Source organism: Citrobacter koseri ATCC BAA-895 (assembly GCF_000018045.1).
Lineage (GTDB): Bacteria > Pseudomonadota > Gammaproteobacteria > Enterobacterales > Enterobacteriaceae > Citrobacter_B > Citrobacter_B koseri.
This window is the reverse complement of the sequence record NC_009792.1, coordinates 346,028-576,713: the sequence shown is the minus strand read 5'-3', so window position 1 is coordinate 576,713 and position 230,686 is coordinate 346,028. Positions and strand designations below refer to the sequence as shown.

The 230,686-nt window shown below is 54.2% G+C and carries 200 protein-coding genes, 8 tRNA genes and 1 pseudogene (2 of these 209 cut by a window edge); 77 read left to right on the top strand and 132 right to left on the bottom strand.

The window, feature by feature from the left end; translation table 11 throughout:
* Both CKO_RS02625 and yejF read left to right on the top strand, forming a co-directional pair.
* On the top strand, window positions 1–266 hold the 3' end of the coding sequence (locus CKO_RS02625) for an ABC transporter permease (RefSeq protein ID WP_012131577.1). Its footprint begins 760 nt before the window's first position; 266 of the gene's 1,026 nt are visible here — the last part of the coding sequence; its start codon lies off the left edge, out of view; it ends in the stop codon at window positions 264–266.
* A gap of 1 nt (window position 267) precedes the next feature.
* The gene (yejF, locus tag CKO_RS02620; protein WP_012131576.1) at window positions 268–1,857 is read left to right on the top strand and encodes a microcin C ABC transporter ATP-binding protein YejF; all 1,590 of its coding nucleotides are present in this window, start codon (window positions 268–270) and stop codon (window positions 1,855–1,857) included.
* Window positions 1,858–1,860: 3 nt separating this feature from the next.
* Here yejF and CKO_RS02615 read toward each other — a convergent pair whose 3' ends face one another.
* From CKO_RS02615 to rsuA, 3 genes are all read right to left on the bottom strand, one after another.
* On the bottom strand, window positions 1,861–2,205 hold the full coding sequence (locus CKO_RS02615) for a YejG family protein (RefSeq protein WP_024130169.1): 345 nt from the start codon (window positions 2,203–2,205) through the stop codon (window positions 1,861–1,863).
* 335 nt (window positions 2,206–2,540) lie between these two features.
* A complete protein-coding gene (locus tag CKO_RS02610) occupies window positions 2,541–3,731 on the bottom strand; it encodes a Bcr/CflA family multidrug efflux MFS transporter (protein WP_024130168.1) in 1,191 nt (396 codons plus the stop codon).
* 49 nt (window positions 3,732–3,780) lie between these two features.
* Window positions 3,781–4,479, bottom strand: a complete 699-nt coding sequence (gene rsuA, locus CKO_RS02605; RefSeq protein ID WP_024130167.1) for a 16S rRNA pseudouridine(516) synthase RsuA — start codon at window positions 4,477–4,479, stop codon at window positions 3,781–3,783.
* A 150-nt stretch (window positions 4,480–4,629) separates the two neighbouring features.
* Here rsuA and radD point away from each other — a divergent pair, with 150 nt between their 5' ends.
* Together radD and rplY are read left to right on the top strand one after the other, a co-directional pair.
* Window positions 4,630–6,390 (top strand): DNA repair helicase RadD, encoded by a 1,761-nt coding sequence (radD, locus tag CKO_RS02600; RefSeq protein ID WP_012131570.1) that lies wholly within the window; start codon window positions 4,630–4,632, stop codon window positions 6,388–6,390.
* A gap of 124 nt (window positions 6,391–6,514) precedes the next feature.
* Window positions 6,515–6,799, top strand: a complete 285-nt coding sequence (rplY, locus tag CKO_RS02595) for a 50S ribosomal protein L25 (RefSeq protein WP_012131568.1) — start codon at window positions 6,515–6,517, stop codon at window positions 6,797–6,799.
* A 130-nt stretch (window positions 6,800–6,929) separates the two neighbouring features.
* Here rplY and yejK read toward each other — a convergent pair whose 3' ends face one another.
* On the bottom strand, window positions 6,930–7,937 hold the full coding sequence (gene yejK, locus CKO_RS02590) for a nucleoid-associated protein YejK (protein WP_012131566.1): 1,008 nt from the start codon (window positions 7,935–7,937) through the stop codon (window positions 6,930–6,932).
* Between the two features lie 134 nt (window positions 7,938–8,071).
* Between yejK and CKO_RS02585 the strand changes: the two genes are divergently transcribed.
* The 4 genes from CKO_RS02585 (at window position 8,072) to narP (ending at window position 11,087) form a co-directional block, all read left to right on the top strand.
* Window positions 8,072–8,299, top strand: coding sequence for a YejL family protein (locus CKO_RS02585; protein WP_012131565.1), 228 nt, complete (start codon window positions 8,072–8,074; stop codon window positions 8,297–8,299).
* A 19-nt stretch (window positions 8,300–8,318) separates the two neighbouring features.
* A complete protein-coding gene (yejM, locus tag CKO_RS02580; protein WP_012131564.1) occupies window positions 8,319–10,079 on the top strand; it encodes an LPS biosynthesis-modulating metalloenzyme YejM in 1,761 nt (586 codons plus the stop codon).
* Between the two features lie 73 nt (window positions 10,080–10,152).
* Window positions 10,153–10,229: transfer RNA gene (locus CKO_RS02575), tRNA-Pro, on the top strand.
* A 210-nt stretch (window positions 10,230–10,439) separates the two neighbouring features.
* Window positions 10,440–11,087, top strand: a complete 648-nt coding sequence (narP, locus tag CKO_RS02570; protein ID WP_012131563.1) for a nitrate/nitrite response regulator protein NarP — start codon at window positions 10,440–10,442, stop codon at window positions 11,085–11,087.
* 78 nt (window positions 11,088–11,165) lie between these two features.
* Here the strand turns inward: narP and CKO_RS02565 are convergent, their stop codons facing one another.
* From CKO_RS02565 to napF, 15 genes are all read right to left on the bottom strand, one after another.
* On the bottom strand, window positions 11,166–12,215 hold the full coding sequence (locus CKO_RS02565) for a cytochrome c-type biogenesis protein CcmH (protein ID WP_012131562.1): 1,050 nt from the start codon (window positions 12,213–12,215) through the stop codon (window positions 11,166–11,168).
* The gene (gene dsbE, locus CKO_RS02560; protein ID WP_012131561.1) at window positions 12,212–12,769 is read right to left on the bottom strand and encodes a thiol:disulfide interchange protein DsbE; all 558 of its coding nucleotides are present in this window, start codon (window positions 12,767–12,769) and stop codon (window positions 12,212–12,214) included. Before dsbE ends, CKO_RS02565 begins: the two co-directional genes overlap by 4 nt.
* Window positions 12,766–14,709, bottom strand: coding sequence for a heme lyase CcmF/NrfE family subunit (locus tag CKO_RS02555; RefSeq protein WP_012131560.1), 1,944 nt, complete (start codon window positions 14,707–14,709; stop codon window positions 12,766–12,768). The genes dsbE and CKO_RS02555 overlap by 4 nt, the downstream gene beginning before the upstream one ends.
* Window positions 14,706–15,185, bottom strand: coding sequence for a cytochrome c maturation protein CcmE (gene ccmE / locus CKO_RS02550; RefSeq protein WP_012131559.1), 480 nt, complete (start codon window positions 15,183–15,185; stop codon window positions 14,706–14,708). The genes CKO_RS02555 and ccmE overlap by 4 nt, the downstream gene beginning before the upstream one ends.
* Window positions 15,182–15,394 (bottom strand): heme exporter protein CcmD, encoded by a 213-nt coding sequence (gene ccmD / locus CKO_RS02545; protein WP_012131557.1) that lies wholly within the window; start codon window positions 15,392–15,394, stop codon window positions 15,182–15,184. Before ccmD ends, ccmE begins: the two co-directional genes overlap by 4 nt.
* Window positions 15,391–16,128 carry a heme ABC transporter permease gene (locus CKO_RS02540; protein WP_012131556.1) on the bottom strand — a complete coding sequence of 246 codons (738 nt, stop codon included), beginning with the start codon at window positions 16,126–16,128 and terminating at the stop codon, window positions 15,391–15,393. Before CKO_RS02540 ends, ccmD begins: the two co-directional genes overlap by 4 nt.
* A 144-nt stretch (window positions 16,129–16,272) precedes the next feature.
* Window positions 16,273–16,932, bottom strand: coding sequence for a heme exporter protein CcmB (gene ccmB, locus CKO_RS02535; RefSeq protein ID WP_012131555.1), 660 nt, complete (start codon window positions 16,930–16,932; stop codon window positions 16,273–16,275).
* Complete coding sequence (gene ccmA / locus CKO_RS02530; RefSeq protein ID WP_102949630.1) at window positions 16,929–17,555, bottom strand: cytochrome c biogenesis heme-transporting ATPase CcmA; 627 nt, start codon at window positions 17,553–17,555, stop codon at window positions 16,929–16,931. Before ccmA ends, ccmB begins: the two co-directional genes overlap by 4 nt.
* Window positions 17,556–17,561: 6 nt before the next feature.
* On the bottom strand, window positions 17,562–18,164 hold the full coding sequence (gene napC, locus CKO_RS02525; protein WP_012131552.1) for a cytochrome c-type protein NapC: 603 nt from the start codon (window positions 18,162–18,164) through the stop codon (window positions 17,562–17,564).
* Window positions 18,165–18,173: 9 nt separating this feature from the next.
* Entirely contained in the window at window positions 18,174–18,623 is a 450-nt protein-coding gene (gene napB / locus CKO_RS02520; protein ID WP_024130166.1) for a nitrate reductase cytochrome c-type subunit, read from the bottom strand.
* Window positions 18,620–19,483 carry a quinol dehydrogenase ferredoxin subunit NapH gene (napH, locus tag CKO_RS02515; protein WP_012131550.1) on the bottom strand — a complete coding sequence of 288 codons (864 nt, stop codon included), beginning with the start codon at window positions 19,481–19,483 and terminating at the stop codon, window positions 18,620–18,622. Before napH ends, napB begins: the two co-directional genes overlap by 4 nt.
* Entirely contained in the window at window positions 19,470–20,165 is a 696-nt protein-coding gene (gene napG, locus CKO_RS02510; RefSeq protein ID WP_024130165.1) for a ferredoxin-type protein NapG, read from the bottom strand. Before napG ends, napH begins: the two co-directional genes overlap by 14 nt.
* Window positions 20,166–20,171: 6 nt before the next feature.
* Entirely contained in the window at window positions 20,172–22,658 is a 2,487-nt protein-coding gene (napA, locus tag CKO_RS02505) for a nitrate reductase catalytic subunit NapA (protein WP_012131548.1), read from the bottom strand.
* Window positions 22,655–22,921 (bottom strand): chaperone NapD, encoded by a 267-nt coding sequence (gene napD / locus CKO_RS02500; RefSeq protein WP_012131547.1) that lies wholly within the window; start codon window positions 22,919–22,921, stop codon window positions 22,655–22,657. Before napD ends, napA begins: the two co-directional genes overlap by 4 nt.
* Entirely contained in the window at window positions 22,908–23,402 is a 495-nt protein-coding gene (napF, locus tag CKO_RS02495) for a ferredoxin-type protein NapF (RefSeq protein ID WP_024130164.1), read from the bottom strand. Before napF ends, napD begins: the two co-directional genes overlap by 14 nt.
* Window positions 23,403–23,812: 410 nt before the next feature.
* Here napF and eco point away from each other — a divergent pair, with 410 nt between their 5' ends.
* Window positions 23,813–24,310, top strand: coding sequence for a serine protease inhibitor ecotin (gene eco / locus CKO_RS02490; RefSeq protein ID WP_024130163.1), 498 nt, complete (start codon window positions 23,813–23,815; stop codon window positions 24,308–24,310).
* 101 nt (window positions 24,311–24,411) lie between these two features.
* Here the strand turns inward: eco and mqo are convergent, their stop codons facing one another.
* The 7 genes from mqo to CKO_RS02455 form a co-directional block, all read right to left on the bottom strand.
* The gene (gene mqo, locus CKO_RS02485; RefSeq protein WP_012131544.1) at window positions 24,412–26,073 is read right to left on the bottom strand and encodes a malate dehydrogenase (quinone); all 1,662 of its coding nucleotides are present in this window, start codon (window positions 26,071–26,073) and stop codon (window positions 24,412–24,414) included.
* Between the two features lie 243 nt (window positions 26,074–26,316).
* Window positions 26,317–27,753, bottom strand: coding sequence for a magnesium transporter (mgtE, locus tag CKO_RS02480; protein WP_012131543.1), 1,437 nt, complete (start codon window positions 27,751–27,753; stop codon window positions 26,317–26,319).
* Window positions 27,754–27,932: 179 nt separating this feature from the next.
* Complete coding sequence (locus CKO_RS02475; protein WP_012131542.1) at window positions 27,933–29,576, bottom strand: multidrug ABC transporter permease/ATP-binding protein; 1,644 nt, start codon at window positions 29,574–29,576, stop codon at window positions 27,933–27,935.
* Window positions 29,577–29,651: 75 nt separating this feature from the next.
* Window positions 29,652–30,302, bottom strand: coding sequence for a DNA oxidative demethylase AlkB (gene alkB / locus CKO_RS02470; RefSeq protein WP_024130162.1), 651 nt, complete (start codon window positions 30,300–30,302; stop codon window positions 29,652–29,654).
* Entirely contained in the window at window positions 30,302–31,366 is a 1,065-nt protein-coding gene (gene ada, locus CKO_RS02465) for a bifunctional DNA-binding transcriptional regulator/O6-methylguanine-DNA methyltransferase Ada (RefSeq protein ID WP_024130161.1), read from the bottom strand. The genes alkB and ada overlap by 1 nt, the downstream gene beginning before the upstream one ends.
* A 79-nt stretch (window positions 31,367–31,445) precedes the next feature.
* Window positions 31,446–32,501, bottom strand: a complete 1,056-nt coding sequence (apbE, locus tag CKO_RS02460; protein ID WP_012131539.1) for an FAD:protein FMN transferase ApbE — start codon at window positions 32,499–32,501, stop codon at window positions 31,446–31,448.
* 115 nt (window positions 32,502–32,616) lie between these two features.
* On the bottom strand, window positions 32,617–33,744 hold the full coding sequence (locus CKO_RS02455) for a porin OmpC (protein WP_012131537.1): 1,128 nt from the start codon (window positions 33,742–33,744) through the stop codon (window positions 32,617–32,619).
* Between the two features lie 740 nt (window positions 33,745–34,484).
* On the opposite strand from CKO_RS02455, the gene rcsD reads away from it, so the two are divergent.
* Together rcsD and rcsB are read left to right on the top strand one after the other, a co-directional pair.
* Entirely contained in the window at window positions 34,485–37,154 is a 2,670-nt protein-coding gene (gene rcsD / locus CKO_RS02450; protein ID WP_012131534.1) for a phosphotransferase RcsD, read from the top strand.
* A gap of 16 nt (window positions 37,155–37,170) precedes the next feature.
* Window positions 37,171–37,821 (top strand): response regulator transcription factor RcsB, encoded by a 651-nt coding sequence (gene rcsB / locus CKO_RS02445; RefSeq protein ID WP_001061917.1) that lies wholly within the window; start codon window positions 37,171–37,173, stop codon window positions 37,819–37,821.
* A 93-nt stretch (window positions 37,822–37,914) separates the two neighbouring features.
* On the opposite strand, the gene rcsC is transcribed toward rcsB, so the two are convergent.
* Window positions 37,915–40,761 carry a two-component system sensor histidine kinase RcsC gene (rcsC, locus tag CKO_RS02440; RefSeq protein WP_012131533.1) on the bottom strand — a complete coding sequence of 949 codons (2,847 nt, stop codon included), beginning with the start codon at window positions 40,759–40,761 and terminating at the stop codon, window positions 37,915–37,917.
* A 168-nt stretch (window positions 40,762–40,929) separates the two neighbouring features.
* Between rcsC and atoS the strand changes: the two genes are divergently transcribed.
* From atoS to CKO_RS02410, 6 genes are all read left to right on the top strand, one after another.
* The gene (gene atoS / locus CKO_RS02435; protein ID WP_048902378.1) at window positions 40,930–42,756 is read left to right on the top strand and encodes a two-component system sensor histidine kinase AtoS; all 1,827 of its coding nucleotides are present in this window, start codon (window positions 40,930–40,932) and stop codon (window positions 42,754–42,756) included.
* A complete protein-coding gene (atoC, locus tag CKO_RS02430; protein ID WP_012131530.1) occupies window positions 42,753–44,138 on the top strand; it encodes an acetoacetate metabolism transcriptional regulator AtoC in 1,386 nt (461 codons plus the stop codon). Before atoS ends, atoC begins: the two co-directional genes overlap by 4 nt.
* 197 nt (window positions 44,139–44,335) lie before the next feature.
* Window positions 44,336–44,998 (top strand): acetate CoA-transferase subunit alpha, encoded by a 663-nt coding sequence (gene atoD / locus CKO_RS02425; protein ID WP_024130160.1) that lies wholly within the window; start codon window positions 44,336–44,338, stop codon window positions 44,996–44,998.
* Window positions 44,998–45,648, top strand: a complete 651-nt coding sequence (locus CKO_RS02420; RefSeq protein WP_012131528.1) for a 3-oxoacid CoA-transferase subunit B — start codon at window positions 44,998–45,000, stop codon at window positions 45,646–45,648. The genes atoD and CKO_RS02420 overlap by 1 nt, the downstream gene beginning before the upstream one ends.
* Window positions 45,645–46,967, top strand: coding sequence for a TIGR00366 family protein (locus CKO_RS02415; protein ID WP_012131527.1), 1,323 nt, complete (start codon window positions 45,645–45,647; stop codon window positions 46,965–46,967). Before CKO_RS02420 ends, CKO_RS02415 begins: the two co-directional genes overlap by 4 nt.
* Window positions 46,968–46,997: 30 nt before the next feature.
* Window positions 46,998–48,182, top strand: a complete 1,185-nt coding sequence (locus CKO_RS02410; protein ID WP_012131525.1) for an acetyl-CoA C-acetyltransferase — start codon at window positions 46,998–47,000, stop codon at window positions 48,180–48,182.
* Between the two features lie 108 nt (window positions 48,183–48,290).
* On the opposite strand, the gene gyrA is transcribed toward CKO_RS02410, so the two are convergent.
* Entirely contained in the window at window positions 48,291–50,927 is a 2,637-nt protein-coding gene (gyrA, locus tag CKO_RS02405) for a DNA topoisomerase (ATP-hydrolyzing) subunit A (protein WP_012131524.1), read from the bottom strand.
* A 159-nt stretch (window positions 50,928–51,086) separates the two neighbouring features.
* Here gyrA and ubiG point away from each other — a divergent pair, with 159 nt between their 5' ends.
* The 4 genes from ubiG to yfaE all read left to right on the top strand — a co-directional run bounded on the left by ubiG (window position 51,087) and on the right by yfaE (window position 56,028).
* Entirely contained in the window at window positions 51,087–51,815 is a 729-nt protein-coding gene (ubiG, locus tag CKO_RS02400) for a bifunctional 2-polyprenyl-6-hydroxyphenol methylase/3-demethylubiquinol 3-O-methyltransferase UbiG (RefSeq protein WP_012131523.1), read from the top strand.
* Between the two features lie 440 nt (window positions 51,816–52,255).
* Window positions 52,256–54,541, top strand: a complete 2,286-nt coding sequence (gene nrdA / locus CKO_RS02395; RefSeq protein WP_012131522.1) for a class 1a ribonucleoside-diphosphate reductase subunit alpha — start codon at window positions 52,256–52,258, stop codon at window positions 54,539–54,541.
* A 102-nt stretch (window positions 54,542–54,643) separates the two neighbouring features.
* Entirely contained in the window at window positions 54,644–55,774 is a 1,131-nt protein-coding gene (nrdB, locus tag CKO_RS02390) for a class Ia ribonucleoside-diphosphate reductase subunit beta (RefSeq protein WP_012131521.1), read from the top strand.
* Window positions 55,774–56,028 (top strand): class I ribonucleotide reductase maintenance protein YfaE, encoded by a 255-nt coding sequence (yfaE, locus tag CKO_RS02385; protein ID WP_012131520.1) that lies wholly within the window; start codon window positions 55,774–55,776, stop codon window positions 56,026–56,028. The genes nrdB and yfaE overlap by 1 nt, the downstream gene beginning before the upstream one ends.
* 89 nt (window positions 56,029–56,117) lie before the next feature.
* Here yfaE and glpQ read toward each other — a convergent pair whose 3' ends face one another.
* Both glpQ and glpT read right to left on the bottom strand, forming a co-directional pair.
* Window positions 56,118–57,188 (bottom strand): glycerophosphodiester phosphodiesterase, encoded by a 1,071-nt coding sequence (glpQ, locus tag CKO_RS02380; protein ID WP_012131519.1) that lies wholly within the window; start codon window positions 57,186–57,188, stop codon window positions 56,118–56,120.
* 4 nt (window positions 57,189–57,192) lie between these two features.
* Window positions 57,193–58,551: a glycerol-3-phosphate transporter gene (gene glpT / locus CKO_RS02375; protein WP_012131518.1), complete on the bottom strand. Its 1,359-nt coding sequence runs from the start codon at window positions 58,549–58,551 to the stop codon at window positions 57,193–57,195.
* Between the two features lie 273 nt (window positions 58,552–58,824).
* Here glpT and glpA point away from each other — a divergent pair, with 273 nt between their 5' ends.
* The 3 genes from glpA to glpC are packed head-to-tail and all read left to right on the top strand — an operon-like array spanning window position 58,825 to window position 62,889.
* Window positions 58,825–60,453 carry an anaerobic glycerol-3-phosphate dehydrogenase subunit A gene (gene glpA / locus CKO_RS02370; RefSeq protein WP_012131517.1) on the top strand — a complete coding sequence of 543 codons (1,629 nt, stop codon included), beginning with the start codon at window positions 58,825–58,827 and terminating at the stop codon, window positions 60,451–60,453.
* Window positions 60,443–61,702, top strand: a complete 1,260-nt coding sequence (glpB, locus tag CKO_RS02365; protein ID WP_012131516.1) for a glycerol-3-phosphate dehydrogenase subunit GlpB — start codon at window positions 60,443–60,445, stop codon at window positions 61,700–61,702. The genes glpA and glpB overlap by 11 nt, the downstream gene beginning before the upstream one ends.
* Complete coding sequence (gene glpC, locus CKO_RS02360) at window positions 61,699–62,889, top strand: anaerobic glycerol-3-phosphate dehydrogenase subunit GlpC (RefSeq protein ID WP_012131515.1); 1,191 nt, start codon at window positions 61,699–61,701, stop codon at window positions 62,887–62,889. The genes glpB and glpC overlap by 4 nt, the downstream gene beginning before the upstream one ends.
* Before the next feature lie 63 nt (window positions 62,890–62,952).
* On the opposite strand, the gene CKO_RS02355 is transcribed toward glpC, so the two are convergent.
* Together CKO_RS02355 and CKO_RS02350 are read right to left on the bottom strand one after the other, a co-directional pair.
* A complete protein-coding gene (locus tag CKO_RS02355) occupies window positions 62,953–64,149 on the bottom strand; it encodes a nicotinamide mononucleotide deamidase-related protein YfaY (RefSeq protein WP_012131514.1) in 1,197 nt (398 codons plus the stop codon).
* Window positions 64,150–64,285: 136 nt separating this feature from the next.
* Window positions 64,286–64,828: a YfaZ family protein gene (locus tag CKO_RS02350; RefSeq protein ID WP_012131513.1), complete on the bottom strand. Its 543-nt coding sequence runs from the start codon at window positions 64,826–64,828 to the stop codon at window positions 64,286–64,288.
* Window positions 64,829–65,100: 272 nt separating this feature from the next.
* Between CKO_RS02350 and CKO_RS02345 the strand changes: the two genes are divergently transcribed.
* The gene (locus CKO_RS02345; protein WP_012131512.1) at window positions 65,101–66,549 is read left to right on the top strand and encodes a catalase; all 1,449 of its coding nucleotides are present in this window, start codon (window positions 65,101–65,103) and stop codon (window positions 66,547–66,549) included.
* Between the two features lie 38 nt (window positions 66,550–66,587).
* Here CKO_RS02345 and menE read toward each other — a convergent pair whose 3' ends face one another.
* The 8 genes from menE to CKO_RS02305 all read right to left on the bottom strand — a co-directional run bounded on the left by menE (window position 66,588) and on the right by CKO_RS02305 (window position 74,602).
* Window positions 66,588–68,003 (bottom strand): o-succinylbenzoate--CoA ligase, encoded by a 1,416-nt coding sequence (menE, locus tag CKO_RS02340; protein ID WP_012131511.1) that lies wholly within the window; start codon window positions 68,001–68,003, stop codon window positions 66,588–66,590.
* The gene (gene menC, locus CKO_RS02335; RefSeq protein ID WP_012131510.1) at window positions 68,000–68,962 is read right to left on the bottom strand and encodes an o-succinylbenzoate synthase; all 963 of its coding nucleotides are present in this window, start codon (window positions 68,960–68,962) and stop codon (window positions 68,000–68,002) included. Before menC ends, menE begins: the two co-directional genes overlap by 4 nt.
* Window positions 68,962–69,819: a 1,4-dihydroxy-2-naphthoyl-CoA synthase gene (gene menB / locus CKO_RS02330; RefSeq protein ID WP_012131509.1), complete on the bottom strand. Its 858-nt coding sequence runs from the start codon at window positions 69,817–69,819 to the stop codon at window positions 68,962–68,964. The genes menC and menB overlap by 1 nt, the downstream gene beginning before the upstream one ends.
* A 14-nt stretch (window positions 69,820–69,833) precedes the next feature.
* Window positions 69,834–70,592 carry a 2-succinyl-6-hydroxy-2,4-cyclohexadiene-1-carboxylate synthase gene (gene menH / locus CKO_RS02325; protein WP_012131508.1) on the bottom strand — a complete coding sequence of 253 codons (759 nt, stop codon included), beginning with the start codon at window positions 70,590–70,592 and terminating at the stop codon, window positions 69,834–69,836.
* Window positions 70,589–72,259 carry a 2-succinyl-5-enolpyruvyl-6-hydroxy-3-cyclohexene-1-carboxylic-acid synthase gene (menD, locus tag CKO_RS02320; RefSeq protein ID WP_012131507.1) on the bottom strand — a complete coding sequence of 557 codons (1,671 nt, stop codon included), beginning with the start codon at window positions 72,257–72,259 and terminating at the stop codon, window positions 70,589–70,591. Before menD ends, menH begins: the two co-directional genes overlap by 4 nt.
* Before the next feature lie 128 nt (window positions 72,260–72,387).
* Window positions 72,388–73,686: an isochorismate synthase MenF gene (menF, locus tag CKO_RS02315; RefSeq protein ID WP_024130159.1), complete on the bottom strand. Its 1,299-nt coding sequence runs from the start codon at window positions 73,684–73,686 to the stop codon at window positions 72,388–72,390.
* Window positions 73,687–73,781: 95 nt separating this feature from the next.
* Entirely contained in the window at window positions 73,782–74,087 is a 306-nt protein-coding gene (gene elaB, locus CKO_RS02310; RefSeq protein WP_012131505.1) for a stress response protein ElaB, read from the bottom strand.
* 53 nt (window positions 74,088–74,140) lie between these two features.
* A complete protein-coding gene (locus CKO_RS02305; RefSeq protein ID WP_012131504.1) occupies window positions 74,141–74,602 on the bottom strand; it encodes a GNAT family N-acetyltransferase in 462 nt (153 codons plus the stop codon).
* 65 nt (window positions 74,603–74,667) lie between these two features.
* On the opposite strand from CKO_RS02305, the gene rbn reads away from it, so the two are divergent.
* The gene (gene rbn / locus CKO_RS02300) at window positions 74,668–75,585 is read left to right on the top strand and encodes a ribonuclease BN (RefSeq protein ID WP_012131503.1); all 918 of its coding nucleotides are present in this window, start codon (window positions 74,668–74,670) and stop codon (window positions 75,583–75,585) included.
* 64 nt (window positions 75,586–75,649) lie between these two features.
* Window positions 75,650–76,654, top strand: a complete 1,005-nt coding sequence (locus CKO_RS02295) for a chemotaxis protein (RefSeq protein WP_012131502.1) — start codon at window positions 75,650–75,652, stop codon at window positions 76,652–76,654.
* Between the two features lie 62 nt (window positions 76,655–76,716).
* On the opposite strand, the gene nuoN is transcribed toward CKO_RS02295, so the two are convergent.
* The 14 genes from nuoN to lrhA form a co-directional block, all read right to left on the bottom strand.
* Complete coding sequence (gene nuoN / locus CKO_RS02290) at window positions 76,717–78,174, bottom strand: NADH-quinone oxidoreductase subunit NuoN (RefSeq protein ID WP_012131501.1); 1,458 nt, start codon at window positions 78,172–78,174, stop codon at window positions 76,717–76,719.
* 6 nt (window positions 78,175–78,180) lie between these two features.
* Entirely contained in the window at window positions 78,181–79,710 is a 1,530-nt protein-coding gene (gene nuoM / locus CKO_RS02285; protein WP_012131500.1) for an NADH-quinone oxidoreductase subunit M, read from the bottom strand.
* Window positions 79,711–79,893: 183 nt separating this feature from the next.
* Window positions 79,894–81,735 (bottom strand): NADH-quinone oxidoreductase subunit L, encoded by a 1,842-nt coding sequence (nuoL, locus tag CKO_RS02280; RefSeq protein WP_012131499.1) that lies wholly within the window; start codon window positions 81,733–81,735, stop codon window positions 79,894–79,896.
* A complete protein-coding gene (gene nuoK, locus CKO_RS02275) occupies window positions 81,732–82,034 on the bottom strand; it encodes an NADH-quinone oxidoreductase subunit NuoK (RefSeq protein ID WP_000612644.1) in 303 nt (100 codons plus the stop codon). Before nuoK ends, nuoL begins: the two co-directional genes overlap by 4 nt.
* Window positions 82,031–82,585, bottom strand: coding sequence for an NADH-quinone oxidoreductase subunit J (gene nuoJ, locus CKO_RS02270; protein WP_012131498.1), 555 nt, complete (start codon window positions 82,583–82,585; stop codon window positions 82,031–82,033). Before nuoJ ends, nuoK begins: the two co-directional genes overlap by 4 nt.
* An 11-nt stretch (window positions 82,586–82,596) precedes the next feature.
* The gene (gene nuoI / locus CKO_RS02265; protein ID WP_012131497.1) at window positions 82,597–83,139 is read right to left on the bottom strand and encodes an NADH-quinone oxidoreductase subunit NuoI; all 543 of its coding nucleotides are present in this window, start codon (window positions 83,137–83,139) and stop codon (window positions 82,597–82,599) included.
* 14 nt (window positions 83,140–83,153) lie between these two features.
* A complete protein-coding gene (gene nuoH, locus CKO_RS02260) occupies window positions 83,154–84,131 on the bottom strand; it encodes an NADH-quinone oxidoreductase subunit NuoH (RefSeq protein ID WP_012131496.1) in 978 nt (325 codons plus the stop codon).
* A complete protein-coding gene (gene nuoG, locus CKO_RS02255; RefSeq protein WP_024130158.1) occupies window positions 84,128–86,854 on the bottom strand; it encodes an NADH-quinone oxidoreductase subunit NuoG in 2,727 nt (908 codons plus the stop codon). Before nuoG ends, nuoH begins: the two co-directional genes overlap by 4 nt.
* Before the next feature lie 81 nt (window positions 86,855–86,935).
* On the bottom strand, window positions 86,936–88,273 hold the full coding sequence (gene nuoF / locus CKO_RS02250) for an NADH-quinone oxidoreductase subunit NuoF (RefSeq protein WP_012131494.1): 1,338 nt from the start codon (window positions 88,271–88,273) through the stop codon (window positions 86,936–86,938).
* The gene (nuoE, locus tag CKO_RS02245) at window positions 88,270–88,770 is read right to left on the bottom strand and encodes an NADH-quinone oxidoreductase subunit NuoE (RefSeq protein WP_012131493.1); all 501 of its coding nucleotides are present in this window, start codon (window positions 88,768–88,770) and stop codon (window positions 88,270–88,272) included. Before nuoE ends, nuoF begins: the two co-directional genes overlap by 4 nt.
* Before the next feature lie 2 nt (window positions 88,771–88,772).
* On the bottom strand, window positions 88,773–90,575 hold the full coding sequence (gene nuoC / locus CKO_RS02240; protein ID WP_012131492.1) for an NADH-quinone oxidoreductase subunit C/D: 1,803 nt from the start codon (window positions 90,573–90,575) through the stop codon (window positions 88,773–88,775).
* 85 nt (window positions 90,576–90,660) lie between these two features.
* The gene (gene nuoB / locus CKO_RS02235) at window positions 90,661–91,335 is read right to left on the bottom strand and encodes an NADH-quinone oxidoreductase subunit NuoB (protein WP_012131491.1); all 675 of its coding nucleotides are present in this window, start codon (window positions 91,333–91,335) and stop codon (window positions 90,661–90,663) included.
* Between the two features lie 15 nt (window positions 91,336–91,350).
* Window positions 91,351–91,794 (bottom strand): NADH-quinone oxidoreductase subunit NuoA, encoded by a 444-nt coding sequence (gene nuoA / locus CKO_RS02230; RefSeq protein WP_012131490.1) that lies wholly within the window; start codon window positions 91,792–91,794, stop codon window positions 91,351–91,353.
* Window positions 91,795–92,422: 628 nt separating this feature from the next.
* Window positions 92,423–93,361 carry a transcriptional regulator LrhA gene (lrhA, locus tag CKO_RS02225; RefSeq protein WP_012131489.1) on the bottom strand — a complete coding sequence of 313 codons (939 nt, stop codon included), beginning with the start codon at window positions 93,359–93,361 and terminating at the stop codon, window positions 92,423–92,425.
* 935 nt (window positions 93,362–94,296) lie between these two features.
* Here lrhA and alaA point away from each other — a divergent pair.
* Window positions 94,297–95,514 carry an alanine transaminase AlaA gene (gene alaA, locus CKO_RS02220; protein WP_012131487.1) on the top strand — a complete coding sequence of 406 codons (1,218 nt, stop codon included), beginning with the start codon at window positions 94,297–94,299 and terminating at the stop codon, window positions 95,512–95,514.
* 104 nt (window positions 95,515–95,618) lie between these two features.
* Complete coding sequence (gene yfbR / locus CKO_RS02215; RefSeq protein ID WP_012131486.1) at window positions 95,619–96,218, top strand: 5'-deoxynucleotidase; 600 nt, start codon at window positions 95,619–95,621, stop codon at window positions 96,216–96,218.
* Between the two features lie 91 nt (window positions 96,219–96,309).
* Here the strand turns inward: yfbR and CKO_RS02210 are convergent, their stop codons facing one another.
* From CKO_RS02210 to yfbV, 4 genes are all read right to left on the bottom strand, one after another.
* Window positions 96,310–98,142, bottom strand: a complete 1,833-nt coding sequence (locus tag CKO_RS02210; protein WP_012131485.1) for an SLC13 family permease — start codon at window positions 98,140–98,142, stop codon at window positions 96,310–96,312.
* 77 nt (window positions 98,143–98,219) lie between these two features.
* Window positions 98,220–98,897, bottom strand: coding sequence for a sugar phosphatase (locus CKO_RS02205; protein ID WP_012131484.1), 678 nt, complete (start codon window positions 98,895–98,897; stop codon window positions 98,220–98,222).
* Window positions 98,890–99,384: a YfbU family protein gene (locus tag CKO_RS02200; RefSeq protein WP_012131483.1), complete on the bottom strand. Its 495-nt coding sequence runs from the start codon at window positions 99,382–99,384 to the stop codon at window positions 98,890–98,892. The genes CKO_RS02205 and CKO_RS02200 overlap by 8 nt, the downstream gene beginning before the upstream one ends.
* Window positions 99,385–99,467: 83 nt before the next feature.
* Window positions 99,468–99,923, bottom strand: a complete 456-nt coding sequence (yfbV, locus tag CKO_RS02195; RefSeq protein WP_003028087.1) for a terminus macrodomain insulation protein YfbV — start codon at window positions 99,921–99,923, stop codon at window positions 99,468–99,470.
* 338 nt (window positions 99,924–100,261) lie between these two features.
* On the opposite strand from yfbV, the gene ackA reads away from it, so the two are divergent.
* The 3 genes from ackA to yfcC all read left to right on the top strand — a co-directional run bounded on the left by ackA (window position 100,262) and on the right by yfcC (window position 105,428).
* Window positions 100,262–101,464 carry an acetate kinase gene (gene ackA, locus CKO_RS02190; RefSeq protein ID WP_012131481.1) on the top strand — a complete coding sequence of 401 codons (1,203 nt, stop codon included), beginning with the start codon at window positions 100,262–100,264 and terminating at the stop codon, window positions 101,462–101,464.
* 76 nt (window positions 101,465–101,540) lie between these two features.
* Entirely contained in the window at window positions 101,541–103,685 is a 2,145-nt protein-coding gene (gene pta, locus CKO_RS02185) for a phosphate acetyltransferase (RefSeq protein WP_024130156.1), read from the top strand.
* Between the two features lie 216 nt (window positions 103,686–103,901).
* On the top strand, window positions 103,902–105,428 hold the full coding sequence (gene yfcC, locus CKO_RS02180; protein ID WP_048902377.1) for a putative basic amino acid antiporter YfcC: 1,527 nt from the start codon (window positions 103,902–103,904) through the stop codon (window positions 105,426–105,428).
* 104 nt (window positions 105,429–105,532) lie between these two features.
* On the opposite strand, the gene CKO_RS02175 is transcribed toward yfcC, so the two are convergent.
* The 5 genes from CKO_RS02175 to CKO_RS02155 all read right to left on the bottom strand — a co-directional run bounded on the left by CKO_RS02175 (window position 105,533) and on the right by CKO_RS02155 (window position 109,518).
* Window positions 105,533–106,486, bottom strand: a complete 954-nt coding sequence (locus CKO_RS02175) for a transketolase family protein (protein ID WP_012131476.1) — start codon at window positions 106,484–106,486, stop codon at window positions 105,533–105,535.
* The gene (locus tag CKO_RS02170) at window positions 106,479–107,309 is read right to left on the bottom strand and encodes a transketolase (protein WP_012131475.1); all 831 of its coding nucleotides are present in this window, start codon (window positions 107,307–107,309) and stop codon (window positions 106,479–106,481) included. The genes CKO_RS02175 and CKO_RS02170 overlap by 8 nt, the downstream gene beginning before the upstream one ends.
* Window positions 107,306–108,697 carry a PTS ascorbate transporter subunit IIC gene (locus tag CKO_RS02165; protein ID WP_012131474.1) on the bottom strand — a complete coding sequence of 464 codons (1,392 nt, stop codon included), beginning with the start codon at window positions 108,695–108,697 and terminating at the stop codon, window positions 107,306–107,308. Before CKO_RS02165 ends, CKO_RS02170 begins: the two co-directional genes overlap by 4 nt.
* A 22-nt stretch (window positions 108,698–108,719) precedes the next feature.
* A complete protein-coding gene (locus tag CKO_RS02160) occupies window positions 108,720–108,992 on the bottom strand; it encodes a PTS sugar transporter subunit IIB (RefSeq protein WP_024130155.1) in 273 nt (90 codons plus the stop codon).
* 82 nt (window positions 108,993–109,074) lie between these two features.
* Window positions 109,075–109,518, bottom strand: coding sequence for a PTS sugar transporter subunit IIA (locus CKO_RS02155; RefSeq protein WP_024130154.1), 444 nt, complete (start codon window positions 109,516–109,518; stop codon window positions 109,075–109,077).
* A gap of 250 nt (window positions 109,519–109,768) precedes the next feature.
* Here CKO_RS02155 and CKO_RS02150 point away from each other — a divergent pair, with 250 nt between their 5' ends.
* A complete protein-coding gene (locus CKO_RS02150; protein WP_012131471.1) occupies window positions 109,769–110,788 on the top strand; it encodes a LacI family DNA-binding transcriptional regulator in 1,020 nt (339 codons plus the stop codon).
* Window positions 110,789–110,793: 5 nt separating this feature from the next.
* Here the strand turns inward: CKO_RS02150 and yfcD are convergent, their stop codons facing one another.
* From yfcD to yfcF, 3 genes are read right to left on the bottom strand one after another with little or no spacing between them, the layout of a single operon-like run.
* Entirely contained in the window at window positions 110,794–111,348 is a 555-nt protein-coding gene (gene yfcD / locus CKO_RS02145) for an NUDIX hydrolase YfcD (protein WP_012131470.1), read from the bottom strand.
* A gap of 55 nt (window positions 111,349–111,403) precedes the next feature.
* A complete protein-coding gene (gene yfcE / locus CKO_RS02140) occupies window positions 111,404–111,955 on the bottom strand; it encodes a phosphodiesterase (protein WP_012131469.1) in 552 nt (183 codons plus the stop codon).
* Window positions 111,956–112,010: 55 nt separating this feature from the next.
* Window positions 112,011–112,655, bottom strand: a complete 645-nt coding sequence (gene yfcF, locus CKO_RS02135; RefSeq protein WP_024130152.1) for a glutathione transferase — start codon at window positions 112,653–112,655, stop codon at window positions 112,011–112,013.
* A gap of 196 nt (window positions 112,656–112,851) precedes the next feature.
* Here yfcF and folX point away from each other — a divergent pair, with 196 nt between their 5' ends.
* The 3 genes from folX (at window position 112,852) to CKO_RS02120 (ending at window position 114,710) form a co-directional block, all read left to right on the top strand.
* Entirely contained in the window at window positions 112,852–113,214 is a 363-nt protein-coding gene (gene folX / locus CKO_RS02130) for a dihydroneopterin triphosphate 2'-epimerase (protein ID WP_012131467.1), read from the top strand.
* Window positions 113,215–113,233: 19 nt separating this feature from the next.
* Window positions 113,234–114,127 carry a TIGR01777 family oxidoreductase gene (locus tag CKO_RS02125; RefSeq protein ID WP_012131466.1) on the top strand — a complete coding sequence of 298 codons (894 nt, stop codon included), beginning with the start codon at window positions 113,234–113,236 and terminating at the stop codon, window positions 114,125–114,127.
* Window positions 114,128–114,197: 70 nt separating this feature from the next.
* Entirely contained in the window at window positions 114,198–114,710 is a 513-nt protein-coding gene (locus tag CKO_RS02120) for a GNAT family N-acetyltransferase (RefSeq protein WP_024130151.1), read from the top strand.
* A gap of 97 nt (window positions 114,711–114,807) precedes the next feature.
* On the opposite strand, the gene hisP is transcribed toward CKO_RS02120, so the two are convergent.
* From hisP to pdxB, 15 genes are all read right to left on the bottom strand, one after another.
* The gene (gene hisP / locus CKO_RS02115) at window positions 114,808–115,581 is read right to left on the bottom strand and encodes a histidine ABC transporter ATP-binding protein HisP (protein WP_012131464.1); all 774 of its coding nucleotides are present in this window, start codon (window positions 115,579–115,581) and stop codon (window positions 114,808–114,810) included.
* A 7-nt stretch (window positions 115,582–115,588) separates the two neighbouring features.
* A complete protein-coding gene (hisM, locus tag CKO_RS02110; protein WP_012131463.1) occupies window positions 115,589–116,305 on the bottom strand; it encodes a histidine ABC transporter permease HisM in 717 nt (238 codons plus the stop codon).
* Window positions 116,302–116,988 (bottom strand): histidine ABC transporter permease HisQ, encoded by a 687-nt coding sequence (locus CKO_RS02105; RefSeq protein ID WP_012131462.1) that lies wholly within the window; start codon window positions 116,986–116,988, stop codon window positions 116,302–116,304. Before CKO_RS02105 ends, hisM begins: the two co-directional genes overlap by 4 nt.
* A 185-nt stretch (window positions 116,989–117,173) precedes the next feature.
* On the bottom strand, window positions 117,174–117,956 hold the full coding sequence (gene hisJ / locus CKO_RS02100) for a histidine ABC transporter substrate-binding protein HisJ (protein WP_012131461.1): 783 nt from the start codon (window positions 117,954–117,956) through the stop codon (window positions 117,174–117,176).
* A gap of 247 nt (window positions 117,957–118,203) precedes the next feature.
* On the bottom strand, window positions 118,204–118,986 hold the full coding sequence (gene argT / locus CKO_RS02095) for a lysine/arginine/ornithine ABC transporter substrate-binding protein ArgT (protein ID WP_012131460.1): 783 nt from the start codon (window positions 118,984–118,986) through the stop codon (window positions 118,204–118,206).
* 288 nt (window positions 118,987–119,274) lie between these two features.
* Window positions 119,275–119,844 (bottom strand): flavin prenyltransferase UbiX, encoded by a 570-nt coding sequence (ubiX, locus tag CKO_RS02090; protein WP_012131458.1) that lies wholly within the window; start codon window positions 119,842–119,844, stop codon window positions 119,275–119,277.
* Between the two features lie 97 nt (window positions 119,845–119,941).
* Entirely contained in the window at window positions 119,942–121,459 is a 1,518-nt protein-coding gene (purF, locus tag CKO_RS02085; protein WP_012131457.1) for an amidophosphoribosyltransferase, read from the bottom strand.
* A 35-nt stretch (window positions 121,460–121,494) separates the two neighbouring features.
* On the bottom strand, window positions 121,495–121,983 hold the full coding sequence (gene cvpA, locus CKO_RS02080) for a colicin V production protein (RefSeq protein WP_012131456.1): 489 nt from the start codon (window positions 121,981–121,983) through the stop codon (window positions 121,495–121,497).
* A 314-nt stretch (window positions 121,984–122,297) separates the two neighbouring features.
* Window positions 122,298–122,981, bottom strand: a complete 684-nt coding sequence (gene dedD / locus CKO_RS02075; protein WP_012131455.1) for a cell division protein DedD — start codon at window positions 122,979–122,981, stop codon at window positions 122,298–122,300.
* Window positions 122,971–124,239 (bottom strand): bifunctional tetrahydrofolate synthase/dihydrofolate synthase, encoded by a 1,269-nt coding sequence (gene folC / locus CKO_RS02070; RefSeq protein WP_012131454.1) that lies wholly within the window; start codon window positions 124,237–124,239, stop codon window positions 122,971–122,973. Before folC ends, dedD begins: the two co-directional genes overlap by 11 nt.
* 69 nt (window positions 124,240–124,308) lie before the next feature.
* Window positions 124,309–125,223 carry an acetyl-CoA carboxylase, carboxyltransferase subunit beta gene (gene accD, locus CKO_RS02065; RefSeq protein WP_012131453.1) on the bottom strand — a complete coding sequence of 305 codons (915 nt, stop codon included), beginning with the start codon at window positions 125,221–125,223 and terminating at the stop codon, window positions 124,309–124,311.
* Between the two features lie 152 nt (window positions 125,224–125,375).
* On the bottom strand, window positions 125,376–126,035 hold the full coding sequence (locus CKO_RS02060; RefSeq protein ID WP_012131452.1) for a DedA family protein: 660 nt from the start codon (window positions 126,033–126,035) through the stop codon (window positions 125,376–125,378).
* Between the two features lie 23 nt (window positions 126,036–126,058).
* Window positions 126,059–126,871, bottom strand: coding sequence for a tRNA pseudouridine(38-40) synthase TruA (truA, locus tag CKO_RS02055; protein WP_012131451.1), 813 nt, complete (start codon window positions 126,869–126,871; stop codon window positions 126,059–126,061).
* On the bottom strand, window positions 126,871–127,884 hold the full coding sequence (locus tag CKO_RS02050; RefSeq protein WP_012131450.1) for an aspartate-semialdehyde dehydrogenase: 1,014 nt from the start codon (window positions 127,882–127,884) through the stop codon (window positions 126,871–126,873). The genes truA and CKO_RS02050 overlap by 1 nt, the downstream gene beginning before the upstream one ends.
* A gap of 61 nt (window positions 127,885–127,945) precedes the next feature.
* Window positions 127,946–129,082: a 4-phosphoerythronate dehydrogenase PdxB gene (pdxB, locus tag CKO_RS02045; RefSeq protein ID WP_012131449.1), complete on the bottom strand. Its 1,137-nt coding sequence runs from the start codon at window positions 129,080–129,082 to the stop codon at window positions 127,946–127,948.
* 102 nt (window positions 129,083–129,184) lie between these two features.
* On the opposite strand from pdxB, the gene flk reads away from it, so the two are divergent.
* Window positions 129,185–130,186 carry a flagella biosynthesis regulator Flk gene (gene flk / locus CKO_RS02040; RefSeq protein WP_024130150.1) on the top strand — a complete coding sequence of 334 codons (1,002 nt, stop codon included), beginning with the start codon at window positions 129,185–129,187 and terminating at the stop codon, window positions 130,184–130,186.
* Here the strand turns inward: flk and CKO_RS02035 are convergent.
* Window positions 130,183–131,361, bottom strand: a complete 1,179-nt coding sequence (locus tag CKO_RS02035) for an MFS transporter (protein WP_012131447.1) — start codon at window positions 131,359–131,361, stop codon at window positions 130,183–130,185. The two genes, flk and CKO_RS02035, sit on opposite strands and share 4 nt — an antisense overlap.
* Before the next feature lie 241 nt (window positions 131,362–131,602).
* Between CKO_RS02035 and CKO_RS02030 the strand changes: the two genes are divergently transcribed.
* A complete protein-coding gene (locus CKO_RS02030) occupies window positions 131,603–132,127 on the top strand; it encodes a YqhG/Tai3 family protein (protein ID WP_012131446.1) in 525 nt (174 codons plus the stop codon).
* 111 nt (window positions 132,128–132,238) lie between these two features.
* Here the strand turns inward: CKO_RS02030 and fabB are convergent, their stop codons facing one another.
* Entirely contained in the window at window positions 132,239–133,459 is a 1,221-nt protein-coding gene (fabB, locus tag CKO_RS02025; protein WP_012131445.1) for a beta-ketoacyl-ACP synthase I, read from the bottom strand.
* 158 nt (window positions 133,460–133,617) lie between these two features.
* Here fabB and mnmC point away from each other — a divergent pair, with 158 nt between their 5' ends.
* Window positions 133,618–135,618: a bifunctional tRNA (5-methylaminomethyl-2-thiouridine)(34)-methyltransferase MnmC2/FAD-dependent 5-carboxymethylaminomethyl-2-thiouridine(34) oxidoreductase MnmC1 gene (mnmC, locus tag CKO_RS02020; protein ID WP_024130149.1), complete on the top strand. Its 2,001-nt coding sequence runs from the start codon at window positions 133,618–133,620 to the stop codon at window positions 135,616–135,618.
* A gap of 68 nt (window positions 135,619–135,686) precedes the next feature.
* Here the strand turns inward: mnmC and CKO_RS02015 are convergent, their stop codons facing one another.
* From CKO_RS02015 to prmB, 6 genes are read right to left on the bottom strand one after another with little or no spacing between them, the layout of a single operon-like run.
* Complete coding sequence (locus tag CKO_RS02015; protein ID WP_012131443.1) at window positions 135,687–135,965, bottom strand: YfcL family protein; 279 nt, start codon at window positions 135,963–135,965, stop codon at window positions 135,687–135,689.
* A 32-nt stretch (window positions 135,966–135,997) separates the two neighbouring features.
* Window positions 135,998–136,546, bottom strand: coding sequence for an elongation factor P hydroxylase (locus CKO_RS02010; RefSeq protein WP_012131442.1), 549 nt, complete (start codon window positions 136,544–136,546; stop codon window positions 135,998–136,000).
* Window positions 136,546–137,355, bottom strand: coding sequence for a sulfite exporter TauE/SafE family protein (locus CKO_RS02005; RefSeq protein ID WP_012131441.1), 810 nt, complete (start codon window positions 137,353–137,355; stop codon window positions 136,546–136,548). Before CKO_RS02005 ends, CKO_RS02010 begins: the two co-directional genes overlap by 1 nt.
* Window positions 137,355–138,179, bottom strand: a complete 825-nt coding sequence (mepA, locus tag CKO_RS02000) for a penicillin-insensitive murein endopeptidase (RefSeq protein WP_012131440.1) — start codon at window positions 138,177–138,179, stop codon at window positions 137,355–137,357. The genes CKO_RS02005 and mepA overlap by 1 nt, the downstream gene beginning before the upstream one ends.
* A gap of 3 nt (window positions 138,180–138,182) precedes the next feature.
* Window positions 138,183–139,268: a chorismate synthase gene (gene aroC / locus CKO_RS01995; protein WP_012131439.1), complete on the bottom strand. Its 1,086-nt coding sequence runs from the start codon at window positions 139,266–139,268 to the stop codon at window positions 138,183–138,185.
* 38 nt (window positions 139,269–139,306) lie between these two features.
* Window positions 139,307–140,239, bottom strand: a complete 933-nt coding sequence (gene prmB / locus CKO_RS01990) for a 50S ribosomal protein L3 N(5)-glutamine methyltransferase (protein WP_012131438.1) — start codon at window positions 140,237–140,239, stop codon at window positions 139,307–139,309.
* A 165-nt stretch (window positions 140,240–140,404) separates the two neighbouring features.
* Here prmB and smrB point away from each other — a divergent pair, with 165 nt between their 5' ends.
* A complete protein-coding gene (smrB, locus tag CKO_RS01985; protein WP_012131437.1) occupies window positions 140,405–140,956 on the top strand; it encodes an endonuclease SmrB in 552 nt (183 codons plus the stop codon).
* A 249-nt stretch (window positions 140,957–141,205) separates the two neighbouring features.
* Here smrB and sixA read toward each other — a convergent pair whose 3' ends face one another.
* The 4 genes from sixA to CKO_RS01965 form a co-directional block, all read right to left on the bottom strand.
* The gene (sixA, locus tag CKO_RS01980) at window positions 141,206–141,691 is read right to left on the bottom strand and encodes a phosphohistidine phosphatase SixA (protein ID WP_012131434.1); all 486 of its coding nucleotides are present in this window, start codon (window positions 141,689–141,691) and stop codon (window positions 141,206–141,208) included.
* Between the two features lie 206 nt (window positions 141,692–141,897).
* Window positions 141,898–144,045 (bottom strand): fatty acid oxidation complex subunit alpha FadJ, encoded by a 2,148-nt coding sequence (gene fadJ, locus CKO_RS01975; RefSeq protein WP_012131432.1) that lies wholly within the window; start codon window positions 144,043–144,045, stop codon window positions 141,898–141,900.
* Window positions 144,045–145,355 (bottom strand): acetyl-CoA C-acyltransferase FadI, encoded by a 1,311-nt coding sequence (fadI, locus tag CKO_RS01970; protein WP_012131431.1) that lies wholly within the window; start codon window positions 145,353–145,355, stop codon window positions 144,045–144,047. Before fadI ends, fadJ begins: the two co-directional genes overlap by 1 nt.
* A gap of 177 nt (window positions 145,356–145,532) precedes the next feature.
* Window positions 145,533–145,817 (bottom strand): YfcZ/YiiS family protein, encoded by a 285-nt coding sequence (locus tag CKO_RS01965; RefSeq protein WP_024130148.1) that lies wholly within the window; start codon window positions 145,815–145,817, stop codon window positions 145,533–145,535.
* Between the two features lie 371 nt (window positions 145,818–146,188).
* On the opposite strand from CKO_RS01965, the gene fadL reads away from it, so the two are divergent.
* Window positions 146,189–147,538, top strand: coding sequence for a long-chain fatty acid transporter FadL (gene fadL / locus CKO_RS01960; RefSeq protein ID WP_024130146.1), 1,350 nt, complete (start codon window positions 146,189–146,191; stop codon window positions 147,536–147,538).
* Window positions 147,539–147,600: 62 nt separating this feature from the next.
* On the opposite strand, the gene mlaA is transcribed toward fadL, so the two are convergent.
* The gene (mlaA, locus tag CKO_RS01955; protein ID WP_024130145.1) at window positions 147,601–148,356 is read right to left on the bottom strand and encodes a phospholipid-binding lipoprotein MlaA; all 756 of its coding nucleotides are present in this window, start codon (window positions 148,354–148,356) and stop codon (window positions 147,601–147,603) included.
* Between the two features lie 288 nt (window positions 148,357–148,644).
* Here mlaA and CKO_RS01950 point away from each other — a divergent pair, with 288 nt between their 5' ends.
* Complete coding sequence (locus tag CKO_RS01950) at window positions 148,645–149,577, top strand: formate/nitrite transporter family protein (RefSeq protein ID WP_012131426.1); 933 nt, start codon at window positions 148,645–148,647, stop codon at window positions 149,575–149,577.
* Window positions 149,578–149,652: 75 nt separating this feature from the next.
* Window positions 149,653–149,727: transfer RNA gene (locus CKO_RS01945), tRNA-Arg, on the top strand.
* 172 nt (window positions 149,728–149,899) lie between these two features.
* Here the strand turns inward: CKO_RS01945 and CKO_RS01940 are convergent.
* A complete protein-coding gene (locus CKO_RS01940) occupies window positions 149,900–151,504 on the bottom strand; it encodes an MFS transporter (protein ID WP_024130144.1) in 1,605 nt (534 codons plus the stop codon).
* Between the two features lie 624 nt (window positions 151,505–152,128).
* Between CKO_RS01940 and CKO_RS01935 the strand changes: the two genes are divergently transcribed.
* Complete coding sequence (locus CKO_RS01935; RefSeq protein WP_012131423.1) at window positions 152,129–153,556, top strand: glucose/sorbosone family PQQ-dependent dehydrogenase; 1,428 nt, start codon at window positions 152,129–152,131, stop codon at window positions 153,554–153,556.
* A 42-nt stretch (window positions 153,557–153,598) separates the two neighbouring features.
* Here the strand turns inward: CKO_RS01935 and CKO_RS01930 are convergent, their stop codons facing one another.
* From CKO_RS01930 to gap, 3 genes are all read right to left on the bottom strand, one after another.
* Entirely contained in the window at window positions 153,599–155,161 is a 1,563-nt protein-coding gene (locus CKO_RS01930) for a sensor domain-containing diguanylate cyclase (RefSeq protein ID WP_012131422.1), read from the bottom strand.
* Complete coding sequence (dosP, locus tag CKO_RS01925) at window positions 155,158–157,701, bottom strand: oxygen-sensing cyclic-di-GMP phosphodiesterase DosP (protein WP_012131421.1); 2,544 nt, start codon at window positions 157,699–157,701, stop codon at window positions 155,158–155,160. The genes CKO_RS01930 and dosP overlap by 4 nt, the downstream gene beginning before the upstream one ends.
* Window positions 157,702–158,085: 384 nt before the next feature.
* Entirely contained in the window at window positions 158,086–159,087 is a 1,002-nt protein-coding gene (gene gap / locus CKO_RS01920; protein ID WP_012131419.1) for a type I glyceraldehyde-3-phosphate dehydrogenase, read from the bottom strand.
* A 182-nt stretch (window positions 159,088–159,269) separates the two neighbouring features.
* On the opposite strand from gap, the gene CKO_RS22090 reads away from it, so the two are divergent.
* Window positions 159,270–159,611: a helix-turn-helix transcriptional regulator gene (locus CKO_RS22090; RefSeq protein WP_071818848.1), complete on the top strand. Its 342-nt coding sequence runs from the start codon at window positions 159,270–159,272 to the stop codon at window positions 159,609–159,611.
* A gap of 211 nt (window positions 159,612–159,822) precedes the next feature.
* Here the strand turns inward: CKO_RS22090 and CKO_RS01915 are convergent, their stop codons facing one another.
* Window positions 159,823–160,725, bottom strand: coding sequence for a LysR family transcriptional regulator (locus tag CKO_RS01915; RefSeq protein WP_012131418.1), 903 nt, complete (start codon window positions 160,723–160,725; stop codon window positions 159,823–159,825).
* 525 nt (window positions 160,726–161,250) lie between these two features.
* Between CKO_RS01915 and CKO_RS01910 the strand changes: the two genes are divergently transcribed.
* The 4 genes from CKO_RS01910 (at window position 161,251) to CKO_RS01895 (ending at window position 164,616) form a co-directional block, all read left to right on the top strand.
* On the top strand, window positions 161,251–161,931 hold the full coding sequence (locus CKO_RS01910) for a hydrolase (RefSeq protein WP_012131416.1): 681 nt from the start codon (window positions 161,251–161,253) through the stop codon (window positions 161,929–161,931).
* A gap of 65 nt (window positions 161,932–161,996) precedes the next feature.
* Window positions 161,997–162,275: a XapX domain-containing protein gene (locus CKO_RS22085; protein ID WP_012131415.1), complete on the top strand. Its 279-nt coding sequence runs from the start codon at window positions 161,997–161,999 to the stop codon at window positions 162,273–162,275.
* Entirely contained in the window at window positions 162,272–164,167 is a 1,896-nt protein-coding gene (locus CKO_RS01900) for an amidohydrolase (RefSeq protein WP_012131414.1), read from the top strand. The genes CKO_RS22085 and CKO_RS01900 overlap by 4 nt, the downstream gene beginning before the upstream one ends.
* A gap of 14 nt (window positions 164,168–164,181) precedes the next feature.
* Window positions 164,182–164,616, top strand: a complete 435-nt coding sequence (locus CKO_RS01895; protein WP_012131413.1) for a DoxX family protein — start codon at window positions 164,182–164,184, stop codon at window positions 164,614–164,616.
* Window positions 164,617–164,806: 190 nt separating this feature from the next.
* Here the strand turns inward: CKO_RS01895 and CKO_RS01890 are convergent, their stop codons facing one another.
* The 3 genes from CKO_RS01890 to CKO_RS01880 form a co-directional block, all read right to left on the bottom strand.
* Entirely contained in the window at window positions 164,807–166,318 is a 1,512-nt protein-coding gene (locus CKO_RS01890) for an EAL domain-containing protein (RefSeq protein ID WP_012131412.1), read from the bottom strand.
* Window positions 166,319–166,380: 62 nt separating this feature from the next.
* Complete coding sequence (locus CKO_RS01885) at window positions 166,381–166,962, bottom strand: LuxR C-terminal-related transcriptional regulator (RefSeq protein WP_012131411.1); 582 nt, start codon at window positions 166,960–166,962, stop codon at window positions 166,381–166,383.
* 97 nt (window positions 166,963–167,059) lie between these two features.
* Window positions 167,060–174,019, bottom strand: coding sequence for an autotransporter outer membrane beta-barrel domain-containing protein (locus CKO_RS01880; RefSeq protein WP_012131410.1), 6,960 nt, complete (start codon window positions 174,017–174,019; stop codon window positions 167,060–167,062).
* Between the two features lie 918 nt (window positions 174,020–174,937).
* On the opposite strand from CKO_RS01880, the gene lpxP reads away from it, so the two are divergent.
* Entirely contained in the window at window positions 174,938–175,858 is a 921-nt protein-coding gene (gene lpxP, locus CKO_RS01875) for a kdo(2)-lipid IV(A) palmitoleoyltransferase (protein ID WP_012131406.1), read from the top strand.
* A 379-nt stretch (window positions 175,859–176,237) separates the two neighbouring features.
* Complete coding sequence (gene ypdK / locus CKO_RS23225; RefSeq protein WP_010723117.1) at window positions 176,238–176,309, top strand: membrane protein YpdK; 72 nt, start codon at window positions 176,238–176,240, stop codon at window positions 176,307–176,309.
* Between the two features lie 51 nt (window positions 176,310–176,360).
* Here the strand turns inward: ypdK and alaC are convergent, their stop codons facing one another.
* Complete coding sequence (gene alaC, locus CKO_RS01870) at window positions 176,361–177,599, bottom strand: alanine transaminase (protein ID WP_012131405.1); 1,239 nt, start codon at window positions 177,597–177,599, stop codon at window positions 176,361–176,363.
* A gap of 389 nt (window positions 177,600–177,988) precedes the next feature.
* Between alaC and ypdA the strand changes: the two genes are divergently transcribed.
* Genes ypdA through CKO_RS01855 form a run of 3 tightly spaced genes read left to right on the top strand, consistent with a single transcriptional unit; the run spans window position 177,989 to window position 181,307 of the window.
* A complete protein-coding gene (gene ypdA / locus CKO_RS01865) occupies window positions 177,989–179,686 on the top strand; it encodes a two-component system sensor histidine kinase YpdA (protein ID WP_024130142.1) in 1,698 nt (565 codons plus the stop codon).
* Window positions 179,687–179,700: 14 nt separating this feature from the next.
* A complete protein-coding gene (ypdB, locus tag CKO_RS01860) occupies window positions 179,701–180,435 on the top strand; it encodes a two-component system response regulator YpdB (protein ID WP_012131403.1) in 735 nt (244 codons plus the stop codon).
* 14 nt (window positions 180,436–180,449) lie between these two features.
* Entirely contained in the window at window positions 180,450–181,307 is an 858-nt protein-coding gene (locus CKO_RS01855; protein WP_012131402.1) for an AraC family transcriptional regulator, read from the top strand.
* Window positions 181,308–181,525: 218 nt separating this feature from the next.
* Here CKO_RS01855 and ptsP read toward each other — a convergent pair whose 3' ends face one another.
* The 6 genes from ptsP to glk form a co-directional block, all read right to left on the bottom strand.
* Complete coding sequence (gene ptsP / locus CKO_RS01850; protein ID WP_012131401.1) at window positions 181,526–184,021, bottom strand: phosphoenolpyruvate--protein phosphotransferase; 2,496 nt, start codon at window positions 184,019–184,021, stop codon at window positions 181,526–181,528.
* 26 nt (window positions 184,022–184,047) lie between these two features.
* Entirely contained in the window at window positions 184,048–185,085 is a 1,038-nt protein-coding gene (gene ypdE, locus CKO_RS01845; RefSeq protein WP_012131400.1) for an aminopeptidase, read from the bottom strand.
* On the bottom strand, window positions 185,085–186,170 hold the full coding sequence (gene ypdF / locus CKO_RS01840; protein WP_024130141.1) for an aminopeptidase: 1,086 nt from the start codon (window positions 186,168–186,170) through the stop codon (window positions 185,085–185,087). The genes ypdE and ypdF overlap by 1 nt, the downstream gene beginning before the upstream one ends.
* Before the next feature lie 16 nt (window positions 186,171–186,186).
* Window positions 186,187–187,434 (bottom strand): PTS fructose transporter subunit IIC, encoded by a 1,248-nt coding sequence (locus CKO_RS01835; protein WP_012131398.1) that lies wholly within the window; start codon window positions 187,432–187,434, stop codon window positions 186,187–186,189.
* 20 nt (window positions 187,435–187,454) lie between these two features.
* Window positions 187,455–187,781 carry a PTS fructose transporter subunit IIB gene (locus tag CKO_RS01830; RefSeq protein WP_024130140.1) on the bottom strand — a complete coding sequence of 109 codons (327 nt, stop codon included), beginning with the start codon at window positions 187,779–187,781 and terminating at the stop codon, window positions 187,455–187,457.
* A 238-nt stretch (window positions 187,782–188,019) separates the two neighbouring features.
* Complete coding sequence (glk, locus tag CKO_RS01825) at window positions 188,020–188,985, bottom strand: glucokinase (RefSeq protein WP_012131396.1); 966 nt, start codon at window positions 188,983–188,985, stop codon at window positions 188,020–188,022.
* A 204-nt stretch (window positions 188,986–189,189) separates the two neighbouring features.
* Between glk and CKO_RS01820 the strand changes: the two genes are divergently transcribed.
* Window positions 189,190–190,425, top strand: a complete 1,236-nt coding sequence (locus CKO_RS01820; RefSeq protein ID WP_024130139.1) for an ion channel protein — start codon at window positions 189,190–189,192, stop codon at window positions 190,423–190,425.
* Window positions 190,426–190,438: 13 nt separating this feature from the next.
* On the opposite strand, the gene CKO_RS01815 is transcribed toward CKO_RS01820, so the two are convergent.
* On the bottom strand, window positions 190,439–192,094 hold the full coding sequence (locus tag CKO_RS01815; protein ID WP_012131393.1) for an alpha-keto acid decarboxylase family protein: 1,656 nt from the start codon (window positions 192,092–192,094) through the stop codon (window positions 190,439–190,441).
* Between the two features lie 182 nt (window positions 192,095–192,276).
* On the opposite strand from CKO_RS01815, the gene mgrA reads away from it, so the two are divergent.
* Together mgrA and ypeC are read left to right on the top strand one after the other, a co-directional pair.
* Window positions 192,277–193,275, top strand: a complete 999-nt coding sequence (gene mgrA, locus CKO_RS01810) for an L-glyceraldehyde 3-phosphate reductase (protein WP_012131391.1) — start codon at window positions 192,277–192,279, stop codon at window positions 193,273–193,275.
* Window positions 193,276–193,399: 124 nt separating this feature from the next.
* On the top strand, window positions 193,400–193,720 hold the full coding sequence (ypeC, locus tag CKO_RS01805; protein WP_024130138.1) for a DUF2502 domain-containing protein YpeC: 321 nt from the start codon (window positions 193,400–193,402) through the stop codon (window positions 193,718–193,720).
* A 100-nt stretch (window positions 193,721–193,820) separates the two neighbouring features.
* Here the strand turns inward: ypeC and CKO_RS01800 are convergent, their stop codons facing one another.
* The gene (locus CKO_RS01800) at window positions 193,821–195,059 is read right to left on the bottom strand and encodes an Nramp family divalent metal transporter (RefSeq protein ID WP_024130137.1); all 1,239 of its coding nucleotides are present in this window, start codon (window positions 195,057–195,059) and stop codon (window positions 193,821–193,823) included.
* A complete protein-coding gene (locus tag CKO_RS23760) occupies window positions 195,040–195,129 on the bottom strand; it encodes a hypothetical protein (RefSeq protein WP_418222348.1) in 90 nt (29 codons plus the stop codon). The genes CKO_RS01800 and CKO_RS23760 overlap by 20 nt, the downstream gene beginning before the upstream one ends.
* Before the next feature lie 275 nt (window positions 195,130–195,404).
* Between CKO_RS23760 and nupC the strand changes: the two genes are divergently transcribed.
* On the top strand, window positions 195,405–196,592 hold the full coding sequence (gene nupC, locus CKO_RS01795; RefSeq protein WP_012131386.1) for a nucleoside permease NupC: 1,188 nt from the start codon (window positions 195,405–195,407) through the stop codon (window positions 196,590–196,592).
* A gap of 80 nt (window positions 196,593–196,672) precedes the next feature.
* Here nupC and CKO_RS01790 read toward each other — a convergent pair whose 3' ends face one another.
* The 3 genes from CKO_RS01790 to CKO_RS01780 form a co-directional block, all read right to left on the bottom strand.
* On the bottom strand, window positions 196,673–198,871 hold the full coding sequence (locus CKO_RS01790; RefSeq protein WP_012131385.1) for a bifunctional diguanylate cyclase/phosphodiesterase: 2,199 nt from the start codon (window positions 198,869–198,871) through the stop codon (window positions 196,673–196,675).
* Window positions 198,872–199,081: 210 nt separating this feature from the next.
* Window positions 199,082–199,157: transfer RNA gene (locus CKO_RS01785), tRNA-Ala, on the bottom strand.
* A gap of 39 nt (window positions 199,158–199,196) precedes the next feature.
* Window positions 199,197–199,272: transfer RNA gene (locus tag CKO_RS01780), tRNA-Ala, on the bottom strand.
* A 221-nt stretch (window positions 199,273–199,493) separates the two neighbouring features.
* Here CKO_RS01780 and CKO_RS01775 point away from each other — a divergent pair.
* Together CKO_RS01775 and CKO_RS01770 are read left to right on the top strand one after the other, a co-directional pair.
* On the top strand, window positions 199,494–199,856 hold the full coding sequence (locus CKO_RS01775) for a YfeC-like transcriptional regulator (RefSeq protein ID WP_012131384.1): 363 nt from the start codon (window positions 199,494–199,496) through the stop codon (window positions 199,854–199,856).
* Window position 199,857: 1 nt separating this feature from the next.
* Entirely contained in the window at window positions 199,858–200,247 is a 390-nt protein-coding gene (locus CKO_RS01770) for a MerR family transcriptional regulator (RefSeq protein ID WP_012131383.1), read from the top strand.
* Window positions 200,248–200,323: 76 nt separating this feature from the next.
* Here the strand turns inward: CKO_RS01770 and gltX are convergent, their stop codons facing one another.
* Complete coding sequence (gene gltX / locus CKO_RS01765; RefSeq protein ID WP_012131382.1) at window positions 200,324–201,739, bottom strand: glutamate--tRNA ligase; 1,416 nt, start codon at window positions 201,737–201,739, stop codon at window positions 200,324–200,326.
* A gap of 259 nt (window positions 201,740–201,998) precedes the next feature.
* On the opposite strand from gltX, the gene CKO_RS01760 reads away from it, so the two are divergent.
* From CKO_RS01760 to CKO_RS01745, 4 genes are all read left to right on the top strand, one after another.
* A tRNA-Val gene (locus CKO_RS01760) sits at window positions 201,999–202,074 on the top strand.
* Between the two features lie 44 nt (window positions 202,075–202,118).
* Window positions 202,119–202,194 (top strand) — tRNA-Val (locus CKO_RS01755).
* A 46-nt stretch (window positions 202,195–202,240) separates the two neighbouring features.
* A tRNA-Val gene (locus tag CKO_RS01750) sits at window positions 202,241–202,316 on the top strand.
* Between the two features lie 4 nt (window positions 202,317–202,320).
* Window positions 202,321–202,396: transfer RNA gene (locus CKO_RS01745), tRNA-Lys, on the top strand.
* A 71-nt stretch (window positions 202,397–202,467) separates the two neighbouring features.
* Here CKO_RS01745 and CKO_RS01740 read toward each other — a convergent pair.
* From CKO_RS01740 to xapA, 3 genes and pseudogenes are all read right to left on the bottom strand, one after another.
* Window positions 202,468–203,352 (bottom strand): LysR family transcriptional regulator, encoded by an 885-nt coding sequence (locus CKO_RS01740; RefSeq protein WP_012131381.1) that lies wholly within the window; start codon window positions 203,350–203,352, stop codon window positions 202,468–202,470.
* A 97-nt stretch (window positions 203,353–203,449) separates the two neighbouring features.
* A pseudogene (locus CKO_RS01735) lies at window positions 203,450–204,707 on the bottom strand (nucleoside permease).
* A 59-nt stretch (window positions 204,708–204,766) separates the two neighbouring features.
* On the bottom strand, window positions 204,767–205,600 hold the full coding sequence (gene xapA, locus CKO_RS01730; RefSeq protein WP_012131379.1) for a xanthosine phosphorylase: 834 nt from the start codon (window positions 205,598–205,600) through the stop codon (window positions 204,767–204,769).
* 235 nt (window positions 205,601–205,835) lie between these two features.
* Here xapA and CKO_RS01725 point away from each other — a divergent pair, with 235 nt between their 5' ends.
* Window positions 205,836–206,177 (top strand): FlxA-like family protein, encoded by a 342-nt coding sequence (locus CKO_RS01725; RefSeq protein ID WP_024130136.1) that lies wholly within the window; start codon window positions 205,836–205,838, stop codon window positions 206,175–206,177.
* Here the strand turns inward: CKO_RS01725 and CKO_RS01720 are convergent.
* Window positions 206,168–207,094 carry a LysR family transcriptional regulator gene (locus CKO_RS01720; protein WP_012131376.1) on the bottom strand — a complete coding sequence of 309 codons (927 nt, stop codon included), beginning with the start codon at window positions 207,092–207,094 and terminating at the stop codon, window positions 206,168–206,170. The two genes, CKO_RS01725 and CKO_RS01720, sit on opposite strands and share 10 nt — an antisense overlap.
* A gap of 89 nt (window positions 207,095–207,183) precedes the next feature.
* Between CKO_RS01720 and CKO_RS01715 the strand changes: the two genes are divergently transcribed.
* The gene (locus CKO_RS01715) at window positions 207,184–208,182 is read left to right on the top strand and encodes a bile acid:sodium symporter family protein (RefSeq protein WP_012131374.1); all 999 of its coding nucleotides are present in this window, start codon (window positions 207,184–207,186) and stop codon (window positions 208,180–208,182) included.
* On the opposite strand, the gene CKO_RS01710 is transcribed toward CKO_RS01715, so the two are convergent.
* The 3 genes from CKO_RS01710 to zipA form a co-directional block, all read right to left on the bottom strand.
* Window positions 208,179–208,397, bottom strand: coding sequence for a DUF3820 family protein (locus tag CKO_RS01710; RefSeq protein ID WP_012131373.1), 219 nt, complete (start codon window positions 208,395–208,397; stop codon window positions 208,179–208,181). The two genes, CKO_RS01715 and CKO_RS01710, sit on opposite strands and share 4 nt — an antisense overlap.
* A 1-nt stretch (window position 208,398) precedes the next feature.
* The gene (gene ligA, locus CKO_RS01705; protein WP_012131372.1) at window positions 208,399–210,414 is read right to left on the bottom strand and encodes an NAD-dependent DNA ligase LigA; all 2,016 of its coding nucleotides are present in this window, start codon (window positions 210,412–210,414) and stop codon (window positions 208,399–208,401) included.
* A 70-nt stretch (window positions 210,415–210,484) separates the two neighbouring features.
* The gene (gene zipA / locus CKO_RS01700; RefSeq protein ID WP_012131371.1) at window positions 210,485–211,510 is read right to left on the bottom strand and encodes a cell division protein ZipA; all 1,026 of its coding nucleotides are present in this window, start codon (window positions 211,508–211,510) and stop codon (window positions 210,485–210,487) included.
* Between the two features lie 229 nt (window positions 211,511–211,739).
* On the opposite strand from zipA, the gene cysZ reads away from it, so the two are divergent.
* The 5 genes from cysZ to crr all read left to right on the top strand — a co-directional run bounded on the left by cysZ (window position 211,740) and on the right by crr (window position 216,624).
* Window positions 211,740–212,501, top strand: coding sequence for a sulfate transporter CysZ (gene cysZ, locus CKO_RS01695; RefSeq protein WP_012131370.1), 762 nt, complete (start codon window positions 211,740–211,742; stop codon window positions 212,499–212,501).
* Between the two features lie 188 nt (window positions 212,502–212,689).
* Window positions 212,690–213,661, top strand: coding sequence for a cysteine synthase A (gene cysK / locus CKO_RS01690; RefSeq protein WP_012131369.1), 972 nt, complete (start codon window positions 212,690–212,692; stop codon window positions 213,659–213,661).
* Window positions 213,662–214,044: 383 nt separating this feature from the next.
* Complete coding sequence (gene ptsH, locus CKO_RS01685) at window positions 214,045–214,302, top strand: phosphocarrier protein Hpr (protein WP_005971891.1); 258 nt, start codon at window positions 214,045–214,047, stop codon at window positions 214,300–214,302.
* 44 nt (window positions 214,303–214,346) lie between these two features.
* Window positions 214,347–216,074 (top strand): phosphoenolpyruvate-protein phosphotransferase PtsI, encoded by a 1,728-nt coding sequence (gene ptsI / locus CKO_RS01680; RefSeq protein WP_012131367.1) that lies wholly within the window; start codon window positions 214,347–214,349, stop codon window positions 216,072–216,074.
* Between the two features lie 40 nt (window positions 216,075–216,114).
* The gene (crr, locus tag CKO_RS01675) at window positions 216,115–216,624 is read left to right on the top strand and encodes a PTS glucose transporter subunit IIA (protein WP_000522253.1); all 510 of its coding nucleotides are present in this window, start codon (window positions 216,115–216,117) and stop codon (window positions 216,622–216,624) included.
* A gap of 155 nt (window positions 216,625–216,779) precedes the next feature.
* On the opposite strand, the gene CKO_RS01670 is transcribed toward crr, so the two are convergent.
* Window positions 216,780–217,019, bottom strand: a complete 240-nt coding sequence (locus CKO_RS01670) for a hypothetical protein (RefSeq protein WP_012131365.1) — start codon at window positions 217,017–217,019, stop codon at window positions 216,780–216,782.
* The gene (pdxK, locus tag CKO_RS01665; protein ID WP_012131364.1) at window positions 217,016–217,882 is read right to left on the bottom strand and encodes a pyridoxine/pyridoxal/pyridoxamine kinase; all 867 of its coding nucleotides are present in this window, start codon (window positions 217,880–217,882) and stop codon (window positions 217,016–217,018) included. The genes CKO_RS01670 and pdxK overlap by 4 nt, the downstream gene beginning before the upstream one ends.
* 82 nt (window positions 217,883–217,964) lie before the next feature.
* Between pdxK and ptsJ the strand changes: the two genes are divergently transcribed.
* Window positions 217,965–219,257, top strand: a complete 1,293-nt coding sequence (gene ptsJ / locus CKO_RS01660) for a MocR-like B6 salvage transcription factor PtsJ (RefSeq protein ID WP_012131363.1) — start codon at window positions 217,965–217,967, stop codon at window positions 219,255–219,257.
* Window positions 219,258–219,270: 13 nt separating this feature from the next.
* Window positions 219,271–219,987, top strand: a complete 717-nt coding sequence (locus CKO_RS01655; RefSeq protein ID WP_012131362.1) for a type 1 glutamine amidotransferase — start codon at window positions 219,271–219,273, stop codon at window positions 219,985–219,987.
* Between the two features lie 90 nt (window positions 219,988–220,077).
* On the opposite strand, the gene cysM is transcribed toward CKO_RS01655, so the two are convergent.
* The 7 genes from cysM to murR all read right to left on the bottom strand — a co-directional run bounded on the left by cysM (window position 220,078) and on the right by murR (window position 226,903).
* Window positions 220,078–220,989, bottom strand: a complete 912-nt coding sequence (cysM, locus tag CKO_RS01650; RefSeq protein ID WP_024130134.1) for a cysteine synthase CysM — start codon at window positions 220,987–220,989, stop codon at window positions 220,078–220,080.
* A 112-nt stretch (window positions 220,990–221,101) separates the two neighbouring features.
* Complete coding sequence (gene cysA / locus CKO_RS01645) at window positions 221,102–222,199, bottom strand: sulfate/thiosulfate ABC transporter ATP-binding protein CysA (protein ID WP_012131360.1); 1,098 nt, start codon at window positions 222,197–222,199, stop codon at window positions 221,102–221,104.
* Complete coding sequence (gene cysW, locus CKO_RS01640; protein WP_012131359.1) at window positions 222,189–223,064, bottom strand: sulfate/thiosulfate ABC transporter permease CysW; 876 nt, start codon at window positions 223,062–223,064, stop codon at window positions 222,189–222,191. Before cysW ends, cysA begins: the two co-directional genes overlap by 11 nt.
* Window positions 223,064–223,897, bottom strand: coding sequence for a sulfate/thiosulfate ABC transporter permease CysT (gene cysT / locus CKO_RS01635; protein ID WP_012131358.1), 834 nt, complete (start codon window positions 223,895–223,897; stop codon window positions 223,064–223,066). The genes cysW and cysT overlap by 1 nt, the downstream gene beginning before the upstream one ends.
* Window positions 223,897–224,913, bottom strand: coding sequence for a thiosulfate/sulfate ABC transporter substrate-binding protein CysP (cysP, locus tag CKO_RS01630; protein WP_012131357.1), 1,017 nt, complete (start codon window positions 224,911–224,913; stop codon window positions 223,897–223,899). The genes cysT and cysP overlap by 1 nt, the downstream gene beginning before the upstream one ends.
* A 157-nt stretch (window positions 224,914–225,070) precedes the next feature.
* Entirely contained in the window at window positions 225,071–225,862 is a 792-nt protein-coding gene (ucpA, locus tag CKO_RS01625) for an SDR family oxidoreductase UcpA (protein ID WP_012131356.1), read from the bottom strand.
* Between the two features lie 177 nt (window positions 225,863–226,039).
* Complete coding sequence (gene murR / locus CKO_RS01620; protein WP_012131355.1) at window positions 226,040–226,903, bottom strand: HTH-type transcriptional regulator MurR; 864 nt, start codon at window positions 226,901–226,903, stop codon at window positions 226,040–226,042.
* Window positions 226,904–227,104: 201 nt separating this feature from the next.
* On the opposite strand from murR, the gene CKO_RS01615 reads away from it, so the two are divergent.
* The 4 genes in view from CKO_RS01615 to murP are tightly spaced (at most 24 nt apart) and all read left to right on the top strand, a layout consistent with a single transcriptional unit that may run on beyond the window.
* The gene (locus tag CKO_RS01615) at window positions 227,105–228,190 is read left to right on the top strand and encodes a porin (RefSeq protein WP_012131354.1); all 1,086 of its coding nucleotides are present in this window, start codon (window positions 227,105–227,107) and stop codon (window positions 228,188–228,190) included.
* A gap of 24 nt (window positions 228,191–228,214) precedes the next feature.
* Window positions 228,215–228,805 carry a DUF2057 family protein gene (locus tag CKO_RS01610; RefSeq protein WP_012131352.1) on the top strand — a complete coding sequence of 197 codons (591 nt, stop codon included), beginning with the start codon at window positions 228,215–228,217 and terminating at the stop codon, window positions 228,803–228,805.
* 13 nt (window positions 228,806–228,818) lie between these two features.
* A complete protein-coding gene (murQ, locus tag CKO_RS01605; protein ID WP_012131351.1) occupies window positions 228,819–229,715 on the top strand; it encodes an N-acetylmuramic acid 6-phosphate etherase in 897 nt (298 codons plus the stop codon).
* 5 nt (window positions 229,716–229,720) lie between these two features.
* Window positions 229,721–230,686: the 5' portion of a PTS N-acetylmuramic acid transporter subunit IIBC gene (gene murP / locus CKO_RS01600; protein WP_012131350.1), read on the top strand. Its footprint extends 465 nt past the window's final position; only the first 966 of its 1,431 coding nucleotides appear in the window; its start codon is at window positions 229,721–229,723; its stop codon lies beyond the right edge, outside the window.

Genomic DNA, 230,686 nt, shown 5'->3' with positions numbered 1-230,686 from the left:
TGCCCAACGCGATGGTCGCCACGCTGACCTTTTTACCGTTCATTTTGTGCAGCTCGATTACCACATTGACGTCGCTGGATTTTCTCGGATTTGGCCTGCCGCTCGGCTCCCCTTCCCTCGGCGAATTACTCCTGCAAGGTAAAAATAATTTGCAGGCGCCGTGGCTTGGGATCACCGCGTTCCTGTCCGTCGCGGTGTTATTGTCGCTGCTGATTTTTATTGGCGAAGCAGTACGCGACGCGTTTGATCCCAACAAGGCGGTATAAGATGACGCATCCTCTGTTAACTATTGAGAATTTATCGGTAGGTTTTCGCCATCAGGAGAACGTGCGCACGGTTGTTAACGACATCTCTCTACAGGTTGACGCAGGCGAAACGCTGGCGCTGGTGGGCGAATCCGGCTCCGGTAAAAGCGTCACCGCGCTGTCGATTCTGCGGTTGCTGCCCTCTCCGCCTGCGGTGTATCTCGCGGGCGATATCCGTTTTCATGGCGAGTCATTGCTCCACACCAGCGAGCAGACGCTGCGCGGCGTGCGGGGCAATAAAATCGCCATGATTTTTCAGGAACCGATGGTATCGCTAAACCCGTTGCATACGCTGGAAAAACAGCTCTACGAAGTGCTGTCCCTGCACCGGGGAATGCGCCGTGAGGCCGCCAGGGCCGAAATCCTGAGCTGCCTGGATCGCGTAGGGATTCGTCAGGCCGCGAAACGGCTGAGCGATTATCCCCATCAACTCTCAGGCGGTGAACGCCAGCGCGTGATGATCGCAATGGCGTTGCTCACGCATCCTGAACTGTTAATCGCCGATGAACCCACGACCGCTCTGGATGTCTCCGTACAGGCGCAAATCCTGCAACTGCTGCGTGAACTGCAACGCGAACTGAATATGGGTATGCTGTTTATCACCCATAATCTCAGCATTGTGAAAAAACTGGCGGACACCGTGGCGGTGATGCAAAACGGACGATGCGTGGAGCAAAACCGTGCGTTGCCGTTGCTTAGCGCGCCTGAGCATCCCTATACGCAGAAGTTGCTGAACAGCGAACCCACCGGCTCCCCGGTTCCATTGCCCGGTGAGTCGTCGCCGCTACTGGAAGTGAGCCAGCTTCGCGTCGCATTCCCGATTCGAAAAGGGGTTCTGAAACGCGTGGTGGATCATAACGTCGTGGTTAACGAGGTGAGTTTCGCGCTTCGACCTGGTGAAACGCTGGGGCTGGTCGGTGAATCCGGGTCAGGAAAAAGCACCACCGGTCTGGCCTTGCTGCGGTTGATTCGCTCGCAGGGCAGCATCACTTTTGACGGCCAGCCGTTGCAAAATTTAACCCGCCGTCAGTTGCTGCCGGTTCGTCACCGTATTCAGGTGGTATTTCAGGACCCGAACTCATCGCTGAACCCCCGCCTCAACGTATTGCAAATTATTGAAGAAGGCTTACGCGTTCATCAACCGGCCCTTTCCGCCGGGCAGCGCGAAGAACAGGTTATCGCCGTCATGAAGGAAGTGGGTCTGGATGCTGAGACGCGCCATCGTTACCCGGCGGAATTTTCCGGTGGCCAGCGCCAGCGTATCGCTATCGCCAGAGCGCTAATACTGAAACCGTCGCTGATTATTCTGGATGAACCGACATCATCGCTGGACAGAACGGTTCAGGCACAAATCCTGGCGCTGTTGAAATCTTTACAACAAAAGCATCGCCTGGCTTACATTTTCATCAGCCACGATCTGCATGTTGTGCGCGCATTATGCCATCAGGTCATTGTACTGCGACAAGGAGAAGTGGTGGAACAGGGGCAATGTGAGCGTGTCTTTACCGCACCGCAACAGGAGTATACGCGTCAGTTGCTCGCGCTAAGCTGACGCTCAAAAAGGATTGTTGTTCGAAAAGGGTTCCGCTATCGCTACGCCGAAATTTTTCAGGCGGCAGGTCGCGGCAAATTCGTCCTGACGATTAACAAACAGGCACGGCTCGCCTTCGCACTCCAGAACGGAGCAAGGCACTTCGATGTCGCTAAGCGCCTGGCTAAGTGTATGCATCACCGGCCATGCGCTGTCGCCATCGGGGCTCAGGAGTTTAAGCGCCACCAGACTGTTTTCTGTGTTCTGCCCGTTTTGCGGAATCGGTTCAACTTTTGAACCTGCAAAACCCGTTGACCACCGATAGTTCTGCGGTAAACGATGAATGATTGAGAGTTGTAATGTAGTCACTTTCTTTCCCCGGAAGCACATTCACTTCACAATTTATTTACATCCATATTAACACATCATTGACAACCCGTCCTTAAACAGATCGAAAACGCTTACATCCCTGGTCTGAGCGGCCTGTACAGCCCGTTATTAAAATATTTTTTGCCAGTGCCGGACGTATTTGCGGGCTATATGTACCCGTTTCTGCGATCTAACTCAACCTTTTTAACTACAATGATGTGACTTTTTACATAAATTGATTTTACATAAAATAAACATAAATGGAAAAAATGATGGATTTGACGTTGATGTACGTCAACAAAGGAAGCCTTCCAGCTTCCATGTTGTGTATTAGATCACCGTTTTTTCGGGCGACTGGCGTAGAGATAGAAGAGAATGGAGCAGGTTGCGCAGAAAGCAATCGACCAAATCATCGGCCAGGCGGAGGTAAAGGTTGCCAGCGACAGCAGCGCCCCGACAATCGCGCCAATGCCAAACCGGAACGTACCGGCCAGCGACGAGGCGGTGCCCGCCATATGCGGAAATTCATCCAGAATAACGGCCATCGCGTTTGAAGAGACCATAGAAACGCATCCGACAAACGCCGCGACGCCAACCACCAGCGCCCAAAAGCCCACGCCAAACAGCGCGCTGAATACCATCCAGGCCGCCATCACAAACTGAATCCATAACCCGGTACGGAACATATTCAACGCCCCAACCCGGCGCACGAAGCGGCTGTTGATAATGGTCATCACAAACAAGAACACAATGTTCAGCGCAAAGTAATAGCCAAAATGCTGCGGCGACACATGGTTAATCTCGATATACACAAACGGGCCGGCGCTGAGGAACGAGAACATTCCCGCAAAGCTAAATCCGCTGGCCAGCATATAGCTCAGTACGCGTTTGTGTCGGAACAGCGAGGCAAAGTTCCCTATCGTGGTACGAATATGGAACGGCTGACGGCGTTCAACGGGAAGCGTCTCGTTAATCAACAAGAAGATCATCACCGATGCCAGAATCGCCGCCACCGCCAGAATCCAGAAGATGTAATGCCAGCTCAACCACACCAGAACCCACCCACCAATAATCGGCGCCATCAGCGGCGCGATTGTCGTCACCAGCATGACGAATGACATCATGCGGGAGAACTCTTCTTTCGGGTAGATATCGCGCATCAGAGCATTGATCACCACGCTCGCCGCAGCGGCGGCAAGACCGTGGAAGAAACGCATGATGATCAACTGGTCGATAGTCTGCGCCAGCGCGCATGCCACCGCCGCCGCCGCAAACACCAGCGTCCCGCCGAGGATAACCGGCTTGCGCCCGAGACTGTCCGCCATCGGGCCGTAAATAAGCTGCCCCACGGCGAACCCCAGAATATAGGTACTGAGGGTCATCTGCGCGCTGCCCGCCGGTACGCCAAACTGGGCAGAAATCACCGGCAGCGCCGGAAGATACATATCAATCGACAGCGGCATCAGCATGGCTAACAGGCCAAGGATAAAAACAATGGCAAAGGATGAGTGCTGCCGGGTGGTCACAAATGAACTCCTGAATTTAGCGGGACGTAAAGCGCCTGGCTCACCGGGTCTATAAACCGACGCTGGCGATTTCTTCTTCGGTCAACGGGCGATACTCGCCAGGTTCGAGGTCGTCATCCAGCACAATTGCGCCGATGCGTTCGCGGTGCAGTTCGACAACATGGTTCCCCACGGCAGCGAACATCCGCTTCACCTGGTGGTAGCGCCCTTCGCTAATGGTCAGACGCACCTGCGTCGGGGTGATCACCTCCAGCACGGCCGGTTTGGTGAGGTCTTTCTCATTATGCAGTTGCACGCCTTTGGCAAACTGTTCGGCGGTATCCGCAGCTACCGGCGATTCCAGCGTGACCAGATAGGTTTTCTCACAATGATGGCGCGGAGAGGTGATCCGGTGCGACCACTGGCCATCATCCGTCATCAACACCAGCCCCGTGGTGTCGATATCCAGCCGCCCGGCGGCATGCAGCTTGTACGCGACAGGTTCATCAAGGAAATAGAGTACCGTGGGATGATCCGGGTCGTCCGTTGAACAGACATAGCCCTGAGGCTTATTAAGCATAAAGTAGCGCGGGCCATTTTGCTGAACCAGCGTGTTGCCATCGTACTCGACATTATGTTCTGGCAGGAGTTTAAACGCCGCGTTTCGGATGATTTCGCCATCGACGGTAACACGGTTACTACGAATCTCACGCCCGGCAATAGCACGGCTGACGCCGAGTTGCTGAGCGATAAACTTATCAAGTCGCATGAGTTTGATTTTGCCTGTAATAATACGGAAATCGGGCATAACGCCCGAAAAATGAAGCCGTTGTCCATCCAGTATAACGGGCTCTAACCATCGCTCAAGGGAAATGATTCATGGCATACTATTCCCTGTACCGTTCATCGTAGTGAGACCATGATTTTTACACTTCGCCCTTACCAGCAAGAAGCCGTGGATGCCACGCTCAACCATTTTCGCCGCCACCGCACGCCTGCCGTGATTGTCCTGCCAACCGGCGCAGGCAAAAGTCTGGTGATTGCCGAGCTGGCGCGAGTGGCGCGTGGGCGCGTGCTGGTGCTGGCGCACGTAAAAGAGCTGGTCGCGCAAAACCATGCCAAATATTGCGCGCTGGGGCTGGAGGCCGACATTTTCGCCGCCGGTCTGAAGCGTAAAGAGAGCCACGGCAAGGTGGTGTTTGGCAGCGTGCAGTCGGTCGCCCGTAACCTTGACGCCTTCCAGGGCGAGTTTTCGCTGTTGATTGTCGATGAATGTCACCGCATCGGCGACGATGAAGAGAGTCAGTATCAGCAAATCCTGGCGCACCTGAGTAAAGTGAATCCCCACTTACGTCTGCTCGGCCTGACGGCCACCCCTTTCCGGTTAGGCAAAGGCTGGATTTATCATTTCCATTACCACGGCATAGTGCGCGGCGACGAAAAAGCGCTCTTTCGCGACTGCATTTATGAGTTACCGCTGCGCTACATGATTAAACATGGTTATCTGACGCCGCCGGAGCGTCTGGATATGCCCGTGGTGCAGTATGATTTTAGCCGCTTGCAGGCACAGAGTAACGGCCTGTTCAGCGAAGCTGACCTCAATCGCGAGCTGAAAAAGCAGCAGCGCGTGACCCCGCACATCATCAGCCAGATTGTTGAATTTGCCCAAACCCGCAAAGGGGTGATGATTTTCGCCGCCACCGTCGAACATGCCAAAGAGATTGTGGGTTTGCTGCCCGCCGATGATGCGGCGCTGATTACCGGGGACACGCCGGGCGCAGAGCGCGACGTGATGATTAACGATTTCAAAGCCCAGCGCTTTCGTTACCTGGTGAACGTCGCCGTGCTGACGACCGGGTTTGACGCGCCGCATGTCGATCTTATCGCTATCCTGCGCCCGACAGAGTCTGTCAGTCTTTACCAACAAATCGTGGGGCGTGGTCTGCGGCTTGCGCCTGGAAAAACTGACTGTCTGATCCTCGACTATGCCGGAAACCCGCACGATCTGTATGCGCCGGAAGTGGGCACGCCAAAAGGCAAAAGTGACAACGTTCCCGTGCAGGTGTTCTGCCCTGCCTGCGGGTTCGCCAATACCTTCTGGGGGAAAACCACCGCTGACGGCACGCTGATTGAGCATTTCGGTCGCCGCTGCCAGGGCTGGTTTGAAGATGATGACGGGCATCGCGAACAGTGCGATTTTCGCTTCCGCTTTAAAAACTGCCCGCAGTGCAACGCGGAAAACGATATCGCCGCCCGGCGCTGCCGGGAGTGCGACACGATTCTGGTCGACCCGGACGATATGCTGAAAGCGGCGCTAAAACTCAAAGATGCGCTGGTATTGCGCTGTAGCGGGATGGCGTTACAACACGGGCATGATGAGAAAGGCGAATGGCTGAAAATCACCTACTACGATGAGGACGGCGCCGATGTGAGTGAGCGCTTCCGATTGCAGACGCCCGCTCAACGCACCGCCTTTGAACAGTTGTTTATTCGCCCGCATACCCGCACGCCGGGTATTCCGTTACGCTGGATTACTGCGGCGGATATCCTGGCGCAACAGGCGCTGCTTCGCCACCCTGATTTTGTCGTCGCCCGCATGAAAGGTCAGTACTGGCAGGTGCGCGAAAAAGTCTTCGATTATGAAGGCCGCTTCCGGCGGGCACATGAATTGCGCGGTTAATCGTACTTTTGATTGATGTGATAGCCATTTGAGTATAGAATCTCGCCCGCTTTTGCATACGCAAAGCAGATCACTTACCTGTTGCTGGGTCGCCTGTAACAGGAATTATTTAAGAGAGATTTAAATGTTTACTATCAACGCAGAAGTACGTAAAGAGCAGGGTAAGGGTGCGAGCCGCCGCCTGCGCGCCGCTAACAAGTTCCCGGCAATCATCTACGGTGGCGCTGAAGCCCCGATTGCTATCGAACTGGACCACGACCAGGTTATGAACATGCAAGCTAAAGCTGAGTTCTACAGCGAAGTTCTGACCATCGTTGTTGACGGTAAAGAAGTAAAAGTTAAAGCTCAGGCTGTACAGCGTCACGCGTTCAAGCCAAAGCTGACTCACATCGACTTCGTTCGCGCGTAATCGCCAACAAGTTGAAGAAAAACCCCGCCACGGCGGGGTTTTTTTATGGTGCGCGACAAGGCGATGAACCGTAAGCCGAATAAGGTGCCTGCACCGCTATCCGGCGTTACAACACATAACGTCAAAACCGTTAATTACCGCCGGACGTCCGACGCTGGAGCTGATCGCGCAGGTTTGGCGGCGTTCCCTTGATCGTCAGCGTATCGGTCGCCGGGTCCCAGAAAATCCGCTCACCTAACAGCATGGCGTCGAAGTTGATGGTTAACCCACCGCCGCTCCCGGCATATTTCGTCAGCTGACGCAGCGTGCTGCGGTCCGCCGGGAAACTCTCTTCCAGCTCATAGCCTTTGTCAGCGGTAAATTCTCTGAAGCTGACTTCGCTGACGCCGGATAACTCTTTCGACAGCGATTCAAGCTCAATCTCTTCACCAGACTGCAATTGCTCATTGCAGTAGCTGTACACCTGCTGACGGACATTCTGACGTTCAGCTTTGTCCAGCTGCGCTTCTGCGGTGAAATCGTCCACCGCCTGCAACAGCCCCCGGTTTTGCGCTTTCGCGTTCAGCCCTTCGCTGGCGCCCAGGAAATCCATAAAGAAATCGGCCACTTTGCGCCCTACCCGGCCTTTCAGGAAGGTCAGATAACGGGTGGATTCCGGGTTCGTTTCCCATTCGGTCAAATCGATACGCGCCACAATATCCGCATGGTTAATATCCAGATAGTGCGTCGGGTTGATATCCAGGTTCTCATTCACGCGCATGCTGCTTAAGTTGTTCAGCACCGCCACCAGCAGATACTCCACCGCCAGATAACGGTAATGGCAGAACAGGACAATACCGCCGTCCGCAAACGGGTATTTCGCCAGTTCATCGCGTAAACGGCCGGTCGCCGCACGGCTAAAGGCAAGAAAATCCTCCTCGCCCTGACGCTGCAACCGCAGCGTTTGCGCCAGTTCACTCTCTTCGCTGAACAGGCCGTACGCTTTGTTCTTGGCGCTATAGACCCGGTGCAGTTCAGCCACCATATCGACAACGGTGGTTGTCGGCTCCAGTAATGAATCGCGCAAGACCAGCTCAAGATTTTGCTCATCACGTTTGATAAGCTGGTGCAGGGCAATCTGGTTGATATCCAGACTCATGATAAACTCTCCTTTATGACCGGGCGGTATTCAATCACCTGACGGGCGGTGACGCAACAGGAGATAAAAAAGCAGAAAAAAAACTGTTGCTACGGTAATATGTTGCCCTTTCATGAACAAACTGATTGCGATTTATGCCACAACACTCCCGCTATAGTGACGAACACGTTGAACAATTACTGAGTGACCTGCTCAACGTACTGGAAAAACATAAGGCACCGACCGACCTTTCCCTGATGGTGCTGGGAAACATGGTCACCAACCTTATCAACACCAGCATCGCACCGGCTCAACGCCAGGCGATTGCGAACTCTTTTGCCCGCGCATTACAGTCTTCAATTAACGACGACAAAGCGCATTAAGGGAAACGAACGGCTATTTATGGTAACTCATCGTCAGCGCTACCGTGAAAAAGTCTCCCAGATGGTTAGCTGGGGGCACTGGTTTGCACTGTTCAACATTCTGCTGGCCATGGTGCTCGGTAGCCGTTACCTGTTTGTCGCAGACTGGCCGACAACGCTTGCAGGGCGTATTTACTCGTACCTGAGCATTGTCGGGCACTTCAGCTTTCTGGTGTTCGCCGCCTACCTGCTGATCCTGTTTCCTCTGACATTTATTGTCATGTCTCAGCGGCTGATGCGTTTTTTGTCAGCCATCCTGGCGACGGCGGGCATGACGCTGTTGCTGATCGACAGCGAAGTTTTTACCCGCTTCCACCTGCACCTGAATCCCATTGTCTGGGAACTGGTCATTAACCCCGATCAGAACGAGATGGCGCGCGACTGGCAACTGATGTTTATTAGCGTGCCGGTCATCCTGTTAATCGAAATGCTGTTTGCGACCTGGAGCTGGCAAAAGCTGCGCAGCCTGACGCGACGTCGCCATTTCGCCAAACCGCTTGCCGCGTTCTTTTTCGTCTCATTTATCGCTTCGCATGTGGTGTATATCTGGGCAGACGCCAACTTCTATCGCCCGATCACCATGCAGCGCGCGAATTTACCGCTGTCATACCCGATGACGGCGCGCCGTTTTCTGGAAAAACACGGTCTGCTGGATGCGCAGGAGTATCAGCGCCGTCTGGTGGAACAAGGCAACCCGGAAGCCGTTTCCGTTCAGTATCCGCTGAGCGATTTGCAGTATCGCGACATGGGCACCGGCCAGAACGTACTGTTAATTACGGTCGACGCGCTGAATTACTCCCGCTATGAAAAACAGATGCCCGCGTTGGCCGCATTCGCCGAACAGAATACGTCGTTCACGCGCCACATGAGTTCAGGCAACACGTCTGACAATGGAATATTTGGTCTGTTCTATGGCGTATCGCCCAGCTATATGGACGGTATTCTGTCAACCAGAACGCCTGCCGCGCTGATCTCGGCGCTGAACCAGCAAGGCTATCAGTTAGGGCTATTCTCTTCTGACGGCTTCACCAGCCCGCTCTACCGCCAGGCGCTGCTGTCAGACTTCTCCATGCCAACCGTGCAAACGCAGTCCGACGAGCAGACGGCGAGCCAGTGGATTAACTGGTTAGGACGTTACGCCCAGGAAGATAACCGCTGGTTCTCATGGGTTTCCTTCAACGGCACAAACGTTGACGACAGCAACCAGAAAGACTTTGCGAAACGGTATGCCCGCGCCGCAGAGAACGTGGATGCCCAGATTAACCGGGTGCTCAGCGCACTGCGTGACGCAGGGAAACTCAACAACACCGTGGTGATCATTACGGGCGGTCGCGGCGTACCGTTAGCGCAGGAAGAGAGCCATTTCGCCTGGTCTCGCGGCCATCTGCAAGTGCCGTTGATCATTCACTGGCCGGGCACGCCAGCGCAGCGAATCAACACTCTGACCGACCATACGGATTTGATGACGACGCTGATGCAGCGACTGTTGCACGTCAGTACGCCAGCCAATGAGTACTCGCAGGGACAGGATCTGTTCAACGCCACGCGCCGCCATTACTGGGTGACCGCAGCGGACGGCAGTACGCTGGCGATTACCACGCCGGAAATGACGCTGGTACTGAACAATAACGGCACCTATCAGACGTACGATCTACACGGCGAGAAGATCAAAGACCAGAAGCCGCAGCTGAGCCTGTTGTTGCAGGTACTGACCGACGAGAAACGATTCATTGCTAACTGATTAATTATAAATCAGTTAGCAAGACATCCCCTTGCATTCGTGGTGGAAAGCGGTAGTATTGGCATCCACAAGTCGGCACGTAGCGCAGCCTGGTAGCGCACCGTCATGGGGTGTCGGGGGTCGGAGGTTCAAATCCTCTCGTGCCGACCAAAATCCCTTAGAAAAACCAACCTCTTACGGTTGGTTTTTTTATGCCTGCCGTTCCCTTCCACTACCGTGCTAACACCGCATAATCAAAAGGTTTTACTACTTACCCATGCCCAAAATAGGGTAAAATTTATTCTCTCATCAACGCGATGAATCTGGACGATTTTCGCGCTAAAAACAATAATGATACGAGTATGTACTCAGGAGAATAGTATGCCTGAAGCAACGCCTTTTCAGGTGCTTATTGTGGACGATCATCCACTTATGCGACGAGGTATTCGTCAATTACTGGAACTGGATACCGCATTTAATGTCGTTGCCGAAGCTGGCGATGGGGCGAGTGCTATCGATCTGGCAAGCCGTCTCGATCTTGATCTGATCCTGCTTGACCTGAATATGAAAGGCCTGAGCGGGCTTGATACGTTGAATGCGCTGCGTCGGGATGGCGTCACCGCACAGATCATTATCCTGACGGTTTCCGACTCTGCCAGTGACGTGTACGCGCTGATTGATGCCGGAGCGGACGGCTATTTACTGAAAGACAGCGACCCGGAAGTGCTGCTGGAAGCGATTCGTGCTGGCGCCAACGGCGGCAAGGTATTCAGCGATCGCGTCAGCGAATACCTGCGCGAACGGGAACTGTTTGGCGCAGAGGAAGATCCCTTTAGCGTGCTCACTGAACGCGAACTGGACGTGCTGCACGAACTGGCTCAGGGGCTGTCGAACAAACAGATTGCCTCCGTGCTGAATATTTCTGAGCAGACGGTTAAGGTGCATATTCGTAATTTACTGCGAAAGCTGAACGTGCGCTCGCGCGTCGCGGCGACCATTCTCTTTTTACAAACACGCGGAATGCAGTAACAAGATATGCCCGATGGCGCTACGCTTATCGGGCCTACAAGCCGCGTGGCAAGTACCGTCCGGCCTTGCCACACTCATTTATTCCGCCTGCGGCGAAAGCTGCGCTAATGCCTGCTTAATACTGCGTTCAATCACTGCCCGGCGGGAATCATTGGCGGGCAGCAATTTCAGCATCATCTCCCAGGCTGCGACCGCCTCGCCGAAACGCTGCTGCTCGAAGGCATTAAACGCATACATACTCAACGTCCGAATATTGGCATGATCGCTTCTCACCAGCTGGCGCAACAGCTCCCCTCCCCGACGATTATCATCAGGATCGGAAGAACGGGTCAGCGCTTCCGCATACCCTAATGCGGCATCGCTATTTTTGGGGTCCAGTCTGTACGCATTGGCATACGCTTCCGTCGCCGTGCTGGCGTTCCCCAGCACCATGCCGATACGCCCAAGCATAATCCAGCCTTCCACATTGCCAGCATCGCTTTGCAGTCGGGTACGCAAACCAAGCGCCAAGCGTGTCATCTCTTCTTCATTCAGCGGCTGCGCGTCAGGGTCCAGCGCGCGCTCCAGCAACTCTGGCGTCTGCGCCGTAGCCTGTTGCCAGATTTTTACCTGCTGATAGTTACCGGTCTGGTAGTAACTTACCGCCCCGACAATCAGCGCGATCACAACCCCGGGAGCAAGCAGCCATAATCCGGCCTGGCGTCCCTTCGGCGTCACCTCGTCAGAAAAGGTTTCCTGTTTTACACGTACGCGCCGCCGCGAACGGGCGAAGATAATCCAGCCGCCAGCGCCAATAGCGGCGATCGGCAAGATCCACAACAGCACGGTAAGCGGCGTCAGCGGCGGATCGTAGGTGACGAAGTTACCGTAGCGCGCCACCATGTAATCAACGATCTCCTGCTTACTTTTACCTTCCTGCATCAGTTCATAAACCTTCTGACGCAGGTCGGTGGCAATCATCGAGTTAGAGTCCGCGATGCTGTTGTTCTGGCATTTCGGGCAGCGCAGCTGCTCGGTGAGCTGGCGGAACTGCTGCTCCTGCGCTTCATCTTTGAACTGCATAACATCAATGGCAGCCAGCGACGAGCCGGAGATCACCAGCATCAGCACGCCCAGTAAGAATCTCATTGCGCGGCCTCCTTGCTGTACTGCTCCCAGAGCGGTTTTATTTCACTTTCCCATACCCTGGCGTTCAGATCGCCTGCATGACGATAACGAATGATCCCTTTACCGTCGATCAGGAAGGTTTCCGGCGCGCCGTAAACGCCCAGATCCAGCCCAAGCATACCGTCGCCATCAAACAGGCTTAGCGCATAAGGATTCCCTAACTCTTTCAGCCAGGTAATCGCTTTCTGGCGATCGTCTTTGTAATTCAGACCAACCACGCGAATTCCCTGCGCAGACAGCTGATTCAGATACTGATGTTCAGCGCGGCAGGTCGGGCACCAGGTCGCCCACACGTTGAGCAGCACCGGTTTCCCCTGAGTCAGCACGTCTGCCTGATAGTGCTGACCAGGATTTTCCAGCGATTCGAGACGGAAGGTCGGCACCGGTTTGCCAATCAGCGCCGATTCCAGATTCGTCGGATCGTCTCCTTCCGCATTACGCGCCAGCTGCCACAGCAACGCCGCCGCAATAACCAGAAAAATGACGAAAGGTATTAACAGTACGTTGCGCTTCATACAGCCTCCGGCGCGGTTTTTTGCGGGCATGAACGCTGGCGATAGCGCGGATCAAACAGGCAGAACAACCCGCCAAGCGCCATCAACAGCCCTCCCGCCCAGATCCAGCGGATAAACGGTTTGTAATACAGGCGCACCGCCCATGCGCCATTGTCCAGTTCTTCGCCGAGAGCGGCATACAGATCGCGGGTGATCCCGCCATCGATCGCCGCTTCCGTCATCATTGAGCTGGTGCTGTTATAAAAACGTTTTTCCGCATGCAACGTCGCTTCTGCTTTACCTTCCCGCGTCACGCCGATAATCGCCACCCCGCCGCGATAATTCGGGCCGGTAATCTCCTTCACTTCACGGAAGGTGAATTGATAGTCGTGGATGCTGACGCTGTCGCCCGCTTTCATGCGGACATCACGTTCCACGCTGTAGTTTTGGCTAAACGCGATGCCGACAATCGTCACCGCCAGCCCAACGTGCCCGGCGACCATTCCCCAGTAGCTGAGCGTCATTTTCGTACCGCGCGAAACGCGCTGCGCGACTTCCGCTACCGCCAGCACAAATACCCAGCACGCCATCGCCAGCCCGACCACCGTCATGGCGACAATCTTGTCTTCAAACAGCCACGGCAGCAGCATCGACAACACTAACGTGCTCACCAGCGCGATAACCAACAACCGCTGCAACTTGCGCGGTCTGTCACGTCCCCAGCGAACCAGCGGCCCGATGCCCAGCAGCAGCGCGAACGGCGCCATCAGCCAGGTGAACATGGTATTAAAGAACGGTTCGCCGATTGAAATACTGCCCAGACCGAGCTGTTTATGCACCAGCGGCAGCAATGTTCCCAGCAACACCACCAGCATGGCGGCGATAAGCAGGACGTTATTAGCTAACAGCAGTGACTCACGCGACCAGAGCGCGTTATTCACCCGCGAGCGAACCTTGTGTCCGCGCGTCGCGAACAGCAGCAGCGAACCGCCGATCACCAGTACCATAAAGGCGAGAATAAACATCCCGCGCGATGGATCGGAGGCAAAAGCATGCACCGACACCAGCACGCCAGAACGCACCAGGAAAGTACCGAGCAGGCAGAGTGAGAAGGCGCATATTGAAAGCAGGAGCGTCCAGGCTTTGAAGCTGGCGCGCTGTTCAGTCACCGCCAGGGAGTGCATCAACGCGGTGCCCACCAGCCACGGCATAAATGAGGCGTTTTCCACCGGGTCCCAGAACCACCAGCCGCCCCAGCCCAGCTCGTAATAGGCCCAGGCAGAGCCAAGCACGATACCCAGCGTTAAGAATACCCATGCGGCCAGCGTCCAGGGACGGGAAAAGCGGGCAAAGGTGCTGTCCAGACGCCCACTCATCAGCGCGGCGATCGCGAACGCGAACGCCACCGAGAAACCGACATAGCCCATATAGAGCAGCGGCGGGTGGAAGATCAGTCCCGGGTCCTGCAACAGCGGGTTCAGGTCGCGCCCTTCAATCGGAAAGTTGGGCAACGTACGGGAAAACGGGTTGGAGGTGAACAGAATAAACAGCAGAAAACCGACGCTGACCATCCCCATCACCGCCAGTACGCGGGCGACGATATCCAGCGGCATCCGCTGACTGAACACGGCCACAGCAAACGTCCAGCCGCTCATCAGCAATACCCATAGCAGAAGCGACCCTTCGTGCGCTCCCCAGGTCGCGGCGACGCGATACCAGACCGGCAGTTGCGTGTTGGAGTTGCTGGCGACATAGTTAACGGTAAAATCATTCACCACGAAGGCATTGATCAGCACCAGAAACGCGCCCATCACCAGGATAAACAGCAGCCAGGAGAATGGCCTCGCCGAGGCCATCATGCGCACATCGCCGCGCCCCACGCCCCACAGCGGATAAACGGACAGCAACAGCGCCACGCCGAGTGCGAGACACAGCAGCGCGTTGCCAATTTCAGGCATCATGATGCTTTATCCTTATAAACGCTTTCCGGGCGACGATGGTTTTCCTGCATCGCTTTTTCAACTTCCGGCGGGGTATAGTTTTCATCATGTTTGGCGAGCACCTCTTTCGCCTGCACATGGTTTTTCTCGCCCAGCTCCCCCTGCACCACCACGCCCTGCCCTTCGCGGAACAGATCCGGCAGAATGCCTTCGTACGTCACATCCACCACGCCTTCGGCGTCGTAGATGCTGAAATTCACTTTCAGCGAATCCGGGTCGCGCTTCACGCTTCCGGGCATGACCATGCCGCCGACGCGCAGGCGTTGCCCCACTTCAGGCAGTTGGTGCGTTTCGCGTTTACCGTAGAGAATTTCGCCTGGCGTATAGAACAGGTCGATATTGGAACGCAGCGCATAAAGTACCAGCGTGATAGTCAGAGCCAAACCGGCCAGCACCGCGCAGGCTATCCACAAACGATTTTTACGACGGATATTCATGCCGCCTCCCGCTGCGCCTGCGCCGCACGCATCCGCGCTTCACGCGCTCGCTGCTGCGCCACACCGCGCAAAATCACGCGGTGCTGCATGGCGGTATGCACCACCAGCGCCGCCAGTGGGATCACGGTCATCACAACCGCCAGCCAGACATAAAAGGCGTAACCGCCCATAGCAAAGAAATCACTCCAGGATGCAAATGCGCTGGTCATTGGCGGCCTCTTTTTAAAATCAGTTCACTCACCCACGGGCGACGTTTTTCCATTAACAAAATCAGGTTACGCATCCGCATCAGCGCCAGCGTGATAAACAGCAGCAGATAACCGATAATCGCCAGGCGCAGCGGCGCTCGCATCGCCGGGTCAATGCTCTGCTGCATACGAGTTGATCCCTGATGTAGCGTATTCCACCACTCCACCGAGTAGTGGATGATCGGCAGATTAACGACGCCAATCAGCACCAGAATGCCCGCCGCGCGCCCCGCCAGGCGGCGATCGTCAAAGGCGTGCCACAACGCTATCGCCCCGACGTACAGGAACAGCAGCACCAGTTCAGAGGTCAATCGCGCGTCCCATACCCACCAGGTTCCCCACATCGGTTTGCCCCAGGCGGAACCGGTAACCAGCGCGATAAAGGTAAACACCGCGCCAACAGGCGCCATCGCCGCCACCGCCAGGTTAGCCATTTTCATTTGCCAGACCAGACCGATGAATGCGGCGACCGCCATCGAGGCGTAAATCCCCATCGACCAGATCGCCGCCGGGACATGCAGGTAGATGATGCGGTAGCTTTGCCCCTGCTGATAATCCGCAGGCGCGAAGCCAAACCCCCAGACCCAGCCCGCCGCCAGCACCACCACGCTGGCTATCGCCAGCCACGGGATGAACCAGCCACAGATCTGATAAAGCCGTGGGGGAATCGCCAGTTGATGAAGTGTTTTCCACATAGTTCAGTCACCAGATTCAATCAAAACGAATGAAACTTCAGTTATGCCGGATGACGGCAAAGACGCCTTATCAGACCTACAGACTTTCCTGATAAGCGTAACGTCATCCGGCATCCTACAGTTTGTCGCCAGTCAAAGACCGCGCTACTGCATGCTGATACGTAACGCTGCCGCCGTAGCAAAAGGGCTTAACGTTGCGCTGCCCGCCAGCAACGCGCCCAAAATCGCCATATATCCCTCAACGGGCAAATGCATGGAGGCCGCATCCATCGCCGCAGTGGCGAAAATCAGTAACGGAATGGTCAGCGGCAGCACCAGCACGCTCAGCAATACGCCGCCGCGCTTCAGGCCCACCGTTAACCCCACGCCCGGCGCGCCAAGAAAACTCAGGGTCGGCGTGCCAAGCAGCAGAGTCAGCGCCATGATTTGCCAGCCGTACATATCCATTCCCAGCAATAACGCCACCAGCGGAGAGAGGATCAGCAACGGCAGACCGGTCACCACCCAGTGCGCCATCACTTTCGCCAGCACCACCGCCGGTAACGGCAGCGGCAGGAGCATCAGTTGCTCCAGGCTGCCGTCCTGTAAGTCATCGCGAAACAGACGTTCCAGCGCCAGCAGCGAAGAGAGCAACGCCGCCACCCAGATAATGCCGGGAACAATACGCGCCAGCAGCTGCGGCTCCGGGCCAATGCTCAGCGGGAAAAGCGTGATAACAATCAGAAAGAACCACAGCGGGTTAGCGATTTCCGCGCTATGACGAAACGCCACGCGCAGCTCAAGACGAAAGATTTGCCACATCATTGCGCTGCCCTCTCGCCGGTCAGCGCGATGCGCCGTATTTTGTCAGTCGCGACATTCAGCGGCTGGTGCGTGGTGAGGATGACGATCCCGCCCTGCTGTGTATGTTCAGCCATGCGCTGTGTCAGGCGCTCAACGCCATTGACATCAATGGCGGTAAACGGCTCGTCGAGGATCCAGAGCGTCGCGCGGGTCAGCCACAGACGCGCCAGTGCCACGCGCCGTTGCTGTCCAGCGGAAAGCTGGTTGACGGGGATGTCTTCGTATCCGGCCAGCCCCGCCTGCGCCAGCGCGGCCAGACACTGCGCCGTATCGCCGTCATGGTGGAAAAAGCGCAGGTTCTCCAACGCCGAAAGCCGGGTTTTAATCCCCGGCTGATGTCCAATCCACAACAGATTTTGATGGTAGCTGTCGCGCACGCGGTGCAACGCCTGCTCTTGCCAGCACACTTCCCCTGCGTCGGGGCGCGCCAGCCCGGTGAGCAACCGCAAAAGGGTGGTTTTCCCCGCGCCGTTGCCCCCGGTAATTTGTACCCATTCCCCTGCGTTCACGCGAAACGACAGCCCACTGAACAGTATTCTGTCATCCCGCTCGCAGAGCAGTTCTCTGGCTTCAAGCATACCCACTCATTATTAAAAGCCCGGTTTCACTTCGCGCATATCCGGGAGTTTATGCGCAATCCCTTTGTGGCAGTCGATACAGGTTTGCCCCTCTTTCACTGCCTGGTCGTGCATTTTGGCGGCAACGCCTTTCTGAGCGGTGAGATCCATAAATTCGAAGTTGTGGCAGTTACGGCACTCCCGCGAATTGGTGTCTTTCATCCGTCGCCACTCGCTCTGCGCCATTGTCAGACGGTGATCTTCAAACTTCTGCGGAGTATCGATAATGCCGAACACCTTCCCGTACAGCTCTTTACTGGCCTTGATCTTACGGATCATTTTCGGGCCCCACTCGTGCGGAACGTGACAGTCAGGACAGGTGGCGCGAACGCCGCTGCGGTTGTTGTAGTGCACGGTTTCCATGTATTCCTGATAGACGGTGTTGCGCATTTCGTGGCAGCTGATACAGAACTCTTCGGTGTTGGCCTTTTCCATCCCGGTGTTGAAACCGCCCCAGAAAATAATGCCGCCAACAAAACCGATTAACAGCAACGTGCCGATCGCCAGGCGGCTGGGGCGACGCCACCATTGCCAGACCCGCTTAATCACGCCAGGTTTACGGTTAGAATTTTCCATAATGACCTCTTATTTCCCGTAACCTTTCGACGGGGTAAAGGTATTACCCACGATCGGCGCGGCATCCGCCTGCGGCACATGGCACTGCAAACAGAAGTAACGACGCGGCGCGACTTCGCCTAAAACTTTGCCGTCGCTGTCCATAAAGTGCGTTGGGCTAATACGCGGCGCGCCGGTCGTACGGTAGCTTTCCACACCATGACATTGCAGGCAGCGGTTGGTATTGGTCGTTACCTGATAACCTTCAACGCTATGCGGGATCATCGGCGGCTGATTAACATAGTTCAGCGGCATACGTTCCTGCTCTTTCGGCATGCGAATCGCCCCTTCCTGCGTCCCCGAAACTTCCGGCGACTGGCTCAGATCAACTCCGTTTGCTGCCCAAACCGCACCACTCACCACCAGGGCAAGCAGGGCCGTCCATTGACACAGCGCTTTCTTCAGGTCATGGCTTTTCATGATTTCGCTCCCGAACTCCATCGTGTTGTTATTGTAAATACGTCCTCAGAACAGACATCCACGCAGCGACCGCACGTCATGCAATCGCGGCTGGTGACCTGCACCGGACTTTGCTCATCCAGCACCGGCGCACGCAGGACGTGCGGTTCCGGGCAAACATGAAAACAATCCATACAGCGGTTACATTTCTCGCGATCTTTCGCCGCCACCGTTAGCGCGCCTTTACTTCCCAGCACGCCATACAACGCGCCCAAAGGGCAGATATGTCCGCACCAGCCGTGTTCAACGACCAGTAAATCAAATAAAAACAGAGCGATAATCAGCAGTGCACCGCTACCGAATCCCATCACCAGGCTACGCCCCAGCAGGGAAACCGGGTTTATCCATTCCCACAGTAGCGTTCCGGTTAGCGCCGATCCCACCAGCACGACAACCAGAAGGACGTACCGTATATGACGCGGAATCGTTGCGGACTGATTCAGGTCAAACCTTCTGCGTAGCCAGTTCGCAAAATCGGTAATTGGGTTCAGCGGACAGACCCAACTGCAAAATAATCGCTTTCCTGCCAGGGCATACAGCACCGTAATAATGGCGGCGCCGGTCAGCGCAACGGCGGCAGGTAAATGCCCGCTGGCAAGGCTTTGCAACGTTATCAGCGGGTCGGTTAAAGGAATGGTATCCAGCAACAAGCTACTGCTGTAGTTACCGTGCAGAATCCAGACGCCCGCCCACGGGCCACTGAGAAACATTCCCAGCACCAGAAACTGACTTATCCGCCGCAAAATCAGCCAGCGATGGCTGCGCCACCAGCCTTTTTTCGCTCGCGCTTCGCGCCCGGCATCGCGTTTACGATTTGCCATCTTTCCCCTCCAGCCAGCCGAAGCGGTAGTGGTGCCCCAACTCCCCTTTCGCCAGCGACAGCGGCAACACTTTTATCGCCGGTTGTTCCAGCACACAGACTTTTTCGCACTTACCGCAGCCGGTGCAGGCGTCGCTGTGAACGGTGGGAAGAAAGCGCGCATGTTTGCCGGTACGCATATTGCGATCCAGCTCCAGCGTGATCGCCTCATCGATTTTTGGGCACTCGCGATAACAAACGTCGCAGCGCAGTCCCTGGAAGTTAAGGCAGTTCTCCTGGTCCAGCAGTACCGCCAGCCCCATGCGCGCATCGTCAATGGATTCGATCTCTCGATCCAACGCCCCACTGGGGCAAACTTTGGCGCATGGAATGTCTTCACACATTTCGCAGGGAATATCGCGGGCGACAAAGTAAGGCGTACCGGCAGACAAACCCGAAGCTAGCGTCGCCAGCTTCAGGGTGTCATACGGACATGCCTGAACGCACTGCCCGCAGCGCACGCAGGCGCTGGCGAACGCGTCTTCACTCAATGCCCCCGGCGGGCGCAACCGCACGCCCGTTGCGCGAGCGGTTTGCTGCTGTAACCCCAGCGCTACGCCAACGGCAGCCAGCCCGCCTGCCGTGCGAACCATATCGCGCAAAAAGCGGCGGCGGCCATTTTGGGGTTTCGCTGACCGGGACATGGTGTGTTACACCTTCGCCAGTTTGACGGCGCACTTCTTGAAATCCGTCTCTTTAGAGAGCGGGTCCGTCGCATCCAGCGTCAGGTTGTTCACCAGCTGTGCGGCGTCGAAGAACGGCATGTACACCAGTCCCTGCGGCGGACGGTTACGCCCGCGCGTTTCAACAACCGAAATCACTTCCCCACGGCGGGAGATGACTTTGACCTTATCGCCACGGCGCAGGTCGCGCGTTTTCGCGTCCAGCGGATGAATAAAGAGCACCGCTTCCGGGAAGGCGCGATGCAGCTCAGGCACGCGGCGCGTCATGCTGCCGGTGTGCCAGTGCTCCAGTACGCGACCGGTAGAAAGCCACAGGTCATACTCTTTATCCGGCGCTTCCGCGGCGGGTTCAAACGGCAGGGCGAAAATCACCGCTTTGCCGTCCGGCTTACCGTAAAACTTGTAGCCTTCTCCCGCTTTGACATACGGGTCATGGCCTTCGCTGTAACGCCACTGGGTCTCTTTACCGTCAACCACCGGCCAGCGCAGACCGCGCGCTTTGTGATAATCATCGAACGGCGCGAGATCGTGGCCGTGTCCGCGACCAAACCAGGCGTACTCTTCAAACAGCCCTTTTTGCAGGTAGAAACCCAGCTCACGGGATTCATCGTTCAACTGGTCTTCCGCCAGATCGGTCAGCGGGAATTTGCTGACCGCAGGCGTGGCAAACAGAACGTCGTAGAGGGTTTTGCCGCGCAGTTCTGGTTTTTGCGCCAGCAGATCTTCCGGCCAGACCTCTTCCGTTTTGAAACGACGAGCGAACTGCACCAGCTGCCACAGGTCTGATTTCGCTTCACCCGGCGCTTTAATTTGTTGACGCCAGAACTGGGTACGACGCTCAGCGTTACCGTAGGCCCCTTCTTTCTCCACCCACATCGCCGTTGGCAGAATCAGGTCAGCGGCCAGCGCGCTGACGGTCGGGTACGGATCGGAGACGATGACGAAGTTACGCGGATCGCGCCAGCCCGGCATACGCTCTTCATTGATGTTCGGCCCGGCCTGCATGTTGTTGTTGCACATCACCCAGTAGACGTTCAGCTTGCCGTCTTTCAGCGCACGATCCTGCGCTACGGCGTGCAGACCGATTTTCGCCGGGATGGTGCCCGTTGGGATCTGCCAGTGTTTTTCGCAGATATCACGGTGTTTTTCATTAGTGACCACCATGTCCGCAGGCAGGCGGTGGGAGAATGTCCCAACTTCACGCGCCGTACCACAGGCGGAAGGCTGACCGGTCAGGGAGAACGGACCACAGCCTGGCTGGGAGATCTTGCCGGTCAACAGGTGCAGGTTATACACCAGGTTGTTGGCCCATACGCCACGCGTATGCTGGTTAAAGCCCATCGTCCAGTAGGAGATCACTTTTTTCTTCGGATCGGCATACAACTGCGCCAGCTGCTCCAGCTGATCTTTCGGCACGCCGGTCATTTCTGCGGTTTTCTCCAGCGTGTACTCCGCGACAAACGCTTTGTACTCGTCGAAGCTCATCGGCTCAGAGGCGTCGGAGCCCGGATTCTTCGCCGCTTTTTCCAGCGGATGCGTTGGACGCAGGCCATAACCGATGTCGGTCGTCCCTTTACGCAGGTTGACGTATTTGCTGAAGAAATCCTGATTTATCGCATTATTTTGAATGATGTAATTGGCGATATAGTTGAGGATCACCAGATCGCTTTGCGGCGTAAAGACGATGCCGTTATCCGCCAGCTCAAAGCTACGATGCTGGAAGGTTGAGAGAACCGCGACATTAACGTTCGGATCGGACAGGCGACGGTTGGTGATGCGCGACCACAGGATCGGGTGCATCTCCGCCATGTTAGAGCCCCATAGCACAAAGGCGTCGGCTTGTTCGATATCGTCGTAGCACCCCATCGGCTCATCCATACCAAAGGTACGCATGAAGCCCACCACCGCCGACGCCATGCAGTGGCGCGCGTTCGGGTCGATATTGTTGGAACGGAAACCGGCTTTGAACAGCTTCGCGGCGGCATAACCTTCCCAGACCGTCCACTGCCCGGAACCAAACATACCAATCGCTTCCGGCCCTTTTTCTTTCAGAGAGGCTTTAAATTTCTCTTCCATCACATCGAAGGCCTGATCCCAACTGATTGGGGTAAATTCGCCTTCTTTGTTGTACTGGCCGTCTTTCATGCGCAGCATCGGCTGCGTTAAACGGTCTTTGCCATACATAATCTTGGGCAGGAAGTAGCCCTTAATGCAGTTAAGGCCACGGTTGACCGGCGCATCAGGATCGCCCTGACAGGCCACAATACGACCCTGCTGAGTACCGACCAGCACGCCGCAACCCGTTCCGCAAAAACGGCACGGGGCTTTGTCCCATTTGATGGCTTCCTGCTGACCAACCACTGCGCGGGCGACGCCCGGCACGCTTAGCCCGGCAGCCGCCGCAGCGGCCGCAACGGCGTTAGCTTTCATAAAGCTACGACGACTGAGTTTCATGGTGTTTCCTCACCTTGCTCATCCTGCTGGTGATAAACCAGCGACACCGCCAGCACGCCCGCAACGTTGCGTACCGACTCAATTGTTTGCATCAGCGTTCCGCTGTGTTCTGCTTCCACCACCACGATCAACTGACCGCTGTCGACATCGCTCAGCGCGACTTCACAGCCCGGAAACTGGTGCAATTGCGTGCTGATGTCGGTGATGTGCTGACTTTTGGCCTGGACGACCAGGCTACAGACCTGCCAGTTACTGTGCTGCATGGTTGTACTCCGCATTGATCGCTGATGTCGGGCAAATGGCGACACACGCCCCGCATCCGCTGCATGCCTGATTGTCGAGTTGCGGCTGATAAATGCCTGACAGCGTGGGGCGAAACGTTATCGCCAGTGGTTCGCAGCTATCCTGGCAGCGATGACACTCAACGGACTGATACGCCAGACAATTCTGCCCAATCGTAAAGTTCAGATCCCAGGCCCTGGTGTGGCGCGGAAGGAAGAGTGATTCAGGACAGGCTTGCGCGCAGGCATAACAAAAGCTGCATTCACCCTGCTTAAAATTAACGCCCGGATAGCCGCCTTGCCCCCGCTGTAAAATGTCGGTTTCACATGCCTGAATGCAGGCGTCACAACGGATGCAGTGCGTCAGGAAGTGTGATTCGTCCCCAGACCAGGGCGGACGGAGCCCGCTGTTGGCTTTGCGCCAACTGCCTGTCAGTATTCCTCGACGGGATAGATCAACCATGACATCGCCCTTCCATCACGACGCTCACACCGGAAGGTGAACGACTAAATAAACCGCACTACCACTAAGTCATTATTATGATCGGTAAGATATTTCAGGATGTGTTAGAGGTGCATACCCCGATTGGGGTAAATGCTGTCGCCGGATCAAAAGAGTGTGGGGTTAGCGTATCTGAATGTGCTTTTGTTCACATTTCAAAGGGTTATATCAATAAGTATATAACGAAAGGCTTAAATGGAGAATAATCCTATTTAACATGTATAAAATGGAATATATCGCTATCAAACAAGTAAACACTCAATTAACCATCTTAAAATATAAGTAAATTTAGATTAATAGCCAATATGAATGTGTTAACCTGCCGGGAATCGTTCAGAAGACAGAAGAAAGGAAACGCTGTGAACTCGAAAATGAAGACAATTGTACCTGCCGTACTGTTAGCGGCTTTCGCCAGTACCTCCGCATGGGCGGCGACCAGCGATGCCAATACGCAACCTCTGGAAAAAATCGCGCCGTATCCGAAAGCGGAAAAAGGGATGAAGCGCCAGGTTATCCAGCTTACTCCCCAGGAAGATGAGTCTACCCTGAAAGTGGAACTGCTGATCGGCCAGACGCTGGAAGTGGATTGCAACCATCACCGTCTTGGCGGCGAACTGGCGAGCAAAACGCTGGAAGGCTGGGGTTACGACTACTACGTTTTTGATAAAGTAACCTCCCCGGTTTCTACCATGATGGCCTGCCCGGATGGCAAGAAAGAGCAGAAGTTTGTGACGGCCTATCTGGGCGATGCCGGAATGGTGCGTTATAACAGCAAGCTGCCGATCGTGGTGTACACCCCGGCTAACGTAGAGGTGAAATACCGTATCTGGAAAGCGGAAGATAAAGTACAGGACGCAGTGACGCGTTAAGGAACGTTTTGCCGGATGGCGGCGTACCGCCTATCTGGCCTACATAATGCTCGTTGTAGGCCGGATAAGTGCAGCGCCATCCGGCATGCCGCAATACGTTTTTACAGCGCGATATCCGCGACAGCTTTATGCGCCGGCTGCGGTTGAACCTGCGGCTTAAGCTGCGGTTTTGGCGCTTCGTCCACCACCTGCGGCTTGTCATATTTCAGCCCCAGAACGTCGCTGGTGTATTGCAGCTCTTGTTCCGTGGCCTCAATATTGCCGTTCAGCTTAGTCCCGTAAGACGGAACAATCGTTTTCAGCTTCGCCTGCCATTCCGGGCTGGCCACTTTCTCTTTAAACACTTTTTCCATCAGATGCAGCATGATCGGCGCAGCAGTGGATGCCCCCGGAGACGCGCCCAGCAGCGCGGCAATCGTACCGTCTTTGTCGCTGACCACTTCAGTGCCCAGACGCAGTACGCCGCCCTTGTCTTCATCACGCTTGATGATCTGCACGCGCTGGCCCGCCTGCCACAAACGCCAGTCTTCTTTCTTCGCCTGCGGATAGTACTCTTTCAGCGCTTCAAAGCGTTCATCATCGCTCAGCATCACCTGGCTAATCAGGTATTTCACCAGATCGAAGTTATCCATCCCTACGTTAACCATCGGCATAAAGTTAGAGGTCGTGGTCGAACTCAGCAGATCCCACAGCGAACCGTTTTTCAGGAACTTCGTGGAGAACGTCGCGAACGGCCCAAACAGCACGACGCGTTTGCCATCCAGAATACGGGTATCGATGTGCGGTACGGACATCGGCGGTGCGCCGACCGACGCCTGGCCGTATACCTTCGCCAGGTGGTTGTTAACCACATCCGGGTTCTCTGAAACCAGGAACTGGCCGCCAACCGGGAATCCCGCGTAATCTTTCGCTTCAGGAATGCCCGTCTCCTGCAACAGCTTCAGCGCCGCGCCGCCCGCGCCGATAAAGACAAATTTCGCCTTAATCGCATGTTCTGCTTCACCGTTTTTCAGATCGGCGACGGTCACGGTCCAGGAGTTATCCGCGTTACGTTTAAATCCACGGACTTCGGTATTCAGTTGCAGCGCAAAGTTCGGTTTTTTCTGCAACGATGCCACCAGCTGACGTGTGATTTCCCCGTAGTTCACGTCAGTACCGATTTCAGTGCGGGTCGCGGCAACCTTCTGTTTCGGGTCGCGACCTTCCATGACCAGCGGCGCCCACTCTTTAATTTGCGCATGATCTTCGGAGTAACGCATACCGCGGAACAGCGTGCTCTGCTGCAACGCGGTATAGCGGGCGCGCAGGAAATTGACGTTATCATCGCCCCAGACAAAGCTCATGTGCGGAACGGTATTGATAAACGAGTGTGGTTCGTGCAGAACGCCGCTCTGTACCTGATGCGCCCAAAACTGGCGGGAAACCTGGAAGGCTTCGTTAATGTCGACTGCCTTTTCGATGCTGACGGAACCGTCGGCTTTTTTCGGCGTGTAGTTCAGTTCCATCAGCGCGGAGTGGCCTGTTCCGGCGTTGTTCCAGCCGTTGGAACTCTCCTGTGCAACCCCATCCAGTCGCTCAACCATGGTCATTGACCACTCCGGTTCCAGCTCCTGCAAATAGGTTCCCAACGTGGCGCTCATGATGCCGCCGCCAATCAACAGTACATCCGTTTCCTGCTCTTCGGTCGCTTTCGCTTTTGCCGCCATCGAGACAGCATTCAGCCCCACAGCCATGGTGAAGAGCATGGCAGTCACTTTTTTCATAATGTTAATGCCTTACTTTTAGTATCGTTTTTTTTGCTTTTTGCAGGTGAAAATCGAGCGGCATCAACGTTAACACTTCAGGTAAAAGATTTAAATATTGTTTATAAATTATATTAAGATTTTAAAAACGTTAGTAATACGTTGAATATTTATAAGGTTATTGACGATTAACGGGCAACAGCATTCCCGCATCGCTAATCGCCATGCTTTTGCTGCTACGGATGATGAGGCGTAATCAGGCGGTTAAAGCAGAAATACCGTCGCCAGCCCCAGAAAAATAAAGAAACCGCCGGTATCGGTAATGGCGGTAATCATCACGCTTGAGCCGACCGCCGGGTCGCGCCCGAGCTTTACCATCGTCATCGGGATGATCACGCCCATCAGCGCCGCCACCAGTAAATTCAGCACCATCGCCAGCGTCATAACGCCGCCAAGGGCGATATCGTCGTAGAGCCACCAGGTCACGCCGCCCATGATGCCGCCCCAGACAAGGCCGTTGACCAGCGCCACGCCCATTTCACGCAAAATGAGAAAGGTCAGGTTGCCGGGCTGAATATTTTGCAGCGCCAGCGCGCGAACAATCATGGTAATGGTTTGATTCCCGGTATTGCCGCCAATCCCGGCGACAATCGGCATGAGGGAAGCCAGCGCCACCAGTTGCGAGATTGTGTGTTCAAAGCCGTCGATCACCCGGGAGGCGATAAACGCCGTGCACAGGTTTATCGCCAGCCATGCCCAACGGGTTTTTACCGCTTTGACGACGGGCGCAAAGACATCTTCTTCGGCGCTCAGGCCCCCCATGCGACGCAGATCGGTGTCGGTTTCTTCGTAGACCACATCAACGATCTCGTCGATGGTCAGGCGTCCCATCAGTTTGCCGGAAGGATCGATCACGGCGGCGCTGACCAGGTTATCACGTTCAAAGGTGCGCGCCGCATTCTCAGAGATATCTTCCGGGGCAAAGGTCAGCGGATCGTCATCCATCACGTCGCTGACTTTACGCTGCGCGTCACTGAGCAGAATACGCGTCAGAGACAGCTCGCCGACCAGTATTTTATTCCGGTTCGTTACAAAGAGTTTGTCGGTGTTTTCCGGCATTTTTCCCAGACGGCGTAAATAGCGCTGCACCACCTCCAGCGTCACGTCCGGGCGCACGGTGATGACCTCGAACTCCATGATCGCCCCGACGCGATTCTTCTCGTAGTGCATAACCTGACGGACGCGGGCGCGCTCCTCCGGCGGCAGCGTCGCCAGCAGTCGCCCGGTGAGGTTACGCGGCAGGTGCTGAACGAGATAAATCTGTTCGTCAATGTCGAGGTATTGCAGCGCGTCCAACAGCGCGCGGTCGGTCATTTCATCAATCAGGTCATCCCAGACGTTTTCGGACGCTTCCAGCAGCACTTTGCCTCGTTTTTCATTCTCGACCAGCCGCCATAAGGCATGACGTTCTTCGGAAGGCAGCGCTTCAAGGGTATCCGCCAGGTCCGGCGGCGGCAGGTGAGCCACCAGCGCCCCTACCTCAGCAATATCGTCGGCCAGCGTACCGACATCATATTGCTCAGCCAGGGTGAGCTTGCCTGACAGGGCGGAAATAATCGCTTTATCGGTGGTGAGCAGCCAGATAAGACGCGCACGCTCTTCATCGCGCAGTCTGGCGCTGTTTTTGGTCATTGCGGACATTAATTATAAATCCATGAAATGAGATGCCATTAAGCATGGCGCGAGGTTATGTAAATAACAATAAACGGCGCCGCGAGTGGATAAAAAATCAGCATCATGCAGGGAATGGCAGGCCCGATAAGCGTCGCGCCATCGGGCAACCAGGCCGGATGCGGCTACGCCTTATCCGGCCTACAGGATCAGGCAGTACGCGCAACCGCATCGCGGGAGGCGGCGTCGCGTTCATCGCCGACCAGTTCACTCAACTGCCCGTTACGCATTTCCAGCAGGCGATCGGCGTGAATAAAGTAATGATCGTCATGACTGATCGCAAAGATGGTTTTGCCCATCTCCTGCATCAGCGGCAGCAGCACCTGATAAAATTCACGGCGGAAATGCGGGTCCTGATCGGCGGCCCATTCATCCAGCAGAATGATGTCACGCTCCTCCGCCAGCGCCAGCAGCAACGCCACGCGCTTTTTCTGCCCTTTCGACAGCTTCAGGTTCAGAATCCGACCATCGCGCAGCTCCAGCTTGTGCGCCATTTTCAGTTGCTCAAGCCACTTTTCCACCAGTTCCGCTTTGGCCGGTTTGCCTTCCGGCCCCAGCAGTTGATCAAACAGCCAGACATCGGTAAACACGGCAGAAAAGAGTTTCCGGTAGTTCTCAGGACGCTCTGCGGAAAGCGTTTTGCCATCCAGTAAAATTTCGCCTGACTGAGGCTGGTACAGCCCCGTCAGCAGCATCGCCAGCGTCGATTTCCCGCTGCCATTGCCGCCAATCAAAAACAGCAGTTCCCCGCGCTGGATGGTCAGGTTGATCGGCCCTACTGAAAACGCATTATCCTGATAATGGAAAACGACATTGCGTAACTCCAGCGTTTTCCAGTCAGGAAAGGCGTCAGGACGAGGAAATTCCGCTTTAAACGGCGCCAGCGAAAATTTATTCAGCTTGTTGAAAGCCACCTGCGCGGTGAGCAGCGTCGGCAACGCGCCAACCGCAGAGAGCAGCGGCGTGCGCAGGAACAGCAGCGTCAGCGAATAGGTCGCCGCCACGTTGGTATCCGCCCAGCCCAGGCTGTTCGCCATCCAGAACACCAGACCAATCGCGCCCAGCATCATAATGTTTGACCAGTTAACGGCGCTCAGGTGGAACGTATCGGCGCGAATAATATGGTGGCGATACTCTTTCGCATCCGGGATATACGAATGGTTAAAGATATGTTCCGCGCGCTCACGGTTCAGGGTCAGCTCTTTGCGCCCTTCCAGCACCGTCTGAAAATCCTGATACAGCTTATCTTCCGTTTCGCGCAGCGTCGCCATGTGCTTATACACGCGCGCCACCAGCACAAACCCGCCCCAGATGGTGATTGCCATCCAGATTGCCGTCACCAGCAGCATTTTGGTGGATAACATCGCCAGATACGCGGCGGAACCCACCGTCAGGATGATCCCCTGAACCAGCTCCGGCAGGCGCACGAACGCGATCGTGATGTTGCGGATATCACTGGTTAACCCTGCCAGCAGCGAGGCGCTGCCCAGTTGTTCGATGCGCTCAACCTGCGTGTCCAGAATACGTTTGATAAATTCGCTGCGCAGGCGATAGACAAAATGGTGCCCTAACGCGGTTAAGGCCAGTTGGGAGCCCAGCGTCACCGCCATCAGTAAAAGCAGCAGCGCGAGAAATTCCGGCAGCACCATCAGCGTGGTATCCACCGTTTCGATGAGGCGCTGATTGATAAAGGCAATCAGGCCAATCCCCAGCGCAGCGCTGGCGAGGCTGAGCGCCATCACGCTGATAAATGGCCAGCGATACTGCCGCCAGACAAGAAGAAGTAGTTCCATTCATACAACCCGGGCAAGGAATAACAGCCCGCAGTTTAAACATCTCAACGCCGACAGCAATAATAATTCTTATTTTTATTCTTTTTTACCCGCCTGGCGAAACGTCAGGTTGTAACGACAGTCCGCCGTCAGCGGATGAAAGCCCGCTTTAAGCGGTTGTATGCCGTGGTAAAACAGTCTCGATTCACCGCCCCAGACCACCACATCGCCGTGCTCCAGCAAAAGGCGTTTTAACGGATCGTTACGACGCAGGCCGCCAAACTGAAAAATGGCCGGAAGGCCCAAAGAAACCGACACAATCGGCGCGCGCAGATCCGGTTCGTCTTTATCCTGATGCAACGACAACTTTGAGCCGGGCGCATAGCGATTGATAAGACAGGCATCCGGCTGAAAATCAGCATAGCCCGCCGCGATCGCCGCGCGATGGCACAGGCTGGTAAAGACCTCAGGCAGCGGCGGCCAACGCCGCCCGGTTAACGGATCGACGGGAGAATAGAGATATCCGTGTTGATCCGTCGTCCAGCCGAGCTGACCGCAATTTGTCATCGCCACCGACATGGTATAGCCGCCGGGCGTCACCATCTGGCGAAATGGCGACTGCGCGGCGACCGCCGCGATGGCCTCAATCAGCGATGGCGCCTCGCGAAAGGCGAAACGGCGCAAGATAACCGCGCCGGACGCCAGCGGCTCTTGCCAGGGTTCAGCATCCGCAAATAAGTCCAGCATCATTTATCCTCATGTCGCGCCTCTCGTTGCAGAAGCTGCGCCTTGCGCGCCACGCCCCAACGATAACCCGATAGCGCGCCGTCGCCGCGCACCACCCGATGGCACGGGATCACAATCGCCAGTTTATTTGCCCCGCAGGCGCTGGCAACGGCACGAACCGCCTTCGGCTTGCCGATTGCGCTGGCGATCTGCTGATAGCTGACGGTTTCCCCACAGGGAATCGTGCGCAGCGCCTGCCAGACCTGCTGCTGGAACGCAGTGCCCTGAATATCTAACGGCAGTGACAGCGGCATATCGCGTGCATTAATACTGGCGATAACCTGGCGCACGCGCTGCTGGAAAGGTCGATCAGCGGGTTCATCCTGCGCGGCGGGAAACAGTTCATGCAGGCTGGCAATAAGCCCGGCATCATCATCGCCCAGTAAAATCGCGCAGATTCCCCGCTCGCTCTCCGCAACCAGGCAGCGTCCCAGCGCACAATCCGCGAGGGCATAGCGAACGGGGAGATTATCGCCGCCCTTACGAAACTGCTTCGCCGTCATGCCGAGCGTCTCATCCGCTTTGCGATAGTAACTGCCGCTGTCGGGAAAACCGGCGTTCAGGATCGCCTGCGTTACCGTCTCTCCTTTCGTCAGCGCATCGCGCAGACGGCGGGCGCGCCAGGATTGCTGCCAGGCTTTTGGCGTCATTCCCGTCGTGGCTTTGAACAACCGGTGCAGATGAAATGGGCTCATTGCCACCTGCTGCGCCAGGGCGTCCAGCGTGATGGGGGCATCCTGTTCCAGTAAACGGCAGGCGTGCGTGATTTTATCCAGCTGATGCTGTCGGGCGTTGTCTTTGTCTGGCTGGCAGCGTTTGCAGGGGCGGAATCCTGCGGCCAGCGCCTGCTCCGCACTGGCAAAGAAACGAACGTTTTGCCGCAACGCGTGTTTTGCCCGACAGGACGGTCGGCAAAAGATGCCGGTGGTCTGTACCGCAAAAACAAACTGACCATCGGCGTCAGGATCGCGATCCAGCACCGACTGCCAGCGCGCATCGTCGTTTATGCGTGAGAGATTTTTCATCATGGACTCCTTCATTAAGCATAGTGCTTAGTCTCAGTGTGTCCGTAAGTCAGCGCACGAAAACCCGAAATCTTGCTTTTTAATTTTTATCACTCACGAGGAAGCTTTTGAACTGCGGCGACATCCAGGTTTTAAACCCCTCGCCCTCTTTCATGATCATGTACACCGCCAGCCCTTCCCGGCGCACCACCTCTTTGGCCTTTTCCGTGCCGAGCACCATCAACCCGGTATCCCAGCCGTCCGCTTCCAGCGCCGTCGGGGCGATAACCGTCACGGAGACCAGATTGTGTTCTATGGGACGCCCGGTCTGTGGATCAATGACGTGAGACAGGCGCTTCCCGTCCAGTTCGTAATAGTTACGGTAGCTGCCGGAGGTGCTGATGCCATGCCCGTTAATATCGACAATCGCCTGTACCGCGTTTTCTTGATCGGTCGGTTTTTGGATCGCCACACGCCAGGGTTGCCCCTGCGCATTCATGCCGCGACTGTTCAGGGCGCCGCCGACGGAGACCAGATAGCGGGCAATGCCTTCCTGTTCCATCAAGCGCGCCAGATGATCGGCCGCATACCCTTCCCCCACGGTTGAGAGATCGACGAACAGATCCGGCAGATCTTTTTGCAGATATTGCTGTCGCGCCTGATTGATGACCCGCAGATGTTGCAGCCCGGTCTTTGCTTTTGCGCTGTCAATCTGCGGCTGTGTGGGAACATGGACCGGCTGTTGCTCCGGGCCAAACCCCCACAGATTCACCAGCGGCCCCACGGTGATATCCATTGCGCCGTCGGTTTTCGCGCCAATGCGCAGCGCCGAGGTAATGATATCGGCCATTGCTTCGCTAACCGGCCAGGGAGAAAGACTCTGCGAATGGTTGAAGCGCATCAGCGCCGAGTCATTTTTGTACGTGGACAACAGCTGATCGTCGGCATCAAGCTGCGTCTGAATTCTGTTACGTAATTCCTCAGCACGGCTGGCGTCCACATCCACCACGCTGACCCGCCAGAAGGTGCCCATCGTTTTCCCTTCCAGTACGGTTGCAGCAGGTGACGCTGTATCAGCCGGTTTTGGGGCATCATCGCACCCCACAAAAAAGATCGTCGCGGCCAGCAGCGCTGCCCGACAAAAGGTCATTTCCATACGTGATTATCCTCATGCGAACGCGCGCAAGAGTACACCAAAAATCGCTATTTGTACGCCGTAAAAAACGCATTAAAAAAGGGCCCGCAGGCCCTTTAGTTGACATTGTCCGCAATCAGAACTGGTAAACCAGGCCCAGAGCAACGATGTCGTCAGTGCTGATACCCGCATTACGAGTAAAGGTATTGTCATCCAGCAGGTTGATTTTGTAATCAACGTAGGTAGACATGTTTTTGTTGAAGTAGTAGGTCGCGCCAACATCAACGTATTTCAGGATATCCTGATCGCCGTAGTTGGTAGTGCCGTTGGAGATGTCCTTACCTTTAGATTGCAGGTAAGCCACGGACGGACGCAGACCGAAGTCGAACTGGTACTGTGCAACCACTTCGAAGTTTTGCGCTTTATCAGCGAAGCCATAAGAGTCGCTACGGCTGTTCTGGGAAGAACCAAAGCGGGTTGCGTTGTAAGTCTGAGAGTACTGCGCTGCCAGGTAAACGTTGTTAGCGTCGTATTTCAGACCACCGGTATAAACGGTCGCACGATCGCCGCTGCCGTATACGCCAGCCGAATTCTGGTCAGCAGTACGTTTGGAAGAGGTGATTGCACCACCAACGCTGAAGCCTTCGCCGATATCATAGGTCAGAGATCCGCCGAAGCCGTCGCCGTTCTGTTTCAGCAGGCTACGACCATCCGCAACGTCGTTTTCACCGCTGGCGCTGCCGTTTTTACCCTGATACTGCAACGCAAAATTCAGACCTTCAACCAGACCGAAGAAGTCAGTATTACGGTAGGTTGCCAGGCCGTTAGCACGCTGCTGCATGAAGTTATCCGCGCCGTAGGTGTCGCCGCCGAATTCCGGCAGAACGTCGGTCCAGGCCGTTACATCGTAGATTACGCCGTAGTTACGACCGTAGTCGAAGGAACCTGCATCGCCAAATTTCACACCAGCAAACGCCACACGGGTCCAGGAGTTGTTAGTGGTTTCAGCGTCGTTGCCCTGAATCTGATATTCCCACTGACCGTAGCCGGTGATCTGATCGTTAACCTGGGTTTCGCCTTTGAAGCCGAGACGCATATAGGTCTGATCGCCGTCGTTGCCATCGTCATCAGAGAAATAGTGCAGACCGTCGACTTTACCGAACAGGTCCAATTTGTTGCCGTCTTTGTTATAAACTTCAGCCGCATTTGCTGCGCCTGCTACCAGCAGAGCCGGTACCAGGAGGGACAGTACTTTAACTTTCATGTTATTAACCCTCTGTTATATGCCTTTATTTGCTTTTTTATTGCCACTGCATACTGATTAACCCTCTTAACCAGTCGGCAATTTCATTCTCCGCAAAAATGCAGAATAATCCAACACGGATATGATACTAAAATCTTTAAAATGTTTCATTTATCGCCATAGGTGTTTCAAATTATTAATGGCATGGAACTTTTTTAAAAGCAAAAAATGGGACAAATAAGCACGAATCATCAAAACATATTTATTTTTCATTATAATTCAATGCATTATATTCATGAAAATCATAGCACTGAATGATAAAACAAAATCTTCACTCGCAACTAAAATAGTCAGCGCTATCATCATTAACTTTATTTATTACCGTCATTCATTTCTGAATGTCTGTTTACCCCTATTTCAACCGGATGCCTCGCATTCGGTTTTTTTTTTACCCTTCTTTACACAAATTTTATCTTCTTGTGCTACCGGATTTAAATAATCACAATGGTTTACTACCCCCTCGTGATAATCACCAGTCATGCCAACAAATAATTTCTTGTTATTTAGTGCTAAATTTTATTTCATTGTGTTTATATTTATACATCTGCGCCAACGCTGTACACGTTTTGCTTAGGGAAACGCCTTCGCGGCTCGGGCGGAAAAATGCAGCGTGTCTGATGAGCGAGAGTATGGAAATTCACACAGTACCCTTTATACTGCCCTTTCCTCTTTAGCGTTGTTTTAACAGGTCATAAACACGAATGAGTCAGTCTGATACAACGGTTTCTACCCGATTCTCCCTTCTGCCGGGAAGCATTACCCGTTTCTTCTTATTACTGATCATTGTGTTACTTGTAACGATGGGCGTGATGGTGCAAAGCGCGGTCAACGCCTGGCTGAAAGACAAGAGCTATCAGATTGTCGATATCACCCATGCTATTCATAAGCGCGTAGACACCTGGCGCTACGTGACCTGGCAAATCTATGACAACATTGCCGCGACGGCTAGCCCATCCACGAGCGAGGGTTTGCAGGAAACGCGTCTGAAACAAGACGTCTACTACCTTGAAAAACCGCGCCGTAAGACCGAAGCGCTTATCTTTGGCTCACATGACAGCTCAACGCTGGAAATGACCCAGCGGATTTCCACCTATCTCGATACGCTGTGGGGCGCGGAGAACGTGCCCTGGTCGATGTATTATCTGAACGGGCAGGACAACAGCCTGATTCTCATCTCCACCCTGCCGCTCAAGGATCTCTCCTCCGGCTTTAAAGAGTCCGCGATTGGCAATATTGTCGATTCCCGTCGGGCGGAGATGCTGCAACAGGCGAATGCGCTGGATGAACGCGAAAGCTTCTCTTCGTTACGTCGTCTGGCGTGGCAAAACGGCCATTACTTTACGCTGCGCACCACTTTTAATCAGCCGGGGCATCTGGCGACGGTTGTGGCGTTCGATTTGCCGATCAACGACCTGATCCCGCCGGGAATGCCGCTGGACAGCTTCCGCCTGGAACCCGACTCCTCAACCACGACGGTACGTAATACAGAGAAAGAGTCTCCAGACAGCGTCAGCATCAGCTTCAACAGCGCCAAAATTGAGATTTCTTCCGCGCTGAACTCAACCGATATGCGGCTGGTCTGGCAGGTTCCTTTCGGCACGCTATTGCTTGATACGCTGCAAAATATCCTGCTGCCGTTACTGTTGAATATCGGCCTGCTTGCGCTGGCGCTGTTTGGCTACACCACCTTCCGCCACCAGCCTGGCCGTTCAACGGAAGTGGCGACAAGCAATACCGCAAATAATGAACTGCGTATTCTGCGCGCGATTAATGAAGAGATCGTCTCCCTGCTGCCGCTGGGGCTGCTGGTGCATGACCAGGAGGCCAATCGCACCGTCATCAGCAATAAAATCGCCGACCATTTGCTGCCGCATTTAAATCTGCAAAACATCACCAGCATGGCGGAGCAGCATCAGGGCATCATTCAGGCGACGATCAATAACGAGCTGTATGAAATTCGCCTGTTCCGCAGCCAGGTCGCCCCTCGCACGCAGATCTTTATTATTCGCGATCAGGACCGGGAAGTGCTGGTGAACAAGAAGCTCAGGCAGGCGCAGCGTCTGTATGAGAAAAACCAGCAGGGCCGCGCCGCGTTTATGCAAAATATTGGCAATGCCCTGAAAGAACCCGTGCGGATACTGGCGATCAACGCCGCTGCCGCAGACACGCCGGAAAGCCAGAAGCTGGCGAGCCAGGCGGATGTTCTGGTGCGTATGATAGATGAAATTCAGCTGGCGAATATTCTGGAGAATGATACCTGGAAAAGCGAGCCGACGCTGTTCTCCATTCAGGATCTGATTGACGAAGTGGTGCCGGACGTTCTGCCTGCGATTAAGCGTAAGGGTCTGCAACTGCTGATCAAAAACCACCTTAGCGCCAACGATGAACGCCGTGGCGACCGTGACGCCCTGCGCCGCATTCTGCTGTTGCTGATTCAGTACGCGGTCACGACCACGCAGATTGGGAAAATCACGCTGGAAGTCGATCAGGATGAGTCGGCTGAAGAACGCCTGACCTTCCGCATTCTGGATACCGGTGAAGGCGTGACGCTCAATGAGATCGACAATCTCCATTTCCCGTATATCAATGAAACGCAAAGCGACCGCTACGGGAAAGCGAATCCGTTAACCTTCTGGTTGTGCGATCAGCTGGCGCGTAAGCTCGGCGGGCATCTGAATATTAAAGCACGCGATGCGCTGGGGACGCGCTATACCGTACATGTTAAAATGACCCCGCATGACCAACATGTAAATGATGAAGAGCGCTTGCTGGATGACGTTTGCGTGATGGTTGACGTCACCTCTAATGATGTGCGCAATATTGTGTTGCGTCAGTTGGAAAACTGGGGAGCCACCTGCATCACGCCGGATAATCGGCAAATAAGTCAAGAATATGATCTCTTTTTAACTGATAATCCGTCTAATCTTACTGCCTCCGGCTTGCTTTTAAGCGATGATGAGTCAGGCGTGCGGAAAATGGGTCCTGGCCAACTGCGCGTCAACTTTAATATGAGCAACGCTATGCAGGAAGCTGTACTACAACTGATAGAAGAGCAACTGGCGCAGGAAGAGATTCCAGAGTCGCCCCTCGGCGGAGATGAAAACGCCGAACTTCATGCCAGCGGTTATTACGCGCTCTTTGTAGACACAGTACCGGATGATGTTAAGAGGTTGTATACTGAGGCAGCGACCAGTGATTTCGCTGCGCTGGCGCAGACAGCTCACCGCCTGAAAGGCGTGTTTGCTATGCTTAATCTGGTACCCGGCAAGCAGTTATGTGAAACGCTGGAACATCTTATTCGTGAGAAAGATGCTCCAGGTATAGAAAAATACATCAGCGACATTGACAGCTACGTCAAGAGCTTGCTGTAGCAAGGTAGCCCAATACATGAACAATATGAACGTAATTATTGCCGATGACCATCCGATTGTACTGTTCGGTATTCGCAAATCACTTGAACAAATCGAGTGGGTGAATGTTGTCGGCGAGTTTGAAGATTCCACAGCACTGATCAACAACCTGCCTAAATTAGATGCGCATGTGTTGATTACCGACCTCTCCATGCCGGGAGATAAATACGGTGACGGGATTACCCTCATCAAATACATTAAACGTCATTTCCCGAGCCTGTCGATCATCGTTCTGACGATGAACAACAACCCGGCAATTCTGAGCGCGGTGCTGGATCTCGACATTGAGGGGATTGTGCTGAAACAAGGCGCGCCGACTGACTTGCCTAAAGCGCTGGCCGCGCTGCAAAAGGGCAAGAAGTTTACCCCGGAAAGCGTCTCCCGCCTGCTGGAGAAAATCAGCGCGGGCGGTTATGGCGACAAACGTCTGTCTCCGAAAGAGAGTGAAGTCCTGCGTCTGTTCGCAGAAGGTTTCCTGGTGACGGAAATCGCCAAGAAACTGAACCGCAGCATTAAGACCATCAGTAGCCAGAAAAAATCGGCGATGATGAAGCTGGGCGTCGAAAACGATATCGCGCTGCTGAATTACCTCTCTTCCGTCACGCTGAGCCCGGCGGACAAAGACTGATCAAACGTCAGGTGCCTGATGGCGTTGCGCTTATCAGGCCGACGTTGATGATTGCAGTAGGCCGGAGAAGGCGAAACCGCCATCCGGCCTTTTTTATGCCCGCGTCTTTCTCACTCGCTCCGCATACACCGCCAGCGTCTGCTTAAGCACATCTAACGTCACCGGCTTGGACAGGCAGCTATCCATACCGGACTCCAGACAACGCTGTTTCTCTTCCGCCAGCGCGTTAGCCGTGACGCCGACCACCGGCAACGTCAACCCCAGCTGGCGAATGCGCTGCGTCAGACGGTAGCCGTCCATATTCGGCATGTTGACGTCGCTCAGCACGATATCAATATGGTTTTTACTCAGCACGTTCAACGCATCGACGCCGTCATTCGCGGTCTTGCATTGATACCCCAGCGATCCCAACTGATCGGCCAGCAAACGACGGTTGATCGGATGATCGTCCACCACGAGGATCATCATGTCGTCATTCGTCGCGTCGGTTTTATCCGGCGCAGGCAGCGCCGTTGCAAGCGCGTCGTTATCAAGCTCAATACTGTAAATCCGCGCCAGCAGCGCAGGCAATTCATGCGGCGACGCCACGCTGTGTACCCACTCGCCCGGCGCTCTTTCCTGCGGAATACCAATATGGCGGCGACTGAAAACAACCGCCGCACGCCCCTGCCATGCCTGCTCCAGCACATCGTCCGTAATCAGAATATCTTCCGGCGCCGGTTTTTGCCCTTCGTAACGAAGCACATCGACACCGCTTCGCGCCAGGCTGGACTCAATAAAATGACACAGCGACGCGTTGCGTACCGCCAGCCAGCAACGCGTTTGAGCCAGCCCTTCGACGCCTTTTTTCTGCGGGTACTGCGCGCCATAAAGTGGAATGCGTAACGTAAACTGGCTGCCCATCCCGGGCTCTGAATCGACGGAGATATCCCCATCCATCATGCTGATCAGTTTTTCACAAATCGCCAGCCCCAGGCCGGTTCCCTGGAAATTACGCTGCACGCCGGTTCCCACCTGGAAGAAAGGATCGAACAAACGCACAACCTCTTTCGCCGGAATCCCCACGCCGGTATCGCGTACCTGAATACTGAGATAATCGCCATCACACTGCACATGCAGCACAATACAACCGGTATCGGTAAATTTGATGGCGTTACTCAGCAGGTTAGAAATCACCTGTTGCAGACGCATCGGGTCGCCGTTCAGCGCAACCGGTACATCCGGTTCAATAAAGCAGTACAGGCCAAGCTGTTTTCTCACCACCAGCGGTAAATAGTTGGCCGTAATATGGTTCATCACCTCACGCGGCGAGAACTCACGCGGTTCAATCTTCAACTGCTCGGATTCGATTTTTGAGAAGTCGAGAATATCGCTGATGATTTTCAGCAGCAGGCTGGAGGAGTTGTTCATCGCCGTAACCAGCCTGTCGACCCCTTTCGGCAACGCTTTGGTTTGCAGCAGATCGAGGTTACCGATAATCCCGTACAGCGGCGTGCGCAACTCGTGGCTCACGGTCGCAAGGAACATTGATTTGGACTGGCTCGCCTGCTCCGCCGCCTGCGCCATCTCCTGCAACGACTCTTCCATTTTGACGCGCGCGCTCACATCCACCAGCACGCAAATCGCCACGTTTTCATTACGATAGCGCGAATGGACAAAGCTGATTTGCAGATTGGTATTGTTGCTGGTCAACACATCGACGAAGTTAACCTGCTGACCACAGATAATTTGCGTCAGCCTTTGCCGGTCCTCATGGGTGAGCATATTGAGGTAGGTATGCGCCAGTTCATTACTGAGAATATTGACCCCGTCAATGGTACGCAGGATGCAAATCCCCACCGGCGCGGAAGCGACGATTTTCCGGTTAAACTGCTCATGCTCTTCCAGCCGCTGAGCATCGCTTTCCGCCGGAATAAAGATACGCCGTTCATACATGCGCGCCAGCGTGAACAAGGCGGCGCCCACCAGCACATTCAGCAGAATAGCATTCAGAATCAGCATTCGAATATGCTCCAGCACCAGATCGACCGGTACGGAGTAGACAATGCTGAGCGACGATGGCGGCAGGCTTTTCTTCAGAACCAGCTCACGGAACCCTGGCGTGTAGCCAAACCAGGAGCGCTCCTGCATCCAGCGGGGTTCCGGCCTGATGTTGCTTTCCGGCCCGGTTAGCGAAATCAGCGGATGACCATTTTCATCGAGGATCGTCACCCCCATAGGCAAACTTCCCGGCGTGAAAAAGTTCTCCATCCGAATGGACTGCTCGACGCCCAGCAGCGCCTGCAAGCGGTTGGCCAGATAAACCGGCGTCAGGGCATAAAAATAGCCGATGCCGGGGCGCGGCCCCTGGCTAATCCAGAAAAGGTTATTCCCGCTCTCTTCCTGCGGGGCATTGCGGTACTTAACAATGCGCTCATGCAGCGTTTTCAGCGCATTATCACGTTCGACCGGCATATCGCGCAGGCCGAAATTCGCCATACAGAGATTGTCGCTGCCAATCAGGAAAACACGATTCAGATCGTAGGCCGCAGAAAAATTGTCGCGCCAGTAGCGCATAAACCAGGCCAGCGACTCCAGCGACCCGCGCCAGGCATTCCCCATCGCCGCACAGTCGGAGTCGGCAAACAGCGGCTCAAAATTGGGCACCACGGTTTTATCGTCGCGTGCCCGGCTGGACATCACGCCGTTTTCCGCCGTTAAGCGATTCTCGGCAATATATTTGAGTTCTTTCATTACGTCAGACGTGCGCTGAATATAGCGCTGCGCCTGGTCGGAACTGAGATTGAATTCCTGACGGATTTCAGACTCTCTCTGATGCAGCGCATTGACGATGTAAAACACCGAAGCAAAAGCGATCAGCAGCCAGATCAGTAACGCCAACGCTCTGAACAGGTAGCGCGAAACTTTCAGGGTTGTACGAAAGGAAGCAAGGTATTTCAAAGGGGCGAAGCTCCGCCTCAGGCGATAAATAGAGTGTGGTTAAGGTAGCGGTAAATGCCCGACGTCGCAATGCCCTCTCTTTGCGGGAATATGATATACCGCTGAGAAACCTGCGCCTCAACCCCCGATAATCGGCGTTTGCCTGATAAAGACCACACGGATGTCAGCATGCGCTACCTGAGACGGCTTTACCCGCGACGCTTACGCAATCAAATGATACTGATGGCTATCCTGATGGTCATCGTGCCGACGTTCTCTATTGGTTATATCGTAGAAACCGAAGGCCGATCAGCGGTCTTATCTGAAAAAGAGAAAAAATTATCGGCTGTCGTGCATCTGCTTGATGAAGCGCTGGGCGACAGCTTCAACCAGCAGGAAAATCTGCCGCGCGATGAGCGTATCCGCGCGCTGAATGCGCAGTTATCACCGGTCACTGAGCGTATCACCCGCGCGTTCCCGGGAATTGGCGCGGGCTATTACAATAAGGCGCTGGACGCCATTATCACCTACGCCCCTTCGGCACTGTATCAAAACAACGTCGGGGTCACTATCGCTCCCGATCATCCTGGCCGGGAGGTCATGAGTACCAACGCCCCGGTGGTATTTTCAGGCCGGCAGGTGCGCGGCGATATCCTCAACTCAATGATTCCGATAGCGCGGCATGGCGAGGTCATTGGTTATATCTGGGCGAATGAGTTGACCGAAGATATTCGCCGACAAGCCTGGAAAATGGATGTTCGTATTATTGCCGTTCTGGCGGCGGGGCTTATCAGCAGCCTGTTACTGATCATTCTCTTCTCACGCCGCCTGAGCGCCAATATCGATATCATTACTGAAGGCTTGCCTACTCTTGCGCAGAAAACGCCGGCCCAGTTACCCGATCTCCCCGGTGAACTGGGGCAAATCAGCCGCAGCGTCAACGCTCTGGCGCAGACACTGCGGGAAACCAAGACGCTGAACGATCTGATTATTGAGAACGCCGCCGATGGGGTTATCGCAATCGACAGACAAGGTAATGTCACCACGATGAACCCTGCCGCAGAGACCATCACGGGTTATACGCTGCATGAGCTGGCCGGGCGCCCCTACTCAACGCTGTTCGCCGATCCTCATTTCTCCAGCCCTGTGCTTGACACTCTGGAGAACGGCACCGAACATCTGGCTCAGGAAGTCAGCTTCCCCGCGCGTGACCGGACAATTGAACTCAGCGTCACCACCAGTCGCATTCATAACGCTGACGGTGAGTTGATTGGCGCGCTGGTGATGTTTTCCGATTTAACCGCCCGTAAAGAGGCGCAGCGCCGTCTGGCGCAAACGGAGAGACTCGCCACGCTGGGTGAACTGATGGCAGGCGTGGCGCATGAAGTGCGCAACCCGCTCACCGCCATCCGGGGTTATGTGCAGATTATTCGCCAGCAAATCAATCTGCCTGTACATCAGGAATATCTGTCCGTCGTACTGAAAGAAATTGATTCTATTAATAAAGTCATCCAGCAACTGCTGGACTTCTCCCGACCGCGACAAAGTCAGTGGCAGCAGGTATCCATTAATACGCTGATCGAGGAGGCGTTGATCCTGGTGCAGACTTCCGGGGTGCAGGCGAGAATCAACTTCAATACGGAATTCAACGCCGCATTGCCCACGATCGTCGCCGATCGCGAACTGCTCAAACAGGTGCTCCTGAACATGCTTATCAACGCGGTGCAGGCGATAGGCGCGCGCGGCGAAATTCGTATCCGAACCTGGCGCTACACGACCACGCATCTGGCGATCGCCATTGAAGATAATGGCTGCGGCATTGACGTCGCTTTGCAGAAAAAAATCTTTGATCCGTTCTTCACCACCAAAGCGTCAGGAACCGGCCTCGGGCTGGCGTTAAGTCAGCGCATCATCAATGCGCATCAGGGCGACATATACGTTACCAGTATGCCCGGATGCGGCGCGACCTTTACCCTTATTTTACCGATTAACCCGCAGGAAACCTCGTCAGAATGAAAACTCGCTACCGTATTCTCATCGTTGATGACGAAGATAATGTTCGCCGTATGCTCGCCACCGCGTTTTCGCTGCAAGGGCATGAAACCCAGTGCGCCAGTAACGGTCAGACAGCGCTGCAACATTTTGCCGACGCGCCGCCCGACGTGGTGCTGATGGACATCCGCATGCCGGAGATGAACGGCATTGAAGCGCTGAAAGTGATGCGCGCACAGCATCCACGGGTTCCCATTATTCTGATGACAGCCTACGCTGAAGTGGAAACCGCCGTAGAAGCACTGCGCAGCGGCGCATTTGATTATGTGATTAAACCGTTCGACCTCGATGAACTTAACTTATTGATTCAGCGGGCCTTGCAGCTCCAGGCTATGAAACAGGAGATCCGCAGCCTGCATCAGGCGCTGAGCACCAGCTGGCAATGGGGACATATCCTGACCAACAGTCCGGGGATGATGGATATCTGCAAAGATACCGCGAAAATCGCGCTTTCCCAGGCCAACGTGCTCATTAGCGGCGAAAGCGGCACTGGAAAAGAGTTGATCGCCCGCGCCATTCACTATAACTCACGCCGGGCAAACGGCCCCTTCATCAAGATTAACTGTGCGGCGCTGCCGGAATCACTGCTGGAAAGCGAACTGTTCGGCCACGAAAAAGGGGCGTTTACCGGCGCACAAACGCGACGTCAGGGGCTGTTTGAGCGCGCTCATCAGGGAACGCTGCTGCTGGACGAAATAGGCGAAATGCCACTGGTGTTACAGGCTAAGCTGCTGCGAATCCTCCAGGAGAGGGAGTTTGAACGCATTGGCGGGCATCAAACCATTCAGGTTGATATCCGCATTGTCGCCGCCACCAACCGGAATTTGCAGGAAATGGTGAAAGAAGGCACCTTCCGTGAAGATCTATTTTATCGGCTGAATGTGATTCATCTGACGCTTCCTCCTTTGCGTGAGCGGCGGGAAGATATCCCCCTGTTGGCCAACCACTTTTTGCAGAAATTCAGCTCAGAAAACCAGCGGGATATTATTGAAATAGACCCTTCCGCTATGTCACTTCTCACCGCCTGGCCGTGGCCTGGTAATATCCGCGAATTATCCAATGTGATTGAGCGCGCGGTAGTAATGAACACCGGGGCGGTGATTTTTGCCGAAGACCTCCCTACCCAGTTCCGCCAGTCGGTGAGTCACGCCAGCGGAATAAAGCCAGCCCAACCCGGTGAACGGAACCTGAAAGAAGAGATTAAACGTGAAGAACGCCGAATCATTATGGAGGTTCTGGAGCAGCAGGAGGGAAACCGCACGCGCACCGCGTTAATGCTGGGCATCAGCCGACGCGCGTTGATGTACAAATTGCAGGAGTACGGCATCGATCCGGCAGGCCTCTGATACCAGAAGTTGCTATGCAGAATTTTGCACAGTGCGCAAAATTCTGCATAGCACCTCACGCCCTCTCATCCCCCTTCCGTGAAAATTAATTTTTATATTCATCAGGTTAACCATTCTCTTTTCGGTTTATCAATCCTGGCATCCCGCTTGCTATTCCCTTTGCGTACCCAAAATGGAGTATGCAAAAGGGAAACATAATGAAAACAAAACTGATCACCTTACAGAACGCCTCAGGCTTCTTTCGCGACGGCATGACCATCATGGTTGGCGGTTTTATGGGGGTAGGCACCCCACCCCGCCTTGTTGAAGCCTTACTTGAATCCGGTGTCAGGGACCTGACGCTGATCGCCAACGATACCGCATTTGTCGATACCGGCATCGGCCCGCTCATCGTGAATGGCCGGGTGCGCAAGGTCATCGCCTCCCATATCGGCACCAACCCGGAAACGGGTCGGCGGATGATTGCCAAAGAAATGGAGGTTCAACTGGTTCCGCAAGGCACCCTGATTGAACAAATCCGCTGCGGCGGCGCCGGGCTGGGCGGTTTTCTGACCCCGACTGGCGTCGGCACCGTGGTTGAAGAGGGAAAGCAAACGCTTCAGCTCGATGGCAGAACCTGGCTGCTGGAGCGTCCACTGCGTGCAGATCTGGCGCTTATTCGCGCCCACTGCGCCGACCCGCTTGGCAACCTGACCTACCAGCTCAGTGCCCGTAATTTTAACCCCCTCATTGCTCTCGCCGCAGACATCACCCTGGTTGAGCCTGACGAAATGGTTGAAACAGGCGATCTACTGCCTGACCAGATTGTCACCCCTGGCGCCGTTATCGACCACATCGTTATTCCACAGGAGAGCAAATAATGGATGCTAAACAACGTATTGCGCGCCGCGTGGCGCAAGAACTGCATGATGGCGACGTGGTTAACCTGGGAATTGGTTTGCCGACGATGGTCGCAAACTACCTGCCGGATGACATTCACATCACCCTGCAATCTGAGAACGGCTTTCTGGGACTGGGGCCGGTCACGACGGCCCACCCGGATCTGGTGAACGCTGGCGGTCAACCCTGCGGCATTTTGCCCGGCGCGGCAATGTTCGACAGCGCCATGTCGTTCGCATTGATTCGCGGGGGCCATGTTGACGCCTGCGTACTCGGCGGGCTACAGGTGGATGAGCAGGCAAACCTCGCCAACTGGGTGGTTCCCGGCAAAATGGTTCCCGGCATGGGGGGCGCAATGGATCTGGTCACCGGCGCGCGCAAAGTGATCATTGCAATGGAACATTGCGCGAAAGACGGCTCGGCGAAAATTCTGCGCCAGTGCACCATGCCGCTCACCGCCCAGCACGCGGTGCATATGCTGGTTACCGAACTGGCTGTATTTCGCTTTATCGACGGCAAGATGTGGCTGACAGAAATCGCTGAAGGGTGTGATTTGGAAACCCTGCGGGCAAAAACTGAAGCGCACTTTGAGGTTGCGGCCGATCTGGTCATTCAGAGAGGTGACGCATGATTGGGCGTATTTCACGCTTTATGACGCGGGTCGTCAGCCGCTGGCTTCCTGATCCGCTGATCTTCGCAATGCTGTTAACCCTGCTGACGTTTGGGATCGCTCTCTGGCTGACGCCGCAAACGCCGGTCAGTATGGTGAGGTTCTGGGGCGACGGCTTCTGGAATCTGCTGGCTTTCGGTATGCAAATGGCGCTGATTATCGTGACGGGCCACGCCCTGGCCAGTTCCGGCCCGGTTAAAAGCCTGCTGCGTACCGCCGCTTCAGCCGCTAAGACGCCCGCCCAGGGCGTCATGCTGGTGACCTTCTTTGGCTCGGTCGCCTGCGTGATCAACTGGGGCTTTGGTCTGGTGGTCGGCGCAATGTTTGCCCGTGAAGTGGCCCGTCGCGTGCCGGGTTCCGATTATCCGCTGCTTATCGCCTGCGCCTATATCGGTTTTCTCACCTGGGGCGGCGGCTTCTCTGGTTCTATGCCCCTGCTGGCCGCAACGCCAGGCAACCCGGTAGAACACGTCGCGGGGTTGATTCCGGTTAGCGATACCCTGTTCACCGGGTTCAATATTTTCATCACGCTCGGCCTCATCGTGGTGATGCCGTTTATTACCCGAATGATGACGCCAAAACCCTCCGACGTGGTCAGCATCGATCCGAAGTTGCTGCTGGAAGAGGCTGATTTTCAGAAGAAATTGCCGGCTGACGCGCCACCGTCGGAAAAACTGGAAGAGAGCCGCATTCTCGCGCTGATCATTGGCGCATTAGGGATTGCCTATCTGGGGCTCTACTTCGCCGAGAAGGGATTCAACATCACCATCAATACCGTCAATCTGATGTTTATGATCGCCGGTCTGCTGCTGCATAAAACGCCAATGGCCTACATGCGCGCCATCAGCGCCGCAGCGCGCAGTACCGCCGGTATTCTGGTGCAGTTCCCCTTCTACGCCGGGATCCAACTGATGATGGAACACTCCGGCCTCGGTGGCCTTATCACTGAATTCTTCATCAACGTCGCCAACAAAGACACCTTCCCGGTGATGACCTTTTTCAGCTCTGCGCTGATTAACTTTGCCGTGCCATCAGGCGGCGGCCACTGGGTTATCCAGGGACCATTCGTCATGCCTGCGGCTCAGGCGCTGGGGGCGGACCTCGGCAAGTCAGTCATGGCAATCGCCTACGGTGAGCAGTGGATGAATATGGCGCAGCCATTCTGGGCGCTGCCCGCCCTGGCAATCGCCGGACTCGGGGTACGCGACATTATGGGCTACTGCATCACCGCCCTGCTCTTCTCCGGGATCATTTTTGTCATCGGTTTGACCTTTTTCTGACGGCAACCACGCACTTTTAAGGAACAGAAGATGAAAAACTGTGTCATCGTCAGCGCGGCGCGTACCGCAATCGGCAGTTTTAACGGCGCACTGGCAACCACCAGCGCCATCGACCTTGGCGCCACCGTAATTAAGGCGGCGCTTGAACGCGCGCAGCTCGACCCGCAACGGGTGGATGAAGTGATTATGGGCAATGTGCTACAGGCTGGTCTTGGGCAAAACCCGGCGCGTCAGGCACTGCTCAAAAGCGGCCTCGCAGAGACGGTCTGCGGCTTTACCGTTAACAAAGTATGCGGCTCCGGCCTCAAAAGCGTGGCGCTTGCCGCGCAGGCGATTCAGGCCGGACAGGCACAGGCGATTGTCGCAGGCGGTATGGAAAATATGAGCCAGGCGCCGTATCTGCTGGATGCCAAAGCCCGCTGGGGCTATCGCCTTGGCGACGGACAGCTCTCCGATGTGATCCTGCGCGACGGTCTGATCTGCGCCACTCACGGCTACCATATGGGGATCACGGCAGAAAACGTCGCCCGGGAATACGGCATCAGCCGGGAGATGCAGGATGAGCTGGCGCTGCTCTCACAGCGCAAAGCCGTTGCCGCTATTGATTCCGGCGCATTCCAGGCCGAAATTGTGCCGGTTAGCGTCACATCCCGTAAGAAAACCGTGGTGTTTGAGCGAGACGAGTTTCCGAAAGCCGATTCAACGGCGGAAGGTCTTGCTGCATTACGCCCGGCCTTCGACAAGGCGGGTACGGTAACGGCAGGAAACGCCTCTGGGATCAATGACGGCGCGGCAGCGCTGGTAGTGATGGAAGAATCCGCAGCGCTGGCGGCGGGCCTGACCCCACTGGCTCGTATCAAAGCCTACGCCAGCGGCGGCGTCGCCCCGGCGTTGATGGGGATGGGGCCGGTTCCCGCCACGCAGAAGGCGCTGCAACTGAGCGGTTTAACGCTTTCGGATATCGATCTGATCGAAGCCAACGAGGCGTTTGCCGCACAGTTCCTTGCCGTGGGTAAGACGCTCGGTTTTGATCCGCAGAAGGTGAACGTCAACGGTGGGGCTATCGCCCTGGGACACCCCATCGGCGCCAGCGGCGCGCGTATTCTGGTGACGCTGCTGCACGCCCTCTCTGCACACGATAAAACGCTCGGGCTGGCCACGCTCTGCATCGGCGGCGGTCAGGGTATTGCGATGATAGTGGAAAGGATGAATTAAGGATTTGCGCCTTTGCCGGGTGGCGGCCTGATAAGGCGTTTACGCCGCCATCCGGCAAAAAAAAGGAGGCGCAATGGCCTCCTTTCACACACGATTTACAACGCCGAATTACTCGTCAGCGTCATCCGCTGCATCGTCATCGGTTTCCGCTTCCGGGGCGATATCCTCGTCCCCTTCCGCTACGCTGCCGTCGATGGAGTCGAGTTCCTCATCATCCACCGGCTCAGCAACACGTTGCAGACCCACCACGTTTTCATCTTCCGCCGTGCGGATGAGGATTACGCCCTGGGTGTTACGGCCAACGACGCTGATTTCCGATACGCGGGTACGAACCAGCGTACCGGCATCGGTGATCATCATGATCTGGTCGGCATCATCCACCTGTACCGCGCCAACAACGGAACCGTTACGCTCGGTGACTTTAATGGAGATAACGCCCTGCGTGCCACGAGACTTGGTTGGGTATTCGCCTTCCGCCGTACGTTTACCGTAACCATTCTGCGTCACGGTCAGGATAGCGCCTTCACCACGCGGAATAATCAGGGAAACGACGCTGTCTTCGCCCGCCAGTTTGATGCCACGTACGCCGGTCGCGGTACGACCCATCGCACGAACGGCATCTTCTTTAAAGCGCACCACTTTACCGGCAGCGGAGAACAGCATGACTTCGTCGGAACCGGAGGTCAGATCCACGCCGATCAGCTCGTCGCCTTCGTTCAGGTTCACCGCGATGATACCGGCGGAACGCGGACGGCTGAACTCGGTCAGCGCCGTTTTCTTCACCGTACCGCTGGCGGTCGCCATAAAGACGTTAACGCCCTCTTCGTACTCGCGTACCGGCAGAATGGCGGTGATACGTTCGTCGGCTTCCAGCGGCAGCAGGTTGACGATCGGACGGCCACGCGCGCCACGGCTCGCTTCCGGCAGCTGATAGACCTTCATCCAGTACAGACGGCCACGGCTGGAGAAGCAGAGGATCGTGTCGTGGGTGTTAGCCACCAGCAGACGGTCGATAAAGTCTTCTTCTTTTATACGCGCGGCAGATTTACCTTTCCCGCCACGACGTTGCGCTTCGTAATCGGTCAGCGGCTGATATTTGACGTAACCCTGGTGAGACAGCGTTACAACCACATCTTCCTGGCTGATCAGATCTTCGATATTAATATCGGCGCTGTTAGCGGTGATTTCAGTGCGACGCTCATCGCCAAACTGATCGCGGATCAGTTCCATCTCTTCGCGAATCACTTCCATCAGACGATCGGCGCTGCCCAGAATGTGCAGCAGTTCTGCGATCTGTTCCAGCAGCTCTTTGTACTCGTCGAGCAGTTTTTCATGCTCCAGGCCGGTCAGTTTCTGCAAGCGCAGATCCAGAATCGCCTGTGCCTGTTGTTCAGTCAGGTAATACTGACCATCACGCACGCCAAATTCCGGCTCCAGCCACTCAGGACGGGCAGCATCATCACCGGCGCGTTCCAGCATAGACGCCACGTTGCCCAGATCCCATGAACGAGAGATTAACGCCGCTTTTGCCTCTGCCGGCGTTGGCGCACGGCGAATCATCTCGATGATCGGATCGATGTTCGCCAGCGCAATCGCCAGTGCTTCAAGGATATGCGCGCGATCGCGGGCTTTACGCAGTTCGAAAATAGTACGGCGTGTCACCACTTCGCGACGGTGACGCACGAACGCGGAAATGATCTCTTTCAGGTTCATGATCTTCGGCTGGCCGTGGTGCAGCGCAACCATGTTGATACCGAAAGAAACCTGCAACTGGGTCTGGGAATAAAGGTTGTTAAGCACCACTTCCCCGACGGCATCGCGTTTCACTTCAATCACGATGCGCATCCCGTCTTTATCAGACTCGTCGCGCAGCGCGCTGATGCCTTCAACGCGTTTGTCTTTCACCAGTTCAGCGATTTTCTCGATCAGGCGCGCTTTGTTCACCTGGTACGGAATTTCATGAACGATGATGGTTTCGCGGCCGGTTTTCGCGTCAGCTTCCACTTCCGCGCGAGCGCGAATGTACACTTTCCCGCGACCGGTACGATAGGCTTCTTCAATACCGCGACGACCGTTGATGATCGCGGCGGTCGGGAAGTCCGGGCCAGGAATGTATTCCATCAGCCCTTCAATGCTGATGTCTTCATCATCGATATACGCCAGGCAACCGTTGATCACTTCCTTCAGGTTGTGCGGCGGGATGTTGGTGGCCATACCTACCGCGATACCGGACGAGCCGTTTACCAGCAGGTTAGGAATTTTGGTCGGCATGACGTCAGGAATTTTTTCCGTGCCGTCATAGTTGTCAACGAAATCCACCGTCTCTTTTTCGAGATCGGCCATCAGTTCATGGGCAATCTTCGCCAGACGGATTTCCGTATAACGCATTGCCGCGGCAGAGTCGCCGTCGATAGAACCAAAGTTGCCCTGACCATCCACCAGCATGTAACGCAGCGAGAAAGGCTGCGCCATACGGACGATAGTGTCGTACACCGCGGAATCACCATGAGGATGGTATTTACCGATTACGTCACCAACAACACGGGCAGATTTTTTATAGGCTTTATTCCAGTCATTGCCCAATACGTTCATGGCGTATAGTACGCGACGGTGTACCGGCTTCAGGCCATCTCGGACATCCGGCAGCGCACGGCCAACAATGACCGACATCGCATAATCCAGATAAGAGCTCTTCAGCTCTTCCTCAATGTTGACCGGTGTAATTTCTCTCGCAAGGTCGCTCATCTAACCGCTATCCCTCTACTGTATCCCGGATTCAAAGGTCGCAAATTATAACACAATCGCAATGAGACAGGTAAATGGAATGGTCTTCTACGGAGGCTTTATTCATCCCGTCGTGCTGATATACTCAGGCGACTTGCCAAATAAGGAGTAAAAGCGCCAATGAATGCCGAAAAACCCCCGGTGACGCATAACGTTGATCACGAAGAAATCGCCAAATTTGAAGCTGTCGCGTCACGCTGGTGGGATCTTGAGGGTGAATTTAAGCCTCTGCACCGCATTAACCCGCTGCGCCTGGGCTACATTGCCGAGCGTTCCGGCGGCCTGTTCGGCAAAAAGGTGCTCGACGTTGGCTGCGGCGGCGGCATTCTGGCTGAGAGCATGGCGCGTGAAGGTGCGACGGTAACGGGCCTGGATATGGGCTTTGAGCCTTTGCAGGTCGCGAAACTGCACGCGCTGGAAAGCGGTATTCAGGTTGATTACGTGCAGGAGACGGTTGAAGAGCACGCGGCGAAACATGCGCACCAGTACGACGTCGTGACCTGTATGGAGATGCTGGAGCACGTACCGGACCCGCAATCGGTCGTCAGGGCCTGTGCGCAATTAGTTAAACCGGGCGGTGAAGTCTTTTTCTCGACCCTTAATCGCAACGGCAAGTCGTGGCTGATGGCGGTGGTGGGGGCGGAGTATATTTTACGCATGGTGCCGAAAGGCACGCACGATGTGAAAAAATTTATTAAGCCTGCGGAGTTGCTGAACTGGGTCGATCAGACCGTGTTGAAAGAGCGTCACATGACCGGGCTGCACTACAATCCGATTACCAACACCTTCAAACTCGGGCCGGGCGTTGATGTTAACTATATGGTTCACACTACCGCACAAGTTGACTAACTGCGTCTGTAGGCCGGGTAAGGCGTTTATGCCGCTATCCGGCAATTTTGCCCGGGGCGCTGCGCTTGCCGGGCCTACGCATCGCCTACCAATCCTGAGTAGGATCGTCAGGGCAATTTTTGCGCCAGATCATAGGAACTTTTCCTGCCTTAGATGAAGAAATCAGCACTCGATCAAATTTTCATTTTTTTTTATGAATTATTGACATGCCCTCCAGGCCTTATAAGACGCGCACTTAGCGATTATCACCCTTTTGCAACCTCAATTTAACCTCAAAATCAACTCTTGTACTGAAAAGAATCCCTACTAGAATACTCACCATATAGCGTTTCATTTATCAGTTACCCCCTATATATAGTATTTATCCACAGACTTAGTCACAACGTGGCATTGTGGATAAACGGGGGATATTTTTTCTTTCACGGACAGGTAAAACCCACATGAATCAGAGTCTGCTGGTGACAAAGCGTGATGGTCGTACTGAACGCATCAATCTCGACAAAATCCATCGAGTTCTGGATTGGGCGGCAGAAGGACTGAATAACGTATCCATCTCCCAGGTTGAACTGCGTTCTCATATCCAGTTCTACGACGGCATCAAGACGTCCGATATCCATGAGACCATCATTAAGGCCGCTGCCGACCTGATCTCCCGCGATGCGCCGGATTATCAGTACCTGGCCGCGCGCCTGGCGATTTTCCACCTGCGTAAAAAGGCCTACGGCGAGTTCGAACCGCCAGCGCTTTACGATCATGTGGTGAAAATGGTTGAGCTGGGTAAATACGACAATCATCTGCTGGAAGACTACACGGAAGAAGAGTTCAAGCAGATGGATTCGTTCATCGTACACGACCGTGATATGACCTTCTCCTACGCTGCCGTTAAGCAACTGGAAGGTAAATACCTGGTACAGAACCGTGTAACCGGCGAGATTTATGAAAGCGCGCAGTTCCTTTATATTCTGGTTGCCGCTTGCCTGTTCTCTAACTATCCGCGTGAAACCCGTCTCGACTACGTGAAACGTTTCTACGATGCGGTTTCTACATTCAAAATTTCTCTGCCGACGCCAATCATGTCCGGCGTGCGCACCCCGACTCGTCAGTTCAGCTCCTGCGTGCTGATCGAGTGCGGCGACAGCCTGGACTCCATTAACGCCACCTCCAGCGCGATCGTGAAATATGTTTCTCAGCGTGCCGGTATCGGCATCAACGCCGGTCGTATTCGCGCGCTGGGTAGCCCGATTCGCGGCGGCGAAGCGTTCCACACCGGCTGTATTCCGTTCTACAAACACTTCCAGACGGCGGTGAAATCCTGCTCTCAGGGCGGCGTGCGCGGCGGTGCGGCGACGCTGTTCTACCCGATGTGGCATCTGGAAGTGGAAAGCCTGCTGGTACTGAAGAACAACCGCGGCGTGGAAGGCAACCGCGTGCGTCACATGGACTACGGCGTACAGATCAACAAGCTGATGTATACCCGTCTGCTGAAAGGTGAAGACATCACCCTGTTCAGCCCGTCCGACGTTCCGGGCCTGTACGATGCGTTCTTCGCCGATCAGGACGAGTTCGAGCGTCTGTACACCAAATACGAAAAAGACGACAGCATTCGTAAGCAGCGCGTGAAAGCCGTGGATCTGTTCTCGCTGATGATGCAGGAACGCGCATCAACTGGCCGTATCTACATTCAGAACGTGGATCACTGCAACACCCACAGCCCGTTTGATGCGCAGGTTGCACCGGTACGCCAGTCCAACCTGTGCCTGGAAATCGCCCTGCCGACCAAACCGCTGATGGACGTTAACGACGAAAACGGTGAAATCGCGCTGTGTACGCTTTCCGCCTTCAACCTGGGCGCAATTAACAGCCTGGATGAGCTGGAAGAGCTGGCGGTGCTGGCGGTACGCGCGCTGGATGCACTGCTGGATTACCAGGATTACCCTATTCCGGCGGCTAAACGCGGCGCAATGGGTCGCCGTACGCTGGGTATCGGCGTGATTAACTACGCTTACTATCTGGCGAAACACGGCGTGCGTTACTCTGACGGCAGCGCGAACAACCTGACGCACAAAACGTTTGAAGCCATTCAATACTATCTGCTGAAGGCCTCTAACGAGCTGGCGAAAGAGCAAGGCGCATGCCCGTGGTTTAATGAAACCACTTACGCTCAGGGCATTCTGCCGATCGACACCTACAAAAAAGATCTGGATGCGATCGCCAACGAAGCGCTGCACTACAACTGGGAAGCGCTTCGTGAGTCCATCAAAACGCACGGTCTGCGTAACTCCACGCTTTCCGCCCTGATGCCGTCTGAGACCTCTTCGCAGATCTCCAACGCCACTAACGGTATTGAACCGCCGCGCGGCCATGTCAGCATCAAAGCGTCGAAAGATGGCGTACTGCGCCAGGTGGTGCCGGATTACGAAGGGCTGAAAGACCGCTATGAGCTGCTGTGGGAAATGCCGAGCAACGACGGCTACCTGCAACTGGTCGGTATCATGCAGAAATTCATCGACCAGGCGATTTCAGCCAACACCAACTACGATCCGACGCGCTTCCCGTCTGGTAAAGTACCGATGCAGCAATTGCTGAAAGATCTGCTCACCGCCTATAAATTTGGCGTGAAAACCCTGTACTATCACAACACCCGTGACGGTGCGGAAGATGCGCAGGACGATCTGGTGCCGTCTATTCAGGACGATGGCTGCGAAAGCGGCGCATGTAAGATCTAAGTTATTTTTGCCGGGTAGCGCTACGCTTACCCGGCCTACGGTTTTGTAGGCCCGGCAAACGAAGTGCCGCCGGGCGATACAATCTCAACAGGACTCACTTCAATGGCATACACCACTTTTTCACAGACGAAAAACGACCAACTCAAAGAGCCGATGTTCTTTGGCCAGCCGGTCAACGTGGCACGCTACGACCAGCAAAAATATGACATCTTCGAAAAACTGATCGAAAAACAACTCTCCTTCTTCTGGCGCCCGGAAGAAGTTGACGTTTCACGCGATCGTATCGATTTCCAGTCATTGCCGGAACACGAAAAGCATATTTTCATCAGCAACCTGAAGTACCAGACGCTACTGGACTCCATTCAGGGGCGTAGCCCGAACGTGGCATTACTGCCGCTGATCTCCATCCCGGAGCTGGAAACCTGGGTAGAAACCTGGGCGTTTTCTGAGACGATCCACTCGCGCTCGTATACCCATATCATCCGCAACATCGTTAACGATCCGGCGGTGGTATTTGACGACATCGTCACCAACGAACAAATTCAGAAGCGCGCGGAAGGCATTTCTCACTACTACGATGAGCTGATTGAAATGACCAGCTACTGGCATCTGCTGGGGGAAGGTACGCACAACGTGAACGGCAAAACCGTCACCGTGAACCTGCGTGCGCTGAAAAAACAGCTCTACCTGTGCCTGATGAGCGTTAACGCGCTGGAAGCGATTCGTTTCTACGTCAGCTTCGCCTGCTCCTTCGCTTTCGCGGAACGTAAGCTGATGGAAGGTAACGCCAAAATCATCCGTCTGATTGCCCGCGACGAAGCGCTGCACCTGACCGGCACGCAGCATATGCTGAACCTGCTGCGTAGCGGCATAGACGATCCAGAAATGGCGGAAATCGCCGAAGAGAGCAAGCAGGCGTGCTATGACCTGTTTGTACAGGCCGCGCAGCAAGAAAAAGAGTGGGCGGATTACCTGTTCCGCGACGGTTCTATGATCGGCCTGAACAAAGATATTCTGTGCCAGTACGTCGAGTACATCACCAATATCCGTATGCAGGCGGTCGGCCTGGAGCTGCCGTTCCAGACGCGCTCCAACCCGATCCCGTGGATCAACACCTGGCTGGTTTCCGATAACGTCCAGGTGGCGCCGCAGGAAGTGGAAGTCAGTTCTTACCTGGTCGGCCAGATTGACTCGGAAGTTGATACCGACGATCTGAGTAACTTCCAGCTCTGATGGGACGCGTGACGCTACGTCTTTCCGGCACCGAAGTGCTGTGTCGGGAAGAACACCCTTCTCTGCTGGTGGCGCTTGAGGCGCATCAGGTTGAAGTGGAGTACCAGTGTCGTGCGGGCTATTGCGGCTCCTGCCGCTGCCGTCTGGTCGCAGGCCAGGTTGACTGGCTGACCGAACCGCTGGCTTTTATCAGCGAAGGGGAAATTTTGCCCTGCTGTTGCAGGGCAAAAGGCGATATTGAGATCGAGATGTAGCCTTGTCGGGTGGCGCTACGCTTACCCGACCTACAAAACCGCAGTCCGCAGTTCACAGGCCGGGTAAGGCGAAGCCGCCACCCGGCTTTTTAGTGCTTATCCTTCAAAAACACCACCGCTTTATCCGGGAAATCGGTGAACAATCCATCCACCCCCGCCTTGTTATACAGGATGTCATAAAGCTGATTAACATCCGTGGCGTAGTCAGGAAGCTGATCGGCGCGTACGGTGTAAGGGTGTACCACCATCTTGTTCTGCTGCGCCTCTTTCACCATGCCGGTCAGCGTGATATGCCCGACCTTCGATTTTTCATCAATCAGCATATGGTAGTCCGGGCCGATCCCGTCAGCATAGCTGGCGATTTCTTTCATCGCGCCAGGCTTGAACATCCAGTCGTAGTTATAGTTAACCCAACTGCCGTCCGGCTGTTTTTGCTGAGTTTCATTCCAGTCGGTATACGCAATCAACTGCACCAGATTGAGATCCATCCCCCTCTTCGGCTCCAGCTCATTCTTAATGCGCTTCAGCTCCGCGGCATCGAAACACTGCAAATAAACGTTATCTTTTTTACCGGTATAACCATACTTTTTCAGCACATCCAGCGTCTTAGCCGCAATATCCTTCCCTTCCTGATGATGGAACCACGGCGCTTTGATTTCTGGATAAATACCGATATTTTTTCCGGTCGAATGATTCAGCCCCTGAACAAACTCAATCTCTTCCTCAAAGGTATGCACGCGGAAATCTGATTTTCCCATCGGGAAACGGCCAGGGTAAGTCTGTACTTTCTTGCCGTTCTCAATATCAAAACCTTCGGTGAACTTCAGGGATTTAATTTCATCCAGTGTGAAATCAATGGCGTAGTAACGCCCGTCCTTGCGGGCGCGATTCGGAAAACGTTCGGCAACGTCGGTAACCCGGTCAAGGTAGTGGTCATGCAGGACGACCAGATGGTCGTCCTTCGTCATCACCAAATCCTGCTCCAGATAATCGGCGCCCTGCGCATACGCCATCGCTTTCGCTGGCAGTGTGTGCTCCGGCAGATAGCCGCTGGCGCCACGGTGCGCAATCACGATTTTATCCGCAGCGATTGCCGCGCTGCTCACGACCATACCCGCCAGCATCAATGCCACGCTGAGATTTTTCAGTGTCGTCTTCATTCACTTAAGCTCCGTTGCGTTTCAACATCAGCTCTTCATGGTGGCGTTTTTCACCAATCATCACGATAATCAGCAGGATAACCGCCAGAACGCTGCCGCCGATCATCACCATGAAGCCGCCGTCCCAGCCGAAGAAGTCAACGGTATAGCCGACAATGGCACTCGCCGCGACGGAACCGCCGAGATAACCAAACAGGCCGGTGAAGCCCGCCGCCGTACCTGCCGCTTTTTTCGGCGCCAGTTCCAGCGCGTGCAGACCAATCAGCATGACCGGGCCATAAATCAGGAAGCCGATAACGATCATACAGGCCATATCCACGGTCGGATTTCCTGGAGGGTTCAGCCAGTAAACAACTGTGGCAATGGTCACCAGCGTCATAAAGAACACGCCCGTTGCGCCACGGTTGCCACGGAACACTTTATCCGACATCCAGCCGCACAGCAGCGTACCCGGGATACCGGCATATTCGTACAAGAAATACGCCCAAGACGATTTATCCAGCGCAAAGTGTTTCACTTCTCTCAGGTAAGTCGGCGACCAGTCGAGGATGCCGTAACGCAGCAGGTAAACGAACACGTTAGCAATCGCGATGTACCACAACAGTTTGTTCGGCAGCACGTACTGCATAAAGATCTGTTTTGCAGTCAGCTCTTCTTCCGCTTTTTCGTTGTAATCATCCGGGTAGTCGTTTTTGTACTCTTCAATCGGCGGCAGACCGCAGGACTGCGGCGTATCGCGCATCAGCGCGAAAGCGAAAATCGCCACCAGGACCGCACCGAACGCCGGCATGTAGAGCGCGGCTTTCCAGTCATTAAACCAGGCCATCCCCAGCAGGAACAGCAGCGGAGGAATACCGCCGCCAACGTTATGCGCGCAGTTCCAGACGGAGACGATACCGCCACGTTCTTTCTGTGACCACCAGTGCACCATTGTACGACCGCACGGCGGCCACCCCATTCCCTGGAACCAGCCGCAAAGGAACAGCAGCACGAACATCACGGCAATGCTGGACGTGGCCCACGGCACAAAGCCCATAAACAACATCACGGCCGCCGCCAGAATCAACCCTGCGGGCAGGAAAACGCGCGGATTCGAGCGGTCGGAGACCGACCCCATGATAAATTTCGAAAAACCATAGGCGATGGAGATCCCGGACAGCGCAAAACCCAGATCGCCGCGCGAGAATCCCTGCTCTACCAGGTAAGGCATCGCCAGCGCAAAGTTCTTACGCACCAGATAGTAAGCGGCATAACCAAAGAAAATCCCCAGGAAAATCTGCCAGCGCAGCCGACGATATGTCGGATCAATCTCCGCTGCTGGCAAGCGCGTTTTATGTTGCGCAGGTTTAAAAATACTTAACATATGTAGCCTCCGTGGCCGTGTCTTATTAGAGGTAAACACCGCAGTTCGTTTAACTAACCAACCTCGCTGCTCCCAGTGTGGGCGCGATGTTAAGTAAAGATACCTGTCGTTAATGTGAATTACAGCACAGATTGTTACACATTTATGACAAATGTTCAGAAAAGCGCACGAAATCACGTTTCATTTTCGAATCATGAGCGATTATGCGCGAAATCAAACAAACCATGCTTTTTATGTGGCTAAATGATAAAAAACGAACTGTGAGGGATAACCATGAAAACTCGCGACTCGCAAACAAGTGACGTGATTATCATTGGTGGGGGAGCCACAGGCGCAGGGATCGCCCGAGACTGTGCGCTACGCGGATTGCGCGTTATCTTAGTTGAGCGCCACGATATCGCGACCGGCGCAACCGGCCGTAACCACGGCCTGCTGCATAGCGGCGCACGCTATGCCGTTACCGACGCGGAATCTGCCCGCGAATGCATCAGCGAAAACCAGATTCTGAAACGGATCGCCCGCCACTGCGTTGAGCCAACGGACGGTCTGTTCATTACCTTGCCGGAAGACGAATTATCCTTCCAGGCCACCTTTATTCGCGCCTGCGAAGAGGCGGGTATTCGCGCCGAAGCAATTGATCCGCAACAGGCGCGGCTGATCGAACCGGCCGTCAATCCGCAGCTGATTGGCGCGGTGAAAGTGCCTGACGGCACTGTCGATCCCTTCCGGCTGACCGCCGCGAATATGCTGGATGCCAGAGAACATGGCGCAATCATTTTAACGGCGCATGAAGTCACCGGACTTATTCGCGAAGGCGCGACCATTTGCGGCGTGAACGTGCATAACCATCTCACAGGGGAAAGCCAATCGCTGCATGCGCCGGTCGTGGTGAATGCCGCAGGCATCTGGGGTCAGCGAATTGCGGAATACGCCGATCTGAGCATCCGCATGTTCCCGGCGAAAGGGTCGCTGCTGATTATGGATCATCGCATTAACCAGCATGTGATTAACCGCTGCCGCAAGCCGTCCGACGCCGATATTCTGGTGCCCGGCGATACCATCTCGCTCATCGGCACCACATCGACCCACATTGACTACAACGAGATCGACAGCAACCGCGTCACCGCAGAAGAGGTTGATATTCTGCTGCGTGAAGGGGAAAAACTGGCGCCGGTGATGGCGAAAACGCGCATTTTGCGCGCCTACTCGGGCGTGCGTCCGCTGGTCGCCAGCGATGACGATCCGAGCGGTCGTAATGTCAGCCGCGGCATTGTGCTGTTTGACCATGCTGCACGCGACGGGCTGGACGGGTTTATCACCATTACGGGCGGTAAGCTGATGACCTACCGCCTGATGGCGGAATGGGCAACCGACGCGGTATGCCGAAAACTGGGCAACACTCGCCCCTGCGTCACCGCGCAAACCGCCCTTCCCGGCTCGCAGGAACCCACGGAAAACACGCTTAAACGCGTGATCTCGCTGCCCGCCCCGCTACGCGGTTCCGCCGTCTATCGTCACGGCGATCGTACTCCGGCCTGGCTCAGCGAAGGTCGCCAGCACCGCAGCCTGGTCTGTGAATGCGAAGCGGTCACCGCAGGCGAAGTGCAGTACGCCGTCGAAAATTTAACCGTCAACAGCCTGCTGGATCTGCGCCGCCGTACCCGCGTAGGCATGGGCACATGTCAGGGAGAACTGTGCGCCTGCCGCGCCGCCGGGCTGCTGCAACGTTTTAATGTCACTACCGCCGCTCAGTCCATCACTCAGCTTTCTGCGTTCCTCAATGAACGCTGGAAAGGCGTACAGCCTGTCGCCTGGGGAGACGCGCTGCGCGAAAGCGAGTTCACGCGCTGGGTTTATCAGGGATTGTGCGGTCTGGAGAAGGAGCACCAGGATGAAATTTGATACGGTCATTATGGGTGGCGGTCTCGCCGGATTACTGTGTGGCCTGGAACTGCAAAAACACGGTTTGCGCTGTGCAATCGTCACTCGCGGCCAAAGCGCGCTGCACTTCTCCTCCGGCTCGCTGGATCTACTCAGCACCCTGCCGGACGGTCAGCCCGTCACAAATATCACTGAAGGTCTGAATGCGTTACGCGAACAAGCGCCGACGCACCCTTACACCACAATTGGCGCGTCAGCCGTTCTGGAACTGGCGCAGCAGGCGCAAGCGTTGCTGGAAGCGTCTGGCGCGCATTTACAGGGCGATGTACAACAGTCGCACCAGCGCGTCACGCCGTTGGGAACACTGCGCGCCACCTGGCTAAGCTCGCCAGAAGTGCCCGTCTGGCCGCTGGCCGCACAACGCATTTGCGTCGTCGGCATCAGCGGTTTACTGGACTTTCAGGCGCACCTCGCGGCGGCGTCGCTGCGTCAGCACCATCTCACGGTAGAGACGGCAGAGATCGACCTGCCTGAACTGGACGTATTACGCGATAACCCGACGGAGTTTCGTGCGGTGAATATTGCGCGTTTGCTCGATAACGAAGAAAAATGGCCGTTGCTCCACGACGCGCTCTTACCGATAGCAAAAACCTGCGACATGATCATCATGCCCGCCTGTTTCGGCCTGGCGGATGACAGCCTCTGGCGCTGGCTCAATGAACGCCTGCCCTGCTCGCTGAATTTGCTGCCGACGCTGCCGCCTTCCGTGCCGGGCATTCGCCTGCACAATCGCTTGCAGCGCCAGTTTGTTCGTCAGGGCGGGATCTGGATGCCGGGCGACGAGGTGAAAAAAGTGACCTGCCGTAACGGCGTCGTGAGCGAAGTCTGGACCCGCAACCATGCCGACATTCCTCTGCGCCCGCGCTTTGCGGTACTCGCCAGCGGCAGCTTCTTCAGCAGCGGCCTGGTCGCCGAACGCGACGGCATTCGCGAACCCATTATGGGACTGGACGTTCAGCAAACGGCCACCCGCGCCGAATGGTATCAGCGTGATTTCTTTGATGCGCAACCCTGGCAGCAGTTTGGCGTCACGACCGATGATGCGCTGCGCCCCTCACTGGCGGGGCAGACCGTAGAAAATCTGTTTGCCATCGGCTCGGTGCTCGGCGGATTCGATCCGATAGCCCAGGGATGCGGAGGCGGCGTATGCGCGGTCAGCGCCTTACACGCCGCACGTCACATTGCAGAACGTGCAGGAGGTCAGCAATGAGCGATACGAGTTTCGAGAGTTGTATCAAATGCACGGTGTGCACCACCGCCTGCCCGGTCAGCCGGGTGAATCCTGGCTACCCAGGCCCCAAACAGGCAGGGCCGGACGGCGAGCGCCTGCGCCTGAAAGACGGCGCGCTGTACGACGATGCGCTGAAATACTGCATTAACTGCAAACGCTGCGAAGTGGCCTGCCCGTCAGACGTTAAAATTGGCGATATCATCCAGCGCGCGCGCGCCAGGTATGACACTTCGCGCCCGTCGCTGCGCAACTTTATCTTAAGCCACACCGATTTAATGGGCAGCGTCTCTACGCCGTTCGCCCCGGTCGTCAATACCGCGACGTCGCTGAAACCGGTTCGTCAGTTGCTCGACTATGCGTTGAAGATCGACCATCGCCGTACGCTGCCGAAATACTCTTTCGGCACCTTCCGCCGCTGGTATCGCAGCGTTGCGGCACAGCAGGCGCAGTACAAAGATCAGGTCGCCTTCTTCCACGGCTGCTTCGTCAATTACAACCATCCGCAGCTCGGTAAGGATTTAATTAACGTCCTGAACGCAATGGGCACCGGCGTGCAGTTGTTAAGTAAAGAGAAGTGTTGCGGCGTGCCGCTGATCGCCAACGGTTTTACCGATAAAGCGCGCAAGCAGGCGGTGAGCAATGTGGCGTCGCTCAGAGAAGCAATTGGCGTAAAAGGCATTCCGGTTATCGCAACCTCATCAACCTGCACCTTTGCCCTGCGTGATGAATACCCGGAAGTGCTGGACGTGGATAACAGCGGGCTGCGTGAGCATATCGAACTCGCGACCCGCTGGCTGTGGCGTAAGATCGATGCAGGCCAGACGCTGCCGCTGAAAAAATTACCGCTGAAGGTGGTTTACCATACGCCGTGTCATATGGAGAAGATGGGCTGGACGCTCTATACGCTGGAGTTGCTGCGCCAGATCCCAGGTCTGGAACTGACCGTGCTGGACTCCCAGTGCTGTGGGATTGCCGGAACCTACGGTTTTAAAAAGGAAAACTACCCCACCTCGCAATCCATCGGCGCCCCGCTGTTCCGCCAGATTGAAGAGAGCGGCGCAAATATTGTGGTGACCGACTGTGAAACCTGTAAGTGGCAAATTGAGATGTCGACAAGCAAACGCTGCGAACATCCGATTACCCTGCTTGCCCAGGCATTAGGTTAAGCGCGTTAACGTCTTATCGGGCCTGCAAACCACGGCAGGCCCGATAAGCGCAGCGCCATCAGGCTACAGGGTTAACGACTCCACCACCTCAATCCAGCCATGTTCACTGGCAATATCCTGACCGTTTAACCACCGACGCACCATATTCAGCGCCATCATGGCGCAAACTTCCTGCCGCACCGCCAGACTGTAGCGGCTGGCGCTGAAATGCACGCGCAGGGCAAATGTCCCATCCGGCGTCGCCAGCGCGAAATTAAGATGGTCGTTTTCCAGCCCGGATACCGCCAGCGCCAGTCCGGCGTAGTGGTTGCTCCGTCGCTCTGTCGTCCAGTGCGCGGTCTGAGCCAGCGTCTCTTCCTGGGAAGGCACCACTTCGCTGGCAAGAATCGGCGCATTCGCACGGGAAAGCTGCAAAGCCAGCAGCCCGCTGGTGAACTGTTCGCTGAGCGTCAGGCTGAGCTGGCGCGTCTGCAAACAACGGGCGATTTGCGCAGGCAGTCCTTCCGTCCCTTCAAAAATCAGGTTCTGCCCTGCCACCCGCTTCACCTCCGGCCATAGCGCCAGCATCGCATCCCGCTGCGCATCCGGGCCAGTGAGTTTCAGTTCAATAATCGGCATTGAAGAGCGATATCCCATCGTCACGCCCGCCGGTAGCGGCAGCGAATCGAGGCTCTGCGCCAGATCGCTTTCCGAACGTCCAAACGTGGTGAGTCGCAGACAAACCGGCGGTTCAGGAAGCGCAAAACGCGCACGCAGACGCGGCATAATTTCATGCTCGACCATCACCTTAAATTCAGACGGGACGCCCGGGGTAAAGAACATCAGGCAGCGATTTAGCTTCACCGCAAACCCACAGGCGGTGCCAACCGGGTTATTAATAAACTCGGCGCTGGCGGGCAGTTCTGCCTGCTTGCGGTTACTCGGCGCCATAACCCGCCCGCGCTCATGGAAAAAACGCTCCATCTCAGCCAGCCACGCGTCATGAAGCACCAGACCTTCACCTTTCGCCGTGGCGGCGGCCAGCGCGCTTAAATCATCGCTGGTCGGCCCCAGGCCGCCATTCACAATCAGCACATCAGCATGTTCGCTACGTTCGCGTAAAATGGCGACCAGCGCATCCAGATTATCTCCCACCGTATTTCGGCGTGATAACGGCAACCCCTGATTAAAGAAAAAATCGGCCAGCCAGGCGGCATTCGTGTCGACGATTTGCCCGTGCAACACTTCATCCCCGGTGGATAACATCTCCACGTTTAACATCGTGTTCTCCTGCTTCTATGATGAAAACACTATAACGCAAAGCCCGCTGGGGCGGAGTAAGAAACTCAGAGGAAACAAACCGGGAAAGAAGGCTATAGCATACAGGAAACGGCGCGACGGATGCCGCGCCCGAAAATCAGAAGCTGGCGTTAACGCCGACGTACGGGCCATCGGCAATCGCGTTGTCACGGTTGCCGTCTTTACCCGCCAGGTTCAGATAGCGATAGCCCGCTTCAATGCTCAGCGGGCGCATAATGGTAAAGCGCGCTCCGGCATTGGCTTCTTCATAGCTGTCGATGCCGCTGGACAGTGAATCTGGAGAGTAGTAATACTCGCCAAACAGACGGAAGCTGTCGCCGATTTTCCACTGTAACCCGCCGCCTACCGCCGCCGCATAGCCTTCATCGCCGTCGTTCGGATTGGTATAAACGCCTTTCCCACCGACCGTTGCCAGCAACGGCCCAAGCGGAATATTCAGGCCGAGCCCCACGCCGGCAGCGTCGCCATCGTCGTCGTTATGCATCCAGTTGCCGCTCAACGCCAGCCCGGTGGATTCAGTACCGAAACCTACGCCAACGTTGGTGTAATCTTTACCCGCCTGGCCGCTAATGCTCATCGCATTCGCCGATGCAGAAGCGAACAACAGTCCGGCAACGCCTAATAAAATGCTTTTTTTCATTTTTACCCTTTCCAGCAAAGAAATAAACAAAAGACCCCAAAACCGCAGGATTGTACTGCCAAGCGCAACAGAATCAATGAGCTAAAAAAGCGATCTAATAACATATTGTAACTAAACACTACCTTTCAGGTTTATTAAACGTTACAAGAAGAGGCGTTTAGCGCAGCAGTCATTGCCCGAGATCAATATTTCATTCACAAATATTTTCTACATTAGTTTCCGAAATTAAACGGAAATTAAACATTTTTTCTAACGATCGTCGGGAGATAAAGATGAGCAAAAAAGGACTCACCACCGCAGCAGGCGTGCCTGTCGCCCATAATAACAGCGTTGCAACCGCAGGCCCACGCGGCCCCATGCTGCTACAGGACATCTGGTTCCTGGAAAAACTGGCCCACTTCGATCGTGAAGTGATCCCTGAGCGCCGTATGCATGCCAAAGGCTCAGGCGCGTACGGCACCTTCACCGTCACGCACGATATTTCACGTTACACTCGCGCAAAAATCTTTTCGGAGCCCGGTAAAAAAACGGATCTGTTCCTGCGTTTTTCCACCGTGGCGGGAGAGCGCGGCGCGGCGGATGCCGAGCGCGATATTCGCGGGTTTGCGATCAAGTTTTACACTGAAGAGGGCAACTGGGATCTGGTGGGTAACAACACGCCCGTTTTCTATCTGCGCGATCCGCTGAAATTCCCGGATCTGAACCATGTCGTGAAGCGCGACCCACGCACCAACCTGCGCAATCCGACCTACAAATGGGACTTTTTCTCCCATCTGCCGGAATCGCTGCACCAGTTGACTATCGACTTTAGCGACCGGGGTTTGCCTTTCTCTTACCGTACGATGCACGGCTTCGGTAGCCACACATTCAGCTTTATCAACAGCGACAACGAACGTTTCTGGGTGAAATTCCACCTGAAATCGCAGCAGGGCATCGCCAACCTGATGGATGACGAAGCGAAACGCCTGGTGGCGGACGATCGCGAAAGTTCTCAGCGCGACCTGTACAACGCCATTGAACAGGGCAACTTCCCCCGCTGGAAATTCTACGTGCAGATCATGCCGGAAGCCGAAGCCTCGCAGGTGCCGTACAACCCGTTTGATCTGACCAAAGTATGGCCGCACGGCGATTACCCGCTGATTGAAGTCGGCGTGCTGGAACTGAACCGCAACCCGGAAAACTATTTCTCCGAAGTGGAACAGGTGGCGATGAATCCGGCGAACGTCGTGCCGGGGATTAGCTTCTCCCCTGACCGTATGTTGCAGGGGCGTCTCTTCTCCTATGGCGATGCGCACCGCTATCGTCTGGGCGTTAACCATCAGCAGATCCCGGTCAACGCCCCGCGCTGCCCGTTCCATAACTACCATCGTGACGGCGCGATGCGGGTGGACGGCAACAGCGGCAACGGCCCAACCTATGAGCCAAACAGCTTTGGCGTCTTCCAGGAACAGCCTGATTTCAGCGAACCGCCGCTCTCTGTCGAAGGCGCTGCCGCGCACTGGGATCACCGGGAAGATACGGACTACTTCAGCCAGCCGCGTAAGCTGTATGAGTTGCTGAGTGATGAAGAACATCAGCGTATGTTCGCGCGCATCGCCGGCGACATGAAAGATGTGCCGGAATTTATTCAGCAGCGTCAGATTGGCTTGTTTAGCGAAGTTCATCCTGACTATGGCGCGGGCGTCGCCGCTGCCCTGCGGGCGTTAAAAGAAGCGAAATAACCGTTTCCACGGGAGCTGCGGCTCCCGTGTTGCTTACATTACGGACGGTTAGCGCGCACCCACTCCTGCAATGCCCGGCGCGAAACTTTGATCCCGCCGTTTTTCAGCGCTGATGGCAACGTCAACCAGCGTACCGGCTGCTGAAAACGCGCCAGCTTGTCTTTCACCCATTCCGCGAGATCGACGTTCCCGGCCTGCGCGTCATATTCCACCACCGCCACCGGACGATGGCCGAACTCCCTGTCCTCTACCGGCACCACGAACGCCTGTAGAACATGTGGATGCGCCGAGATAACGCGTTCCACCTCTTCCGGCTGAATGCCTTCCCCGCCGCTGAAGAACAGATTATCCAGCCGACCGGCAATCGTCAGCTTACCGTCGTTCAGTTCGCCGCGATCGCGGGTAGCAAACCAGCCTTCACCATTCACCAATGGGATCAGCTTACCGTCGCGCCAGTAGCCTTCTGCCATGCTGGCGGCGCGTAGCCAGACTTCACCATTCACGATTCGGACTTCCCGCCCCGGTAACGCCGCGCCGACATCGCCCAGGCCGTCGGCCTCTTTCGCGCACACCGTCGAGGCAAATTCCGTCAGGCCATAACCGCACCAGCAGCGAATACCCTGCGCGCGAGCCTGCTCCGTCAGTTCAACCGGGATAGCCGCGCCGCCCAGCAGTACCGCTTTCAACGTTACCGATGCCGGATTCTCCAGCAGCCGCCACAGCTGAGTGGGAACCAGAGACGCATGCGTACACCCTTGCAGCATCGCTTCCAGCGGCTGCTTCTCACGCACGGTCATTCGGGCGCCCGCAAACAACCAGCGCCACATAATGCCCTGGCCGGAAACGTGAAACAGCGGCAGCGATAATAGCCAGTCATCCCCATTGGCAAACGGCATCAGGGACAGCACCCCTTCCGCGCTGGTCAGATGCGCCTGGCAGGTATGCACTGCGGCCTTGGGTAATCCGGTTGAGCCAGAGGTCAGCGTCATTGAACTCAGCCGCGTCGGCTGCCAGTCTGCGGCGTGTTCGCCTGCCTCTTGCTGCATTTGCAGCGGTTGTAACGCCGGGAAGGTATTCTCCCCCTCCAGCAGCAAAGCAAACCGGAGCGTTAAGTCCGGCAGCAGCGCGTCGAGCAGCGGTTGCGGAAGCTGCGGGTTAACCGGCAGGATTCTTGCCCCGCATTGCAGTAAAGCCAGCCAGGCCAGCAGCGTTTGCGGGTGATTCCAGGCGCGCAGCATCACGCCGCAGCCTTCAGAGACACCCTGAGCGGCAAAACCGCTCGCCAGCGCGTCAATACGGGTACAGAGTGTGCGCCAGCTTAGCACTTCATCATTAAGGCGTAAGGCAGGCGCATCTCCCCGCATCTGCCGCCAGTGACGCCACGGCCAGTCATTAAAAGATGACGGCTGGAGGCCCGATACGCTTGCGCTATCGGGCATTTCCCGGAGGCTCATAGCAGCCGTTCCAGCGCATCGTCGCTAACACACGGCAAAGCGCTGCCCGGCCAGCGGCGCACCTGCTGGGTTTGCATCAGGCTTAGCGTATCCAGACCCGGAATGGTCTGCGGCGTCAGCCACGCGGCAATACGCGCCAGCTGCGTTAAGCCGAGGCTCGACTCGATGGAAGAGCTGATCACCGCCGTCAGTCCCAGCGTATGCGCGGCCTGTACCTGCTCGCGAACCTTTTCCAGGCTTCCGGTGAGCGTCGGTTTGATGACCACCGCGCTGACGCCCGCTTCCGCCGCAAAGACAAAATCGTCTTCACGCAGACTTTCATCCCAGGCAATCGCAATCCCGGTTTCACGCGCAAAAGCGCGGGAGTCGTCGCGGGTTTTACACGGTTCTTCGAGGAAGGCGATGCGGGCACGGTAGTCCGGGTTGACGTATTTCGCGAACTGCTGCGCTTTCAGCGGCGTCCAGGCGCGATTGGCATCCAGACGCAGATGCAGATCGGGAACCGCCTCCAGCAGCAGGTTGACCACCATTCCATCGCGTACTGCTTCGTACAGACCGACTTTGATCTTGGCGACTTTCTCGCCAGGCATATCAGCCAGTTGCAGCACCAGATCGTCTGGATCGCCCGTACACAGCGGCGCAGCGCGGTAATCCGCCGCCTCTGGCAACGTCCCCGCCGCCTCCGCCAGCGCGCAGCTAACGCCAAACGCCACGGAGGGCACTTCAGGCAACGTTGACTGGCCTTGCAGCCAGCCGTTAACCCAGTCCAGCAGCGCGGCCTGCGCCTCCTCCAGGGTTTCCTGGCTGAAACCCGGAAGCGGGGAGATCTCCCCCCACCCTTCGCGCTCGCCGTCGCACAGACGGACATACAGCCCGTCGCGAGTTTTTAACCGCCTGTCGCGCAGAACCACCCCCGCGTCCATGGGGATCTGCCAGCGGTACACCTGCGCGCTACGCATTACGGATTCCGTTTGAATTTGCTGAAATCAGGCTGACGTTTCTGGTTGAAAGCGTTGCGGCCCTCCTGACCTTCTTCCGTCATGTAGAACAGCATCGTGGCGTTGCCCGCCAGCTCCTGTAGACCCGCCTGACCGTCGCAGTCGGCGTTCAGCGCCGCTTTCAGGCAGCGCAGCGCCATCGGGCTGTTCTGCAACATTTCGCGGCACCAGCGCACGGTCTCTTTTTCAAGGGAGTCCAGCGGTACGACGGTGTTGACCAGCCCCATATCCAGCGCCTGTTTAGCGTCGTACTGACGGCACAGGAACCAGATTTCACGCGCTTTTTTCTGCCCGACGATACGCGCCATATAGGAAGCGCCCCAGCCGCCGTCGAAGGAGCCGACTTTCGGGCCCGTCTGGCCGAAGATGGCGTTTTCCGCCGCGATGGTCAGGTCACACATCATGTGCAGTACGTGACCGCCGCCGATAGAGTACCCTGCAACCATCGCCACGACCGGTTTCGGGCAGGTACGGATCTGGCGCTGGAAATCCAGTACGTTCAGGTGATGCACGCCGGAATCATCCTGGTATCCGCCGTAGTCGCCGCGTACCTTCTGGTCGCCGCCCGCACAGAAAGCTTTCTCGCCTTCGCCGGTCAGAATAATGACGCCCACGTTGTCGTCATACCGGGCATCCGCCAGCGCCTGGATCATCTCTTTGACGGTCAAAGGACGGAATGCGTTGCGCACCTGTGGACGGTTAATGGTGATTTTTGCAATACCATCGGTGGATTTTTCATAACGAATGTCCGTGTAACCTTCGGAGCAGTCGTGCCATTCAACCGGTGCGTAAAGCATTGTTTCATCAGGATAGATCATAGTGTGTCCTTTAGTCAGAGACGCAGAATCTGAGCCAGACTGTCCACCACGCCTGCGGGATTTTCCCGATGCGCGTTGTGTCCGGCGTTACGAATCATATGGCAAGGTACAGACAACTCCGCCGCCAGCGCGCGGAATTTGCTGTCGCGTTCACCACATAAATAATAAAACGGAAATGTGCGCGCATTTAGCCGCGCGCGTAAATCAGGCTGTACGGCAAGCGAGGTTGCCTCCAGCATCGCCGCCAGCGTTTCGCCATTGTTCTGGCTGCGCAGCGCGACTAACGCCTCTCTTTGCGAAGCATCCAGCGAAGCGAAAACCGGCTGCTGATACCAGTCAGTAAACACGTCGCGCAGCGGTTCACGGCGAAAGCGCGCCGCCCAACGACCGTCAGACCGTCGGCGCGCGTCACGCTCGGCCTCGCGTTGCAGTCCCGGGTGGCCGCCTTCAACCACCAGCCCGCAAAAACCCGGCAGAGTCTGGCACGCCGCCATCATCGCCACTCTGCCGCCGAGCGAGTAGCCGACCAGCCAGTATTTAAGTATGTTGTAACTAAATAATGTGTTACGCAATAAGTCGCACACATCAGCAAAGCCGCTGACACGAATATCGGCAGAATCGCCGTGACCAGGCAAGTCGATATACAGGCGCGAAAAGTCAGGAAACTGCTCACCGATCTGCTGCCATTCCCGGCAATCACCGGAAAATCCATGCAGGAAAACCAGCCAGGGAGACCCCGGCTGACCACCGTTCGCCTGCGCGCGCAGGATCATAGATGGCTCACCTGCGCCAGCAGCTGTTGCAGGGTTTGCGCCCCGTCCGTATCGTTCACGACCAGCTCAATCACCGTGGTTGTCGGCGTTCGCCAGGCGCCAGCCAGCGCCGCATCCAGCTCATCCCAGCTTTGCGGGCGGTGATATTTGAGGTTAAACATGGCCGCCGCATGTTCAAAGTGGACGTTTTGCGGCATCAGGTAAAACCGCTCGCGCTCGCTTTGCGGCGTCGGCAGCAGAGAGAAAATTTGCCCGCCGTTGTTATTCACCACAATCAGCACAAACGGCGCGGACACCTGGCGCAATAGCGCCAGCGCATTGAGATCGTAGAGCGCAGACAGATCGCCGACGATAGCCAGCGTCGATTTCGCGCTGGCGCGCTGAACGCCCGCCGCCGTCGAGATCAGACCATCAATACCGCTGGCTCCCCGGTTGCTGTACACCGGGTAGCCCGCCGGTAGCTGCGACAGCGCGTCAATCAGGCGCACCACCAGGCTGTTGCCGACAAACAGTTGCCCTTGTTCCGGCAGATAGTCGCGAATGCGGTGCGCCAGTTGCGCTTCGCCGAACATATCGCGACGCGCGGCAACCGCCTGCCACGCCTGCTCTGCCAGGCGCGGGATATCGACGCACCAGGGATGGCGTTTCTCCGCCGGATGCAGCTCCAGCCAGTCGGCGATTTTCGCCACCAGCCTGCGTCCGCGATGATGCGCCGGGTCCAGGCGACCTTCGATATTATCAATAATCCAGTACTCTTCCGGCTCGCAGGCGGCCTGCCATTGCAGCAAGCGCTTTCCGGTCAGGCTGCTGCCGAGTTGCACCACAATTTGCGCCTGCTGAAGCTCAGTGACGGCCTTCGCATTGCCCAGCCAAAGATCGGCACACGGCAGCGGCTGCCCGGTTTGCGACAGCACGTCGCCAATCAGCGGCCAGCCCAGCGTCTGCGCCCAAAGCGCGACTTTCTTGCCCTCTTCCGCGCTCATGCGCCCGGCCACCACTACGCCGCGTTTTTGCCGCCAAAAGAACCAGTCGCGCTGTTTGTCGCTTTCCAGCCGACGCGCTTCGCGCAGCCAGGGTTTGTCATCCTGCCACCAGTCGCCAAGGCTCTGCTGCCAGGCAAGCCCCGTGTCGTCCATATCGCCATACAGCGGTTCCGCAAATGGACAGTTGATGTGTACCGCGCCGGCATGCAGCGTCGCCAGGACGTTATCAAGGGTGGAGACCAGCCAGCGCGCGGAAATATCCTGCGTCGGGCGCGGCAAAGAGAGCGTCTGAGAAGGATGAGAAGCAAACATCCCGGCCTGACGAATCGCCTGATTCGCGCCGCAGTCAATCAGTTCCGGCGGACGGTCCGCAGTCAATAAAATCAGTTTTTCACCGGTAAGCCCCGCTTCAATCAGCGCCGGATAGAGATTTGCCACCGCCGTACCGGAAGTAACAATAACGGCAACGGGCTGCTTACTGACTTTCGCCAGCCCTAACGCCAGATGACCAAGACCACGCTCATCAAAGTGCGTGTGATGAATAAAGGCTGAATTTTCCGCTGCCGCCAGGGTTAAAGGCGTGGAGCGGGAGCCAGGGGCAATGCAAACATGCCTGACGCCGTGGCGAGTGAGTGCTTCCAGAATGACCGCCGCCCAGCGTCGGTTAAATGCGCTTACTGACATGAGATTGTCCGGTATCAATATTGCGACTCAGTATAAGGATCAGAAAAAATGGATTATTGATATGAGTCGGGAATATACACAAAATCATTCAGCAGACCGCCTGAAGGATGAGGTGTATGTGCGACTCATTAGCTTTCCATCTGTAATAACGTGCGTAGCCCGGCTGCTTTGTTGTCGATCTCTTGCCATTCCTGTTCCGGGTCAGACCCGCGCACAATGCCTGCCCCGGCATACAGACGAACAACGTTCGCCGCGACTTTCGCCGAGCGCAGCGTCACGCAGAATTCGCTTTGCTGTAAAGACAGATAACCCGCCGACCCGGCATACCACTCACGTTCAAACGGTTCATGTTGCTGAATAAACGCGCGCGCCCGTTCACGCGGAATCCCCGCGACGGCTGCCGTGGGCTGTAGCTGTAGCAAACAGAGCGTGTCGTCAGCCTGATTGAGCGCCGTCCAGATACAGCGGCGCAGATGCTGTACTTTGCGTAATCTGAGCACCTGCGGCGGCAAAACATCGAGCGAGTGGGTGCAGCTTTGCAGGCGTTGACAAATATCTTCTACCACCAGCATGTTTTCACGCTGGTTTTTATCATCCTTCATCAACCATTCGCCCAGTTGCCAGGCCTGATGATCGTCGGGATGATTCGCCACCGTGCCGGCCAGCGCCTCGGTGCGCAATGCCGTTTCACGTCGCCGCCAAAGGCGTTCCGGCGACGAGCCAAGAAAGGCGCTTCCGGCGGAGAACGCCATAAAAAAATGGTAGCAGTTAAGGTTTAAACGGCGACTGGATGCCATCACGGCGGCGGCATTCACCGAATGGGAAAACTGCAAATCCGTCGCCCGCGCCAGCACCACTTTGTCGAGATCGTCTTCAGCGATAGTCTGCGTGGCAAGCTGAATCAAGCTGGTCCAGCCCGCTTTATCCGGCCAGTGCTGCTCGCCCGTCAGGTGCAGGCGCAGCGCCGGAATCGGCTTCACGCCCCTTAATGAAGAGAGAAACGCGATCGCCCGCCTGGCGTCTTCACGCAGTGAAACCGGGCTGTAGAGATACAGCCGCAGCGTTGCCATAGCGCCAGCGCGTCGCCATTCAAGACGCGGCAGCAGCAAATGCCCCTGCTGCGGTTCAAACGCATTCAGTCCCCAGATACGCAAATCGGATTGTGATTCATGCTGGCGGAGAAAGTGTTGCGCCTGTTCGAGAGAGGGGAACGTTTCAACGGCGCCGAGCACCGCGGCTTCTTCATCGCCGTTACGCTGTTGCCAGTAAAATTGCGGCCAGATGGCCTGACTGGCCAGCCAGCTTAATGCGTCAAACGCATCATTCAGAGGGAAAGGCACATCAACAATACGCATTCCTGGCGCCGCCGGTATCTCCTGCGATAACTGGCGCCGCAGATTTTCCAGCGCAGTAGTGATTGAATGCACGCGGACCTCTCCCTGTTAAAAACCTCACATTATACGGGGTACAGCGGAGAAAAAGCAGTACCCCCGTTTAGGGAGGAAATGCGATCCCGGTTACATTACCGCCGCGCCAGCAGTAATCCCAGCACCAGGCCGACCGCCGCACCTGCGCCAATCCCTTGCCAGGGTTTTTCATGCACGTAATCATCCGCTTTATAAACCGCCTGTTTTGCGCGGTAATAGTAGCTGTCAGACGCATGGCTGACGCGATTTTTTACCTCTTCAAGCGCCCGTTCTGCGCGTGCTTTTAACTCAACATATTTTTGATCGGCAGGATCGCCGGAGGAACGCAGCACCTCTTCCAGCGTTTCGCTCAGAAGTTCCAGGTCGTCATCAATACGTGAACCATAAGAATGAAAAGACATTATATTCTCCCTTTCGATTAACGTTCCCACTAACTATAGACAAAACCGGAACATCACACCTGGCTAACCTCGCGCGCCATACCCATGTGCGGGATACCGTCTTCGTCATAAACGTCCGTCACCGGAACAAAGCCGAATCGCGCATAGAAGGATTGCAGATGCGCCTGTGCGCCGAGATAAAGCGCCTTCTCCGGCCAGTGTTGCTCGCAGGATGCCAGGGTCTGCGCCATAAGCTGTTGCCCCAGTTTTTCGCCGCGCAGCGCTTCGCTGACGATCACGCGCCCAATCACCACCGGCTCCAGTTCGTCGTCGCTTTTCAGAATCCTCGCATACGCTACCAGCTCATCGTTATGCCAGCCCAGGATATGACGGTTCTCCCCCACCAGGTCATCGCCGTCCACATCCAGATATGGACACCGTTGTTCAACCACAAATACCGCGCAGCGCAATTTCAGTAACGCATAGAGTTGCGGGACGGATAATTCAGAATGATGCAGGTCTTGCCAGTGAATCATGGTGCGCTCCTTTTACGTATTCGCTTTATACTAGCCAGAATATTTTTTAAACGTGTAATGAAATAATGGAATTAATTTTTTTAGGTACTTCTGCCGGCGTTCCTACCCGCACGCGTAATGTCACGGCAATATTACTGAATTTACAGCACCCGACGCAGGCGGGGCTATGGTTATTCGACTGCGGTGAAGGCACTCAGCACCAGATGCTCAACACCGCGTTCAACCCAGGTAAGCTCGATCGCATTTTCATCAGCCATCTGCATGGCGATCACCTTTTCGGTTTGCCCGGTCTACTGTGCAGCCGTTCGATGGCGGGAAACGCACAGCCGCTGACGATTTACGGCCCCAAAGGCATTCGCGAGTTCACCGAAACCGCATTGCGCCTTAGCGGCTCCTGGACTGATTATCCGCTGGAGATCGTTGAAATTACCGCAGGCGAAATTCTGAACGACGGTCTGCGCAAAGTGACCGCCTTTGCGCTTGAGCATCCGCTTGAATGCTATGGCTATCGGATTGAAGAGCATGACAAGCCCGGCGCGCTGGATGCCAGTGCGCTAAAAGCGGCAGGCGTGAAGCCCGGCCCGCTGTTTCAGGATCTGAAAGCGGGTAAAACCGTCACCCTGAACGATGGTCGCGTTATTAACGGCGCCGATTTTCTCGCGCCAGCCACGCCCGGGAAATCGGTGGCGATATTTGGCGACACCGCGCCATGCGCGTCGGCCATCACGCTGGCAAAAGGCGTGGACGTAATGGTGCACGAAGCAACGCTGGATACCTCAATGGAAGAAAAAGCCAACAGCCGTGGGCACAGCTCCACCAGGCAGGCCGCGCAGCTGGCGCACAATGCCGAGGTAGGCCAGCTCATCATTACTCACGTCAGCTCGCGTTACGACGACAGAGGCTGTCAACGCCTGCTGGCAGAATGCCAGGCGATCTTCCCCGCAACTGCGTTGGCTCACGATTTCGCCGTTTTCACGGTTTAACGCTCCATTTTTCTTCCTCAGTGCCGATAACAGAGAAAAGGCTGGCTTTCATATTGAGGATGCGATGGATAATTTCCAGAAAGATATTGATGACAGGGCTAACTTAACCCTGTCTAACCGCTTTGAACTGCTGTTATTCCGTCTCGGCACATCGCTGCATGAGCAGAAGTCGGAGCTATTTGGCATCAACGTATTCAAACTGCGCGAAATTGTGCCAATGCCCACATTTACGCGCCCTGCCGGAATGAAAGCCCCGCTTTTAGGTATGGTCAACATCCGCGATCAGGTGATCCCGGTCATCGACCTGCCCGCCGTGGCCGGATGTAAACCGGAGAACGGGCTTAACATCCTGCTGATCACCGAATATGCGCGCAGCGTACAGGCATTTGCGGTGGAGTCCGTCGAGAATATTATGCGTCTGGACTGGCAGCAGGTGCATACCGCCGAGAAAGCGGTTAACGGCCGCTATATCACCAGCATTGCCTGTCTGGATGAAGACAAAGAGACCAACAACCTGGCGCTGGTACTCGACGTAGAGCAAATTCTCTATGATATCGTGCCGTCAAATCACGACTTGCGCGCCACCAATTTGAAAACCAGCAAGTTCAACATCACGCCGGGTGCGGTGGCGATTGTGGCGGAAGATTCTAAAGTTGCCCGCGCCATGCTGGAGAAAGGGCTGAATGCGATGGAGATCCCGCATCAGATGCACGTTACCGGTCAGGATGCCTGGGAGAAAATCCAGCAACTGGCGAAAGAAGCGGAGGCGGAAGGCAAACCAATTAGCGAGAAAATCGCTCTGGTGCTGACCGACCTCGAAATGCCGGAGATGGACGGTTTCACCCTGACGCGTAAGATCAAAACCGACGAGCGTCTGAAGAAAATTCCGGTGGTGATCCACTCTTCCCTTTCCGGCAGTGCCAACGAAGATCATGTGCGTAAAGTCAAAGCGGATGGTTATGTCGCGAAGTTTGAAGTCAACGAACTGTCGTCGGTGATTCAGGAAGTAATGGAACGCGCCGCGCAAAACGTCAGCGGGCCGCTGGTCAGCCGTCAGTTGCTGAGTTAACGTCCTGACGTTCAGGGCATAAAAAAACCCGCCACGGCGGGTTTTTTCGTTTCTGCTTTCGCTTACATCAGCGGCGTAGCTAACTGCACGATGCTAATCAGCGGTTGCGGGTAGATACCCAGCACCAGAACCAGCAGCGCGGAGATCAGAACCACAATACCGCCCGCGCTGTACTGCCAGTTAGACGGCGCATCGCGGTTAAGCTGCTGCGGCGCGCTCAGATAGAGGCTTACCGCAACACGCAGGTAGTAGTAGAGACCAATCGCGGAACCGACCACCACCGCGGCAACCAGCCACCACAGGCTGGCCTGTACACCGACCGCCAGGACGTAGAACTTGCCGATAAAGCCCAGCGTCATCGGGATACCCGCCAGAGAGAGCATCATCACGGTCATCACCGCCGCGAGGATCGGACGATGCCAGAACAGACCACGGTAGGAGAACAGCGAATCGGCATCCGGGCCACGGAACGGGCTGGACATCAGGCTGACCACGCCGAACGCGCCGAGGCTGCTGAACAGATAACCGGCCAGATAGACGCCGACGGCTTCCATCGACATCTCGCCGCTTTGCAGGGCGATCAACGCCACCAGCAGATAGCCGAGGTGAGAGATAGAGGAGTAACCGAGCAGACGCTTAATGTTGGTCTGGCTCAGCGCCATCAGGTTACCGAAGATGATGGAGGCAAAGGCAATCACGCCCAGCACGATACGTACCGCTTCGCTGTCGCCAACCGGCGCGTACAGGAACAGACGCATCACCACGCCGAAGATAGCGATTTTACTCGCCGTCGCCAGGAAGGTGGAAACCGGCGCTGGCGCGCCCTGGTATACGTCTGGCGTCCACAGGTGGAACGGCACCAGCGAGAGTTTAAAGCCGAGACCAACAATCATCAGACCGAAGCCCGCCAGCAGCAGCGGTTCGTGCAGCATGCCGTCGCCGAGGCTCTTACCAAGCGCGACAAACGACAGGTTGCCAGACTGCGCGTACACCAGCGCCATACCGAACAGCAGGAAGGAAGACGCTGCGGCAGACAGAATGGTGTATTTGATACTGGCTTCCAGCGAGCGTTTCTGACGGAAGGCGTAACCAATCAGGCCAAACAGCGGCAGAGAGATCAGCTCAATACCGAGGAACAGCGCCGCCAGGTGGTTGGCGTTCGCCAGCAGAATACCGCCCAATGCGGCAATCAGCACCAGCAGGTAGAACTCTTCCTGGTTGTCGTTATAGCCTTCAAGCCACGGATAGGCAAAGGTACAGGTGGCAAGACTCGCCAGCAGAACCAGCCCGGTGTAAAGCATGGCGAAACCGTCAACGCGCATCAGCGGGGTGACGTCCATCGCGCCCGCCTGGCCGACAAACCAGAGCGAAACCAGCGCGGCGTTAAGCCCAATGACCGACAGCGTGGCATTGAGGAAGTGATTGCGTCGCCACGCAATGGAGAGCATCACAACCACCACCGTCAAGCCGACGATCAGCAGCGGTAGCAGCGCAATCAGGTGTTGTGGAGTTATTGTCATGGCGATTTACGGCCTTGTAGTAGTAACGGAATTAACAAACCACTGCTGGATGTTGCTCATCGCGGAATGCGAGGTATCCAGAATCGGCTGCGGATAGAAGCCAAGCAGTACCAGAAGCACGACCAGCAACAGGATGATAAACAGCTCTCGCAGCGACATCCCTGGCATGTCCTGGCTGGCAATCTGGCTCTTCGCTTTACCGAAGTAAGCGCGATGCAGCATCGCCAGCGAGTAAACGGAAGCAAACACCAGACCAAAGGTTGAGATCACGGTAATGACCGGAACCACCTGGTAGCTACCGAACAGAATCATAAATTCGCCAACGAAGTTACCGGTGCCCGGCATACCGAGCGTCGCCACCGCGAAGAACATCGACAGCGCAGGCAACCATTTAATTTTGCTCCACAGACCGCCCATCATACGCATATCACGCGTATGCAGACGTTCGTACAGCTGACCACACAGGATGAACAGACCCGCTGCCGACAGACCGTGCGCAATCATCTGGATTACAGCGCCCTGGTAAGCCAGCTGGCTGCCGGTGTAGATAGCAATCAGTACGAAGCCCATGTGCGAAACGGAAGTGTACGCAATCAGACGTTTAATGTCGTACTGGGTGAAAGCCATCCACGCGCCGTAGAAGATGCCAATCACACCCAGCCACATCGCAATCGGCGCAAACTCGGCGGAGGCGTTCGGGAACAGCGGCAGCGAGAAGCGCAGCAGACCGTAAGCCGCCGTTTTCAGCAAAATACCGGCGAGGTCAACGGAACCTGCGGTCGGCGCCTGGGAGTGCGCGTCCGGCAGCCAGCCGTGCAGCGGAACCACCGGCATTTTCACCGCAAACGCGATGAAGAAGCCCAGCATCAGCAGGTATTCCACCCCGTGCGACATCGGCGTTTTCAGCAGGTCTTCGTAGTTGAAGGTCCAGACGCCGGTCGCATTGTGGTGTACAAACACCAGCGCCAGGATGGCAATCAACATCACCAGACCGCTCGCCTGGGTATAGATGAAGAACTTGGTAGCCGCCGTGATACGCGTTTTACCGTCAGAGGCTTTGTGCCCCCACAGCGCGATCAGGAAGTACATCGGCACCAGCATCATTTCCCAGAAGAAGAAGAACAGGAACATATCGATGGCAAGGAACACGCCGATAACGCCGCCCAGAATCCACATCAGGTTCAGGTGGAAGAAGCCCTGATATTTTTCGATTTCATTCCAGGAGCAGAGTACCGCCAGAACGCCCAGCAGACCGGTCAGCACCACCATCAGCAGCGACAAACCGTCAATAGCCAGATGGATAGAGATGCCGAAGCGCGGGATCCACGGCAGAATGAACTCAGACTGCCACTGCGGAATGCCAGCGGCTTGCGTCAGTGAATAGCCGCCCTGCAACCACAGTTGCAGGCCAAGCGCCAGCGTCAGTCCCATGGTGATCAGCGCAATCCAGCGCGGCACCTTCACGCCGAAGCGTTCGGTCTGCCAGCACAGAAAGCCACCGATAAAGGGAATTAATATTAGCCAGGGTAGTAACATGGCGATCTTTATTCCTTGTTAAAGTCCCATCAGGACCTGATTTTCAACGAATTCTCACAACAGAAAATTCACTTCGGATTGCGGCCTTTTTTGCCCGGTGGCGCTAACGCTTACCGGGCCTACAGATTCCCGTAGGTCGGATAAGCGCCAGCGCCATCCGACATCAACCCACAATCCTCAAACTCAACGCAGTACCATCAACAGCGCCAGCACAACGACCGCACCGATGCTCATGGATGCCACATACCAGCGCAGATATCCGTTCTCGCTGAGCAGCAGGCCTTTACCTGCAAAGCGGGAAAGGATAGCCGGAACGTTCATCAGCGCATTGAGCGGGTCGCGTTTCAGCAGCCAGGCGACGCCGAGGAACGGCTTCACGAACACTTTGTCGTACAGCCAGTCGAAGCCCCAGGCGTTATACCACCAGGTGCCCAGCAGACGGCCCGGCGCACTGTTGGCGACAGAAGTCACCAGAGTACGTTTACCCAACCACAGCCATGCGGCAATCAGGATGCCGACAATCGCAACCACGCCGGAGGCAATTTCCAGGGTCATCACGCGGCTATGCTCAAGCTCGGTCGTCTGCGGCAGCACACCCTGCAACGGCGGCACAATCAGCGCGCCAACAAAGGTGGACAGTACCATCAGCACAATCAGCGGCAGGTGATGCGTAATCCCCTTCCCTGCATGAGCGTGAATTTGTTCTTTACCGTGGAACACGATGAAAATCATACGGAAGGTGTACAAGGAGGTCATGAACGCACCGACCAGACCTGCAACCATCAGATTGATATGACCATTCGCCATCGCGCCAGCCAGAATCTCATCCTTACTGAAGAAGCCGGCGGTAATCAGCGGCAGAGCCGACAGCGCCGCGCCACCCACCAGGAAGCAGAGATACACCAGCGGAATAGACTTACGCAAGCCGCCCATCTTGAAGATGTTCTGTTCGTGGTGGCAGGCCAGAATCACCGAGCCGGACGCCAGGAACAGCAGCGCTTTAAAGAAGGCGTGCGTCATCAGGTGGAAAATCGCCGCATCCCACGCCTGGACGCCCAGCGCCAGGAACATGTAGCCAATCTGGCTCATGGTGGAGTAAGCGAGAACACGTTTGATGTCGGTCTGCACCAGCGCGGCGAAACCGGCCAGCACCAGCGTAATCGCCCCAACGATCCCCACCAGATGCAGCACTTCCGGCGTCATCAGGAACAGGCCGTGGGTACGGGCAATCAGGTAAACACCGGCGGTAACCATCGTCGCGGCGTGGATCAGCGCGGAGACAGGCGTCGGGCCCGCCATCGCGTCTGCAAGCCAGGTCTGCAACGGCAGCTGCGCAGATTTACCTACCGCGCCGCCCAGCAGCATCAGCGTCGCCCACATCAGCATGTTGTTGCCGTCGGCGAAGTGCGCTGGCGCCAGTTCCACCATTTCGCGGAAGTTCAGGGTGCCCAGTTCGTTGTACAGAATGAACAGCGCAAACGCGAGGAACACGTCACCCACGCGGGTCACAACAAACGCTTTCATTGCCGCTGCGCCATTCTTCGGATCGGTGTAGTAGAAACCGATCAGCAGATAGGAGCACAGACCCACGCCTTCCCAGCCGAGGTACATCAACAGCAGGTTATCGGACAGCACCAGAATAACCATGCTGGCGATAAACAGGTTGGTGTAGGCGAAGAAGCGGGAGTATCCCTCTTCACCGCGCATATACCAGGAGGCGAACATGTGGATCAGGAAACCCACGCCGGTCACTACCGAGAGCATGGTCAGCGACAGGCCGTCCAGCACCAGGTTGAAACCGATGTTGAAATCACCCACCGACATCCACGTCCACAGCGGCTGGCTGAACGCCTGCTTGCCGTTAGCGAAGAAGTCAACGCCGACAAACGCCGTCACCAGCGCCGCCAGGCCAATGGAGCCGACGCCCACGGTCGCGGAGAGGTTTTCCGACCAGCGACCGCGAGAGAACGCCAGTAATACAAAGCCAATCAATGGCAGAATAATGGTTAAGGCAAGCATGTTCATCCACGCATCTCACTTACTGAATCGATGTTCAGGTTCTGGCGACGGCGGTGAAGTTGCAGTAACAGCGCCAGGCCAATACTCGCCTCCGCAGCCGCAAGGCTGATGGCAAGAATGTACATCACCTGACCATCCGTCTGGCCCCAGTAGCTTCCGGCGACCACGAAGGCCAGCGCGGAGGCGTTAATCATGATTTCCAGCCCAATCAGCATAAACAGCAGATTGCGGCGGATAACCAGACCGGTTAAGCCCAGCACGAATAAAATCGCCGCGAGGATCAGTCCATGTTGTAAGGGGATCATGCGTGCTCCTCCGTTTTTCTTTTCGCGCTGTCACCAGGACGGTTGCTCAGCACTTCGCCCACACGCTCTTCGCGACCGACGTGGAAGGCGACAACCAGACCGGCCAGCAGCAGCATAGAGGCCAGTTCGACCGCCAGAACGTAAGGCCCAAACAGCGAGATACCGACCGCTTTGGCGCTAATTGGCGTACCGTCGATACCCTGGTCGTTGACGCCCAGAATGGCGTACACGATCACCACCAGCATGATGGCCGACAAAATCGCCGGGCCAATCCACACCTGCGGTTTCAGCCACTGGCGTTCCTGCTCGATTTCCGAACCGCCGAGGTTGAGCATCATGACCACGAACACGAACAGCACCATGATGGCGCCCGCATAAACGATAATTTCCAGCGCACCGGCAAAGTAAGCGCCCAGCGAGAAAAACACCCCGGAAATCGCCAGCAGCGAAATAATCAGATACAGCAGCGCGTGTACCGGATTGGTGTGGGTGATGACTCGCAAGGTTGCGAGAATGGCGATCAGGCCACAGATATAAAAAGCGAACTCCATTGCCCCTCTCCTTACGGTAACAGGCTCTTGACGTCGATAGGCTTGGCTTCGTTCTCTGCTTCGCCCTTATCTTTGCCGTCGATTGCCATACCTGCCATCCGGTAGAAGTTATATTCCGGGTATTTGCCCGGACCGGAGATCAGCAGATCCTCTTTCTCATAAACCAGGTCCTGGCGCTTGTACTCACCCATTTCAAAATCGGGGGTGAGCTGAATGGCCGTCGTCGGACAGGCTTCTTCGCACAGGCCGCAGAAAATGCAGCGTGAGAAGTTGATACGGAAAAACTCAGGATACCAGCGACCATCTTTCATCTCTGCTTTTTGCAGCGAGATACAGCCTACCGGGCAGGCTACCGCACACAGGTTACAGGCAACGCAACGCTCCTCGCCGTCCGGGTCGCGCGTCAGCACGATACGGCCACGGTAACGAGGCGGTAGATAGACCGGCTCTTCCGGGTACATCTGCGTTTCGCGTTTCGCGAACGCATGCAGGCCGATCATCCAGATACTGCGTACCTGGGTGCCGAAGCCTACTAACAATTCTTTTAAGGTCATGGTCTTTGTGCCCCTTATTGCGCCTGCCAGAGAATGACAGCCGCCGTTACCAGCAAGTTGATGAGCGTCAACGGCAGGCAGACTTTCCAGCCGAAGGACATTACCTGGTCATAACGAGGACGCGGTAACGACGCACGAATCAAAATGAACATCATCATAAAGAACGCGGTTTTCAGCGCGAACCAGATGAATGGCGGTAAGAACGGGCCATGCCAGCCACCGAAGAACAGCGTCACCATCAGTGCGGAGATAGTAACGATACCGATGTATTCCCCCACGAAGAACAGACCGAATTTCATACCGGAGTATTCAATGTGATAACCATCGGCCAGTTCCTGTTCGGCTTCCGGCTGGTCAAACGGATGACGGTGACACACCGCCACGCCCGCGATGGCAAAGGTGACAAAACCAAAGAACTGCGGAATAACGTTCCAGATATCAGCCTGGTTGTTGACGATGTCGGTCATATTAAATGAACCGGCCTGCGCCACCACGCCCATCAGGGAAAGCCCGAGGAACACTTCGTAGCTGAGCGTCTGTGCTGATGCACGCATCGCCCCCAGCAGCGAGTATTTGTTGTTGCTCGACCAACCGGCGAACAGCACCGCATACACCGCCAGGCCCGCCATCATCAGGAAGAACAAAATCCCGATGTTCAGGTCAGCGACAACCCAGGTAGGGCTAACCGGAACGATAGCGAACGCCAGCAGCAGCGAGGTAAAAGCGATCATCGGCGCCAGGGTAAAGATGACGCGATCCGAGAATTTCGGGATCCAGTCCTCTTTAAAGAACATTTTGATCATGTCCGCGACCAGCTGGAGCGAACCGCCCCAGCCAACGCGGTTTGGCCCATAACGGTTCTGGAACAGACCCAGCAGACGACGTTCGCCAAAGCTCATGAATGCCCCGCAGGTGACCACCACCAGCAGGATCACCACCGCTTTGAGAATGCTCAGCAGGATCTCGATCAGATCCGGTGTAATCCAACTCATTGTTGCGCCTCCTGCAGATTCTCAAGACGACCGCCCGCCAGAACCGGCGCGATGCCAGGCATACCCATCGGCAATCCGACCTGCCCTGCCGTTAAGCCTTCAGCAATTTCAACCGGCAGCGTTACCGTATTGCCGTCGTAGCTGAAGGAAACGCGCGTTCCCGCATTCACGCCCAACTTCGCGGCATCAGCCGGGTTGAGTTTGATGTACGGTTGCGGCATACGGCTCTGGAAGACCGGAGAGCGCTGCGACATTTCGTCACTGCCAAACAGGTGATAGTACGGCGCGATACGCCACTGACCATCCTGCGCCTGGAAGCTGGCCGGAACGGTAGTGAAGTAATCAAGACCGTTTTCAGATGCTTCAATCAAACGCACGCCCGGATCGCCATGACGCAGTTTGCCGCCCACTTCATCCTGGAACTTGTTCCACGCCTGTGGGGAGTTCCAGCCTGGCGCCCAGGCAAACGGAATCTGCGAACGCGGCGCGCCCGGCTGGTTGTTCCCTTCCATTGAGAAGGCGAACATGGTGTCTTTATCCTGCGGCTGACGCGGCTCGTGAACGCTGATGTTAGCGCGCATCGCGGTACGACCGCTGTAACGGTGCGGCTCACGCGCCAGTTTCTGCCCGCGAATGCGGAAGGTCGCGTCCGGCGCGGCATCTTTAATGCCCGCCAGTTGCGGCATTGCGGCGATCGCGGCGTCAATAACGTGGTCCAGTTGCGTCCAGTCCACCTCGCGGTTCTGCACGGTGCTGTGCAGCGAGTGCAGCCAGCGCCAGCTTTCCAGCATCACGGTGTTGCTGTCGTAATAGGCCGGGTCATAAACCTGGAAGAAACGCTGCGCGCGGCCTTCGTTGTTGATGACCGTACCGTCGCTTTCCGCAAAACTTGCGGCGGAGAGCACCAGATGCGCATTCTCCATAATCGCCGTGCGCTGATGGTCAACCACCATCACCAGCGGCGCTTTTGCCAGCGCGGCATTTACGCGAACGGCGCTTGCATGACGGTGCAGATCGTTTTCCAGCACCACGACAGCGTCGGCACGACCGGTTTCCAGTTCGGTTAACGCGTCATCCAGCGAACCGCCGCCCATCATGCCCAGCCCCATGCTGTTGACCGAGCGGGCAATCATGGTGATGCCGACATCCGAACCACGGCCTTTCAGCGCTTTCGCCACGTTGGCGGCCGCCTGAATCACTTCCGCGCTACCGGCGTTGGTGCCGGAGATAATCAGTGGTTTCTTCGCACCCGCCAGCGCCTGAACGATGACGTCGATTTTGTTCTGCAAATCGCTGCTGATGCCGTTGACCGTCGGTGCGCTGTCGTCCAGCGCATGAGCGATGGCAAAGCCTAAACGCGCCTGATCTTCCACCGGCGCACGGTAAGTCCATGCCGCGATGTCGTCCAGACGGGTGTTGTCAACGTTGGTCACAAACAGCGGATGCTTAGCGCGCTGGCCGATGTTGAGGATGGCCGCAATCTGCCAGTCGGCCACTTTCTGGGCCGCCGCCATTTCACGCGCTTTGCCTTTCACCGCCTGACGAACCGCCAGCGCAACGCGCGCGCCGGTCTGGGTAATATCTTCGCCCAGCACCAGTACCGCATCGTAAGATTCGATGTCACGCAGCGCCGGAGTATGAATGCCGCCTTCGCGCAGCACTTTCAGCGCCAGTTGCAGACGTTCCTGCTCGCCCTGAGCGATACCGGTATAGAAGTTATCCGCGCCCACCAGTTCACGCAGCGCGAAGTTGCTCTCAACGCTGGCGCGCGGAGAACCGATGCCGATCACTTTCTTCGACTGACGCAGAATATCCGCCGCGCCCTGCATCGCCTGTTCGGCGTTGAGGGTGATCAGGTCATCGCCACGACGCTGAATCGGCTGACGAGGCCTGTCTTTCAGGTTCACATAACCATAACCGAAACGACCACGGTCGCAGAGGAAGTAGTGGTTAACGGTCCCGTTGTAACGGTTCTCGATACGACGCAGTTCGCCGTAGCGCTCGCCCGGGCTGGTGTTACAACCGATGGAGCACTGCTGGCAGATGCTTGGCGCAAACTGCATGTCCCACTTACGGTTATAACGCTCGGAGTGCGTTTTGTCGGTGAATACGCCGGTCGGGCAGATTTCCACCAGGTTGCCGGAGAATTCGCTTTCAAGCGTACCGTCTTCAGGACGACCGAAGTAGACGTTGTCATGCGCGCCATATACGCCCAGATCCGCGCCGTCTGCGTAGTCTTTGTAGTAACGCACACAGCGGTAGCAGGCGATGCAGCGGTTCATTTCGTGAGAGATGAACGGCCCCAAATCCTGGTTGCGGTGAGTACGCTTAGTGAAACGGTAACGACGGAAGTTGTGGCCCGTCATCACGGTCATATCCTGAAGGTGGCAGTTACCGCCCTCTTCACAGACCGGACAATCGTGCGGGTGGTTGGTCATTAACCATTCCACCACGCTTTCGCGGAACTGTTTCGCTTCTTCGTCATCAATAGAAATAAAGGTGCCGTCGGTGGCAGGCGTCATACAAGACATCACCAGGCGACCACGCGTATCTTCCGCGTTTTGATATTGCTTCACCGCACACTGGCGGCAAGCACCGACGCTACCCAGCGCCGGGTGCCAGCAAAAGTACGGAATATCAAGGCCGAGGGACAGACATGCCTGTAGCAGGTTGTCTGCGCCGTTGACCTCATATTCTTTGCCGTCTACATGAATCGTAGCCATAGTCAGCATGCTTCCAGTTGGCTTAGTCAGGGACTAAGCGTTAATCGAATGACTTATCGCGATGCAGGGGTAAGCCCGCAATTACCAGCGCTCTTTCAGCAGGTTCGGCTGTATACCACCAATCACATGGGTATTGCTGAACGGCTGCTTGATGCCAGCTTCGAATTCTTCGCGGAAATATTTAATGGCGCTCTGCAACGGTTCGACCGCGCCTGGCGCATGCGCACAGAAGGTTTTACCCGGCCCGAGGAAACGACACAGTTGCTCAAGTGTCTCGATATCCCCAGGCTGGCCTTCGCCACGTTCCAGCGCACGCAGAATTTTTACACTCCACGGCAGGCCGTCGCGGCACGGCGTACACCAGCCGCACGATTCGCGCGCAAAAAACTCTTCCAGGTTACGCACCAGCGACACCATGCCAATTTCGTGGTCAACGGCCATCGCCAGCGCCGTACCCAGACGGCTGCCCGCTTTACCGATGCTTTCAAATTCCATCGGCAGGTCGAGGTGCGCTTCGGTCAGGAAGTCGGTTCCCGCGCCGCCTGGCTGCCAGGCTTTGAATTTCAGGCCATCGCGCATGCCACCGGCGTAATCTTCGAGGATCTCACGCGCGGTAGTGCCGAACGGCAGTTCCCACAGTCCCGGATTTTTCACGCGACCGGAGAAGCCCATCAGCTTGGTGCCCGCATCTTTGCTCTTCGAAATGTTCTGATACCACTCCACGCCGTTCGCGAGGATCGCCGGGACGTTACACAGCGTTTCCACGTTGTTGACGCAGGTCGGCTTGCCCCATACGCCGGAGCTTGCCGGGAACGGCGGCTTAGAGCGCGGGTTGGCGCGACGACCTTCGAGGGAGTTAATCAGCGCGGTTTCTTCACCGCAGATGTAACGCCCTGCCCCGGTGTGGACAAACAGTTCGAAGTCGAAACCGGTGCCCATGATGTTTTTGCCGAGCAGACCGGCTTCGGTCGCTTCCGCGATTGCGCGGCGCAGATGCACAGCCGCTTCGATGTATTCGCCACGCAGGAAGATGTAGCCACGGTACGCTTTCAGGGCAAAGGCGGAGATCAACATACCTTCCACCAGCAGGTGCGGCAGTTGCTCCATCAGCAGACGGTCTTTATAGGTGCCCGGCTCCATTTCATCGGCGTTACACAGCAGGTAACGGATGTTCATGGATTCATCTTTCGGCATCAGGCTCCACTTCAGACCGGTGGAGAAGCCCGCGCCGCCGCGCCCTTTCAGGCCAGCGTCTTTCACCTGATTGACGATCTCGTCAGGAGACAGCCCGGTCAGCGCTTTACGCGCGCCTTCGTAGCCGTTTTTACTACGGTATTCGTCCAGCCATACCGGCTGCTTGTCATCGCGCAGACGCCAGGTCAGCGGATGCGTTTCGGGAGTACGGATAACGTTTTTCATTTATACCGCTCCAGTAGTTCGGGAATGGCTTCCGGGGTCAGATGGCTGTGAGTATCCTCATCAATCATCATGTTCGGCCCTTTGTCGCAGTTCCCCAGGCAACAGGTCGGCAGCAGCGTAAAGCGACCGTCAAAGGTCGTCTGCCCCGGCTTGATATTGAGTTTTTTCTCCAGCGCGGCCTGGATGCCCTGATAACCGGTGATATGGCACACCACGCTGTCACAGTAACGGATCACATGGCGACCGACCGGCTGGCGGAAGATCTGGCTGTAGAATGTGGCGACGCCTTCGACATCGCTCGCCGGAATACCCAGCACGTCGGCGATCGCGTAGATCGCGCCATCCGGCACCCAGCCACGCTGCTTCTGTACGATTTTCAGCGCTTCAATGGACGCCGCACGCGGGTCTTCGTAGTGGTGCTTCTCGTGCTCAATGGCTTCACGCTCTGCCGCACTCAGCTCAAAAGCCTCGGTTTGTGGTTGTTGATTCTCGTGCATAATTAGCGGTCCACATCTGACATAACAAAATCGATACTACCTAAATGAACGATCAGGTCAGACACCAGGCTGCCGCGTACCGCCACCGGAATCTGCTGCAAATGCGCATAGCTCGGGGTACGGATACGAGTACGGTAACTCATGGTGCTACCATCGCTGGTCAGGTAGTAACTGTTAATACCCTTGGTCGCCTCTACCATCTGGAAGGATTCATTCGCAGGCATGACCGGGCCCCACGACACTTGCAGAAAGTGGGTGATCAGGGTTTCGATATGTTGCAGCGTGCGCTCTTTCGGCGGCGGCGTCGTCAGCGGGTGATCCGCTTTGAACGGGCCTTCCGGCATGTTATTGAGGCACTGCTCAAGGATGCGCAAACTCTGACGCAGCTCTTCGACTTTCAGCATCACGCGGGTATAGCAGTCGGACACGCCGCCGCCAACCGGGATTTCAAAGTCAAAGTTTTCGTAGCCAGAGTACGGACGTGATTTACGCACGTCGAAATCAATACCGGTCGCACGCAGCGCGGCGCCTGTACAGCCCCAGTCCAGCGCTTCTTTCTTGCCGTAAGCGGCAACGCCCTGGGAACGCCCTTTCAGGATGGTGTTGCGCAGCGCCGCTTTCTCGTAGGAGTCCAGACGCTTCGGCATCCAGTCCAGGAAATCGCGCAGCAGGCGATCCCAGCCACGCGGCAGGTCGTGCGCGACGCCGCCGATACGGAACCAGGCCGGGTGCATACGGAAACCGGTGATCGCTTCCACCACATCGTAAATTTTCTGACGATCGGTAAAGGCGAAGAAGACCGGGGTCATCGCGCCGACGTCCTGAATAAACGTCGAGATGTACAGCAGGTGGCTGTTAATGCGGAACAGTTCGGAGAGCATAACGCGAATCACGTTTACGCGATCCGGTACGGTAATACCCGCCAGTTTTTCTACCGCCAGTACGTACGGCATTTCGTTGACGCAGCCGCCGAGGTATTCGATACGGTCGGTATACGGAATGTAGCTGTGCCAGGACTGGCGTTCGCCCATTTTCTCAGCGCCACGGTGGTGGTAGCCGATGTCAGGCACGCAGTCGACAATTTCTTCGCCGTCAAGCTGAAGAACGATACGGAATGCGCCGTGTGAGGACGGGTGGTTCGGACCGAGGTTGAGGAACATAAAGTCCTCGTTTTCGGTGCCGCGTTGCATACCCCAGTCTTCCGGTTTGAAGGTCAGCGCTTCCATCTCCAGATCCTGCTTGGCTTTGGTCAGCTCAAACGGATCGAATTCGGTGGCGCGCGCCGGGTAGTCTTTACGCAGCGGATGCCCTTCCCAGGTCGGCGGCATCAGCAGACGCGTCAGGTGCGGGTGGCCGTCGAACGTGATGCCAAACATCTCCCAGGTTTCACGCTCGTACCAGTTGGCGTTCGGGAAGAGTTTGGTAAACGTCGGCACATGCAGGTCGTTTTCAGACAATGCCACCTTGAGCATGATGTCGCGATTGCGGTCTATTGAGATCAGATGGTAGAAAACGGAAAAATCCGCAGCGGGTAACCCGTCGCGGTGCGTGCGCAGACGCTCGTCCATGCCGTGTAAGTCAAACAGCATGACGTAAGGTTTCGGCAGTTTCTTTAAGAAATCGCCAACTTCCAGTAATTGTTCACGCTTGACCCAAACAACGGGTACCCCGGTGCGGGTCGCCTGAACGGTAAAGGCATCCGGCCCAAAACGGTTGCGCAGTTCGCCAATGACCGGGTCATCCAGATGATCCCGGGTTTGCCATACAGCGTCTTGCGCGGTTAAGTCGGTCATATTGTTCACCATTGCAAATGGTCCGTGGTAGTCGGCAGTGCTTCGCGTTATTTATGTAGTGATAAGCGAAGTGAAGTCTGCTGCCGACAGGCGCAAATTAAATCTCGTCTGGTGTACGTAGATTCGTTACTGCAATGCGTTCGCCGCGTTTACGTTCGCGCTCTGACTGCATATTGGCGCGATAAACGCCCTGATCGCCAACCACCCAGGAGAGCGGACGACGTTCTTTGCCAATTGATTCCTGCAACAACATCAGCGCCTGCATGTACGCTTCGGGGCGCGGCGGGCAGCCCGGGATATACACATCTACCGGGATAAATTTATCAACGCCCTGCACAACCGAATAAATATCGTACATACCGCCAGAGTTAGCGCATGCCCCCATGGAAATCACCCACTTCGGCTCCAGCATCTGGTCATACAAACGCTGAATAACAGGCGCCATCTTGGTAAAGCATGTTCCCGCTACCACCATCAGGTCGGCCTGACGCGGCGAAGCACGCAGTACTTCCGCGCCGAAGCGCGCCACGTCATGCACGGCGGTAAAAGAGGTCACCATCTCGACATAGCAGCAGGAAAGGCCGAAGTTATACGGCCAAATTGAATTCTTACGACCCCAGTTAACCATGTCATGCAGCGCGTGTTCGAGCTTGCCCATGTACACGCTTTTGTTGATTTCTTGCTCCAGGGGGTCGGTTACGATCTCCTGTTTTTGCAGGGGGTAACGGTCATTCTCACCGTTGGGATCTATGCGGGTGAGCGTATAATCCATCTTAATGCCTCGCGGTTAGCGTTGACGATTAGCGATACTGTTCGTTTCCGGGTTCATACGCTCGCGGCGTGAACGCGCGGGCGTCCAGTCCAGCGCGCCAATACGCACCAGATAAACCAGACCAGCCAGTAACACAAAAATAAAAATTGCAGCTTCCACAAAGCCTACCCAACCGCTTTCACGGATAGAGGTCGACCATGCGAACAGATACAGCGCTTCAACGTCGAAGATAACGAAGAACATGGCTACCAGGTAAAACTTGGCAGACAGGCGTAAGCGGGCGGAGCCGACCGAGTCGATACCTGATTCAAACGGGGTGTTTTTCGACCTCGCGCGTGCGCGACCGCCTAAAAACCAACCGCCGACGAGCATCAGGCAGCACAGGCCAATGGCAATAATAAGAAAGATAGCGAATGCCCAGTGATGAGCGATGATTTCAGTGGATGTTGACATACTCATTGCTTACTCATCAAAAGTAGCGCCAAATTCTCTGCTCTTTTCGGCAGATGAACGCCACATCGATTCATGGGGAGGAATAAAAAAAACCTTACAATCACTGTAGAAAATGATTAAACAGCTAATTGATGTGGTTTTTTACTCCTTTCTATAACCTTTTGTCAACTTTAACAAAAGTTCCCTCACATTAATTTACATCGACCCAACACCATTAACATTTAATGCCATTTTGACTGATTTCGATCGCATCACCAGCCCGAATTTAATGTTGTTGAATCGTGTCCGTTGTGAAGTAAATGAGATAATACACTCCTATTTTGACAGGATTTTACGCAGATGCCTCCCCCTAAATGGGAGTATTTTCTTGATCTGTGACACGCTTTTGTTAATCCGCCATAAAAAACAGCAACAATTTCTCTAGTTTTTTAACATGGAAACAAAACCAGACCGTCAGTGCCTATTTTTCATCCAAATTAACAGGTTAATGACTACTTACTGATTTTTTAGGCTTTTTCCCGCATTTACGTTCGAAACGCCGGTAAATTGTATAAAAAAAGAACCGCTGGATGTTTTTTCAGCATCAGCGGCCCTTTTTTACACTTACATTTTATAACGTTTTTTTTGTGACTGACTACTCAAAGTCACCTTCAACCATCAGCGAATCGTCTCCTCCTTCGGGAGTAAACTGACTGTATTGCCAGGGGTTTTGGTAACTGTCCATCGCCTGATAGATAACCTGCGCCAGTTCGTTCTGGCCTGATGGATCGCGACACAGTAAGTATTCCGTATCTGGCAACGGCGGTAATCCATCCGCAGCGCCGAGTACGCGTAAATCCGGGCTCATCATCTCAACCGGTCGCGCGGTGATCCCCAGTCCGGCTTTTACGGCCGCGCGTACTGCCGCTAACGTTGAGGCCACATAGGCAAGGCGCCAGGGAATATTCGCCGCATTCAACGTCGCTAATACGATATCGCGGAACGGGCTGGGATCGTCTAACAACACCAGCGGGATCGGTTCCCCCTTCTGTAGCACATATTCCGCCGCGCAGTACCAGTGTGTCGGCGATGTGCGCAGGTTCAGGAACTCGAAAGATCCCGGACGGTGCGTAGTGACAATCAAATCCACTTCCTGCGATTTCAGCATATCCACCATAAAGGCGTTACGTTTCACCCTCACATCCAGAGCAAGCTTCGGGTAAACCGAACTGATCCGATTGAGCAAGAAAGGCAATATCGTATCGGCGGATTCATCAGAAGCGCCAATTGTTAATACGCCCTGAAGATTGCTAAACATCAATGATGAGCACGCCTCATCATTAAAGCGCAGGATTTTTCTGGCGTAACCCAGAAGCTGAATACCGTGTTCAGTCAACAGCTTGTTACGACCATGACGGGCGAACAACTCCTTGCCCACAAGCTGCTCAAGACGCTGCATTTGCTGGCTCACCGCAGACTGAGTACGACACACCGCCGCCGCCGCAGCGGCGAACGTGTTCAGATCGGCAACAGCAACAAACGTTCTCAGCAGATCGAGGTCGAGGTTAATTATCGGACGATTTGCATTTATCATAATTTTTCACTTACTGGCGGGTCATACCATGCTGACCTGGTTAATGCTGTGTGTTCATAAACAAACAATTCCATTTGTAATGTGCTTCCCTCGCCGTTTCACTTGCGTAACCAAGTGAAAGTAAAAATGTATTTGGTGCTGCTAACAACCTCTTCTCCTTTCTTTTCGAATAATCCCAGAGGTCATTACCAGGGATATATCGAGGAGAAGACGCATACCTTTTTAGGTAACAACGGAATTCTGCTAAGGATAAACGTGTAATTTTGTAAATGTAAAAGAAGTTAACGGACATTTACCGACACAAAAAAAGCCTACTGAGCAACAAGTTAGTTATAGATGCTCGTCATAAAAATTAGCAGACAACGCAGACTGCGCACCATTTCCTGGGGCTTATCTTAACCCAAAACCACTATATTTATAAGCCTTAATACGAATAATCTGAAGCGTGATTATGTTATCTTAACTAAGAAAATTATGTATTATTAATCTCACCAGCAGGTGCTTTTTAAATATTAAATAATAATTAATTAAGATCGCCACTACTCATTAATTCTACTTAACAATAGATTTACACCCTAACGTTTACAGATCATGGCGATAACAGTAGTTTCGTAAAAGCATTCAGTATTTTCCTGATAATTGAGTTATGCTGACGCCGCTAACACTTTCCTCCCTGAGTTTAGACTATTTTTTAACAAAACATACAACCACACAAAAGCCCGATACTAAAAATAAAAAACCAATAAAATAAATAAAAGCAGTAATAAAAACTGTAATAATGGCATTAAAGCAGGACTTAACAGCACAATCCCACACTAAGCCTGAGCAAAATCTTCTACTGCTGACCCTTCAAAACTCACCGCTGTGGGAGTACATTGTTCCGTGCTGACTTCCACGGCAGGGAGTGGCGATAACAGCTAAAAAGGTCAAGATTCATGTCCCCCATTGAAAAATCCAGCAAACTAGAAAATGTCTGTTATGACATCCGCGGCCCTGTTCTGAAAGAAGCGAAACGCCTGGAAGAAGAAGGCAATAAAGTTCTGAAACTGAACATCGGCAACCCCGCCCCTTTTGGGTTTGAAGCGCCTGATGAGATCCTGGTCGATGTCATCCGCAATTTGCCAACGGCGCAGGGGTATTGCGATTCAAAGGGTCTGTATTCCGCACGCAAAGCGATCATGCAGCATTACCAGGCGCGCGGTATGCGCGACGTCACCGTAGAAGATATCTATATTGGTAACGGCGTATCCGAATTGATCGTGCAGGCAATGCAGGCGTTGCTGAACAGCGGGGACGAAATGCTGGTTCCCGCGCCGGATTACCCGCTGTGGACAGCGGCAGTCTCGCTCTCCAGCGGCAAAGCGGTACACTATCTTTGCGATGAATCTTCTGACTGGTTCCCGGATCTCGACGACATCCGCGCCAAAATCACGCCGCGTACCCGTGGCATTGTGATAATCAACCCGAATAACCCAACCGGCGCGGTTTACTCCAAAGAGCTGCTGATGGAGATCGTTGAGATTGCCCGTCAACATAATCTGATCATTTTCGCCGATGAGATTTACGACAAGATCCTCTACGACGACGCTGAGCATCATTCTATCGCCGCGCTGGCGCCGGATCTGCTGACCATTACGTTCAACGGGCTGTCCAAAACCTATCGCGTCGCCGGATTCCGCCAGGGCTGGATGGTGCTGAATGGGCCGAAAAAACACGCCAAAGGCTACATTGAAGGGCTGGAGATGCTGGCGTCAATGCGTCTGTGCGCCAACGTTCCGGCGCAGCACGCGATCCAGACGGCGCTGGGCGGCTACCAGAGTATTAGCGAATTCATCATGCCGGGCGGGCGTTTGTATGAACAACGTAACCGTGCGTGGGAGCTGATTAACGATATTCCGGGCGTTTCCTGCGTGAAACCGCGCGGCGCACTGTATATGTTCCCGAAAATAGATGCGAAGCGCTTTAACATCCACGATGACCAGAAGATGGTGCTCGACTTCCTGTTGCAGGAAAAAGTGCTGCTGGTGCAGGGAACCGCGTTCAACTGGCCCTGGCCGGATCACTTCCGCATTGTAACGCTGCCTCGTATTGACGACATCGAAATGTCGCTGAGTAAATTCGGGCGCTTCCTGTCAGGGTATCATCAGCTGTAACCGTAAACTGGCCGTCGGATGCAACGTGAGAAAGACGAGTATTTGCATCCGATGGCCTTCTCTGCGCACAATGACCCTCAGGTTGTCATCATGAAAAGGTCACTATGAAGCAGAGCCATTTTTTTGCCCACCTCTCCCGCCTGAAACTGATTAACCGCTGGCCATTGATGCGCAACGTGCGCACCGAAAACGTCTCCGAACACAGTTTGCAGGTGGCGATGGTCGCCCACGCGCTTGCCGCTATCAAAAATCGCAAATTCGGCGGCCAGGTCAATGCCGAGCGTATTGCGCTACTGGCGATGTACCACGATGCCTCTGAAGTGTTGACCGGCGATCTCCCGACCCCGGTGAAATACTTCAATTCGCAAATCGCGCAGGAATACAAAGCGATTGAGAAAATTGCTCAGCAAAAACTGGTGGATATGGTTCCTGACGAACTGCGCGATATTTTTGCACCGCTGATCGACGAACATGCTTACAGCGAAGAAGAGAAATCGGTTGTGAAGCAAGCCGACGCGCTTTGCGCCTATCTGAAGTGTCTGGAAGAGTTATCGGCGGGCAATAATGAATTCCTGCTGGCAAAAACGCGACTGGAAAAAACCCTGGCGTCGCGCCGCAGCGAAGAGATGGACTATTTTATGGCGGTGTTTGTGCCCAGTTTTCACCTCTCGCTGGATGAAATCAGCCAGGATTCGCCGCTATAAATCGTTTTGCCGGATGGCGACGTAAACGTCTTATCCGACCTACTGCTACATTTGTAGGCCGGATAAGCGAATAGCGCCATCCGGCAAAAAATCAAAACGGAAACAGCACCGGGATCATCACCACGCATACCGCCATAACGATTATCGTAAACGGCACCCCGATCTTAACAAAGTCGCTAAAACTGTAATTCCCCGGCCCCAGAACCAGCGTGTTTACCGGCGAGGAGACCGGCGTCATGAACGCCGCCGACGCCGCCATTGCCACCACCATCGCGAAAGGATACGGTGACACCCCCATCGATTTCGCTGCCGCAAGGGCTATCGGCGCCATCAGCACGGCGGTCGCGGTATTGGAAATAAACAGCCCGATGGTGGCGCACAGCACAAACAGACATGCCAGCATCATATAGGGGCCATAACCGCCGCCGACATCCATCAATCCTTTAACGACCAGATCAACGCCGCCGGTCTTTTGCAACGCCAGCGCAAAAGGCATCATCCCGACAATCAGGATAATGCTCGGCCAGTGAATCGCTTTGTAGGAGCTTTCTGCATCAATACAGCGGAATTTCCCCATCAGCAGGCAAGCAATGATTGCCGCGATCGGGTTAGGGATCTCATCGGTCAGCATCAGCGCAACCATCAGCACCAGACAGAAGATCGCATGCGGCGCCTGGCTGTGCGCCGGGGAGGCATCGCTCACTTCCACAGGCATATTCAGCACCACGAAGTCACGGCCCTGCTTCGCCAGTTGACCAATCAGCTTCCAGTTTCCCACCACCAGAATAATGTCGCCCATTAACAGCGCTTCATCAGCAAGCGACCCTTCGATTGCCACGCCGTCACGCTTCAGACCGACGACATTCAGGCCATAGCGCGTACGAAAACCGATCTCGCGCACCGATTTGCCAATCAGTTCCGATTCGGGAATCAGGGAGATTTCCGCCATCCCCACGTCCAGCGCCTGATCGGAAAAATACTCGCCGCGTAAAACCATCGGCTCCAGCAGTTGCTCGCTGCAAAATTCCCGGAGATCCACCTCGGCGGCAGACATATCGATCAGTAACACATCGCGGGCGCGAAATTCCGACACCCCATTGACGTTAACAATAACGCGCCGAAAGCGCCGCCAGCGTTCAACGCCGATCACGTTCGCGCCATAGCGCTCACGCAGCTTGAGGTCATCCAGACGCTGGCCGACCATCGGCGAACCCGGGCGAATGGCAAGCCGACGGGCGCGACCGGTCAGACGGTACTCTTTGATTAAATCGCGAAAGGCGCGACGCTTCCAGCCATCACGCTGCTGCGACGCATCATCCCCTTTCAACATAAAGCGCATCACCAGCATGTAGATAATGCCGAGGAACAGCACCACCAGCCCAATCGGCGTGACGCTAAAGAAGCTAAAACCGTGCAGCCCTTCGCGCAGCAGTTCACTGTTCACCACCAGGTTGGGCGGCGTCGCCACCAGCGTCATCATGCCGCTGATAAGACCGGCAAAACTGAGCGGCATCATCAGGCGTGAAGGCGAGGTCTGCATACGCATAGAAACGCTTAACACCACCGGGATGAAAATCGCGACCACGCCGGTTGAACTCATAAACGCGCCAAGCCCGGCAACGGTGATCATCAGCAGCACCAGCATTTTGACTTCGCTGCTACCGGCCATTTTCACCAGCCAGGCGCCCATGACCGTCGCGACGCCGGTACGCACCAGTCCGTCGCCGATAATGAACAAGGCGGCAATCAGAACAACGTTAGGATCGCTGAAGCCGGAAAAGGCCTCTGAGATGCTCAATGTTCCACTCAGAACAAAGGCGACAATGACCAGCAAAGCAATCGCGTCCATGCGCACTTTGCCCGTCGCAAACAAGATAACGGCAATCGCCAGTAAGGAGAGAACCCATATCAATTCACCGTTCACAACATATCCTTGTTAAATGAGAGGGATGGACTGATTCTGCCATAAAAAAGCCCCAACAATGCGGGGCTAAATCATGTTCAGGTATTTCTAAGAACGACCACGTTTCCGTTGGGCTGTTTGGTCACGGAAATGTGCTCAAGGCTGCTCAGGGCAAAATCGACGTCCGCAATGCGGGGCGTGTCCTCAGGCGCATTGACCGCAATGACATGACACCCGGCGGCCAGCCCGGAGAGAATCCCGGCAGGCGCGTCTTCCACCACCGCGCATTCCTGCGGCGAGAGGCCAAGCAGTTGGGCGCCCAGCAGATAGGCATCCGGTTCCGGTTTGCCGCGCTTCACGCGTTCAGCGGTAACAAACACCTCTGGCGCAGGAAGGCCGGCCGCCTGATGGCGCGCCCGCGCAACCGGCATCGAGCCTGAAGTAACGATAGCCCAGGGGATACCGGCTTTATTGAGATGGTTCAGCAATTCGACCGCGCCCGGCAACGCCACAATCCCTGCCGTATCCGTCGCTTCTATCTGTTCCAGACGGGTAAACTCTGCGGCGATCTCCTCTTCCGGCTTTCCCGCCATGAAGTGTCGCAGAGAAGTGATAGCCTGCTTGCCATGAATAAAGCTCAGCACTTCATCATGCGTGAGGCCAAAACGATCGGCCCAGTTGCACCATGTCCGCTCTACAACGGGTAAGGAGTCAACCAACGTTCCATCCAGATCAAACAGAAAGCCTTTGCACTGCACGCTCACCCCCTCAGGCATTGATAATCTGATTAATTTCGTTCGAGCTCAGGTGATACTGGCGCGGGCAGGAGTGCCAGACATTCAGCATACGCTGGTATTTTTCCCACATCGGCGTCTGGGCATTAAAGCCATGAGTACCGGCATCAAAGTGGGTATAGCGCCCTTCCACGTTCACCATAAAGCGAACGTAGCCCAGATAACGCGCTTCGGTTGCGGCATCAAACCCGAGGAACGTCACGCGACGCTCGTCAATGGTCTGCGCGTCTTTCAGGTTAGTCCAGGACACATGTAAGGCGTGATACATCTCCATGATATCGATAATCGTGCGGCAGGTTTCTTCCTTCAGTTCGCCAAACTCACGATCCAGCTCACGCATCTGCAAGCCGTAGCCGCGTTCAATGATCGTTTGCAGACGGCGATAACGCTCGGCGTTGGTCGGGTCGAGCATGGTCATCATTTTATACTGGTTAGACAAAATCAGACGTTGAGCGTTGGTCATTTCCATTTTGGGACTCCTGTATCACTCTACTGCGGTCAAAAAAAGAAGGCATTGGTATGCCTTCTTTTATATGCGTAATCAGGGGTCAATTACAAATCATCAAGGAAAGTTTTATCCAGTTGTTTGAAGGCGCGCTTAAGCGTGTCAGCTAATGCCTGGTAATCCGGCTTGCCTTCTACCGGCGACAACGCCTGCCCGGCTTCCTGCAATTTTCCCCGAACCTCATAGAACCAGTTCAGGATGGAAGGCGGGAGTGGCGTAACGGAGCGTTTTCCCAGCCACCACATGCCTTGCATCGGTAAACTGAGCGCAAACAGGGCTGTGGCAACCGCCGGGCCTAACTGACCGCCCAGCGCGATTTGCCAGCACAGCGTAAACACCGCGATCGGCGGCATAAAGCGAATGGCGTAACGCGTCATACGAATCACGCGGTTCTCAACAAAGACCGGCGCAAGGCGCTTTTCCATCGGCCACGTCTTTGCGTAGTGCTGCCCCCGGCGAAACAAACTAAAAAAATTCACGGAGCGATTATCCGGTGTCGACATGGCTTTACCTCAACTTCACATATAAAAATTCAAAAATTTGTGCAAAACAACAACTGCAAGGGACATCGTTCAAAACATTTTGTCATTGATACCCACTATCAGGTATCCTGTGTCGGCCTCTAAGGCCAGTAGTCCAAAATCATTGAGTCGTCAAATTTACATATAGTATGCCATTGGCTGAAAAATACGCAAAATGGCATAGACTCAAAGGTATTTCTTCCATCATGCCGAAAAAGATTATTGCGCATGATGTTAATCATAAACGTCAGCGTCATCATGCGTTACGCTCTATGGCTCACTGACGTTTTTTTAGCCACGTATCATAAATAGGTACTTCCATGTCGAGTAAGTTAGTACTGGTTCTGAACTGCGGTAGCTCCTCACTGAAATTTGCAATCATCGATGCAGCGAACGGTGAAGAATACCTTTCTGGTTTAGCCGAATGTTTCCATCTTCCTGAAGCACGTATCAAATGGAAAATGGACGGCAATAAACAAGAAGCGGCTTTAGGTGCAGGCGCCGCTCACAGTGAAGCGCTGAACTTTATTGTTAATACTATTCTGGCACAAAAACCAGAACTGTCTGCGCAGTTGACCGCAATTGGTCACCGTATCGTACACGGCGGCGAGAAGTATACCAGCTCCGTGGTCATTGATGACTCCGTTATCCAGGGCATCAAAGACGCTGCGCCGTTCGCTCCGCTGCACAACCCGGCTCACCTGATCGGGATTACTGAAGCGCTGAAATCCTTCCCGGAACTGAAAGAAAAGAACGTTGCAGTTTTCGACACCGCGTTCCATCAGACCATGCCGGAAGAGTCTTACCTGTATGCCCTGCCGTACAGCCTGTACAAAGAACACGGCGTACGTCGTTACGGTTTCCACGGCACCAGCCACTACTATGTGACTCAGGAAGCCGCAAAAATGCTGAACAAGCCGGTTGAAGAACTGAACATCATCACCTGCCATCTGGGCAACGGTGGTTCCGTTTCTGCAATCCGCAACGGCCAGTGCGTTGACACCTCTATGGGTCTGACCCCGCTGGAAGGTCTGGTGATGGGCACCCGTACCGGTGACATCGACCCGGCAATCATCTTCTTCCTGCATGACAACCTGGGCATGAACATCGATCAGATCAACAAAATGCTGACCAAAGAATCAGGTCTGTTGGGTCTGACCGAAGTCACCAGCGACTGCCGTTATGTTGAAGACAACTACACCGCTAAAGAAGATGCAAAACGTGCGATGGACGTATACTGCCACCGTCTGGCGAAATACATCGGCTCTTACACCGCGCTGATGGAAGGTCGTCTGGACGCAGTGGTCTTCACTGGCGGTATCGGTGAAAACGCGGCGATGGTGCGTGAGCTGTCTCTGGGTAAACTGGGCGTGCTGGGCTTTGAAGTCGATCACGAACGTAACCTGGCTGCCCGTTTCGGCAAATCTGGTTTCATCAACAAAGAAGGTACCCGTCCTGCGGTGGTTATCCCAACCAACGAAGAACTGGTTATCGCGCAAGACGCGAGCCGTCTGACTGCCTGATTTTACACCGCCAGCCTAGCTGGCGGTGCTGTTTTGTAACCCGCCTGAAACCGGCGGTAACGAAAGAGGATAAACCGTGTCCCGTATTATTATGCTGATCCCTACCGGAACCAGCGTCGGCCTGACCAGCGTCAGCCTTGGCGTCATCCGTGCTATGGAACGCAAAGGCGTTCGTCTGAGCGTCTTTAAGCCAATCGCTCAACCGCGCGCGGGTGGCAATGCGCCAGACCAGACTACCGCTATCGTTCGTGCAAACTCGTCTGTCCCGGCGGCTGAACCGCTGAAGATGAGCCACGTTGAATCTCTGCTGTCCAGCAATCAGAAAGATGTGCTGATGGAAGAGATCATCGCGAACTATCACGCGAACACCAAAGATGCGGAAGTGGTGCTGGTTGAAGGCCTGGTTCCGACGCGTAAACACCAGTTCGCTCAGTCTCTGAACTACGAAATCGCGAAAACGCTGAATGCGGAAATCGTCTTCGTGATGTCTCAGGGCACCGACACCCCGGAACAGCTGAATGAGCGTATCGAACTGACTCGCAGCAGCTTCGGCGGCGCGAAAAACACCAACATCACCGGCGTTATTGTTAACAAACTGAACGCACCGGTTGATGAGCAGGGCCGTACCCGCCCGGATCTGTCTGAGATTTTCGACGACTCTTCCAAAGCGAAAGTGGTGAAAGTCGATCCGGCTAAACTCCAGGAATCCAGCCCGCTGCCGGTTCTGGGCGCGGTGCCGTGGAGCTTCGATCTGATTGCAACCCGTGCAATCGACATGGCGCGTCACCTGAACGCTACCGTTGTGAACGAAGGTGATATCAACACCCGTCGCGTGAAGTCTGTCACGTTCTGCGCGCGCAGCATTCCGCACATGCTGGAGCACTTCCGTGCGGGTTCTCTGCTGGTGACTTCTGCTGACCGTCCTGACGTACTGGTTGCGGCTTGCCTGGCGGCAATGAACGGCGTGGAAATCGGCGCTCTGCTGCTGACCGGCGGCTACGAAATGGACGCGCGCATCTCTAAACTGTGCGAACGTGCTTTCGCAACCGGCCTGCCAGTATTCATGGTGAACACTAACACCTGGCAGACCTCTCTGAGCCTACAGAGCTTCAACCTGGAAGTTCCGGTTGATGACCATGAGCGTATCGAAAAAGTTCAGGAATACGTTGCTAACTACATCAACGCTGACTGGATTGAATCCCTGACCGCGACCTCTGAGCGCAGCCGTCGTCTGTCTCCGCCTGCATTCCGCTACCAGCTGACCGAGCTGGCGCGTAAAGCCGGTAAACGCGTCGTTCTGCCGGAAGGCGACGAACCGCGTACCGTTAAAGCGGCAGCCATCTGTGCTGAACGTGGCATCGCGACTTGCGTCCTGCTGGGTAACCCGGAAGAGATCAACCGCGTTGCCGCCTCTCAGGGCGTAGAACTGGGCGCAGGCATTGAAATCGTCGACCCGGAAGTGGTTCGCGAAAGCTATGTCGCTCGTCTGGTTGAGCTGCGTAAGAGCAAAGGCATGACCGAAACCGTCGCCCGCGAACAGCTGGAAGACAATGTGGTTCTCGGTACGCTGATGCTGGAACAGGATGAAGTTGACGGTCTGGTTTCCGGTGCGGTTCACACCACGGCAAACACCATTCGTCCGCCGCTACAGCTGATCAAAACAGCACCAGGCAGCTCTCTGGTCTCTTCCGTGTTCTTCATGCTGCTGCCGGAACAGGTCTACGTTTACGGCGACTGCGCGATCAACCCGGACCCGACGGCAGAACAGCTGGCTGAAATCGCCATCCAGTCTGCGGAATCCGCAATTGCCTTCGGCATCGAACCGCGCGTTGCGATGCTCTCCTACTCCACCGGCACCTCTGGCGCAGGCAGCGACGTAGAGAAAGTGCGTGAAGCGACCCGTCTGGCGCAGGAAAAACGTCCTGACCTGATGATCGACGGCCCGCTGCAATACGACGCCGCAGTCATGGCTGATGTTGCGAAATCCAAAGCGCCGAACTCTCCGGTTGCAGGTCGCGCGACCGTGTTCATCTTCCCGGATCTGAACACCGGTAACACCACCTACAAAGCGGTACAGCGTTCTGCTGACCTGATCTCCATCGGGCCGATGCTACAGGGTATGCGCAAGCCGGTGAACGACCTGTCCCGTGGCGCGCTGGTAGATGATATCGTCTACACCATCGCCCTGACCGCGATTCAGTCTTCACAGCAACAGCAGTAATCTGCTTTGTGTGCCGGATAGCGACGCTAAGGCGTCCTTATCCGGCCAGCACTTCATATCTAAGGTCTGGAAATAGCGATTATTTCCAGATTTTTTATGCCCGCCGAACCGGCATGAACGAAATCCGATTTTCCCGCTTAGCTGCGCTGTATCAATGAATAACTATTCCTCTGTTCGCATAATTATCTCTTTGCCTTGCAACAGGGATAGTGTGTTATGTCCGCAGTAACAGAATCGCAATCGCGGCCTGCCAAAAAATGGGCGATGCCCGATACGCTGGTGATTATTTTTTTCGTCGCCATTCTGACCAGTCTTGCCACCTGGGTTGTTCCCGTCGGAATGTTCGACAGCCAGGAGGTGCAGTATCAGGTTGACGGGCAGACGAAAACCCGCAAAGTGGTCGATCCCCACTCTTTTCGTATTCTCACCAACGAAGCCGGTGAAGCGCAGTATCACCGCGTCCAGCTCTTTACAACCGGCGATGAAAGACCCGGCTTAATGAATTTCCCGTTCGAAGGATTAACCTCCGGTTCTAAATTCGGCACGGCTGTCGGCATCATCATGTTTATGCTGGTGATCGGCGGCGCGTTCGGCATCGTCATGCGTACAGGCACCATTGATAACGGTATTCTGGCGCTGATACGCCATACGCGCGGCAATGAGGTGCTGTTTATCCCGGTGCTGTTCATCCTCTTCTCACTGGGCGGCGCGGTTTTTGGTATGGGGGAAGAGGCCGTCGCCTTTGCGATTATTATCGCGCCGCTGATGGTACGCCTGGGCTATGACAGCATTACCACCGTACTGGTCACCTATATCGCCACCCAGATTGGTTTTGCCAGTTCATGGATGAACCCGTTTTGCGTCGTGGTCGCGCAGGGGATTGCGGGCGTACCGGTCCTTTCCGGCTCTAGCTTGCGCATTGTTGTGTGGTTCGTTTCCACGCTGATTGGTCTTCTTTTTACCCTGACCTATGCCGCGCGGGTGAAAAAGAATCCCCATCTGTCGCGCGTCCATGAATCCGATCGCTATTTTCGTGAGAAGCAGGACGAAATCGCTCAACGTCCTTTCACCGCTGGCGACTGGCTGGTGCTGATTGTGCTGACCGGGGTGATGATTTGGGTTATCTGGGGAGTGACTGTTCACGCGTGGTTTATTCCTGAGATTGCCAGCCAGTTCTTCACGATGGGCGTGGTCATCGGCATCATTGGAGTTATTTTCCGCCTCAACGGTATGACGGTGAACATCATGGCCTCCTCGTTCACCGAAGGCGCCAGAATGATGATTGCCCCGGCCCTGCTGGTCGGCTTCGCCAAAGGTATTTTATTGCTCGTGGGTAACGGCGAGGCGGGCGATGCCAGCGTGTTAAATACCCTGTTGAACAGTATTGCTCACGGTATTAGCGGTCTGAACAACGCTGTCGCCGCATGGTTTATGCTGCTGTTTCAGGCCGTATTCAATTTCTTTGTCACCTCCGGTTCCGGTCAGGCGGCGTTAACGATGCCGCTTCTGGCTCCGTTAGGCGATCTGGTAGGCGTAAACCGTCAGGTTACGGTACTGGCCTTCCAGTTTGGCGATGGCTTCAGTCACATCATCTATCCAACGTCCGCATCGTTAATGGCGACATTAGGCGTGTGCCGGGTCGATTTTCGCAACTGGCTGAAGGTTGGCGCGACACTGCTGGGATTGCTGTTTATCATGTCCAGCGTGGTGGTTATCGGCGCGCAGTTGATGGGATACCATTGATCAAAAATGCCGGATGGCGACGCTGGCGCGTCTTATCCGGCCTACGAGTCAGGTTATTGTAGGCCGGATAAGCAGTAGCGCCATCCGGCAACAATACATCGTTATTACAGCAGCGTTTTCGCCGCTTCCACAATGGCCTCTGCGGTCAAACCATACTCCTTCTGCAAGAAATCCTGCGTCCCGACCTGACCATAACGCTCTTTAACGCCGACGCGGCGCATGGGCACCGGGCACGTTTCAACCAGCACTTCAGCCACGGCCGACCCAAGTCCATTATGAATGCTGTGGTTCTCACAGGTGACGATTCGCCCGGTTTTCTCCGCGTAATTTTTTACCAGCATACGGTCGATGGGCTTGAGGGTAAACATATCGATAACCGCCGCGTTCACGCCATCCTGCTCCAGCTGGCGAGCCGCCTCCAGCGCCTCGGCAACCATAATGCCGTTGGCAATTAGCGTGATATCACTGCCTTCACGCAGAACATTCCCTTTACCGATGGTGAACGTCGATCCCGGCGCATAAATGCTCGGGGCCTGTTTGCGGATGGTTCGAACCCAGTAAAAACCCTCAAGCTCGATAAGCTGGCGCAAAATATCTTTAAACATGACGGCATCGGTCACTTCCAGCACGACCGAATGCGCCAGCCCGCGCACAATGCCCATATCTTCAAAAGACATATGGGTGCCGCCGTTATGGCAGGCAGTCACGCCGGCATCCGACGCGATCACCTTGACGTTGTTGCGCTGGTAATCGAGCGACATAAACAGCTGATCAAAACAGCGACGGCTGGCAAAGGCGGTGAAGGTATGGACAAACGGTTTGCGTCCGGTGAGCGATAGCCCTGCCGCAGTGCCGATCACATTGGCTTCCATAATGCCGCAGTTGATCACATGCTGAGGATAATCCCTCGCAACGCCGTCCATCGCCATAGAACTCATGAGATCCGCTTCAAGTGCGATAATCTGGCTTCCGGCCTCTATCTGCTCCGCCACAAATCCGGCGTACACTTTACGCATTTCCATGTTCTCTTTTTGTCCCGCGGGTGCAACCTTAATCATGCGCGGCCTCCAGTTGGCGAATCGTCTCGTTAAGCGCCTTTTTCATCTCATCGGTCAGACGCAGGTGGTGGGAGTTGCTTAATTGCTCCAGGTAGGGCACGCCCTGTCCTTTAATACTGTCGAGGATCACCACGCGCGGACGGGCATCCGCCGCCGGAACCGGCTGAACGACCTCCAGCAGCTGGGCAATGTCATCGCCTTTCACGGTGACAACATCAAAACCGAAAGCGCGGAATTTCCCTTCCAGATCGAACGGGCAAATAATCTCATCCAGTTCGCCGTCCAGTTGCTGCTTGTTCCAGTCGATAAACACCGTCAGGTTGTTCAGGCGATGATGGGCGATAAACTGAAACGCTTCCCAGCACTGCCCTTCATTCAGCTCGCCGTCGCCGACGATACAAAATACCCGATTCGGGCGCCCGGCAAGTTTGTGCGACAGCGCCATCCCCCCGGCAATCGAGATCCCCTGCCCCAGTGAACCGGTCGTCGCATCCACGCCGCGCGTTTTTAACCTGTCTGGATGGCTCGGCAGACGGGTGCCGTTCTGGTTCAGCGTGTTCAGTTCTTCTGTCGGAAAGTAACCTTTAATCGCCAGCGTGCTGTAGAGCGCCGGGCCAGCATGACCTTTAGACAGCACAAAGTAATCGCGCTCCGGCCAGTCGGGGTCGGCCGGGTCAATCTTCATCACCGCGCCGTACAGCACCGCCAGCGTCTCCACTACCGACATGCTGCCACCGTAGTGGCCAAAGCCAAGCTGCGTCAATGACTTAAGAGTGGCAACGCGAATATCGCGCGCCAGTTGAGTAACTTCATTCACATTCATAATTTGGCTCCGGTATTCTCCTGCGTGTTACCCCCCGCAGATTTGTTTTTCGCAAACACGTTGTACGCCACCAGCAGCACGAACAACGCCACAACAAGCCCTGTGATGGCAAGCGGCGACAGGTAGCGCGCCAGATTGCCCAGCACAATCCCCACTGCGCCGAAATCAGCGTCTGAGAAGGTCGTATTCGCAAAGCCGATCGCCCCCAGCACGGGCAGCAGCAGAACGGGCAGGAAAGTGATCAACAGACCGTTGGCAAATGCGCCGATCATCGCGCCGCGACGCCCGCCGGTGGCATTACCAAATACGCCAGCCGTCGCACCGGTAAAGAAGTGCGGCACCACGCCCGGCAGGATCAGCACCAGCTTCATCTGTCCGAGCAGGAACAGACCGACCAGGCCGCCGAGGAAGCTAAACAGGAAGCCAATCAGCACCGCGTTAGGCGCATACGGATAGACGACCGGGCAGTCCAGCGCCGGGCGGGCGTTCGGCACCAGTTTTTCTGAGAATCCGGTAAAGGCCGGTACGATTTCCGCCAGAATCAGACGTACGCCCTGTAGGATGATGAACACACCCGCCGCAAAGGTGATCGCCATAATGATGGCGTAGACCAGGTAGTTCTGACCGCCGCTGAAGGTGCTCTCGACATATTCACGCCCTGCGCTCACCGCCATGATCAGATAGATAATCATCATGGTCAGAGAGATAGAGATCGAACTGTCGCGCAGGAAGCTTAAGTTTTTAGGCAGGTTCATCTCTTCGGTAGAGCGGGAACCTTTACCGCAAAGGCTGCCGATCCAGCCGGACAGCACATAACCCAGCGTGCCGAAGTGACCAAACGCGATATCATCAGTACCGGTGATACGCTTCATATAGCGCTGCGCCAGCGCCGGGAAAAAGGCCATCACCAGCCCCAGAATCAGCGATCCGGTAAAGACGAGACCAACGCCGTCAAAACCGGCAACCGTCAGGATTACGCCGATCATACAGGCCATATAAAACGTATGGTGTCCTGTCAGAAAGATGTATTTCAGACGGGTAAAACGGGCGACCACAATATTCGCCACCATGCCAAAGGCCATGATCAGCGCCGTAGACGCCCCGTATTTTTCCAGCGCGATGGAAACAATCGCTTCGTTATTTGGAATAATCCCCTGGATATTAAACGCATGTTCAAACATTCCGCCGAGTGGATTTAAAGACCCGACCAGTACCGTTGCGCCGCCGCCCAGTACAATAAAACCTAAAATAGTTTTAATCGTGCCTTTCACCACATCGGAAAACGCTTTTTTCTGCGCGACAAGGCCAATTAAGGCAATTAACCCCACCAGCACCGAGGGCACTTTTAAGATATCAACAACAAAATTCAGCGTTTCAAGGATAAACATATCCGCCTCGCTTGCAATAAGGTTATTGTTTGGCGAACCAGGCGCGCAGCTGCGCTTCAAGTTCATTAATATCGATAATGTTATTAATCACCACCAGCTGGCTTTCCGGCACGCTGGCGCTGGCGGCAATATCTTTCGCCATGACAAACAGATCCGCAGCGCCAGGCGTCGCCGAGGAGAGATCGGAATGCTCAACATCGGCATCAATTTCAAGCTTCCTGAGCACTTTTTTAATATTCATTTCGACCATAAAACTACTGCCCAGGCCAGAACCGCAAATAGCCATAATTTTCATTATCATCACCTTCTTTTAAGTAGAGTACGCCCGCATCACGCAGGCGCGTAATGTGTCAGGTAATTCGGAATGCGTAATTAAATTAGAAACGTGCGATTATTGTTTTTATTTCCTCCAGCGACTTCGCCTGATGTAATTTATCCATATCGTCATCGCTGGAAAATAACTCTGCCAGCGCCGAAATCATTTCAATATGGCTGTGTTTGTCGGGTGCCGCGAGCATCACGATGATATCCACCGGATCGAACTCGCCCGCCCCAAATGAAACACCCTGCTCCAGCTTTAACAACGACAAGCCTAATCCCTTTGCTCCCTCTTCCGGTCGCGCATGCGGCATCGCCAGACCCGGCGCCAGAACGTAATACGCGCCCAGCTTATGATGCTGCTCAACAATCGCCGTCACATATTCAGGTGTGATAACGCCAGCATCCAGCAGCGGTCTGGCGCATATTTCCAGCGCCTGCGGCCAGTTTTCCACTCTCGCCTGCCGCATGATGGTTGCATCAGTTAGCCAGTGATTGAGCACATATCCTCCTCGCGTGATTGCCAGATATGAGCAAACTTTATTCAAGCGCTGAAACCTTATCTGTGATCATATTCACAAAGATAGCGCTATCAAAAGTTATCAGTCAGATATGTGATAGCGCTATCAAAATACAATCAACGCGTGAAATCACAGCCTTAAACCGGATTTAAGGCGTATACTGCTATTCCCGTGAAGCGATGAATGACAATAAAAAAACATCTCAATACGTTGTAATTGCGCAGGAATCTGTATGTCTATAACTCGAAAACGGCGTAGTACTGGTAAGGTGACCATCGCCGATGTTGCTCAGCTTGCCGGTGTCGGCACCATGACCGTGTCCCGTGCGTTACGCACGCCTGAGCAAGTTTCCGATAAACTCCGGGAAAAAATCGAAGCCGCAGTGAATGAACTCGGTTACATGCCCAATCTTGCCGCAAGCGCGCTGGCTTCCGCCTCGTCACGGACCATCGCGATGGTCGTCCCGAACCTCACGGAAGCCGGTTGTTCAGAAATGTTTGCCGGACTTCAGCAAGTTTTACAGCCTGCGGGATACCAGATTATGCTGGCGGAGTCCCTTCACCATCTCGAACAGGAAGAGAAACTGCTGGAGACGCTGCTGGCCTCCAACATCGCCGCCGCCATTTTACTCAGCGTCGAGCACAGCGACACGGTGCGTCACTGGTTAAAAAACGCGTCGATTCCGGTGATGGAAATTGGCGCCATTCGTACCGATCCGATTGATATGAATATCGGTATTGATAACGTCGCGGCAATGTACGAACTGACCGAAATGCTCATTCAGCGCGGTTATCAGAATATTGGCCTGCTTTGCGCCAATCAGGAGCAGTGGATCTTTCAACAGCATTTGCAGGGCTGGTACAAGGCGATGTTGCGCCACCATATGTCGCCCAATCGCGTGATTAACGCCGCCCTGCCGCCAAACTTTTCCACCGGCGCTTCGCAGCTTCCCGAATTTATTCTGGCGTGGCCCGAGCTGGACGCGCTGGTGTGCGTATCCGATGAGCTGGCTTGCGGTGCGTTATATGAGTGTCAGCGCAGACGGATCAAAGTCCCTGACGATCTGGCGGTGGTAGGATTCGGCGACAGCGATGTGAGTCGGGTTTGTCAGCCGCCGTTAACGACAATGGCCGTACCGCATCGTAAGATAGGCCTTGAAGCCGGACGCGCGCTGCTGGAACGTCTGAAGGATGGCAACTGGAGCGATCGGAAACAGATCGCCTCCAGTTTATGCCTGCGGGATAGCTGTTAGAGGCCTTATTCCGTCTCTTCTTGCTTCTCTTGCTTTGCCGATTCATTGTTGGCATTGCGGGTCATCCACAACGCCAGCGCTTTCAATGAGTCCGGGGTGAACTCATCGCAACGCGCCGTAATTTCTTCCGGCGTCAGCCAGCAGACTTCGCTGATCTCTTCTTCCTGAAGCGCGAATGGCCCATGAGAAACGCAGCTAAATAATCCGCCCCAGACACGGCAATTATCATCTTCAAAATAGAACTGACCGTGCTCAGCAAACGGCACGCCTGCGATACCCAGTTCTTCTTCCGCTTCACGTCGTGCAGACTCCAGCAGTTGCTCATCGGCCTGCACCACCCCACCTGCGGTGGCATCTAACATGCCGGGCAAAAAGTCTTTTGTCTCAGTACGGCGTTGAACCAGAATTTTGCCCATACCATCATGCACGACGATATACGTTGCACGATGACGTAAGCGCTGCGCTCGCATTTGCTCCCGGCTGGATTGCGCAATGACTTCGTTCTCTTCATTCACAATATCCACCCATTCAGTACTTGCCAAACGACGCTGTTCCACCATCAGGAAACCTTCTTTTTCTGGCGCTCTTACGGCGCATTTACAATTGTGGGGTAAATTACGGATTAATCGCGACCTGCGCAATGATACTTTGATCATTGAGTGCGATTACGCTCAAAACATTATCATCCAGAATGCCGTAGCTTGCTGCAAACCCACCTTTCGGGATGCTGACTGAGCCTGGATTAAAGTGATACAGCTCGCCGCGTTTTTCAGCGACCGGCAGATGAGTATGCCCATAAGCAAGAACGTCGCCCGCATTTAACGCGGGTACATTATCCGCCCCGAACAGGTGTCCGTGGGTCAGGAAGATGCGCCGGTTTTCCAGCAGCACTTGCTGCCACGGCGCGGTTATCAGGAAGTGGAGCAGCATCTGATCCACTTCGCTGTCACAGTTTCCCCGTACCGCAATAATACGCGCCGCCTGCTCGTTCAGGCGTTCTGCCACCTGCGCCGGTGCGTAGCCTTCCGGCAGCGCGTTACGCGGCCCGTGATAAAGCACATCACCCAGTATCACCAGCCATTGCGCGCCACTTTGCGCAAACCGTTCAAGTACGCGCTCTGTCGCAGGTAACGAACCATGAATGTCCGATGCAAACATCAGTTTCATCACTCACTCCTCGTCATAAAAAACCGCTCTATGATACTGGATTATACGCGGATTATCAGCCGGAACGCTTTGCGGAAAGCGCAATAAAACGTTGAACGGAGGCGCGCTGCCACTGGAATGCTGCATATTCCGCCAGTGCCTCAGGAATCTCGTCGCCATTCAGTACGAGGCGGTTAAGCATGAGCGCCAAATCGGTATCCGCAATACACCATTCGCCAAATAAATTCGGCTTACCGTGAGCGAGCAAACCACTGGCCGTCGCCACCAGTTTTGCCGCGCTCTCTTTCCCCGCTTCGCTTAACGGGCCTTTCCTGGCCGCCGCAAAGACCACATCCGTCGAACGTTCCTCGCGAATGGGCATTAAATCACTGCGTAACCACGCCTGAATCTGGCGCGCGCGGGCGCGTTTTTGCAGATCGTGCGGGTAGATGCGCTCCCACTGCGGCGGCGCAAAGCGATCTTCCAGATACTCGGTAATCGCCGACGACTCGCTAAGCTCAAAGCCATCGATTTCCAGCACCGGGACGCGGCGCGTTAACGCGTAGCCCTGCCATGAGGGCTGCAAATGCTCGCCGCTGCTCAGGTCAACGGTTTTGAGGGTAAAAGGCAGTCCTTTCTCCTGCAAGGCAACATAAACGGATAAGACGTAAGGAGAGAAAAAGTTAGCGTCTGACCAAAGCGTAATCTCGGGTTTGCTCATAATGTCCTCTTCGTTCTTTGGGCTTTCTCTCAAAATATAGAGTCTTTCGCATACTGTCACCTGATGAAAACTCATACTGAGCCCGGCAACAGAACGCGCAAGACTGCGGCCTTAGCAGAAGCCTGAGAGTCAGAGCGAATAACGCGGTCGGGTTCTCGTGTATCATGCAAAGGTTCAACCATGGAGGACGCCTGCAATGTCACAACCTGACGCTATTATTCGTATAAAAAACCTTCGTCTGCGCACGTTTATCGGTATCAAAGAGGAAGAGATCCTCAACCGCCAGGATATCGTTATTAACGTTGCCATTCACTATCCGGCGGAAAAAGCCCGCGTAAGCGAGGACATCAACGACGCGCTGAATTACCGCACCATCACAAAAAACATTATTCAGCATGTGGAGAGCAACCGATTCTCGCTGTTAGAAAAATTAACTCAGGATGTGCTCGACATCGCACGCGAACATCACTGGGTCACTTATGCTGAAGTAGAGATCGACAAACTTCATGCGCTGCGTTATGCCGATTCCGTCTCCATGACGCTCAGCTGGCGACGTTAAGCGCTATCCGGGAGGAAACATGCAGATTCTGATTACCGGCGGTACTGGCCTGATAGGACGTCACCTGATTCCCCGTCTGCTGGCGCTGGGGCATCAGGTGACGGTCGTCACACGGAGTCCCGATAAGGCGCGTCAGCTTCTCGACTCCCGGGTTGCGCTGTGGAAAGGGCTGGAGGACAGGCAGAACCTCAACGACATAGACGCCGTGGTCAACCTTGCTGGCGAGCCTATCGCCGACAAACGCTGGACTGCGCAGCAAAAAGAGCGTTTGTGTCAAAGCCGCTGGTCCATCACGCAAAAGCTGGCGGATTTGATCAACGCCAGCGAGACGCCCCCGGCCGCGTTAATTTCCGGGTCTGCCGCAGGCTATTACGGCGATCTGGGCGAAGTTGTCGTAACGGAAGAAGAACCGCCGCATAACGAATTTACCCATAAGTTATGCGCGCGTTGGGAGCAGATTGCCTGTAGCGCGCAAAGTGATAAAACGCGCGTTTGTCTGCTACGCACCGGCGTCGTCCTGGCGCCGGAAGGCGGCATTCTGGCCAAAATGATCCCGCCGTTTCGCCTGGGGCTGGGAGGGCCAATTGGCAATGGGCGTCAGTATCTGGCCTGGATCCATATCGATGATATGGTAAACGGTATTCTCTGGCTGCTGGATAACGACCTGCGCGGCCCGTTCAATATGGTTTCGCCTTATCCGGTTCGTAATGAACAGTTCGCCCATGCGCTGGGTCATGCGCTGAACCGCCCCGCAATCCTGCGCGTTCCCGCGACCGTCATCCGCCTGTTAATGGGGGAATCATCGGTACTGGTGCTGGGCGGACAGCGCGCATTGCCAAAAAGACTGGAGGCGGCGGGGTTTTCATTTCGCTGGTACGATTTAGAAGAAGCGCTGGCCGATGTGATCCGTTAAACCATTCACCTGGTCACTGTAGCCATTCCAGTGGTAAGGTAGTATGCCTGACTTCTGGAATGGCGATTTTATGGCGATAATAACCACCTCCCGATTGACCCTCTCCCTTTTTCAACCTACTGACTGGTCCTTTTTTCTCGCACTGCGTGAAAACCCTGACATCATGCGTTATATGGCTGATATCACGCCGGAAAAAGATACTCGCCTGCTGTTCGCCCGTCGCCTCGTCTCAAAGCATACCTTCGTCATCCGCCTGCATAACAGCGATAAGCCTTTGGGCGACATTGGCTTACAAATTAGCCACCATTATCCGCAGGAAGCCGATATCGGCTATACGGTGCTCCCGGAAGCGCAAGGGAGAGGGATCGCCACAGAAGCCTTATATGCCGTCTGCGATTACGCCTTTACGCATACCAGCGTGAAAGCGATAAACGCCTATGTACTGGCAGAGAATCACGCGTCTGTGCGCGTGCTGGAAAAGCGTGGTTTTACGCGGACTCAGGTGCTGGAAAACGCCTATGAGGTGAACGGCATCCGGTATGACGAATGGGTATACCGTCTGGAAAGCGAAATGGGGCGATAATCGCCGGATGGCGGCGATGCCTTATCCGGCCTACGTGTCGGCCCGGTAAGCACAGCGCCACCGGGCAAAATTGTTTCTCTGAGCGACGGATAAACCGCTACTTCAGCGAGCCTTTCAGGAACTGTTGCAAACGCGGGCTTTGCGGGTTGCCAAATACCTGCTCTGGATCGCCTTCTTCTTCGATTTTCCCCTGATGCAGGAAAATCACATGGGTGGAAACATGGCGGGCAAACCCCATTTCATGCGTCACCACCACCATCGTTTTCCCCTCTTCCGCTAACTGCTGCATGATACGCAAGACTTCGCCTACCAGTTCGGGGTCAAGCGCCGATGTCGGCTCATCAAACAGCAGCACCTCAGGTTCCATCGCCAACGCGCGGGCAATTGAGACGCGCTGCTGCTGACCACCGGAGAGGTGTACCGGGTATTTTCCCTGCGCACGTTCATCAATACCGACTTTCGCCAGGTATTTCACCGCACGCTCGCGCGCTTCATGTTTGCTTAATCCCAGCACCTGAATCGGCGCTTCCATAACGTTCTCCAGCACCGTCATGTGGCTCCAGAGATTGAAGTGCTGAAATACCATCGTCAGGCGCGTACGCAGCAACCGCAGCTGGTTTTTATCGGCGACCTTGAGCTGGCCGTCGTTATCACGCACCAGGGAAATATTCTGGCCGCTCACCACAATCGACCCTTCGCTCGGTTTTTCGAGGAAGTTAATACAGCGCAGAAAGGTACTCTTACCGGAGCCAGACGATCCGATAATACTGATCACATCTCCGGCGTTAGCCTGTAGCGATACCCCTTTCAGCACCTCATGTTCGCCGTAGCGCTTGTGCAAATCGATAACGTTTAATTTATTCTCAGACATCGTATTCTCAGTGCGTTGAAGAAGGTTTCACGTGCTGGAGCCAGCGCTTTTCCGCTTTACGGAACAGGCTAATCAGGACATACGAAATAATCAAATACAGCACAGCGGCAATGCCGAATGCGGTAAACGGTTGATAGGTTGCCGAGTTAATATCACGGGCGATTTTCAGCAAATCCGGCACCGTCGCGGTAAATGCCAGCGCGGTTGAGTGCAGCATCAGGATCACTTCGTTACTGTATGCTGGCAGCGCGATACGCAGCGCGGAAGGTAAAATAATACAGCGATACATTTTGAACGATGAGAAGCCATACGCCCGCGCCGCTTCAATTTCCCCGTGCGGTACTGAACGGATGGCGCCAGCGAAAATCTCCGTGGTATAGGCGCAGGTATTCAGCGTCAACGCCAGAACGGTACAGTTAAGACCGCTACGGAAAAACGCGTTGAGGAGATCGGTTCCTTTCACGATCTCCAGCGTGTACATCCCGGAATAGAACACCAGCAGTTGCACATACAGCGGCGTACCGCGAAAAACATAGGTAAACAACCAGATGGGGAACTGGATAAATTTGTTGCTGGAAACGCGGCCAATCGCCAAAAACAGCGCCAGAATGCCGCCCATCACCACCGAGGAGATCAGCAGCCACAGCGTAATGGCCACGCCGGTAAAGCGATAGCCATCGCTCCAGAGCAGGGATTTCCAGTACTCCTGAATAATCTCGATCACAGGTCAGCCCTCTTCACACCCACGGAGTAGCGGCGCTCGAGGAACAGCAGCACACCATTGGAAACCGTTGTAAATACCAGATAAATCAGCCCGCACACTACGGCGAAATAGAATGGCTCCCAGGTACTCTTGCCGGCCAGCTGCGTGGCTTTGACCACATCTTCCAGCCCGAGCAGCGAAACCAGCGCCGTCGCTTTGAGGATAACCTGCCAGTTATTACCAATCCCCGGTAAGGCGTAGCGCATCATCGCCGGGAACATAATCCGCCGGAATATTTGCGAACCGGTGAAACCGAATGCCGTCGCCGCTTCAATATGCCCTTTGGGCACCGCCATAAACGCGCCACGGAAAGTTTCCGTAAAGTACGCGCCATAGATAAAACCCAGGGTGATAATACCGGCGACCATCGGATCAATATCAATCTGCCCTATTCCCATCGCGTCGGTCACCGCATTGAGCGCGATTTGCAACCCGTAGAAAATCAGCAGCATTAAAACCAGATCCGGCACCCCGCGAATCAGGGTGGTATAGCCTTCGAAAATAAGTCCCGTCACCCGGTTTTGCGAAAGTTTCGCGCCCGCGCCGACAAGACCGATCAGCACGGCCAGCACAACTGAGCTGAGGGCCAGCTCAAGCGTGACAAGCGCGCCCTGAAAAATAACACCTGAAAACCCGTACAACATGCTGCCTGTCCTGTCGTGTGTGGTGAGTAAGACGCCTCTTTTGATCTCAGTCGAGCCGTTAAATGCCGGATGGCGGCTTTGCCTTATCCGACCTACAAAATCTCTGTAGGACTGATAAGCGCAGCGCCATCAGGCATAAAATCAGCGCGTCAAAAATCTGCGGGCGTTATCTGCACCAGCGGCGATTAACCGCCGTAAACATCAAAATCAAAGTACTTTTTCGCCAGCTTCTCGTAAGTACCGTCAGCACGCATTTCCGCAAATGCTTTGTTCAGGGCTTCGCGCAGTTCGTTATCCTCTTTGCGCAGCCCCATACCCGTACCCACACCGAACAGTTTCTCGTCTTTCACTGACGGGCCGCCGAATTTGTAATCTTTGCCTACAGGCTGCTTCAGGAAGCCTTCGCTGGCTGCGACTTCATCCTGGAAAGCGGCATCGATACGCCCTGCCGTCAGGTCGGAATAGATATTGTCCTGACCCTGGTAAGAGACGATTTCAATGCCTTTCGGCGCCCAGTGCTCATTACCAAACGTTTCCTGCGTAGTGCCCTGCAATACGCCAACACGCTTGCCTTTCAGGGACTCAACGGTCGGCTGGATATCAGAATCTTTGGCGACGACCAGGCGAGAGTCTGCTGCATAGAACTTGTCGGTAAACGCGATTTCCTGCTGACGCTTTTCGGTGATGGAAAGCGAGGACATGATGGCATCGATTTTCTTCGCTTTTAACGACGGGATCAGCGCATCCAGCGGGTTTTCCACGAAGGTACATTGTGTATTAATGCGTTTGCACAGCTCTTTGGCCAGATCGATATCAAAACCGACCAATTCACCCTGTGCATTTTTCGATTCAAAAGGGGCATAAGTCGGATCGGTACCGATACGAACTTTTTGCGGAATGGCTGCAAATGCTGCGGTAGCACTGGAGAAAGCCAGGACCAGAGAAAGAGACAACACCAGTTTTTTCATAACTATCCTCAACAGACTGTCTTTTATAGGGGATCTTTACAGGACCAGGTGCAGTTATCGTGCCATTAATCGGGCCGACAAGGCAAAGCATTCTACCCTGTCAGCCGGTTTATTTTGCATGAAAAGCGCTTAAGTATGCATTCATGCTCATTTTGACAGCGACAAACGCACCATGATGGTGCAAATCTCTCATCACGCACCGTGATGGTTAACCAAAACGGTGCGCAACACTCCCCGCAGCAACCTGTCAGTCGCCGTAGACGTTAAAGTCAAAGTACTTTTTCGCCATCTTGTCGTAGGTGCCGTCAGCACGCAGATCGCTCAGCGCTTTATCAAACGCCGCTTTCAGCTCGGTATCGTCTTTACGCAAGCCAACCCCGGTGCCGTCGCCAAAGTACTTTTTATCTTTCACGGAAGGACCGGCAAACGCATAGTCCTTGCCCGCAGGCTGTTTGAGGAACCCTTCGCTGGCCGCAACTTCATCCTGCAATGCAGCATCAAGACGGCCCGCCGTCAGGTCGGAATAGATGAGATCCTGGTTCGCGTAGGCCACAACATCCACGCCTTTGCTGCGCCAGTTATCATTCGCATAGGCTTCCTGAGTGGAGCCTTGCAGTACGCCAACGTGCTTGCCCTTCAGCGAGTCAATCGTCGGCTGGACAGATGAGCCTTTCGCGGCAATCAGGCGCGAGTCGGCGGCATACAGTTTGTCGGAGAAGGCAATCTCCTGCTGGCGTTTCTCGGTAATGGAGAGCGATGAAATGATGGCATCGATTTTCTTCGCTTTCAGGGAAGGAATCAGCGCGTCAAAATCGCTACCGACCCAGGTGCATTTGATCTGCATACGCTTGCACATCTCATTGCCCAGATCGATATCAAAACCGACAAAATCCCCTTTGGCATCTTTCGATGAGAAAGGCGCATATGTCGCGTCTGTACCAATACGAACCGTCTGCGGTAGCGCTGCGTAGCTGGCCGCCGTTGCGGAAAGTCCTACCAGCAAAGACAAAGCGAGAACTGTCTTCTTCATACATAACCCTCAAGTGGCGTAATTTTATTATGTTTTGCATTGTGTTGTGTGTTTGCAGACTTTTTCATGCAGGTCTTATGCCATTTTCACGTCGGCGTCCCTATTTGACGTTAAATATGTTAATAAAACGTTGCAATATTGTCCTGATGTTGAAGATAGCAGGTATGACGGTTGAACCGCAGCGTTTCGGTCGCTTTTAGCGAATTAAATGTTGAGGATATGATCGCGGTTACAAAATTGCCCTGAAACAGGGCAATTTGTGCAAAAACGCACTGTGAACGGGCAGCGTTATGCGCCCTGCCAACGGGTGAAAAGATCGTGCGGCAACGTGATATCAAACTGATCCAGAACACGATTAACCGTCTGATTAATCACATCATCCAGCGTTTGCGGGCAATGATAAAACGCGGGAACCGGTGGCATAATAACGGCGCCAATTTCAGCCGCCTGAGTCATGAGGCGCAGGTGTCCTAAATGCAGCGGCGTTTCCCGCACGCACAACACCAGCGGGCGGCGTTCTTTCAGGACAACATCCGCCGCACGGGTGAGAAGTCCGTCAGTATAGCTGTGTACAATACCGGAGAGCGTTTTGATCGAGCACGGTAAAATCACCATCCCCGCCGTCTGAAAGGAACCAGAAGAGATACTGGCGGCAATATCGCGCGCATCATGGGTGACATCGGCCAGAGCCTGCACCTCCCGCAAGGAAAATTCGGTTTCCAGCGCAAGCGTCTGACGCGCAGCCGGACTCATCACCAGGTGGGTCTCCACATCCGCCACGTCACGCAGAACCTGCAACAAGCGCACGCCATAAATCGCGCCGCTGGCGCCGCTAATCCCTACAATGAGTCGTTTCATGATTTTTGCCCTTTCTTGCGTCTGGGCTGACTTTGCAGGATTTTACGGGGCGTTGCAAGCAAGGGCGCGGATTGCGCACCCTTGCCGGGAGGAGAGATTAACCTTCGTTATGCATTTCCAGGTTTTCCACTTCGTTCTGACGCTGCATCGCTTTGACGTCATCATTACGCAGGGAATCCAGATAGTCGAGATACTGCTGGTCAACGTCTTTTGTGACATACACGCCGTTAAAGACCGAACATTCAAACTGCTGAATATCCGGGTTCTCAGCGCGAACAGCTTCAATCAAATCGTCCAGATCCTGGAAGATAAGCCCATCAGCGCCGATGATCTGGCGAATTTCATCCACTTCACGACCGTGAGCAATCAGCTCATTTGCCGTTGGCATATCGATACCGTAAACGTTCGGGAAGCGAATTTCCGGCGCCGCAGAAGCCAGATAGACCTTCTTCGCGCCTGCTTCACGGGCCATCTCAATAATCTGTTCAGAGGTGGTGCCGCGCACGATGGAGTCATCCACCAGCAGGACGTTCTTATCGCGGAATTCAGCGCGGTTGGCGTTCAGCTTGCGACGCACGGACTTACGGCGCAACTGCTGGCCCGGCATGATAAACGTCCGGCCAACGTAGCGGTTTTTCACAAAGCCCTGGCGGTACGGTTTACCCAGAATGCGGGCGATTTCCAGCGCGATATCGCAGGAGGTTTCTGGAATCGGGATCACCACGTCGATATCCAGATCTTCCCATTCACGGGCAATTTTTTCGCCCAGCTTCGTCCCCATATTCACGCGGGCGCTGTAGACGGAAATTTTATCGATGAACGAGTCCGGGCGCGCAAAGTAGACGTATTCGAACAGGCACGGATTGCTGACCGGGTTATCCGCGCACTGGCGGGTAAACAACTGGCCTTTTTCGGTGATGTACACCGCTTCGCCCGGCGCCACATCGCGCAGGAATTCGAAGCCCAGCGTATCAAGCGCCACGCTTTCGGACGCAACCATATATTCAGTGCGGCCATCGCCAATGTCGCGTTTGCCCAGCACCAGCGGGCGGATGCCGTTCGGATCGCGGAAAGCCACCATACCGTGCCCGATAATCATCGCCACACAGGCATACGCGCCGCGAATCTGGCGGTTGGTCGCGGCAATGGCGGCAAAAATGTTATCGGCTTCCAGCGGGTAATGACGGAAGTTATCCAGCTCGCTGGCAAAAATATTGAGCAGGATTTCAGAATCTGACGTGGTGTTAATGTGACGACGTTTTTCTTCAAACAGCTTTTTACGCAGCTCATGCGCGTTGGTCAGGTTGCCGTTATGAGCAAGCGTGATGCCATACGGCGAGTTGACGTAAAAAGGTTGAGCTTCGGAGGCGCTGGAGCTGCCAGCCGTTGGGTAACGCACATGCCCGATGCCCATATTGCCCTGCATACGCTGCATATGGCGAGCTTCAAAAACATCGCTCACCAGTCCGTTTGCCTTACGCAAGCGGAAGCAGTTGTTGGCATCAATGGTGATGATGCCAGCGGCATCCTGACCACGATGCTGGAGCACCGTTAACGCGTCATAAATCGACTGGTTTACCGGCATAACACCGGCGATACCGACAATACCGCACATACGTCTTTTCCTCGTTAAGCCACATCTCAGAACCGTTACGTTCTGGGCAAGAAACTTGACGAGCTTTGCAGATAGTCAAAGAACCATCTGATGATGAAACTGAACTGCGGGATAAGCTGCGACTTGCTCCAGTCTTCGCTTTTCGACAGGCCGGTAAACGTATCGAGAAAGAACAGAATGGCGGCGACGATTAACGCTCCTCGCAGCGCGCCAAAACAGATCCCCAACACCCTGTCAGTACCCGACAGGCCGGTTTTCTCCACCAGCTGACCTATCACAAAGTTCACGATAGCGCCGACGATAAGCGTCGCGATAAACAGTATCGCGATAGCAATCCCATTTCGAACCAGTTCGTCTTCAAAGCCCGTAAACCAGACAGACAGGTAAGTGTAGTAATGGCTGGCGACAAAGAAAGCACAACCCCATGTCACCAACGATAACGCTTCACGAACAAAGCCACGGATCAGGCTAACCAGACAGGAAAAACCAATCACCGCGATAATGGCGTAATCAATCCAGACCATATGTGTCCCACGATTTTACGCCCTGTCGTCCTGTTCGGGGCGCATTCTAACAGAAAAAGAAAACGTTTGCGTAGGGATTTCCTTCCCGCGCGTAAATAAAAATGGCGCTGAAAAAATATTCAACGCCATCAAACTTTTTGCCTCTTCGGGCATTGCCGGATGGCGGTGCAAGCACCTTATCCGGCCTACAAAACAGTACACCGTAGGCCTGGCTGAACTCCGCGCGGATGGCGGGCAAGCACCTTATCCGGCCTGGAAAACAGTACATCGTAGGCCTGATAAGACGCGCAGCGTCGCCATCAGGCAGCGGTGGCTTAGTTCGGGCTGTAACCCATCACCACGCCACTCAAACCGGAGATCTGCTGTAACTCGCCAAGAGAATTTTTCAGCTTATCTCTTGAGGCGTCAGGCCCGACGAGGATACGGGTTATTTTACCCTGTACCGGCGTTGACGGAGAAGTATATACCCGGAAGCCCGCGCCACGAAGTTTACCCACTATCTCATTGACCTTATCGGCATTTTTCAACGCCCCCAACTGCACAACGTACGCTTTACCCGTTGGCGCGGGTTTTTCTTCAGCAGCAGGTTTCGGCTCAGGCGCCGGTGTCGGCGTTGCCGCTACCGGTTGCTGCGGCTTCGGCTGTGGTTTCGGCTTTTCAACCGGTTTAGGTTTCGGCGGCTCAACAGGTGCGGGGACAGGATCGAAACTGGCGTTGTTTTCCGCAGCAAAACGGGAAGGGTCCAGAGACGGCGCTGCCGCATCTCCGGCACGCACCTCCTCAGCAGCGCCTTCAGGCGGCTGGGTCGGCAACGCCTGTGTTGCGGCTGGCATCATATCAGGCTCATCGCGATCGCCAGGCTTTGGCACCAGCGGGATCGCCGCAAACTCATCCTGATAGTGTTTTTTCTGCCCGTCGAGCAACCCGGGAAGCACAATCACCCCGAGAGCGACCAGCACGATTGTGCCAACTAAACGATTCTGAAACTTACTCGCCACCGCTTCTCCCCGCGTCCATCACTTCCATGACATGTGCAACCGTATGAAATGATCCACACACCAGCACGGTATCTTCTGGTTTCGCCTCTGCCAGCGCTGCATGCCACGCCAGCGCGACACTGTCATAGACAGTGCCTTTGCCCAGATGTTCCAGCAATTGCTCCGCCGTCGCGCCGCGCGGCCCTTCCAGCGGCGCGCAATACCAGTCGTCGACCACGCTTTTCAGCCAGGCTAACGTCCCTGCGATATCTTTATCATGTAGCATACCGATAACGGCAAGTATACGCCCGTTTTTCGGCAACATTTTCAGGCGCTCTGTCAGATATTCCGCAGCATGGGGATTATGTGCGACATCCAGAATCACCCGTGGCGATTCGCTCACTATCTGGAAACGACCGGGCAAAATCGCCCGGGCAATGCCGTCACGAATCGCCTGCTCGCTGATGTTCAGCCCGCTGGCGCGCAGTGCCGCCAGCGCGGTGGCGGCGTTAGGCTGAGGCACCTGCGGTAGCGGAAGATTCGCCAGCGTACCTTCGCCGTCCGTAAACGACCAGCCGTCGCCCGTCACATCATAATGCCAGTCCACGCCGCGACGCTGTAACTGCGCCCCGGTTTCCTGCGCCACATCGGCGATGGTATACGGCATTTCCGGTTCGCCGACGATAGCCGGTTTTTCCGCCCGGAAGATCCCCGCCTTCTCACGCCCGATACTTTCGCGGTCCGGCCCCAGCCAGTCGGTATGATCCAGCGCAATGCTGGTCACTACCGCAACATCCGCATCAACAATATTGGTCGCGTCCAGACGTCCGCCCAGCCCGACTTCCAGAATCACCACGTCAAGCTGAGCCTGCTTAAACAGCCACAGCGCCGACAGCGTGCCGTATTCAAAGTAGGTCAGAGAAATGTCTTCGCGCGCGGCCTCAATCTCGGCGAACGAGGCGGTATGAGCAGACTCCGGCAACTCGTTTCCCTGCACGCGAACGCGCTCGGTATAGCGCACCAGATGCGGAGAACTGTAGACGCCCACTTTATAGCCCGCCGCCGTCAGCACAGACTCCAGCGTGCGGCAGGTTGTTCCTTTACCGTTAGTACCCGCCACCGTAAAGACAAACGGCGCGGGTTTCAGCACACCCAGACGCGCCGCAACCCGACTTACGCGTTCCAGGCCCAAATCGATAGTTTTACTGTGCAGGTTTTCCAGATAAGAAAGCCACGCTGCCAGGGGCGACGCGGCTTGGGGAATGCGTTTATTGTCCATGATGCCTGTAAATTCGTTACGTTGAGAAAAGCAAAAGGGCAGCGCCAGTGGCCCTGCCCTTATCAGCTATCAGGCCTCGGGTTCCTGATCGGGTACCGGCGGCACCACCTCGCCTTCGCGCGGCGCATCCGGGTTCGGCGCCGGAAGATTCATCAGCTTCGCCAGAACGCTTGCCAGTTTCAGGCGCATTTCCGGGCGGCGGACGATCATATCGATAGCGCCTTTTTCAATCAGAAACTCACTGCGCTGGAATCCCGGCGGCAGTTTCTCACGTACGGTTTGTTCAATAACACGCGGGCCCGCAAAACCGATTAACGCTTTCGGTTCTGCAATGTTGAGATCGCCGAGCATCGCAAAACTTGCGGAAACGCCGCCCATTGTCGGATCGGTCAACACGGAGATATACGGCAGACCACGCTCCTGCATTTTCGCCAGCGCAGCGGAGGTTTTCGCCATCTGCATCAGCGACATCAGCGCTTCCTGCATACGCGCGCCGCCGGAAGCGGAGAAGCAGATCAGCGGGCAGTTATCTTCCAGCGCCTGCTCAACGGCACGGACAAAACGCGCGCCGACCACAGACCCCATAGAACCGCCCATAAAGGAGAACTCAAACGCCGCCGCGACAATCGGCATGTCGTGGAGCGTACCTTTCATCACCACCAGCGCGTCTTTCTCGCCGGTTTCCTTCTGCGCGGAAGCCAGACGATCTTTATACTTCTTGGAGTCGCGGAACTTCAGCACATCTTTCGGCTCAAGTTCGCTGCCCAGTTCCACAAGGCTTCCTTCATCTAACAGGCTATGCAGGCGATTGCGCGCCGACATGCGCATATGATGGTCACACTTCGGACAGACCTCAAGATTACGTTCCAGCTCAGCACGGTATAAAACCTGACCGCAGCTATCACACTTGGTCCACACCCCTTCAGGAATGCTTGCCTTGCGGGTGGGAGTAATGTTGCTTTTAATTCGTTCAATCCAGCTCATTAGTGACCTTTCTGCCTGAACCTTAGTCGTCAGCTTTGTTATCAGGAGCGCATAATGCCATTTTTGCCCCCAACAGACTATGAATGTTGCACATTAAAACATAACAGCCCGAAACTTTGGATAAAAAAGTGGTCGAACCGCTGAGTTACTTTCTATTTTGCGGCACGCGACGCAGCGCGCTTATGGCGAATGATTTCAACCACGCCTGGCAATATCGACACCACAATAATCCCTACGATCAGTAACTTAAGGTTATCCTGAATCATAGGGATCGTACCGAAGAAATACCCCGCATATGTGAAGAGCAGCACCCATAAAAGCGCGCCAATGACGTTATACGCGGCAAAATGGCGATAAGACATATGTCCCATACCCGCAACAAACGGCGCAAAGGTTCTGACAATCGGGACAAAACGGGCCAGAATAATGGTTTTCCCGCCATGCTTCTCATAAAACTGGTGCGTCTTATCAAGGTAACTGCGACGGAAAATTTTTGAATTCGGGTTACTGAATAACCGTTCGCCAAACAATCTGCCGATCGTGTAGTTCACCGCGTCGCCGACAATCGCGGCGATCAGCATTAACATCACCATAATATGTACGTTGAGATCGTTGGTTTCCAGCGACGCCAACGCGCCCGCCACAAACAGCAACGAATCCCCCGGCAGAAACGGCGTCACCACCAGTCCGGTTTCACAAAACAGGATCAGGAACAGAATGGCATATACCCAGACGCCGTATTCCGCGACCAGCTCCGCCAGGTGCACGTCAATGTGCAGGATAAAATCAATCAGAAAATAAATCAGGTCCATATTGATGCCTTATACGACTCAAATTAGTCCGCCAGAAACAGCGGGCCCAGTGGCGTTTTGGGAAGGTCAAACCGTTCCGGGTAATCAACCGCAACCAGATACAACCCTTCCGCTTTCGCCGTTGCTGCTGAAAGCCGCCTGTCCTTCGCCGCCAGCAACTCTGCTATCCAGCTCTCCGGCTGGTTGTGGGCGCCTACTTCCATCAGGCTACCGACAATATTCCTGACCATATGATGTACAAAGGCATTGGCTTTGATATCGACCACCACATACGCACCGTGACGCGTCACGTTAATGTGCATCACGTTTCGCCACGGCGTACGCGACTGGCACTGTACCGCGCGAAACGAGGTAAAATCATTTTCACCAATCAGACACTGCGCCGCCCGGTGCATACGTTCTGCGTCCAGCGGCTCATAAAAGTGCGTAACCCCATGACCTAAAATCGCCGGGCGCAACCGATGATTGTAGATGATGTAGCGATAACGGCGAGCCGTTGCGCTAAACCGGGCGTGAAAATCCTCAGGTACAGCTTTAACCCAACGAACCGCGATGTCACCAGGTAAATTCGCATTTACACCCAGCGTCCACGCCGCGTCTTTACGCAACGCGGTAGTTTCAAAATGCACCACCTGCCCCGTTCCGTGTACGCCAGCGTCTGTCCGCCCGGCGCAAAACACGTTAACAGGTTCGTTGGCAACCTGAGAAAGCGCCTTTTCCAGCTTTTCCTGAACGCTGCGCACTTCGTTCTGGCGTTGCCAGCCATAATATTTGCTGCCGTCGTACTCAATGCCCAGCGCAATTTTATAAACTGGCGGTTGTTCCACTGCTGACATCAGTACAGGTACTCCTGCACCAGTTTTTCCGCGGTTTTGACCGCCATCAGCGCGCCGCCAAAGCGAACGTTATCGGCCACCGACCAGAACTGAACCTGCTCCGGCATGCCATAGTCGTTACGCACACAGCCGACAGAAAGCTGCGGATTGCCTGACGCATCGCCCACCTGAGTCGGGAAGTCAGTCTCTTCAGACAGCACAATATCTTCGCCGCGAGAAAAGGCATCGCGCGCCTCTTCCGCCGCCAGCGGGCGCAGCGCTTCAAAACTGACCATTTGCGCATGGCCATAAAATACCGGCGACTGAATGCAACTGGCGGAAATCATCAGCCCGTCGTCCTGCAAAATCTTACGCACTTCGTCAACGATACGGCGCTCTTCGCGCACGCTGCCTTCACTGTCCGGCAGGAGCGGCAGCATGTTAAACGCCAGTTGGCGACCAAAGAAATCATCTTCGTCGATAGGGATACCGTTGAGCAGTTTCGCGCTCTGACCGGCCAGCGCATCCACCGCTTTTTTCCCGTGTGCCGAAGCGGAAAGCAGGCTGGTGACGCTAATGCGCGACAGACCGCCTTCATCAATCAGCGGCTTCAGCGAGGCCAGCAACTGGCTGGTCAGGCTGTTGGCTACGGCAATCACATTGCGGTTGCGGTAATCGGCCAGCACAGACGGGTTTACTTCCGGCACCACTAATGGCACATCCGGTTCCAGGGCAAACAGGCCGCTGCTGTCGATCACCAGACAGCCCGCATTGGTGGCTTCCTCAACCCATGCGGCAGAGGCTTCAGCGCCAGCGACAAAAAACGCCAGCTGCGCCTGCGTCCAGTCAAAATCAGCGACATCCTGCACAATGACCGACTTGCCGCTATAGCGCAGATGTTCGCCCGCACTTTCATTACGCGCCAGCGCATAAATCTCACCGACCGGGAACTGACGTTCAGCCAGCGTTTCGAGCAGGGCTTCGCCTACGGCGCCTGTTGCGCCCAGGATGGCAATGTTCCAGCCTTCAGACATGGTGGTTTACTCCAGAAATAGCAAAGCTCCCCGCGCTATGCAGGGAGCGACAAAAAGAATGTTAATGGGCCGGATGATGAACGGCGTTGAAACCGAGCTTATGCAGCAGCGTGGCGGCACTGGCATCGTCGCACATCACGTACAAGGAAGACCATTCACGGCGCTCAAGGTAATTCTTACGCAGCTTATCAAACTCGCCCGGAATTCCGGCGACTTTACGCAGTGGCGCATCATCGCGGCGCACATCATACACCAAATGCGCCAGCCTTTTCAGCGTCGGCTGATCCAGCGGGCCATGCAGCGTAATACGCCCAAACTCCGGCGCGGGTAGCAGCGTATCCAGCGCCACTTTTTGCGCCCGTCCGATAAACGTACTATAGGCTTCAAAGACCTGCGTGGTGCCGCGCGCCTTCCCTTCCAGGGTATAACCGGCAATGTGCGATGTGCCGATATCAATTTTTTCCAGCAGCGCCACGTTGAGATCGGGCTCCCCTTCCCAGACATCAAGCACCACGCTCAGCGACTGCCCGGCATTCAGGCGCGCCAGCAGCGCGGTGTTATCCACCACCGGGCCGCGACAGGCGTTAATCAGAATCGTCCCCGGCTTCAGCCGCCCGATCAGCGCCTCATCCGCCAGGTGCAGCGTCTTGTAAGGCCCCTCTTTATACAATGGCGTGTGGAACGTCAGAATATCCGCTTCCTGGACCAGCTCATCCAGCGAGCGGAAATCACCTTCATCGCCCCGGTCCGCACGCGGCGGATCGCACAGCAAAGTGCGAATGCCCAACGCTTCCAGCCTCGCCTGCAAGCGAGCGCCAACATTACCTACGCCGACAATCCCCACGGTGCGGTCGCTTAAAGCAAAACCGTCACGCTCCGCCAGCATCAGTAAAGCGGAAAAAACATATTCAACAACAGCGATAGCATTGCAGCCAGGCGCCGCTGAAAACCCCACGCCAGCCTGCTTAAGCCACGCCTCATCCACATGATCGGTTCCGGCGGTTGCGGTGCCGACAAATTTGATGGATTTCCCCCCAAGCAGCGCTTCATTCACTTTGGTGACTGAACGCACCATTAACGCATCCGCATCATCAAGTTCTGCAACGGGAATGGGGCGACCGGGAACCGCTTTGACCTCGCCCAGACGGCTAAATAATTCGCGGGCATAAGGCATATTTTCATCAACGAGGATTTTCACGTCTGCGTACCTGTTTGAGAACGAGAGTTAACCGGGCAAGTGTGCCATAATCTGGCCGCCAGGCATACTTTGCTAAGATTTATGGTTTAAGGATAAGTGATGATGCAACCCATTTCCGGTACTCCCGCACGCCCTCCCGGTGAAGGTCAGACTGCGCCTTCCGTTGCCGGAGAACAGCCGCTATCCACCCAGCAGCGCACGGTGCTGGAACGCCTGATTACGCGTCTGATTTCGCTGACGCAACAGCAAAGCGCGGAAGTCTGGGCCGGAATGAAACACGATCTGGGCGTAAAAAGCGACACGCCGTTACTGTCGCGTCACTTCCCCGCCGCAGAACAAAATCTCACGCAACGCCTGAGCGTCGCTCAGCAGAACCACGCGAATCGTCAGGTACTCTCGCAGTTGACGGAATTATTGAGCCAGGGGAACAACCGCCAGGCCGTCAGCGATTTTATTCGCCAACAGTACGGTCAGACGGCGCTCAGCCAGTTAACGCCCGAGCAGTTAAAGAATGTGCTGACGCTACTGCAACAGGGGCAACTTTCCATTCCTCAGCCTCAACAACGTCCGCCAACCGACAGACCGTTATTGCCTGCCGAGCATAATACGCTCAACCAACTGGTGACGAAGCTGGCCGCCGCGACGGGCGAATCGGGCAAACTTATCTGGCAGTCCATGCTGGAACTTTCCGGTGTGAAAAGCGGCGAGCTGATCCCTGCAAAACAGTTCACGCACCTGGTCACCTGGCTGCAAGCGCGCCAGACCCTCAGCAACCAGAGCGCGCCCACCCTACAGACGCTACAGGCGGCGCTAAAACTGCCGCTGGAGCCGAATGAATTCACGGCGTTAAGAGATTACGCCCAGCAGACATATCAGGCGTTGCCGCATACAATTCTGACAACCGCTCAGGTTCAGGATCTGCTGAACCAGATCTTTCTGCGCCGCGTTGCGCGCGAAAGAGAGTTAACCGAGCCGCATCACATTCAGCCGATATACAGCCCGTTCGCCCCGATGATTGAAACCATCAAATCCGTAACGGCGCGACCGGGGCTGATCTTTATCGCACTGGCGGTTGCCTTCATTCTGTTCTGGCTGGTGTCTTAACCCCGGCGAAACGACAGCAGCGTCACCACAATCCCCACGACGGCAGAAATCGCCCCGGCGAGGAACACGGAAGAGTAGCCGCACGAGGTGGCTAACAGCCCGGCCAGCGGACCGGTAACGCCGTAGGAGATGTCCTGAAACGCGGCATAGCCGCCAAGTGCCGTACCGCGTACCTGAGAAGGTACGCGCTTCACCACTTCAACGCCCAGCGCCGGGAAGATGAGCGAGCACCCAGCCCCGGTTAATGCCGCGCCCAATAGCGCAATCCAGGCCACAGGCGCCAGCCAAAGCAGCACCAGCCCTGCCGTTTCGACCAACAGGGACGCAACCGCCACCTTCACACCGCCAAAGCGATCCGGCATCCAGCCAAACAGCACGCGCATCAGCACGAAAGCGCCGCCAAACGCGGTCAACGTAAAACCGGCCATCGCCCAGCCTTTACTGGCGAAATAGAGTGAAATGAAGGTGCCGATAACGGCGAAGCCAACCCCCTGTAGCGCCAGCCCCAGGCCCGGCTTCCAGATGAGGCCAACGACGCTCCACAGCGACGGACGTTCGCCCGCGTGCGCAGGTACCTTACGCACGGTGCCATTAAATGCCCAGGCCAGCAGTGGCAGCGCCATTGTCGTTCCTGCCAGCGCCGCAAAACCGTAATGGCTGTGAATCAGTAAACCAAGCGGCGCACCGGCAGCCAGCGCGCCGTAAATCGCCATGCCATTCCACGACATCACTTTACCGGAGCGAGAAGGCCCTACCAGCCCCATCCCCCAGGTCAGGGTTCCGGTCAGTAGCTGGCTTTCGCCAAAACCCAGGATCAGTCGCCCGACGATCAGCAACGCGAATTTTACAGGTACAGAAACAGGTAACAACGCCGCCAACAGCCACGCGCCCCCCGCCAGCGCGCAGGCCAACATCCCCTGTAGCGCGGAACGTTTGGCGCCATATTGATCGGCCAGTCGCCCGGCGTAACCACGGGTTAATACCGTTGCAAGGAATTGAATGCCCACCGCGATGCCGACCATCGTGTTGCCATAGCCCAGCTCATGGTGAACAAAAAGAGGGATTACAGGTAACGGTAAACCGACCGTCATATAGGTCAGAAAAACCGCAAAAGCGATACGAAAAAGCGAAAAATTCGCAGAAGGTGTTTTTTCTTTTTGGGATACAGCTGTCATGCGTTACTCCAGAATGCAGAGTAAGGCGAGGAAATGCCACGCCCCCTCCACCTGACCATCAGGATTAAGGTGCGTTGGATAACGTTAAACGCTTACGCATTATCATGGGGATAATGTTGAGCGTGAAGTCTGCCTGTGGGAGACCGGGCTTGTCAACTTAGAAATCACAGCATTATTTGTCATTTCTGTCGAATTGAACACGGTTAAAACATACTGTCATTTTCTTTCAGGGAAAAAAGTAATGAAAGCGTTTCCTCTTATTACGCTTATCCTGTTGCTTTGCGGCTGCGCCACACCTCATCGCGATAGTACGCAGGATATTAACCAATTCTATCTCTCATGGATGAAAACATTCACAGAGGATCAGGATACCCCTCATGATAAGTCGGCATTAATGCAACGCTATGTCGCGAAAGAACTTATCAATCGCCTGACGCTAATTGATAACCTTTATGAGCAGGAAATCGTGGCGTCAGACTACTTTATGTACGTGCAGGACTACGCGCCGGAATGGATCGCTAAATTCCACGCAGGAACAGCCAGTGCTTTTTTGGGAGGTGAAAAAGTGGATGTATGGCTTGGCGATTCCGATACCCGCCTTATCCATTTAATGGTGTATACTCGCCGGGAAAATGGCCAATGGAAAATTTATCGGGTACGCGATCTTACCCACCAGTTTGAACACCCGATCTACGATGCAGGCGCTATTGCCCGCGCCAGGGCGTGGTCGGCAAAAGTCGCGCAGGAATACGAAAACAAGCAATAAAAAAAGGAGCCATTATCGGCTCCCCTGTAGGCCTGATAAGCGAAGCGCCATCAGGCAAACGTTGATGTCGGATAGCGGCGTAAACGCCTTATCCACCCAACGTCTTCAGATTTACGCTTTCAGCTTACGCATAACCAGCGTCGCGTTGGTGCCGCCAAAGCCGAAGCTGTTGGACATGACGGTCGTCAGTTCGCGATCGGTGGCTTCGGTTACGATGTTCAGACCTGCCGCTTGCTCGTCCATCTCTTCAATGTTGATGCTCGGCGCGATAAAGCCGTGTTCCAGCATCAGCAGCGAATAGATAGCTTCCTGCACGCCAGCCGCACCCAGAGAGTGACCGGTCATCGCTTTGGTCGCGGAGATAGCCGGGCTCTTATCGCCAAAGACTTCACGAATTGCGCCCAGCTCTTTCACGTCGCCTACCGGCGTAGAAGTACCGTGGGAGTTCAGGTAGTCAATCAGAGTGTCAACGCCGTGCATCGCCATCTGCATGCAGCGCACTGCGCCTTCGCCTGACGGTGCAACCATGTCAGCGCCATCGGACGTTGCGCCGTAACCGACGATTTCCGCATAGATGTGCGCGCCGCGCGCCAGAGCATGTTCCAGTTCTTCAACCACAACCATACCGCCGCCGCCCGCGATAACGAAACCATCACGGTTCGCATCATAGGTACGGGAAGCTTTAGACGGATCGTTGTTGTATTTGGTGGACAGTGCGCCCATCGCGTCGAATTCACACGCCATTTCCCAGCACAGCTCTTCGCCGCCGCCGGCAAAGACGATGTCCTGTTTGCCCAGTTGAATCTGTTCAACCGCGTTGCCGATGCAGTGTGCAGAGGTCGCGCAAGCAGAGCTGATGGAGTAGTTCACGCCGTGGATTTTAAACGGCGTAGCGAGGCAGGCAGAAACGCCGGAGGCCATCGCTTTGGTCACTACATACGGGCCAACGGCTTTCAGACCACGCGGGCTACGCATGGCATCTGCGCCAAAGACCTGGAATTTCGGGGAGCCGCCGCCGGAACCTGCAATCAGGCCAACGCGCGGGTTATTCTGGTAAGTTTCTACAGAGAGACCCGCATCAGCAATCGCCTGCTCCATAGAAAGGTAAGCATAGATGGATGCGTCGCTCATAAAGCGCACTACTTTGCGGTCAATGAGGCCAGTGGTATCCAGTTTGACGTTACCCCAAACATGGCTACGCATGCCGGAGTCCTTCAGCTCCTGAGAGAAAGTGATCCCTGAACGTCCTTCACGCAGAGATGCCAGGACTTCCTGCTGGTTATTACCGATGCTGGAAACGATGCCCAGGCCAGTAATCACTGCACGTTTCATTCAATACCTCTGTAAGTCGCACTATTTTAAGATTCGACTCGCACAATAGCGTACACTTGTACGCCGAACAAGTCCGATCAGCCAATTAATATGGAAATTTGCGCCTCCGGGCGCACATCGCTAAGATCGTGACACTGCCTGTCAGACGAGTAACTTACGTGAAACAATACGCTATACAACCTGCCAACCTTGAATTCAACGCTGAGGGTACACCTGTTTCCCGAGATTTCGATGACGTCTACTTTTCCAATGATAATGGGCTGGAAGAGACGCGTTATGTTTTTCTCGGCGGCAATCAGCTTGAGGAGCGTTTTCCGCTGCACCCTCGCCCATTATTCGTGGTGGCAGAGAGCGGTTTCGGCACTGGCCTTAACTTCCTGACGCTCTGGCAGGCGTTCTCGCAGTTTCGCGACGCTCACCCTGAGGCTACGCTACAAAGATTACATTTTATCAGTTTTGAAAAATTTCCCCTGACGCAGGCCGACCTCGCTTTAGCCCATCAACACTGGCCAGAGCTTGCCCCCTGGGCACAGCAGCTACACGCGCAGTGGCCGCTGCCGCTGGCCGGGTGCCATCGTCTGATTCTTGATGACGGTCGTGTGACGCTGGATCTCTGGTTCGGCGATATTAATGAGCTGACGGGGAAACTGGATGAATCTCTGAACCAGAAAGTGGACGCCTGGTTTCTGGATGGTTTTGCCCCCGCGAAAAACCCTGACATGTGGACGCAGAATCTGTTTTCCACCATGGCGCGACTGGCTCGCCCCGGCGGAACGCTGGCGACGTTTACCTCTGCGGGATTCGTGCGCCGAGGGTTGCAGGAGGCAGGGTTCACGATGCAAAAACGCAAAGGTTTTGGCCGCAAGCGTGAAATGCTTTGCGGCGTCATGGCGCACGCGCTGACGTTCCCCTCTCCGACGCCGTGGTTCACCCGCAGCGGCAGCGCCAAACGAGACGTCGCAATCATCGGCGGCGGCATCGCCAGCGCGCTGCTGTCGCTGGCGCTTCTGCGCCGCGGCTGGCAGGTAACGCTCTATTGTTCAGATGAGCAGCCCGCGCAAGGCGCATCCGGCAATCGCCAGGGGGCGCTTTATCCCCTGCTCAGCAAACACGATGCGGCGATTAACCTCTTTTTCCCGAGCGCGTTTACGTTCGCGCGGCGTCTGTATGACGCGCTGCCGGTGACTTTCGACCATGACTGGTGCGGCGTCACGCAACTGGGCTGGGACGAAAAGAGCCAGCACAAAATCGATCAGATGCTGTCGCTGGCGTTGCCCGATGCGCTCGCAGTGGCTGTAGATCCAGACCAGGCGCAGCAGGAAACAGGCGTGGCGACACACTGTCGCGGAATAACGTATCCGGCTGGCGGCTGGCTGTGCCCAGCACAGTTAACCGCTGCGCTGCTGGCGCTAGCGGCCACACAAGGGCTGCGGAGGCATTACACACACACGCTCACCGCCCTTTCGCGCCAGGCCACAGGCTGGCAGTTGCAATTTGCAGAGGGTAAGGCAGTTGAACATGAGGTGGTCGTGCTGGCAAACGGGCATCAGATTAACCACGTTGACCAGACGCGTCCGTTACCGGTCTATTCGGTGGCTGGTCAGGTGAGCCATATCCCGACGACGCCTGCGCTTTCCGCATTACGCCAGGTGCTGTGCTACGACGGATACCTCACGCCGCAAAACCCTGCCACTCATCAGCACTGCATTGGCGCCAGTTACCATCGCGGCAGTGAGGAAACTGCCTATCGTGAAGACGATCAGCAGCAGAATCGCCAGCGCTTGATCGACTGCTTCCCGGATGCCGCATGGGCAAAAGAGGTTGATATCAGCGAAAAAGCGGCGCGCTGTGGCGTACGCTGCGCCACGCGCGATCATCTGCCGATGGTCGGAAATGTGCCGGACTATGATGCAACGCTCGCACAATACGCCGCCCTTGCCAGACAGAAAGACGCCGCCGAACGCGCGCCGGTTTATCCTGATTTGTTTATGCTGGGAGCGCTCGGATCGCGCGGGTTGTGTTCAGCCCCGCTCTGTGCGGAAATTCTCGCGGCGCAAATGAGTGAAGAGCCCATTCCGATGGATGCTGACACGCTGGCGGCGTTAAACCCGAATCGTCTGTGGGTACGGAAGTTATTGAAGGGAAAAGCGGTGAAATAAGTCCATCCGTTGGATGAACGTTAACGCCACCCGGCAAGGTGAAAATGCCGGATGGCGACGCATCCGGCCTACGCGTTAATGGCCTTCTGGAACAGGTTATCCCACATTTCTTTCACTAACGCCTGGTCACGCGGCGACAACTCGCCTGCGCCAATCGCTTTTTCCAGGCTGCTGGTGACGTTGGCATACACCGCTTCTGCGGAATGGTCATCACCGCCTTCCAGTTCTGCAACTGCTAACGTCAGGTGGCCACGCAGATATCCGCTGGCAAACAGCTCGTCATCGCTTGCGTGCTCTACCATATCGTCGATTAATGCCAGAATGCGTGATTCAAACTCCGCGATCATCTTCTTTCCTCATTGTAAACGTGGCGTCGGCCTCAGTTGAGCGCTTCCGGCCACGGGAACTGTTCCGCCGTAATGTCAGGCGTGTGATAATAATTCTGTAACGCTTTAATAAACCGGGCCGGGCGTTCAGGAATGCCTTTTTCCAGGTACTCCATCACCTGGGCATGAACCCGGCGCTGAAATACCACGCGATCCGGTTCGAAGTCCCCTTCCAGGTTGTCGCAACTGACGTTAAACGGATAACCCGCCGCCACGCAAAACAACCAGTCAAAGGCCTGCGGTTTCACTTCCACGTCTTCAAACTGGCTTTGGGTTTGCGCATCACGCCCATCCGGGCAATACCAGTAACCAAAATCCACCAACTCGCGACGCGCCTTTCCGGCAATACACCAGTGCGAAATCTCATGCAGCGCGCTGGCGTAAAAGCCGTGCGCAAAAACAATCCGGTGGTACGGCACGTCCGCATCAGCAGGAAGATAGACCGGTTCGTCATCGCCTTTAATCAGACGGGTATTAAAATCGTCGGCAAAGCAGCCGTTAAAAATATCAATTAGCTGTTGGTAATGATGCGTACTGTTCATTAGTTCATCCCCAGCAAGTGGAGAATCTCCTGTCCGTGGTTATCATAAAGTAGTTTGGCGCTCATCACCGCAGAGACGATGACAATCATCGGGCGAATGAGCTTCTGTCCTTTGCTTAACACCAGTCGCGAGCCCATACGAGCGCCCAGAAACTGGCCAATCAGCATCACGAAACCTGTCGCCCAAATGACTTTACCGCCAATAGCGAACAGCAACAGGCCGCCAATATTCGAGGTGGCATTCAACACTTTGGCATGGGCGGTGGATTTCGCCAGGTTGTACCCGCACAGCGTCACAAACGCCAGCGCGTAAAACGATCCGGCAGCCGGGCCGAAGAAGCCATCGTAGAATCCGACACAGCCCCCGGCGACCAGCGCGAAAGGCAGGCCATAAAGCCGACGCTGACGATCCTCTTCGCCGAGTTTCGGCATCAACAGGAAATAAAGGCCAATACAAATAACCAGCACCGGTAAAATCTGCCGCAAAATGCTCGCCTGGACATATTGCACCAGTAACGCGCCGCTCATTGAGCCAATGAACGTCATCAGAATATTGAGTTTCTGATCGGCAAGATTAACCACTTTGCGACGAATGAAATAGATTGACGCGGAGAGGGAGCCGCCGCAGGCCTGCAATTTATTGGTCGCCAGCGCCTGTGCTGGCGACATGCCTGCCGCCATTAATGCAGGGATCGTTAATAAGCCGCCTCCCCCCGCCAGCGAATCAATAAATCCAGCCAGCATTGCCACGAAAAAAAGAACAATCAATAACAGCGGGGACACCATAAACAGATTTAAAAAATTGTCCATTAGAGTACATGCTCATCCAGTAGCGCCTGGCAGGAAGGCGGCAACGGTGGCGGTGTCTTCTTCTCAGGCTTTGTTGTTCCAGGTTCAGGAGGTTCAAACCAACTTTGTAGTTCTGCGCCACATCCATCGCCAGGCGGAGGCAAAGGCTGATCTTCGCACTCCAGGCTGTCGGCAGGGCAACGTAATCGTACATGCATATGCGCACGATGCTGGAACCAGGGTCGCACTTTACGCAACCAGTCACGATCGGTTCCGGCATCCAGGCATAACTGCTGTTTAATGGCAGGATTAACAAAAATACGCGTGACGTCGTTATCTTCCGCAGCCAGTTTGATCAGGCTGGAAATTTCCGGCTTCCACAGCGAAGGCACCACATGTTTGCCGTCGCGGGAGACCAGGTCAATTGCCTGAGGTCGCAGTAGCTGCGCCTGCGTCCAGCGTGTTTTCGGCAGTTGCAGAAAAATATCGACATCGAGCCCGGTCTGGTGGCTGGCATGTCCGCCGTTGAACCGCCCGCCCGCAGGCATCCCCATATCGCCGATCAACACCGTTCCAAATCCAAGGTTGCTGACCTGAGTGCTCAGTCGTTGAATAAACATCACGAGATCGGGATGACCAAAATAGCGGCGCTGATCGGTACGCATCACCTGATAGTGTTCGGACTGCACGGGAAGCGTGTCTGCCCCAACAATGCAGCCATTCGAAAAGCCGCCGATGGATTGCGCACTTCCGGGAACAGGATGCGTAATTTTCTGCCAGGGCGTTGCCGCCAGGCTGGCGCTGCTGACCAGAAGAGCCAGCAACGCGAGTGCCGTTTTTTTCATTGATTACCAGCGTGGAATATCAGTCTTTACATCCGCATTTTGCGCGCGCTGACGCAGAAGGTGATCCATCAGCACGATCGCCAGCATGGCCTCAGCGATCGGCACGGCGCGGATCCCAACGCAGGGATCGTGACGCCCTTTGGTGATCATCTCGACTTCTTCACCAAAGCGGTTAATCGTACGTCCCGGCACCGTAATACTGGAAGTGGGTTTCAGCGCCATATGTGCAACAATTTGTTGCCCGCTGCTGATACCGCCGAGAATACCGCCCGCATGGTTGCTCAGGAAGCCCTCTTTGGTAATTTCATCGCGATTCTGGCTGCCTCGCAACGCGACCACATCAAACCCATCGCCAATCTCCACGCCTTTTACCGCGTTGATGCTCATCAGCGCATGAGCGATGTCCGCATCCAGACGGTCAAAGACCGGTTCGCCAAGCCCTGCCGGAACGCCGTTTGCCACGACGGTCACTTTTGCCCCAATCGAATCGCCCTCTTTCTTCAGGGCGCGCATCAGTTCGTCCAGCGCGTCGATTTTATCTGGATCAGGACAGAAAAACGGGTTTTGTTCAACCTGCTGCCAGTCTTTGATTTCAAGCGGAATATCGCCCATCTGGGTCAGACACCCCTGAATGACGATGCCGTGTTTCTCCGCCAGATATTTTTTAGCAATCGCGCCAGCCGCGACGCGCATCGCCGTTTCACGGGCGGAAGAACGACCGCCGCCACGGTAATCGCGCAGACCGTATTTCTGCTCGTAGGTATAGTCGGCATGGCCCGGGCGGAAAACGTCCTTAATGGCGCTGTAATCCTGTGAACGCTGATCGGTATTTTCAATCAACAGGCCAATGCTGGTGCCCGTCGTCACGCCTTCAAAGACGCCGGAGAGAATTTTCACCTGGTCCGGTTCACGACGCTGGGTCGTGTAACGCGAGGTTCCCGGACGGCGTCTGTCGAGATCGTGTTGCAGGTCGGCTTCCGTTAGCGGAATGCCCGGCGGAACGCCATCAACGATACAACCGAGCGCCAGCCCGTGTGATTCACCAAAAGTCGTTACGCGAAAGAGTTGTCCAAGTGTATTTCCTGCCATCACGGCTCCGTTATCGTTGTTGTGTTGTTGACCGTTGATTAATCTTTATAGATGCTGAAATGCTCGCGAGCCGCAATGAGCTGCGCTTTCGTCAGCATAAAGACGCCGTCGCCGCCGTTATCGAACTCCAGCCAGGTAAACGGTACATCGGGATATTGTTCTATCAGATGTACCATGCTGTTTCCGACTTCACAAATCAGAATACCGTCATCGGACAAGTAGTCCGGCGCGTTGCCCAGAATACGGCGGGTCAGTTTTAAACCGTCAGTGCCGGACGCCAGGCCCAGTTCGGGTTCATGACGATATTCATTCGGCAGATCGGACATATCTTCCGCATCAACGTACGGCGGGTTCGTCACAATCAGGTCATACTGCACTTTCGGCAGATCGCGGAACAGATCGGAGCGAATCGGCGTGACATGGTTGAGCAGACCGTGCTCTTCAATGTTGTGTTCGGTTACGGCTAACGCGTCGCTGGAGATATCAACGGCATCCACTTCCGCCTCCGGGAAAGCATAAGCACAGGCGATAGCGATACATCCGCTGCCGGTACACATATCCAGAATGTGGTGCGGCTGCTCGCTGATAAGCCCCGCGAAGCGGTTGTTGATCAGCTCGCCAATCGGCGAACGTGGCACTAATACGCGTTCATCAACATAGAACTCATGGCCGCAGAACCAGGCTTTATTGGTCAGGTAGGCCACCGGAATACGCTCGTTGACACGGCGAATGACCCGTTCAACAATGCGGTGACGTTCGCTGGACGTCAGGCGCGCGGTACGCATGTCTTCTGGAATATCCAGCGGCAGATAAAGTGACGGCAGTACCAGCTGTACGGCCTCATCCCACGGGTTGTCCGTGCCGTGACCATACCAGATATTCGCCGCGCTAAACCGGCTTACCGCCCAGCGCAACATGTCCTGAATGGTATGCAGCTCACTCACTGCTTCATCAACGAAAATTTTATCCACGTATTCCTCCAGGGCATGCTCGCATTAAATTCGGCGGCTAGTTTGCCACGAAGACGGCGATAAATCAGCACTCACGCGGCGCCAGAGCGTGAAAATTGCGTTTTGGCTGAACGAATGTCCCCTGAGTCGGGTAAACTAACGCAAAATAAAAGATGAGACGTTCGAATGAAAAAGAAAACATCGCTCAGCGAGGAGGACCAGGCGTTGTTCCGGCAGTTAATGACCGGCACCCGCCAGATTAAGCAGGACACCATTGTCCACCGGCCGCAACGTAAAAAAATCACAGAAGTCCCGGTCAAGCGTCTGATACAGGAGCAGGCTGATGCCAGCCACTATTTCTCCGATGAATTTCAACCGTTATTGAATACCGACGGCCCGGTGAAATATGTACGTGCCGACGTCAGCCATTTCGAGCTGAAGAAAATGCGTCGGGGCGACTATTCGCCGGAGTTGTTCCTGGATTTGCACGGTCTGACGCAACAGCAGGCCAAACAAGAGCTGGGGGCGCTGATTGCCGCCTGTCGCCGCGAGCATGTCTTTTGCGCCTGTGTGATGCACGGCCACGGAAAGCATATTCTTAAGCAACAAACGCCGTTATGGCTGGCGCAACATCCGCACGTTATGGCCTTCCATCAGGCGCCAAAAGAGTACGGCGGGGACGCTGCGCTGTTGGTATTGATTGAAGTAGAAGAGTGGTTGCCGCCGGAGCTTCCTTGACAATGCCGATTGCCGATTGCCGGATGGCGGCGCAAGCGCCTTATCCGGCCTACGGGGTCAGTGCAGGCTATAGGCCTGATAAGCGAAGCGCCATCAGGCGCCTTATCCGGCCTGCGGGTTCAGTGCAGGCTGTAGGTCTGATAAGCGAAGCGCTATCAGGCGCCTTATCCGGCCTACGGAGTCAGTGCAGGATGTAGGCCTGATAAGCGAAGCGCCATCAGGCACAGTATCCAACCGACGATAATAACGTTAAATCGCTTTTGCCATTTTCAGATTACACGGGCTCATCTGCCAGTTGAAAACCCCTTTGCCGCTTTCATCAAGCGTTACGCTGGCAATCGCAGATGTGGTGAACATTGGCGGCGTCTCGCCAGGACAGAGTTCAGACACCAGATATCCCACCAAAGGCAGGTGAGAGATCACTAACACCGATGCGACGCCTTCATTCGCCAGCGTCTGCAACCAGGCGCTGACCATACCGACATCGCCGCAAGGAGTAAGCTCCGGCAAAACGTCCACATTGCCAGGCAGGTTCATACACTCCCCTACCACATCCAACGTTTGTTCGGCTCGTAGAAACGGGCTCACCAGAACACGTTCGATATCCACTTTTTGACCTTTCAGCCAGTTCGCCATAAGGCGGGATTCGTCACAACCACACGAGGTTAAAGGACGAACCGAATCACTGGCGGCATCGAGGGCCGCGTCGCCGTGACGCATGATAAAAACTTGCATATTGCACCGCTTTTGTTAACCAGAATCACCCACATTCTTAGCAAAAACCCTGACGGGTATGATAAAAATGCGGTGGCCGGCATTGTGCCTTATCCATTCACCGAATGAAACGCTGTTTTTTACCTCAATGGCGTAAGTATAGTCAATCTTTGTTTACAAATTGACCACCACACAGTCATTCGGTGCGGTCTCGTCCTGATATGACCTTATTCCTTCAGGTCTGTTTCCCCACTGTTCCAGAAACGTTCACCGCGTTCAGCCATCCGCAATAAGCGCTCGCACGGGGTAAACCGGTCGCCATACTGCGTAGCCAGTCGTTGCAGAACCGCAACCACTTCACCCGCGCCGAGAGTGTCCATATAACGGAACGGGCCGCCAAGAAACGGCGGAAAACCAATACCAAATACCGCACCGATGTCGCCATCACGCGCGCTGCGGATCACCTTCTCATCAAAGCAGCGCGCCGCTTCATTGAGCATTAACATCACGCACCGCTCAGCCATTTGCTGCGCAGAAAGTCGGCTCTGCCCTTGCGTACCAATAAGCCTATAAATTGCAGGGTCGACCTGTTTTTTGCTTTTACGCCCTTTCACGCCATAAAGATAGAAACCGCGACCATTTTTTCTGCCTTTGCGATCGTCATTCAAAATTGAGGCAACAACGTTTGCAGGCGCGCTAAAACGTTCGCCGTAAGCGGCTTCCAGTACAGGTATAATTTTAGTGCCTGTATCGATGCCAACCTCATCCAAAAGTTGGATTGGCCCGACCGGAAAACCAAACTTGACCAGCGCGGCGTCGATCGCTTCAACGCGTTCGCCTTCGGTCAGCAACCGTATTGCTTCGTTGATATACGGGGCAAGAATACGATTAACGTAGAACCCGGCTTTATCGCTGACCACAATCGGCGTTTTGCCCTGTTTTTTCGCCAGCTTAACGGTCGTGGCGATCGTCTGCGCAGAGGTTGTCGCATGAGGAATGACCTCCACCAACGGCATTTTTTCTACCGGGCTAAAGAAGTGCAAACCAATCACCTGCTCAGGCCTGGCCGCGTTAGCCGCGATGTCGCCGATGGGTAAAGATGAGGTGTTGGAGGCAAAAATGGTGTGAGGAGCGCAGTTTTGCTCGACTTCCGCCACCATCTGCTGTTTTAACGCCAGATCTTCAAACACCGCTTCAATAACCAGATCCCGATGCGAGAAGCCGCGGTAATCCGTTGAGCCGGAGATTAGCGCCAGCTGTTTGTCGCGTTCGCCCGCTTTGATATGGCGGCGGCGAACTTTGGTTTCAAGCTGATCCCAGCTGTACTTCAGCGCGTGGTTGATGCCTTTGGCATTAATATCTTTGATGCGAACCGACAAGCCGCCTTTACAGGCCGTCACGTAAGCAATACCGCCGCCCATCAGACCTCCGCCCAGCACGCCTACGCTGGCTAACGGGCCAGGCTGCGCATCGCTCCCCGGATCTTTTTTCACTTCGGTACTGGCAAAAAAGATATTCCGCAACGCCTGCGACTGTGGCGTCATCGCCAGTTCGCCAAACGCCCGCGCTTCCGCGTCGTATCCGCTACTGCTTCCCTGCGCCAGCCCGGTTTCAATCACCTCAAGGATTCGCTCTGTCGCCGGGTAATTACCCTGCGTTTTCTGCCCGGTTTTTTTACTGACCATGCGAAACAGCAGCGTGCGCCCAAGCGGCCCGGCCAGAATACGTTCACGCACCGGCAAATTCCGCTGAGCGGAACGCCCTTTAATCGCCAGTTCCACGGCGGCCTCAAGCAAAATGGCGTGCGGCACGACTTCGTCCACCAGACCAACCCTGAGCGCTTGTTTTGGCCGTAACTGCTTACCGGTGAGGATCATGTCCAGCGCCGTACTCACCCCAACCAGGCGCGGTAATCGCTGCGTACCGCCAGACCCTGGCAGCAGCCCCAGTTGCACTTCCGGCAGACCCAGCACGGTTTTCGCATCATCAGTACAAATGCGCCGATGGCAAGCCAGCGCCATCTCTAACCCACCGCCGAGACACGCGCCGTGAATGGCGGCGACAACCGGAACAGACAGCGCCTGAATTTCAGCCATTATCTGCTGGCCCTGACGCGCCAGCGTTTCAGCTTCCTGCGCGCTTTTGCAGTTGCCGATCATGTTGATATCCGCCCCCGCGATAAAGTTATCCGGCTTCGCAGAAATAAAAACCACACCGCGCAGCGCCTTGTTTTCCCGAATCTGTTTCAGGATGGCGCGAACCTGCGTCGCGAACTCCGCCTTCAGGGTATTCATTTTCTCACCGGGGACATCAATAGAGACGACCGCGACGTTATCCAGACGCACGTTAAGCGTGAACGCTGATGTCATGTCCATTATTCCGCCTCCAGAACCATTGCCGCCCCTAAACCTCCCGCTGCGCACGCGGTCACCAGGCCAAAACCGCCTCCCCGACGGCGTAGCTCATGCAGGGTTTGCGTGATCATCCGTGCCCCCGTTGCGGCAAACGGATGTCCATAGGCAATCGACCCGCCGAGGACGTTAAACTTACTGTCATCCACTTCTCCGGTCGCATGCGCCCTGCCCAGCACGTCGCGGGCAAAACGCTCGCTGCCAAGCAGTTGAATGTTAGCCAGCGTCTGGGCGGCAAAGGCTTCATGCATATCAATTAACGAGAGATCGGCCAGCGTTAATCCGGCCCGCTCCAGCGCCAGCGGCGTCGACCAGGCCGGGCCCAGCAGCATGTCCTGCCAGACGTCAATTGCGGTAAACGCATAGCTACGCAGATAACCCAACGGCGCCAGGCCAAGTTCTTTAGCGCGAGACTCCGTCATCAGGATGACGGCTGCCGCGCCATCCGTCAGCGGCGTACTGTTCGCCGCCGTGACCGTCCCATGTTGTCGATCAAACGCGGGGCGCAGCTTCGCATAATCTGCCAGAGTAGAGTTGCCACGAATATTATTGTCTTCAGAAAAAGGCTCTTTATACGGCGGCGCATATGTCGTCATCACCTCATCCGCCAGTTTACCTTCGGCCCAGGCCTGCGCGGCTCGTTGATGGGAACGATGCGCCAGCGCATCCTGCTGCTCACGCGTAATGCCATAGGTTTTCGCCATTTGCTCGGCCGTATCGCCCATCCGTAGCCCGGTGGAATATTCAGCGACCGCGGGCGGAACAGGCATCAGGTCTCGCAGACGCAGGCGGGAAAAGAGTTTGAGTTTTTGCCCGGTCGTGCGGGCTTTATTGACGTCCACCAGTATACGCGCCAGCTTTTTGCTGACGCCAATGGGTAACACGGAAGAGGAGTCCGCGCCGCCAGCAATCCCCGCGCGAATCGTCCCCGCCATCAGGCTTTCCGCAACATTCGCTACCGCCTGAAAACTGGTCGCGCACGCCCGGCTTACGCTGTAGGCATCGGTGTGAACATTCATCCCCGTACCCAGCACAATTTCCCGGGCGATATTGGGAGCTTCAGGCATTTGCACCACCTGGCCAAAAACCAGTTGCTCAATAACCTCGGCAGGTATTTCACTGCGCGCCAGCAATTCCCCAACAACCATTTTTCCCAACTCAACAGCAGGAATGCCATGAAAAGCGGTGGCCTGACGAGCAAACGGCGTACGTAATCCGCTTACAATGGCGATACGATCGCCCTGGCGGGTAACCAGTGGTAAAGCCTGACTCATAACATTCCCCTGTAAAAAAATAAAATAAGTGGTCTGACCTGATCACAGTCTTAACCAATTTTTTACATTTCGCCAAGCGGAGACGCCAGAAAGTGAGAGCTAAGACACAGAGGATAGTAACAGAGGGTTACGAAAATGCCCCTGCCAGAATTTGACAGGGGCATTCAAAGAAGGGGATTAACGCAGACCCAGCTGGAAGATCAGCGTTTCAGCTTCGCAGGCGAAGACAAAGTCGATGTCCAGACGCACGCCTTCAGCTTCTTCGGTAAAGGTGGATGTAATCTGGCAAGGTTCAGATTCCACACCACGCGCTTTTTCTGTCAGAGCCGCCAGCGTTTCTTCGGCCTGCGCGCGGTTTTCAAACACACGGCTGTAGGACGCGGTGCAATCGGAGTTGTCCATAATGGTGCCAACATCCATACAGCAGCAAACCGGGGTTTCATCAGCACTGCATTTACTCATTGTAGATTTCCTCTGTATTTGCACTCAAGGTGCCAGATAAATATTGAGGATATTTTACGCTCGTGGAAAAAGGCTCTCCAGTCGTTAATGACGCAAAATGGGATAAGTGACCGAAATCACACTTAAAAATGATCTAAAACAAAAATCGCCCAATCGAGTGAGTGCGCCAGGCCTCAAATTTGCCAGCTGGATCGCGTTTCTACGATCACAATTGAAAAATATTATAAACATACTTGCAACATTCCAGCTGGTCAGACCTATACTCACGCCACTGGTCTGATTTCTCTGTCGTACCTCAGACCCTACACTTCGCGCTTCTGTTACGGCATGTAACATAGTTTGTATAAAAATAAATCGATGAGGTTATGGTCATGAGCCAGAAAACCCTGTTTACAAAGTCTGCTCTCGCAGTCGCAGTGGCAATCGTCTCCACACAGGCCTGGTCTGCAGGCTTTCAGTTAAACGAATTTTCTTCCTCTGGCCTTGGCCGGGCTTATTCGGGTGAAGGCGCTATCGCAGATGATGCCGGTAACGTTAGCCGCAACCCGGCGTTAATTATGATGTTCGATCGCCCCACCTTCTCTGCGGGTGCGGTGTATATCGATCCAGATGTCAATGTGACCGGCCGCTCTAACTTAACCGGGCAAAATGCCAACGCGAATAATATTGCGCCAACAGCGTGGGTTCCTAACCTGCACTTCGTTGCGCCGATCAACGATCAGTTCGGTTGGGGGGCATCCATTACCTCCAACTATGGCCTCGCCACCGAATTCAATAAAGATTATTCAGCCGGTATCTATGGCGGTAAAACAGACCTGCAAACGGTGAACCTGAACCTCAGCGGCGCCTATCGCCTGAATAATAGCTGGAGCTTCGGGGTTGGTTTTGATGCGGTTTACGCGAAGGCTAAAATTGAGCGCTATGCGGGTTCCCTCGGTCCGGTGCTTTCACAACAGCTGGTTGGACAAGGCGTACCCTCTCAGTGGACGGATGGCATTAACTCCCCTGACTCCCAGATCGCTCACCTGAAGGGTGATGAGTGGGGATTCGGCTGGAACGCAGGCATCCTGTATGAACTCGACAAAGATAACCGTTGGGGCCTGACCTACCGCTCTGAAGTGAAAATCGACTTCGAAGGCGATTACAAAAGCTCCATTAACCCAAATCTGAACAATATTTTCGCCAGTATGGGGCTTTCAAGCCTGCCATACGGCACTGGCGGCGCAACACAGAATGGTTCCTTAACCCTGAACCTGCCTGAAATGTGGGAAATCTCCGGTTATAACCGCGTCGCGCCGCAATGGGCTATCCACTATAGCCTGACTTATACCAGCTGGAGCCAGTTCCAGGAGTTAAAAGCCAAAGGCGACGATGGCCAGACGCTCTTCTATAAAGATGAAAGCTTTAAGGATGCGTACCGTATCGCGTTGGGTACGACCTACTACTACGATAAGAACTGGACTTTCCGTACCGGTATCGCGTATGACGATAGCCCGGTTCCGGCAAACAAACGCTCCATTTCTATTCCCGATCAGGACCGTCTGTGGCTGAGCGCGGGTGCAACTTACGCCTTCAATGAAGATGCTTCTATCGACGTTGGCGCATCCTATATGCACGGTCAGAACGTGAAATTCACCGAAGGGGAAGGCCCGGCAGCTTACTCCTTCAAGTCTGACGGTAAAGCCTGGCTGTTCGGTACGAACTTTAACTACGCGTTCTGATTTTCATCAGACGTAAAAAAAGGTGAGTCTTTTGACTCACCTTTTTTATTGGCCTCGTGTGGTTATTCAGAATCAATCTCTTTAAGATCGTCCTGAATCGCCTGGGCATTCGGGTTTTCCTGCGGTTTAAGCTTCCCGCCGTTAGCGATGAAGTCATGACGCTGGAAGTATGCTTCACGCACCAGAATATACGGGTCGGAAGACTGACGCAGCAGACCATCGGAATCCAGCAGTTGCGCGCGGGTTTCAATTCCTTCAATGGTCCATTTACCAATAGACATCGGCCAGGTGAGCCAGGAAAGTACCGGATAAAGGGTATCGGCCATATCACCGCCATCTTCACGCAGCGTGAAGCTGCCATAGAACGGAAGTTGCACGTAGGGGCCATACCCCACACCGTAATGGCCTAACGTACTGCCGAAACGGTGCGGTTCAACACGCTGTAGTTTTGGATTCGCCATCCCCGCAACATCAATAAAGCCCCCCATTCCCAAAATACTATTCAGGAAGAAGCGGGTGAAGTGCACCATGCCCTGATAGGGATCGCCCTGCAGGAAATAGTTCACCATAATCGCAGGCTCTTCGAGGTTGCTGGTAAAATTACTCAAACCATTTCTGGCAGGCTGCGGAACATAATCACGCCAGGCGACAGCGACCGGTCGAACGACATACGGGTCCAACACGTTAAAGTTGAAGTTGTACATGGTGCGGTTAAATCCTTCGAGCGGATCTGAACGCCCCTGCTGTTCTGTACCGGAGCTTGCACATCCCACCAGCAGTGTGCTCCCCAGCGCAAGCGCCGACAGGCGAAGCTTCATAAATGTCTCCCTGTTGATTATGGCTATCGCTGATTGCCATCCATGACGGAACGAGACCGTATCCGCCTGTTTAGGTGTGAGCGATTGTAACAGCACGTCAAATGATGTCTATATACTGATTCTTGTTGATTTGATCATAGCCTGTAACTCTGGCTCATGGCGGGTTTCATTCTAACCGGGCGGGTAAAAACGCGCGTCGCCTTTTTTGCGATTTCAGAGTTTGCCCTGCCTTCAGTCGGATAAAAGCCACTACGCTTTAGACAAATGTGTTCATCACGAGGTCTCACAATGGATAAATTCAGCGAAGAGAAAATTGATCAACACAGTGACGAACTCGAAGTCGAAAGCGAAGAAAAACAACGCGGGAAAAAGATAGAGGTCGACGAGGATCGCCTCCCCTCACGCGCGATGGCGATTCACGAACATATCCGCCAGGACGGCGAAAAAGAGCTGGAGCGTGACGCTATGGCGCTGCTGTGGTCAGCCATTGCCGCAGGGCTCTCAATGGGCGCCTCGCTACTGGCGAAAGGTATTTTTCACGTACAGCTGGACGGCGTCCCCGGCAGTTTTTTACTTGAGAATCTGGGTTATACCTTTGGTTTTATCATCGTCATCATGGCGCGCCAGCAGTTGTTTACTGAAAATACCGTCACCGCCGTTCTGCCGGTGATGCAAAACCCGACGATGGGCAACGCGGGTCTGCTGATGCGGCTCTGGAGCGTGGTGTTACTGGGCAACGTAGTCGGTACTGGCATCGCCGCATGGGCTTTTGAATATATGCCTATATTTGACGAAGAAACGCGTGATGCGTTTGTCAAAATCGGCATGGATGTGATGAAAAACAGCCCTGGCGAGATGTTTGCCAATGCCATTATCTCCGGCTGGATCATTGCCACAATGGTATGGATGTTTCCCGCTGCCGGCGCCGCAAAAATCGTGGTGATCATTCTGATGACCTGGCTTATCGCCCTCGCTGACACGACCCATATCGTCGTGGGTTCGGTTGAAATCCTCTATCTGGTGTTTAACGGCACGCTGCACTGGAGCGACTTTTTCTGGCCCTTTGCTTTGCCCACGCTGGCGGGGAATATCTGCGGCGGTACATTCATCTTCGCGCTTATGAGCCATGCGCAGATCCGTAATGATATGAGCGCCAGACGCAAAGAAGAGGCCAGGCTGCGTGCCGGAAAGAAGGCGGAAAAGCAGAAAAAACAGTCCTGAATGGCGACTGTTTGAGCAGTCAGGCGGCGATATACTTACTGTGCAAGGTAAAAAACGCTATACTCGTGCCGCCTCGTCTCCTTAGTTAAATGGATATAACGAGCCCCTCCTAAGGGCTAGTTGCAGGTTCGATTCCTGCAGGGGACACCATACATACCTCTCCTGACATCTGCCGGGTTCAGTAAAACCACCACAATCAGCCATCGTCTTGTGATTTTGCACTTCTACATTGCCACGGGGCAGACAGGATGATGCCTGATTCAGTCCTGCCGCCCCACAACGTTCTATTATTCACCAGACGGTATAAGCTGAACGCTTATTTTTATTCCTCTTGTATGACAAAGGATTCCGCTACACTCGCAGAAAAATAGTGTGTTGCTTTTTTATCCAGAATGATGTCATCCAGCTGTTGCTGTATTTGTCTGTCATCGACAGTCGCTCTGTCGTGCTGACGCAGATGTTCAGCCAATGACGACACCATGAATGTTTCAATAAATTCATTGGATTTCTCAGGAACCACAAACAGTCCCCAGGCGTAACCGCCATCCCTTAACCGGATATTTTTTAACTTTTTCATCAAACTGATAAATTGGCCATTCTTTTCAGCATCGACATGATAATAAACAGACACCAGCATCGGGCCGGTATGGCCGGTAATATCATTAAGACCATCCTCAGCAAGGCTAAAGTGGTCTGAATGCTGCAAGTTAATATTGTCATGGTCAATTTTTACCTTTAATACGCATAACCAGACAACGACAATACCGATTGCGGCAGAAAGTAATGCTGTGGTTACTGACGTATGCGAGGCAATTTGTCCCCAGACCAGAGAACCGAATGCCATTGACCCGGAAAATACGGTCAGGTACAAGGCCAGCCCTCTTGCGCGAACCCAGTCCGGGAGCGCTGTCTGGGCTGATATCATGAGCGTTGACAAGGTAATAATCCAGCTGAAACCAGCCACAATACTGGCGAAAATGGCGGCATATTGAGATGCTGCTCCGGCGAATATCAGTAATACGGCAGCAGTACCGAATGTTCCTGAGGTAATAAGAGCGCCGGCACTGAGCCGCTTACGCAGCGCGGGCAAACTGAATGCGCCACAGACAGCGCCGATCCCGATACTGGTTGTTAACACGCCATATAAAGTTGCATCTCCCTGAAGTGAGAGTCTCACCACCAGCGGAAGCATCGCCCAATACGCGCTGGCAAAAACAAAGAAGCTGGCAGCCTTTATTATTGTTCTCATTAATTCCGGGCTGTAACGGGCATAACGCAAACCTGAAACCATTGCGGCAACAACAGATTCAGCCGGAAGACTCCCGTTCGTTTTTTCTTCTCCTTTCCACCACCATACCGCAGCAATAATCGCAATAAAACTCAACGCATTCAGAAGAAAAGGAAGATAAAGACCGACCTGTGAAATCAAAATACCGGCCAGCGCGGGCCCGATCGCCCGGCTGATGTTAATCCCCATACTGTTTAACGCAATCCCGGATTTTAATTCATGAGGTTCAACAATAGCAGGTACAATGGCCTGCCATGCCGGGCCTAAAAACGCGGCGCCGGACCCGAGAATAAACGTGATGAATAATAACCATCCGATACTGACAACATTAAAATAGACGATAATTGCGAGCAGAGATGCGGCACACAGCATCATAATATTAACAAGAATAAGTAACTTTCTCTTGTCGAAAATATCCGCAATGGCCCCCGCAGGTAACGCCAGCAAGAATACGGGCAGCGTGGTCATTGCCTGAATAGCGGCAATCATGACAGGGTCCGGACTTAAATTGGTCATCAACCAACCGGCGCCAACATCATTCATCCAGGTCCCGATATTGGAAAAGAGTGTGGCTATCCATAACATGAAAAAAACACGGTTACGTAAAGGTGACCATGCTGATGAATGTTGTTCTGCCATATAAATATGCCCTCCAGCTTAAGATGACCGGTAATCATTTACTTGTCACAGGTATCAACGATATCGTAATCAAAATACAAAACAGGAAAATAAGATTTATGGGGAATATTTAGATACAGTCCCTTATCTCATGACATTACCTTTTATAAAAATAAATAACAAGAATTAAAATCCGCGTTCAGACAATACCATCTCCGGTAGAAATGTGCCTGATAATCCTTAAATAAAGTGTTATCACTGAAAAATAGAGATTATTCATGGACATCACTCTCATTATAGAACACAACCACATAATCCAGTGGGTGAAAATCAACATTAACAACACATGTCGGACAGTGAATTTCAAAAAATGAGACAATAAATTCATATCGCGATATTGTGAGAAGCCAACAAATGAACCTCTAACAACTGCCAGAGAAAACATTCAGTACAAACAACACGTTAAACAACACTCCAATGCCAATACACCCAAATAGACTTATTCCACCTTATCGCAACAGATTCATTTTTAATAAATTATCGGCTTCTGGCGCAACTTGACAAATTACCTTTCAAGGACAATAGTTGTTACATCTTCGAAAATTTCGACATTCGTCGAAACTATTTATCATATACAGGAACACAATGATGAATAATAAAATAAAGCGCATCAGTCAGGCTGTTACGTTAGCCCTTGCCATGTCTGGCGTTAGTTATGCCGCAACCTCATCACAGGCCGCGAATTCAAAACAAACCGAGATACAAGCCTCAGAACCTTTTTCCGCGCATGTCCTCATTAGCGGGCTTGATGCCCCGTGGGATATGGTGTGGGGGCCGGATGATTATTTATGGGTAACCGAACGTAAAGCCGCTTCTATCGATCGTATCAACCCGAAAACCGGTGAGAAAAAAGTCGCCATTACGCTGAGCGGGGTTCATACCGGGCCGCAGCATGAAGGCGTTCTGGGCCTGGCGTTGTCACCGAGCTTCATGAAACCGGGTGGCGATAATTATGTTTATACGGCCTATACCTATATGAACGGCGACAAGGAACACGCCAAAATCGTTCGCCTGGAATATGACGAAAAAACCCAGACGCTGGGTAATGAAAAAGAGATCCTGGCTGGATTCCCGGCGGGCAATGACCATAACGGTGGACGCCTGCGCTTTGGCCCGGACGGGAAGTTGTATTATACCATCGGTGAACAAGGGCATAACCAGGGCGCGAATTTCTGTAAACCTATCGAAGCTCAGCGTATTCCCACTGAGGATGAACTGAAGAATAAAGACTATGCCGCCTATGCCGGTAAAGTGCTGCGTCTGAATACCGATGGCTCTATTCCAGATGATAACCCCGTTATTAAAGGGATCAAAAGCCACCTGTTTACTTACGGACACCGTAACCCTCAGGGACTGGTATTTATTGGCGATACCCTTTACGCATCCGAACAAGGGCCATCCTCCGATGACGAGCTGAATATCCTCGAACCCGGCGGCAACTATGGCTGGCCACACGTTGCCGGTTTCCAGGACGATCAGGCTTACGTTTATGCCAACTACTCTGAAGCGGCGAATTGCCCGTCTCTGACCTGGGACCCTAACCATATTCCGGCAGGCGTTCCTGTCCAGAAAGAAACAGAGTGGAAAGCCGCAGACTTTAAAGCGCCGATTAAAACGTTCTTTACGGTCAAAGAAGGCTTTACCTATAACGACGCCAGCTGCGGCCCGGATTCTTCATATATCTGCTGGCCGACAATTGCGCCATCCAGCGTGGCATACTACCCGGAAAACGGCGTAATTAAAGGCTGGCGAAACTCGGTGATTATCAGCTCCATGAAAAATGGCGCGCTGTACCGTGTTCTGCTGAATGCCGATAAGAAAGATGTTCAGGGTGACGTCGCGAAATATTTCCACACGGCAAACCGTTACCGCATGGTGCTGGTGAGCCCGGACACCCGTAAAATCTACGTGGCGACGGATAACTTTGGTAATGTGATGGATGAATCCAACCATCCAACGCATAATCTGAGTAACCCGGGTTCTATTATCGTCTTTGAATACACGGGCAAATAATTCAATAACAGGCGAATACGAATAAGGTATTCGCCTGCTTTTTTATCCTGCGACCACCTGGTTTCTGCCCGCCTGTTTCGCCTGGTACATCAATTCATCAGCCCGTTTCAGCGCCTGAGAGACAGAGTCAACGCCCGACGGCCACACCGTCACGCCAAGAGAAATGGTGATATGCCCTACCGTCTCTATCTTTGCGGCGGCGACCTCTTTTCTCAGCCGCTCCGCAATATCCGCCGCAGCCTCTACTGACGTCTCCGGGAAAAACATCATAAACTCCTCTCCTCCCATACGGCAGGCAGTATCATTTTTACGACAGCTTCGCTTCAGCAGCTGCGCCAGCGCTTTTAACGTAACATCGCCAATGTCATGACCAAACGTGTCGTTGACGGCTTTGAAGCGATCGATATCCAGAGAAATCACCGCAAACTGTCGCTGCTGATGTTCGTATTCAGCCAGCAGTTTCTCTGCCGCCCGTCGGTTGACCAGGCCGGTAAGCGGGTCAGTGCTGGCCTGATCGTTCAGCCATTTCATTTTCTCCCGGATTAATTCCATTCCCTGAAGCAACGCGCGCCTGAGTCGGGAGGCTTCGATATACCACGATCGAACGTTTCGTACTTTTTCTGCGGACTCATCGCTGTCCATCGAAATGGCGTGATCCGCCAGTTGACGCAATGGTCTGACGATTTCATTCCCCAGCCACCAGAGAATAAACAACCCCACAATACCCAGCGGTACAACGCCGCGTATCATTTGCCACATGAGCCCATCAAGCGCAGTAAGGGTTTTATCTTTTGGTTTTTGCGCCACAACGCCCCAGCCCGAAGTATTTATACTGGCATACCCCGCCAGCATTTCCACGCCACGGGAGTTTGTCACCTCCATCGCGCCGCTCAGCCCTTGCTCCACGGCTTTCACTGCGGCATTGCCTTCCTCTTTTTCCCCTCTGCGGGCCGGATCGGGGTGATATAAGAGCTGGTCATTTTTATCAACGACATAAATATAGCTGTCATCATTGCGGAAATGATTAGAAATGAGCGCAGAAAGAACGTTGCTTCTTTGCAGATAAATCGCGCCGCCAATAAAACCGAGGTATTTCCCCTGCGCATTCCTGACGGGATGTGAAATATACACCACCAGATTACCGGACAGAGAATTGTAGGCGCTGCTGACCGTCGGCTGCATTTCTTTGAGAGCCTCGACGCCGCCTGGCGTGGTCAGCATTTTCCCCTTCAGGTTCAGGGATTCAGGCAGCACGCCAATAATTTTGCCTTTTTCATCCACCAGCGTAACGGAATCAAAACCAAAATCTCGCCGCTGCATCCTCATCATTTCACCAGAGATAATGCTCTCATCATCGAAATGCTGACCGATGACGCTCGCACTGTATTCCAGACGCTCCATGAAAACCGCCAGATACAAATCAATAGTGGAAGCAATCCTCTCCGCATATGCCTGGTTTTCACTGAGTTCATTCTCAATAAGTACCTGCTTCTGGACACGCCAGGCTGAATAGAAACTATTGAAAAGAGTAAGGAGGGTCATCAGAAACGCAAAAGCAATAATAAGCAGACGCAAATTCAGCATCTGTAACAGTTTTTTCTTCATGATTGTGCATCCTGCAAGGGTGAACGGTAAGCCTCTAGCCATACCGGTAACGTATTCGCCGACAATGGTCGGGAAAAAAGAAATCCCTGAAGTACGGAACAGCCCATTTTTCTCAGTTGCTGATGCTGATGGGTATTTTCCACACCTTCCGCCACAACCGTCAGGTCGAGGTTATGCCCAATACTGACAACCGCTTCGACCAGCGCATTGACGCGACGATCGCGGGCGAACCGGTCAATGAAGCTTTTATCAATTTTGACCTCCGTCACCGGCAGATACGCCAGGCTGGCCAGACTGGAAAAGCCGGTGCCGAAATCATCCATTGAGACCCCCGCGCCCATCGCACGAATCTCCCTGACCCGCGCAAGCATCTCGTCCGTCAGTTCCATCATGGCGCTTTCCGTAATTTCAATGGTCAGGATATTGCCGGGCAGCTGATATTCATTCAGCAGGTCGGCGATATAACGGGGTAAATCAGGCTTACGGAAGTTATGAGCAGACAGGTTTACAGATACCGCCGACACATTCGTGCCCTTTTTCCGCCATTCAAAAAGCTGTCGGCAAACTTCACGCAGCGCCCAAAGGCCGATATGCTCTATCTCTCCCGTCTCTTCAGCCAGAGGAATAAACGTCCCTGGAGAGATGTCGCCGGCGTGCGGATCGTGCCATCGGGTCAGCGCTTCAAAACCGTATACCTGCCCGTCCGCAGCCCTGATCTGAGGCTGATATTCCAGCCGCAAATGCCCCTCCGTAATCGCATTTCGCAGCGCCATGCCCAGTTTCAGACGTTGCATGACGGCCTGATTCAGTTCCGGGTTAAAAAACTGATAGCTTCCACCGCTTTCACGTACCCGCTCCATCGCGCTCTCGGCGTGGGCCAGCAGCGTTTCCCTGTCGCCGCCAATGGAATGGCTGATCCCAATACAGGCTTTAAGCTCGAAGGTCTGCCCGGCGGCGCTCATTTCAGCGCCAACGATATGCTGCATAAGCTCAGCCAGGTGTGAGGCCTCATCAACACGACAGGCGCTCGCCACCACAACAAACTGCGCGCCACCCACCCGGCTGATAAAGTGATGCGGCCCGAACCTCTCCTGCAAGCGGTTAGCCAGCGTGATAATCACCTGGTCGCCAGCGGAATACCCCAGTGACTCATTCACCTTACGAAAACGGTTAATATCGAGGAAAAACACGGCGAGTTCCGGTTCATTACCCGACAGCAGTTTATCCAGATGGTGATAGAGATACTGACGATTGGGCAGCCCCGTAAGGGCATCGAACCGAACCAGCCGGTCGATTTGCTGGCGACCTTCCTCCCGCTCAATCGCCAGAGCGCAAAGATGAACGCTGGCATCGGCAATGCGAACCAGAAATGTATCCGGCTCATTCTGTGTCCTGAAATAAAAAGCAAACGTCCCTGCCACGGAACCATCTCGACGTTTTACAGGGTATGTCCAGCATGCCCGAAAACCATGAGGCAACATCTGATGTTTATAGGGAGCCCATAGAGGATCGGTGCTGATATCCTGAACCATGACGGGCTCGCCACGCGCAGCACAAGTACCGCAGCTTGCCACGCCTTCACCGACGGCCACGCCATCCCAGTATTCACCATATTCTTTTGGAAAACCGGGAGCTGCCCACGGGCGCATCCGGTTATCGACGATCCGGCATACCGAGACCAGTACGCCTGGCGCAATATTTCCAATTCGCTGGCAGATGTAATCACCCGTTTCCTGGAAAGTCATCCGGCTGGTCAGCGCGGCCAGTACATCCCGTTCCAGATTACGAATATTACGTTCTTCCGTAATATCAACGAAGGTTACGACAAGGTTACGGGTCTGGCGGTGGTCACGCTCATTGAGGACAGGGTTTACCGAAACCCGGCTCCAGACTTCCCTGCCGTTTCTGGTCGCGGTGAGGAGTTCTTCCTGAAACCAGCGACTTCCCCGCAGATGTTCTTCCACACGCTTTAGCGCGTCATCGCTGTTTCCTGAAGACAGCAGGAAATCAGGGAACACCTGGTTCATGGCTTCGTCTGCGCCATATCCAAACATGCTGGTGAATGCACGGTTGGTCTGGACAATACGACGTTGTTCATCCAGAACAACCACGGCTCTGTCCGTGTTATTGACGGCAAGTAACAACAGACGGTTTTGCTCGCGTCTGGCCACCTCTTTGCTGACGTCCCGGGCGGCGGCCATGTAGTGGATGCGGCCATCCACATCTATTTTGGAGAGCGAAAAGCTGGTCCAGACCTGCGTGCCGTCTTTTCGTTCCAGTTGAAGTTCACGATTCATCCCGACAACCCGGGAATTTCCCCCGTCGCGGTGATGGTGGACATAATCCCCATGAACATGCTTCAGAGGCCCGGGAATTAATATATTCATATCCCGGCCAAGCACTTCATCCCTGGAATAGCCCCACAATTTCTCTGCGGCTTCGTTAAAGAACAGAACCCGGTTACACTCGTCGACGAGGACAACCGCCATGAACGTCTGCTCAAGAGCAGGAAACAGAATATTGTCAGCCGCAGCTTTCATTTTCAGATAACTCCTCAACAGATAATGCCTGACTGACGGAAAGTCACATTATCCTGAACAATTGTCCCTGCAAACCACAGCCTCAGGCAGGCCGATACATGGTGATGACGTCACCTGCCGCGTTTCGCTATTCAAACCCTGTAGGAAAAGTCTACTGAAGCAAACGGATTACTTCCACTCAGCGGTATAAAATATGTCACGCTTATCATGCCTGCTATTCCTTTCCTGCCCGGTTCCTTTTCTTACGCAGTACGAAGCCATGTTTGCCGTTTTCATTACCTGAACGACAGCGCACATCAACAATAAAAATCTGACATAACCTAAATTTATATCATCATTTAAAAACCCCCGCATTTTTGTGCAGGGGTTTCTTTTCAACAAAAATCAGAGGGAAATATACTTCTTCAATACTCTGACCAACTGGGTCACAAACCCGTATTCATTATCATACCAGGCGACCGTCTTGACCAGTTGTACGCCATCAAATTCTGTTACTTCCGTTTGGGTCGCATCAAAAACGGAACCAAAATGGATGCCAATAATATCAGACGATACAATTGGCTCATCCGTATAGCCAAATGACTCATTATCAACTGTTGCATTTCTCAGCGCGTTATTGACCTCTTCAACGGTGACGGTCTTATTCAGGACGGTCACTAACTCCGTCACTGAACCCGTTTTTACCGGAATACGCTGGGCATGACCTTTCAGTTTCCCGTTAAGTTCAGGAATAACAAGACCAATCGCTTTGGCCGCCCCTGTCGTATGCGGGATAATATTTTCCGCCGCAGCACGAGAAGCCCTGAAGTCTTTACCTCGGGGACCATCCACCAGAGCCTGGGTGCCGGTATAAGCATGTACCGTCGTCATCGTGCCGACGTTAATACCAAAGGCGTCATTCAGGGCTTTTGCCACCGGCGCCAGACAGTTTGTCGTACAGGACGCAACGGAAATAATGTTATCAGCAGAAGTGAGCGTTTCATCATTCACATGATAAACGATGGTCTTCATATCGCCAGCAGGCGCGGAGATAAGCACTTTTTTCGCTCCGGCTTCAATATGGGCATTCGCTTTTTCTGCTGAAGTATAAAAACCGGTACATTCCACAACAACATCAATACCCAGGCTACCCCAGGGGATATCACCCGCATTTTTCTCAGCAAATACTTTGATGACTTTACCATTGACGATAATTGAACCGTCAGCATGGGAAACCGTGCCGTTAAAGGGACCATAGTTTGAATCATATTTCAGCAAATAAGCCAAAACATCCGGCGAGGTAAGATCGTTTATAGCGACAATTTCCACATTCAGTTCGGTTTCCAGAATCCGGCGTAATACCAGTCTGCCAATACGACCGAAACCATTGATGCCAATTCTTTTCATATTCAATCCTCAAAATAAAAGCGCTCATAAGACACTACCAACATACACAACAAGGTTGCCGATGCTGCATAATTTTATTGCTGGTTATCATCAAAAAAACTGCACAATAAAGTTCGATATAAGCATTATGATTATGATACGTTGATACATAATCAATAACCGAAAATGGCAGATGTATTATCATGTACAAAAGTGTGCTCGACGTTCTACTTGAATGGCTCCACAACAATACAGACAAACCATTACGAATTACTGACATAGCCGCGAGATCTGGATATTCTCCCTGGCACCTCCAGAGAATATTCAAGTCGCATACCGGCGTAACCCTTGGTCAGTATGTGACAGAGTTAAAATTAAATAAGGCCTTTGAACTTTTATCGACAACCAGAACACCGATAATGGATGTGTCCTTTATCGTAGGTTTTTCCAGTCAGCAAGCCTTTTCAAGACGATTCCATCAATACTTTGGGAAAACGCCAGGACAAGTCAGACGCGATATGACAGAAAAAAGAGAACGCGTTTAATTTCAACCGAACATCAGGCAAGCATAATTTTAAAGAGCAACGAACATCTTATCCCTTCTGGAATACCAGGGATTACATCACTTTGATGATCATATGATAGTTATCAGCGTCGGCTTGACACGGCCATTTTATGTCACTGCCTGAGCCCATCAATACTCAAATAACATATTCACTATCCTGATTTAGTTGACAACATCAGCCCCTACATCACTCATGTTTTTTTAATCGGGTCGACGATGCCGGCAATTCTTTCGGCCAGAAATGGCAATAAGATCCGGGTCACTGCGCTGCGCTGGCGATGTTTTGGATACAGCGCGCTGATCGTCAGCGGAGGCGGCGAGTAATCAGACAATATCTGCACTAAAGCGCCTTGTTGCAGCGAGTCTTCAACGATAAAAAGCGGCAAAAGCGCAATACCGGCCCCCGCTTCTGCGGCCTCGCGGATCACGTCCCCGTTATTACTGCTCAGATTGCCTCTGACGGCATACGTATTCGGTGAATTTTCCTCCGTCAATTTCCAGCCGAATTGCCCCTCCCGACCATACAAAAGGCAGCTATGCTGCGCCAGTTCAGAAGGCGCCAGAGGCGTACCGTGCAAACGGAGATAATCCGGGCTGGCGCAAATCACCATCGGTAATTTACCCAGACAGCGAGCAATTAAGGTAGAGTCCATCAGGTTCCCGATGCGCAAAACCATATCGTAGCCTTCGCCCACCACATCAACATATCTGTCATTCATATCAATATGAACGGTAAGTTCTGGATGCGCCGCCTGAAATTCAACAATCAGGGGGGCAAGTCGCCTGATGCCGTATGTCATCGGCAGGCTAATCCTGAATGACCCGGCCAGTTTTTGCTGCCGGGCGGAGATAACCTGCTCGGCTTCATGAACCTCTTCCAGAATGCGCCGGGCATGATGAAAAAAAGCCTGGCCGGTATCCGTAACGGACAACTTTCGGGTATTTCGCACCAGTAATCGGGCTGAAACTTTTTTCTCCAGCGCGGCCATTCTTCTGCTGACAAATTGTTTGGATAGACTCAGGTGTTCGGCTGCTGCTGTAAAACTTCCCATATTTACGATGGTTACAAAAATTCGAATATCTTCTAAATGCATTACTGTCACCAGATACGGGACGTATGATTGTCCTGTTATGAATACAGTCCCTATAATAGTTTACCGATGGTGAAATCGTAAACCCCATGAGTCATGACAAGGAACAATATTTAATAAATAATAAGTTTCCAAAAGTTCTCTTAAACATGTTGTATAAAATTCTTAAACAAGACATGAGAAAAATATGATTGTCACATTTTAAAAGACAGTGAGTAATGTTTTTGAACATTGATGTTAGCCATAAAACTTCTAAACTGAGTCTGTCATCACATTCTGACCGACAGATCAAAATGATGGTAAAGATATTCCCCTGTCATTAATCAGATGACGGATGGATAACAAATAAAAAGGAAGAGTACGCGGATAAGGAACGAACATTGCTGACAGCACGTATACCGTAACATGAAATAAGTGCGACGGGAAAATGTTGAACGTCAGGAAGGAATAACACGGCATTATTCTCTTCGGGAATGCGCATTTCTAATCATGTTGTGCTTACACTATATTAGTTCAGGAGAAAGTGATATGTCTCATTACCTTGATGTCCTCACCCCGCAGAACAGTCAACTGATTTTTATCGACCAGCAACCCCAGATGGCCTTCGGGGTACAATCTATTGACCGTCAGGTACTGAAAAACAACGTTGTTGGCCTGGCCAAAGCGGCAAAACTGTTTAATATCCCCACCACCATCACGACCGTAGAAACCGAAAGTTTTTCCGGTAACACCTATCCCGAACTCCTGGCCGTTTTCCCGGAAAACAACATCCTGGAACGTACTTCAATGAACTCATGGGACGATCAGAACGTGCGTGATGCGCTGGCGGCGAATGGTCGTAAGAAAGTGATTGTTTCCGGTCTGTGGACGGAAGTCTGTAACACCACGTTTGCCCTGTGTGCAGTCAAAGACGCGGATTATCAAATCTATATGGTGGTTGATGCTTCCGGCGGCACCTCCGTTGATGCGCACAAATACGCTATCGATCGTATGGTTCAGGCAGGCATCGTACCGGTAACATGGCAGCAGGTCATTCTTGAGTGGCAGCGCGACTGGGCCCGTAAAGAGACCTACAACGGCATTATGGATATCGTGCGTGAACACTCCGGCGCCTACGGCATGGGCGTCGATTATGCCTATACTATGGTTCATAAAGCGCCTGAGCGCGTACAACACGGCGAACGTATCGGCCCAAACCCGGCTAAATAACACCTCCAACTGATTTACGGCAGGCGTAATGCACCACGCATTGCGCCTGTCCTGATGAGGTCCGCATGAAAATGTATATCCTTTCTCTGGGTGCCGGACTTCTTGTCGGCATTATTTACAGTTTGCTGAATGTCCGCTCCCCCGCCCCACCGCTGATAGCCCTCCTTGGCTTGCTGGGAATGCTGGTCGGCGAACAAGTTATTCCGGTAGGCAAACAACTTCTGTCCGGCACAGCCTTTTCTTCGGCCTGTACCAAAACGCATGCCATCAGCCATATCTTCGGGCAGCTCCCCGGCCGCCAGGCAGCTGAAGACAGTCATTCCTCAGAGGAGAAACGCTCATGACACAACATGTTGTCGCAGACGTTATTCTGCATCATGGTCTGTTTACCACTCTCGATAAAAGCAACCCAACCGCCAGCGCCGTCGCAGTCAAAGACGGGAAGTTTCTCGCGGTTGGCGGCGACGCTGAAATTATGGCCTTCGCAGGTCCGGCAACCAAAGTCGTCGACCTGAAAGGCAAACGGGTATTACCCGGGCTGATTGATAACCACACGCACGTAGTACGCGGCGGGCTTAATTACAATATGGAGCTTCGCTGGGATGGCGTACGTTCGCTGGCTGACGCGATGGATATGTTGCGTCGGCAGGTAGCCATCACCCCGGCACCGCAGTGGGTTCGCGTGGTTGGCGGTTTTACTGAACATCAGTTTGTGGAAAAGCGTCTGCCAACCATCGAAGAGATCAACGCCATTGCGCCGGACACCCCGGTGTTTCTGCTGCATCTCTATGACCGCGCGCTCCTGAACGCCGCGGCTTTGCGTGCTGTCGGGTATACAAAAGAGACGCCGGAACCACCCGGAGGCGAGATAACCCGCGATGCGAAAGGCAATCCTACCGGATTATTACTGGCGCGCCCCAACGCAGGCATCCTTTATGCCACGCTGGCCAAAGGCCCCAAACTGCCGTTTGACTACCAGGTTAACTCCACCCGCCATTTCATGCGTGAGCTGAATCGCCTGGGCGTAACCGGTGTCATCGACGCCGGTGGCGGATTCCAGAATTACCCCGATGACTACGCCGTTATTCAGAAACTTGCAGATGAAAATCTGATGACCGTGCGCCTGGCCTATAACCTCTTCACGCAAAAACCCCAGGAAGAGAAAGAGGATTTCCTCAACTGGACCCGCTCCGTCACCTACAAACAGGGTAACGACTACTTCCGCCATAACGGCGCCGGTGAAATGCTGGTATTTTCAGCGGCGGATTTCGAAGACTTCCGCCAGCCGCGACCGGATATGCCGCCGGAAATGGAAGGCGAGCTGGAAGAAGTTGTTCGCATTCTGGCGGAAAACCGCTGGCCCTGGCGTCTGCATGCCACCTATGACGAGACCATTTCTCGCGCCCTCGATGTTTTTGAGAAGGTCAATCAGGATATCCCGCTTGAAGGGATTAACTGGTTCTTCGACCACGCCGAAACAATTTCTGAGCGTTCAATCGATCGTATCGCGGCGTTAGGCGGCGGTATTGCGGTTCAGCACCGTATGGCATATCAGGGTGAATATTTCGTTGAGCGTTACGGTGCCGGCGCTGCGGAAGCCACGCCGCCTATTGCCCGTATGCTGGAAAAAGGGGTGAAAGTGTCCGCCGGTACGGATGCCACCCGCGTAGCATCCTATAACCCGTGGGTTTCTCTCGCCTGGATGATCACCGGGAAAACCGTGGGAGGCATGCAGCTTTATCCGCGTCGTAACTGTCTGGATCGGGAAACAGCGCTCCGAATGTGGACGGAGAACGTCACCTGGTTCTCCAATGAAGAAGGTAAAAAAGGCCGTATTCAGGCCGGTCAGTTCGCTGACCTCATTGTGCCGGACAAAGACTTTTTTGCCTGCGCCGAGGATGAGATCTCCTTCCTGTCTTCAGAATTAACGATGGTGGGCGGAAAAATCGTCTGGGGGGCGGGTCCTTTCGAATCCCTGGATGACAATCCTGTCCCACCCGCGATGCCAGACTGGTCGCCGACGCGCACCTTCAAAGGCTACGCCGCATGGGGAGAGCCAGAAGGCGCGGGGAAAAACTCGCTTGCCGTACGACAAATGGCGATGGCCTCCTGCGGTTGCTCTCACGGCTGCGGCCTGCACGGGCACGATCATGCTGGCGCATGGACATCCAGCCTGCCGGTATCGGATCTGAAAGGGTTCTTTGGCGCGCTTGGCTGCTCCTGCTGGGCTGTCTGACCGTGGAACCTGACATGACATTTTCACAACGTCTGACGCATGCCGTTCGCCCCCTTATCGGGGCGGCGGTATGCCGTTGGCTGGCATATCTCGGGCTATGCGCGGCCTACTTGCAGGGCGGGATCAATAAGCTGCTGGATTTTCAGGGCGCTATCGGCGAGATGAACCATTTCGGCCTGTCTCCTGCGCCGTTGTTTGCCGCGCTGGTTATTGCGCTGGAACTGGGCGCGTCGATCATGATCCTGACGGGTTGCCTGCGCTGGCTTGCTTCGCTGGCACTGGCGGGGTTCACCCTTGTCGCGACGTTCCTGGCGCTGCGCTTTTGGGAACTTCCGGCAGGCATGGAGAGATTCAGCACCGCCAACGCATTTTTTGAGCATCTGGGTCTTGTTGGCGGCTTTCTGCTCGTGGCCTGGCTGGACGTGCAGAAAAAGATGGCTGACGAGTAAAAAAACATTCAGCAATGGCGGTAATCCGTGGTGGATCATTCGTGACAGTCGTGAACTGGATATCGCCCGCCACTAGGGTAAGTCTGTGGTTGAGATCGCGCTACAACTTAAGTCCTGATATATACATGCGCATATTACTCCGGGTAATATGCGCATGATATATCGATAAAGTTCGCATTATTATCAGAAATTAACACAGTAATACTTTGTCGCTCTGAATAATATACTGCATTAAATGAAAACTGGACAATGGCATTGACCAGTAATTCCCCTGTTGTAAAACAACACCGCGCAGTGATAAATAGTGGTACTGCTGATCATTTTCAATACCATCCGCGATAATCGTATAATTTTTATTTACCGCCGAACGAATAATATCATCAACACTCGCGACAGGTTCTTTGGAGTCCGAGATTAATCCGGTAATTGACTTTTCAATTCTGACAGCATCAACCGGAAGATATAAATTACGGTCAGCATTTAAACGCTCTAAAAATAAGGAACTCATTTTAATTTTAATGCCTTCGACACGTAACCTCCTGAGAACTGAATCAAACTCAAGCGTTGTATCACGATAAACAACCTCAGGAAATTCCAGCGTCAGTTTTACATCGCTGGGCAAGCGTTTTTGAAACTCAACAAACGAATCAATAAGTTCTGGCATAGCGATCATCGATTCACTAAGTCGGAAATTAATGTAGAATGTTCTCGGCAGTCTGAGGCGTAAAGAGAGTATATCTTTTTCCACCTGTCGTAAAATAAAGTTAACTAATGGAGATATCATCCCGGTTTTATTTGCCAGAGAGATAATCTCTTCATTAATAACGGATGTATCATTCCCCTTCTTCCATCGCATGACCACTTCTGCGCCATATAACGCCCCGGAAGCACAATTCATGACGGGTTCGTAATAAGGAACGAACTGCTGTTTGCGCAGCCCCCGGCGAAGTTGTATATACCGGGACATCGCGATTCGTTGTAGCGTATAGTTAAACAGAAAAGCGGCAGGGACGGCAATCGCTGCGGATAAAAAGAGAATAAAAATAAAGTTAAGAACAGAAGCAATGCCCGTATGTTCCGGGTATTCCATTACCTGATAATCAAACATATTAGATTGTTGCCAGGCGGAGTTTTGAAAATCAATACTGTTTGTACTGATTAACTTATCATCGGAGAGAATATTTCCATTCACGTTAACAAGTAAACGACTGTCTGCAAGCAGCGACTTAAACCAGTAGGTGCTGATCGTCACCACTATTGCGTTATTTCCTCTCACAGTAACGTAGGCTAATACAGGCTCCCCGCGAAATGCCGGCGTTTCATCAACTAAAAATAGCCGATTACCGTTCTCCCCTGCGGTTAAATTGCTGAGTTCAGGTCTTGCCATCCCGGATGAGCAATATACCTGCGAATCCTGCAACAGGAAAATGCCCCCAATATGCGGATAACGGTGTATCTGTTTCGTCAGCATACGCACCGTTTCATCTGAGCAGCGTTCTGTTAAATGGGCGGTCAACGAATCTGATATCTGTTTCGCTTCAAACAGTAGCGAATCTACGCGCTGGATTAATGCTCTTTTGTCATTATCTACCCGGCTGGACGCACCCAGCCAAAAAGTCACCATGCCGGTTATAGTGATGGTTAAGAATACGATCACAAAAACTAGCTTGTTTCCCACCAATCCCCCAGCATGTTGTTTCATTGAGTTCTGTAAAAGTCCCTTTAAATATAAGCAAGACTCATTGTCATCCTGGCTTACGTAGATTAAACCTCTATTAAAACCTCACTCTGCCTTTTTGTAAAGGTTTCAGGCGTGATGACAGAGAGTTTAACCGGTTTTCGCATTTGATTGTTTTTATACTCAACATACTCATGCCACAATCTCAGCCAGGCCAGATACTCAACGAAAAACTTTGTTGTTTTATTGATGCTCAGCTTTCGCAAGGCGTTCATTTTTTGATTACTGATCGTCTTTTCGCTGACCTTGAACTGTTCTGCAATTCGTCGTTGACTGATCCCCTGACAAACTTTTTTTATGACCCGTAACTCACTTACGGTTAATACTTCTCGCTTCCGTCTGACAGCGGGATGAGATTTCGTTTTTGATAGCAGCGTTTCGATTTTGAATTTTCTGTTTTTCTCGGTGAGATAAATACGCCGACAATGTGAAAAAATCAAAATCGGTTCATGGAAAAAAGGCATCTTTGCCTCTTCAGTATCAAGCATATAGAGACAATCGCGCCCCGTATCAAACACAATCAAATTACGGGTGGTATTCAATGCCATTCTTTCTACTAATGCGCTAACCCCAAGATGGAAAAAACTATTTTCTGAGATTACAATCATTCATCCCTCACTCTATTCTTCCTGAAGAAAATTGTTTTTTAATGTTATAAAGATGAGAACTCACGACAGAAAAAGGGGGCACGACGCCCCCTTTCTGCTATTTAAAATTATATTTAATCCCTATCATTGCTGAGGTGTCATTGTATCCTTTATCGCCCAGCTGGACGCCGACATTCCCCCAGACATTGAGTTGTTGATTAATTTGCCCCTCAACGCCCGTTTTTATTTCACCCAGATTACGCGCGCCTTCCTGCCGGATGCTGACACCATCCATTTTTGTGCCGAAATCGCGCGTATTGTGGAGCCAGTTCACTTCCACGAACGGCTGGAACTCGCGCGCTTTGCCTTCATCAATCGCGCTGTGGCCTTTCAGGAAAGTACGGACGCCCAGTCGGGTCTGAACGTTGCCGTCCCCTTCACCGCTGATACGTGTGCCATTCGATTCACGATGATCGTCAGCTTCGACGCCCATCCAAATGGCCTGCGCCTGCGGCTGGATAAACCATTCATTTTTAGAACCCTTACTTCCTGCAAATTCACCCAGCTTGTGGGTGTACCCCAGCTCCAGCGACCCGGTGATCCCTTTAGATTTGTACGATTCGCTCTGAATATCCTGGCCTTTGACGCTGTTATTAAACCAGCTGTACTGTGCCCATGAATCCAGATAAGCGCCCTGATGCGTTTCATCATTGGCATACCACGTTGCATACACACCGGCGCTGTAGCCGTTCACGGAACCGTCAGAGCGATACCCTGTCGATGAGGAGCGCGTGTTGCTGCTGTTGTGTCCATATCCAGCCATGACGCCAAGGTGCCAGCGATCCAGTCCGTCGCCGCTCCAGCGGGCAACATCACCCCCTACCTGCATCACATAGCGGTTACTCTGGGTTTTAAGCTGACCGGAGCTGTCCCGCCAGGCATTATGCCCGCCCGCCTGACGCATCCACATGCTGGTGACTTTCTTCTCGCCCGTCAGCGCGTCAATGTACTGCGTTTCGCCAAGACGATCGTGAAGCCGCGTGACAAACAGCGTATTGGCTGCCGCCAGGTTAGCTGTCCAGGAGCCCGGTTCAGGACGGATATCAGGTTCAGGTTTCGGGCCCGGCCCCGGATTTGGATCTGTCTTATGGCTGGTTAAATACCAGTTACCGTTGTTGTCGCCCTGACCACGGGCCAGTGAATAATCATACGCCCCGGCCACAATCCTGCCGTCCTGCGTAAACTCACCGTCGGACTGACCATCAACATGAATCACTTCAATGCCATTGATCGTCTGCGCGCCAGAACCGCCAGCATTCGTCACGCTGACGCCGGTTGTGCCAGAGGTGTTTCCTTTAACAATCAGTTTATCCGTGACGGAATTATCATCATTCAACGCGGTATTCAGATGAAGATGACCGCCATCTCCCTGATAGTTCCCGTTTACCACAAGCTGATTACCGGCATCTTTACCTTTGCTTCCGGTCCAGATATCGCCGCTGTTCGTCAGATTGCCGCCTACGGTAAAGCTGACAGGTGAAGAAGCCGCTCTGCGAGCCGCGCTGACGTCATCGCCAATCAATAGCGTGCCCTGGTTAGCCATATTTCCGGCTACGCCGCCAAACCCGGATAAGCGCCCGTCTTTCCCGATATTGACCTGATGACTGGCCAGCGTGAACGCGTTATCCGCGCTGCCCAAAGTCAGACCACCGGCGTTGATATCCGTCGCGCCGGTCCACTGGGCGCTGTCGCTAAGCGTGACGTTGCCGCTGCCATTCTTCACCACGCTCCCGCTGCCTGTAACACCGTTCTCCAGCGACCAGCTTTCGTGAGTGTTCAGCACAAACTTACCGGCATTCTGAATCGCGGAGGTGCCTAACTGCTGCGCGGAAGAGGCCGTCAGCGTGGAGTCGTTGTCGATGTCGAAGGTCCCGGCAAAATGGCTATTGTTGCCAGCAAGCACCACATCACTGGCATCCAGCGCGACTTTCCCGGCATCGCTGATGCTGTTGTACAGCACGCCCGTGGCGTTGCTCAGATTAAGCAGCCCGGCAGCAACAATATCTCCGGTACCCAGCCCCAGCGTATTATCCAGCACCGCCGTCGCGCCCTGAGCAATCGTGGTCGTCGCCTTCAGCCCCGTATTCGCCCCGGAGACATTCAGGGTTCCGCCTGCAACGGTGAGCTCCCCGTCGCCCGTCAGTACGCCAGACGCTTCACCGCCGTTTGTCAGCGTCAGATGACCGCCGTTCAAATCGGTCAGAGAGCCGCTTTCAGCCGTGAGCTTGCCGATGGTTTGTGAATGACCGCGCATATCAAACCCGGTATCGCCAGCCAGTTTCAGCTCGCGGGTATTTCCCAGCACGTTATCGTTCAGCATCGCCAGATTACCGCTGCGCACATCGGTGACGCCGCTGTAATCATTGTCCATATTCGACAGCGTCACCGTCTGGCCTTTCTGGCTGTCAAACGCCAGATCGCCGCTGCCAGTCACTCTGGCGCTCAGGTCAGCCGCGTTGCCGCTTTTCCCGTTCGCATCAAGGATAAGCGCATCGGCGTCTTTACCCAACAAATCGACCTGGGTCAGGCCATAGCTGACATAAAGTCCGTCATCACTGTCACCGCCGGTCAGACGATAGTCATACGTTCCTTTCGCCACCACTGCGCCATTCTGGGCGATATCGGCAGTGATGCTATCGCTGATCACATTACCGTCTTTATCTTTCAGCACCAGGTTACCGGCGCCCCCCTGAACGGCGGTGTCAGAGGTCGCCAGTTTAATCAATGCCTGCGCGTCATCCTGCTCCAGTATTGGACGATGCGTATCAGCCTGAGGACGATCGTTACTGACCGTTCCGCTGTCAACCTGAACCGTACCGCGACCAGAGAGATCCATCGCGCCAGCGTGAATCGTTCCTAAAGCCGTTGGGTTACCCGGCGTTACGCCGTCAAACTGTACGGTCCCCCCTTTGAAATCCAGACCGCCGATATTCTGCTCGCCGCTGCCAACATGGGTAATGCTGCCATTTCCAGCTTGCAGCGTAGCGTTGCTAAGCGCTTGGCTATTCAGACCGTCAAGTTCAAAACGGCTGTTAGTAAGCGCCAGCGTACCGGCAAAACCATCTGCGGCATTATTAGCATCAAAGTTGAAGTGGTTATTCGCCGTATCAACGGCAACAACTCCCGTCCCGGCAAGATGGCTTTTGAAAGTCACATCCGCCGTATTCTTAATACTAAGCTGGCTGGAACCGTCAATGGTGTATCCGGTTCCCGCGCCATCAAGTTCGTCGTCACCCAGCCCCAGTGCAACGTTGTCGAGGGTAAAAACAGAATTATTCGCCAGCGCAATATGCTCCATGCCGTTAATAGCATCAGCACGGGTTAAAGTGTATGACGAATTCTCAAGCTGTAACGTATCATCGCCGCTGCCGCCATTTAATGACGTGAACAATGAGCCGCTTTCATTCTCTCTGATATTCTTCAGAATGAAGTTATCTTTGCCGCTGCCGCTGGTAATGTCAGTCGCAGTGCTTCCTGATTCAAGGATCACCGTATTGTCGCCATTAAGCAGATTCACCTGACCGACAATATTTGCCCCACTGGCATTGGTGAAGGTAATCCCGTTACCACTGTTCATTTCCAGCGCAGTGTGGCTGGCATCCAGCGCCAGGATATCGCCTTTATTGATAAAGCTCTCAAGTACGCCGTTATTCAAATCGACCACCGCCGCCTTGTCAGACACCGAGATCAGTTTGCCGGATTGCTCTACATTCTTCGTCGTCCCCTGGACAACCAGCGCTGATTTCCCGTCACTGTCCAGGACGTTAACGCTGGCGCCGGTTTTCAGGTCAGTGGATGCTCGGGTAATAATCCCGTTCCCCTGGGCACCGTTCACATTGATCACCAGATCTCTGGAGTCAGACATATCCAGCGTCTGATCGGTGTCAGAGCCATCAGCCACGTTCTCAAACAGTATCCCTGTACCGCTGCCATTAATATTGATCGTGCCGGAGTTGGTTTGCGCCATCGATGCGCCGGTGTGAACACCCACGCCATTACCGACATTAATCGTGGTATTTTTCAACTGAATACCGCTAATCGCGGCTTTGTTTTCAATTGCGTTGCCGCTACCAGCGCTATCCATTGTGATAGTCGCACCATCAACCGTCAGGCCTTTCGCGCCAGTATCCAGTAAGATCCCGTGAGCGGTGCCCGCCGCCCGGGTTTCACCGTTACCATTCAGCGCCAGCGTGGCGTTGTTCCCAACCAGATAGGCAGCCTGGCCATCCGTTGCGGTCACCACGCCACTGTTGGTCACCTCTGAGTTAGCGCCCTGAATATTAACCGCCACGCCATTCACAGTGACATCAGAATGGTTTTCCAGGATCCCGCCATCCACCAGTATCCCGGTACTGTTGTCAGCCGTGAAATCAATCGAGCCTTCATGGATCAGACGGCCGCCATTTCTGGCGATGTAGCCAAATGCGCCGTCTGCCGTGTTTGCTGTCTCCAGCACCGCATAACTGGTTAATACGGAGTCACCTTTTTGCGCATCATTAACGGAGCCATCAAGGTTGTAATAGTTACCATCAACAATGCCGGCAGTGGTATCTTTCCCGGCCACCCTGACAATAACCGCATCCGAGGTAATTTCGCCCGTCGCGCCTCCTTCAATTCGGATGCCCGTCGCTCCTGTCCCCGTGACGCTAAGAGCAAGTTTACCGGAATCAAAGTGACTACCAGCACCGGTTGTCCGAATAATCGTTGCGCCATCACCAGAAGCGTTTAGCTGCGCTGAGCTATCGGCAGAACCATAGAAACTGGCGCCTCCGTCAACGCGGTACAGCGTGGCATTCTGGGTTGACGCGTCCTGAACGCTGGAGGCCGCGTTTTTGATAGTAGAACCCGCGCCAAAAATATAATAGCCCGTCTGATTAACGCCATCTTTGAAATTGACAGTACCATTCTCGGTAACATCAATTTCACCTTTATCACGCGCATGAACCCCAATAGCGCCATCGCCACTTAAATTTACGGTGCCAGACAATATTGCCAGTGCCTTTTCACCCTGGACGTAAATACCATAGTTGGCATAGTGGGTTACTGGGTCCAGTCCACCATTAATATTAATCGTGCCCGAACTGGTTATCTGACCATTTTCCAGCACCTGTATCCCGGTACTGTTCAGGCCGTTCAGATTAATGATGCCATCATGAACGACTTTAGCGGCCTGGGTTCCTGCGCGTGCAATAATACCAATATTCGAAGAAACGGACTCCCCGGTTACAGCACCATTGATATTAATGCTCCCTTTTTGATCGAGAGTTGCATTCCCGCCAACATCAATCGCTGTCGCATTCTGGACTTTACTGCCAATAATAATCTGTGAAGTATCGGAACCGTTATAAGTACCATTACCGTACAGATGAACCCCAATTGACTGCTGCTTGATCGCGATATCCGTGTTTGCATCATCAGGTGCACGCTGCGCCAGGCGACCAATATACAATGTGCCCCGGTTATTAAAGGTGGTGTTTTGTTGGGTAACGACGCCGATGTTGGCACCATTACCTAATATACTGTTCGCCTCATTACTCGCTGCAATATTAATAGCACCATCATTATTAAGCGTGGCATTACCGCTCATCAACACGCCGGTATTACCGTAATAGTTACCTCTGGCCGCAACATTTATCACGCCGCTGCTGTTGTTATTAATTACAGAGGAACCATTAGCCAGAATGGCAGTATGCGCACCTTGTGCTACGCCTGCCGCCCCACTTGAGAAAAAATCCGCCATTTCGGGATTTGTGCCCGCATCAATAACGCCGTTGTTATCAACAAAAGACGTATTTCTCGCAGCAATGATATAAGCGCCGCGATAAGTATTACCTGCGGTACCAAGGGTGCCGTTGTTTGTCAGTCTGGCGCCATTTTCCAGGTTAACAACCGTGGCATCCGATCCCACTAACTGAATGTTGGCATCCTTATCGATAACCACATTGGTGCCGCTGCCCACGCCATGAATATAGGATACCGCATCCCTGTTAACAAAGGCTCTGATGGCATCATCAGCCGCAATACTCCCCGTATCAGCGAAGATCCCGTGCAGTGAGGTATCCCTGGCTTTATTCAGTTCATCAGCATATTGCGCCTCCGTTAGCTGAATTTGCCCATCCTGGAGCGCCTGAATCAACGCATCGTTATACGCCTTGAATTCATCAATGTTGGTAATATTCTGCTTACCAATAACGCTGTCAAACTCACCAACAAAATCAGCCGCCGTCATCCATGCCAGTGCATTGCTGGCGTCTTTTATATTGTTATCACTATTCCCCAGTTGAACGACTGTTTTAGACTGGTAGTTAAGGCTGCCGCCATTAGTGACATGATAAGCAGACGATAAGTTTTGCGTATTTACCGAACTTTTCATGATAACGTTGAACTGGTTATCCGCAGCACCGACCCAATTCCCCGTTTTCTGACCGACATCGACATCAAGAGAAGCGCCCGCCCCAACCTGATACAAATTACGATCGACATACTGACCATCTTTTCCGACGGGTTGAGAAACGACAACCCGGAAATCTTTGGCCGCTTCGGTCTGCATATCATTGTTATCATAAACTTTCATCGTTACCGTGCTACCGGTAACGGGATCGGTGTAATTTATAGATTTGGTCTGCGAGCCCATACGGAAGATATCTTTATCCACCCATTGCCCGGAATCGCCGGTAATTAACCCATCCTCTCTGGCCTGACCAAGCGTTGTCCAGGTATATCCTGTTTCTCCTCGCTGTATTCCAGAAAAACCGCCTGTCAAATGCGTGGAACCAGAAATAATCTCTTCAAACGGATCCTGAGGAGAGAAATCATAAACCTGTAAATCGGCGGCGAATGTGCCAGTCGTTAAAATACACGAAATCGAAACAGCCAGCGCACTCATTAATGGGTATTTTAAAAGACTGCCAAAACTGGTGTTCCCGGCCGTGCTTTTACAATAACCACGCGCTAATTCAGATGCCACGACAAATATATTCAGCCTGGAGTTCCAGATGACTTTAAACACTTTATTCATAATTTTACCATTATTCAAAACGCCGCATTGATACGTGGCAAAACATTAAAAAGACACCATTCGCCCCAACGCATCGACTAGCAAATATCGATTTCTTACCAGACAAGAAATCCAAATCGTTAAACAACCAATACTTCTCAGAACGTGGCGAGTTTATCACAAGCAACAAACATTGATCGATTACAACGATCGTATAGTTAATTTTGATAGGCGCTAACTATTAAAATTCAAATGATGATCGTTCATAGCGATCAATGCAGGAAAATAAAAATCATAGAAAAAACCGATATTTCCTTTTTAACCACATGATTTATATAGGTATAATTAATTACCTGACTTATATTTTTTATGTTTATTATTGTTTTTTTAAGGTGGAAAAGATTTATTTGATGGGGTAATCTGAACATCGATTATTTAATGTCTTAATTTGTTATCTAATTGATATAAAACATGTTTTTATTTAGTTAAGATTATTCTTAAAATCGCTGTTTTTTGATTTAAAATATCCTTTGTTAACTCATTTAATTAAATGCTTCCATCAATGAGAATATTTAAAGCAATTGTTATCACATTCAGAAGCGTCAGACTCTGACAGGCTTACCGGCCAGAAGCGGCTTTTCAGGGAAAACGAACATGTGCACACACATAAAAAACCATTTAAAAACAATAAATTAATAACAAAACCACCCCCATCAAAAAATATTTACGCATCTTAATTAATAATTTCTGGCTGATATTAATCCCCCGGTGGTACATTAGTTGTCCAAGCATTCATGCCCCTCGTGGTTTTGTCCTGACTAAGCTTTACACTCTTTACAGGAACCATTGTCGTACATGATGGCCTAACTATCGTGAGTGTACCGCTGCGGACAATGAATCTTCTGCGATACATATTGTTCGTATCAACAGAGGGTATTTATGTTCCCACAATGCAAATTTTCTCGTGCGCTACTGCACCCGCGCTACTGGCTTACCTGGTTTGGTCTTACTGTACTCTGGTTACTGGTGCTGCTTCCCTACCCCGTTTTACGCTTCCTGGGTACGCGAACCGGCAGACTTGCCCGTCCCTTTCTGAAACGTCGCGAATCCATCGCCCGTAAGAATCTTGAGCTTTGCTTCCCCAATCTGACGCCGGAAGAAAGGGAAAAGATGATAGTGGAGAACTTCCACTCCCTCGGTATGGCACTTATTGAAACGGGTATGGCGTGGTTCTGGCCTGATAAGCGGGTACGTAAATGGTTTGATGTGGACGGTCTGGATAACCTCACACAGGCGCAAGCGCAAAAACGCGGTGTGATGGTCGTAGGCGTCCACTTTATGTCGCTGGAATTAGGCGGTCGGGTCATGGGGCTGTGCCAGCCGATGATGGCGACATACCGCCCGCACAATAACTCGCTGATGGAGTGGGTTCAGACGCGGGGTCGCATGCGTTCAAATAAAGCGATGATTGGGCGCAACAATCTGCGCGGCATCGTCGGCGCGCTGAAAAAAGGTGAAGCCGTATGGTTCGCCCCGGATCAGGATTACGGCCGTAAAGGCAGTTCATTTGCTCCCTTCTTCGCGGTCAAAGACGTCGCAACGACTAACGGCACCTATGTGTTATCCCGCCTTTCCGGCGCAGCGATGCTGACCGTCACCATGATCAGAAAAGGTGATAACTCAGGTTATCGTCTGTATATCACGCCAGAAATGGAAGGCTACCCGGAAGAAGAGAACCAGGCGGCAGCCTATATGAACAAGATTATTGAGAAAGAGATTATGCGCGCACCTGAGCAATATCTCTGGATCCATCGTCGTTTCAAAACGCGCCCTTTAGGGGAAGCATCGTTGTATGTTTAAAAAAGGCCGCAAGGCCTTTTTTATTGCCCGGCGCTATCTTTTCACCTCAATATCCCTGTTAACCACCTGGTTTTTATGTGACTTTTTCTGAACAGCAATAGCGTCGCTGAATAGCAATTTATTACCGTCAGAAATTAAACTGTCGCCGAATCACGACAGTTGTAAGTTACTAAAAGTAAATAAAAAAATGCCTCTTGTCTCGCCTCATTTTTAGGCGTACATTAGCGCCGTCTGGAGCGATAACGCACAGAATTCTGAGGTGATGCCACAAGAAAGACGGAGAACATTCTCAATCTCATTCTGGCGGGCACCAGCTCTCTATACACAGGTAAATTTAAGTTCATTTAGGCGTGCTTAAAGCGACGCGGAGAGATGAAACGTGAAATATTTCTTTATGGGCATTTCATTTATGGTCATCGTTTGGGCCGGTACTTTTGCCCTGATGATCTAAATTGAAAAGATGCAGCAAAAAACAGGAGCCAGATGGCTCCTGTTTGCTTTTCTACTCGGTACCTTCTGTTACCGATTTCGCCCCCGCAGGCAGCAGGCCGTCTGCGCGGAACATGGTCTTAATACCTCTGATCGCCTGACGTATACGATCCCGGTTTTCTATCAGCGCGAAACGCACATGGGTGTCGCCGTAGTCGCCGAAACCGATCCCCGGCGACACGCACACTTTGGCGTCGTTGAGCAGCTTTTTCGCAAATTCCAGCGACCCCATTGCCGCGTACTGCTCCGGTATTTTTGCCCAGACATACATCGAGGCTTTTGGCATTTCGACCATCCATCCGGCTTCATGCAAGCCTTTCACCAGTACGTCGCGGCGACGTTTATACTGCTCAGCGATATCACGCACGCACTGTTGATCGCCTTCCAGCGCGGCAATCGCCGCCACCTGTAACGGCGTGAAGGTTCCGTAATCGTGGTAGCTCTTAATCCGCGACAGCGCACTGACTAACGTCTGGTTGCCCACCATAAAGCCAATGCGCCAGCCCGCCATGTTGTAACTTTTCGACAGGGTGAAAAACTCCACCGCCACGTCGCGCGCGCCCGGCACCTGCATAATTGACGGCGCTTTCCAGCCGTCATATACGATATCGGCATAGGCCAGATCGTGGACCACCAGCACGTCGTAGCGTTTGGCCAGCGCAACCACTTTTTCGAAGAATTCTAACTCAACGCACTGTGCCGTCGGGTTGGAGGGGAAACCAAGAATCATCATCTTCGGTTTCGGGTAGCTTTCACGGATCGCGCGTTCCAGCTCGTTGAAGAAATCCACGCCTTCCACCAGCGGAACCGAACGCACCTGCGCGCCGGCGATGACGGCGCCATAAATATGGATGGGATAACTGGGGTTCGGCACCAGCACGGTATCGCCATGATCGAGGGTTGCCAGCATCAGGTGCGCTAACCCTTCTTTCGAACCAATAGTGACGATCGCTTCCGTTTCTGGATCGATATCCACGTCGTAACGTTCCTGATACCAGCGGGAGATCGCCCGGCGTAAACGCGGGATCCCGCGTGAGGTCGAGTAACCATGCGTATCCGGGCGTTGAGCCACCGTACAGAGTTTCTCGACGATATGAGGAGGCGTTGCCCCATCCGGGTTCCCCATGCTGAAGTCAATAATATCTTCGCCGCGCCGACGCGCAGCCATCTTCAGTTCAGCGGTAATGTTAAAAACGTAGGGAGGGAGACGATCAATACGCGTAAAGCGACGTTCAGGGCGGGTATCAGCCATAGTATCCTCAGATTCACGTTAGCGCCCGGACCGTCCGAGCGACGCTGCCACGACCGTGGCATGCTTAGAAAATAGCCTGAAAAAAATCCTCCTGTCGAGAGGCAAACGAAAATATTTTTCATCGGCTTAAAAGGGGAATACTAAAAAGAAAATGGGAATACTCAGCAAAATATCGCCCATAACAACCATCAATTAATTAACATTTTGATATCAATAAAATTACCTTAAGGTATTCCTCATCCTGGTGAGGTCTTGTCATTTCTCTAACAAAAGATCAATCCCCTTTTAATATTATGGTTTTTCCTCATTAACAGCGCCGCATCAGCGGGCTGGTCATATGGGTGCGGGTTACCTATCATAGTGGTTTAACCCAGTCACAAGAGTCACCCGTGCACGAAATATTCAACATGCTGCTGGCGGTATTTGACCGGGCAGCGCTAATGCTGTTCTGTCTGTTTTTCCTCATCCGTATCCGCCTGTTTCGCGAACTGTTGCATAAGTCAGCGCACTCCCCGAAAGAGCTGCTCGCCGTTACCGCGATTTTCTCGATGTTCGCCCTGTTCAGCACCTGGTCCGGCGTGCCGGTCGAAGGCTCGCTGGTGAATGTTCGTATCATCGCCGTGATGTCCGGGGGCATTTTGTTTGGCCCGTGGGTCGGGATCATTACGGGTGTGATCGCCGGTATTCACCGCTACCTTATCGATATTGGCGGGGTCACTGCCGTACCGTGTTTTATCACCAGTATTCTGGCGGGATGTATCGCGGGCTGGATAAACCGGAAAATCCCAAAAGCACAGCACTGGCGCGTAGGTATTTTGGGCGGGATGCTTTGTGAAACCTTGACCATGATTCTGGTCATTGTCTGGGCGCCGACCATCGCGCTGGGCGTAGATATCGTGTCCAAAATCGGTATCCCGATGATCCTCGGCAGCGTATGTATCGGTTTTATCGTGCTGCTGGTTCAAAGCGTAGAGGGCGAGAAAGAGGCCAGCGCCGCGCGGCAGGCCAAGCTGGCGCTGGATATCGCCAACAAAACGTTGCCGCTCTTTCGCCAGGTCAACAGCGAATCACTCCGCCAGGTGTGCGAAATCATCCGTCATGATATCCATGCCGACGCGGTAGCAATCACTAATACCGAACACGTTCTGGCCTATGTCGGCGTGGGGGAAACCAACTACCGCAATAACGATGATTTTGTCAGCCCGACCACGCAACAGGCCATCAATTACGGGAAAATCATCATTAAAAACAATGATGAAGCGCACCGCACGCCGGAAATACACTCAATGCTGGTCATCCCATTATGGGAAAAGGGCGTAGTGACCGGGACGCTAAAAATCTACTACTGCCACGCGCATCAGATCACCTCTTCCCTGCAAGAGATGGCGATCGGCCTGTCGCAGATTATCTCCACCCAACTGGAAGTGTCCCGCGCGGAGCAACTGCGGGAAATGGCAAATAAGGCAGAGCTGCGAGCGCTGCAAAGTAAAATTAATCCCCATTTCCTGTTTAATGCGCTGAACGCCATTTCGTCATCCATTCGGCTCAACCCGGACACCGCACGCCAGCTCATTTTTAATCTGTCACGCTATCTGCGCTATAACATTGAATTAAAAGATGATGAGCAAATTGATATCAAAAAGGAGCTGTATCAAATCAAGGACTACATCGCCATTGAGCAGGCTCGTTTTGGCGACAAGCTGACCGTCATTTATGATATTGATGAAGAGGTGAACTGCTACATTCCCAATCTGCTTATTCAGCCGCTGGTAGAAAATGCAATCGTCCACGGCATTCAGCCCTGTAAAGGGAAAGGCGTGGTGACCATCAGCGTCGCCGAATGCGGCAACCGTGTGCGAATCGCCGTCAGGGATACCGGCCACGGTATTGATCCTAAAGTAATTGAGCGGATGAAGGCGAATGAAATGCCGGGAAATAAAATCGGCCTGCTGAATGTCCATCATCGCGTTAAGCTGTTATACGGTGAAGGGCTGCACATCCGCCGTCTGGAACCTGGCACCGAAATCGCCTTTTATGTTCCCAATCAGCGCTCCCCTGCCGCCGCACCGGCAACGTTATTGCTTTAACCCGGAGATGAGTAGTGAAAGTCATCATCGTTGAAGATGAATTCCTGGCCCAGCAAGAATTAAGCTGGCTGATAAAAGAGCATAGCCAGATGGAGATTGTCGGTACGTTTGACGACGGTCTGGACGTGCTCAAATTTCTACAGCATAACCGCGTTGACGCCATTTTTCTGGACATCAATATTCCCTCGCTGGATGGCGTACTGCTGGCGCAAAACATCAGCCAGTTCGCCCATAAGCCGTTTATTGTGTTTATTACCGCATGGAAAGAGCACGCGGTAGAGGCGTTTGAACTGGAAGCATTTGACTACATACTGAAGCCGTACCAGGAATCACGCATCGTGGGGATGCTGCAAAAACTGGAGGCCGCCTGGCAACAGCAGCAGGTCGTCGCCGTTCCCGGCAGCCCTGTCGCCCGTGAAAACGACACCATCAATCTGATCAAAGATGAGCGCATTATCGTCACGCCGATCAACGATATCTATTACGCGGAAGCGCATGAAAAGATGACGTTTGTCTACACGCGGCGGGAGTCGTATGTCATGCCGATGAATATCACCGAGTTTTGCAGCAAACTGCCAGCGTCGCATTTCTTTCGCTGCCACCGCTCGTTTTGTGTGAATTTGAACAAGATCCGCGAAATCGAACCCTGGTTTAACAACACGTACATCCTGCGGCTCAAAGATCTGGAATTTGAAATCCCGGTCAGTCGGAGTAAAGTGAAAGAGTTCAGGCAGTTAATGCATTTATGACGCAGGATTAGGTGATGAAAGAACCAGGCTTGCCCGCAGACCAACAGTTTTTTGCCGATCTGTTCAGCGGCCTGGTGTTAAACCCGCAGCGGCTGGGACGCGTCTGGTTTGCCACGCAACATACCGCTCTCCCCACAGGCAGTCTGTGTATTGATTTACCGCGTCTCGACATCGTATTGCGCGGAGAATACGGCAACCTGCTCGAAAAAAAACAGCACGCCCTGACGGAGGGGGAGATGCTGTTCATCCCCGCCAGGGCGGCAAACCTGCCCGGTAGCGATAAACCGGTGATGCTGTTAAGTCTGGTGTTTGCCCCGGCCTGGTTAGGATTATCGTTTTACGATAACCGTACCGCTTCCCTGTTACGCCCGGTGCGACGCATTGAGTTAGCGCACCAGCAGCGCGGCGAAGGGGAAGCCATGCTCACGGCTCTGACCCACCTGAGCCGCTCGCCTCAGGCGCAGGATATTATTCAGCCTCTGGTTCTCAGCCTGCTGCATCTGTGCCGTAGCGTGGTCAATACTCGCCCGGACTCACGCCGCCCACGCTCGGAATTTCTCTATCACAGTATGTGCAACTGGGTGCAGGACAACTACGCCCGGCCGCTGACGCGAGAAAGCGTGGCGCAGTTTTTCAATATCACGCCGAATCACTTATCAAAACTGTTCACCCAGCACGGCACCATGAGTTTTGTCGAGTATGTTCGCTGGGTGCGAATGGCGAAGGCGCGCATCATTTTGCAGAAGTACCATCTGTCGATTAGCGAGGTGGCGGAACGTTGCGGATATCACGACAGCGACTATTTTTGCCGCCTGTTTCGCCGGCAGTTTGGCCTGACGCCGGGAGAGTACAGCGCGCGTTTTCAGGGTTAACCGCCGGATGGCGGCGTAAACGCCTTATCCGGCCTACGCGTAAAACGGATAACCGGGCGTAACCGCCGGATGGCGGCGTAAATGCCTTATCCGGCCTACATGTAAAACGGATAACCGGGCATAACCGCCGGATGCGGTGTACACGTAAAACGAATAATTGGCGTACACGTAGGCCCGGTAAGCGAAGCGCCACCGGGCATTCACTCAGACACTCAGATTCAAAACGTCAGTTCCGCCTCCAGCAGCGCCAGAAGGCTTTCGGCATCCTGAGCGGCGAACAGCGACTGGCGGAAGTTTTTATTCACCAGCTTACGCGCCAGCTGCGAAAAGACTTTCACATGGTTAATCCCTTCATCAGCGCCCAACGTCAACATAATCACCAGCTCAACCTCGCCCATCTCCGACTGCCAGTCAACAGGGCGCGCCAGCCGCGCAATGCTGATGCTGGAATGACGTATCCACTGTGATTTGGTATGCGGGATCGCCACGCCAAAACCGACAGCAGTCGTGACAATCTCCTCGCGTTGCCAGACATCCTCTTCCAGCTCAAACGGATGCTCAGTACGCCCGTTTACGCCGAGATTGCCGCAAAGAAACTGGATCACCTGCTCTTTGTTGCTCAATGATTCGCCCACAAAGATATTTTCCAGCGCCAGCAGCGGACGCACGTCTTTTTGCGGCGCAAACTGATTCAACAGCGTTTCAATCTCCTCTGCGCTACGACACTCACAGGCCTGCGCCGCAAGCGCCCGGCACGCCTGGCTGTCCATCTGCCGCAGTTGGCTTTTCACGCCAGGGATTCGCGGGCTGCTCATGCTTAATTCATCCAGTTCCAGCCCCAGCAGCAGCGGTAAATACCGGCTTTCACCGCCCAGCTCGCCGCAAATCCCCACCCATTTTCCGTGCTGATGCGCCGTGCGGACGATCTGCTGCAACATGCGCAGAAATGACGGCGTAATCGGGTTATACAGCGGCGAGACGCGCGGATTATTACGATCGACGGCATACAGATACTGGGTCATATCGTTCGAGCCGATGCTAAAGAAATCCACCTCATCGCAGAAGTGATCGATGATGTAACAGACCGACGGAACTTCCACCATAATCCCCAGCGGGATCGTTGCAGCATGGCGCAGCCCGTCTCTTTTGAGTTCCACGATCGCTTTTTGCAGCTCGCTTTTAACCCACAGGATCTGATCGAGACTGTGCACCATCGGGATCATCAGTTGCGCCTGACCAAAAGTTGCCGCACGCAAAATAGCGCGAAGCTGCGTGCGAAACAGCCCGGCAAACTCAGGATAAATACGCACGGCGCGATAGCCGAGGAAAGGGTTCTCTTCCTGCGGGATATTGAGATAGCGAATATTTTTATCGCCGCCAATGTCCATCGTGCGAAAAATAACCGGCTTCTCTCCCGCCGCCAGCAGTACCTGCTGGTAGGCCTCAAACTGTTCCTGTTCGTCAGGGGCGCTGTCGCGATCCATGAACAACATTTCGGTGCGGAACAGACCGATGCCTTCCGCGCCATTGGCAAACGCGCCCGGCGCTTCCAGCGCCGTACCAATATTGGCGGCGATATCAAGACGCTGATTATCCCGGGAGAAAGCAGGCAAAGACGCTTCTCTCGCCTGTTGCTGTTGACGCTTATCCGCCAGTTGCTGCGCAATGGCGTAATATCCGCAGACGGCGGCGTTCGGGTTAATCGCCAGCACGCCGCACTGGGCATCCAGCACCGCAGGTTGCCCGGCGTAGCGACCGAGCGCGTCCAGGGGCAGCCCGCTGAGCACCGGAATCGCGGATGCGCGCGCCAGAATCAGCGTGTGCGACGTTCTGCCGGTTTTCTCCAGAATCATGCCGGACAGGTGCTGCAAATCGAGGCTCAGGAACTGGCTTGGCGTCAGATCTTCCGCCACCAGAATGGTCGGCTGTTCAAGAATCAACGTATTACGCGGGCGTCGTTCCGGCCAGGTGATATGCAGCAACTGTTCGCTAATATCACGGATATCGCTTACCCGCTCGCGTAAGTAGTCGCTTGCGGAGGACGACAGCTTGTCGCACACCTGCTCCATATTGGCGATAATCGCCGCGCCCAACCCCTTGTGCTGCTCGTCCATCAGGCGGCGAATGTTTCCCGCAAACTCGTCATCCTGGATCAGCGACAGATGGGCGCTAAGGATCGTTTTACTTTCACCGTCACGTTCGCGAAGCTGTTGATTAAGCTGCTCCGCCAGCGTCGCCAGACTATGTTCGAGCCGGGTGCTGTCTTCCGCGCTGGCCGGAATTGCGCGATACGCCTCCAGATTGTCGTTTTGCCACAACGTGAGCGCGCCAGCGCCGACGCCGTTAGCCAATACCGCGCCATACAGTAAATCGGGATTCAGTCGAACCAGCGAGCGCGGCAGCGGATGCGCCGCCAGTTCCGCAGAGGTCGGCTGAACGCTGTCACTGTCGATAAACCGGTGCTGGAGATAGGTCTCCAGAGAACGCCTGGCCTGCTCTTCATCACTGCCGCTAATGTTCAGACTGCAACTGTCGTTAAACAGCGTTCCGGTGCCGATCAGCGCCAGCGAGCTTTTCGCGTCCGCACGCGCATTCTGGCGATGGTTAATAAACGTCACCTCGCTTTGCCACTGGCTACACTGCTCTTTCAGTTCCCACGCCGGACGCGCATGCAGGCCATTTGGCAACGGGCAGAGAAATTGAATCGTTAACATAACAACTCCTGATTAACGCAAGACGCTCATCTGAAATCCGTAAGATGAACGACAGTCTCACGCGTAAGACGGGTAATAAGTGCCGATAAAAGTTGCTGCGTGTGGATAATGTCGCGGCAATCCGCAATGGACGCAGCGCAATGCCCATGACGCGTGGCGGGCCCAATAACCACCGTCGGGGTTCCCGTCCCGGTCAAATGCACCGCTCCGCCATCCGTCCCTCCATTACTGAACATATCCAGTTGCAGCGGCAGACCGGAGTCGCTGGCGACGCTTTCAACCCAGGCGGTCAGTTTGGGCGGCGCGATGAGCGACTTATCGGCAAGCACCAGCATCGGCCCTTTACCGATCTGCCGATGATTCGCCGCGCCATAATCAAAGTTTTTCGCCCAGCAGGCGGTGTCCAGCACGATAGCGATATCGGGAGCAACCGCGCGAGCGGCCGTTTGCCCGCCGCGTAACCCGACCTCTTCGCTGGAGCTGGCTACCAGCCAGACCTCGGCGGGCAGCGCTGCGTCATGCCATGCACGCAGCAGCATGATCAACAAGTAGCACCCCAGTCGGTCATCAAACGCTTTCCCCATTACCCGCTGGTGTGGCAGCACCTGAAACGCAGAGTCAAAAGTGACGCGATCGCCAGGTCGAACGCCCGCCTGGATCACCTCATCATATGAGCGTGCGCCAATATCGACCCGCAAGGCGCCAACCTCATTTCCATTACGCTCGCCATCCAGCAAACCGGGAATTTTACTGTCTTCCCGCGTGGTAATACGCACGGGCTGGAGCTGGCGGGCCGCCATACGCACGTTGCCGACCGGCAACACATCGATCGCCCCTTCCGACGAGATACTGCGCACAATAAACCCCACCTCATCCATGTGCGCGCAGATCATCACTTTCGGCCCATCGGACTCATTAAGACGGATCAGCACCGATCCCAGCCCGTCAAAGCGCACCTCTTTGTGCAGACGATCCGCTTCCTCCAGTAAGATCTGGCGCACTTCCTGCTCTGAGGAGGCAATGGCATCCGCCTCGCTCAGGGCTTTTAACAGCGATAAATCCATTATGCTTCTCCCGTGAGCAATACTGTTTTCGGCATCGTGTAGAGCACTTCCGCGCCGTCTTCCGTGACCAGTACGACATCTTCAATACGCACGCCGCCCTGCCCCGGCAGGTAAATGCCCGGCTCTACGGTCAGCAACATGCCTGCGGCAAGTCGGGTGGTATCCGTTGGTGAAAAGCGCGGCGCTTCATGCACCTCAATGCCGATAGCGTGCCCGGTGTTGTGGCCAAAATAATCGCCATAGCCCGCCGCCTCAATCACCCGACGAGCCGCAGCATCCACCGCCTGGCAGCACACGCCCGGACGAATGGCGGCAATCGCCGTCTGCTGCGCCTCAAGAACCGTCTGGTAAACGGCGAACAGCGGATGAGATGCGACGGGCGCATCCTGCCCGCTCACGAGGAATGTTCGCGTCATATCCGAACAATACCCCTGATATTGCGCCCCAAAATCCAGGGTAATAAATTCACCCGCCGCGACGATTTTTTCGCTGGCTTTACCGTGGGGTAACGCCCCACGCCAGCCGCTGGCGACGATGGTGTCAAAAGAGGCTTTTTCCGCCCCCTGCTGGCGCATAAACCACTCCAGCTCCGCGGCAATTTCTCGTTCGCGAAGGCCGGGGCGAATAAAACGGCGGATATGCTCTGCGCTGCAATCGGCAATCCGGCAGGCCTCGCGTATCAACGCTATTTCCTGTGCCGTTTTGATCTGTCGCAGCGCGTCCGGCGACGCGCTCACCAGCTTCGCCCGCAGCCTTTCCTGCCAGCGTTGCGCGCAATCCCAACTCACCTGCGCGCCTTCAAAACCAATGACCTGCAATTGCTCGTCGTCGATTATCTGGTTCACAATGGAAGTCAGCGTCTGCGACCCGGCCAACAGATGCAGTTGATCGCCATGCGCTCGCGCTTCAACGTCAGCGTAATATCGGCCATCCACCAGCAGATGCGCGCTTTTATGCGTGATAAAAACAAACCCGGCGCTGCTGGAAATCCCCAAATGCGGTTGCTTGTTCTGCCGGGATGAAATCAATACCGCATCCAGGCGTTGTTCCACCAGCCACTGGCGAAGCGATGCACGTAACGTCATGATGTCAGTCCTTTTTTCAGAGGCTTTCAATCAGCAGTTTGCCTCTGCGATACATCATGTGACGCAGGAAAACGACCATCAGCGCCGTGATCACCGCCCCTAACACGATCCCCGCCATATAGACGCCAAGATTGCTCACCAGCGGCCATGCCCAAATCGCAGACTCAGGGAACCACTGCACGGCGCCCAGCCAGACGGCGGTTGTCGAGCCGACAATCGCGCCCACCATATACGAAGGGATTGCCGTGATCGGGCTTTCCAGCGCGAAAGGAATCGCCCCCTCGCTGATCCCCATAAACGCCAGGAACATCGCGGTTTTGCCTTGCGGATACAGTTGCGCGTTAAACAGGCGTTTACCGGTTAAGCGACGATCGAGAATCGTTGCCAGCCCCAGACCAATCGGCGGGATCACAATCGCGATAGAACGCGCGGTGACGGGTAAAACATGATCGGTAGTGAAACTAAAAGCGACAAATCCTGCGGCCTTGTTAATCGGGCCGCCGAGGTCAATTGCCGTTGCCGCCGAGATCCCCATCGCATACATCAGCGTTCCTTTTTCACCCGCCGCCGTCAGTAGCGTGCGGATACCGCCGTTGATCCATCCGCCAAACGGAGTGATCACGTAGTACATCGCCAGCATCACAAAAATGGCGGACAAAATGGGCAGCAAAAAGGTGGTTTTGAAGGCCAGTAAGAAATCAGGCAACTGGATTTTTTGATTCATCCACTTCACCAGATAGCCCGCGACAATCGAGATAATCAGCGCCCCGATGAACGTTGACGGTACGGGCGCGGTCGTTACCCATTGCAGGCTGGCCGGGTCAAAATTCAGTATCTGGGTTGGCTGGGTGGACATTAAGCCGCCGATGAATCCTGCGGGAAAGGCCAGCTTACCGCCGATAGAGTTAGCGACAAACGCCGCGAACATTGGAATCGCAAAGCCAAACAACACGCCGCCAAAGGATTGCGATAGCCAGGCGAATTTCAGTAATGAGAGGTTAAAACCGTCGAATTTTCCGCTATTCAGCGCATCCATAATGCCGGTATCTGCGGGAATTTTCAGCCAGCTATAGGCAATCAGCTGGCTGAAAGCGAGAATCACCCCACCCATGATTAACGTTGGCACCATGCGCGAAATACCCGACATGACGTGCTGCGGAAGTTCGCCCCAGAAGCTGTTACGGGAGGCCGGAGGGGTTTTTATTGCCGCTGCCGCACCGGATGCGCCATGCACAACGGTTGCACTGCGTTTTTTAATGGCCATATGTGTATCCCTGTCGAAAATTATTGTTGCTCTGCCGCAATCATCTCTTCGATTTCTTTAATGATACCGGCGGCGTTTTTTATCGCGTCCTGGAGCGTAATTTCATACACATCGCGCGACTCAAACCGTTCATTGTCTTCGGGGGTTACGGCAACGGAATGGATGATTAGCGTCGCCTCAGCGATATCCTGCGCCGTCAGGCGATTCTGGATGCCGTCCGCCCCCAGGGTTTCAATTTTCACCTCGTATCCCGCTTCAACCGCCGCCTCTTCCAGCGCCTGAGCCGCCATAAATGTGTGGGCCAGCCCCATCGGGCATGCGCAAACAGCAATAAGTTTTTTCGCCATAACAGACTCCTCCAGATAGTTAACGAGAGAAATTATGGCGGTGAGAGCCTGCGCATTGTTATCAGACAAATAATGCTTTTACTGGACAAATAATCCCGTTAAACAGAAATGTGACGGGCGTCGGAAAGGTCGGCGACGGGCACAAAAAAACCGCGTCAGTGACGCGGTTTAAGACCGGATAATGCATGTCATGCCCTGCCTGATGGCGCTAACGCGTATCAGGCCTGCCGATCTTCAATTACAGAATTTGCCCTAACGTCTGGCGCAAATGCGCGCCGGAGCCGAGCAGACCGGGATTATCATGCACAATCAGGTAAACCGGAATATCCTGAACGTAGGCTTTGAAACGGCCTTTGTCTTCAAACCCGCCACGAAAGCCGGAGGCTTTAAAGAACTCCAGGAAGCGCGGCACGATGCCGCCCGCAATGTAGACGCCGCCAAACGTGCCCAGCGTCAATGCCAGATTACCGCCAAAACGGCCCATAATGACGCAAAACAGCGACAGCGCACGACGAGAGTCAATGCAGGTATCCGCCAGCGCGCGTTCGGTAATATCTTTCGGTTGCAGATTTTCCGGCAGACGGCCATCAGATTTGACGATAGCACGATACAGATTCACCAGCCCTGGCCCCGACAACACGCGCTCGGCAGAGACGTGACCAATTTCCGCACGCAGTTCTTCGAGAATAATGCCTTCCTCTTCGCTGTTCGGCGCGAAGTCAACGTGACCACCCTCGCCCGGCAGGCTGATCCAGCGTTTATCGACATGAACCAGGTGTGCCACCCCTAATCCGGTTCCGGCGCCGTAAACGGCAATCGGTTTGCCGGCAACCGGTTCCGCGCCGCCGAACTGGATCAGATGCTCTTTGCGCAGCATCGGGATCGCCATCGACACGGCGGTAAAATCGTTGATGATTTCCAGATGGCTAAAGCCAAGATTCTTTTTCATCTCCGCAATAGAAAATGCCCAGGTGTGGTTAGTCATCGCCACCCAGTCACCGGTGATCGGGCAGGCGATAGCGATACAGCCATCTTCCACCCTGGCGTTATGCTCGTCCAGATACACGCGAACCACGGCTTCGAGGCTCGGATAGTCCAGCCCGGAATAGGTTTTCGCCTGCGAAATCTCCCCGCTGGTCATATCGCACAGAGCAAGACGCGCGTTGGTGCCGCCTACATCACCTACTAAAGCATATTTTGTCATTCTTCTACTGCTCCGCTAAAGTCAGAATAAATCTTTGCCACACTGTAAATTCATGGGGGCATAACAACAACGGTCGAAAGGCGAGCTCCCCAAAAATATCGATCTGCATCACATAATTACTTTATCGTTTCAGCACCATTTGCAGCGATGCCGTCGGGCAGGCTGTGCAAACTAAGCATATGACTCAGTATTAAGGAATAGATCATGCTCCATCCGCGAGCCAGAACGATGCTGTTATTATCGCTTCCCGCACTCATTATTGGCATTGCCTCCAGTCTGGTATTGATCGCCGTGATGAAAGTCGCCTCCGTTTTACAGCGCCTGCTGTGGGAGCAAATCCCCGTCGGCCTGGGCATTGCTCATGATTCCCCCGTCTGGATTATCGGCATGCTCACGTTTACCGGGATCATGGTCGGGCTTGTCATCCGCTACAGCCCTGGGCATGCAGGCCCGGACCCGGCGACCGAACCGCTGATCGGCGCGCCGATGAACCCTGTCGCGCTTCCGGGCCTGCTGATCGCGCTCATTCTCGGCCTGGCAGGTGGAGTAAGCCTGGGGCCGGAGCATCCCATTATGGCGGTGAATATCGCGCTGGCCGTCGCTATCGGCGCGCGCCTTTTCCCACGCATAGGGGCGCTGGACTGGACGATCCTAGCTTCCGCAGGCACTATCGGCGCGCTGTTCGGCACCCCTGTCGCCGCCGCGCTGATTTTCTCGCAAACCCTGAACAGCTCTGACGATACGCCCTTGTGGGATCGTCTGTTCGCTCCGCTGATGGCGGCAGCCGCGGGATCGTTAACCACTAGCCTGTTCTTCCATCCGCACTTCTCCTTGCCGATTGCGCACTACACGCAAATGCGGCTGAGCGATATTTTCAGCGGCGCAGTGGTGGCGGCCATTGCGATTGCGGCGGGTATGGTGGCGGTATGGTGTTTACCACGTCTGCATTCGTTGGTGCATCGTCTGAAAAATCCGGTACTTATTCTCGGTATCGGTGGTTTTATGCTGGGGATTCTGGGCGTATTGGGCGGGCCGCTGACTCTCTTTAAAGGACTGGACGAGATGCAGCAGCTGGCGTTCAGCCAAACGCTGGGCGCCACGGACTACTTTATGCTGGCGATCGTTAAGCTGGGCGCGCTGGTTATCGCCGCCGCCTGCGGTTTCCGGGGCGGGCGTATCTTCCCGGCGGTCTTTGTGGGCGTGGCGCTGGGTCTGATGCTGCACGCGCATGTTGAAGCGGTTCCGGCGGCAATTACCGTCTCATGCGCGATTCTGGGGCTGATGCTGGTCGTAACCCGTGACGGCTGGCTGAGTCTGTTTATGGCCGCAGTCGTCGTACCGGACACCACCCTGCTTCCGCTGTTGTGCATCGTTATGCTTCCCGCCTGGCTCCTGCTGGCAGGCAAGCCAATGATGGCCGTCAACCGCCACGACAGATAACCGGCCACCGCGTTTACTCCCCGTTGCGCGATTCCAGCGCGCGGGTGACGGTACGCAGCAATTCCGGCAAATCGGCTTTCGGCAGCACGACCTCAATCAGCGAAAGCCGCTGCGGGGATTTCAGGCGCGCCAGCACTTCCTCCAGCTGGATAGCCTGCGTTACCCGCCAGCACTCCGCCTGACAGTTCGCACTGAGCGCCTGCGGAACCTGCGTCCAGTTCCATCCGGCGATATCGTTATAACGCTGGTTCGCCCCATGAATGGCGCGCTCCACGGTATAGCCATCGTTATTGAGCAGCAGAATGACCGGCGACTGTCCATCCCGCATCATCGACCCCAGTTCCTGAATCGTCAGCTGCGCCGCGCCGTCTCCGGTAATCAGAATCACTCGCCGTTCCGGGCAGGCGGTTTGCGCGCCAAAGGCGGCGGGCAAAGCATAGCCGATTGATCCCCAAAGCGGTTGCACCAGCACGTCCGCGCCAGCAGGCAGTGAAAGATCCGCCGCGCCAAACGCGGCGGTTCCCTGATCGGCAAGGATAATATCGCCCGGCAGCAGGTACGCCTGTACCGTATGCCAGAAGTTTTCTTGCGTCAGCGTCCCCTTCTCAATATGGCCGCCGGGCGCATGCGCCGGGGTCGGAGGAGGCGAAAATGAAAGTTCCAGACATAACTCGCGCAACGTAGTGACCGCCTGCTCCATCGACAGACCGCTGAACCAGCTATTCCCGACGCGCGAAGCATGCGGCTGGATTTCAATCGTGCGTTCCTGCGGCAGTTGCTGTGTGAAGCCCGCCGTCAGCGTATCGACAAACCGGGTGCCAACGCAGATAACGGTATCAGCCTCTTCAATCGCCTGACGCACCGATTCACTGCTGGCTCCGGCGCTGTATGTACCGACAAAATTCGGGTGCTGCTCATCAAACAGCCCTTTGCCCATGAGCAGCGTCGCGTGCGCTATTGGCGTTTCCGCCATCCAGCGTTGTAAAACTGGCTGCAAGCCAAAACGCAAGGCGAGAAAGTCTGCCAGCAGCGCCACGCGCGGGCTGTTCATCAGCCGCTGGCGCGCGCGATAGCGAAACGCCGCCACCGTGTCATTTTCCCCTTCAGCACGGTCAGGTGTGAGAACGTTTACAGGAGGGACAGCAGGTCGTTTTGCCACATCCGCCGGTAACATCAGATAGCCGGGTCTGCGCATCGTCAGCATTCCGCGTAATACGCGGTCGATTTCATAACAGGCGTTCTGTTCATTCAACACGGCGCTGGCGGCCGTTACAGCCTGGCTTATACGGTAAAAATGCTGAAAGTCGCCATCGCCGAGAGTGTGATGCATCAGTTCGCCCCGCCGCTGTGCGCCGCTGCATGGCGCGCCGACAATATGCAGCACGGGAACGTACTCTGCGTAGCTTCCCGCCAGGCCATTAAGCGCGCTTAACTCCCCTACGCCGAAAGTGGTCAACAACGCCCCTGCCCCGGCTAACCGGGCGTAGCCATCAGCCGCATAGGCGGCATTCAGCTCATTCGCGCACCCTACCCAGCATACGTCACGATGCGCAATCACATGGTCAAGAAACTGCAAATTATAATCGCCCGGCACACCAAAAAGATGCCCGATACCGCAGCCTGCCAGTCTGTCCAGCAGGTAATCCGCAACGGAGTATGGGGTTTGCATGACAGCTATCCTTCTGACGGTAACCTCATGTTGAGTATTAAAGAACTGTGATAGCTGTCCAGAAAAGCTGCTGCAAAAGGGGTGGAAAGCAGGATTTACAGTTTTTCACGGTGTAATCTCATTGAATAACAATCCGTGTAAACGTATACACTGAAAACTCACGTCATTCAGAGGGCAACAACATGGTTTATCGGGCCGATAAAAATCGCTACCAGACAATGGAGTATCGCCGCTGCGGTCAGAGCGGTTTAAAGCTCCCCGCCATTTCACTTGGGCTATGGCACAATTTCGGTGATACCACTCAGGTAGAGAACAGCCGGGCGCTGCTACAGCGTGCTTTTGATCTGGGAATTACCCATTTTGATCTCGCAAATAATTACGGCCCGCCGCCAGGCTCAGCAGAGCGCCATTTTGGCCGTATCCTACAGGAAGATTTTTTACCGTGGCGCGATGAACTGATCATTTCCACTAAAGCGGGTTATACCATGTGGGATGGCCCTTACGGTGACTGGGGTTCGCGCAAGTATTTGATAGCCAGCCTCGATCAAAGCCTGAAACGTCTGGGGCTGGAGTATGTCGATATCTTCTATCACCACCGCCCTGACCCGGAAACGCCGCTCAAAGAGACGATGAAAGCGCTGGATCATATTGTTCGTCAGGGAAAAGCGCTGTACGTCGGGATTTCCAACTATCCGGCGGATCTGGCCAGACAGGCCATTGAGATCCTGGACGACCTGGGCACGCCGTGCCTGATTCACCAGCCCAAATACTCGATGTTTGAGCGCTGGGTCGAAGACGGCTTGCTGGCATTATTGCAGGAGAAAGGCGTTGGCAGTATCGCCTTTTCACCGCTGGCGGGCGGGCAATTAACCGATCGTTATCTCAACGGCATTCCGGCTGATTCCCGGGCCGCCAGCGGAAGCCGCTTCCTTAACCCGGATCAGATTACCCCGGAGAAACTGGAAAAAGTGCGCCAGTTAAATGCGCTGGCCGGACGTCGGGGGCAAAAACTGTCCCAGATGGCGCTGGCCTGGGTGCTGCGCGACGACAAGGTAACGTCAGTGCTGATTGGCGCCAGCAAGACCGCGCAAATTGAAGATGCCGTGGGGATGCTGGCGAATCGTCATTTTTCTCCCGCCGAATGCGCAGAAATCAACGCAATCCTGAACGGCAGCCAATAATCACTTTTTAGCAAAAAGTGCTCTCACTCATGATTTAAGAGTTAAGGCGATGAAACGGGGCTTTACCGCCCCGTAATATTGCGTTAACAGGCCGATTACGGCTCGATCGTGAAGGAGAAAAAGAATGTTCAGGTCACTGATTCTGGCGGCAGCCTTATTGGCTTTTACACCGCTTGCCGCGAACGCTGGCGAAATCACCCTGTTGCCATCGATAAAATTACAAATTGGCGATCGCGATAATTACGGTAACTACTGGGACGGCAGATACTGGCGCGACCGGGATTACTGGCACCACCATTATGAATGGCGTAAAAATCGCTGGTGGCGACACGATAATGGCTATCATCGCGGCTGGGATAAGCGCAAAGCCTATGAACGCGGCTACCGCGAAGGCTGGCGCGATCGCGACCACCACCCTGGCCGGGGTCACGGACACCGTCATTAAAAATAGCCCCGTTCAAACGGGGCTATTTTCGAATTGTGTTTTTATCAGCAATACCGATTCAACCGTTTCTCTTAAATTCCCTGGCTATACGGTCTTCAAATCACAACCCCAGCGCGGTTCCTACCAGCAACCAGATATTCAGCGCCACCACCAGCACCACAATCATCCAGCCGATGTACTTGACCCATTGGGTATTCACCAGATCGCCCATCAATGTGCGATCGCTGGTAAAAATCAATAACGGCACCAGCGCCAGCGCAATGCCGAAACTCAGCAGGACCTGGCTCATCACCAGGATTCGGGTTGGATCGAGCCCCATAAGAATAACGATAAACGACGGCATCATCGTGATGGTGCGGCGTACCCACAGCGGAATGTGGAAGCGAACAAATCCCTGCATCACAACCTGCCCCGCCAGCGTACCGACCACGGTGGAAGAGAGCCCCGCCGCAACCAGGCTCAGGCCGAACACCGTCGCCGCAGCATGGCTAAGCAGCGGTTCCAGCGTCAGATACGCCTGATCAAGATCGGCAATACCGGTATGCCCGCTAAAATGGAACGCGGCGGCAGCGGTCGCCATCATCGCCAGGTTCACGAACCCTGCAATCGTCATCGCTATCGCCACATCCCATTTAGTGGCAGCATAGCGCTGCTGCCGGGAGCCGCCGTGCAGATGCTGCGTTAAAGAAGAGTGCAGATAGATAACGTGGGGCATGATGGTCGCGCCCAGCACCCCGGCGGCCAGAAATACCGCCTCAGAGTTCGGCAGGCTGGGGATGATCATCCCTTTGCTCAGCTGCGCCAGGCTTGGCTGCGAAAAAATCAGTTCCACAATATAGGCTGCGGCCACAAACAGCAGTAATCCGCCAATCACTTTTTCCAGCGGTTTTTGCCCACGACGCTGCAACATCAGAATCAGGAATGTGGCGATACCCGTCAGCACCGCCCCCTGCAACAGGGAGATACCGAGAATGAGCTTAAAGCCGATCGCTGCCCCGATAAATTCCGCTAAGTCGGTGGCCATCGCGATGATTTCCGCCTGAACCCAATAGAACCAGACGACAGGGCGCGGGTAATGATCGCGAATTTGCTCCGCCAGGTTTTTGCTTGTCGCAATCCCCAGTTTGGCCGACAGAACCTGGATGAGCATCGCCATCAGGTTCGCCCAGACAACCACCCACAGCAATTTATAGCCAAAGCTGGCTCCGGCCTGAATATTGGTCGCAAAGTTACCGGGATCGATGTATCCGATCGCGGCGATGAACGCCGGGCCCATCAATGCGAGCCTTAACTTGCGCGCCGCTCGTCCACTACTGCTTTCAACGCGATCGTTTGTCATCTTTTGCCTCAGAAACATAGCCTTTGCTATGTTTTATGCTATGTTTATTGAGAATGATTATCAAGTGCATTTTAATGGGTAACGTTGATATCTCTGATAGCGCCAGGCTATGGGCCAGCAAGGGAGGGTCGAAAAACAAAACCAGGTTGTTTGTTAATTGTATGAGATTAGCACAATGACATAACTTTTCACTTCCATACTAAACATAACAGAAACGTATTCCAGATCACTAATTTTGAATCTCATCACAGCTCCTTATTATAGTGTGTGTTTGATCTCGTTTTCTTTATTGTTGTTGCATAGAATGTGCACGGAAATTAAACCTGCCTCATATTTGGAGCAAATATGGACCGCGTCCTTCATTTTGTCCTGGCCCTCGCTGTTGTTGCGGTACTCGCACTGCTGGTAAGCCATGACCGTAAAAAAATTCGCATTCGTTACGTCATTCAGCTGCTTGTTATCGAAGTTTTACTGGCCTGGTTCTTCCTGAACTCAAACGTTGGCCTGGGCTTCGTGAAAGGTTTCTCCGAGATGTTTGAAAAACTGCTCGGTTTTGCCAACGAAGGAACCAACTTCGTTTTCGGCAGCATGAACGATCAGGGCCTGGCCTTCTTCTTCCTGAAAGTCCTTTGCCCCATCGTCTTTATTTCCGCGCTGATCGGTATTCTTCAGCACATCCGCGTTCTGCCGGTTGTGATTCGCGCGATTGGTTTCCTCTTATCCAAAGTCAACGGGATGGGTAAGCTGGAATCATTTAACGCCGTCAGCTCCCTGATTCTGGGCCAGTCTGAGAACTTTATCGCGTATAAAGACATCCTCGGCAAAATGTCCCGCAATCGTATGTACACGATGGCGGCAACGGCGATGTCTACCGTATCCATGTCTATCGTGGGCGCGTACATGACCATGCTGGAGCCGAAATATGTCGTTGCGGCGCTGGTTCTGAACATGTTCAGCACCTTTATCGTTCTGTCAGTGATCAACCCCTATCGCGTCGAAGCCAGCGAAGAAAATATTCAGATGTCTAACCTGCACGAAGGTCAGAGCTTCTTCGAAATGCTGGGCGAATACATTCTGGCGGGCTTTAAGGTCGCGATTATCGTTGCGGCGATGCTGATTGGCTTTATCGCCCTGATCGCGGCGCTGAACGCCCTGTTCGCGGCCGTTCTGGGCATCTCCTTCCAGGGCATTCTGGGTTACATCTTCTACCCGGTGGCCTGGGTCATGGGGGTTCCGGCGAATGAAGCGCTTCAGGTAGGCAGTATCATGGCGACCAAACTGGTATCTAACGAATTCGTCGCCATGATGGATCTACAGAAAATCGCCTCTACGCTCTCTCCGCGCGCGGAAGGCATCATCTCTGTATTCCTGGTCTCCTTCGCTAACTTCTCTTCCATCGGGATTATCGCAGGCGCGATTAAAGGTCTGAACGAAGAGCAAGGCAACGTGGTTTCACGTTTTGGTCTGAAACTGGTGTACGGCTCAACGCTGGTGAGCGTACTGTCTGCGTCTATCGCAGCGCTGGTGCTGTAATTACGGTATCGCCAGGCGGCGGCGCAAACGCCTTCATCTGGCCTTACGACGCGCAACCGGGGACATGTTCCCCGGTTTTTTTATAGCTGTAGCGCTTCCAGCGGGCGCGGTCGCCCAATCAGATAACCTTGCAGATAGTTCACGCCCAGGCTTAAGAGTAATTCCCGCTGCTCCGGCGTCTCGACAAATTCGGCAACCACGCATAAGGATTTCGCTTTCGCGAGATCGGTAATTGATTTCACAATCATCGCATCCAGAGAGTCCGTCATAATGTCTTTTATGAAGCAACCATCAATCTTGATGATGTCTGCCCGCAGGCGTTTAAGACGTTCATAGTTCGCGTATCCCGTACCAAAATCATCAATGGCTATCCTGAAACCGAAATTCCGCAGTTGCGCAATATTCTGCGTGCTGATTTCAGAATTGGAAAACGCCTGCTCTTCGGTGATTTCGATGATCACGCTTTCTGGCGTAATACCATAACGCCTGAACAGGCAGATAATGCGTGATGCGCTCTCTTTATTCAGTAACGTCAACGGCATTAAATTGACCGAGAAACGGGCGCCCGGCTCTGTCGTCGGGTGGGTAGCTATCCATCGCAGCAGGGCTTCCACAACCTGTAAATCAAAGCGGGCGCTGAGGTTAAATTGGGCAATCAGTGGAATAAACTGGTCCGGCGTCATGATGCCGTCATCACTTTTCAGTCGCGCCAGAACCTCCGCATACCCTTTCCCCTGCGCGTTGAGAATCGGTTGCGCGTACAAAACCAGATCGCCGTTCTCCAGCGCTTTGCGAACCTTTTGCAGCAGTAATACCCGTTCCGTCGTCTGATCGGAGACCGCCTCAAGACTTTGGGTCAGCGCCATAACCCGGTGGTTCGCGCAGGATTGCTCCGACAGCCAGCTAAGTTGCCCCAGCAGGGGTTGCAGCGTCTCCTGCCTGCCGTCGTAAGCGCCCCACGCGGCGCCGTATTCCATGTCCAGCCCGGTATTGTTCCAGTAAATTTTGCGGCTATTGAGGAGATTAACCATATGTTGCAGGCGGGCTTCCGTCTCAGGGCCGCGAAGCACTAACAACAATTCGCTGCCTGGCACCTGAAATACGCTCTCGTTTTCTTGCAGGAACGGTTGCAGCATTCGACACACCGAGCGTTTGCAATGAACGCGCATCAGCATGCCGTAATGTCGACTCAAAAATTCCAGGTTTTCCATCCGCAGGCAGCAAACCGTTTGTCCTGTTCCCTGCAACAAAAATTGCTCCAGCGCGCGAATGTTAGGAAGGCGCGTCAACGGGTCGGTTAACGCCTGACCATGCCACTGTCGGTTCAACCATTCGCTGCGTTGATAAATACACACCATATACAGCAAGCAAATACTAAAGGAGATGAGAACAGAGAGGATAAAGGCCAGTGAATATTCGGAGCCGACGCCCTGCAAGAAATTCCGGTTATACACCAGCAGGCACAGCGCAGAGATGGCCCAGCTGAGGTTCAGCAGCGGATAACTCAGCTTGCCCACGCCGAGCGTAAAAACAATAAAAAAGACGGGCACCAGATAACCGGCAATATAGTCGGCATCAAAAGGCGCGCACATCAGAACGATCAGCGCCACGACGACGGAGATCCAGGTCAGGGTAAACAGACGCTTCTCTTTGACCAGATACGGCGCAATGTCCCTGCGCCAGAAAATGCGGCAATAGCGCGGGTTGATTATCATCCGCAGAGGATAATAAAAGAGCATCGTGAAAATCAGGACCGCTGAAATCAGGCTCAGAATATCCACGATGGTATAAATAATGGTTGCCGTACCAAAGAATGTTGATATCGCAACAGGGTAGTCCAGACAATGCCCCGCGAGATACATGCTGGCTTTGATGCCCGCCGGCGCGACAAACCCGATCCAGAAGATACGCAACCAGATATTCCTGTCAGGCAATCCATGACGCCAGCGCGACCCCACTTGCCAGCGGACAATCCCGCAAATGCCCAATACGGAAAAGGTCTGACAAAATAACAGCACCGCTGCCTGCATTAACGGGAGATGAAGGTTCCAGTGATTGGTCGCCATCATCGCTAAAATGATGGGGACAATACCGCGTCGGCCAAATAAGAACAGCACGGAAAACATGACGCATAGCGGCAGCCAGGCCAGGAAAATAGAGCTGTCATCGACAACGGCGAGCGGAGAAATAGAGCGGGAGAACTGTATGCCGACAATGGATAGCGTCAAAGAAATGATAAATATTCTTATATTTTTTAGTAAGTTATGCTTACCCTGCATAGATTCCCTGTTCTCATCAGTCACGCTATAAGGCACACAAATAATAAGTTTATTCGTGACGCGAAGCAAACCTGCACAGGCCTGATATCAGGCGCTCTTACACGTTCTTTCATTTGATACAAAGGTATTGACGCTTACTGAAACTGTATTACAAAAATGGCGGGAATGCAGATACAAAAAACCCCCGCTTTTCAGCGAGGGTTCAAATTTTGGTGGAGCTAAGCGGGATCGAACCGCTGACCTCTTGCATGCCATGCAAGCGCTCTCCCAGCTGAGCTATAGCCCCACGATGCTTTTACGTACCAGATTTGTTGGGATTCAAATTTGGTGGAGCTAAGCGGGATCGAACCGCTGACCTCTTGCATGCCATGCAAGCGCTCTCCCAGCTGAGCTATAGCCCCGTCACGTAAAGCTTGTCGAGTTGACGGGCGGCATCATATGAATTCCCTTCGCATGTGTCAACGGCAAAATGTCACCGGCAAATTCAATCGCTGAAAAAGCAGGCAAATGAAGAACATTGCGTAACAACTCGCATTTAGTAGTTAAACGCGTCACGGTTTCAACTAAAATGATGCTATAAAGTGAACCGCTAATTAACCATACGACTATTCAGGGAATCGTTATGTTCAAGGAACGGATGACGCCAGAAGAACTCGCTAATCTGACCGGTTACAGCCGACAAACCATCAATAAATGGGTGCGCAAGGAAGGCTGGACGACGTCGCCCAAACCAGGCGTACAGGGAGGAAAAGCCCGGCTGGTACACGTTAATGAGCAGGTTCGCGAATATATCCGCAGCGCCGAACGTTCTGCGGAGGGAGCATCGGAATCCTTTTCGTTAACCAGCGATACCTCTCTTGAATCGCTGCTGGTCACGCTGGCCAAAGAGATGACGCCATCTGAACAGAAGCACTTTACGTCTTTGCTTTTGCGTGAAGGGATTACCGGTTTGTTACAACGCTTAGGGATTCGCGATAGCAAATAATATGAAAAAATTACGCAGCAAAATGACGACCGAAGAGCTGGCGGAGTGCCTTGGCGTCGCCAGACAAACCGTTAATCGGTGGATCAGAGAACAAGGATGGGAAACTGAAAAGTTTCCGGGCGTAAAAGGCGGTCGGGCAAGGCTCATTCACATTGATGCTCGCGTACAGGAATTTATTCTTAACATCCCTGCCTTCCGCAACCATTCTGCGTTTTATCAGGCGGAGGAGCCGCTTGCCGAATACAGCCACGTTGTGCGCAGCCACGCCTATCGCCAGATTATTGATGCCGTGGAAAACATGTCGTCCAAAGAGCAGGAAAAGCTGGCGCAGTTTCTGTCGCGAGAAGGCATACGCGGTTTTCTCGCCCGTTTGGGCCTTGATGAATCGTAGACCCAATAAGCGCAGCGCCATCGGGCAACAGGCCGGATGGCGGCGCAACCCCCATCCGGCCTACGGTTAATACACCTTACTGCTGATTTTCACGTTCCGCGATAAAAGCCAGCGCTTTATTGATGCGCTCGATGCTGCGGGATTTACCAATCGCATGCACCGTGACGTCCAGCGCCGGAGACTGGCCAGCGCCGGTGACGGCAACGCGCAGCGGCATACCGACTTTACCCATCCCCACTTCCAGCTCATCGGCTGTCGCCTGAATTGCATGGTGTACGTTTTCTGCGCTCCACTCTGTGATGGCCGCCAGCTTATCACGCACCACTTCCAGCGGCTGACGCGCGACCGGGCGCAGGTGTTTTTTCGCCGCATCCGCGTCGAACTCAGCAAAGTCCTCATAGAAATAGCGGCAGCTTTGCGCCATCTCTTTCAGTGTTTTGCAGCGTTCGCCCAGCAGTTTCACCAGTTCAGCCAGCTGCGGGCCGTTACGGGTATCGATATTCTCCTGCTCAATGTGCCATTGCAGGTGCGTTGCCACATATTCCGGCGCCAGAGAATTGATGTAGTGATGGTTCAGCCACAGCAGTTTGTCAGTGTTGAACGCACTGGCGGATTTGCTCACGGCATTCAACGAGAACAGCTTGATCATCTCTTCACGGGTGAAGATCTCCTGATCGCCGCTGGACCAGCCCAGACGCACCAGGTAGTTCAGCAGCGCTTCCGGCAGGTAGCCGTCGTCACGATACTGCATCACGCTGACCGCGCCATGACGCTTGGACAGTTTTTTACCGTCGTCGCCGTTGATCATGGAAACGTGCGCGTACACCGGAACCGGCGCGTTCAGCGCTTTCAGGATGTTAATCTGGCGCGGCGTGTTGTTGATATGGTCTTCGCCACGAATCACATGGGTGATTTCCATATCCCAGTCATCCACAACCACGCAGAAGTTATAGGTCGGGGAACCGTCGGTACGACGAATGATCAGATCGTCCAGCTCCTGGTTGCTGAATTCGATCGACCCACGGATCTGGTCGTCAAAAATAACGGAGCCGTCCTGCGGGTTGGCAAAACGCACAACGCAAGGCTCATCGTCAGAATGATGTTCGTGACCATGACGGCAGCGGCCGTCGTAACGCGGCTTCTCGCCTTTCGCCATTTGTTCTTCGCGCAGTGCTTCCAGACGCTCTTTGGAGCAGTAGCATTTATATGCCGTACCCGCTTCCAGCATCTCATCAATCACCGCGTTGTAACGATCAAAACGTTTGGTCTGGAAATACGGGCCTTCATCCCATTCCAGGCTCAGCCAGTTCATACCATCCATAATGGCTTCAATAGCTTCCGGCGTGGAGCGTTCGAGATCGGTGTCTTCAATACGCAGCACAAACTCACCGCCGTGGTTACGTGCAAAAAGCCAGGAGTAAAGAGCAGTACGCGCGCCGCCGACGTGCAGATAGCCTGTCGGGCTTGGCGCGAAGCGAGTTTTGATTTTCATGAAATGGCCTTACGTTTATTAAAGATGCCGACAACCGGCAAATCCGGGAAAGATTATCAGGCTGGTATTCTATCACTGTGGTCTGATTCCTCAATGTTGTTCGGGTTGGAACATCACGCTTTGCGATTTTCGTATACAAATCATGCTGAACGGAGTAATTCGCGATCGTTTTGTTTAAATTTACGACGAACGGACAATTTCTTTAGAAAATGCGTTGACTCATTTTCAACTCTCCCTATAATGCGACTCCACACAGCGGGGGTGATTAGCTCAGCTGGGAGAGCACCTCCCTTACAAGGAGGGGGTCGGCGGTTCGATCCCGTCATCACCCACCAACTACTTTATGTAGTCTCCGCCGTGTAGCAAGAAATTGAGAAGTGGGTGATTAGCTCAGCTGGGAGAGCACCTCCCTTACAAGGAGGGGGTCGGCGGTTCGATCCCGTCATCACCCACCACTTTCTCGCCAGCTGGATTTCTTGCAATAAAATGAAGTACCGAAGTGGGTGATTAGCTCAGCTGGGAGAGCACCTCCCTTACAAGGAGGGGGTCGGCGGTTCGATCCCGTCATCACCCACCACTTCGGGTCGTTAGCTCAGTTGGTAGAGCAGTTGACTTTTAATCAATTGGTCGCAGGTTCGAATCCTGCACGACCCACCAATGTAAAAAGGCGCCCTAAAGGCGCCTTTTTGCTATGCGCGATATTTATCGCTTCGCTTATCAGGCAATGCTCAACGAATCAGCGCATCAATCAACTTCGTTAATGCCGGTGTTGCCTGCTGCGGCTCGTAAACAATATACAAATCTGCCGGAATACGTTCTTCCAGAGGGCGGAACACCACGCCCGGCCAGTTCATCTGCGCATAACTGTCCGCGATTAACGTAATGCCAATCCCCATGCTGATCATCGCCAGCACCGTTTGCGGCTCCATAACTTCACGCACTATCATCGGCGTAAATCCGGCCTTCTGACAAACACGTTGCAAAAATGCCCAGTCGGTATGAATCGAAGGCATGGTAACGAAATATTCGTTGCGTAACGCATCAAGAGGGATCGCCGGGCAGCAAGCCAGAGGGTGATCTTCCGGCATCGCCACCAAAAATGCGGATTCATGTAAGCGCAGGCTGGTAAATCCCTCCGTCGGTTCGATCGCCATTCGCCAGATGCCAGCATCCAGCTCGCGTCGCTCCAGTAACGCCATCTGCATCGCAGGCATTTTTTCGCGAAATAACACCTCGACATTGGGGTTCTCTTTCAAAAAACGGCGCATCACAGGACGCATTTTCCCCCACATCGCCGTGCCCACAACGCCCAGTTCAATGCGCCCTGCCTCACCGCGTCCGATCTGTTCCACGCGCGCAAATGCCTGATTCGCGCTGAACAACAAACGCCGCGACTCTTCCATGAGAATTTTCCCCGCATGCGTTAACGCCACGCTGCGAGAATGGCGAACAAACAACGGCGTGCCAAGCTGATTTTCCAGCTCTTTGACATGAATACTCAGAGGAGGCTGAGACATATTCAGACGCGCCGCCGCCCGGCCAAAATGCAGCTCCTCAGCAACAGCGAGAAAATAGCGCAATAATTTAAGATCGATACGATGTACGCGTTCCATGATTATTGCGCTCCACAGATAAGGAATAATGCGCAACGTTAGCACATTTGTCTCAGGGACGTTGAAACGGCGGGCAGTCGCCCCGCCGTTTCAGCCGTTAGTGCGCCAGTGGTTTCGCCAGCCATTTTTCTGGCTCATGTTTATATTTGAAATAACAGCGCAAAAATCACTGCCAGCGCCAGCGCATAAGCGGCGAATACCAGCCAGATAGTCTGCCAGTCTTTCACGCTGCCCACCGAGAAGTAGTCCACGGCGATACCGCTCAAAATTGACCCGACCCAGGCGCCTACGCCATTGACCATAGTCATAAACAGCCCCTGCGCACTGGCGCGGATCGTCGAACTGACTTCCTGCTCAACAAATACCGATCCTGAAATATTGAAAAAGTCGAAAGCGCAACCGTAAACAATCATCGACATCAGCAGCAGCACAACGCCAAACGGGGATGGATCGCCAAACGCAAAAAAGCCAAAGCGCAGCGTCCATGCCAGCATACTCATCAGCATCACGGTTTTAATGCCAAAGCGTTTCAGAAAGAACGGGATAGTCAGAATGAAACCCACTTCAGCCATTTGGGAAACAGACAGCAGGATGGAGGGATATTTCACCACAACGCTGTCGGCAAACGCCGGATTGCGGGCAAAATCGTGCAGGAAGGGATTACCGAAAACATTCGTAATTTGCAGCACAGCCCCTAACATCATCGCAAACAAAAAGAAAATCGCCATTCGCGGATTTTTGAATAAGACAAACGCATCCAGCCCCAGTTTGCTGGCAAGCGTGGCGGACGTATTCTTCTTCGCCACCGGAATTTTCGGTAGCGTAAAGGCATACAGCGCCAGTAACAGCGAAGCGCCAGCGGCAATGTACAGCTGCGCGCTGCTTAGCTCCAGCCCCATCAGGCTGACCGTCCACATAGCGATAATAAAGCCCACGGTGCCAAAGACGCGAACGGGCGGGAATGCAGTAACCGGGTCCTGGCCGGACTGCGCCAGACAGGCGTAAGAAACGCTGTTGGATAAGGCAATAGTCGGCATATAGGCCATTGCATTAATTAACATTATCCAGAACATCGCATCCGGGTCGGTCACGGTCGTGGCATACAACAACGCGCCGGCGCACACCAGATGGCAGAGCATATATGCACGCTCGGCACGCAGCCATTTATCGGCGACGATCCCCATAATGCCCGGCATAATAATCGCCGCCAGCCCTTTTGAGCTGTAAATCATTCCAACGTTAGCGCCAGTAAAATGTAAGGTGTTAATCATGTAAGAACCCAGGGTCACCAGCCAGCTTCCCCAGATAAAATATTGTAAAAACGACATGACTTTTAAGCGGGACGTAATACCCATTTTTTCGTTCCTTGCCGTAAAGTACGGCCCTGCAAGCAGGGCCATTATTATTTTGTGTTTTAAGCCAGTTGGCGTAAGAAGCCGCAAATCAGATTGATGAAGTTCTGCCGGGAAAGCTCAGCCGCCGCCAGCGTTTGCGCATGGGACAGTTTCACATCACCCAGCCCTTCCGCCAGATTGGTGATAGCGGATACGGCCACCACCTTTAGTCCGCAATGGCGCGCGCTAATCACCTCCGGGACGACCGACATTCCCACCACGTCGCCACCGATGATCTGCATCATGCGAATTTCCGCTGCCGTCTCAAAGTTCGGCCCCGGATAAGAGACAAACACCCCTTCGTGAAGCGTGAAGCCCTCTTCCCCTGCAACGCGCTGGAGAATGGCGCGGTAATCCGCATCGTAGGCATTGGCCAGCGAGAAGAAGCGATCGCCAAAGCGTTCGTCGTTCATCCCCACCATCGGCGTGCCCGGCATCGTATTAATATGATCGCTCAACGCGACCAGGCTGCCTGGCCCGACTTCCGGGCGTAGGGAGCCGGCGGCGTTAGTGCAAAACAGCAGTTCACAGTCCAGCAGTTTCAGGGTACGGATCGCGTCAGTCATGATCGTCATGCCGCGACCTTCGTAAAAGTGCCCACGGCCTTTCATACATGCCACCGGGACTCCAGCCAGATTCCCCAGCACCAGTTCCCCCGCATGCCCGTGAACGGTACTGACCGGAAAACCAGGCAAACGCGCATAAGAAATTGCCACCGCGTCTTCAATTTGCTCCGCCAGCGCCCCCAGACCGGAGCCAAGAATGAAAGCAACACGCGGGGTAAAATCAGGCTTGTGCGCGCGAATGATGTCAGCGCTGTACCAGGGATTTTGCGAAAAAAGGGTGTGGGTCATAAGAGGTCCTTAAAAACGGAATAATCGATAAATACGTTGGGTACGTCGTTGTTATAACGAGAGTAACCAACCGATTACCAATACCGTTTTCCCGGACGATCGATATAAAATGTATATTGATACGTAAAATAAAATGGTCAGACTTTGCCTGATTTGCCCACCAGAAATGGCAGGGACTGCTGAAGGTCTGTTCACCTCTGCCGATATTAACGTTTTAAGGCAAGAGGAAATGGTAATGACGACGATCAACACTTCAGTCTCCGCCGTTCAGAGCGGCAGCACGGGCAGCAAAGCCGCTACCGGTAACGATCTGTCTGCGCAAATCTCACGCATCACGCAGCAAATTACAAAGCTCACACAACAGCTCAAAGAGGTTGCTGACGGCAGTGGCAGCACAGAAGAGAAACAAAAGCAGCAGGAACTGATACAGACGCAAATTAAAATGTTGCAGGCGCAGCTGGCGCAATTACAGCGCCAGCAGGCAGAAGAAACGCAGCAGAAGCAGGAGCAGAAACAACTCAGGGCCGAAGGTGTCAACGCGCCTTCCGACGATCACCAAATTGATGTTTATATCTGATACAACGGATCGCGTGCACGGCCAGCGGTAAGTTCACTGGCCTGCATGCGCACGACGTCCCACAGCGCCTGAGCCGCCGTAGAGAGCGACCGGTTCTTGCGTCTCGCCAGCATCAACTGCCTTTCGACGACGGGCGTCAGCCGTTTCACCTGCAAATGACTTCCCTGAGGCAGCGGCAACGCCAGCGCGGGCAACACGCTGATGCCAATCCCCGCCTCCACCATCGGAAACAGCGTTGCGGGATGCCCAATCTCCTGCACGATCGTGGCATCAATGGCAAAATGCGCGAAAGCCGCGTCAATCAACGGGCGGCTGCCGGAGGCGTAATCCTGCAATACCAGCCGCTCATGTTTAAGATCCTGCCAGTTAACCCACTCCCGCTGCGCTAACGGGCTATCCTGGCGACACAACAGCAAAAAGGGTTCCGACAGCACAGCTTCACATTGCAAATCCGAAACAGCCCCGGGATCGATAACAATGCCAAAATCCACATCCCCCTGACGAATGCTCTCCAGCACCCACTGCTGGGGACGATCGTGCAGTACAAAATCAATTTCCGGGTACAGCTGGTTACTCTGCGCGATGCACTGCGGGATAAGATGCGCGGAAATCGTCTGGCTGGCCGCCACGCGCACGGTGCCGGTTAACTGCGTCCCCACTCTTCCGGCTTCCCGCAGAGTACTGTGCAGTTCATCGAGAACACGCTCCAGACGCCCCGCCAGCTGCTGACCCGCTTCCGTCAGCGTCACTTCTCGCGTGGTGCGATCCAACAGCTTAACTCCCGTCTGCCGTTCCAGCTCTTTTACGCTGTGGCTCACCGCAGACTGACTCAGACCAATGACGTCCCCTGCCCGACTAAAGCTTTTAGCCTGAGCAACGGTGACGAAGATACGAAGTTGACGCAGAGAATAATTCATCTGTTAAATTCATATATAGATGCAATAAATCAATTTTATTTCTCAAACGGAAAAAAGCAAAATACCTGCATCGACTTTCAGGAGTTTTTATGAAACTTTTTCGTATTCTTGATCCGTTCACGCTGACGCTTATCACCGTCGTTTTGCTGGCCTCCTTTTTTCCGGCCAAAGGGGATTTCGTTCCGTTTTTTGAAGGCTTAACCACCGCCGCGATTGCGCTGCTGTTTTTTATGCATGGCGCAAAACTCTCACGCGAAGCCATTATCGCGGGCGGCAGCCACTGGCGGCTGCACCTGTGGGTAATGTGCAGCACCTTCATCCTGTTTCCGGTTCTCGGGGTGTTATTTGCCTGGTGGGCGCCCGTCAATGTCGATCCCATGCTGTATACCGGTTTCCTGTACCTGTGTATTTTGCCCGCGACCGTACAGTCTGCCATCGCCTTTACCTCTCTGGCGGGAGGAAACGTCGCGGCGGCCGTCTGTTCGGCATCGGCCTCCAGCCTGCTGGGGATTTTTCTTTCGCCGCTGCTCGTCGGCCTGGTGATGAATATCCACGGAGCGGAAGGCAGCCTGGAACAGGTCGGCAAGATCATGCTGCAACTGCTGCTGCCGTTTGTGCTGGGGCACCTGTCGCGTCCGTGGATTGGCAACTGGGTCGCGCGTCATAAAAAGTGGATTGCGAAAACGGACCAGACCTCCATTCTGCTGGTCGTCTATTCCGCATTCAGCGAAGCCGTCGTTAACGGTATCTGGCACAAAGTGGGATGGGGCTCGTTGTTGTTTATTGTCGTCGTCAGCCTTGTGCTGCTGGCGATTGTCATTGGCGTTAACGTGTTTGCCGCCCGCAGGTTCGGATTCAACAAAGCAGATGAGATAACCATTGTCTTCTGCGGGTCGAAAAAGAGTCTGGCGAACGGCATCCCGATGGCCAATATCCTGTTTCCCACCTCAGTGATTGGGATGATGGTGCTGCCGTTGATGATCTTCCATCAGATCCAGTTGATGGTCTGCGCGATGCTGGCGCGTCGCTACAAACGCCAGACCGATAAGTTGCAGGCGCAGCAAGAAGGCCGCGCCGCGAAGGCTTAAAGAGGCCGTTTCAGGGGCTGCACCAGCTGCGTCAGCCCCTCGGTTTTAATCAGCAGCGTGATTTGCATCAGCTCGCCCAGTCTTCCCGCCGGAAATTCATCCTTACGGGCAAACCACAGCAAATACTCCTCCGGCACATCAATGAGCCGACGCCCTTTGTACTTGCCGAACGGCATCACCGTGTTGGCTATCTCAATCAGCTGCTCTTTTTCCATGTCAGACACCCAGTAGGCGGAGCATCTCTGCTTCGTCGATCACGTCAATCCCCAGTTCCTGCGCTTTCGCCAGCTTAGATCCTGCCGCTTCGCCCGCAATTACCAGATCGGTTTTTTTCGATACGCTGCCCGCCACTTTTGCCCCCAGCGCCACGAGACGCGCTTTCGCATCATCTCGCGACATCAGGCTGAGGCTGCCCGTCAGGACGATCGTTTTACCGGCAAACGGGCTGTCGATTTCGTCGGCGTTAACCACGATCGGCGCAGGCCAGTGAATGCCTTCCGCCAGTAACTGCCCGATCACGTCCCGGTTACTCTCTTCAGCAAAGAAGTTAAAGACGTGCGTAGCGACCACAATGCCGACATCCGGCACTTTTTGCAGTTCGTCGATAGAGGCCGCTTCCAGCGCCTCTAACGTACCGAAGTACGCCGCCAGCCCTGCCGCCGTGGCTTCGCCCACTTCGCGGATACCGAGCGCATAGAGGAATCGCGCGAAGGTGGTCTCTTTCGCTTTTTCCAGCGCATTCACCACATTCTGCGCCGATTTCGGCCCCATACGATCCAGACCCGTCAGTTTGCCTGCCGTCAGACGGAACAGATCTGCCGGGGTGTGGACATATTCTTTCTCGACAAGCTGGTCGATAATTTTATCGCCCATGCCGTCAACGTCCATTGCCCGGCGGGAAACAAAGTGCTTGAGCGACTCTTTGCGCTGCGCGCCGCAGATCAGGCCGCCGGTACAGCGAGCGACCGCTTCGCCTTCCACGCGCTCAACATCAGAACCGCACACCGGGCAATGCGTCGGGAACTCGACCGGGCGCGTCTCTTCCGGGCGTTCGGAAAGCACCACGTTCACCACCTGCGGGATCACATCCCCCGCGCGGCGAATCACCACTTTGTCGCCAATGCGCAGGCCAAGACGCTCAATTTCATCCGCGTTGTGCAAGGTGGCGTTGCTGACCAGCACACCCGCAACATGCACCGGTTCGAGACGGGCGACGGGCGTGATCGCGCCAGTCCGCCCCACCTGGAACTCTACATCGCGTACAAACGTCATTTGCTCCTGCGCCGGGAACTTAAAGGCCACCGCCCAGCGCGGCGCGCGGGCGACGAATCCAAGCTGTTCCTGCAACGCCATCGAGTTGACTTTAATCACCACGCCGTCAATGTCAAAACCCAGCGTCGGGCGGTCTTCTTCCACTTTGTGATAGAAGTCCAGCACCGCTTCGGGAGAGTCGCACAGCGTCACCCGGTCGCTTACCGGAAGCCCCCAGGCTTTAAATTGCAGCAAGCGCCCCAGATGCGTATCAGGCAGTTCGCCACCTTCCAGAATGCCGACGCCGTAGCAAAAGAAAGTGAGCGGTCGCTTCGCGGTAATACGCGGATCAAGCTGGCGCAACGACCCCGCCGCAGCGTTACGCGGGTTGGCAAATACTTTATTACCGGTGCGGCGCGCCTCTTCATTAATTTTTTCAAACCCGGCCTGCGGCAGGAAAACTTCGCCACGAACCTCCAGACGCGCCGGAATGTTATCGCCACGCAGCTTCAGCGGAATAGCGCGAATGGTACGCACATTGGAGGTGATGTCCTCGCCGGTCGTTCCATCTCCACGCGTTGCCGCGCTGATCAGCACGCCGTTTTCATACAGGATGCTGACGGCCAGGCCGTCCAGCTTCAGCTCGCAGCACCAGGTCAGTTTATCGCCGCTTTTTAGCCGATCCTGCACGCGCTTGTTAAACGCCAGAAAACTCTCTTCATCAAACACGTTGTCCAGCGACAACATGGGCACTTCGTGGCGAATCTGGCTGAACGCCGCCAGCGGCGCCGCTCCGACGCGTTGGCTCGGGGAGTCCGGCGTAATTAAATCTGGATGCTGCGCTTCCAGCTCACGAAGTTCGCGCATCAGACGGTCATACTCAGCGTCCGGGATCTCCGGCGCATCCATCACATGGTAAAGATACTCATGATGGCGAAGCGTGGTTCGCAGTTCTGTCAGTTGTTGTTCGATTGATTCCATATCGCACCATCAATGATAAAAAACCCCCGACAGGCGGGGGTTCAGAAAGGGGGGATCACGCCTGGGTTTCTCAGGCGTTGGATTCTTTCACTTCGCGAATGCGATCCTGATATTCACGCAGTTTCTGCGGCGTCATCATCCGGCGCTGGTCATCAAGCACCACGCCGCCGACTTCATCAGCGATATGCTGCGCAGACTGGAGCATCAGCTTAAAGTTTTGCAGCTCGTCGCCGTAAGAAGGCACCTGCATAAAGATAGTGACCCCCGGCGTGGAGAAATCACCGGTCATTTCAGGATCAAACGTTCCCGGGTTCACCATGTTGGCCAGGCTAAACAGCGCAGGGCCGCTGCCATCCGGGCTCAGGTGGCGATGGAAAATATTCATATCGCCAAATTTGAAGCCCGCTTGCTGGATGCTGTTCAGCAGCACTTCGCCGCTAAGCTCGCTGCCATGATGAGCGGCGACGTTCATAATAATGACCGCTTCTTTACGCTGCGGTTTTTCCGCGACAGGCGCTTCTTCCACTACTGGTTCAGGTGCTGGCGCAGGCTCTGCGACAGGTTCCGCTGGCTGGAAAGTCTGCGGAGCAGGCTGAGGCGCAGGTTGCTGTGGCGCTGGCTGAACAGGCTGTTGCGGCGCAGACTGAACCTGCGGCGCTACCGGCTGTTGCTGTACTGGCTGCTGCACAGGCTGTGCCGGTTGTTGTGCCGGTTGCGGTTGCGACGGCTGCCCATACTGCGGCCGTTGCTGCGGCTGCGCTGGCGCTTCAGGCGGCTGCTGAGCCGGTTGACGAGGCTGCGCAGACGCATAAGGCGGCTGGTATTGGTGTTGCGGCGACTGACGAGGCGCATCATGCTCCTGAGCGTTGCCGGGGGCATGATTCACGCGGTGAACACGAACTTCACCCACGCCTTCCTCTTCTTCGACGTCATCGTCGTAAGAATCGTCGTCACGTTTTGACTTCATGCGTTTCAGTGGACGATCGCGGAACATAGAAGATCGTTCTTTACGGCTGGTCCAGAAACCATGTACCAGTAAAGCGATTATGGCGATCGCGCCAACAATGATTAATATCAGACGCAAATCCTGCATCATTATATTCTCTGTTGTTCTAACACCTTGCCACCACGGCAAACATTTACTCACTAAGAGTATTTGCCGATTACGTCAAGTGCAAGTGCGCTCTTGGCTTTCACAGCATAAAGATGAACGAAATCGTGCTTTTTGCTGTTTTTTCGAACATTTCTTAACTGGCGAACGCGTCACAACCCGGTAAGATACGCAAAGTTTACCCGGGGCTTTATTAAAGGAGCATGTCCTGATTATGGTGTCATCATCCGCAACTGCACCTCGCAGCGGCTTTTACTATTTCTCACAGGGGTGGAAACTGGTCACACAACCGGGGATCCGTCGCTTTGTTATTTTGCCGTTACTGGTAAACATTTTGCTGATGGGCGGCGCATTCTGGTGGCTGTTTACGCAACTGGACGTCTGGATCCCTTCGCTGATGAGCCACGTTCCCGACTGGTTGCAGTGGTTAAGCTATCTGCTGTGGCCCATTGCGGTCATCTCGGTTTTACTGGTCTTCGGCTATTTCTTTTCAACCATTGCCAACTGGATCGCCGCCCCTTTCAATGGGCTGCTGGCGGAACAGCTTGAGGCGCGCCTGACCGGCGCAACGCCGCCAGATACCGGCGTACTGGGTATTATGAAAGATGTGCCGCGCATTATGAAACGCGAATGGCAAAAGTTCATCTGGTATCTGCCGCGCGCCATTGTGCTGTTAATTCTCTATTTTATTCCAGGAGTCGGGCAAACCGTCGCCCCGGTGCTGTGGTTCCTGTTCAGCGCGTGGATGCTGGCGATTCAGTATTGCGACTATCCCTTCGACAACCACAAAGTCCCGTTCAAAGAGATGCGCACCGCCCTGCGCACGCAGAAAGTCGCCAATATGCAGTTCGGCGCGTTAACCAGTTTGTTCACCATGATCCCGGTGCTTAACCTGGTGATCATGCCCGTCGCCGTGTGTGGCGCAACGGCGATGTGGGTTGATTGCTACCGCTCCAAACATGCATTATGGAAATGAATCACAGCACACTCATAAACCTGTAAAATAGTTGTATAAAAAAGGAGGGGCTTATGCCGCTCCTTATTCCATCCAGGTAACCATTATTTCCCTTCCGAATATAGATATGCTAAATCCTTACTTCCGCATATTCTCTGAGCAGGTATGCTAGCCCATGTATCCCAATTTCATACAGTTAAGGACAGGCCATGAGTAAGATTTTTGAAGATAACTCGCTGACTATCGGTCATACGCCGCTGGTTCGACTGAACCGTATCGGTAACGGACGCATTCTGGCGAAGGTAGAATCACGTAACCCGAGCTTCAGCGTTAAATGCCGTATCGGTGCCAATATGATTTGGGATGCCGAAAAACGCGGCGTGCTGAAACCGGGCGTCGAACTGGTGGAACCGACCAGCGGCAACACCGGTATCGCGCTGGCTTATGTTGCTGCCGCGCGTGGCTACGAGCTGACGCTGACCATGCCAGACACCATGAGCGTTGAGCGTCGCAAACTGCTCAAAGCGCTGGGGGCAAACCTCGTACTGACCGAAGGCGCGAAAGGCATGAAAGGCGCTATCCAGAAAGCGGAAGAGATTGTCGCCAGCGATCCAGAAAAATACCTGCTGCTTCAGCAGTTCAGCAACCCGGCTAACCCGGAAATTCACGAAAAAACCACCGGCCCGGAAATCTGGGAAGATACCGATGGTCAGGTCGATGTCTTTATCTCCGGCGTCGGCACCGGCGGTACGCTGACAGGCGTCACCCGCTACATCAAAGGCACCAAAGGCAAAACGGACCTCATTACCGTAGCAGTAGAACCGACCGACTCTCCGGTTATCGCGCAGGCGCTGGCTGGTGAAGAACTGAAGCCCGGCCCGCACAAAATTCAGGGCATTGGCGCAGGCTTCATTCCGGGCAACCTCGATCTGAAACTGATTGATAAAGTTGTCAGCATCACAAATGAAGAAGCCATTTCCACCGCTCGTCGCCTGATGGAAGAAGAAGGTATTCTGGCGGGGATCTCTTCCGGCGCGGCCGTTGCGGCAGCGCTTAAGCTCCAGGAAGATGAAACCTTTACCAATAAGAATATTGTGGTTATCCTACCGTCATCGGGTGAGCGTTATCTGAGCACTGCTTTGTTTGCCGATCTCTTTACTGAAAAAGAACTGCAACAGTAATGCCAGCATGTTAAAAACGCGTAAAAAAGCACCCTTTTGGGTGCTTTTTTGTGGCCTGCTTCAAATTTTCAACCCTCCTGGCATTGATTCACCCTGCCGGGTCTGGTATTTAACCAGACTAATTATTTTGATGCCCGAAATTAATCGTTACAGGAAAAGCGCTAGCTGAATCGATTTAATGATTTGGTTCAAGTCTTCCTTTCACGGCATAATGTTTAATGACGAGCGAAACGTCAGCGGCCAGCAGTTGCCAGCAACGGATTGCGCATAACACCTGGTGTGTCGCGTCCCGTTTACGCCGACGCTAACAATACAGGCTAAAGTCAAACCGCCAGGCTAGACTTTAGTTCCACAACACTAAACCTATAAGTTGGGGAAATACAATGTTCCAGCAAGAAGTTACCATTACCGCTCCGAACGGTCTGCACACCCGCCCTGCTGCTCAGTTTGTTAAAGAAGCGAAAGGCTTCACTTCTGAGATTACTGTGACTTCCAACGGCAAAAGCGCCAGCGCAAAAAGCCTGTTCAAACTACAGACTCTGGGCCTGACTCAGGGCACCGTTGTCACCATCGCTGCTGAAGGCGAAGACGAACAAAAAGCGGTAGAGCATCTGGTCAAACTGATGGCGGAACTCGAGTAAGTTCCCGGGTTCTTTTAAAAATCAGTCACAAGTAAGGTAGGGTTATGATTTCAGGCATTTTAGCATCCCCGGGTATCGCTTTCGGCAAAGCACTGCTGCTGAAAGAAGACGAAATCGTCATTGACCGGAAAAAAATTTCTGCCGACAAGGTTGATCAGGAAGTTGAACGTTTTCTGAGCGGTCGTGCCAAGGCATCTGCGCAACTGGAAGCGATCAAAACGAAAGCTGGTGAAACGTTCGGTGAAGAAAAAGAAGCCATCTTTGAAGGGCATATCATGCTGCTCGAAGATGAGGAGCTGGAGCAGGAAATCATAGCCCTGATTAAAGATAAGAACATGACGGCTGACGCAGCTGCGCATGAAGTTATCGAAGGTCAGGCCACTGCCCTGGAAGAACTGGATGATGAATACCTGAAAGAACGCGCGGCTGACGTGCGTGACATTGGTAAGCGCCTGCTGCGCAACATCCTGGGTCTGGCAATCATCGACCTGAGCTCAATCAAGGACGAAGTCATCCTGGTTGCCGCTGACCTGACCCCATCAGAAACCGCACAGCTGAACCTGCAAAAGGTGCTGGGTTTCATCACTGACGCAGGTGGACGTACCTCCCACACCTCTATCATGGCGCGTTCTCTGGAACTGCCGGCCATCGTGGGCACCGGTAACGTCACCTCTCAGGTGAAAAACGACGACTATCTGATTCTGGATGCCGTAAACAATCAGGTTTACGTCAATCCAACCAACGAAGAAATTGAAAAACTGCGCGCCGTTCAGGAGCAGGTTGCAACCGAGAAAGCGGAACTCGCTAAACTGAAAGATCTGCCGGCTATCACGCTGGACGGTCATCAGGTAGAAGTTTGCGCCAACATCGGTACCGTTCGTGACGTTGAAGGCGCAGAGCGCAATGGCGCGGAAGGCGTTGGTCTGTATCGTACTGAATTCCTGTTCATGGACCGTGACGCGCTGCCGACTGAAGAAGAACAGTTTGCGGCGTACAAAGCCGTCGCTGAAGCCTGCGGCTCTCAGGCGGTTATCGTCCGTACTATGGATATCGGCGGCGACAAAGAACTGCCGTACATGAACTTCCCGAAAGAAGAGAACCCGTTCCTGGGCTGGCGTGCGGTACGTATCGCGATGGATCGCAAAGAGATCCTGCGTGATCAGGTTCGTGCCATTCTGCGCGCCTCTGCGTTCGGTAAACTGCGCATCATGTTCCCGATGATCATCTCTGTTGAAGAAGTTCGCGCGCTGCGCAAAGAGATTGAAATCTACAAACAGGAACTGCGCGACGAAGGTAAAGCATTTGATGAAAGCATTGAGATTGGCGTGATGGTGGAAACACCGGCAGCGGCAACTATTGCTCGTCATTTAGCCAAAGAAGTTGATTTCTTTAGTATCGGCACCAATGATTTAACGCAGTACACCCTGGCAGTTGACCGTGGTAATGATATGATTTCACATCTTTACCAGCCAATGTCACCGTCCGTGCTGAACTTGATCAAGCAAGTTATTGATGCTTCTCATGCTGAAGGTAAATGGACTGGCATGTGTGGTGAGCTTGCAGGCGACGAACGTGCTACACTTCTGTTGCTGGGGATGGGTCTGGACGAATTCTCTATGAGCGCCATTTCTATCCCGCGCATTAAGAAGATTATCCGTAACACGAACTTCGAAGATGCGAAGGTGTTAGCAGAGCAGGCTCTTGCTCAACCGACAACGGACGAGTTAATGACGCTGGTTAACAAGTTCATTGAAGAAAAAACAATCTGCTAATCCACGAGATGCGGCCCAATTTACTGCTTAGGAGAAGATCATGGGTTTGTTCGATAAACTAAAATCTCTGGTTTCTGATGATAAGAAAGACACCGGAACTATTGAGATTGTTGCTCCGCTCTCTGGCGAGATCGTCAACATCGAAGACGTGCCGGATGTAGTTTTTGCCGAGAAAATCGTTGGCGATGGCATTGCTATCAAACCAACCGGTAACAAAATGGTCGCGCCAGTAGACGGCACCATCGGCAAAATCTTTGAAACCAACCATGCGTTCTCTATCGAATCGGATAGCGGCATTGAGCTGTTCGTTCACTTCGGTATCGACACCGTTGAACTGAAAGGCGAAGGCTTCAAGCGTATTGCTGAAGAAGGTCAACGCGTTAAAGTTGGCGATCCGGTAATTGAGTTCGATCTGCCGCTGCTGGAAGAAAAAGCCAAGTCTACCCTGACTCCGGTTGTTATCTCCAACATGGACGAAATCAAAGAACTGATCAAACTGTCCGGTAGCGTGACTGTGGGTGAAACCCCGGTTATCCGCATCAAGAAGTAATTCTTGCCGCAGGGAAAAATGGCGCCGACTGGCGCCATTTTTTTATCCTGGTTACGGTAAAACCGCGCCTGATGGCGCTGCGCTTATCGGGCCTACAATAAAAGATCGTAGGCCGGATAAGGCGTTTTTCGCCGCCATCCGGCATAGTTACGCGCTCACAACAGCGAGGTGACTGGACGGTAGCACTTCTCGCGCATCAGGATCTTCATCCCTTCCGGCCCGCTTTCCAGCATCCGCTTCTCCGAGTCCGACACCAGCAATTCGCACTGATAGCCGCCCGCAATGCCGAACATCGCGCGCGCCACGCAGATATCCTCCAGCGCATCAAGCCCGCTCGTTTCAAAGTGACCAACCACACGCCCCTGCTGGCGAACCACCAGCCGATAACTCTTCATCGCGCCTCCCCTGCCGGTGGCAGAATCAACTCATCACACCCGCAGCGCTGCGTCCAGGTCATCACCTCCAGCACGCGCTCTGCGGCATGTCGCGTCGCCGCCGTCAGCGCTTTCCCCTGCACAATACCGCTCACCAGTTCGGCGCAGAACAGATCGCCCGTCCCTTTTAAATCGGTTTCCACACGCGGGTGTTCAATCACATCCACGCCGCCGTTCGTCACCACCGCCACATTGATGGTATCCGCCGTCTGGCCTGGCGCACTGGTGATCACAATCCACTTCAGCGTGTCGGAAAGCAGCGATTTCGCCGCTGCAACCGCTTCATCCAGCGTGCCGCACGGTTTGCCGCTGAGCATCTCCAGCTCGAACACATTCGGCGTCAGCCCCTGCGCCAACGGCAGCAGATAATGACGATACGCCTGCGGGATCTCCGCTTTCACATACATTCCGCTGTCCGTGTCGCCAATCACCGGATCGACCAGAATGCACACCTCAGGATGCGCGATCCGCACCGTTTCCAGCCATTTCGCCAGCAGAACGATTTGTTCCGCACTGCCCATATAGCCTGTCGTGACCGCTTTAAGCTCACGCAGCGCATCCCGCTCATTTAAGGCCTGGAGATAACCGCTGAACCAGTCGGCAGGAATAATGCCGCCGTAAAACGTTTCATAATGCGGCGTATTACTGAACAGCACCGTGGGCACCGCCGTCACCCGCAAGCCCTGCGCTTTAATCGCCGGTACGGCAATACTGTTGCCTACGCTGCCGTACACCACCTGTGACTGAACGGCGACAATGTCGGTCTGTAAAGCCCGATGCTTATCGTCGAAGAGCACTGACTGTATTTCACTATCCTGCCCCATTTACCTCTCCTCTCACTGGACAGCGGGCTAACGCCTCACTATTATCGTCATATGCTAAAATTCATTTTGTCATAGGTCAATAATGATCGACGGAAAAACCGCCAGCGAAATCTTTGACAGTATTCGTCAGCATGTCACCACCGGCGCACTGGCGCCAGGGGAAACGCTGCCGCCGGTGCGGGAACTGGCATCGGAATTAAGCGTGAACCGCAATACTGTCGCGGCGGCTTACAAACGGCTGGTGACATCCGGCCTGGCCCTGAGCCAGGGACGTAACGGTACGGTCATTAAAGGTGCGCCTTCTCCGCTCGCGCTGGAAGGAAGCAGTCCCGATACGCCGCTGACCGATCTTTCCGGCGGCAATCCCGATCCCCAACGGCTGCCCGATCTCAGCAGTTATTTTTCGACAATAAATAAGTCACCGCGTCTTTACGGCGATGCGGCCGTTTCTCCCACCCTTCACGCGTGGGCGAAGCAGTGGATGCAGGATGCCATACCTGGCGAAGGCGAGATTGATATCACCAGTGGGGCGATTGACGCCATCGAGCGTCTGCTGTGCGCCCATTTACTGCCGGGTGACAGCGTGGCGGTGGAAGATCCCTGCTTTTTAAGCAGCATCAGTATGCTGCGCTACGCCGGTTTTTCTGCCATCCCCGTCGGCGTCGATAGCGAAGGTATGCAGCCTGAGATGCTGGAGCAGGCGCTGAAAAATGGCGCCCGCGCCGTCATTTTAACCCCGCGCGCCCACAATCCTACGGGGTGCAGTTTGAGCGCCTCCCGCGCCGCCGCGCTACAGAACATTGTGGCAAAATACCCGCAAGCGCTGGTTATTATCGACGACCACTTTGCCCTGCTCTCTTCATCTCCCTGGCACCCGGTGATCGCCCCGGAGACGCTACACTGGTCAGTGGTTCGCTCGATGTCAAAGACGCTGGGGCCGGATCTGCGTCTTGCCATTGTCGCCAGCGATCCCGCCACCTCAGCCAGACTGCGCCTGCGCCTTAATTCCGGCAGTCAGTGGGTCAGTCATCTGTTGCAAGATTTAGTGCATGCCTGTCTGAGTGACAAAAACTATCAGCGAACGCTGGCGCAGACCCGGAAATTTTATGCTTCGCAGCAGCAGAAGCTGGCCTGCGCGCTCCAGCGAACCGGGCTTACACACGCCCCTGGCGATGGGCTGAATGCGTGGTTGCCGTTGAAAAGCCACAGCCAGAGCATCGCGTTTATGCTGGCGAAAGCGGGCTGGCTGGTACGAGAAGGCGAAGCATTTGGCGTCAACGCGCCCGCCCACGGTCTGCGCATTACGCTGTCGACGCTGGGCGACGGCGATATCAACAAACTGGCGGCTGATATCCATCAGGCGTTAAAACGTTAACAGGAGAGAAAAAGTGCGAGTTCATTTTGTCGTTCATGAGTCTTTCGAATCTGCCGGAGCCTATCTGCAATGGGCTGAGGATCGCGGTTATCCCCTCTCCTGGTCCCGCGTGTATGCCGGTGAACCTGTCCCCGCCAATGCGGATGGTTTCGATATGCTGGTGGTGTTTGGCGGCCCGCAGTCACCGCGTACTACGCTCGAAGAGTGCCCATATTTTGACTCTTTAGCGGAGCAGCGGCTTATTAATCAGGCGATCTCTGCGCGTCGTATTGTGATCGGCATCTGTCTTGGTTCCCAGTTGATTGGTGAGGCGCTGGGCGCAAAAGTACGCCAGAGCCCGGAAAAGGAGATCGGCCACTATCCGATTACGCTGACGGAAGCCGGGAAACAGAATCCGCTGCTCGCTCATTTCGGCTCTCCGCTTGTGGTCGGGCACTGGCACAACGATATGCCAGGGTTAACCGATCAGTCGGTCGTTCTCGCGACAAGCGAAGGATGTCCGCGCCAGATCGTGCAATACGGTAACGCCGTCTACGGTTTTCAGTGCCATATGGAGTTTACCGCCGAGGCGGTAGAAGGGCTGATCCAGCATTCAGAACAGGAACTGGCTGCGGCAAAAGGGAAGCGCTTTATTCGCTCGAACGCCGAAATGCGCGAGTGGAATTATCAGGAGATGAACGAGAAACTGTGGCGCTTCCTCGACCTGCTGGTTGAGAAACGTAACGCTTGACGTTGCAGGCCGGATAAGACGCTTTGCGTCGTCATCCGGCGATCGTACTTTACGGTTGCCGGATGGCGCTACGCTTATCAGGCCTACAGGCTAAATCCCAGCCCCCTGGCTGAAGTGTTCTTCGCCAAAAACGCCGGTAGAAAGATAGCGATCGCCGCGATCGCAGATGATCGCAACCACCACGGCCCCCGGCGTCGCGCGGGCGACGCGTAACGCACCGGCAACCGCGCCGCCGGAACTCACACCGCAGAAAATACCTTCGCGTACTGCCAGTTCGCGCATGGTGTTTTCCGCCTCGCTCTGGTGAATATCCAGCACCTGATCCACAAGCTGAGCATTAAAAATACCCGGCATATATTCTGCGGGCCAGCGACGAATCCCCGGAATGCTGCTGCCCTCTTCCGGTTGCAGGCCAACAATCGTTACCGGTTTTTCCTGTTCGCGCAGGAAGCGCGACACACCGGTAATCGTGCCAGTTGTTCCCATACTGGAGACAAAGTGGGTGATGCGACCTGAGGTTTGCTGCCAGATTTCCGGCCCGGTCGTGGTGTAGTGCGCGTAAGGGTTGTCGGGATTGTTAAACTGATCGAGCAGCTTACCTTCTCCGCGTTCGGCCATTTCCAGCGCCAAATCGCGCGCGCCTTCCATCCCTTGCTCTTTAGACACCAGAATCAGATCCGCGCCATAGGCGCGCATCGCCGCGCGGCGCTCCTGGCTCATGTTGTCCGGCATCAGCAGTTTCATGCGATAGCCTTTCAGTGCGGCAATCATCGCCAGCGCAATACCGGTATTGCCGCTGGTCGCTTCAATCAGCACATCGCCGGGCTTAATTTCCCCGCGCTTTTCTGCCTGGACGATCATCGACAGCGCCGCCCGGTCTTTCACTGACCCGGCAGGGTTATTACCTTCCAGCTTGACCCAAATTTCACTGCCGTTATCCGGCGCCATCCGCTGCAATTTCACCAGAGGCGTATTGCCAATTGTTTGTTCTAATGTGTTCACTTCTCTGTCCAGTAAAAAGCCCGGTGGCGCTTCGCTTACCGGGCCTACGCAGATCATATTGTAGGCCGGGTCAGCGCAGCGCCACCCGGCAAAACTACGTGATATTAACCTATCAGGCCGATTCTGCCAGAGCAAGCTCCTCTTCGCGCGTCTCAATGCGCTGGTTGCCGTTGTACAACCGCGCATTTTGCAGCCCGACAAACAGCCGCTCGCCGCGCTGTGGGGGATTATCCCCCTGCATCACCACCGTCAGCGGTTCGTTATACCACCCCAGAGGCTGCACGACTAATTGGGTGTAGTGACCTTTCGGACTGGCCTCCAGCACCTGTACCGGCAGCGGGGAATCCAGACTGGTGCGGCGGCTGACATCCACCTCCCACGGACGCAGGAACAGATCGACCGCCCCCTGGTACGCTGGCGTATACCCCAGCGGCCAGCGATGCGCGCCAACGTGAAACTGACCGCCGCGAATCGTTCCCTGCAAACGGTTCACTTCGCCCATAAACTCCAGCACAAAGCGGGTGGCGGGTTCACGCCACACCTGGTCCGGCGCATCGGCCTGTTCAATGTTGCCCTGGCTCATCACCACCACGCGATCCGCCACTTCCGTAGCCTCTTCCTGATCGTGGGTGACAAACACGCTGGTAAATTTCAACTCTTCATGCAGCTGACGCAGCCAGCGGCGCAGCTCTTTACGCACCTGCGCATCAAGCGCGCCAAACGGTTCATCCAGCAGCAGGATCTGCGGCTCAACCGCTAACGCGCGCGCCAGCGCCACGCGCTGTTTCTGCCCGCCAGAAAGCTGTGCCGGAAAACGCTCCGCCAGATGGGCCAGTTGCACCATTTCCAGCAGCTTCGTCACTTTCGCTTTAATGGCCGCCGCATTCGGACGTTCGCGACGCGGCAGCACCGTCAGGCCAAAGGCGATATTGTCGAACACCGTCATATGACGAAACAGCGCATAGTGCTGAAAAACAAAGCCGACTTTACGATCGCGCGCGTGCAGACGGCTTACGTCTGTACCGTGAAAACGAATGTGCCCGCTGGTCTGATGCTCCAGCCCGGCAATAATACGCAGCAGCGTGGTTTTACCGGAACCGGACGGCCCCAGCAAGGCAACCATCTGACCTGAAGGAATATCCAGCGAGATATCGTTCAGCACCTGGGTGCGACCAAAAGACTTCTTAATATTGGCAATCTCAATGCTCATGATTTTCCTCCTGTTGCGCGCGTTTTTCCTGATTTTCCAGGCGCCATTGCAACATACTCTTCAAAAACAGGGTAATAATCGCCATCAGCGTCAGCAGCGCGGCGGCGGTAAAGGAGCCGACGGTGTTGTAGTCCTGCTCCAGTAATTCAATCTGTAACGGCAGCGACAGGGTTTCGCCGCGAATCGAGCCGGAAACCACCGACACCGCGCCGAACTCGCCAATGGCGCGCGCGTTGGTCAGCACCACGCCGTACAGCAGCGCCCAGCGAATATTAGGCAACGTAACGCGACGGAACATTTGCCAGCCAGAAGCGCCAAGCAGAATCGCCGCTTCATCTTCCTGGCTGCCCTGACTCAGCATAACCGGCACCAGTTCACGCACCACAAACGGACAGGTGACGAAAATAGTGACCAGCACCATTCCCGGCCAGGCGAACATAATTTGCAGGTTGTGCTCATCCAGCCAGTCGCCCAGCGGGCCGTTCGAGCCGTAAAACAGCAGGTAGACCAGACCGGCCACCACCGGCGAGACGGCAAACGGAATATCCAGCAGCGTCAGCAGCAGCTGGCGACCGGGGAAATTAAAGCGCGTCACCAGCCACGCCAGCAGAACGCCAAACACCAGGTTTACCGGTACGGCAATCAGCGCAATCAACACCGTCAGCCAGATCGCGTGCAGCATGTCCGGGTCGGCCAGGTTCTGTAAGACCGGCATCAGCCCTTTGCTGAAGGCCTGTACGAAGATATAAATCATCGGCACCAGCAAAATAAACGCCGAAACCAGCATCCCGGTGCCAATCAGAAACCATTTTCCCCAGTTAATGCGGGGGGCGTCATAACGCTTCAATTGGGTAACTTCCGCCATTAGTGACCTACCACACGTCGACCAAAGCGACTTTGCAGGGTGTTAATCGAGAACAGCAGCAACAGCGACGCCGCGAGGATCACCGACGCAATCGCGCTGGCCGCCGGATAGTCAAACTCCTGCAAACGAACAAAAATCATCAGCGAGGTCACTTCGGTTTTCCACGCGATGTTCCCGGCAATAAAAATCACCGCGCCGAACTCGCCGAGGCTACGGGTAAACGAGAGCGCAATACCCGCCACCAGCGCAGGAGACAGCTCCGGCAACACCACTTTGCGGAAACTTTGCAGGCGCGTTGCGCCGAGCGTTTCCGCCGCTTCTTCATATTCCGGGCCTAACTCTTCCAGTACCGGCTGCACCGTGCGCACTACAAACGGGATGCTGGTAAAAGCCATCGCTACCGCGATGCCAAGCCAGGTGTAAGTCACTTTGATATCAAACTTCGCCAGCCATTCGCCGTAAAAACCGTTCACGGAAAACAATGACGCCAGCGTCAGACCCGCCACCGCCGTCGGCAGGGCAAACGGCAGATCCATCAGCGCATCCAGCAGAGTACGTCCTGGAAAGCGATAGCGGGTTAAGATCCACGCCATCAGCAGGCCAAATACGCCGTTGAAGATTGATGCCACAAACGCCGACAACAGCGTGACTTTGTAGGCCGCTACCACCTGCGGGTTGGTGATAACCTCCCAGTATTGCGCCCAGCTCATTTGCGCCAGCTGCATCACCAGCGCGCTCAACGGAAGCAGCAATATCAGGCAGACGAACAACAGGCTGGTTCCGAGGCTTAAGGTAAAGCCGGGCAGCACACGTCTTGTCGATACTGCGAACATTACTTACGCCCCGCCGCCAACAGTTTGTCCAGCTCGCCGCCGCTGCCGAAGTGGGTTTTCATCACTTCCGGCCAGGAGCCAAACTGGTCTTCCACGCGGAACAGTTCGGTCTGCGGGAATTTATCTTTCAGTTTGTCCATCACTTCCGGGTTATTCACGCGGTAGTAGAAGTCGGTGATGATGGTCTGCGCCTGCGGGCTGTAGAGCCAGTTCAGGTAAGCCTTCGCCGCTTTTTCAGTACCGTTGGCCTGTACGTTTTTATCCACCCATGCCACCGGGAATTCGGCCAGAATATTGGTTTTCGGGATAACGACTTCAAATCCCTGCGCTTCATACTGTTTACGGATGTTATTCACTTCCGATTCAAAGCTAATCAGCACATCGCCCAGGCCGCGTTCCGCAAAGGTGGTGGTTGCACCGCGACCGCCGGTGTCAAACACTTCGACGTTCTTCAGGAACTGGGTCATAAACTGCTCGGTTTTGGCTTTGTCGCCACCGTCAGCTTTATCCGCCGCGCCCCATGCAGCCAGATACGTGTAACGGGCGTTGCCTGAGGTTTTCGGGTTCGGGAAAATCAGTTTTACATCGGAACGCACAAGGTCATTCCAGTCATGGATATTTTTCGGATTCCCTTTGCGCACCAGGAATCCCATCGTGGAATAGAACGGTGAGCTATTATTCGGCAGACGGCTTTGCCAGTCGGCAGGGATCAGCTTGCCTTTGTCATGCAGGATCTGCACGTCCGTGACCTGGTTATAGGTCACTACGTCAGCTTTCAGCCCTTGCAGGATCGCCAGTGCTTGTTTTGACGAACCGGCGTGAGACTGCTTGATGGTCAGCTTATCGCCGCCATTATCTTTCGCCCACTGCTGTTCAAACGGCGGATTAAGGGCGGCAAACAGTTCGCGAGAAACGTCGTATGAGCTGTTCAGCAGCTCTGTTGCCTGCGCCTGCGTGACCAACAACAGCATCGCGCTCAGCGCCAGGTATCTTTTTTTCAGTAAGTTAACAGCCATTGCGCACCCTTATAAATTTGATGACTTTCTTATGGTCATAATATTTATAACGGGTACGAAAGGAGTAACGGTTTTATATACCGTTTGATGATTTGAAAGTCGAAAAGGGAATAAGAGAATCCCTCCCCACATGCGGTGAGGAGGAAAGCGGCGTTAATCAGACGCCCACGCTCACGCTTTCAGGCAGCGTGCTGCCGCCATCAATCACGTTTTGCGTCCCGGTCAAATAGCTGGACTCATCCGATGCCAGGAAGGCCGCCAGTTCACCCACTTCGAGCGGACAGGCCAGACGGCGCATCGGGATCGCTTTCGCCATTTCGGTGAGTACCGATTCAGGATCGTCAGGATTAGACTGACGGGCGATATTTTCCGCCATCGGCGTGCGGACATAACCCGGACAGATTGCGTTCACACGAACGCCGGACTGCGCATACTCCACGGCCAGGGACTTGGTGAGTCCGATAATCGCCGCTTTAGACAGGGCATAAGCCGTTTCGCCTGGATCGGCCACCATATCCCCGGTCACGGAGGACATCATGACGATACGCCCATCTTTGCGTTCAACCATTTCCGGCAGAACGGCTTTTGTGACATTCCAGACGCCTTTGATATTAATATCGATATGGAAATCGCGATCTTCTTCGCTCATGTCGAGGAAGTTGCCCAACCGGCAAACACCCGCATTGTTGACCAGAATATCAATTTTACCTTCTATCTTTTTCGCGCGCGCCACTGCCGCCGCGACCGATGCAAAATCCCTGACATCCGCTTTGATGGCGGTACAACGATGACCGCGTCCGCCCAGCTCATCCGCCAGTTTTTCCGCCTCATCGGAGATATCCAGCAAAATTAAATTCGCGCCGTGGCGAGCAAACACTCTGGCGATCCCCTCGCCAATGCCCTGTGACGCGCCGGTAATCAATGCCGTTTTGCCCGTGAGTTTACCCATTTCAATGTTCTCCTTTTCAGTCTGTTGCAGCGCATAAGCGGTGCGTCTTATGCGCTACTCTCGTCTCCAGCGAAACTACGATGAAGCCTTACACTCCATTAACATTGAAAATACAGAAAAAACAAATAAGTGCTGCGGAACAGCTCACTAATTAGGGTAAATCTTACGTAAAAGTCCCTAGCTCCTGCCTAAAAGATTAATCAGCTCGCTGCTGCGCTCAATCATACGAAGCGACTCAACATCATTGAGCTGCACCATGCCAACAAACAACAGATCGGTCACCGAGTTCTGCGCGGTTCGGGTGGACATGGACGAACTGCGCCATTCGGTCTCACCGGATACGGTATCCAGCGTGTAATCGGCCAGCCGCCGCAGCGGAGAGTCCGTCAAAGAGGTGATCGCAATCACCGTCGCCCCCTGCTTACGCGCCGCTTCAGCGCAAAGCACGATCTCCTTTTTCGACCCGCTGTAGGAAATGGCTATTTGCACGTCCCCTTCCTGCAAGGCCTGAGCAATGGTTGCCTGCACATGGGTATCGACCTCGCAGGCCACGCGATAACCAATTTTCATCAGCTTGAAGGATAAATCCCGTCCTACCAGCGCCGAACCGCCGACGCCCGTAATCTGAATAAGCCGGGCCTTGCTGATCAGGTTAATCACCTGCTTCAGGCGATCGAAATCCATCAGACTACAGGTTTCCTCCAGCGCAAACATTTTTTCTCTGTTCAGCTTACGGGCAATCACCTCCAGGCTGTCTTCACTGGTAATCGTACTGTGCAGATGCAGCGCCGTGTCATGTTTCTTTTCCCGGTTGACGCTGTACTCCTCAATGAGCGCCATTCTGAGCTCGGTGAATCCCTTCGCGCCAAGCTTCTGGGCGAATTTCACAATACTGGACTGGCTGACTTCCAGCTGCTTCGCCAGATTGCGGGAAGAAACGGTTTTTAGCTCGCTGACATGGGCCAAAAGAAAGCTGGCAATTTTCTGTTCATTTTCCGTTAACTCTCCCTCTGCATTACGCATTTTCGCCAGATACAACATCGCTCTTCCGCTCCCGTCATCATGGAATCATTAATTCCAACGCACTGTTCGCAGGATAACACAACGCGGGTGAGAATTTGATAGCCCTCACAATATTTGTATTACGATTCAATGATTCTATTGTAAATATTTTTATGGAATATATGATTCCTTGCGTCTTTCATAGCAACAAAAAACTACACACAGAAAAGGATAATCATAATGAAACGTACTCTGAAGTCCCTGGCAATCTTTACTCTTCTCGCAACCAGCGCCAGCCATGCCGCCGTGATCTACCAGGCCAATGACGGATCGAATATCGATCTCTACGGGCGTCTCGGATTCAATATCTCTGACAAGAAATCAGGCGACACCTCGGGCGATTTTGACGCGCGTATCGGTTTCTCCGCCCGCCAGGCGATTAATGACAAGCTGGCCGTTATTGGTTTTACGCAGTATCAGGTAAATGCCGCAGAGTACGCGAACAACATCAGCGCGGAAAACCCGAATGACTTCACCGCGCGTTACGTCTGGGCAGGGATTGATTTTGCCGAATACGGCAAGCTGACCGGCGGGCGCGTGTCATCCGGCCTGATCATGTTCACGGATATCGGCGATGTGTTCGCCAGCTCCGATGTCGCAATGGCCCGCCAGGCAAACTTTGTTGACCCGACGGCGGTACAGGTTTTCCGTCAGGACGGCACCATTCAGTACCAGAACACATTCGGCAATTTTGATTTCTCTACCGCCTATATTCTGGGCAATAACACCTCCGATCTGGATTACGGTTATAATGCCGCCCTTCGCTATACGCTCGATATGGGCGATTTTGGCCGCCTCCAGCCGGTGATTGCCGGTCAGACAGAGAAAGCGAGCCATGACGATACATCCACGCTGTCGGATAATAATGTCGATAAGTACACCTTTTATGGCATCGGCACCCGCTACTACCTGGGCGATTTCATGTTCGGCCTGCTCTATGCCCAGGATAAAGTCACCTACCTCGACGGTTCTGCGGACAGCACCGATAAAGATTACGAAGCAACGCTGGTCTGGAACGTCAGCCCGGACTGGGCGTTACGTACCGGCTATCGCCATCTGAAAAATGAGGACGGCGACGGGCTGAAACTTCGCGACACCACCTTTGAAGCGCAGTACAAACTCACCGTTCGCAGTTCCATATTTGCGTCTTACTCCTGGCGTAATGGTGAAGAAGGGAAAAAACGGACGAACGGCAATGATGTCTCCTTTGGCGGCAGCAACCCGGCTGATGACTATTTCCACCTTGGCTTACGTTACGAATTCTGATTCCCCTTTTCCGGGAGAGTAAAAATGAAGAAATATTTTGTGTCCGCCGCAGCACTGTTGTTTTGCAGCCAGGCTTTTGCCGCTCCGCATCTCTTTATTGGCGATAACGTCAGCGTGCTGGCGGCCCGTTCGGCAAAAGTCAGTATTTTTAGTAAAGACGTGGCGCTGCCAGACGGCGCTCAAAAAATGGTAGTGAAGTTCGACAGTCCAGCAAATCCTGAATCGGTGAACAATAACCGGGGCCGCGTGACGTCTAACCCGTATATCATCTCGTTTAACGCTTCCGGCAATGTGGATCTGCAACTGTCTGCGGGAAAACCGCTGGACGAAAAAGAAGCCAGTCAGATGGCGCAAAAACCGGTATTCACCCTGACGGCGGCCGGGAAACCCGTACCGTTTGATATCAAAATTCTCGACCGTGACAGCATCACCGTGTTCACCGACCTGAGCGCCATCGTCAACGATGACAGCACGATGATACCTTCTCCGGCGCGCTCCGCTTCCCCGGCGGCGCCCGCCACTTCGCATGACCAGCTCTCCCAGCTACAGCAACTGTATCTGAAAGCTGACGACACCCAGAAAAAAGCATTCCTGAAATGGGCGCTAAACCTGTAAGGCTGTAAGTAATATGCAACTTGAAAATATGATTACCGAAGGTGTTAACCGCGCCTCTTTTGAGATTGACCGGGCTTCCACCCTCGATATGTGCCGCATCATTAATGATGAAGATAAAACGGTTCCACTCGCCGTGGAGCAGGTTCTGCCCGAGATCGCCGCGGCTATCGACATCATTTATGCGCAGGTCAGCGCTGGCGGGCGGCTGATTTATACCGGCGCCGGAACGTCCGGTCGCCTGGGTATCCTTGACGCCAGCGAATGCCCCCCGACCTATGGCGTGGAATCAGGCCTGGTTATCGGTTTGATCGCTGGTGGCGAGCGCGCGATACAGCATGCGATTGAAGGCGCGGAAGACAACCGCGAGCTTGGGGTCAACGACCTGAAGACCCTCGCACTCAATGAAAAAGATGTGGTTGTGGGCATTGCGGCCAGCGGTCGCACGCCGTATGTGATTGCCGGTCTGGAATATGCCCGTACGCTCGGTTGCCGGACGGTCGGGATCTCCTGTAATCCGGGGAGCGCCGTAGCAAAGGCGGCGGAGCTTGCCATCACGCCCGTTGTCGGCGCCGAAGTGGTGAGCGGTTCTTCCCGTATGAAGGCGGGCACCGCGCAGAAGCTGATTCTCAACATGCTGTCCACCGGCCTGATGATTAAATCCGGCAAGGTGTTTGGCAACCTGATGGTGGATGTTGTCGCCACGAACGAAAAACTCAACGTGCGTCAGGTAAATATTGTGAAAAATGCGACAGGCTGCACCGGGCAACAGGCTGAAGCCGCGCTGATGGCCTGTGGCCGTCACTGCAAAACCGCTATCGTCATGCTACTGAAAAACCTCAACGCAACAGAAGCCAGTCTGCGTCTTGAGCAACATGGCGGCTTCATTCGCCAGGTACTGGAAGAGGAATAAAGCGAATGGCAAAAGAAATCAGTAATGATCTCCTGAATACGATTATCTCCCGGGTCGGTGGCCCGGGTAATATTGCCACCTGCGGGAACTGCATGACCCGTTTACGCCTGGCGGTACATGACAGCGATCGGGTCGATCCGGCAATTAAAACGCTCGAAGGCGTGAAAGGCGTGGTCCTCTCGAATAACCAGGTGCAGGTCATTTTTGGCCCCGGTAAAGCGCAGCGGGCGGCAGATGCCATGAATGCGCTACTGAGCGATAACAGCGGCACCGTCACGCAGGCGGCAGATATCGCCGCCAAAACCAAAAGCCAGCTAAAAGCGAAACAAACCTCAGGCATTCAGCAATTCCTGTCGAAGTTCGCCACTATTTTTACGCCGCTCATTCCCGGTTTTATTGCTGCGGGTCTGCTGCTGGGGATTGCCACGCTGCTGGGTACGGTATTGCACGTTCCGGCCGATGCGCAAGGTATGCTTCCCGACGCCCTGAACTTTATGAAAGTGTTCAGTAAAGGGCTGTTTACCTTTCTGGTCATTCTTATTGGCTATAACGCCGCGCAGGCTTTCGGCGGCACCGGCGTTAACGGGGCGATCATCGCCTCGCTGTTCCTGTTGGGATACAACCCTGCCGCCACCACGGGCTATTTCTCCGGTATTGAGGACTTCTTTGGCCTGCCGATCGACCCGCGCGGCAACATTATCGGCGTACTGATCGCCGCCTGGGCCAGCGCGCGTATTGAGGGCTTTATCCGACGCTTTATGCCCGACGATCTGGACATGCTGCTGACCTCCATGTTAACCCTGCTGGTCACCGCCGCACTGGCCTACCTGATCATCATGCCGCTGGGCGGCTGGCTGTTCGAAGGGATGTCATGGCTCTTTATCCACCTCAACAGCAACCCGCTGGGCTGCGCCGTTCTGGCGGGTCTGTTTCTTGTTTCGGTGGTGTTTGGCGTCCATCAGGGCTTCATT

Excerpts from the sequence above, each read along its gene's own strand:
- yejF (WP_012131576.1), top strand. The coding sequence starts at position 268 with ATGACGCATCCTCTGTTAACTATTGAGAATTTATCGGTAGGTTTTCGC.
- rsuA (WP_024130167.1), bottom strand. The coding sequence starts at position 4,479 with ATGCGACTTGATAAGTTTATCGCTCAGCAACTCGGCGTCAGCCGTGCT.
- radD (WP_012131570.1), top strand. The coding sequence starts at position 4,630 with ATGATTTTTACACTTCGCCCTTACCAGCAAGAAGCCGTGGATGCCACG.
- rplY (WP_012131568.1), top strand. The coding sequence starts at position 6,515 with ATGTTTACTATCAACGCAGAAGTACGTAAAGAGCAGGGTAAGGGTGCG.
- yejK (WP_012131566.1), bottom strand. The coding sequence starts at position 7,937 with ATGAGTCTGGATATCAACCAGATTGCCCTGCACCAGCTTATCAAACGT.
- CKO_RS02585 (WP_012131565.1), top strand. The coding sequence starts at position 8,072 with ATGCCACAACACTCCCGCTATAGTGACGAACACGTTGAACAATTACTG.
- yejM (WP_012131564.1), top strand. The coding sequence starts at position 8,319 with ATGGTAACTCATCGTCAGCGCTACCGTGAAAAAGTCTCCCAGATGGTT.
- narP (WP_012131563.1), top strand. The coding sequence starts at position 10,440 with ATGCCTGAAGCAACGCCTTTTCAGGTGCTTATTGTGGACGATCATCCA.
- CKO_RS02565 (WP_012131562.1), bottom strand. The coding sequence starts at position 12,215 with ATGAGATTCTTACTGGGCGTGCTGATGCTGGTGATCTCCGGCTCGTCG.
- dsbE (WP_012131561.1), bottom strand. The coding sequence starts at position 12,769 with ATGAAGCGCAACGTACTGTTAATACCTTTCGTCATTTTTCTGGTTATT.
- CKO_RS02555 (WP_012131560.1), bottom strand. The coding sequence starts at position 14,709 with ATGATGCCTGAAATTGGCAACGCGCTGCTGTGTCTCGCACTCGGCGTG.
- ccmE (WP_012131559.1), bottom strand. The coding sequence starts at position 15,185 with ATGAATATCCGTCGTAAAAATCGTTTGTGGATAGCCTGCGCGGTGCTG.
- ccmD (WP_012131557.1), bottom strand. The coding sequence starts at position 15,394 with ATGACCAGCGCATTTGCATCCTGGAGTGATTTCTTTGCTATGGGCGGT.
- CKO_RS02540 (WP_012131556.1), bottom strand. The coding sequence starts at position 16,128 with ATGTGGAAAACACTTCATCAACTGGCGATTCCCCCACGGCTTTATCAG.
- ccmB (WP_012131555.1), bottom strand. The coding sequence starts at position 16,932 with ATGATGTGGCAAATCTTTCGTCTTGAGCTGCGCGTGGCGTTTCGTCAT.
- napC (WP_012131552.1), bottom strand. The coding sequence starts at position 18,164 with ATGGAAAATTCTAACCGTAAACCTGGCGTGATTAAGCGGGTCTGGCAA.
- napB (WP_024130166.1), bottom strand. The coding sequence starts at position 18,623 with ATGAAAAGCCATGACCTGAAGAAAGCGCTGTGTCAATGGACGGCCCTG.
- napH (WP_012131550.1), bottom strand. The coding sequence starts at position 19,483 with ATGGCAAATCGTAAACGCGATGCCGGGCGCGAAGCGCGAGCGAAAAAA.
- napG (WP_024130165.1), bottom strand. The coding sequence starts at position 20,165 with ATGTCCCGGTCAGCGAAACCCCAAAATGGCCGCCGCCGCTTTTTGCGC.
- napA (WP_012131548.1), bottom strand. The coding sequence starts at position 22,658 with ATGAAACTCAGTCGTCGTAGCTTTATGAAAGCTAACGCCGTTGCGGCC.
- napD (WP_012131547.1), bottom strand. The coding sequence starts at position 22,921 with ATGCAGCACAGTAACTGGCAGGTCTGTAGCCTGGTCGTCCAGGCCAAA.
- napF (WP_024130164.1), bottom strand. The coding sequence starts at position 23,402 with ATGGTTGATCTATCCCGTCGAGGAATACTGACAGGCAGTTGGCGCAAA.
- eco (WP_024130163.1), top strand. The coding sequence starts at position 23,813 with ATGAAGACAATTGTACCTGCCGTACTGTTAGCGGCTTTCGCCAGTACC.
- mqo (WP_012131544.1), bottom strand. The coding sequence starts at position 26,073 with ATGAAAAAAGTGACTGCCATGCTCTTCACCATGGCTGTGGGGCTGAAT.
- mgtE (WP_012131543.1), bottom strand. The coding sequence starts at position 27,753 with ATGTCCGCAATGACCAAAAACAGCGCCAGACTGCGCGATGAAGAGCGT.
- CKO_RS02475 (WP_012131542.1), bottom strand. The coding sequence starts at position 29,576 with ATGGAACTACTTCTTCTTGTCTGGCGGCAGTATCGCTGGCCATTTATC.
- alkB (WP_024130162.1), bottom strand. The coding sequence starts at position 30,302 with ATGCTGGACTTATTTGCGGATGCTGAACCCTGGCAAGAGCCGCTGGCG.
- ada (WP_024130161.1), bottom strand. The coding sequence starts at position 31,366 with ATGAAAAATCTCTCACGCATAAACGACGATGCGCGCTGGCAGTCGGTG.
- apbE (WP_012131539.1), bottom strand. The coding sequence starts at position 32,501 with ATGGAAATGACCTTTTGTCGGGCAGCGCTGCTGGCCGCGACGATCTTT.
- CKO_RS02455 (WP_012131537.1), bottom strand. The coding sequence starts at position 33,744 with ATGAAAGTTAAAGTACTGTCCCTCCTGGTACCGGCTCTGCTGGTAGCA.
- rcsD (WP_012131534.1), top strand. The coding sequence starts at position 34,485 with ATGAGTCAGTCTGATACAACGGTTTCTACCCGATTCTCCCTTCTGCCG.
- rcsB (WP_001061917.1), top strand. The coding sequence starts at position 37,171 with ATGAACAATATGAACGTAATTATTGCCGATGACCATCCGATTGTACTG.
- atoS (WP_048902378.1), top strand. The coding sequence starts at position 40,930 with ATGCGCTACCTGAGACGGCTTTACCCGCGACGCTTACGCAATCAAATG.
- atoC (WP_012131530.1), top strand. The coding sequence starts at position 42,753 with ATGAAAACTCGCTACCGTATTCTCATCGTTGATGACGAAGATAATGTT.
- atoD (WP_024130160.1), top strand. The coding sequence starts at position 44,336 with ATGAAAACAAAACTGATCACCTTACAGAACGCCTCAGGCTTCTTTCGC.
- CKO_RS02420 (WP_012131528.1), top strand. The coding sequence starts at position 44,998 with ATGGATGCTAAACAACGTATTGCGCGCCGCGTGGCGCAAGAACTGCAT.
- CKO_RS02415 (WP_012131527.1), top strand. The coding sequence starts at position 45,645 with ATGATTGGGCGTATTTCACGCTTTATGACGCGGGTCGTCAGCCGCTGG.
- CKO_RS02410 (WP_012131525.1), top strand. The coding sequence starts at position 46,998 with ATGAAAAACTGTGTCATCGTCAGCGCGGCGCGTACCGCAATCGGCAGT.
- gyrA (WP_012131524.1), bottom strand. The coding sequence starts at position 50,927 with ATGAGCGACCTTGCGAGAGAAATTACACCGGTCAACATTGAGGAAGAG.
- ubiG (WP_012131523.1), top strand. The coding sequence starts at position 51,087 with ATGAATGCCGAAAAACCCCCGGTGACGCATAACGTTGATCACGAAGAA.
- nrdA (WP_012131522.1), top strand. The coding sequence starts at position 52,256 with ATGAATCAGAGTCTGCTGGTGACAAAGCGTGATGGTCGTACTGAACGC.
- nrdB (WP_012131521.1), top strand. The coding sequence starts at position 54,644 with ATGGCATACACCACTTTTTCACAGACGAAAAACGACCAACTCAAAGAG.
- yfaE (WP_012131520.1), top strand. The coding sequence starts at position 55,774 with ATGGGACGCGTGACGCTACGTCTTTCCGGCACCGAAGTGCTGTGTCGG.
- glpQ (WP_012131519.1), bottom strand. The coding sequence starts at position 57,188 with ATGAAGACGACACTGAAAAATCTCAGCGTGGCATTGATGCTGGCGGGT.
- glpT (WP_012131518.1), bottom strand. The coding sequence starts at position 58,551 with ATGTTAAGTATTTTTAAACCTGCGCAACATAAAACGCGCTTGCCAGCA.
- glpA (WP_012131517.1), top strand. The coding sequence starts at position 58,825 with ATGAAAACTCGCGACTCGCAAACAAGTGACGTGATTATCATTGGTGGG.
- glpB (WP_012131516.1), top strand. The coding sequence starts at position 60,443 with ATGAAATTTGATACGGTCATTATGGGTGGCGGTCTCGCCGGATTACTG.
- glpC (WP_012131515.1), top strand. The coding sequence starts at position 61,699 with ATGAGCGATACGAGTTTCGAGAGTTGTATCAAATGCACGGTGTGCACC.
- CKO_RS02355 (WP_012131514.1), bottom strand. The coding sequence starts at position 64,149 with ATGTTAAACGTGGAGATGTTATCCACCGGGGATGAAGTGTTGCACGGG.
- CKO_RS02350 (WP_012131513.1), bottom strand. The coding sequence starts at position 64,828 with ATGAAAAAAAGCATTTTATTAGGCGTTGCCGGACTGTTGTTCGCTTCT.
- CKO_RS02345 (WP_012131512.1), top strand. The coding sequence starts at position 65,101 with ATGAGCAAAAAAGGACTCACCACCGCAGCAGGCGTGCCTGTCGCCCAT.
- menE (WP_012131511.1), bottom strand. The coding sequence starts at position 68,003 with ATGAGCCTCCGGGAAATGCCCGATAGCGCAAGCGTATCGGGCCTCCAG.
- menC (WP_012131510.1), bottom strand. The coding sequence starts at position 68,962 with ATGCGTAGCGCGCAGGTGTACCGCTGGCAGATCCCCATGGACGCGGGG.
- menB (WP_012131509.1), bottom strand. The coding sequence starts at position 69,819 with ATGATCTATCCTGATGAAACAATGCTTTACGCACCGGTTGAATGGCAC.
- menH (WP_012131508.1), bottom strand. The coding sequence starts at position 70,592 with ATGATCCTGCGCGCGCAGGCGAACGGTGGTCAGCCGGGGTCTCCCTGG.
- menD (WP_012131507.1), bottom strand. The coding sequence starts at position 72,259 with ATGTCAGTAAGCGCATTTAACCGACGCTGGGCGGCGGTCATTCTGGAA.
- elaB (WP_012131505.1), bottom strand. The coding sequence starts at position 74,087 with ATGTCTTTTCATTCTTATGGTTCACGTATTGATGACGACCTGGAACTT.
- CKO_RS02305 (WP_012131504.1), bottom strand. The coding sequence starts at position 74,602 with ATGATTCACTGGCAAGACCTGCATCATTCTGAATTATCCGTCCCGCAA.
- rbn (WP_012131503.1), top strand. The coding sequence starts at position 74,668 with ATGGAATTAATTTTTTTAGGTACTTCTGCCGGCGTTCCTACCCGCACG.
- CKO_RS02295 (WP_012131502.1), top strand. The coding sequence starts at position 75,650 with ATGGATAATTTCCAGAAAGATATTGATGACAGGGCTAACTTAACCCTG.
- nuoN (WP_012131501.1), bottom strand. The coding sequence starts at position 78,174 with ATGACAATAACTCCACAACACCTGATTGCGCTGCTACCGCTGCTGATC.
- nuoM (WP_012131500.1), bottom strand. The coding sequence starts at position 79,710 with ATGTTACTACCCTGGCTAATATTAATTCCCTTTATCGGTGGCTTTCTG.
- nuoL (WP_012131499.1), bottom strand. The coding sequence starts at position 81,735 with ATGAACATGCTTGCCTTAACCATTATTCTGCCATTGATTGGCTTTGTA.
- nuoK (WP_000612644.1), bottom strand. The coding sequence starts at position 82,034 with ATGATCCCCTTACAACATGGACTGATCCTCGCGGCGATTTTATTCGTG.
- nuoJ (WP_012131498.1), bottom strand. The coding sequence starts at position 82,585 with ATGGAGTTCGCTTTTTATATCTGTGGCCTGATCGCCATTCTCGCAACC.
- nuoI (WP_012131497.1), bottom strand. The coding sequence starts at position 83,139 with ATGACCTTAAAAGAATTGTTAGTAGGCTTCGGCACCCAGGTACGCAGT.
- nuoH (WP_012131496.1), bottom strand. The coding sequence starts at position 84,131 with ATGAGTTGGATTACACCGGATCTGATCGAGATCCTGCTGAGCATTCTC.
- nuoG (WP_024130158.1), bottom strand. The coding sequence starts at position 86,854 with ATGGCTACGATTCATGTAGACGGCAAAGAATATGAGGTCAACGGCGCA.
- nuoF (WP_012131494.1), bottom strand. The coding sequence starts at position 88,273 with ATGAAAAACGTTATCCGTACTCCCGAAACGCATCCGCTGACCTGGCGT.
- nuoE (WP_012131493.1), bottom strand. The coding sequence starts at position 88,770 with ATGCACGAGAATCAACAACCACAAACCGAGGCTTTTGAGCTGAGTGCG.
- nuoC (WP_012131492.1), bottom strand. The coding sequence starts at position 90,575 with ATGGTGAACAATATGACCGACTTAACCGCGCAAGACGCTGTATGGCAA.
- nuoB (WP_012131491.1), bottom strand. The coding sequence starts at position 91,335 with ATGGATTATACGCTCACCCGCATAGATCCCAACGGTGAGAATGACCGT.
- nuoA (WP_012131490.1), bottom strand. The coding sequence starts at position 91,794 with ATGAGTATGTCAACATCCACTGAAATCATCGCTCATCACTGGGCATTC.
- lrhA (WP_012131489.1), bottom strand. The coding sequence starts at position 93,361 with ATGATAAATGCAAATCGTCCGATAATTAACCTCGACCTCGATCTGCTG.
- alaA (WP_012131487.1), top strand. The coding sequence starts at position 94,297 with ATGTCCCCCATTGAAAAATCCAGCAAACTAGAAAATGTCTGTTATGAC.
- yfbR (WP_012131486.1), top strand. The coding sequence starts at position 95,619 with ATGAAGCAGAGCCATTTTTTTGCCCACCTCTCCCGCCTGAAACTGATT.
- CKO_RS02205 (WP_012131484.1), bottom strand. The coding sequence starts at position 98,897 with ATGCCTGAGGGGGTGAGCGTGCAGTGCAAAGGCTTTCTGTTTGATCTG.
- CKO_RS02200 (WP_012131483.1), bottom strand. The coding sequence starts at position 99,384 with ATGGAAATGACCAACGCTCAACGTCTGATTTTGTCTAACCAGTATAAA.
- yfbV (WP_003028087.1), bottom strand. The coding sequence starts at position 99,923 with ATGTCGACACCGGATAATCGCTCCGTGAATTTTTTTAGTTTGTTTCGC.
- ackA (WP_012131481.1), top strand. The coding sequence starts at position 100,262 with ATGTCGAGTAAGTTAGTACTGGTTCTGAACTGCGGTAGCTCCTCACTG.
- yfcC (WP_048902377.1), top strand. The coding sequence starts at position 103,902 with ATGTCCGCAGTAACAGAATCGCAATCGCGGCCTGCCAAAAAATGGGCG.
- CKO_RS02175 (WP_012131476.1), bottom strand. The coding sequence starts at position 106,486 with ATGATTAAGGTTGCACCCGCGGGACAAAAAGAGAACATGGAAATGCGT.
- CKO_RS02170 (WP_012131475.1), bottom strand. The coding sequence starts at position 107,309 with ATGAATGTGAATGAAGTTACTCAACTGGCGCGCGATATTCGCGTTGCC.
- CKO_RS02165 (WP_012131474.1), bottom strand. The coding sequence starts at position 108,697 with ATGTTTATCCTTGAAACGCTGAATTTTGTTGTTGATATCTTAAAAGTG.
- CKO_RS02160 (WP_024130155.1), bottom strand. The coding sequence starts at position 108,992 with ATGAAAATTATGGCTATTTGCGGTTCTGGCCTGGGCAGTAGTTTTATG.
- CKO_RS02150 (WP_012131471.1), top strand. The coding sequence starts at position 109,769 with ATGTCTATAACTCGAAAACGGCGTAGTACTGGTAAGGTGACCATCGCC.
- yfcD (WP_012131470.1), bottom strand. The coding sequence starts at position 111,348 with ATGGTGGAACAGCGTCGTTTGGCAAGTACTGAATGGGTGGATATTGTG.
- yfcE (WP_012131469.1), bottom strand. The coding sequence starts at position 111,955 with ATGAAACTGATGTTTGCATCGGACATTCATGGTTCGTTACCTGCGACA.
- yfcF (WP_024130152.1), bottom strand. The coding sequence starts at position 112,655 with ATGAGCAAACCCGAGATTACGCTTTGGTCAGACGCTAACTTTTTCTCT.
- folX (WP_012131467.1), top strand. The coding sequence starts at position 112,852 with ATGTCACAACCTGACGCTATTATTCGTATAAAAAACCTTCGTCTGCGC.
- CKO_RS02125 (WP_012131466.1), top strand. The coding sequence starts at position 113,234 with ATGCAGATTCTGATTACCGGCGGTACTGGCCTGATAGGACGTCACCTG.
- CKO_RS02120 (WP_024130151.1), top strand. The coding sequence starts at position 114,198 with ATGGCGATAATAACCACCTCCCGATTGACCCTCTCCCTTTTTCAACCT.
- hisP (WP_012131464.1), bottom strand. The coding sequence starts at position 115,581 with ATGTCTGAGAATAAATTAAACGTTATCGATTTGCACAAGCGCTACGGC.
- CKO_RS02105 (WP_012131462.1), bottom strand. The coding sequence starts at position 116,988 with ATGTTGTACGGGTTTTCAGGTGTTATTTTTCAGGGCGCGCTTGTCACG.
- hisJ (WP_012131461.1), bottom strand. The coding sequence starts at position 117,956 with ATGAAAAAACTGGTGTTGTCTCTTTCTCTGGTCCTGGCTTTCTCCAGT.
- argT (WP_012131460.1), bottom strand. The coding sequence starts at position 118,986 with ATGAAGAAGACAGTTCTCGCTTTGTCTTTGCTGGTAGGACTTTCCGCA.
- ubiX (WP_012131458.1), bottom strand. The coding sequence starts at position 119,844 with ATGAAACGACTCATTGTAGGGATTAGCGGCGCCAGCGGCGCGATTTAT.
- purF (WP_012131457.1), bottom strand. The coding sequence starts at position 121,459 with ATGTGCGGTATTGTCGGTATCGCCGGTGTTATGCCGGTAAACCAGTCG.
- cvpA (WP_012131456.1), bottom strand. The coding sequence starts at position 121,983 with ATGGTCTGGATTGATTACGCCATTATCGCGGTGATTGGTTTTTCCTGT.
- folC (WP_012131454.1), bottom strand. The coding sequence starts at position 124,239 with ATGGACAATAAACGCATTCCCCAAGCCGCGTCGCCCCTGGCAGCGTGG.
- accD (WP_012131453.1), bottom strand. The coding sequence starts at position 125,223 with ATGAGCTGGATTGAACGAATTAAAAGCAACATTACTCCCACCCGCAAG.
- CKO_RS02060 (WP_012131452.1), bottom strand. The coding sequence starts at position 126,035 with ATGGACCTGATTTATTTTCTGATTGATTTTATCCTGCACATTGACGTG.
- truA (WP_012131451.1), bottom strand. The coding sequence starts at position 126,871 with ATGTCAGCAGTGGAACAACCGCCAGTTTATAAAATTGCGCTGGGCATT.
- CKO_RS02050 (WP_012131450.1), bottom strand. The coding sequence starts at position 127,884 with ATGTCTGAAGGCTGGAACATTGCCATCCTGGGCGCAACAGGCGCCGTA.
- flk (WP_024130150.1), top strand. The coding sequence starts at position 129,185 with ATGCAACCCATTTCCGGTACTCCCGCACGCCCTCCCGGTGAAGGTCAG.
- CKO_RS02035 (WP_012131447.1), bottom strand. The coding sequence starts at position 131,361 with ATGACAGCTGTATCCCAAAAAGAAAAAACACCTTCTGCGAATTTTTCG.
- CKO_RS02030 (WP_012131446.1), top strand. The coding sequence starts at position 131,603 with ATGAAAGCGTTTCCTCTTATTACGCTTATCCTGTTGCTTTGCGGCTGC.
- fabB (WP_012131445.1), bottom strand. The coding sequence starts at position 133,459 with ATGAAACGTGCAGTGATTACTGGCCTGGGCATCGTTTCCAGCATCGGT.
- CKO_RS02015 (WP_012131443.1), bottom strand. The coding sequence starts at position 135,965 with ATGATCGCGGAGTTTGAATCACGCATTCTGGCATTAATCGACGATATG.
- CKO_RS02010 (WP_012131442.1), bottom strand. The coding sequence starts at position 136,546 with ATGAACAGTACGCATCATTACCAACAGCTAATTGATATTTTTAACGGC.
- CKO_RS02005 (WP_012131441.1), bottom strand. The coding sequence starts at position 137,355 with ATGGACAATTTTTTAAATCTGTTTATGGTGTCCCCGCTGTTATTGATT.
- mepA (WP_012131440.1), bottom strand. The coding sequence starts at position 138,179 with ATGAAAAAAACGGCACTCGCGTTGCTGGCTCTTCTGGTCAGCAGCGCC.
- aroC (WP_012131439.1), bottom strand. The coding sequence starts at position 139,268 with ATGGCAGGAAATACACTTGGACAACTCTTTCGCGTAACGACTTTTGGT.
- smrB (WP_012131437.1), top strand. The coding sequence starts at position 140,405 with ATGAAAAAGAAAACATCGCTCAGCGAGGAGGACCAGGCGTTGTTCCGG.
- sixA (WP_012131434.1), bottom strand. The coding sequence starts at position 141,691 with ATGCAAGTTTTTATCATGCGTCACGGCGACGCGGCCCTCGATGCCGCC.
- fadJ (WP_012131432.1), bottom strand. The coding sequence starts at position 144,045 with ATGGACATGACATCAGCGTTCACGCTTAACGTGCGTCTGGATAACGTC.
- fadI (WP_012131431.1), bottom strand. The coding sequence starts at position 145,355 with ATGAGTCAGGCTTTACCACTGGTTACCCGCCAGGGCGATCGTATCGCC.
- CKO_RS01965 (WP_024130148.1), bottom strand. The coding sequence starts at position 145,817 with ATGAGTAAATGCAGTGCTGATGAAACCCCGGTTTGCTGCTGTATGGAT.
- fadL (WP_024130146.1), top strand. The coding sequence starts at position 146,189 with ATGAGCCAGAAAACCCTGTTTACAAAGTCTGCTCTCGCAGTCGCAGTG.
- mlaA (WP_024130145.1), bottom strand. The coding sequence starts at position 148,356 with ATGAAGCTTCGCCTGTCGGCGCTTGCGCTGGGGAGCACACTGCTGGTG.
- CKO_RS01950 (WP_012131426.1), top strand. The coding sequence starts at position 148,645 with ATGGATAAATTCAGCGAAGAGAAAATTGATCAACACAGTGACGAACTC.
- CKO_RS01940 (WP_024130144.1), bottom strand. The coding sequence starts at position 151,504 with ATGGCAGAACAACATTCATCAGCATGGTCACCTTTACGTAACCGTGTT.
- CKO_RS01935 (WP_012131423.1), top strand. The coding sequence starts at position 152,129 with ATGATGAATAATAAAATAAAGCGCATCAGTCAGGCTGTTACGTTAGCC.
- CKO_RS01930 (WP_012131422.1), bottom strand. The coding sequence starts at position 155,161 with ATGAAGAAAAAACTGTTACAGATGCTGAATTTGCGTCTGCTTATTATT.
- dosP (WP_012131421.1), bottom strand. The coding sequence starts at position 157,701 with ATGAAAGCTGCGGCTGACAATATTCTGTTTCCTGCTCTTGAGCAGACG.
- gap (WP_012131419.1), bottom strand. The coding sequence starts at position 159,087 with ATGAAAAGAATTGGCATCAATGGTTTCGGTCGTATTGGCAGACTGGTA.
- CKO_RS22090 (WP_071818848.1), top strand. The coding sequence starts at position 159,270 with ATGTACAAAAGTGTGCTCGACGTTCTACTTGAATGGCTCCACAACAAT.
- CKO_RS01915 (WP_012131418.1), bottom strand. The coding sequence starts at position 160,725 with ATGCATTTAGAAGATATTCGAATTTTTGTAACCATCGTAAATATGGGA.
- CKO_RS01910 (WP_012131416.1), top strand. The coding sequence starts at position 161,251 with ATGTCTCATTACCTTGATGTCCTCACCCCGCAGAACAGTCAACTGATT.
- CKO_RS22085 (WP_012131415.1), top strand. The coding sequence starts at position 161,997 with ATGAAAATGTATATCCTTTCTCTGGGTGCCGGACTTCTTGTCGGCATT.
- CKO_RS01900 (WP_012131414.1), top strand. The coding sequence starts at position 162,272 with ATGACACAACATGTTGTCGCAGACGTTATTCTGCATCATGGTCTGTTT.
- CKO_RS01895 (WP_012131413.1), top strand. The coding sequence starts at position 164,182 with ATGACATTTTCACAACGTCTGACGCATGCCGTTCGCCCCCTTATCGGG.
- CKO_RS01890 (WP_012131412.1), bottom strand. The coding sequence starts at position 166,318 with ATGAAACAACATGCTGGGGGATTGGTGGGAAACAAGCTAGTTTTTGTG.
- CKO_RS01885 (WP_012131411.1), bottom strand. The coding sequence starts at position 166,962 with ATGATTGTAATCTCAGAAAATAGTTTTTTCCATCTTGGGGTTAGCGCA.
- CKO_RS01880 (WP_012131410.1), bottom strand. The coding sequence starts at position 174,019 with ATGAATAAAGTGTTTAAAGTCATCTGGAACTCCAGGCTGAATATATTT.
- lpxP (WP_012131406.1), top strand. The coding sequence starts at position 174,938 with ATGTTCCCACAATGCAAATTTTCTCGTGCGCTACTGCACCCGCGCTAC.
- alaC (WP_012131405.1), bottom strand. The coding sequence starts at position 177,599 with ATGGCTGATACCCGCCCTGAACGTCGCTTTACGCGTATTGATCGTCTC.
- CKO_RS01855 (WP_012131402.1), top strand. The coding sequence starts at position 180,450 with ATGAAAGAACCAGGCTTGCCCGCAGACCAACAGTTTTTTGCCGATCTG.
- ptsP (WP_012131401.1), bottom strand. The coding sequence starts at position 184,021 with ATGTTAACGATTCAATTTCTCTGCCCGTTGCCAAATGGCCTGCATGCG.
- ypdE (WP_012131400.1), bottom strand. The coding sequence starts at position 185,085 with ATGGATTTATCGCTGTTAAAAGCCCTGAGCGAGGCGGATGCCATTGCC.
- ypdF (WP_024130141.1), bottom strand. The coding sequence starts at position 186,170 with ATGACGTTACGTGCATCGCTTCGCCAGTGGCTGGTGGAACAACGCCTG.
- CKO_RS01835 (WP_012131398.1), bottom strand. The coding sequence starts at position 187,434 with ATGGCCATTAAAAAACGCAGTGCAACCGTTGTGCATGGCGCATCCGGT.
- CKO_RS01830 (WP_024130140.1), bottom strand. The coding sequence starts at position 187,781 with ATGGCGAAAAAACTTATTGCTGTTTGCGCATGCCCGATGGGGCTGGCC.
- glk (WP_012131396.1), bottom strand. The coding sequence starts at position 188,985 with ATGACAAAATATGCTTTAGTAGGTGATGTAGGCGGCACCAACGCGCGT.
- CKO_RS01820 (WP_024130139.1), top strand. The coding sequence starts at position 189,190 with ATGCTCCATCCGCGAGCCAGAACGATGCTGTTATTATCGCTTCCCGCA.
- CKO_RS01815 (WP_012131393.1), bottom strand. The coding sequence starts at position 192,094 with ATGCAAACCCCATACTCCGTTGCGGATTACCTGCTGGACAGACTGGCA.
- mgrA (WP_012131391.1), top strand. The coding sequence starts at position 192,277 with ATGGTTTATCGGGCCGATAAAAATCGCTACCAGACAATGGAGTATCGC.
- ypeC (WP_024130138.1), top strand. The coding sequence starts at position 193,400 with ATGTTCAGGTCACTGATTCTGGCGGCAGCCTTATTGGCTTTTACACCG.
- CKO_RS01800 (WP_024130137.1), bottom strand. The coding sequence starts at position 195,059 with ATGACAAACGATCGCGTTGAAAGCAGTAGTGGACGAGCGGCGCGCAAG.
- CKO_RS23760 (WP_418222348.1), bottom strand. The coding sequence starts at position 195,129 with ATGCACTTGATAATCATTCTCAATAAACATAGCATAAAACATAGCAAA.
- nupC (WP_012131386.1), top strand. The coding sequence starts at position 195,405 with ATGGACCGCGTCCTTCATTTTGTCCTGGCCCTCGCTGTTGTTGCGGTA.
- CKO_RS01790 (WP_012131385.1), bottom strand. The coding sequence starts at position 198,871 with ATGCAGGGTAAGCATAACTTACTAAAAAATATAAGAATATTTATCATT.
- CKO_RS01775 (WP_012131384.1), top strand. The coding sequence starts at position 199,494 with ATGTTCAAGGAACGGATGACGCCAGAAGAACTCGCTAATCTGACCGGT.
- CKO_RS01770 (WP_012131383.1), top strand. The coding sequence starts at position 199,858 with ATGAAAAAATTACGCAGCAAAATGACGACCGAAGAGCTGGCGGAGTGC.
- gltX (WP_012131382.1), bottom strand. The coding sequence starts at position 201,739 with ATGAAAATCAAAACTCGCTTCGCGCCAAGCCCGACAGGCTATCTGCAC.
- CKO_RS01740 (WP_012131381.1), bottom strand. The coding sequence starts at position 203,352 with ATGGAACGCGTACATCGTATCGATCTTAAATTATTGCGCTATTTTCTC.
- xapA (WP_012131379.1), bottom strand. The coding sequence starts at position 205,600 with ATGACCCACACCCTTTTTTCGCAAAATCCCTGGTACAGCGCTGACATC.
- CKO_RS01725 (WP_024130136.1), top strand. The coding sequence starts at position 205,836 with ATGACGACGATCAACACTTCAGTCTCCGCCGTTCAGAGCGGCAGCACG.
- CKO_RS01720 (WP_012131376.1), bottom strand. The coding sequence starts at position 207,094 with ATGAATTATTCTCTGCGTCAACTTCGTATCTTCGTCACCGTTGCTCAG.
- CKO_RS01715 (WP_012131374.1), top strand. The coding sequence starts at position 207,184 with ATGAAACTTTTTCGTATTCTTGATCCGTTCACGCTGACGCTTATCACC.
- CKO_RS01710 (WP_012131373.1), bottom strand. The coding sequence starts at position 208,397 with ATGGAAAAAGAGCAGCTGATTGAGATAGCCAACACGGTGATGCCGTTC.
- ligA (WP_012131372.1), bottom strand. The coding sequence starts at position 210,414 with ATGGAATCAATCGAACAACAACTGACAGAACTGCGAACCACGCTTCGC.
- zipA (WP_012131371.1), bottom strand. The coding sequence starts at position 211,510 with ATGATGCAGGATTTGCGTCTGATATTAATCATTGTTGGCGCGATCGCC.
- cysZ (WP_012131370.1), top strand. The coding sequence starts at position 211,740 with ATGGTGTCATCATCCGCAACTGCACCTCGCAGCGGCTTTTACTATTTC.
- cysK (WP_012131369.1), top strand. The coding sequence starts at position 212,690 with ATGAGTAAGATTTTTGAAGATAACTCGCTGACTATCGGTCATACGCCG.
- ptsH (WP_005971891.1), top strand. The coding sequence starts at position 214,045 with ATGTTCCAGCAAGAAGTTACCATTACCGCTCCGAACGGTCTGCACACC.
- ptsI (WP_012131367.1), top strand. The coding sequence starts at position 214,347 with ATGATTTCAGGCATTTTAGCATCCCCGGGTATCGCTTTCGGCAAAGCA.
- crr (WP_000522253.1), top strand. The coding sequence starts at position 216,115 with ATGGGTTTGTTCGATAAACTAAAATCTCTGGTTTCTGATGATAAGAAA.
- CKO_RS01670 (WP_012131365.1), bottom strand. The coding sequence starts at position 217,019 with ATGAAGAGTTATCGGCTGGTGGTTCGCCAGCAGGGGCGTGTGGTTGGT.
- pdxK (WP_012131364.1), bottom strand. The coding sequence starts at position 217,882 with ATGGGGCAGGATAGTGAAATACAGTCAGTGCTCTTCGACGATAAGCAT.
- ptsJ (WP_012131363.1), top strand. The coding sequence starts at position 217,965 with ATGATCGACGGAAAAACCGCCAGCGAAATCTTTGACAGTATTCGTCAG.
- cysA (WP_012131360.1), bottom strand. The coding sequence starts at position 222,199 with ATGAGCATTGAGATTGCCAATATTAAGAAGTCTTTTGGTCGCACCCAG.
- cysW (WP_012131359.1), bottom strand. The coding sequence starts at position 223,064 with ATGGCGGAAGTTACCCAATTGAAGCGTTATGACGCCCCCCGCATTAAC.
- cysT (WP_012131358.1), bottom strand. The coding sequence starts at position 223,897 with ATGTTCGCAGTATCGACAAGACGTGTGCTGCCCGGCTTTACCTTAAGC.
- cysP (WP_012131357.1), bottom strand. The coding sequence starts at position 224,913 with ATGGCTGTTAACTTACTGAAAAAAAGATACCTGGCGCTGAGCGCGATG.
- ucpA (WP_012131356.1), bottom strand. The coding sequence starts at position 225,862 with ATGGGTAAACTCACGGGCAAAACGGCATTGATTACCGGCGCGTCACAG.
- murR (WP_012131355.1), bottom strand. The coding sequence starts at position 226,903 with ATGTTGTATCTGGCGAAAATGCGTAATGCAGAGGGAGAGTTAACGGAA.
- CKO_RS01615 (WP_012131354.1), top strand. The coding sequence starts at position 227,105 with ATGAAACGTACTCTGAAGTCCCTGGCAATCTTTACTCTTCTCGCAACC.
- CKO_RS01610 (WP_012131352.1), top strand. The coding sequence starts at position 228,215 with ATGAAGAAATATTTTGTGTCCGCCGCAGCACTGTTGTTTTGCAGCCAG.
- murQ (WP_012131351.1), top strand. The coding sequence starts at position 228,819 with ATGCAACTTGAAAATATGATTACCGAAGGTGTTAACCGCGCCTCTTTT.